Annotated in this window: 213 protein-coding genes, 2 tRNA genes, 1 other RNA gene, 1 pseudogene and 1 riboswitch (2 of these 218 cut by a window edge); of the genes and pseudogenes, 116 read left to right on the top strand and 101 right to left on the bottom strand. The window is 50.6% G+C overall.

The genetic code is table 11. The features are described 5' to 3' along the window. The 8 genes from AGRI_RS09905 to AGRI_RS09870 all read right to left on the bottom strand — a co-directional run. Positions 1 to 910, bottom strand: partial view of a hypothetical protein gene (locus tag AGRI_RS09905; RefSeq protein ID WP_008984805.1) — the 5' portion only. The gene continues 347 nt to the left of window position 1, outside the view; 910 of the gene's 1257 nt are visible here — the first part of the coding sequence; its start codon is at positions 908 to 910; its stop codon lies beyond the left edge, outside the window. Next, a complete protein-coding gene (locus AGRI_RS09900; protein ID WP_008950362.1) occupies positions 910 to 1530 on the bottom strand; it encodes a condensin complex protein MksE in 621 nt (206 codons plus the stop codon). The genes AGRI_RS09905 and AGRI_RS09900 overlap by 1 nt, the downstream gene beginning before the upstream one ends. Beyond that, entirely contained in the window at positions 1530 to 5195 is a 3666-nt protein-coding gene (locus tag AGRI_RS09895) for an ATP-binding protein (RefSeq protein WP_008984804.1), read from the bottom strand. Before AGRI_RS09895 ends, AGRI_RS09900 begins: the two co-directional genes overlap by 1 nt. A 169-nt stretch (positions 5196 to 5364) precedes the next feature. Then, entirely contained in the window at positions 5365 to 6534 is a 1170-nt protein-coding gene (locus tag AGRI_RS09890; protein ID WP_008984803.1) for a DUF418 domain-containing protein, read from the bottom strand. A 78-nt stretch (positions 6535 to 6612) separates the two neighbouring features. Next, positions 6613 to 7227 carry a YigZ family protein gene (locus AGRI_RS09885; protein WP_008984802.1) on the bottom strand — a complete coding sequence of 205 codons (615 nt, stop codon included), beginning with the start codon at positions 7225 to 7227 and terminating at the stop codon, positions 6613 to 6615. 92 nt (positions 7228 to 7319) lie between these two features. Next, a complete protein-coding gene (locus AGRI_RS09880) occupies positions 7320 to 9503 on the bottom strand; it encodes a S41 family peptidase (RefSeq protein WP_008984801.1) in 2184 nt (727 codons plus the stop codon). A gap of 170 nt (positions 9504 to 9673) precedes the next feature. Then, positions 9674 to 11041: a class II fumarate hydratase gene (locus tag AGRI_RS09875; RefSeq protein WP_008984800.1), complete on the bottom strand. Its 1368-nt coding sequence runs from the start codon at positions 11039 to 11041 to the stop codon at positions 9674 to 9676. 13 nt (positions 11042 to 11054) lie between these two features. After that, positions 11055 to 11687 carry a trimeric intracellular cation channel family protein gene (locus AGRI_RS09870; RefSeq protein ID WP_008984799.1) on the bottom strand — a complete coding sequence of 211 codons (633 nt, stop codon included), beginning with the start codon at positions 11685 to 11687 and terminating at the stop codon, positions 11055 to 11057. A 145-nt stretch (positions 11688 to 11832) separates the two neighbouring features. On the opposite strand from AGRI_RS09870, the gene AGRI_RS09865 reads away from it, so the two are divergent. Next, entirely contained in the window at positions 11833 to 12786 is a 954-nt protein-coding gene (locus tag AGRI_RS09865; protein WP_008984798.1) for a hypothetical protein, read from the top strand. A gap of 28 nt (positions 12787 to 12814) precedes the next feature. Here the strand turns inward: AGRI_RS09865 and leuD are convergent, their stop codons facing one another. Genes leuD through leuA form a run of 4 tightly spaced genes read right to left on the bottom strand, consistent with a single transcriptional unit; the run spans position 12815 to position 17485 of the window. Continuing rightward, the gene (gene leuD, locus AGRI_RS09860) at positions 12815 to 13417 is read right to left on the bottom strand and encodes a 3-isopropylmalate dehydratase small subunit (RefSeq protein ID WP_008984797.1); all 603 of its coding nucleotides are present in this window, start codon (positions 13415 to 13417) and stop codon (positions 12815 to 12817) included. Beyond that, positions 13414 to 14826, bottom strand: a complete 1413-nt coding sequence (leuC, locus tag AGRI_RS09855; protein WP_008984796.1) for a 3-isopropylmalate dehydratase large subunit — start codon at positions 14824 to 14826, stop codon at positions 13414 to 13416. Before leuC ends, leuD begins: the two co-directional genes overlap by 4 nt. After that, positions 14826 to 15902 carry a 3-isopropylmalate dehydrogenase gene (gene leuB, locus AGRI_RS09850; protein ID WP_008606576.1) on the bottom strand — a complete coding sequence of 359 codons (1077 nt, stop codon included), beginning with the start codon at positions 15900 to 15902 and terminating at the stop codon, positions 14826 to 14828. The genes leuC and leuB overlap by 1 nt, the downstream gene beginning before the upstream one ends. Further along, on the bottom strand, positions 15899 to 17485 hold the full coding sequence (gene leuA / locus AGRI_RS09845; protein WP_008984795.1) for a 2-isopropylmalate synthase: 1587 nt from the start codon (positions 17483 to 17485) through the stop codon (positions 15899 to 15901). The genes leuB and leuA overlap by 4 nt, the downstream gene beginning before the upstream one ends. 372 nt (positions 17486 to 17857) lie before the next feature. On the opposite strand from leuA, the gene AGRI_RS09840 reads away from it, so the two are divergent. The 16 genes from AGRI_RS09840 (at position 17858) to AGRI_RS09770 (ending at position 33252) form a co-directional block, all read left to right on the top strand. Further along, positions 17858 to 19183 carry a hypothetical protein gene (locus AGRI_RS09840; protein WP_008984794.1) on the top strand — a complete coding sequence of 442 codons (1326 nt, stop codon included), beginning with the start codon at positions 17858 to 17860 and terminating at the stop codon, positions 19181 to 19183. An 83-nt stretch (positions 19184 to 19266) separates the two neighbouring features. Beyond that, positions 19267 to 19797, top strand: a complete 531-nt coding sequence (locus tag AGRI_RS09835; RefSeq protein WP_008984793.1) for a TIGR00645 family protein — start codon at positions 19267 to 19269, stop codon at positions 19795 to 19797. 63 nt (positions 19798 to 19860) lie between these two features. Further along, a tRNA-Leu gene (locus AGRI_RS09830) sits at positions 19861 to 19947 on the top strand. Between the two features lie 90 nt (positions 19948 to 20037). Next, a tRNA-Gly gene (locus AGRI_RS09825) sits at positions 20038 to 20113 on the top strand. A 433-nt stretch (positions 20114 to 20546) separates the two neighbouring features. Beyond that, positions 20547 to 22523 (top strand): type I restriction-modification system subunit M, encoded by a 1977-nt coding sequence (locus tag AGRI_RS09820; RefSeq protein WP_008984792.1) that lies wholly within the window; start codon positions 20547 to 20549, stop codon positions 22521 to 22523. Positions 22524 to 22674: 151 nt separating this feature from the next. Next, a complete protein-coding gene (locus AGRI_RS09815) occupies positions 22675 to 23655 on the top strand; it encodes an Abi family protein (protein ID WP_008984791.1) in 981 nt (326 codons plus the stop codon). Next, on the top strand, positions 23652 to 24986 hold the full coding sequence (locus AGRI_RS09810) for a restriction endonuclease subunit S (RefSeq protein WP_008984790.1): 1335 nt from the start codon (positions 23652 to 23654) through the stop codon (positions 24984 to 24986). The genes AGRI_RS09815 and AGRI_RS09810 overlap by 4 nt, the downstream gene beginning before the upstream one ends. 14 nt (positions 24987 to 25000) lie before the next feature. After that, a complete protein-coding gene (locus AGRI_RS09805) occupies positions 25001 to 28174 on the top strand; it encodes a type I restriction endonuclease subunit R (RefSeq protein WP_008984789.1) in 3174 nt (1057 codons plus the stop codon). A gap of 17 nt (positions 28175 to 28191) precedes the next feature. Beyond that, positions 28192 to 28890, top strand: a complete 699-nt coding sequence (locus tag AGRI_RS09800) for a hypothetical protein (RefSeq protein WP_008984788.1) — start codon at positions 28192 to 28194, stop codon at positions 28888 to 28890. 87 nt (positions 28891 to 28977) lie between these two features. Continuing rightward, a complete protein-coding gene (locus AGRI_RS09795) occupies positions 28978 to 29565 on the top strand; it encodes a hypothetical protein (protein ID WP_008984787.1) in 588 nt (195 codons plus the stop codon). Between the two features lie 21 nt (positions 29566 to 29586). Continuing rightward, positions 29587 to 29724, top strand: a complete 138-nt coding sequence (locus tag AGRI_RS16530; protein WP_156808373.1) for a hypothetical protein — start codon at positions 29587 to 29589, stop codon at positions 29722 to 29724. An 84-nt stretch (positions 29725 to 29808) separates the two neighbouring features. Continuing rightward, positions 29809 to 30948 carry an XRE family transcriptional regulator gene (locus AGRI_RS09790; protein WP_008984786.1) on the top strand — a complete coding sequence of 380 codons (1140 nt, stop codon included), beginning with the start codon at positions 29809 to 29811 and terminating at the stop codon, positions 30946 to 30948. Next, positions 30945 to 31433 carry a DUF4411 family protein gene (locus AGRI_RS09785; protein WP_008984785.1) on the top strand — a complete coding sequence of 163 codons (489 nt, stop codon included), beginning with the start codon at positions 30945 to 30947 and terminating at the stop codon, positions 31431 to 31433. The genes AGRI_RS09790 and AGRI_RS09785 overlap by 4 nt, the downstream gene beginning before the upstream one ends. A 318-nt stretch (positions 31434 to 31751) precedes the next feature. After that, complete coding sequence (locus tag AGRI_RS09780; RefSeq protein WP_008984784.1) at positions 31752 to 32129, top strand: VOC family protein; 378 nt, start codon at positions 31752 to 31754, stop codon at positions 32127 to 32129. Positions 32130 to 32358: 229 nt separating this feature from the next. Continuing rightward, a complete protein-coding gene (locus AGRI_RS09775) occupies positions 32359 to 32874 on the top strand; it encodes a hypothetical protein (protein ID WP_237713055.1) in 516 nt (171 codons plus the stop codon). A 9-nt stretch (positions 32875 to 32883) separates the two neighbouring features. Then, the gene (locus AGRI_RS09770) at positions 32884 to 33252 is read left to right on the top strand and encodes a PH domain-containing protein (RefSeq protein ID WP_008606587.1); all 369 of its coding nucleotides are present in this window, start codon (positions 32884 to 32886) and stop codon (positions 33250 to 33252) included. Between the two features lie 52 nt (positions 33253 to 33304). Here AGRI_RS09770 and AGRI_RS09765 read toward each other — a convergent pair whose 3' ends face one another. The 3 genes from AGRI_RS09765 to AGRI_RS09755 are packed head-to-tail and all read right to left on the bottom strand — an operon-like array spanning position 33305 to position 36283. After that, positions 33305 to 34309: a cytochrome d ubiquinol oxidase subunit II gene (locus tag AGRI_RS09765; protein WP_008984782.1), complete on the bottom strand. Its 1005-nt coding sequence runs from the start codon at positions 34307 to 34309 to the stop codon at positions 33305 to 33307. Beyond that, on the bottom strand, positions 34306 to 35679 hold the full coding sequence (locus tag AGRI_RS09760) for a cytochrome ubiquinol oxidase subunit I (RefSeq protein WP_008984781.1): 1374 nt from the start codon (positions 35677 to 35679) through the stop codon (positions 34306 to 34308). The genes AGRI_RS09765 and AGRI_RS09760 overlap by 4 nt, the downstream gene beginning before the upstream one ends. Before the next feature lie 40 nt (positions 35680 to 35719). After that, positions 35720 to 36283: a GbsR/MarR family transcriptional regulator gene (locus AGRI_RS09755; protein ID WP_008984780.1), complete on the bottom strand. Its 564-nt coding sequence runs from the start codon at positions 36281 to 36283 to the stop codon at positions 35720 to 35722. A gap of 267 nt (positions 36284 to 36550) precedes the next feature. Here AGRI_RS09755 and AGRI_RS09750 point away from each other — a divergent pair, with 267 nt between their 5' ends. Next, positions 36551 to 38170 (top strand): methyl-accepting chemotaxis protein, encoded by a 1620-nt coding sequence (locus AGRI_RS09750; RefSeq protein WP_008984779.1) that lies wholly within the window; start codon positions 36551 to 36553, stop codon positions 38168 to 38170. A gap of 84 nt (positions 38171 to 38254) precedes the next feature. On the opposite strand, the gene AGRI_RS09745 is transcribed toward AGRI_RS09750, so the two are convergent. Beyond that, a complete protein-coding gene (locus AGRI_RS09745) occupies positions 38255 to 40096 on the bottom strand; it encodes a methyl-accepting chemotaxis protein (protein WP_008984778.1) in 1842 nt (613 codons plus the stop codon). Between the two features lie 205 nt (positions 40097 to 40301). On the opposite strand from AGRI_RS09745, the gene AGRI_RS09740 reads away from it, so the two are divergent. The 7 genes from AGRI_RS09740 (at position 40302) to AGRI_RS09710 (ending at position 46514) form a co-directional block, all read left to right on the top strand. Next, positions 40302 to 41528: an adenosine deaminase family protein gene (locus AGRI_RS09740; RefSeq protein WP_008984777.1), complete on the top strand. Its 1227-nt coding sequence runs from the start codon at positions 40302 to 40304 to the stop codon at positions 41526 to 41528. A gap of 313 nt (positions 41529 to 41841) precedes the next feature. After that, positions 41842 to 42030, top strand: a complete 189-nt coding sequence (locus tag AGRI_RS09735; protein ID WP_008984776.1) for a hypothetical protein — start codon at positions 41842 to 41844, stop codon at positions 42028 to 42030. A gap of 157 nt (positions 42031 to 42187) precedes the next feature. Beyond that, entirely contained in the window at positions 42188 to 43609 is a 1422-nt protein-coding gene (locus tag AGRI_RS09730; protein WP_008984775.1) for a sensor histidine kinase, read from the top strand. Continuing rightward, positions 43606 to 44217, top strand: a complete 612-nt coding sequence (locus AGRI_RS09725) for a hypothetical protein (protein WP_008984774.1) — start codon at positions 43606 to 43608, stop codon at positions 44215 to 44217. Before AGRI_RS09730 ends, AGRI_RS09725 begins: the two co-directional genes overlap by 4 nt. Continuing rightward, entirely contained in the window at positions 44204 to 45553 is a 1350-nt protein-coding gene (locus AGRI_RS09720; RefSeq protein ID WP_008984773.1) for a sigma 54-interacting transcriptional regulator, read from the top strand. The genes AGRI_RS09725 and AGRI_RS09720 overlap by 14 nt, the downstream gene beginning before the upstream one ends. Positions 45554 to 45575: 22 nt before the next feature. Further along, entirely contained in the window at positions 45576 to 45932 is a 357-nt protein-coding gene (locus AGRI_RS09715) for a DUF2288 domain-containing protein (protein ID WP_008984772.1), read from the top strand. A 24-nt stretch (positions 45933 to 45956) separates the two neighbouring features. After that, positions 45957 to 46514 (top strand): acyl-CoA thioesterase, encoded by a 558-nt coding sequence (locus AGRI_RS09710; RefSeq protein WP_008984771.1) that lies wholly within the window; start codon positions 45957 to 45959, stop codon positions 46512 to 46514. A 46-nt stretch (positions 46515 to 46560) separates the two neighbouring features. Here AGRI_RS09710 and ggt read toward each other — a convergent pair whose 3' ends face one another. Both ggt and AGRI_RS09700 read right to left on the bottom strand, forming a co-directional pair. Continuing rightward, positions 46561 to 48285: a gamma-glutamyltransferase gene (gene ggt / locus AGRI_RS09705; RefSeq protein WP_008984770.1), complete on the bottom strand. Its 1725-nt coding sequence runs from the start codon at positions 48283 to 48285 to the stop codon at positions 46561 to 46563. A gap of 88 nt (positions 48286 to 48373) precedes the next feature. Further along, complete coding sequence (locus AGRI_RS09700) at positions 48374 to 48775, bottom strand: acyl-CoA thioesterase (protein WP_008984769.1); 402 nt, start codon at positions 48773 to 48775, stop codon at positions 48374 to 48376. 15 nt (positions 48776 to 48790) lie between these two features. Here AGRI_RS09700 and AGRI_RS09695 point away from each other — a divergent pair, with 15 nt between their 5' ends. The 6 genes from AGRI_RS09695 (at position 48791) to AGRI_RS09670 (ending at position 56312) form a co-directional block, all read left to right on the top strand. Further along, complete coding sequence (locus AGRI_RS09695) at positions 48791 to 49495, top strand: 2OG-Fe(II) oxygenase (RefSeq protein WP_008984768.1); 705 nt, start codon at positions 48791 to 48793, stop codon at positions 49493 to 49495. Between the two features lie 110 nt (positions 49496 to 49605). Beyond that, complete coding sequence (locus AGRI_RS09690; protein WP_008984767.1) at positions 49606 to 51681, top strand: TonB-dependent receptor family protein; 2076 nt, start codon at positions 49606 to 49608, stop codon at positions 51679 to 51681. 336 nt (positions 51682 to 52017) lie between these two features. Then, positions 52018 to 54348: a TonB-dependent receptor domain-containing protein gene (locus tag AGRI_RS09685; protein ID WP_008984766.1), complete on the top strand. Its 2331-nt coding sequence runs from the start codon at positions 52018 to 52020 to the stop codon at positions 54346 to 54348. A gap of 9 nt (positions 54349 to 54357) precedes the next feature. Then, a complete protein-coding gene (locus tag AGRI_RS09680; RefSeq protein ID WP_008984765.1) occupies positions 54358 to 54969 on the top strand; it encodes a PepSY-associated TM helix domain-containing protein in 612 nt (203 codons plus the stop codon). Between the two features lie 26 nt (positions 54970 to 54995). Continuing rightward, entirely contained in the window at positions 54996 to 55487 is a 492-nt protein-coding gene (locus AGRI_RS09675) for a DUF2271 domain-containing protein (protein ID WP_008984764.1), read from the top strand. A 27-nt stretch (positions 55488 to 55514) separates the two neighbouring features. Next, complete coding sequence (locus AGRI_RS09670) at positions 55515 to 56312, top strand: DUF4198 domain-containing protein (protein ID WP_008984763.1); 798 nt, start codon at positions 55515 to 55517, stop codon at positions 56310 to 56312. Between the two features lie 82 nt (positions 56313 to 56394). On the opposite strand, the gene AGRI_RS09665 is transcribed toward AGRI_RS09670, so the two are convergent. Then, on the bottom strand, positions 56395 to 56865 hold the full coding sequence (locus AGRI_RS09665) for a GNAT family N-acetyltransferase (protein WP_008984762.1): 471 nt from the start codon (positions 56863 to 56865) through the stop codon (positions 56395 to 56397). Between the two features lie 128 nt (positions 56866 to 56993). Here AGRI_RS09665 and AGRI_RS09660 point away from each other — a divergent pair, with 128 nt between their 5' ends. Continuing rightward, on the top strand, positions 56994 to 58982 hold the full coding sequence (locus AGRI_RS09660) for a PhoX family protein (protein ID WP_008984761.1): 1989 nt from the start codon (positions 56994 to 56996) through the stop codon (positions 58980 to 58982). On the opposite strand, the gene AGRI_RS09655 is transcribed toward AGRI_RS09660, so the two are convergent. The 3 genes from AGRI_RS09655 to AGRI_RS09645 form a co-directional block, all read right to left on the bottom strand. Then, complete coding sequence (locus AGRI_RS09655; protein WP_083847140.1) at positions 58979 to 59863, bottom strand: DMT family transporter; 885 nt, start codon at positions 59861 to 59863, stop codon at positions 58979 to 58981. The two genes, AGRI_RS09660 and AGRI_RS09655, sit on opposite strands and share 4 nt — an antisense overlap. A gap of 82 nt (positions 59864 to 59945) precedes the next feature. Then, complete coding sequence (cysM, locus tag AGRI_RS09650; RefSeq protein WP_008984759.1) at positions 59946 to 60830, bottom strand: cysteine synthase CysM; 885 nt, start codon at positions 60828 to 60830, stop codon at positions 59946 to 59948. Positions 60831 to 60844: 14 nt separating this feature from the next. Then, the gene (locus AGRI_RS09645) at positions 60845 to 61594 is read right to left on the bottom strand and encodes a TrmH family RNA methyltransferase (protein ID WP_008984758.1); all 750 of its coding nucleotides are present in this window, start codon (positions 61592 to 61594) and stop codon (positions 60845 to 60847) included. Between the two features lie 199 nt (positions 61595 to 61793). Here AGRI_RS09645 and AGRI_RS09640 point away from each other — a divergent pair, with 199 nt between their 5' ends. After that, positions 61794 to 62162 (top strand): HPF/RaiA family ribosome-associated protein, encoded by a 369-nt coding sequence (locus AGRI_RS09640; protein WP_008984757.1) that lies wholly within the window; start codon positions 61794 to 61796, stop codon positions 62160 to 62162. A 46-nt stretch (positions 62163 to 62208) separates the two neighbouring features. Here AGRI_RS09640 and AGRI_RS09635 read toward each other — a convergent pair whose 3' ends face one another. Further along, positions 62209 to 63861 (bottom strand): amidohydrolase, encoded by a 1653-nt coding sequence (locus AGRI_RS09635; RefSeq protein ID WP_008984756.1) that lies wholly within the window; start codon positions 63859 to 63861, stop codon positions 62209 to 62211. A 126-nt stretch (positions 63862 to 63987) separates the two neighbouring features. Then, complete coding sequence (locus tag AGRI_RS09630; protein WP_008984755.1) at positions 63988 to 65958, bottom strand: pectate lyase family protein; 1971 nt, start codon at positions 65956 to 65958, stop codon at positions 63988 to 63990. A 391-nt stretch (positions 65959 to 66349) separates the two neighbouring features. Here AGRI_RS09630 and AGRI_RS09625 point away from each other — a divergent pair, with 391 nt between their 5' ends. After that, positions 66350 to 67708, top strand: coding sequence for a peptidoglycan DD-metalloendopeptidase family protein (locus AGRI_RS09625; protein ID WP_008984754.1), 1359 nt, complete (start codon positions 66350 to 66352; stop codon positions 67706 to 67708). 117 nt (positions 67709 to 67825) lie between these two features. Here the strand turns inward: AGRI_RS09625 and AGRI_RS09620 are convergent, their stop codons facing one another. Further along, entirely contained in the window at positions 67826 to 69358 is a 1533-nt protein-coding gene (locus tag AGRI_RS09620; RefSeq protein WP_008984753.1) for a S10 family peptidase, read from the bottom strand. Between the two features lie 237 nt (positions 69359 to 69595). Here AGRI_RS09620 and bfr (AGRI_RS09615) point away from each other — a divergent pair, with 237 nt between their 5' ends. Both bfr (AGRI_RS09615) and bfr (AGRI_RS09610) read left to right on the top strand, forming a co-directional pair. Continuing rightward, positions 69596 to 70069 (top strand): bacterioferritin, encoded by a 474-nt coding sequence (gene bfr, locus AGRI_RS09615; protein ID WP_008984752.1) that lies wholly within the window; start codon positions 69596 to 69598, stop codon positions 70067 to 70069. Continuing rightward, positions 70069 to 70536, top strand: a complete 468-nt coding sequence (gene bfr / locus AGRI_RS09610; protein WP_008984751.1) for a bacterioferritin — start codon at positions 70069 to 70071, stop codon at positions 70534 to 70536. The genes bfr (AGRI_RS09615) and bfr (AGRI_RS09610) overlap by 1 nt, the downstream gene beginning before the upstream one ends. Here the strand turns inward: bfr (AGRI_RS09610) and AGRI_RS09605 are convergent. Further along, on the bottom strand, positions 70533 to 71135 hold the full coding sequence (locus AGRI_RS09605) for a hypothetical protein (protein WP_008984750.1): 603 nt from the start codon (positions 71133 to 71135) through the stop codon (positions 70533 to 70535). The two genes, bfr (AGRI_RS09610) and AGRI_RS09605, sit on opposite strands and share 4 nt — an antisense overlap. A 374-nt stretch (positions 71136 to 71509) precedes the next feature. Between AGRI_RS09605 and AGRI_RS09600 the strand changes: the two genes are divergently transcribed. Continuing rightward, positions 71510 to 73981 carry a TonB-dependent receptor gene (locus AGRI_RS09600; RefSeq protein WP_008984749.1) on the top strand — a complete coding sequence of 824 codons (2472 nt, stop codon included), beginning with the start codon at positions 71510 to 71512 and terminating at the stop codon, positions 73979 to 73981. A gap of 94 nt (positions 73982 to 74075) precedes the next feature. On the opposite strand, the gene AGRI_RS09595 is transcribed toward AGRI_RS09600, so the two are convergent. Both AGRI_RS09595 and zigA read right to left on the bottom strand, forming a co-directional pair. Further along, a complete protein-coding gene (locus tag AGRI_RS09595) occupies positions 74076 to 74714 on the bottom strand; it encodes a DUF1826 domain-containing protein (protein WP_008984748.1) in 639 nt (212 codons plus the stop codon). After that, entirely contained in the window at positions 74714 to 75916 is a 1203-nt protein-coding gene (gene zigA / locus AGRI_RS09590; RefSeq protein WP_008984747.1) for a zinc metallochaperone GTPase ZigA, read from the bottom strand. Before zigA ends, AGRI_RS09595 begins: the two co-directional genes overlap by 1 nt. Positions 75917 to 76147: 231 nt before the next feature. On the opposite strand from zigA, the gene AGRI_RS09585 reads away from it, so the two are divergent. Together AGRI_RS09585 and AGRI_RS09580 are read left to right on the top strand one after the other, a co-directional pair. After that, on the top strand, positions 76148 to 78187 hold the full coding sequence (locus AGRI_RS09585) for a TonB-dependent receptor (RefSeq protein WP_008984746.1): 2040 nt from the start codon (positions 76148 to 76150) through the stop codon (positions 78185 to 78187). A 191-nt stretch (positions 78188 to 78378) separates the two neighbouring features. Then, positions 78379 to 81252 carry an insulinase family protein gene (locus AGRI_RS09580; protein WP_008984745.1) on the top strand — a complete coding sequence of 958 codons (2874 nt, stop codon included), beginning with the start codon at positions 78379 to 78381 and terminating at the stop codon, positions 81250 to 81252. A gap of 53 nt (positions 81253 to 81305) precedes the next feature. Here the strand turns inward: AGRI_RS09580 and AGRI_RS09575 are convergent, their stop codons facing one another. Continuing rightward, positions 81306 to 82652: a sensor domain-containing diguanylate cyclase gene (locus AGRI_RS09575; RefSeq protein ID WP_008984744.1), complete on the bottom strand. Its 1347-nt coding sequence runs from the start codon at positions 82650 to 82652 to the stop codon at positions 81306 to 81308. A gap of 120 nt (positions 82653 to 82772) precedes the next feature. After that, positions 82773 to 84128 (bottom strand): glutathione-disulfide reductase, encoded by a 1356-nt coding sequence (gene gorA / locus AGRI_RS09570; protein ID WP_008984743.1) that lies wholly within the window; start codon positions 84126 to 84128, stop codon positions 82773 to 82775. A gap of 212 nt (positions 84129 to 84340) precedes the next feature. On the opposite strand from gorA, the gene prlC reads away from it, so the two are divergent. The 7 genes from prlC to AGRI_RS09535 all read left to right on the top strand — a co-directional run bounded on the left by prlC (position 84341) and on the right by AGRI_RS09535 (position 90574). Next, positions 84341 to 86392: an oligopeptidase A gene (gene prlC / locus AGRI_RS09565; RefSeq protein ID WP_008984742.1), complete on the top strand. Its 2052-nt coding sequence runs from the start codon at positions 84341 to 84343 to the stop codon at positions 86390 to 86392. 31 nt (positions 86393 to 86423) lie between these two features. Next, a complete protein-coding gene (locus tag AGRI_RS09560; RefSeq protein WP_008984741.1) occupies positions 86424 to 86915 on the top strand; it encodes a hypothetical protein in 492 nt (163 codons plus the stop codon). A gap of 53 nt (positions 86916 to 86968) precedes the next feature. Continuing rightward, entirely contained in the window at positions 86969 to 87670 is a 702-nt protein-coding gene (locus AGRI_RS09555; protein ID WP_008984740.1) for a DNA-3-methyladenine glycosylase I, read from the top strand. Beyond that, entirely contained in the window at positions 87667 to 88410 is a 744-nt protein-coding gene (locus tag AGRI_RS09550) for a class I SAM-dependent methyltransferase (protein WP_008984739.1), read from the top strand. Before AGRI_RS09555 ends, AGRI_RS09550 begins: the two co-directional genes overlap by 4 nt. Before the next feature lie 45 nt (positions 88411 to 88455). Beyond that, positions 88456 to 88929 (top strand): peroxiredoxin, encoded by a 474-nt coding sequence (locus AGRI_RS09545; RefSeq protein WP_008984738.1) that lies wholly within the window; start codon positions 88456 to 88458, stop codon positions 88927 to 88929. 100 nt (positions 88930 to 89029) lie between these two features. Then, complete coding sequence (locus AGRI_RS09540) at positions 89030 to 89770, top strand: hypothetical protein (protein ID WP_008984737.1); 741 nt, start codon at positions 89030 to 89032, stop codon at positions 89768 to 89770. A gap of 12 nt (positions 89771 to 89782) precedes the next feature. Beyond that, complete coding sequence (locus tag AGRI_RS09535; RefSeq protein ID WP_008984736.1) at positions 89783 to 90574, top strand: glycosyltransferase family 25 protein; 792 nt, start codon at positions 89783 to 89785, stop codon at positions 90572 to 90574. A gap of 62 nt (positions 90575 to 90636) precedes the next feature. On the opposite strand, the gene AGRI_RS09530 is transcribed toward AGRI_RS09535, so the two are convergent. Further along, the gene (locus tag AGRI_RS09530) at positions 90637 to 91653 is read right to left on the bottom strand and encodes a glycosyltransferase (RefSeq protein ID WP_162098370.1); all 1017 of its coding nucleotides are present in this window, start codon (positions 91651 to 91653) and stop codon (positions 90637 to 90639) included. Between the two features lie 110 nt (positions 91654 to 91763). On the opposite strand from AGRI_RS09530, the gene waaA reads away from it, so the two are divergent. Genes waaA through AGRI_RS09515 form a run of 3 tightly spaced genes read left to right on the top strand, consistent with a single transcriptional unit; the run spans position 91764 to position 95319 of the window. Then, positions 91764 to 93815, top strand: coding sequence for a lipid IV(A) 3-deoxy-D-manno-octulosonic acid transferase (gene waaA / locus AGRI_RS09525; RefSeq protein ID WP_008984734.1), 2052 nt, complete (start codon positions 91764 to 91766; stop codon positions 93813 to 93815). A 1-nt stretch (position 93816) separates the two neighbouring features. After that, entirely contained in the window at positions 93817 to 94998 is a 1182-nt protein-coding gene (locus AGRI_RS09520; protein ID WP_008984733.1) for a BaiN/RdsA family NAD(P)/FAD-dependent oxidoreductase, read from the top strand. A gap of 12 nt (positions 94999 to 95010) precedes the next feature. After that, the gene (locus AGRI_RS09515) at positions 95011 to 95319 is read left to right on the top strand and encodes a hypothetical protein (protein ID WP_008984732.1); all 309 of its coding nucleotides are present in this window, start codon (positions 95011 to 95013) and stop codon (positions 95317 to 95319) included. A 64-nt stretch (positions 95320 to 95383) separates the two neighbouring features. Here AGRI_RS09515 and AGRI_RS09510 read toward each other — a convergent pair whose 3' ends face one another. Continuing rightward, positions 95384 to 96046 carry a thiol:disulfide interchange protein DsbA/DsbL gene (locus tag AGRI_RS09510; protein WP_008984731.1) on the bottom strand — a complete coding sequence of 221 codons (663 nt, stop codon included), beginning with the start codon at positions 96044 to 96046 and terminating at the stop codon, positions 95384 to 95386. 163 nt (positions 96047 to 96209) lie between these two features. Between AGRI_RS09510 and AGRI_RS09505 the strand changes: the two genes are divergently transcribed. Both AGRI_RS09505 and AGRI_RS09500 read left to right on the top strand, forming a co-directional pair. Continuing rightward, complete coding sequence (locus tag AGRI_RS09505; protein WP_008984730.1) at positions 96210 to 97199, top strand: DUF4862 family protein; 990 nt, start codon at positions 96210 to 96212, stop codon at positions 97197 to 97199. Continuing rightward, complete coding sequence (locus AGRI_RS09500) at positions 97196 to 98215, top strand: zinc-binding alcohol dehydrogenase family protein (protein WP_008984729.1); 1020 nt, start codon at positions 97196 to 97198, stop codon at positions 98213 to 98215. The genes AGRI_RS09505 and AGRI_RS09500 overlap by 4 nt, the downstream gene beginning before the upstream one ends. 47 nt (positions 98216 to 98262) lie before the next feature. Here the strand turns inward: AGRI_RS09500 and AGRI_RS09495 are convergent, their stop codons facing one another. Both AGRI_RS09495 and AGRI_RS09490 read right to left on the bottom strand, forming a co-directional pair. Beyond that, positions 98263 to 98868, bottom strand: a complete 606-nt coding sequence (locus AGRI_RS09495) for a YkgJ family cysteine cluster protein (RefSeq protein WP_008984728.1) — start codon at positions 98866 to 98868, stop codon at positions 98263 to 98265. Positions 98869 to 98983: 115 nt separating this feature from the next. Next, positions 98984 to 100249, bottom strand: coding sequence for a 7TM diverse intracellular signaling domain-containing protein (locus AGRI_RS09490; protein ID WP_008984727.1), 1266 nt, complete (start codon positions 100247 to 100249; stop codon positions 98984 to 98986). Here AGRI_RS09490 and AGRI_RS09485 point away from each other — a divergent pair. Continuing rightward, positions 100248 to 100568: a c-type cytochrome gene (locus AGRI_RS09485; RefSeq protein WP_008984726.1), complete on the top strand. Its 321-nt coding sequence runs from the start codon at positions 100248 to 100250 to the stop codon at positions 100566 to 100568. The genes AGRI_RS09490 and AGRI_RS09485 overlap by 2 nt on opposite strands. Here the strand turns inward: AGRI_RS09485 and recQ are convergent. Next, the gene (gene recQ / locus AGRI_RS09480; protein WP_008984725.1) at positions 100526 to 102346 is read right to left on the bottom strand and encodes a DNA helicase RecQ; all 1821 of its coding nucleotides are present in this window, start codon (positions 102344 to 102346) and stop codon (positions 100526 to 100528) included. The two genes, AGRI_RS09485 and recQ, sit on opposite strands and share 43 nt — an antisense overlap. A gap of 262 nt (positions 102347 to 102608) precedes the next feature. Between recQ and AGRI_RS09475 the strand changes: the two genes are divergently transcribed. Then, positions 102609 to 103286, top strand: coding sequence for a DUF599 domain-containing protein (locus AGRI_RS09475; protein WP_008984724.1), 678 nt, complete (start codon positions 102609 to 102611; stop codon positions 103284 to 103286). A 45-nt stretch (positions 103287 to 103331) separates the two neighbouring features. On the opposite strand, the gene dolP is transcribed toward AGRI_RS09475, so the two are convergent. The 4 genes from dolP to AGRI_RS09455 are packed head-to-tail and all read right to left on the bottom strand — an operon-like array spanning position 103332 to position 106675. Beyond that, complete coding sequence (dolP, locus tag AGRI_RS09470) at positions 103332 to 103895, bottom strand: division/outer membrane stress-associated lipid-binding lipoprotein (protein ID WP_008984723.1); 564 nt, start codon at positions 103893 to 103895, stop codon at positions 103332 to 103334. Further along, entirely contained in the window at positions 103895 to 104482 is a 588-nt protein-coding gene (locus tag AGRI_RS09465) for a D-sedoheptulose-7-phosphate isomerase (protein WP_008984722.1), read from the bottom strand. Before AGRI_RS09465 ends, dolP begins: the two co-directional genes overlap by 1 nt. Positions 104483 to 104493: 11 nt before the next feature. Then, positions 104494 to 104838, bottom strand: a complete 345-nt coding sequence (locus AGRI_RS09460; RefSeq protein WP_008984721.1) for a YraN family protein — start codon at positions 104836 to 104838, stop codon at positions 104494 to 104496. 7 nt (positions 104839 to 104845) lie between these two features. Then, positions 104846 to 106675 carry a penicillin-binding protein activator gene (locus tag AGRI_RS09455; RefSeq protein ID WP_237713054.1) on the bottom strand — a complete coding sequence of 610 codons (1830 nt, stop codon included), beginning with the start codon at positions 106673 to 106675 and terminating at the stop codon, positions 104846 to 104848. A 105-nt stretch (positions 106676 to 106780) separates the two neighbouring features. Here AGRI_RS09455 and rsmI point away from each other — a divergent pair, with 105 nt between their 5' ends. Continuing rightward, entirely contained in the window at positions 106781 to 107629 is an 849-nt protein-coding gene (rsmI, locus tag AGRI_RS09450) for a 16S rRNA (cytidine(1402)-2'-O)-methyltransferase (protein WP_008984719.1), read from the top strand. A 39-nt stretch (positions 107630 to 107668) separates the two neighbouring features. Further along, positions 107669 to 108043, top strand: an RNA gene (gene rnpB / locus AGRI_RS16185) — RNase P RNA component class A. Positions 108044 to 108091: 48 nt separating this feature from the next. Here rnpB and AGRI_RS09445 read toward each other — a convergent pair. Next, positions 108092 to 110935 carry a TonB-dependent receptor gene (locus AGRI_RS09445; RefSeq protein WP_008984718.1) on the bottom strand — a complete coding sequence of 948 codons (2844 nt, stop codon included), beginning with the start codon at positions 110933 to 110935 and terminating at the stop codon, positions 108092 to 108094. A gap of 185 nt (positions 110936 to 111120) precedes the next feature. Here AGRI_RS09445 and AGRI_RS09440 point away from each other — a divergent pair, with 185 nt between their 5' ends. Together AGRI_RS09440 and AGRI_RS09435 are read left to right on the top strand one after the other, a co-directional pair. Next, the gene (locus tag AGRI_RS09440; RefSeq protein ID WP_008984717.1) at positions 111121 to 112527 is read left to right on the top strand and encodes a C40 family peptidase; all 1407 of its coding nucleotides are present in this window, start codon (positions 111121 to 111123) and stop codon (positions 112525 to 112527) included. 11 nt (positions 112528 to 112538) lie between these two features. Beyond that, positions 112539 to 113633: a dipeptide epimerase gene (locus AGRI_RS09435; RefSeq protein ID WP_008984716.1), complete on the top strand. Its 1095-nt coding sequence runs from the start codon at positions 112539 to 112541 to the stop codon at positions 113631 to 113633. A gap of 6 nt (positions 113634 to 113639) precedes the next feature. Here AGRI_RS09435 and AGRI_RS09430 read toward each other — a convergent pair whose 3' ends face one another. Further along, the gene (locus tag AGRI_RS09430) at positions 113640 to 114485 is read right to left on the bottom strand and encodes a MurR/RpiR family transcriptional regulator (protein WP_008984715.1); all 846 of its coding nucleotides are present in this window, start codon (positions 114483 to 114485) and stop codon (positions 113640 to 113642) included. Between the two features lie 347 nt (positions 114486 to 114832). On the opposite strand from AGRI_RS09430, the gene mraZ reads away from it, so the two are divergent. The 16 genes from mraZ (at position 114833) to lpxC (ending at position 132422) form a co-directional block, all read left to right on the top strand. After that, positions 114833 to 115297, top strand: a complete 465-nt coding sequence (gene mraZ, locus AGRI_RS09425; protein WP_008984714.1) for a division/cell wall cluster transcriptional repressor MraZ — start codon at positions 114833 to 114835, stop codon at positions 115295 to 115297. After that, positions 115298 to 116239 carry a 16S rRNA (cytosine(1402)-N(4))-methyltransferase RsmH gene (gene rsmH / locus AGRI_RS09420; protein ID WP_008984713.1) on the top strand — a complete coding sequence of 314 codons (942 nt, stop codon included), beginning with the start codon at positions 115298 to 115300 and terminating at the stop codon, positions 116237 to 116239. Further along, positions 116236 to 116544 carry a cell division protein FtsL gene (gene ftsL / locus AGRI_RS09415; protein WP_008984712.1) on the top strand — a complete coding sequence of 103 codons (309 nt, stop codon included), beginning with the start codon at positions 116236 to 116238 and terminating at the stop codon, positions 116542 to 116544. The genes rsmH and ftsL overlap by 4 nt, the downstream gene beginning before the upstream one ends. After that, entirely contained in the window at positions 116541 to 118292 is a 1752-nt protein-coding gene (locus tag AGRI_RS09410; protein ID WP_008984711.1) for a peptidoglycan glycosyltransferase FtsI, read from the top strand. Before ftsL ends, AGRI_RS09410 begins: the two co-directional genes overlap by 4 nt. Further along, the gene (locus AGRI_RS09405) at positions 118282 to 119736 is read left to right on the top strand and encodes a UDP-N-acetylmuramoyl-L-alanyl-D-glutamate--2,6-diaminopimelate ligase (RefSeq protein ID WP_008984710.1); all 1455 of its coding nucleotides are present in this window, start codon (positions 118282 to 118284) and stop codon (positions 119734 to 119736) included. Before AGRI_RS09410 ends, AGRI_RS09405 begins: the two co-directional genes overlap by 11 nt. Continuing rightward, positions 119733 to 121112: a UDP-N-acetylmuramoyl-tripeptide--D-alanyl-D-alanine ligase gene (locus AGRI_RS09400; RefSeq protein WP_008984709.1), complete on the top strand. Its 1380-nt coding sequence runs from the start codon at positions 119733 to 119735 to the stop codon at positions 121110 to 121112. Before AGRI_RS09405 ends, AGRI_RS09400 begins: the two co-directional genes overlap by 4 nt. Beyond that, a complete protein-coding gene (mraY, locus tag AGRI_RS09395; RefSeq protein WP_008984708.1) occupies positions 121106 to 122188 on the top strand; it encodes a phospho-N-acetylmuramoyl-pentapeptide-transferase in 1083 nt (360 codons plus the stop codon). The genes AGRI_RS09400 and mraY overlap by 7 nt, the downstream gene beginning before the upstream one ends. 4 nt (positions 122189 to 122192) lie before the next feature. Then, positions 122193 to 123524, top strand: a complete 1332-nt coding sequence (gene murD, locus AGRI_RS09390; protein WP_008984707.1) for a UDP-N-acetylmuramoyl-L-alanine--D-glutamate ligase — start codon at positions 122193 to 122195, stop codon at positions 123522 to 123524. After that, positions 123521 to 124720, top strand: a complete 1200-nt coding sequence (gene ftsW, locus AGRI_RS09385) for a putative lipid II flippase FtsW (RefSeq protein ID WP_008984706.1) — start codon at positions 123521 to 123523, stop codon at positions 124718 to 124720. Before murD ends, ftsW begins: the two co-directional genes overlap by 4 nt. After that, entirely contained in the window at positions 124713 to 125798 is a 1086-nt protein-coding gene (murG, locus tag AGRI_RS09380; RefSeq protein ID WP_008984705.1) for an undecaprenyldiphospho-muramoylpentapeptide beta-N-acetylglucosaminyltransferase, read from the top strand. Before ftsW ends, murG begins: the two co-directional genes overlap by 8 nt. Next, positions 125795 to 127249, top strand: coding sequence for a UDP-N-acetylmuramate--L-alanine ligase (murC, locus tag AGRI_RS09375; protein ID WP_008984704.1), 1455 nt, complete (start codon positions 125795 to 125797; stop codon positions 127247 to 127249). Before murG ends, murC begins: the two co-directional genes overlap by 4 nt. Beyond that, complete coding sequence (locus tag AGRI_RS09370; protein ID WP_008984703.1) at positions 127246 to 128157, top strand: D-alanine--D-alanine ligase; 912 nt, start codon at positions 127246 to 127248, stop codon at positions 128155 to 128157. The genes murC and AGRI_RS09370 overlap by 4 nt, the downstream gene beginning before the upstream one ends. Positions 128158 to 128163: 6 nt before the next feature. Further along, positions 128164 to 128916, top strand: coding sequence for a cell division protein FtsQ/DivIB (locus AGRI_RS09365; protein ID WP_008984702.1), 753 nt, complete (start codon positions 128164 to 128166; stop codon positions 128914 to 128916). Continuing rightward, complete coding sequence (gene ftsA, locus AGRI_RS09360; protein ID WP_008984701.1) at positions 128913 to 130148, top strand: cell division protein FtsA; 1236 nt, start codon at positions 128913 to 128915, stop codon at positions 130146 to 130148. Before AGRI_RS09365 ends, ftsA begins: the two co-directional genes overlap by 4 nt. 28 nt (positions 130149 to 130176) lie before the next feature. Then, positions 130177 to 131346, top strand: a complete 1170-nt coding sequence (gene ftsZ / locus AGRI_RS09355) for a cell division protein FtsZ (RefSeq protein WP_008950268.1) — start codon at positions 130177 to 130179, stop codon at positions 131344 to 131346. 164 nt (positions 131347 to 131510) lie between these two features. Then, entirely contained in the window at positions 131511 to 132422 is a 912-nt protein-coding gene (lpxC, locus tag AGRI_RS09350) for a UDP-3-O-acyl-N-acetylglucosamine deacetylase (protein ID WP_008950267.1), read from the top strand. A gap of 49 nt (positions 132423 to 132471) precedes the next feature. Here the strand turns inward: lpxC and AGRI_RS09345 are convergent, their stop codons facing one another. Continuing rightward, complete coding sequence (locus tag AGRI_RS09345; protein ID WP_008984700.1) at positions 132472 to 132933, bottom strand: DUF721 domain-containing protein; 462 nt, start codon at positions 132931 to 132933, stop codon at positions 132472 to 132474. A 240-nt stretch (positions 132934 to 133173) separates the two neighbouring features. Here AGRI_RS09345 and secA point away from each other — a divergent pair, with 240 nt between their 5' ends. Both secA and mutT read left to right on the top strand, forming a co-directional pair. Next, positions 133174 to 135894: a preprotein translocase subunit SecA gene (secA, locus tag AGRI_RS09340; RefSeq protein WP_008984699.1), complete on the top strand. Its 2721-nt coding sequence runs from the start codon at positions 133174 to 133176 to the stop codon at positions 135892 to 135894. After that, on the top strand, positions 135878 to 136294 hold the full coding sequence (gene mutT, locus AGRI_RS09335) for an 8-oxo-dGTP diphosphatase MutT (RefSeq protein ID WP_008984698.1): 417 nt from the start codon (positions 135878 to 135880) through the stop codon (positions 136292 to 136294). Before secA ends, mutT begins: the two co-directional genes overlap by 17 nt. 48 nt (positions 136295 to 136342) lie before the next feature. Here mutT and yacG read toward each other — a convergent pair whose 3' ends face one another. From yacG to AGRI_RS09295, 8 genes are all read right to left on the bottom strand, one after another. Further along, positions 136343 to 136576 carry a DNA gyrase inhibitor YacG gene (gene yacG / locus AGRI_RS09330; protein ID WP_008984697.1) on the bottom strand — a complete coding sequence of 78 codons (234 nt, stop codon included), beginning with the start codon at positions 136574 to 136576 and terminating at the stop codon, positions 136343 to 136345. Positions 136577 to 136631: 55 nt separating this feature from the next. After that, positions 136632 to 137381, bottom strand: a complete 750-nt coding sequence (gene zapD / locus AGRI_RS09325) for a cell division protein ZapD (RefSeq protein ID WP_008984696.1) — start codon at positions 137379 to 137381, stop codon at positions 136632 to 136634. Further along, positions 137381 to 138013, bottom strand: coding sequence for a dephospho-CoA kinase (gene coaE, locus AGRI_RS09320; RefSeq protein WP_008984695.1), 633 nt, complete (start codon positions 138011 to 138013; stop codon positions 137381 to 137383). Before coaE ends, zapD begins: the two co-directional genes overlap by 1 nt. After that, entirely contained in the window at positions 138010 to 138888 is an 879-nt protein-coding gene (locus tag AGRI_RS09315) for a prepilin peptidase (protein WP_008984694.1), read from the bottom strand. Before AGRI_RS09315 ends, coaE begins: the two co-directional genes overlap by 4 nt. Then, positions 138888 to 140117 (bottom strand): type II secretion system F family protein, encoded by a 1230-nt coding sequence (locus tag AGRI_RS09310; protein ID WP_008984693.1) that lies wholly within the window; start codon positions 140115 to 140117, stop codon positions 138888 to 138890. The genes AGRI_RS09315 and AGRI_RS09310 overlap by 1 nt, the downstream gene beginning before the upstream one ends. An 83-nt stretch (positions 140118 to 140200) precedes the next feature. Further along, a complete protein-coding gene (gene pilB / locus AGRI_RS09305; RefSeq protein WP_008984692.1) occupies positions 140201 to 141904 on the bottom strand; it encodes a type IV-A pilus assembly ATPase PilB in 1704 nt (567 codons plus the stop codon). Between the two features lie 226 nt (positions 141905 to 142130). Beyond that, positions 142131 to 142937: a substrate-binding periplasmic protein gene (locus AGRI_RS09300; RefSeq protein ID WP_008984691.1), complete on the bottom strand. Its 807-nt coding sequence runs from the start codon at positions 142935 to 142937 to the stop codon at positions 142131 to 142133. Between the two features lie 129 nt (positions 142938 to 143066). Beyond that, positions 143067 to 143777 carry a PilZ domain-containing protein gene (locus AGRI_RS09295; protein WP_008984690.1) on the bottom strand — a complete coding sequence of 237 codons (711 nt, stop codon included), beginning with the start codon at positions 143775 to 143777 and terminating at the stop codon, positions 143067 to 143069. Positions 143778 to 144032: 255 nt separating this feature from the next. Between AGRI_RS09295 and AGRI_RS09290 the strand changes: the two genes are divergently transcribed. Further along, positions 144033 to 144509 carry a hypothetical protein gene (locus tag AGRI_RS09290; RefSeq protein WP_008984689.1) on the top strand — a complete coding sequence of 159 codons (477 nt, stop codon included), beginning with the start codon at positions 144033 to 144035 and terminating at the stop codon, positions 144507 to 144509. Positions 144510 to 145485: 976 nt separating this feature from the next. Here AGRI_RS09290 and AGRI_RS16720 read toward each other — a convergent pair. The 6 genes from AGRI_RS16720 to AGRI_RS09260 form a co-directional block, all read right to left on the bottom strand. Beyond that, positions 145486 to 145935 (bottom strand): pilin, encoded by a 450-nt coding sequence (locus AGRI_RS16720; protein WP_272942276.1) that lies wholly within the window; start codon positions 145933 to 145935, stop codon positions 145486 to 145488. A 147-nt stretch (positions 145936 to 146082) separates the two neighbouring features. Beyond that, positions 146083 to 146949, bottom strand: a complete 867-nt coding sequence (locus AGRI_RS09280) for an aminotransferase class IV (RefSeq protein ID WP_008984687.1) — start codon at positions 146947 to 146949, stop codon at positions 146083 to 146085. 31 nt (positions 146950 to 146980) lie between these two features. Next, positions 146981 to 147889: a glutamate cyclase domain-containing protein gene (locus AGRI_RS09275; protein WP_008984686.1), complete on the bottom strand. Its 909-nt coding sequence runs from the start codon at positions 147887 to 147889 to the stop codon at positions 146981 to 146983. Continuing rightward, on the bottom strand, positions 147886 to 148938 hold the full coding sequence (locus AGRI_RS09270; RefSeq protein ID WP_008984685.1) for a 5-oxoprolinase subunit C family protein: 1053 nt from the start codon (positions 148936 to 148938) through the stop codon (positions 147886 to 147888). Before AGRI_RS09270 ends, AGRI_RS09275 begins: the two co-directional genes overlap by 4 nt. Further along, on the bottom strand, positions 148935 to 149648 hold the full coding sequence (gene pxpB, locus AGRI_RS09265; protein WP_008984684.1) for a 5-oxoprolinase subunit PxpB: 714 nt from the start codon (positions 149646 to 149648) through the stop codon (positions 148935 to 148937). The genes AGRI_RS09270 and pxpB overlap by 4 nt, the downstream gene beginning before the upstream one ends. Then, the gene (locus AGRI_RS09260; RefSeq protein WP_008984683.1) at positions 149639 to 150385 is read right to left on the bottom strand and encodes a 5-oxoprolinase subunit PxpA; all 747 of its coding nucleotides are present in this window, start codon (positions 150383 to 150385) and stop codon (positions 149639 to 149641) included. Before AGRI_RS09260 ends, pxpB begins: the two co-directional genes overlap by 10 nt. Positions 150386 to 150639: 254 nt before the next feature. On the opposite strand from AGRI_RS09260, the gene AGRI_RS09255 reads away from it, so the two are divergent. Continuing rightward, entirely contained in the window at positions 150640 to 151653 is a 1014-nt protein-coding gene (locus tag AGRI_RS09255) for a GGDEF domain-containing protein (RefSeq protein WP_008984682.1), read from the top strand. A 119-nt stretch (positions 151654 to 151772) separates the two neighbouring features. Here AGRI_RS09255 and AGRI_RS09250 read toward each other — a convergent pair whose 3' ends face one another. From AGRI_RS09250 to AGRI_RS09195, 12 genes are all read right to left on the bottom strand, one after another. After that, positions 151773 to 152063 carry a type II toxin-antitoxin system RelE family toxin gene (locus tag AGRI_RS09250; protein ID WP_008984681.1) on the bottom strand — a complete coding sequence of 97 codons (291 nt, stop codon included), beginning with the start codon at positions 152061 to 152063 and terminating at the stop codon, positions 151773 to 151775. Further along, positions 152053 to 152301: a type II toxin-antitoxin system Phd/YefM family antitoxin gene (locus tag AGRI_RS09245; protein WP_008984680.1), complete on the bottom strand. Its 249-nt coding sequence runs from the start codon at positions 152299 to 152301 to the stop codon at positions 152053 to 152055. Before AGRI_RS09245 ends, AGRI_RS09250 begins: the two co-directional genes overlap by 11 nt. A gap of 88 nt (positions 152302 to 152389) precedes the next feature. After that, the gene (locus tag AGRI_RS09240; RefSeq protein ID WP_008984679.1) at positions 152390 to 153184 is read right to left on the bottom strand and encodes a putative hydro-lyase; all 795 of its coding nucleotides are present in this window, start codon (positions 153182 to 153184) and stop codon (positions 152390 to 152392) included. A 125-nt stretch (positions 153185 to 153309) separates the two neighbouring features. Beyond that, positions 153310 to 155394: an ATP-dependent DNA helicase RecG gene (gene recG, locus AGRI_RS09235; protein WP_008984678.1), complete on the bottom strand. Its 2085-nt coding sequence runs from the start codon at positions 155392 to 155394 to the stop codon at positions 153310 to 153312. 23 nt (positions 155395 to 155417) lie between these two features. Beyond that, entirely contained in the window at positions 155418 to 155810 is a 393-nt protein-coding gene (locus tag AGRI_RS09230; protein WP_008984677.1) for a RidA family protein, read from the bottom strand. Positions 155811 to 155816: 6 nt separating this feature from the next. After that, a complete protein-coding gene (gene spoT / locus AGRI_RS09225; RefSeq protein WP_008984676.1) occupies positions 155817 to 157934 on the bottom strand; it encodes a bifunctional GTP diphosphokinase/guanosine-3',5'-bis pyrophosphate 3'-pyrophosphohydrolase in 2118 nt (705 codons plus the stop codon). Positions 157935 to 158108: 174 nt separating this feature from the next. Then, positions 158109 to 158384, bottom strand: coding sequence for a DNA-directed RNA polymerase subunit omega (rpoZ, locus tag AGRI_RS09220; protein WP_008984675.1), 276 nt, complete (start codon positions 158382 to 158384; stop codon positions 158109 to 158111). Between the two features lie 58 nt (positions 158385 to 158442). Continuing rightward, positions 158443 to 159075 (bottom strand): guanylate kinase, encoded by a 633-nt coding sequence (gene gmk, locus AGRI_RS09215; protein WP_040291760.1) that lies wholly within the window; start codon positions 159073 to 159075, stop codon positions 158443 to 158445. Between the two features lie 95 nt (positions 159076 to 159170). Beyond that, positions 159171 to 160157 carry a TerC family protein gene (locus AGRI_RS09210; RefSeq protein ID WP_008950220.1) on the bottom strand — a complete coding sequence of 329 codons (987 nt, stop codon included), beginning with the start codon at positions 160155 to 160157 and terminating at the stop codon, positions 159171 to 159173. Positions 160158 to 160372: 215 nt separating this feature from the next. Continuing rightward, the gene (locus AGRI_RS09205; RefSeq protein ID WP_008950219.1) at positions 160373 to 160858 is read right to left on the bottom strand and encodes a PaaI family thioesterase; all 486 of its coding nucleotides are present in this window, start codon (positions 160856 to 160858) and stop codon (positions 160373 to 160375) included. A gap of 158 nt (positions 160859 to 161016) precedes the next feature. After that, positions 161017 to 162354 (bottom strand): HipA domain-containing protein, encoded by a 1338-nt coding sequence (locus tag AGRI_RS09200; protein WP_008984673.1) that lies wholly within the window; start codon positions 162352 to 162354, stop codon positions 161017 to 161019. Continuing rightward, positions 162354 to 162644 (bottom strand): helix-turn-helix domain-containing protein, encoded by a 291-nt coding sequence (locus AGRI_RS09195; protein ID WP_008984672.1) that lies wholly within the window; start codon positions 162642 to 162644, stop codon positions 162354 to 162356. The genes AGRI_RS09200 and AGRI_RS09195 overlap by 1 nt, the downstream gene beginning before the upstream one ends. Before the next feature lie 382 nt (positions 162645 to 163026). On the opposite strand from AGRI_RS09195, the gene AGRI_RS09190 reads away from it, so the two are divergent. After that, complete coding sequence (locus AGRI_RS09190) at positions 163027 to 163350, top strand: helix-turn-helix domain-containing protein (protein WP_008950217.1); 324 nt, start codon at positions 163027 to 163029, stop codon at positions 163348 to 163350. Between the two features lie 146 nt (positions 163351 to 163496). Here the strand turns inward: AGRI_RS09190 and fic are convergent, their stop codons facing one another. The 3 genes from fic to AGRI_RS09175 all read right to left on the bottom strand — a co-directional run bounded on the left by fic (position 163497) and on the right by AGRI_RS09175 (position 165978). Further along, positions 163497 to 164600, bottom strand: a complete 1104-nt coding sequence (gene fic / locus AGRI_RS09185) for a protein adenylyltransferase Fic (RefSeq protein WP_008950216.1) — start codon at positions 164598 to 164600, stop codon at positions 163497 to 163499. A gap of 112 nt (positions 164601 to 164712) precedes the next feature. Next, positions 164713 to 165618, bottom strand: a complete 906-nt coding sequence (locus tag AGRI_RS09180; protein WP_008984671.1) for a BrxR family helix-turn-helix transcriptional regulator — start codon at positions 165616 to 165618, stop codon at positions 164713 to 164715. A 54-nt stretch (positions 165619 to 165672) separates the two neighbouring features. After that, the gene (locus AGRI_RS09175) at positions 165673 to 165978 is read right to left on the bottom strand and encodes a hypothetical protein (RefSeq protein ID WP_008984670.1); all 306 of its coding nucleotides are present in this window, start codon (positions 165976 to 165978) and stop codon (positions 165673 to 165675) included. A 316-nt stretch (positions 165979 to 166294) separates the two neighbouring features. Between AGRI_RS09175 and AGRI_RS09170 the strand changes: the two genes are divergently transcribed. After that, positions 166295 to 166606, top strand: coding sequence for a hypothetical protein (locus AGRI_RS09170; RefSeq protein WP_008984669.1), 312 nt, complete (start codon positions 166295 to 166297; stop codon positions 166604 to 166606). A gap of 40 nt (positions 166607 to 166646) precedes the next feature. Here AGRI_RS09170 and AGRI_RS09165 read toward each other — a convergent pair whose 3' ends face one another. Beyond that, on the bottom strand, positions 166647 to 167408 hold the full coding sequence (locus tag AGRI_RS09165) for an IS5-like element ISSpu10 family transposase (protein ID WP_008983132.1): 762 nt from the start codon (positions 167406 to 167408) through the stop codon (positions 166647 to 166649). A gap of 315 nt (positions 167409 to 167723) precedes the next feature. On the opposite strand from AGRI_RS09165, the gene AGRI_RS09160 reads away from it, so the two are divergent. Together AGRI_RS09160 and AGRI_RS16785 are read left to right on the top strand one after the other, a co-directional pair. Then, complete coding sequence (locus AGRI_RS09160) at positions 167724 to 168470, top strand: restriction endonuclease (RefSeq protein WP_008984668.1); 747 nt, start codon at positions 167724 to 167726, stop codon at positions 168468 to 168470. Then, a pseudogene (locus AGRI_RS16785) lies at positions 168471 to 168830 on the top strand (winged helix-turn-helix domain-containing protein); the annotation flags it as partial. Positions 168831 to 168882: 52 nt separating this feature from the next. Here AGRI_RS16785 and AGRI_RS09150 read toward each other — a convergent pair. The 8 genes from AGRI_RS09150 to AGRI_RS09115 form a co-directional block, all read right to left on the bottom strand. Continuing rightward, positions 168883 to 169704, bottom strand: coding sequence for a hypothetical protein (locus tag AGRI_RS09150; RefSeq protein WP_008984667.1), 822 nt, complete (start codon positions 169702 to 169704; stop codon positions 168883 to 168885). A 14-nt stretch (positions 169705 to 169718) separates the two neighbouring features. Beyond that, entirely contained in the window at positions 169719 to 170282 is a 564-nt protein-coding gene (locus AGRI_RS16180; RefSeq protein ID WP_008984666.1) for a helix-turn-helix domain-containing protein, read from the bottom strand. Beyond that, on the bottom strand, positions 170273 to 171010 hold the full coding sequence (locus AGRI_RS09140; protein ID WP_237713057.1) for a TIGR04255 family protein: 738 nt from the start codon (positions 171008 to 171010) through the stop codon (positions 170273 to 170275). The genes AGRI_RS16180 and AGRI_RS09140 overlap by 10 nt, the downstream gene beginning before the upstream one ends. A gap of 302 nt (positions 171011 to 171312) precedes the next feature. After that, on the bottom strand, positions 171313 to 174027 hold the full coding sequence (locus AGRI_RS09135; RefSeq protein ID WP_008984664.1) for a DEAD/DEAH box helicase: 2715 nt from the start codon (positions 174025 to 174027) through the stop codon (positions 171313 to 171315). 12 nt (positions 174028 to 174039) lie between these two features. Then, complete coding sequence (locus tag AGRI_RS09130) at positions 174040 to 175794, bottom strand: site-specific DNA-methyltransferase (protein ID WP_008984663.1); 1755 nt, start codon at positions 175792 to 175794, stop codon at positions 174040 to 174042. A gap of 13 nt (positions 175795 to 175807) precedes the next feature. Beyond that, the gene (locus AGRI_RS09125; RefSeq protein WP_008984662.1) at positions 175808 to 177508 is read right to left on the bottom strand and encodes an AIPR family protein; all 1701 of its coding nucleotides are present in this window, start codon (positions 177506 to 177508) and stop codon (positions 175808 to 175810) included. Beyond that, a complete protein-coding gene (locus tag AGRI_RS09120) occupies positions 177508 to 180351 on the bottom strand; it encodes an SNF2-related protein (RefSeq protein WP_008984661.1) in 2844 nt (947 codons plus the stop codon). The genes AGRI_RS09125 and AGRI_RS09120 overlap by 1 nt, the downstream gene beginning before the upstream one ends. Before the next feature lie 140 nt (positions 180352 to 180491). Next, complete coding sequence (locus tag AGRI_RS09115) at positions 180492 to 181352, bottom strand: YicC/YloC family endoribonuclease (RefSeq protein ID WP_008984660.1); 861 nt, start codon at positions 181350 to 181352, stop codon at positions 180492 to 180494. Between the two features lie 211 nt (positions 181353 to 181563). Between AGRI_RS09115 and rph the strand changes: the two genes are divergently transcribed. The 3 genes from rph to AGRI_RS09100 all read left to right on the top strand — a co-directional run bounded on the left by rph (position 181564) and on the right by AGRI_RS09100 (position 183407). Further along, entirely contained in the window at positions 181564 to 182283 is a 720-nt protein-coding gene (gene rph, locus AGRI_RS09110) for a ribonuclease PH (protein ID WP_008984659.1), read from the top strand. A 2-nt stretch (positions 182284 to 182285) separates the two neighbouring features. Further along, positions 182286 to 182930: an orotate phosphoribosyltransferase gene (gene pyrE, locus AGRI_RS09105; RefSeq protein WP_008984658.1), complete on the top strand. Its 645-nt coding sequence runs from the start codon at positions 182286 to 182288 to the stop codon at positions 182928 to 182930. Between the two features lie 105 nt (positions 182931 to 183035). Further along, a complete protein-coding gene (locus tag AGRI_RS09100; protein WP_008984657.1) occupies positions 183036 to 183407 on the top strand; it encodes a diacylglycerol kinase in 372 nt (123 codons plus the stop codon). Positions 183408 to 183476: 69 nt separating this feature from the next. On the opposite strand, the gene slmA is transcribed toward AGRI_RS09100, so the two are convergent. Genes slmA through coaBC form a run of 3 tightly spaced genes read right to left on the bottom strand, consistent with a single transcriptional unit; the run spans position 183477 to position 185825 of the window. After that, on the bottom strand, positions 183477 to 184070 hold the full coding sequence (gene slmA, locus AGRI_RS09095) for a nucleoid occlusion factor SlmA (protein WP_008606820.1): 594 nt from the start codon (positions 184068 to 184070) through the stop codon (positions 183477 to 183479). Positions 184071 to 184121: 51 nt separating this feature from the next. Next, positions 184122 to 184580 carry a dUTP diphosphatase gene (gene dut / locus AGRI_RS09090; protein ID WP_008984656.1) on the bottom strand — a complete coding sequence of 153 codons (459 nt, stop codon included), beginning with the start codon at positions 184578 to 184580 and terminating at the stop codon, positions 184122 to 184124. A gap of 36 nt (positions 184581 to 184616) precedes the next feature. Beyond that, positions 184617 to 185825 carry a bifunctional phosphopantothenoylcysteine decarboxylase/phosphopantothenate--cysteine ligase CoaBC gene (coaBC, locus tag AGRI_RS09085; protein ID WP_193353433.1) on the bottom strand — a complete coding sequence of 403 codons (1209 nt, stop codon included), beginning with the start codon at positions 185823 to 185825 and terminating at the stop codon, positions 184617 to 184619. Between the two features lie 108 nt (positions 185826 to 185933). Between coaBC and radC the strand changes: the two genes are divergently transcribed. The 5 genes from radC to mutM all read left to right on the top strand — a co-directional run bounded on the left by radC (position 185934) and on the right by mutM (position 188651). After that, on the top strand, positions 185934 to 186608 hold the full coding sequence (gene radC / locus AGRI_RS09080) for a RadC family protein (protein ID WP_008984654.1): 675 nt from the start codon (positions 185934 to 185936) through the stop codon (positions 186606 to 186608). 206 nt (positions 186609 to 186814) lie between these two features. Then, on the top strand, positions 186815 to 187051 hold the full coding sequence (gene rpmB / locus AGRI_RS09075) for a 50S ribosomal protein L28 (protein WP_008950179.1): 237 nt from the start codon (positions 186815 to 186817) through the stop codon (positions 187049 to 187051). A gap of 11 nt (positions 187052 to 187062) precedes the next feature. Then, complete coding sequence (gene rpmG / locus AGRI_RS09070) at positions 187063 to 187218, top strand: 50S ribosomal protein L33 (protein WP_008219722.1); 156 nt, start codon at positions 187063 to 187065, stop codon at positions 187216 to 187218. A 114-nt stretch (positions 187219 to 187332) separates the two neighbouring features. Further along, positions 187333 to 187788: a hypothetical protein gene (locus AGRI_RS09065; protein ID WP_008984653.1), complete on the top strand. Its 456-nt coding sequence runs from the start codon at positions 187333 to 187335 to the stop codon at positions 187786 to 187788. Positions 187789 to 187826: 38 nt separating this feature from the next. Then, the gene (gene mutM, locus AGRI_RS09060; protein WP_008984652.1) at positions 187827 to 188651 is read left to right on the top strand and encodes a bifunctional DNA-formamidopyrimidine glycosylase/DNA-(apurinic or apyrimidinic site) lyase; all 825 of its coding nucleotides are present in this window, start codon (positions 187827 to 187829) and stop codon (positions 188649 to 188651) included. 43 nt (positions 188652 to 188694) lie between these two features. On the opposite strand, the gene AGRI_RS09055 is transcribed toward mutM, so the two are convergent. The 3 genes from AGRI_RS09055 to AGRI_RS09045 all read right to left on the bottom strand — a co-directional run bounded on the left by AGRI_RS09055 (position 188695) and on the right by AGRI_RS09045 (position 192086). After that, on the bottom strand, positions 188695 to 190332 hold the full coding sequence (locus tag AGRI_RS09055; RefSeq protein ID WP_008984651.1) for a BamA/TamA family outer membrane protein: 1638 nt from the start codon (positions 190330 to 190332) through the stop codon (positions 188695 to 188697). 77 nt (positions 190333 to 190409) lie between these two features. Continuing rightward, on the bottom strand, positions 190410 to 191276 hold the full coding sequence (locus AGRI_RS09050) for a mechanosensitive ion channel family protein (protein WP_008984650.1): 867 nt from the start codon (positions 191274 to 191276) through the stop codon (positions 190410 to 190412). A 9-nt stretch (positions 191277 to 191285) separates the two neighbouring features. Then, on the bottom strand, positions 191286 to 192086 hold the full coding sequence (locus AGRI_RS09045) for a DUF432 domain-containing protein (protein ID WP_008984649.1): 801 nt from the start codon (positions 192084 to 192086) through the stop codon (positions 191286 to 191288). 288 nt (positions 192087 to 192374) lie between these two features. Here AGRI_RS09045 and mgtE point away from each other — a divergent pair, with 288 nt between their 5' ends. The 8 genes from mgtE (at position 192375) to AGRI_RS09005 (ending at position 201874) form a co-directional block, all read left to right on the top strand. Then, positions 192375 to 193718: a magnesium transporter gene (gene mgtE / locus AGRI_RS09040; protein ID WP_008984648.1), complete on the top strand. Its 1344-nt coding sequence runs from the start codon at positions 192375 to 192377 to the stop codon at positions 193716 to 193718. A 142-nt stretch (positions 193719 to 193860) separates the two neighbouring features. Next, positions 193861 to 194277, top strand: coding sequence for a hypothetical protein (locus AGRI_RS09035; protein WP_008984647.1), 417 nt, complete (start codon positions 193861 to 193863; stop codon positions 194275 to 194277). Next, the gene (locus AGRI_RS09030) at positions 194267 to 195439 is read left to right on the top strand and encodes a hypothetical protein (RefSeq protein ID WP_008984646.1); all 1173 of its coding nucleotides are present in this window, start codon (positions 194267 to 194269) and stop codon (positions 195437 to 195439) included. The genes AGRI_RS09035 and AGRI_RS09030 overlap by 11 nt, the downstream gene beginning before the upstream one ends. Next, positions 195439 to 197805, top strand: coding sequence for a putative bifunctional diguanylate cyclase/phosphodiesterase (locus AGRI_RS09025; RefSeq protein ID WP_008984645.1), 2367 nt, complete (start codon positions 195439 to 195441; stop codon positions 197803 to 197805). The genes AGRI_RS09030 and AGRI_RS09025 overlap by 1 nt, the downstream gene beginning before the upstream one ends. 55 nt (positions 197806 to 197860) lie before the next feature. Next, positions 197861 to 197977, top strand: a riboswitch (TPP riboswitch). A gap of 84 nt (positions 197978 to 198061) precedes the next feature. Further along, positions 198062 to 200137 (top strand): TonB-dependent receptor, encoded by a 2076-nt coding sequence (locus tag AGRI_RS09020; RefSeq protein ID WP_008984644.1) that lies wholly within the window; start codon positions 198062 to 198064, stop codon positions 200135 to 200137. A gap of 11 nt (positions 200138 to 200148) precedes the next feature. After that, positions 200149 to 200397 (top strand): YkoF family thiamine/hydroxymethylpyrimidine-binding protein, encoded by a 249-nt coding sequence (locus tag AGRI_RS09015; RefSeq protein ID WP_008984643.1) that lies wholly within the window; start codon positions 200149 to 200151, stop codon positions 200395 to 200397. Next, positions 200394 to 201023 (top strand): nicotinamide riboside transporter PnuC, encoded by a 630-nt coding sequence (gene pnuC, locus AGRI_RS09010; protein WP_008984642.1) that lies wholly within the window; start codon positions 200394 to 200396, stop codon positions 201021 to 201023. The genes AGRI_RS09015 and pnuC overlap by 4 nt, the downstream gene beginning before the upstream one ends. Next, entirely contained in the window at positions 200972 to 201874 is a 903-nt protein-coding gene (locus AGRI_RS09005) for a phosphotransferase (protein WP_008984641.1), read from the top strand. The genes pnuC and AGRI_RS09005 overlap by 52 nt, the downstream gene beginning before the upstream one ends. Here the strand turns inward: AGRI_RS09005 and AGRI_RS09000 are convergent. Next, positions 201860 to 202042: a MerR family transcriptional regulator gene (locus AGRI_RS09000; protein ID WP_008984640.1), complete on the bottom strand. Its 183-nt coding sequence runs from the start codon at positions 202040 to 202042 to the stop codon at positions 201860 to 201862. The two genes, AGRI_RS09005 and AGRI_RS09000, sit on opposite strands and share 15 nt — an antisense overlap. 179 nt (positions 202043 to 202221) lie before the next feature. Between AGRI_RS09000 and AGRI_RS08995 the strand changes: the two genes are divergently transcribed. From AGRI_RS08995 to AGRI_RS08965, 7 genes are all read left to right on the top strand, one after another. Continuing rightward, the gene (locus AGRI_RS08995) at positions 202222 to 204354 is read left to right on the top strand and encodes a S9 family peptidase (RefSeq protein WP_008984639.1); all 2133 of its coding nucleotides are present in this window, start codon (positions 202222 to 202224) and stop codon (positions 204352 to 204354) included. A gap of 350 nt (positions 204355 to 204704) precedes the next feature. Next, positions 204705 to 207503 (top strand): monovalent cation/H+ antiporter subunit A, encoded by a 2799-nt coding sequence (locus AGRI_RS08990; RefSeq protein WP_008984638.1) that lies wholly within the window; start codon positions 204705 to 204707, stop codon positions 207501 to 207503. Beyond that, positions 207503 to 207859, top strand: a complete 357-nt coding sequence (locus AGRI_RS08985) for a Na+/H+ antiporter subunit C (protein WP_008984637.1) — start codon at positions 207503 to 207505, stop codon at positions 207857 to 207859. The genes AGRI_RS08990 and AGRI_RS08985 overlap by 1 nt, the downstream gene beginning before the upstream one ends. Then, positions 207856 to 209379 (top strand): monovalent cation/H+ antiporter subunit D, encoded by a 1524-nt coding sequence (locus AGRI_RS08980; RefSeq protein ID WP_008984636.1) that lies wholly within the window; start codon positions 207856 to 207858, stop codon positions 209377 to 209379. Before AGRI_RS08985 ends, AGRI_RS08980 begins: the two co-directional genes overlap by 4 nt. Next, positions 209376 to 209912, top strand: a complete 537-nt coding sequence (locus tag AGRI_RS08975) for a Na+/H+ antiporter subunit E (RefSeq protein ID WP_008984635.1) — start codon at positions 209376 to 209378, stop codon at positions 209910 to 209912. Before AGRI_RS08980 ends, AGRI_RS08975 begins: the two co-directional genes overlap by 4 nt. Beyond that, the gene (locus AGRI_RS08970; RefSeq protein ID WP_008984634.1) at positions 209906 to 210175 is read left to right on the top strand and encodes a K+/H+ antiporter subunit F; all 270 of its coding nucleotides are present in this window, start codon (positions 209906 to 209908) and stop codon (positions 210173 to 210175) included. The genes AGRI_RS08975 and AGRI_RS08970 overlap by 7 nt, the downstream gene beginning before the upstream one ends. Positions 210176 to 210184: 9 nt before the next feature. Further along, a complete protein-coding gene (locus AGRI_RS08965; protein ID WP_008984633.1) occupies positions 210185 to 210568 on the top strand; it encodes a Na+/H+ antiporter subunit G in 384 nt (127 codons plus the stop codon). 26 nt (positions 210569 to 210594) lie between these two features. On the opposite strand, the gene AGRI_RS08960 is transcribed toward AGRI_RS08965, so the two are convergent. From AGRI_RS08960 to AGRI_RS08910, 11 genes are read right to left on the bottom strand one after another with little or no spacing between them, the layout of a single operon-like run. Next, positions 210595 to 210870, bottom strand: coding sequence for an HPr family phosphocarrier protein (locus AGRI_RS08960; RefSeq protein ID WP_008984632.1), 276 nt, complete (start codon positions 210868 to 210870; stop codon positions 210595 to 210597). Then, on the bottom strand, positions 210860 to 211717 hold the full coding sequence (rapZ, locus tag AGRI_RS08955) for an RNase adapter RapZ (protein ID WP_008984631.1): 858 nt from the start codon (positions 211715 to 211717) through the stop codon (positions 210860 to 210862). Before rapZ ends, AGRI_RS08960 begins: the two co-directional genes overlap by 11 nt. Then, on the bottom strand, positions 211714 to 212187 hold the full coding sequence (ptsN, locus tag AGRI_RS08950) for a PTS IIA-like nitrogen regulatory protein PtsN (RefSeq protein ID WP_008984630.1): 474 nt from the start codon (positions 212185 to 212187) through the stop codon (positions 211714 to 211716). Before ptsN ends, rapZ begins: the two co-directional genes overlap by 4 nt. Position 212188: 1 nt before the next feature. After that, the gene (gene hpf / locus AGRI_RS08945) at positions 212189 to 212476 is read right to left on the bottom strand and encodes a ribosome hibernation promoting factor (RefSeq protein WP_008984629.1); all 288 of its coding nucleotides are present in this window, start codon (positions 212474 to 212476) and stop codon (positions 212189 to 212191) included. Positions 212477 to 212501: 25 nt separating this feature from the next. Then, positions 212502 to 214004, bottom strand: a complete 1503-nt coding sequence (locus AGRI_RS08940) for an RNA polymerase factor sigma-54 (protein ID WP_008984628.1) — start codon at positions 214002 to 214004, stop codon at positions 212502 to 212504. 48 nt (positions 214005 to 214052) lie between these two features. Beyond that, a complete protein-coding gene (gene lptB, locus AGRI_RS08935) occupies positions 214053 to 214775 on the bottom strand; it encodes an LPS export ABC transporter ATP-binding protein (RefSeq protein WP_008984627.1) in 723 nt (240 codons plus the stop codon). Beyond that, entirely contained in the window at positions 214772 to 215263 is a 492-nt protein-coding gene (gene lptA / locus AGRI_RS08930; protein ID WP_008984626.1) for a lipopolysaccharide transport periplasmic protein LptA, read from the bottom strand. The genes lptB and lptA overlap by 4 nt, the downstream gene beginning before the upstream one ends. After that, the gene (lptC, locus tag AGRI_RS08925; protein WP_008984625.1) at positions 215253 to 215807 is read right to left on the bottom strand and encodes an LPS export ABC transporter periplasmic protein LptC; all 555 of its coding nucleotides are present in this window, start codon (positions 215805 to 215807) and stop codon (positions 215253 to 215255) included. The genes lptA and lptC overlap by 11 nt, the downstream gene beginning before the upstream one ends. Beyond that, on the bottom strand, positions 215804 to 216358 hold the full coding sequence (kdsC, locus tag AGRI_RS08920) for a 3-deoxy-manno-octulosonate-8-phosphatase KdsC (RefSeq protein WP_008984624.1): 555 nt from the start codon (positions 216356 to 216358) through the stop codon (positions 215804 to 215806). Before kdsC ends, lptC begins: the two co-directional genes overlap by 4 nt. 1 nt (position 216359) lies before the next feature. Beyond that, the gene (locus AGRI_RS08915) at positions 216360 to 217331 is read right to left on the bottom strand and encodes a KpsF/GutQ family sugar-phosphate isomerase (protein ID WP_008984623.1); all 972 of its coding nucleotides are present in this window, start codon (positions 217329 to 217331) and stop codon (positions 216360 to 216362) included. Positions 217332 to 217341: 10 nt separating this feature from the next. After that, complete coding sequence (locus tag AGRI_RS08910; protein ID WP_082628957.1) at positions 217342 to 218319, bottom strand: calcium/sodium antiporter; 978 nt, start codon at positions 218317 to 218319, stop codon at positions 217342 to 217344. 276 nt (positions 218320 to 218595) lie between these two features. On the opposite strand from AGRI_RS08910, the gene mlaF reads away from it, so the two are divergent. Genes mlaF through murA form a run of 7 tightly spaced genes read left to right on the top strand, consistent with a single transcriptional unit; the run spans position 218596 to position 223140 of the window. Continuing rightward, a complete protein-coding gene (mlaF, locus tag AGRI_RS08905) occupies positions 218596 to 219399 on the top strand; it encodes a phospholipid ABC transporter ATP-binding protein MlaF (protein WP_008984621.1) in 804 nt (267 codons plus the stop codon). Then, the gene (mlaE, locus tag AGRI_RS08900; protein ID WP_008984620.1) at positions 219396 to 220178 is read left to right on the top strand and encodes a lipid asymmetry maintenance ABC transporter permease subunit MlaE; all 783 of its coding nucleotides are present in this window, start codon (positions 219396 to 219398) and stop codon (positions 220176 to 220178) included. The genes mlaF and mlaE overlap by 4 nt, the downstream gene beginning before the upstream one ends. Positions 220179 to 220181: 3 nt before the next feature. Continuing rightward, complete coding sequence (gene mlaD / locus AGRI_RS08895) at positions 220182 to 220646, top strand: outer membrane lipid asymmetry maintenance protein MlaD (protein WP_008984619.1); 465 nt, start codon at positions 220182 to 220184, stop codon at positions 220644 to 220646. Next, positions 220646 to 221311, top strand: a complete 666-nt coding sequence (locus AGRI_RS08890; RefSeq protein ID WP_008984618.1) for an MlaC/ttg2D family ABC transporter substrate-binding protein — start codon at positions 220646 to 220648, stop codon at positions 221309 to 221311. Before mlaD ends, AGRI_RS08890 begins: the two co-directional genes overlap by 1 nt. Positions 221312 to 221314: 3 nt before the next feature. Then, positions 221315 to 221608, top strand: a complete 294-nt coding sequence (locus tag AGRI_RS08885) for an STAS domain-containing protein (RefSeq protein ID WP_008984617.1) — start codon at positions 221315 to 221317, stop codon at positions 221606 to 221608. A 9-nt stretch (positions 221609 to 221617) separates the two neighbouring features. Continuing rightward, a complete protein-coding gene (locus AGRI_RS08880) occupies positions 221618 to 221875 on the top strand; it encodes a BolA family protein (RefSeq protein WP_008984616.1) in 258 nt (85 codons plus the stop codon). A gap of 8 nt (positions 221876 to 221883) precedes the next feature. Then, positions 221884 to 223140, top strand: coding sequence for a UDP-N-acetylglucosamine 1-carboxyvinyltransferase (gene murA / locus AGRI_RS08875; protein ID WP_008984615.1), 1257 nt, complete (start codon positions 221884 to 221886; stop codon positions 223138 to 223140). A gap of 68 nt (positions 223141 to 223208) precedes the next feature. Here the strand turns inward: murA and AGRI_RS08870 are convergent, their stop codons facing one another. The 3 genes from AGRI_RS08870 to AGRI_RS08860 all read right to left on the bottom strand — a co-directional run bounded on the left by AGRI_RS08870 (position 223209) and on the right by AGRI_RS08860 (position 226279). After that, positions 223209 to 224294 carry a trypsin-like peptidase domain-containing protein gene (locus tag AGRI_RS08870; protein ID WP_008984614.1) on the bottom strand — a complete coding sequence of 362 codons (1086 nt, stop codon included), beginning with the start codon at positions 224292 to 224294 and terminating at the stop codon, positions 223209 to 223211. A gap of 90 nt (positions 224295 to 224384) precedes the next feature. Beyond that, entirely contained in the window at positions 224385 to 225746 is a 1362-nt protein-coding gene (locus AGRI_RS08865; RefSeq protein ID WP_008984613.1) for a Do family serine endopeptidase, read from the bottom strand. 92 nt (positions 225747 to 225838) lie between these two features. Next, complete coding sequence (locus AGRI_RS08860; protein WP_008984612.1) at positions 225839 to 226279, bottom strand: Z-ring associated ZapG family protein; 441 nt, start codon at positions 226277 to 226279, stop codon at positions 225839 to 225841. A 123-nt stretch (positions 226280 to 226402) separates the two neighbouring features. Here AGRI_RS08860 and zapE point away from each other — a divergent pair, with 123 nt between their 5' ends. The 5 genes from zapE to AGRI_RS08835 all read left to right on the top strand — a co-directional run. After that, positions 226403 to 227494 (top strand): cell division protein ZapE, encoded by a 1092-nt coding sequence (gene zapE, locus AGRI_RS08855; protein ID WP_008984611.1) that lies wholly within the window; start codon positions 226403 to 226405, stop codon positions 227492 to 227494. Between the two features lie 187 nt (positions 227495 to 227681). Next, entirely contained in the window at positions 227682 to 228110 is a 429-nt protein-coding gene (rplM, locus tag AGRI_RS08850; protein ID WP_008984610.1) for a 50S ribosomal protein L13, read from the top strand. A 12-nt stretch (positions 228111 to 228122) separates the two neighbouring features. Continuing rightward, positions 228123 to 228515 carry a 30S ribosomal protein S9 gene (rpsI, locus tag AGRI_RS08845; protein WP_008984609.1) on the top strand — a complete coding sequence of 131 codons (393 nt, stop codon included), beginning with the start codon at positions 228123 to 228125 and terminating at the stop codon, positions 228513 to 228515. A gap of 247 nt (positions 228516 to 228762) precedes the next feature. Further along, the gene (petA, locus tag AGRI_RS08840; RefSeq protein WP_008984608.1) at positions 228763 to 229353 is read left to right on the top strand and encodes a ubiquinol-cytochrome c reductase iron-sulfur subunit; all 591 of its coding nucleotides are present in this window, start codon (positions 228763 to 228765) and stop codon (positions 229351 to 229353) included. Further along, a protein-coding gene (locus AGRI_RS08835; protein ID WP_008984607.1) for a cytochrome b crosses the window boundary here: on the top strand, positions 229353 to 229934 show its 5' end (the start). Its footprint extends 693 nt past the window's final position; 582 of the gene's 1275 nt are visible here — the first part of the coding sequence; it begins with the start codon at positions 229353 to 229355; its stop codon lies beyond the right edge, outside the window. Before petA ends, AGRI_RS08835 begins: the two co-directional genes overlap by 1 nt.

Below are 229934 nucleotides of genomic sequence, written 5' to 3'. Positions count from 1 at the left end.
CCTGCCGTGGCAGGGCGCGTACCAGTTCGGCCAGTATTTGCCGTTCACTGGCTTTATCCAGCGCGATAGCGGCCTGTGGCCGGATGGCGCAGGCCTGGTTAAACAGGTCCGGTAGCTCGCTGCGGTTGGGATAATCGGCCGGCTGATACTTTGGATGCTGGCGTAAAAACGCCACCATATTGCTAATCAGTAAGGATCGCGATTGTTGTTGGCGGAACTTGGCCAGCAGCTCGACCAGGCGTTTTTGCACTTCCAGCAAGCTACTATGATGCGAGCTCAACTGGCTTTGCAGCTGGCTGACCAGCAGCTTGCGCAGATGGTTATTACCTTCCGACAGTTCAATCAGTTCGGTAAAGTCGAGCAGATCCAGGCCATCGAGCAAGCGGCGCAGTTGTTTTTGTGCGCGCTCGTTTTCGCGAATTTTATCGTCCAGACTGCTGACAAAACCAAAGTCGCTGTTGAGCCGGTGCCACAGGCTGTCGATCGCCTCTTCAAACTGGCCGCTTAAGTCATGCACATGCTCAGTTAACCGCTGCAGCTGTAACTCGGCCACTGCATAGTCGCCTTTGTACTGCGCATCGCGGTAAGCCTGCACCCGGTTGCGGATTTGCTCCAGTTTTTCGGCCACGTCGGCGTTGATCTGGCGGCGGTTTTCATCGGCCACCATACTGGCGATCAGCTCGCTGACTAAAGGCCGCAGTGCCAGCGGTTGCTGTTCGTCTGGCCGCCACAAAATACGGGCGGCAATCAGCTTTTTCAGTGCCCCTTCGCTAAAGGCCGTTTCATCGACATAACCATCCAGATAACCCTGCATCAGTTGCTTGTGGTACTTGCCGAGTAAAGCCAGCCGCTCAGCACCGGTATTAAACAGGTTGGAGGCGATGCCCGGTGTCAGATCCAGCGGCGCCATCAGAGTAATGCCTCCTGCTGCGGGGTGTCTTCTACCGGCAGATGTTCTTCATCGCGGATAAAGCGAATCACATCAATCAGATAATCAATTTTACCGGTAACGATATAGTACTGGCGGTCGGCATGCGGCTGCAGCAGATAGCCATGTTCTTTTAAACGACGGAAAATCAGCTTCACCTGACTATCCAGTTGCTCGCTCTGGCTATTAAAAAAGCGGTCGCTGGCCAGTGTATTCAGGCGTTGGCGCAGGCTCTGGTTATCTTCGGTACGTAGCACAAACTCCTGCAGCTTGATGGTATCGCCAGCGGTCAGGGCGCTATCCCGGCCCAGGGTTTCCTGTACCAGTTGCAACCATTCCAGCAGCGGCAGCAGTGACTGCACCGTTTGCGCAAATTGCTGACTCAGCTGCTCGCGTGCCTCTTTGCTCAGCTCGTAGTAGCCAAGAAAATACACGCTCTGGTCATCATTACTGACCAGCCGGCGGTTAAGCGGCCGCAGGTAATGATTGATGTCCTGCTGGGTTTGCTCCAAACTTAAATGCCGGTAGGCATCTTCATCGGTAATGCGGCAGATAAAATCGCCTGCCAGCAGGCGTTCCAGTAAGGGTCCGTGTTGCAGCATCAGTTGGCCTCCTGCTGTTTACTGGCTAAGCGCTCGGCTAAGCGGCTGATTTTGGGTTGAATACGTTTCAGGCGGCGCAGGCTGCTATTCTGCTGGTCCGGCTCAATTAAATAGCGGTGCTGGAATAACATTAACACATCGGATTCCGGGTTCGGGAAGGCGCCGACTATCACGATCTGATTGCTGCTACAGGCCTTAAACAGTTTCTCGACGTTGTGATAGGCCAGGGTACCGATTTCATCAATCGGCCAGTGGATGGTGACCTTAGCTGCACCGCGTAATAAGCGGGTAAAGGCCAGCAGGTACTTACACAGAATCAGATAAGCCATACCATGGCTGGAGGATTCCAGTAGCTGACGGTCGTTTTTAATCACCAGCTCGGAGCCGCCTTCGCTTAAATGCAGCTCAAGGCGTAACAGCGATTCTATACTGTACTGCTCATCGGCGCGCAGCAGCTCTACCACATCGGCCAGCGCATTCAGATACTGCTCCGACGGTAAGGCTTTACCGGAGGCGCCCCAGTCATCATACAGCTTGGCAAAGTGCTTCAGCGGCTGCCAGAAACCCAGCTCGTCGATGGTCGATAAAATCCGTACTTCAGATTTGCTGATCCCTTCCAGTACCAGATCGTCGGCCACGGCTTCGCTTAAGCGGCGGCTTTGCAGTGCAATGCGGCGGTTAATATCACTAAAGACGGTAAAGAATTTTTTCAGATCGCCGCCGATATTCTCGCCCATTTCCAGCAGCTGTTGCTGGGCATCTTTGAGAATTTGCAGCAGGTTTTGCAAAATCGGCAGCTGGTCGCGTTCTTTCGCATAGTCGGGCAGCTTACGTTTTTCATGCTCCAGCCGGTCGAGGAACTCCGGGCCGGCGTCTTTACTAAGCATGCCCTCAAACTGCGCCAATGCTTGTTTCAGCAGGCTTTCCAGTTTGTTACGTTGCTCCAGTGCTTCATTAGCCCGGGCCAAACGTTCAATGATATCTGCACTCGGGTTCGCCGCGGCCGGGCTAATACTGGCCAGCTGCAGTTCCTGCAACTTGTAGAGCACGGGCTTTAACTGCGCCAGTAAGTGCTCGGCTTGCTGCATCTGCTCCTGCACGCTGCGCTTTTGTTCTTCCAGCTGTTTGCTGCTCGCGCTGTATTCGGTTTTTAACTGCTCCAGCGCCTGCTTGCTGCTACGCAGCTGTTGCTTTAAGCCGGTTTCCTGTTCCAGTAGCTGTGGCCGCAGTTTCTGCCAGTCCAGCGCCATAAAGCTTTGCCAGGCGGTTAGTTCATCCTGACGGATCTCAACGGCTTTGATCTCGCTGCGTAGCTGATCCTGTTTCTGTTTTAGCTCGGTCAGGCGACGCGGGTCGATGCCTTTCGCCGACAGTTCTTCATTAAAGGCTTGCTGCAGCTCTTTAATTTGTTGTTGGTTATCATCGCGCTTGCGTTCAAGTTGCCGTTCCAGCTCGTCGATCTGCTCGTCAAACACCTGTAGCTCAGCCTGCCAGTCGGCTTTCAGCTCCATGCGCTGGCTGTGATGATCGTCTTTTAGCGCCTGCAGATCCTGCTGCTGTTGCTGCTTAGTTTTTTCCAGCAGCTGCTGCTGGGCAGACAGCTCGGCTTTAACTTTTGCCTGACGCTGGGTCACCAGCTCACGCTGCTGTGCCTGCAGGCGGTTACGGGCATCTCGGGCGTACTCGATATTCTGCTCGTACTGGGTAAACTGCCACTCTGCCTGCTCGACCTGGGCCCGCAATAGCTCAGCTTGCTCAAAGCGCTCTTTTAACAGCTTTTCGGCCTGCTGTTTCTGGCTTTGCAGTTGTTGCACCTGCTGCTCGGCAGCCTGAATACGGTGGCGGATCGCGGTCTCATCCTGGGCATAATCCGGGGTATCAATGGCAGTCAGCTCCAGCGTCAGGCCATAGAGGTTGTCGCTAAGCTCGTTCAGATGCGGCTGTAAATCCTGCCGGTCCAGCAGGCGCTCGTCCAGCACCTTACCGAGTTTTTGCTCCCAGCCATTGTAGTGCAGGCGCAGGAAATGCCGCAGACTGCCTTGCTCCGGGCTTAGCTGGCGGTGTAGTTGCTGTAGCTGTTGCTCAGCACTGTGCAGCGCTTTGCGGCCTTGCTCCAGTTGTTGATCGGCCTGTTCGCGTGCTTCGCGGGCTTTCTGATACTGTTGCTGTAATTGCTGCAGTTGCCGGGCCTGCTGCTGTGCCTGTTGCTGCGCTTGCTCCAGCCGCAGCTCGGCAACGCGCTGCGCTTCCAGCTCCTCTTCGGTTAAAGCCGGGCTGCTAAGCTGGCTTTGTAATACGGCGATCTGGCTGCTTAGCTGGGTTAGCTGGTCGGCATATTGCTGCTGGGCCTCTTGCAGGCGGCCCTGGAAGCCTTGCTCCAGTGTCGCCAGCTTGTGTTCCTGCTGCTCGCGGGTCTGATCTTTTTGTTGTTGTAAGGTGCGCGCCTTGGCGCGGTGTTGCTCACTTAGGCGGTTAAAGGCTTCGGCAAGTTTGGCTTTGCGTTGCTCCAGCTGGCGCTCTAAATCGCCATGCTGTTCCACCATCAGTTGATACTGCTCGGCCAGCTCCTGCAGGGTTTCACGCCACAGAGGCAAGGCATCGGTATCCCGCTGCAGTTTTGGCATATCCTTGCTGTCGTAGTCGTCATAGCGCTGCTGCAATTGGTCCAGCCGGGCGCTGGTTTCATGTAAACCGGCTTCAGCCTGGGCCAGCTTGCTGCTCAGCTCCAGCTGCTGGGCGCTATAAACGTCCTTGGCGGTTTGCAGCTGCCCCCGCAGCAGATGCAGTTGCTGTTCAGCATCGGCTTTACGTTGTTTTTGCTGCTGCTCATCGTCCTGCAACAGCGGTAGCAGCGCCGCTAACAAGGCTTCGCTGCCATCGAGTTGTTGCGCCAGTTGCTTCAGCCGCTCAAAATCCTGCTGCAGCCGGTCCAATCGCATTGACTGCCGCATCTGTTGGATCCATTCCCGCGCCTTGGTGTTTTTAACCTTGGTGGTGGGCAGGGTGACGCCGTCTTCTTCAAAGATCGCCGCCAGCATCGCTTTCAGCGTATCCATTTTGCCTTCTTTGGCATGCACGGCGCTGACCAGCTTTTCGATATGCCGCAGTTTATGGCCACTGGCAACCAGGCTGTAACTGCTGGCCAGGCGGCGCAGTTTCAGGCTATCGGCATTGTTGCCGCGCAGCGCGGCGGCATCGTTCTGAATAATGCTGCGATACTCGCTGGTGGCACTGATTTTTGGTGACACCTGTACATCCGGGCGGGCGCGCATTGCCGCTGCCCAGTCACTGTAGCTCATACCTTTGGCGCCTTCGCTGCTGTGCTGCAGATAAAAGTCGCTCTGATAGGGCGCGCCGACAAAGCGGTAATCGACACCGCCGTCGCTTTTCCGGGTTAGCACTACCTGGCAAATTTCGCCGCCTTCGCGCCGGTATTCATAGATCAGATAGCTGTTGGTATAAGGCAGGTAAAATTCATCGAATTTTTTGCGGGTTTTTGGCACCACCCGGTTCGGCTGTTCACCGTAAAATACCGGTACCAGCCGCTGCAAGGTGGTTTTACCCGAGGCGTTGGTACCGCAAATATTAGTATGCTGATCCAGTTGTAATTCCACCACACCCGGCAGGTGAGTATGGATCAGCACAATACGAAGTAATTGAGACATAGCGCATCCTATCGGCGGCGCAGAATCGCAGCGCCGCTATCTTCTGATTTTGGCGGTTATTATCCATGGAATAGCGGGAATTGCCAGTTCAAATACAGCCGCCAGTGCCAGGGGGAATACCTGCCACCCAGCGGCAAAAACAACCGGCAAAGGTTAACACGCCCTAATATTAATTAGAGTCTGCTGGCTTCGCCGTGACTGAGCTTGTGTTATCAGGTTGCTCAGGTCTTTGGCTTAGCCGGCGCCAGCACCATTCCAATGGACCTTGCTGATAATAACGCAGATAAAGTTGGCTAAAGCCCAGTTGTAACAGCAGCATCAGCAGAGCGATAGTCGTTAGCTGCAGTCTATCCAGGGTGGCAAACCATTCCGGCCGCAGCACGCGGAACAACAGTACCATCAATACGGTTTGGCTGATGTAGAGTGTCAGTGCCAGCTTGCCGCAAGGTGCCAGCCAGCGTTGTGGCCACTGCGAAGCGCGTTGCTGGATCAACCAACTGGCGAAGGCTAAAGCCATCATCACCTCGGCCAGATAGGCCCAGGGCAAAATAGAATTTAAGCTGAACAGATAATCTGTAGCCTGATCAAGCCAAACAATACTCAGGCTAAGCAACAGGCTACCAAAAAAGAGTTTAAAGGTCATACCCATACTGTAGCCGGTGTTAAACCACTGGCTTTTATAGAGCGCCATGCCCAGTAGCATCAAAGCTGCAGTATGCCAGAGTGCTGAAAATGCAAACAGCAGCGCGACCAACAGGCTATGTGTCAGATTGGCAACAACTTGCGGCCAGTAGGGCCCAGTCCAGAGTGCGATTTGTTGTGCGAAGGTTTCGGTATCAGCTAAGTCTGGTGCGATTCCGCTGCTATCAAGCAGGATCATGATGGACAGCACCAACGGCAGGATTAAGCCGATCAAAAAAAAGCGTATCGCTTTACGCCACAGTTGAGCGCTATCAAGCGTGAAATAATTGCGCTTTAAGATCATTAAGCCCGTTAAGGCATACCAGAGCAGAATATCACCAAACCAAAGGAACCAGCCATGCAGTGCACCGAGCAGTGCCAGCCAATAGAGGCGGCGACGTAAGTAATCAGTACCATATTTTTCTGCGATCAGTAACAAACTGACGCCAAACAGCACGCTAAAGAGAGTGATAAAGCGGCCTTTAATAAATAGCGTTTGCAGGTTGTAAAGCCAGATATCGAGGCTACCGGCTGTTATCCCCGGTAAACGCAGACTGTGGCTATAGTCTGGCGGCAAGGCGAACGCATAGATATTGATTAGGATCAGCGCCAGTACGGCCAGGCCGCGGATCTGATCCAATTGTTGCAGTCGTTGCATAAGGTTACCTCCCTGGCAAATAAATCTTCCGTGTTAAAACAACATAAATTTTACAAGATGCCAGCTCTCTGAGCATGCTCAGGCTGTCGGTTCAGTTAGCGAGACGGCGCCGGCGCAGAGCTCTTGCAGCTGCAACTTAAAACTTGCCAGGTCGGCGGCAGCCAGACTGACGGATAATGCAACACCCTGTTGATACTGGACATCCAGTAAGGTGGCATCAAACTGCGCCAATAACTGACGGATCCGGGCTTCTAAAGCAAAGTCTGCAGCGATCCGCAGCAGACTTTGCGGACTTACTAAGGTTAACCGAGCCTGTTGTGCTGCCTGCGATACCGCTGCGGAATAAGCGCGGACCAGGCCGCCGGCGCCGAGCTTAATACCACCAAAATAGCGTACCACCACCGCCAGACAATTTCCCAGTTCGCGCTCGGTTAGTACATGCAGCATCGGTTTGCCTGCTGTACCACTGGGTTCGCCATCATCACTAAAGGCCTGAGTCTGTGGCTGGCGGGTATTGCCAATAATGTAGGCCCAACAGACATGGGCCGCGTCTTTGTAGTGTTCGCGGTAGTGCTGCAGCCAGTGCAGCGCCTGTTCACGATCGCTTACCGGTTGCAGGAAGGTAATAAACTCGCTGTTTTTCTCCAGCAACCGGTGTTCAACGGCGGCAGCCAGAATACTGTATTGGCTCATTGCAGGCCTGCGTTATCTGAAACCAGGTCGCTATTATAGGTCGAAAAAAACCGGCAGTCAGGCTGCCGGTCATGTTAAAGCGTGTTGGCGGATTAATCGGCCTGCAGATACTGCAGCGCCTGTTCCAAGATTTCATCACGCCCGGCTTTGATACCGGCTACCGTCGGCGTGACGAAAACATCGGGCACTATGCCAACCCGTTGTGTAGGTGTTTTATCCGGATAAAATACCCCAATACCAGACAATGAAGTCCAATAACCACCAGGCAAGGTGATACGCGAGACATTGCCATCCGCGCCGGCTGTAGTGCTACCAAACACTTTCGCTTTGGGCGCGCCACGAAATGCCATAGTGGTATATTCGGCCATACTTTGTGTTTGTTCGTTGATAAGGATAGCGATCTTACCTTTGTAATAGTTTGGGTTTACTTGACCTACGATAGTTGGTTCGCTCCAATTAAATTGCCCGGGGTTGTCTGGTTGCATTCTGGTAAAGCTAACAAAGCGATAAGGTAGTGGATAGAGATACTGACCCAAACTAAATACTACAAACTCAGAGGGGTAATTACGAATATCAATAATCAGTCCTTTGGTATTAGCTAAACTCCGCATCATTTCGTCAAGATTCACTCTCGCTATCCTGTCCAAGCGGATATAACCGATTTCTGGCGTAATGCGATGATAAGCGCTGTTACCATGCTCATAATAATAATTCTGTCGCTCAATGGTGTTTAACGGTAACGCGGGTAGCTGCAGAGTTAGTGGCTGATTGTCACGCATGATCCGAACTTCTGATTTTGAGTCATTGGTGCGAAGTAATAACCTCGCCAGATCCCGCATTCTTGTCGGCTCATTGGATGCAGCCAGTAGTGGTCGTAAATACTCCATGCGTTCAGTAATAGTCTTGTTATCAATATGTGTGATCACATCGCCAACACGAATAGGTAAATTCTCCTGATACACTTTAAATACAACAGCGTGTTGTTCTATAAAGCGTATATCTGCAGGCACGTTATTGAGGCCAATAAACTGCCGTAATAAGGTGAGATCTCTAGTATTGAACTGACTATGAGTATCATGGATGGCATAGATTACTTTGGCTAATGCTAATTGATAGTCCAGCTCTGATTTCGCCGATACAATTGCCGGAATCGCATCCAGTAATACTTGTTCCCATGGCTGTTCTGTTAGGTCGCGGTAAGGTGAGTAATAGTGAATGATATTCCACAGTCTGAACAGGGAGAGTAAACGAAAGCCTGAATCCTGATAGCTAATATCAGTGTACGGCTTTTCGTTGAATACGGGATTGGCAACTCTGGGGGCAGGTTTTACCCAATAATGCGGTATAGGAAGCTCTGTGGCATAGATGCGAGCCAACTGTTGGTTTAATTCTGCTGATAAATTCCAGCCTAACCAGAACTCTGCCGGATGCACTAGTGCAGCCTCGCTACTCTCCTTACATTTATCGCAGGGGGTTAACTCACCGAGCTGATTAATCCAGGTAATAAGTTTTTTGTCTCTTTCCGTGTCAGATACGGTAAGTAGTTGCGGAATTAACCGGAATAACTCCGCATCCATACTAATATTGCCCTTCGCAGACTCAGGGTGATAATACTTTACAAAGCCCCATACCTTAGCTAATACCGCCAGATGTTGCTGTTGTGCAGTAGATAGTTGGCTAATTCTGATGCCAGAATCTTGCTCGAATTCGTGTGGTTCTGAAGCGATAAAAGTGGGTTTTGGCGCCTCTTCCAGCGGTTTATCATCCAGTGTCAGCTTTAAATCTGCGAAGTAGGCCGTACCGGTGCCGGCTAGCAGTGTACCAAATGTCAGCATATCGACATCTGGCGGTACCTCCATAGAGAGTTCAATTTGTTGCCACGCCTTAGTGCCCTTCAACATGTTTTCAGCCATATTGTCGAAAGCTGCCAAGTTACTGCCACTGTCCAGCCTGACCCAAAGTGCGGCACCGCCATCGGCACTGACCTGTTCTGTTTTGAGCCAGCCAGTTAACTTGAGCGTTTTTCCGATAAAGTCAAAAGGGATAACCTGTGCAGCATAAGCAAAACTATCTGATGAAGTCTCAGTTCGACTTAAACGCAGGCTTTGACCTGACGATGTTGGGTGCTCCCTAGTGATAACCTCTGGTTCATTGCCTTGGATATTCCAACCGATCGGCATTTGCTCGGCAACTTGTGAGAAATCGAGATTAACGGGGGTAGTTTGTGCAGCCAGGTTCACTGACCAGAATAACAAAAAACTGATAAATCCTTTCATTAGGTATCCTTATGAACAAAGTGGCTGAGCGCATCTGAGTGATCTTGCTGTACCACCATAAAATAACTATTGAGCTATTGCAATATTGTTTTATGTGTGAATTTATTGTGTATTTCGTGCGCTGTAATTGATAGTTAGTCCGTCATCGCGGCATCGATAACTGGGGCAGTTTAGTTAGTGGTTAGCTTTTGCGGATCCAACAAGTTGGCCAACTCCTCCCGATCGATCCCGGTTTGCTCGGTGGCAACATCCAGAATAGGCCGCTGTTGTTGATAGGCTTGCTTGGCAATACGCGCTGCCTGTTCATAGCCGATGCGGCTGTTAAGTGCAGTAACCAGGATCGGGTTTTGCGCCAGACTGGCCGCAATATGTGGCTCGTTGACGGTAAAGCCGGCGATGGCCTGTTTAGCCAGTGCGTCACAACTGCCGCTGAGTAAAGCTATGGCCTGCAGTAAGTTATCGGCCACCAGCGGCAACATCACGTTAAGTTCAAAGTTGCCGGATTGCGCAGCGATGCTAATCGCCGTATCACAGCCAAATACCTGAGCACAGGCCATAGCAACGGCTTCCGGAATAACCGGGTTCACTTTGCCGGGCATAATTGACGAGCCTGGCTGCAACGCCGGCAGGCTGATTTCCGCTAAACCCGCTAAGGGGCCGGAATTCATCCAGCGTAGGTCGTTGGCGATCTTTAGTAAGGCGGCGGCCAGTGTTTTCAGGCAACCCGATAACGCCAGGGCGCCGTCCTGCGAGCTGAGGTTAAAGAAAAAATCCGGGCTGACGCTCAGCCTCAGACCGGTTTGCTTACTGAGCTGTTGGGCGAACCTCGCCGCAAACCCGGGGTGAGCGTTAATGCCGGTTCCTACCGCGGTGCCGCCCTGCGCCAGTTGGCTTAATAGCGGTATCTGCTGCTGTAGTTGTTGTGTGGCATGTTGCAACTGACTGTGCCAGCCACCCAGTACCTGCGCGAAGGTCACGGGCATCGCATCCATTAAATGGGTGCGACCGGTTTTAACAATATGGCCAACAGTGGCAGATTTTTCACTGATCGCCTGCTGCAAGCCCTGAATCGCCGGTAGTAACTGCTGTTGTAACGCCAGCAAGCTGCTGAGCTGGATCGCGGTTGGTATCGTATCGTTACTGCTTTGCCCCAGATTTACCTGATCATTAGGGTGAATTTTGGCGCCGCTGAGCTCACTGGCCAAGGTCGCCAGCACCTCATTGACATTCATATTGCTGCTGGTACCCGAGCCGGTCTGCAGCACCGGCACCGGAAATTGACTTAAATCGGTGTTGTTGAGGAGTTGCTCAGCCGCCTGACTAATTGCTTTAGCCTGCGCTGCAGTCAGTAAACCCAGTTCGGCATTGGTAAGGGCCGCGGCTTTTTTAATCTGTAGTAAGGCTTTGATAAAACCCACGGGCATTGGCTTGCGGCTAATCTGAAAGTTTTGCACCGCGCGCTGGGTTTGCGCCTGATACAACGCCTCTGCCGGTACCTGCAGTTCTCCCATTGAGTCGCGTTCTAACCGAAATGCCATTTTCTACCTCCGCTCAGGGTTCATTTAACTCCTGGTGGTGTTTGCCAAAAACCGGAATAGTAATATGCCATTTAATGGCGGCTAAGCGCAGTAATAACAAGCCCAGCATACCCGCCAACATCGCATACAGCTGTGGTACTGCCAATGCCAGTAACGAGGTGTAGATAATGCCGCCGAAAATACAGGTAAAGGCATAAAGTTCGCCGCGAAACACCATCGGCACCTCCCGGCACAGCACATCGCGGATCATGCCGCCACAGACGCCACTCATGGTGCCGAGCATAATAGCCACCATGCTGGAGGTACCATGATCCAGCGCCTTCTGGGTACCCATAATCACAAAGAACGCCAAACCAAAGGCATCGGCAATTTGTAAGGTGTTATTGGGAATGGTCAGCCGGTTACGTACCAGCAGGATAGTGCCGATAGCGGCAACAAAGATGGCATAAAAATAGGTATTGTTATTAATCCAGATCACCGGCACATCCAGGATCAGGTCGCGCAGGGTACCGCCGCCAATCGCCGTAACACTGGCCAGTACAATCACGCCAAAGCCATCCATATGATTGCGCCAGGCCGCTAAGGTACCGGAAATCGCAAACACGGCGATGCCCAATAAATCAAACCATAAAAAATATTCCGGCATTTTGCGATTCCCTGGCGAACTTAGCACAATTGACACAGTCTGCTTTAAGCAGCACCTTGTTGCTTAAAATAACACTGTCAAAACTTTATTGCGATGCCAGGCCTGTGCTAGGCTGCGCAATTTTCCGGAATAGTTTTCGAAGCCTATGAAAAAAACGCTGTTATTCTCGGTTGGAGCCCTGCTACTGGCGGCAGGCAGCTATTTTTATGTGAATTATCAGGCCGAAAAACTGATTGCCAGCCAAATTGATGTGTTAAATACCTCCTACGCTGAAATGGCGAAACAGGGGCTGATGCCGGCGGTAGAGCTGAAATACAGTGGCATTCGCGCCAATTTCTGGCGGGACCATTACCGCTTATTTGGCTTGCAGCTGAAAGTGGCTGGTGTCGGCGCGGTGGCCGAAGTGGGGCGCCTAAGTTTACGTGGTTTTAAACCGGGGCAGCTCTCCGAGCAAGGCCAACTGCGGGTGCAGGAATTACGGCTGACCGATCTGGTGCAACTGATGTTACCGCCAGAGGCGGCGCAATTACTGGCCGAGTCGCCGTTATGGCTCGACTACCGCTATCAGTATCTGCCAGCACAAGACCAATTGCTGTTGCAGCAACAACTGCAAATTGAGCAAAGCCTGCAACTGGATATTCAGTTACAGCTGGGTGGCGTGCAGGCGTTATGGCAGCTCGGAAATGAACTGGCAGCCATGGATGTACCGGCACAGCAAGAGTTTAGCCAGAGTGAGGCCTACAAAAGCCGTTTGCAGCAGGCCTTTGCCAGTTTAACCCTGCAAAGTGGTGAATTTACGCTGGAAAATAATGGTTACCTGCAAAAGCTACAGCCGGTACTGGCCAGTCAGCCGGCTACCGCACAGCTGGCTGCGATTAAACCGCAGTTGGAGCTGTATGTGCAAAGTACTGAGTTGGTCACTGAGCGCATTCGCGAGAATTTGCTGCTATTTATCAGTAACCCGCAGCGGGTAAAACTGAGCTTTAATTTGCAGCGGCCGCTGACCTGGCAGCAGCTGCAAAGCGGTGAGCTGGCAGAGGAGTTGACCACCCCCGAACAGTGGGTGGCCTTTACCGGTTTACTGGTCGAAGCCAACTAATGCTGGCTTCGCTGCGACACGGCTAACGCTAACCCAGCCAGGGCAAGTTAGCCCGTCGCTGCGCTTCAAAGGCGGCGATCTGTGGATTTAACTGCTCGCTGGAGCCGATAAAATCCAGCCCGGAGAGTAAACGCTGTTTAATATCCGGGTCGATATTAAAGCCCATCGCCGCATTATTGCCGAACAGGATCTCCTGGCTTGCCAGATCGATCTGCCACTGCTGCGGCCCCTGGGCACAGCGGTTAAACAACAGCTCGATATTGGTTTTGCTTAAAGTAATTAATAACATGCCGTTATTTACGCTGTTATTGAAGAAAATATCGGCAAAACTTTCGGCAATAATCACATTAAAGCCATACTGCTGCAGCGCCCAGGGCGCATGCTCGCGGCTGGAACCACAGCCAAAGTTGGCGCGGGTTAATAAAATTGACGCGCCCTGATATTGCGGATAATTCAGCACAAACTCCGGGTTAGCGGCGCCATCAGCCAGATAACGCCAGTCATAAAACAGCGCTTCAGCAAAGCCATCGCGGCTCACCGAGGTTAAAAACTGCTTGGGAATAATCTGGTCGGTATCAACGTTATTTTTATCCAGCGGACACACCAGGCCTTGTTTAAAAATCTGGCTCATTGGGCGGCTCCTTCTAAACGGGCGACATTAACAAACTTACCGGCGATAGCGGCTGCGGCAGCCATGGCCGGGCTAACTAAGTGCGTACGGGCACCACGGCCCTGACGGCCTTCAAAGTTACGGTTACTGGTGGAAGCGCAGCGCTGACCGGCGGCGACTTGATCGTCATTCATACCCAGACACATTGAGCAGCCCGGTTCCCGCCATTCAAAGCCCGCTTGTTTAAAGATCTCGGCCAGACCTTCCTGCTCTGCCTGACGCTTGACCACGCCAGAGCCAGGTACGACCAAGGCCCGCACGCCGGGCGCGACCTTGCGATCCCGCACGACGCTGGCGGCGGCACGTAAGTCTTCAATCCGGCTATTGGTGCAGCTGCCGATAAAGACCACATCAACGGCACAGTCGGTCAGTTTCTGGCCGGCGCTTAAGCCCATATACTGCAGGGCGCGTTCGGCGGCCTGACGCTTGGTGTCGTCGCTAAAGCTTGCCGGTGCCGGGATCGGCTCATCAACGGCAATCACCTGCTCAGGGTTAGTGCCCCAGGTAATTTGCGGGCTGATGCTGCTGGCATCCAGGCTGATAGTTTTATCAAATACGGCATCAGCATCGGAATGCAGGCTCTGCCAATAGCTAACGGCTGCGTCCCAATGCTCAGCCTGTGGTGCATGGGCTTTGCCTTTTAAATAGGCAAAGGTAGTGTCATCCGGCGCAATTAAACCGGCTTTGGCGCCCATTTCAATACTCATATTGCACAGTGTCATGCGGCCTTCCATACTCATACCGCGAATGGCGCTACCGCAAAACTCGGCGACATAGCCATTACCGCCAGCCGTACCTAATTTGCCAATGACCGCCAGGATCACATCTTTGGGCGTAACATGCTCTGGCAGGTCACCACTAATTTCTACCTTTAAGGTTTTCGCCTGCTGCTGTGGCAGGGTTTGGGTGGCCAGCACGTGCTCAACTTCCGAGGTGCCGATACCAAAGGCCAGAGCGCCGAAAGCACCATGCGTCGAGGTATGCGAATCACCACAGACAATAATCATCCCCGGCTGGGTTAAGCCTTGCTCCGGGCCAATCACGTGCACTATGCCCTGATCAGGGTGGGTCAGATCCAGCAGGGGAATACGGTGCTCATCACAGTTGGCGGCCAGGGCTTCTAATTGCTTGCGCGAGGTTTCACCGGCTGCATCCAGGCTGCGGCGCTGCGTAGAAACGTTATGGTCCATGGTAGCAAAGGTCAGATCCGGGCGGCGCACCGCGCGGCCAGCCAGTTTTAAGCCGGAGAACGCCTGCGGTGACGTCACTTCATGAATTAAATGCCGGTCGACAAATAATAAGTCGGTGCTGGCGTTTAATTTGCCAACCACATGGCTGTGGTAAATTTTCTGATACAGGGTCTGGCCCATCAGTGTGTCTCCTGCTGTAAGGTGGCGACAATGGCCGCGCCAACGGCGGCGGTGCCATAAGTAGATTTCGGGTCGATATCACGGGTGACGATATGCTGCTCTAAACACTGCTGCACCGCGCGCTCAATTGCCTGCGCTGCGGCTTCTTCGCCAAAGCTGTAACGCAGCATCAGAGCGGCACTTAATATTTGCGCGATAGGGTTGGCGATACCCTGGCCGGCGATATCCGGCGCACTGCCACCGGCGGGTTCGTACAAGCCAAAGCCGCTGCCATTTAAACTGGCTGATGGTAACAAGCCTAAAGAGCCAGCAATGGCGGCAATTTCATCGGATAAAATATCGCCGAACAGGTTATCGCACAGCATCACGTCGAACTGCTGTGGACTGCGGATCAGCTGCATCGCTGCATTGTCGATATACATATGCTCGAGCGTGACATCCGGGTAGTTTTTGGCCACCTGTTCTACCGTTTCGCGCCATAAAATACTGGTTTGCAGCACATTGGCTTTATCAATAGAGGTGACTTTTTTGCCGCGCTTTTGTGCCGCCTGAAAGGCTACTTCGGCAATGCGGGTCACTTCTGCCACGCTGTAGCGCTGGGTATCAAAGGCAGTGTCGCCGCTGCGACCCTTTTCGCCAAAATAAATACCGCCGGTGAGTTCGCGGATACACAGCACATCCATGCCTTTGCTGCTGACCCTAGGATGCAGTGGCGATAAATCGGCAAAGGCCGGATAGATTTGCCCCGGACGCATATTGCAGAATAAGTCGAAGGTTTTACGCAGTGGCAGCAAAGAGCCACGCTCAGGTTGCATATCGGGTGCCAGGCCAGTCCACTTTGGACCGCCGACTGAGCCAAATAAAATGGCATCGCTGGCTTTACACAGCGCCAGCGTGTCCGGCGGCAGTGGTACGCCGGTGGCATCCAGGGCGGCGCCGCCAACCAGCGCTTCGGTTAACGTTAATTGGAACTGAAATTTATCCGCCACCACCTGCAGTACCTTAATCGCCTCGGCCATGACCTCCGGGCCGATACCATCGCCGGGTAATACCGCGATCTTGTAATGCTTACTCATATCTCACCTGCTGCTTGTTTAATTTGGGATTCGTTCGCTTTGGCCTGTTTATGGGCATCGATGGTTTGGGCACGTTGGATCATATTCAGCACATGCACATAGGCCAGCACTGAGGCGCGGACGATATCGGTGGCCAAACCGGCACCGTGGAAGCGTCGCCCTTCATGTTCGGCAATAATATCGACCTGACCCAGGGCGTCTTCGCCGCTGCCTTTCGCCGACAGGTTAAAATCGACCATCCGGATCTGTAATTTGCTAATGCGCTGTACCGCCTGAAACGCGGCTTCGACCGGGCCATTGCCGGTGGCGGCTTCGGTAAAGATCTTGCCGCCGCAACTTAAGCCTACTGTGGCGCTGGCGACATGGCCGGTATGGGTCGAGGAGCTTAAAAACTCCAGCTTGTAGAACTCGTCCTGCTCCTGCAGGTTCTGGAAGAACACCAGGGCTTCTAAATCGTAATCAAACACCCGGCCTTTCTGATCGGCCAGTGCGACAAAGCTGCTGTACACCGCTTCCAGATCGTAGTCGTCTTTGGTGTAACCCAGCTCAGCTAAGCGGTGCTGAATAACATGACGGCCCGAGCGTGATGTCAGGTTTAATTCGTTCTGGCGGATGCCGACCTGTTCAGGCGAGATAATTTCATAGGTGCTTTGCGCTTTTAACACGCCATCCTGGTGAATGCCTGAGCTGTGGGCAAAGGCATTTTCGCCAACGATGGCTTTGTTGGGCTGGATTGGCATATTGCAGATCTGGCTGACCAGATGGCTGCTGCGGTAAATCTCGGTGGTTTTAATGTCGGTATACAGCGGCGCTAAAATATCCTTGCGGGTATTGATAATCATCGCCACTTCTTCCAGCGAGCAGTTACCGGCCCGCTCACCAATACCATTGACGGTGCATTCAATCTGCCGCGCGCCGGCCTGAATGGCGCTGATACTGTTCGCCACCGCCAGCCCCAGGTCATTATGACAATGCACACTTAAGCGCGCTTTATCAATATTCGGCACCTTGTTACGCAGCGTGCTGATAATAGCCGCATATTCGTTGGGGATGGTGTAACCCACGGTATCCGGAATATTAATGGTGGTGGCGCCGGCAGCAATGGCGCGCTCGACTATCCAGCATAAATCATCAATCGGGGTGCGGCCGGCATCTTCGCAGGAGAACTCAATATCATCGGTATAGCGGCTGGCCAGTTTAATGGCGGCGACCGCCTGATCTGAGGCTTCGGCCAGGGTTTTGCGCAGCTTGTACTGCAAATGCAACGGGGAGGTGGCAATAAAGGTATGAATACGGCGGCGTTCAGCATCTTTTAGCGCGGCGCCACAGGCTTCAATATCGGCTGCCACTGCCCGCGCCAGGCCGCAAATGATCGGGCCTTTTACTTCGCGCGCGATACGCTGTACCGAATCAAAATCACCGGGGCTTGACACCGGGAAGCCCACTTCCATCACATCGACATTTAAGCGGGCAATGGCATGCGCCAGCTGGATTTTTTGCTTCTGGCTTAAACTGGCACGCAGTGCCTGCTCGCCATCGCGCAGGGTGGTATCGAAGATCCAGATTTTGTTATCAGCACTCATTACGCAATCCTATGTTATCAAATCGTGGCGTACTGCTTGCCGGGATAAAAACAAAAAACCCCGGCCTTGGGCACGGGGTTTTAGGTTTATCGGTAAGGGTTTTTCACCAATAAGCACGGCCCCGCGCAGCGCAGAGGAGCACGAGGAGGAGGCTATTGAAACGCACTAATACCGGAGAAATCATTTACTGCCTTTTAAGTCGAAGTTGCAGAACGCCATTAGTAATACCATGGTTATTTTTTATCTGCAACAGTATAGATGGCTAAATGGATAAATTTTTGCAGAAACTTTAGTCGCACAAGGCAACGCATATTGCGTAACCTTTGACTCACCGCTAGATTAGCCGACATTCTTCCCATTGCAGGATTGCGAATGAAAACCCTATTTAAACCTTTAACTGCGCTGTTGTGCAGTACCTTATTGCTGACGGCCTGTGATAAACCCGCCGCACCTTTAAACAGCGAGCCGGCCGCGGCGGTCAGTGTTGCCGTGTTGGATGAAGCCGCCGAGCACTATGTGAAACTGGTGCTGGCGCTCGGCCAATACGATAGCAACTATGTGGATGCCTATTATGGCCCGGCCGAATGGGCCGAGGCAGTAAAACAGCAGCCGCAACCCCTGCCAGAGCTACTTGCTGAAGCTCAGCTGCTGCGCGATGCGTTACAGGCGCATAGCGAGACGGATGCGATGTTAAAGTTGCGGCTGCATTATTTACAGCGACAGCTAACGGCGCTGATTAGCCATGCCGATACACTACAAAACGGCACTGCGGCCAGCTTTGAACAACAAGCTAGCGAACTCTACGATACCCAGCCACCGCAACAGGACCTAAGCAGCTTTGTCCCTGTGCTGGCTGAGCTGGAGCAACTGGTCCCCGGCGAGGGCAGCCTGACCGAGCGGGTCGTGGCCTATCGCAAAAATTTTGTTATTCCGGCGGATAAATTACAGCTGGTGTTTGAACGGGCGATTGCGGAGTGTCGCGACCGCACGCTGCAGCGCATCAGCCTGCCGGCGCAGGAGAATTTTACGCTGGAGTTTGTAACCGACAAACCCTGGAGCGGTTATAACTGGTATCAGGGCAAGGCTTATAGCCTGATCCAGATTAATACCGAGCGGCCGATTGATATCTCCCGCGCTGTCGATCTGGGCTGTCACGAGGGCTACCCCGGCCATCACACCTATAATGCGCTACTGGAAACCGAGCTAAAACAACAGCGTAACTGGGTGGAGTTTAGTGTTTATGCGCTATTTAGCCCGCAGTCGTTAATCGCGGAAGGCACCGCCAACTATGGTATTGATATCGTCTTTCCCGGTGAGCAAAAACTGGCGTTTGAACGCGATGTACTTTACCCGTTAGCAGGGCTGGATCAATCGCAGGCCGCAAGCTACGACCGCTTTTTAAAACTGATGGCACGCCTTAGCTATGCCGGTAATGAAACCGCCCGTTTATTGCTAAATGGCGAGATTGATGAAGAGCAATTTGTTGCGCTGCAACAGCAATATTTGTTGCAAAGCGAGGCCGAAGCGCGGCAGCGGCTACGTTTTGTCAGAAGTTACGGCGCCTATGTGATTAACTATAACTGGGGCAAAGATTTGGTGAAACAGTATGTCGAGCAGGCCAGCAGCGAAGATGAGCGTTGGCAGCGTTTTATTAGCTTATTGTCGACGCCAAAACTGCCGTCTTCGTTAGCTTGGTAACAGTGTAAATACGCGGTCGCGCCGGACTTGAAGCCAGGCGGCGCAACCCCATTATTAAGCAAGAAGTTTTAACAGGAATCGTTATGGAACGTTATTTTGAACGTTTAATGTATGCCACGCGCTGGATTATGGCGCCCATTTACCTTGGGTTAAGTCTGTGCCTGCTGGCGCTGGGTATTAAATTTTTCCAGGAAGTGTTTCACTTTATTCCGCTGATTTTTAGTATGAAAGAAGTGGAATTAATCCTGATTACGTTAAGTCTAATCGATATCGCCCTGGTTGGCGGCCTGATTGTGATGGTGATGTTTTCCGGCTATGAGAACTTTGTCTCGCGCTTAGATCTGACCGGCCACGATGATAAGTTGGGCTGGCTGGGTAAGCTCGACTCTAATTCGCTGAAAAATAAGGTCGCCGCCTCTATTGTTGCCATCTCGTCGATTCACCTGTTGAAGGTATTTATGAATACTGAGCAAATCGAGAATGACAAGATTATGTGGTACCTGTTAATCCATATTACCTTTGTCATCTCTGCTTTTGCGATGGGTTACCTGGATAAAATCTTACGCGATAAACCAGACCCGAAAATTGTTGTGCCTGATCACACACAGAAATAACTTGCATATCGGCGCAGCCTTAATTAAGATGCGCGCCGTTCTGTCGGTGCCCACGCACAGTATGCCCGGGTGGTGAAATCGGTAGACACAAGGGATTTAAAATCCCTCGGGGGAAACCCCGTGCCGGTTCAAGTCCGGCCCCGGGCACCATTTAGTTGATTTTAAACAAGTTTTTTAATCGCTGAAACGCAGAATAACGAACTACAAAAAGTCATGTGTAGTTTGTGTGTAACAAAACATGCGAGTTTAGCTCAGCTGGTAGAGCGCGACCTTGCCAAGGTCGAGGTCACGAGTTCGAACCTCGTAACTCGCTCCAAATTCCGAAAAAGCCGCTTTTAACAGCGGCTTTTTGCGTTCTTACGTCTAAGCCGCACCGCGTCCCGTCTCCGGTATGCTGGCGTACCGGAGACGCGATCTGCGATTTCAAAATATACACCTGTCTGAATGACTACGACTTTACATCTGTTGAGCTATTGTGAATGTATTGAGAGGTGAAATGAAACGGTGCTTTTCATTTTATAGCGTGGAAAACGGTACGATTTCTGGACTTGAGCTAAAACGGTTCAGCAGGCACTGGTGTGCCTGTGATTTCATTAGATTTTTCTGGTCGTTATTCCTTGCAACCCCGCTACCTCTGCGGTTTAATGCAGTTAGTATTCAAAATAACAACACGCAGCAACGGACTTGCCTTTTCACCTGCCATTAACCCCTAATGGCCTGCAAAACCGCTGCTGCCTCAGAGGTTTTACATGGTCGTTGAAAATCACTCCCAAACTGCATCTTTTATCTGGTCTGTCGCTGACTTATTACGTGGTAACTTTAAACAGTCTCAGTATGGCCGGGTGGTGTTGCCATTTACGCTGTTGCGTCGAATGGAGTGTGTGCTTGAAGCAACCAAGGCCGAAGTGTTATCCGCTGCTGCGGTGCATAGCAATAAACCGGATGAGGTGCGTGAGCAGTTATTACGCCGTGCGGCCGGGCAAGAGTTTTTCAACAGCTCTGCGCTAAGTTTAACTACCTTATCTGATACCCAAACTGCTGAAGATTTGATTAGCTATGTGCAATCATTTAGCCGTGAAGCGCGAGAGATTTTCGAGCACTTTAACTTTGAAGAATTTGTGCATCAGCTACAGCAAGCCGATTTGTTGTATCAGGTCACCCAGCGTTTTGCGTCATTTGATCTATCGCCTAAGTCCATCAGCAATTTTGGTATGGGCCTTATCTTTGAAGAGCTGATCCGTAAGTTTGCTGAAAGTTCTAATGAAACCGCCGGTGAGCACTTTACCCCCCGTGATTGCGTGCATTTAGCCAGCTCATTACTGCTAACCGGGCAGGATCATATTCTGCAGCCCAATAGCATTGTTACCATTTACGACCCGACAGCGGGGACGGGCGGGTTTCTATCTGAAGCCGAAGAGTATATTCAAAGCATCAGCAAGGGCGTAGACGTTAACCTGCTGGGCCAGGAGCTGAACCCCGAGTCTTACGCTATCTGTAAGGCCGATATGCTGATTAAAGGTCAGGCAGTGGGTAATATTAAGCTTGGTAACACACTATCGAACGACCAGTTACGGGGTGAACGCTTTACCTACATGCTAAGTAATCCGCCCTTTGGTGTTGACTGGAAAGGCGTACAAAAGGTTATCGACAAAGAGCATAAAGAGCAGGGTTTTGATGGCCGCTTTGGCCCTGGCTTACCCCGCGTATCCGATGGCTCGTTACTGTTCTTATTGCATTTGGTTAGCAAGATGCGTGATACCAAAGACGGTGGTTCACGTATTGGTATCGTACTTAACGGTAGCCCATTATTTACCGGCTCTGCCGGTTCGGGTGAGTCAGAAATTCGCCGTCACCTGCTGCAAAATGACTTAGTAGAAGCCATTGTTGCGCTACCCACTGATATGTTTTTTAACACCGGCATTGCCACCTATATCTGGATTTTATCTAACAGCAAACCGGCCAACCGCAAAGGTAAAGTGCAGCTAATTGATGGCAGCAACCACTTTGCCAAAATGCGTAAATCGCTGGGTAGCAAGCGTAAATACCTGACCGAAGAGCATATCAACGAGCTGGTGCGCGTTTACGGTGGCATGGAGCAGTCGGCTATCAGTAAGCTATTCCCGAATGAAGCCTTTGGCTATCGGCGTATTACTGTAGAGCGGCCATTGCGGCTAAATTTCTGCGCAAGTAGCGAGCGCATTAGCAAGTTGCAACAAGAAACCGCGCTGCAAAAGCTATCAGGTGCCGAGTTTAATGAGCTGCTGCTGGCTTGCAGTAAGCTGGGTGATACCCTTTACAAAAACCGCGAAAGTTTCGTAAAACTGCTGGATAAGCAGCTTAAAACCATAAGCTTTAAAATTGCTGCGCCGGTTAAAAAGGCTGTGCTTAATGCGCTGTCAGAGCGCGACGATAGCGCTGATATTTGCTGTGATGCCAAAGGTAACCCCGAGCCAGATACCAACCTGCGTGATTATGAAAACGTGCCGCTGACTGAGACAATAGATACCTACTTTGCCCGTGAGGTATTGCCGCATGTACCAGATGCCTGGATAGACACCAGTAAAACCGACCCGCTAGATGGTGAAGTGGGTTTCGTCGGTTTTGAAATACCCTTTAACCGGCATTTTTATGTGTTTACCCCGCCACGGCCACTCTGTGATATTGATGCTGATTTAAAAGCCTGTACTGATCGAATTAAAGCGATGATCGAGGGGTTGTCGGCATGAGTTTTCACTCAAATTATTTTACTTTTTACACTAAAGCGGCCTATACTGTTCGCAACAACACCCCTCAAGCATATTTCTCGGCCATGCCGGGCGCTGCTCAAACCGAGGGGTTACTCTTTTCTGGCAACATGCTTTTTTGTGGTGTGTTGCCATGACAGCTACCACCTACACTAAACCACCGCGTTCAATACCCGATCAAATCGCGCTGCTGCAGCAACGTAACCTGCATATTGCAGATGTGAGCGTGGCTGAACATTACCTTGCATATATTGGTTACTACCGCTTAAGCGCTTATTGGTTACCGTTCGAGTTACCAGGCCAAACCGCCTCTCGTAATCATCAGTTTCAACCGGGTACTAATTTCGATGCCATTGTCGCGTTGTATGCCTTTGATCGTGAATTGCGTTTACTGGTGATGGAAGCCATAGAACTTATTGAGGTCGCCTTACGCTCACAATGGGTAAATACGTTAGCCTTAGCCAGCGGTAACGCCCACTGCTATCTTGATGCCAGCCTGTTTAAAGACCCTTGGCAACACCTAAGTGATGTTGCCAAAGTGGCGCGTGATTTAGCCGATAGCAAAGAAACCTTTGTTACCCATTACCGTAACCAATACAACCAGCCTTTTATGCCGCCGGTGTGGGCCATGGCAGAGACGCTATCGCTTGGAGCGCTATCCCGCTGGTACAAAGCGACTAAAGATAACAAAGTAAAGATGGCAGTCGCCAGAGCGTTCAGTATGCCAACCGTCGAGATCATGGAAGGGGTACTACACGAGCTTACCTATATCCGTAATTTATGCGCCCACCACAGCCGCCTGTGGAACCGAAAAATGACCTTGCAGTTACCCAATATCAAAAAACTCAAAGCCTATATGCAGCAAGAACCTTCGCTAGATGGCAACGGTCAGCCGAAGCTTAAGGCCGATGGTACAGTGGCCATGCAGCTTAAACGTGAAATTTATAACTACTTACTGGTTATGATAGTGATGATGCAGAAAACCAGCCCCGACAGTAGCTGGCAACAGCGTTTAGCCTCGCATATTAATAAGGTTACAGCCGCACAACAGCTGGCGATGGGGTTTCCTACAAATTGGCAGACTTTGGCAATTTGGCAAGGAGGGCGAGTATGAGCTTCAGTAGTTATCCAACCTATAAAGATTCAAATATCGAATGGCTTAGCAGTATTCCTGTTGATTGGCAGTTCAGCAAACTGAAGTTCGTTACGACTTGTAACGACGAAGTGCTACCAGAAAACTTCGATCCGGAAGAAGAAATAAATTACATAGAAATTTCTGACGTCAGCTTAAATCTTGGTGTCACTAATTTGAGCACGTTGGCTTTCGGAGTTGCACCATCTCGGGCTCGTCGTGTTGTTAGACACGGTGACATTTTAATATCTACAGTAAGAACCTATTTAAAAGCGATTGCACAAGTAACTTACCCCGAACCAAAAACCATAGCGTCTACTGGTTTTGCAGTAATTCGACCTAAAGAAAGTTATTCGACATCAGGATTTCTAAAACACCTCGCTCATGCTGAAGGCTTTATTGGTGAAGTTATATCTCGCTCAACAGGGGTTAGTTACCCGGCTATCAATGCGTCTGAGTTAATATCGATAGATTTACCTTTACCACCGATAAATGAACAAACCCAAATCGTCCGCTTCCTCGACCACGAAGTCGGCAAAATCGACGCCCTTATCGCCGAGCAAGAAAAGCTGATTGCGCTGTTAAAAGAAAAGCGCCAGGCGGTTATTAGCCACGCGGTAACCAAAGGCTTAAACCCAGATGTACCGATGAAAGAGTCCGGTGTGGAATGGTTGGGGCAAGTGCCGGAGCATTGGCTGGTCAAAAAGTTTGGCTTCTTGGCTAACGTTGTCAGAGGTGGTTCGCCTCGACCTGCGGGTGATCCAGAATTGTTCAATGGTGATTTTTCGCCATGGGTGACCGTTGCAGAGATCACCAAAGATGACTCCATATACCTTAATGAAACTGAGTCATTTTTAACGCAAAAGGGATCGGAACAGTGCAGAGTATTTAAGTCAGGTACTCTAGTTTTATCTAATAGTGGTGCTACCTTAGGAGTTCCTAAAATCCTTGCTATCGATGCAAATGCAAATGATGGTGTTGTGGGTTTTGAAGACTTAAAAATTTCAAGTGTGTTCTGTTATTTATTGCTTGATAGTATGACAGTGGATTTGCGTGAGCGTGTTAAGCAAGGCTCTGGCCAGCCTAACTTAAATACTGATATTGTCAAAAATATCTTTATTGCAGTACCTCCTACTGAAGAGATTGAAAATATAGTCAATTTTTCATTGAAAGTGAGGGAACAGTTTTCAAAACTGATCAATGAAGCAGCTACCTTTTCAAATCTTTTGTCAGAGCGCCGTTCAGCTCTAATCTCCGCTGCTGTTACCGGCAAAATCGACGTTCGGGGCTGGCAGCCTCCGGCAGCACAATAAAACAAGGACGCTTTATGGCTGATACCAAAGAACGCATCTTTCAAACCGATATTTTAAACAGCCTGGAAGCGCAGGGTTGGTTAGTCGGTAAAGCGGCCAACTACGACCGGCTCAACGCACTTTATACCGAGGATTTGCTGCACTTTGTGCGTGAAGCTTACCCCGAGCGTTGGGAAAAGTTTGCTAAAAGCAACTCGGCGAATCCGGAGAAAATCTTAATACAGGCACTAACCCGAGCGTTGGAACGCGATGGTGCTTTGCATGTGCTGCGCCACGGTTTTAAGGTGATTGGCGGCCATATCAATATCTGCGCCTTTAAGCCTGACCATGGTATGAACCCCGATACCGAACGCCGTTATGGTTTAAACCAGTTGCGGGTAGTGGAAGAAGTATCGTACTCACCGCATGCCCGTGAGGGTGCCAATTCAGCAGAGAGTTATAACCCGCGTATTGACTTGGTGTTATTCGTAAACGGTATCCCTACTGCTACGCTGGAGCTTAAAAGCGAGTTTAAGCAAACCATTGAACATGCTAAAGCGCAGTATAAAAAAGATAGGCCGTTAAAAGACCCGCTAACCCGTAAACCTGAGCCACTGCTGGCGTTTAAACGGGGTGCCTTGGTGCATTTTGCGGTAACGCAAGATGAAGTAGCGATGACCACTAAGCTGGCCGGTAATGACACCTTTTTCCTGCCGTTTAATATGGGCAGTGATGAAGGCGGTGCCGGTAACCCCGCACCGAAAACCGGTGATTACGCCACCAGCTATTTATGGACGCAGTTATTTGCCAAAGACAATTGGCTGAATATCCTTGCCCGCTTTATGCACTTGCAGGTGGATGAAAGGCCGCAGTTTGATGGCAGTATCAGTCGCAAAGAAACGCTGATATTCCCGCGCTTTCATCAATGGGATGTGGTTAACCAGCTTATTCATACCACCCGTAGCGAAGGGCCGGGTAAACGGTATCTTATTCAGCACAGCGCCGGTTCCGGTAAATCTAACTCTATTGCCTGGACAGCCCATCAGCTGGCATCGCTGTATCAGCAGGATGAGAAAGGGCAGCATAAAAAGCTGTTTAGCTCGGTTATTGTTGTGACTGACCGAACCGTGCTGGATAGCCAGCTGCAAAATACTATCCGCCAGTTTGAACATGCTGATGGCATGATTAAAGCCATTACCCGTGATATTGGTAACCTGAGTAAATCTGAACAATTAGCCGAAGCGCTGCAAAGCAATACCCGGATAATTATCGTTACCATCCAAACCTTTCCAGCCTTGTATGATGCGTTAGACCGTTACCCTAAGCTAGCTGAAGGGCATTACGCCATTATTGCCGATGAAGCGCATTCATCCCAAACCGGCTCGTCAGCGGCCAAGTTAAAGGCGATTTTAGGCAGTGATAAACCCGATGGTGAAGAATTAAGTGCTGAAGAGTTACTAAGCGCTGCCGTGCAGGCCCGAACACCGACCGACCGTATCAGTTACTATGCCTTTACTGCCACACCTAAAGGGAAAACGCTGGAGCTGTTTGGTCGCCCCGAACATCCTGATGAGCCATTAAGTGATAGCAATAAGCCATTTGCCTTTCATCTGTATTCCATGCGCCAGGCCATTGAAGAAGGCTTTATTCTTGATGTGCTCAATAACTACACCACCTATGCCACTGCTTGGAAGATTGCTCACCCTGACGGTGAAGATACCGAAGTGGAAAGCAAGCAGGCACGCATTAAGCTGGCGAAGTGGGTACGGTTACACCCTTACAATATCAGCCAACGTGTAGAGATTATTGTTGAGCATTTTCGTACCAACGTACGCCACCTGCTAAACGGCCAGGCCAAAGCTATGGTAGTGACGGCAGGGCGTGAAGATGCTGTGCGTTATCAGCTGGCGATGCAGCAGTACATTAAAGATAAAGGGTATGTCGATGTGCATGCCTTAGTGGCGTTCTCAGGCAGTATTTTACCCAACGAGGTGATACCCGAAGAGGTTACAGAAACCAGTCAGTTGCTTAACCCCGGTTTAAAAGGGCGTGACCATGCCAAGGCATTAGATTCCGATGATTTCAATGTGCTGATTGTGGCGAACAAGTATCAAACCGGTTTTGACCAGCCCAAGCTTTGCGCTATGTACGTGGATAAAAAGCTCGCTGGCGTGGAATGCGTGCAAACATTGTCACGGTTAAACCGTACCTTCCCCGGTAAAAATCAGACCTTTATTCTGGATTTTGTAAACGCAGCCGAGGATGTGAAAAACAGCTTTGCGCCTTATTACACCCGCTCTGAAATTGAAACGGTTACCGACCCATACCTGATTTTTGATATTCAGAAAAAGCTGGACGATGAGCATATTTACCAATGGTCAGAAGTACGCGGTTTTGCGCAAACTTTCTATGACCCTAAAGCCAGTGCCAGCAAACTGTCGTTCTTTGCAAAACCCGCTAAAGAGCGTTTTACGCTGCGTTATCGACAAGCCAAAGAAGCCTATCAACTCGCCCGTGACGCCAAAGCCAAGGCGCAAGCAGACGGTAATACCTACGGTATAAAAGCAGCGGAAGAGGGGATAAAGCAGGCGGGTGAAACGGTAGACCAGTTAGACTTGTTTAAGAAAAACCTAACGTCGTTTATCCGGCTGTACGAGTTTATGTCGCAGATTGTGCCTTATGAAGATAACGATCTGGAAGCCCTGTGTGTTTACGGTAAAAACCTGTTACCGCTGTTACGTGCTGACCGCTTGGAAGACCCGGATGATTTCGATTTAACCGGCACCGAGCTTACCCATTACCGCATTACCAAAAAGCAGGAACTGGCCATTCGCTTAGGGGAAGAAGATGGCCCTTACTTGAAAGGCATTACCGAAGTCGGCAGTGGTAAAGCGCACGACCCTGAGAAGAAAAAGCTATCTGAAATTATCGACGCCCTCAACGACTTATTTGGCGCTGAAGTAAGTGATGATGACAAGCTGCATTTCGCCCGTGGCGTGGCAGAGCGTATTACCAAGGACGAGCCTACCATGGCACAGATCAGCAAGCACACGCCTGATGAAGTGATGTATGGCCGCTTCCCGCAGCTGGTTACCGATACCATCCTGGATATGATGACGGACAACGAAAAGCTCGCTACAGAAGTGCTTGCATCACAGCAGAAGGGTAAAGACTTTGCGCGGCTGATATTGCGGTTGTTGGCTAATTAATATTAAAAAGGAATTTTATGAGTAAAGACGTATTTTTAGCGGAAATTGAAGCTAAGTATTTGGCAGATGAAGATTCACGGCCACAAATTTATTGGGAAGAAACAAAGAGTTTAAATGCTTTATTTACATTGTTTGAGGAGAATGATTTTTTACCCTCGGAACTCTATCTTGGTTTACGACCGCACAAGGTAAGAACTTGGAAAAGCTTACTAAAAATAGTGGAGCAATGCCTTGAAGTTAGAGTTTGCCACCTAAATAACGAAGCAGGGGACTTCAATCATGATGCTTTCTTCGGAATAATTAATGAGTTCGTTGATACTGGGCGAGATGAGATAAGTTACTCAGATTTAATTTTATGTTATTTGAGTGAATTAAATTCGATTAAAGTGGATAAATGTATTGCTCCTGTTCGTGATTTATTAATTACGCTTGAGAAGATAATTGGAAACGAATGCTACAACATTAATAAAACAGAACCTTGGCAGCGATGGGGTCTCATTAACACAACTCTGCCGAGATATCGATATCCATTAACTTTCGGCCCTGAAGCTAATGTTAAAGTTAAAGCAGTTACACCTGAAATTAATAACCTTGATCTAATTTCTGGAAGATATACTTTTGGTGCCAATCAATTAGATATTTTCCGAGGTATATACAATGCGTTAATTTACTTGCAAGATAATGGGTATTTTAAGGATAATTTAAAAATTAAATAGCTTTTCTAAGTTGGCGAGTTGTTCATTTTTAGGTCGAAGCTTTATTAAGTTTTTTTATGGAAAAGTTGTAAATTATGGAGTCTGTAAATGTTTAAGTTGTTACCTGTTCTGCTTGCAATTCCCCTTTTATCTGCCTGTACTATGAGGCCTTTACACTACAATATGTCAGGCAGTGTTGTTGATTCGCCCATCAGTTTAAACAAAAACTTACCAAATATTGTTGTTACTGATTTTGAGTATAAACCTCATAGGAACATAACTCAGTATGCAACTTCCGTTATTGGTTGCCCATTTTGCGATCCTGATGGTGGTAGACAACAGCTGGTTTTTGCTCAACCAATCAATCAAATCATTCAGGCTGAAACAGAATCAGCTTTAACTGAAATCATGCTTAGGGATAAAGACTCTACATGCAAGCTTTCAGCACAAATTCAGTTTGTGGGTATGGTACAGAGTTTCAGTGCCATGACTCACCGAGTTGATGCGACTTATACTTTGAAGAGTGGTGACGCAACCTATTTTATTAAGCGGGTTGTGGGGGAATATACTCCGGGAACATTTGAGCTACAAAGAGATGTGAAAATGTGGGCCCGCCCAGTAAGAGATAGTATGAGACAGCTTGTAGCAGATCGAGCTTTCAACCAAGTTATAGATGAACGTTGTAGAAGCATTTAATTTAGAAAAAGGACTTTAGAATTGAAAATATTTAACTTTATTTTTGCCGTTTTACTCATTAGCTTCGCATCAGGTTCAGGTGCGGCAACGCTTCCATATACACTCGGTGAAGTGACTATTGACCTGATTGGTTTAAGTCAATTTAGTGAATTTAAATGATGGCTTGTTGAGCATAGCACTCTTAGGTGCAGCAGTTTATAATTTCATAGTGATTCTGGTATTTGGTTCAAAAAGGTAGCATCAGTGAGTAACGCAAAAATCAACAAAACTATGCTGACATGGGCGCGCGAGCGTTCCGGCTATGCTTTGCCTGAATTTGCGCGTAAATTGAATGTGACTGAAGAAAAAGTCAGTGAGTGGGAAGCTGGCGAGCGGGATATTACCTTCGTGCAAGCGATGGCGTTTGCTAATAAAGCTCATGTGCCTTTTGGTTTTCTATTTTTAAGTCAGCCTCCTGTTGAAAATTTACCGATCCCTGATTTACGCACTGTGGATTCCGCAGAGTTAAAGCGTCCAAGTACTGAGCTGATGGATTTACTCAAGAATATGCTGGAATGTCAGGACTGGTACCGCGACTATGCCCGTAATCAGCTGCTAGAGCCTATCAGTATTGTCGGGAGCTTCCGAATTGAAGATGGGGTGGCAGCTGTTGTGGCAGATATGCGCAATAAACTTAACATTCCACCTCACCCAAAGCGGGGTTCTTGGGACGACTACTACCGCGATTTAGTACAGCGAATCGAGGCGCTTGGTATTTTGGTGATGAGGCAATCTAGTCTTGGACATCACAGCAGACCTTTTAGTGTCGATGAATTCCGTGGTTTTGCGATGTGTGATGAGTTTGCGCCAATTATCTTCGTCAATCATGCTGATGCCCCCGGTGCCCGATTGTTTACCCTTATCCATGAACTATGCCATATCTGGATAGGGCAAACCGGCCTTTCTGATGGCGATGCTAACAGTCATCGCGCGGAAGAGCGGTTTTGTAACGCGGTGGCAGCTGAGTTACTCGTTCCTACTGATGAATTTCGGGCGCGTTGGCGCATCGATGTTGATAACTGGCAACAAAACCTACCTGAGTTAGAAGCGCATTTTCATGTTAGCCCCTGGGCCTTGGCGCGGAAAGCATTAACGCTGGCATTGATTAGCGAGGGTGAATACGGAGCCTTTATTAAGGCGCAAAGAGAAGCATTTAAAGAGCGCGAAGCTAGCGATAGTAGCCCAGGCTATTTTAAAACCAAAAAGGCGCAAATTAGTCAGCTGTTTTCTAAGGCCGTTGTCAGTGAAGCGTTGAATGGTAAGTTGTTGTTGCGTGACGCTGCTTGGCTGCTTGGAATGAAACCGGCCAGCGTAACTAAATTCGCGCAGGAGCTTGGGTTTTGATTTATCTGTTGGATGCAAACACCTATATAGAAGCTAAAAACAGCTACTACAGCATGGATTTTTGCCCCGCCTATTGGTCTTGGTTAGATCACCAATTTGCGACCGGTATAGCGGGTAGTATTGATATGATTGGTCGTGAGCTGAAAGAGGGTAATGACGAGTTAGCGGAATGGGTTAAAGCCCGCAAAGGCCAGTTTATTGCTAATGATGATGATGCAACGCAAACGGCTTTTGTGCAAATCATCGAGTATGTAATGGCCCAGAATTTTAACCTTGCCAATCGAGATAACTTTCTAGCTAAAGCGGACCCTTGGTTAATTGCTAAAGCGATGTCGAGCGGCGCTATAGTTGTAACGCATGAAAGTTTGGTTAGTGATGCGACGAAGAAAGTTAAGGTACCCAATATCTGTAAGCAGTTCGGTGTTCAATGTATTAATACGTTTGAATTCCTGCGGCAGACAAAAGCCAAGTTTGGCTTGATTTGAATGTGTAACAACTTAATTGCGATAGATACTCGGTAAATCCAAATTCCGAAAAAGCCGCTTTTAACAGCGGCTTTTTTGCTTTCTTACGCCAAAGCTGACGCTAAGCCACACCGCTTCCCGTCTCCGGTATGCTGGCGTACCGGAGACGCGATCTGCGATATCAAAAGGTAACTGACTCCTGCCGCAGTAATACTTCATTTCCCGCAATCTTCCCAAGATGCAAGCACCAACAAAAATATTGCGCAAACCCAGGTTATTCTTTAGCGTAACACGTTAAGCATTAGCGGCGTGGCAAACTGGCGTAACAGGACGATGGGCATGACAATAAAGCTTTCTACGATCGCACAAATTGCGCTGACGGTAAGCGATGTGGATACGGCACTTGGCTTTTACCGCGATCTGCTGGGGCTGGAGTTGCTGTTCCGTGCTGGGCCCAATTTGGCATTTCTTAATGCGGATGGTGTCCGTATTATGCTCAGTACCCCACAGGGCGCTGGTAAGGTTGGCGCGAACTCTGTGTTGTATTTTAAAGTTTCGGATATCGAAACTACTCATACAATGCTTGTTGCTGCTGGCGCGCATAATGAGCGAGTGCCACAGCTGGCGGCAAAGATGCCGGATCATGAGTTATGGTTAAGTTTTTTGCGTGATCCTGACGCTAATCTGCTGGCTTTGCTGGAAGAAAAACGAGCATGATAGTGGGGTCTGGCCGGCGATAACTTTAATGTCCAGATTCCCTGGTGGGAAATACTTATTAAGTTACTGCTACTCGGTGGCAGCATTAATGCCTGCTAGTGGCTTATACGCTATTTAAGCTTAATTTAATATTGAACAAAACGGCGGCACATTAACCAGGTGTGCCGTTGCACTGGCGGAGGCAATGCCAGCCATAATGGAGAGGGACATCATGTATAAAGTTATACTTTTGACTGTAATTTTATTGCTCACGGGCTGCTCCAGTATTCCGCTTAGTACCATGCTGGAAATGCGCTCTTATAGTAAAGAGGATTTTCTGGCCACCCAGCCTGAGCAGCTGCGGGCACAAGTATTGTTGGTACAGCCGGTGCGGGCTGATTTAGAGAAAGTTGAGCTGCAGCTGGCATTAGAAACCAGCAAAGGCTTGCGACTTTATCAGTTTCCATTGCAGTTGCTGGTCGAGGAGCAGCTGCCGCAAGTCAGTGGCTTGTTCTCTACTACGCCAGCTAAAAATAGCTATACCTTTAAATTGTCCGAGCTGGCGATTACTAATTTTGTTGAGATGCAGCAACTCTTGGCCGAGCAAAAGTCTGCTAAGCTGAATTTCACTATCAGCTCTGGTTTGTTAGATATTCCAAAAGGTGCCAGCTCAGTGACGCTGACGGCCCGTTTAAAGCTGTCAGAGCAAAACGATTATCTGACGTTATTTGAGGACGCCAAACTGGCACTGGATCATAGTGATTGAGGATGAAAGATGATTGATTTTAACAATAAGGGTTTTTTTAAGTTAAAACAAAACCGTGACTATGCAGACCAGGTGGCGGCCCTGTTGCTGGATGGTGAGACCATAATTGACGCCTATAAATCCATGCGTGATGGCGTGGTGTTTACAACGAAAAGGCTGATTGTGGTTAACGTGCAGGGCATTACCGGTAGCAAAAAAGATTTCACCTCTATCCCTTATAAAAACATTGTCGCCTATTCGGTCGAAACTTCTGGCACCTTCGACTTGGACTCCGAGCTGGAAATTTATTTGTCAGCAGTAGGCAAGGTAAAATTTGAATTTACCGGTAAAACCGCGATAGTGGAGATAGCCAAATATATCGCGCAGCATTCGTTGTAGTAAAAGGGCCCACAAAAAATGGGCGCTACGCAAGGTAACGCCCGAGAAAAGCTTAGTAGTATTTCAAACCATCTGCCTTACCGCGAAACGCATAATAGGCGACCGCGGTATAGGCGGCGATAATCGGAATGACCACCACAGCGCCGAAGAAAATAATGGTCAGCGACTCCTTGGAGCTGGCCGCTTCATAGAGCGTCATTTGGTTTGGCACCACAAAGGGGTAGAAGCTGAGTGCCAACCCGACAAAGCTACAGATAAAAATAATCTTACAGATAAAGAACGGCAGCCAGGCGCCGCGATCGTCCGGTAGCGGCAACCGCTGTAATGCCAGATAACCCAGCGCAAACATCGCAAAGCACAATAGCGGAATGGCGGCGAACAAATAGGCCAGGGGTGGCTCGGTCCAAACCTGATACACATTGGCATTTACCAGCGGATTAATCGCACTTACCGCCAGAATACCCGCCAGTGTCCAGACCCCAGCCAGTTTACACTGCCGGATGGCATGGCGCTGCAAATCGCCACTGGTTTTGCCTATCAGCCAGGCATTGCCAATCATCGCATAGGCGGCGGTAACACAGAGGCCGCTAAAGCTGGCGAACACGACACTGCCAACGCTGTACTCCAGTCCCATCACATAGATACCCAGCATAAAGCCCTGGCTAAAGGTTGCCAGCAAGGAGCCAAATTTAAAGGTCCAGTCCCAGCGGATTTTCCGCTCCGGTTTGACTTTGGCGCGAAAATCAAAGGCAACACCGCGTAAGATCAAGCCAATCAGCAGCAAGGCTGCGGGCAAATACAGCGCATGCAAAATCGCGCTATGCGCAGCCGGAAAAGCCACCAGCAGCAAGCCGACGGCCAGCACCAGCCAGGTTTCATTGGCATCCCAGAACGGACCAATAGAGGCAATGGCGGTGTCACGCCAGGCTTCTTGCTGCATCGGCAGTGTTATGCCGACACCTAAATCATAACCATCCAGGATGGCATACAGCAGTACCGCCAGTGCCGTCAGGCCGGCGAATACCAGGGCCAGGTTTTCTGCAGTTAGTAGGCTCATGCTTCGGCTCCTTCGTTGGCGAGTTTGGCTTTCTGTTCTGGTAGGCCAGGCAGCGACAGGTCATATTCCTCAACCTCAATCGCCCGTTTTGCCAGCCAGAATAAGGTCTTAACATAGGCCAGCAGTAACACTACATAAAGCGCCAGATACATGATAAGCGTTAAGGCAACCTGCTCACTGGCTACAGTGGTCACGGCGTCACTGGTTTTTAGCACACCATATACCAGGTATGGCTGGCGGCCGATTTCGGTCACATACCAACCGGCCAGGGTGGCAAGCCAACCGGAGAACGACATGCCGATTAATACCTTATATTGCAGCGGTGATAATTCGCCTTTTCGGTACAACCGCAGGCTACACCACCAGGCAACGGCCAGCATTAATACACCGATACCCACCATCACCCGGAAACTGTAGAACACCGGCGCCACCGGCGGGTGCGCGCCCGGAAATTCGTTAAGGCCTTTTAGCTCACCGTTTAAATCATGGGTCAGTATTAAACTGGCCAGTTTTGGAATTTCCAGCGCAAAGCGGTTAGTCTGGGTTTCAGCATCGGGGATCGCAAACAGCACCAGTGGTGCGCCTTGCTCGGTATGCCAAATGCCTTCCATCGCAGCGATTTTCTGTGGCTGATGTTCCAGCGTATTTAAACCATGCAGGTCACCAACAAAGGCCTGGGTTGGTGCCAGCACAGCGGCGGTAAACAGCGCGGTTTTTAGTGTCAGGCGCGGTGCTTTTTTGTTGTCACCGCGATATAGCCGGTAGGCAGAAATACCGGCTACCAAAAAGCAGACCGTCAGTGCCGATGCCAGCAGCATATGCGTAAAGCGATACGGGAAGGAAGGGTTAAAAATAATCGCCAACCAGTCAGTGGCATGGGCTACGCCATCGCGCATTTCAAAGCCTGCCGGAGTTTGCATCCAGGAATTGAGCACCAGGATCCAAAATGCCGACAAGGTTGTGCCGAGGGCCACCAGTAAGGTGGCCAGTGTATGCAGCCAGCGCGGTACCTTGTTAAAACCAAACAGCATAATGCCGAGCATGGTTGCTTCGAGGAAAAAGGCGGTCAGGATTTCATAGGCCAGTAAAGGACCGGCAATATTGCCGACAGTTTCCATAAAACCCGGCCAGTTGGTGCCAAATTGGAACGACATGGTAATGCCACTGACCACGCCCAGTGCAAAGGTCAGTGCAAAAACTTTGACCCAAAAGCGGTAGGCGCGCATCCATACCGGATGCTGTGACAGGTCAAAGCGGATTTTAAAGTACACCAGCAACCAGCCCAGGGCGATGGTAATGGTTGGAAACAGGATATGAAAACTGATATTGGCCGCAAACTGAATGCGTGACAGCAACAGGGTGTCTAACATGGCAACCTCACTACAACAGAACAAAAGGTGGCAAAAACAGCTAGGCTTGTTTTGCCGGATCTTTTTTACCTAAAAACTTATCGGTAAATTCCAGTACCTTGCCAACGCCAGAGCCTAACTTCATTAGGGTATTTAGCTTCTCTGGTGATAAAGACTGCAGGCTTTGCGTCCATTCGGTAATGTTTTCCAGCAGATCGTGAATTTCGGCGATACGCTTTTGCGCATAGGCTTCTTCCTGATTCGCCGCTTCATCCATCATAATGTCGCGCAGTAAGCTGAGGGTGGGGTCCATTTCCCGTTTGCGCCGTTCTTCAAATACCCGGTTGGCCATATCCCAGATACTGCCGCGGCTATGGTAAAACTCGCGCCGCTCGCCGGGTTTATGGCTAACCTGTACCAACTGCCAGCTACCCAGCTCTTTTAAACCCATACTGACATTGCCCCGCGAGATCCCGAGTAGTTCAGCAATTTCGTTGGCGCAAACCGGTTGTTCGCTAATCACCAACAGCGCGTAAATTTGGCCAACGGTGCGGTTAAAACCCCAGCGGCTGCCCATTTCGCCAAAGTGGTAAACGAAAGATTCGATCATCGGGGTCATTTGCATGTTAAGTTCCTTACTGAACTTTCAGAAATTTCTGAAACAATAATACGCCTAAAAGTTGATCAGGATCAAATTAATTTGCTGTTATGCTAGACCCAGATAAGCGCAGCTCCGATTACCAGCTGCGGAAAAAGTGGTAAAAATGTCAGGGTTTTCCGAGTTGCAGGCTTTTATGCGCCGTTAGAGCTGCTAAAGTAATACTACTTGCCTGTTTATTTGGTCAGCTGTGCCGTTTTACGGTCTTATCTTTATTAACACAGGGTTTTGCCTATGTTCAGATCCATATCGATTCAAAAACGTTTATTGGCCGCTTTTGGCTTACTGGCTTTTATGCTGGCGGGTCTGGGGTTATATAACCTGAATACCATGTCACAAATCCGTGAGCGGGCGAATTTGGTAGAGACTAATATTATGCCGGCATTGATGAGCCTGGCTGACCTGAACCTGAACGTAACCCGGCTGCGGGTGATGACCCTGCGTTTAATGTTAACCACTGACATTACGCAGGAAGGCGAAACCCTGGCTCGGGTTGATGAGCTGCGTGCTGAGGTAGACCGAAATGAGGCGGAGTTTGCCTCTCATTTATACATCGATGAAGAAAAGGTGGTTTTCGTTGAGTTCGCCAAGCGTAAAACCCAGTATCTTGCCTTACAGAGACAGGCGATTGATTATCTGAAACAAGATGAAACCGGTATGGCGCTGGATTTACTGCAGCAAATGAATGCGTTAACCAATGATATGACTAATGATTTACTGAAGCTGACGGATTTGAACCAGGAAGCCGCACAACAGGCCCGGGCAGAGAGTGTCAGCGCTTATGAAACGGCCCGGATCTTAATCGTGGTATTGATTGCGCTTGCGGTCGCCGTAGCTGTTATTGTCGCGCTGGTGATTTCCCGTAGTATTAACCAGCCGCTGGAGCTGGCAGTGGCCTCGGCGCAGCAGATTGCAGGTGGCGATCTGACTCAGCAAATTAATAGCGCTGGTAGTGATGAACTGACGACCCTAAGCCAGGCCTTACAGCAAATGCAGCAAAAACTACGTGATGCCATAGGCCATATCGCCAGCTCAGCCAGTCAGCTGGCCTCTGCTGCGGAAGAACTCAATGCCGTTACCGATGATTCAGCACGGGCCATTCAGCAACAAAATGATGAAGTACAACAAGCCGCGACGGCTATCACTGAGATGAGCTCAGCGGTCGATGAAGTGGCGGCAACGGCGATGCAAACCTCAGATGCGTCTGCACAATCGGCCAATCTGGCCAAAGATGGCAGCCAGAAGGTTACCCAGACCCGGGCGGTCATCAGTAAGATGAATACCGAGGTGCAGCAAAGCGTCACTGTGATTAATGTGCTGGCAGAAAAAGTCTCGTCAATTAACCAGGTGCTGGAAGTGATTCGCAGTGTGGCCGAGCAAACCAACCTGCTGGCGTTGAATGCGGCGATCGAAGCAGCCCGCGCCGGTGATGCCGGCCGCGGTTTTGCCGTCGTCGCCGACGAAGTACGTAGTTTGGCGCACCGCACCCAAACCTCCACCGGTGAAATTGAACAAATGATCCAACAAGTGCAAGGTTCGGTACGTGAAGCGGTAAATGCCATGGGGCTAATTAGCCAAAACGCTGGTGATGCCCAAAATGTGGCCGAAGAAGCTGCCGCAGCTCTGGGGCAGATCGCGACCAATATTACCAGTATCAGCGATCAGAACCATGTCATTGCCAGTGCCGCTGAAGAGCAATCGAAAGTGGCGCGGGAAATTGACCGGAATATAATCACCATTAGCGACCTGGCCAATCAAACCTCTGCCGGTTCGCAGCAAACCTCGGCCAGTGCCACTGAGTTATCGCGGTTAGCTATTCAGTTAAACGAACTGGTTAATCGGTTTAAAGTGTAAGCGGTTGGCAAGCCAACAGGGCGCCTTTGGCGCCCTGTTGTTTTTTCAAAGGGTGGCATCTTTAGCCACACCCTAACAGACGATTTAAGCGCGAAATTTTATGACTTCAGCTCGTAAACCTCTGGCTTGACTGGCAACTTGTTCGCTCAGCCCCGAATTGTGCTCGGCACTACGTAGCGTATCCTCCGACATATCCCGAATCTTCACCACATTGCGATTGACTTCGGCCGCGACCGAGCTTTGCTCTTCAATGGCGGTGGCAATCTGGGTGGTCATATCCATAATACGGCTGATATCACCGGTAATTTGTTGTAATAACTGACTGGCTGAACCGGCTTGCTCGGCACTTTGCATACCATCATCGCGACAGGCCAGCATCACTTTGGCGATATCTTTGGTTTTGTGCTGCAGGTTTTTAATAATACCTTCAATTTCTGTTGTTGATTGCTGAGTTCGTTGGGCCAGAGTACGAACTTCGTCGGCGACCACGGCGAACCCCCGTCCTTGATCGCCGGCGCGGGCCGCTTCGATCGCGGCATTCAGCGCCAGCAGATTGGTTTGCTCGGCGATAGCGCGGATCACGTCCAACACCGAACCGATACTGACACTATCCCGCTCCAGCTCTGCTGTAGCACTGCTGGCTTGCTGTAAGCGGCTGGCCAGCGCCTGAATATGTTGCACGGTTTCACTGACCTGTTGTTGACCAATCAGGGCATTCTGGTTACTGGTTTCAGCGGTATTAGCGGTATTTTCTGTATTGGCAGCAATTTCCTGAATTGTCGCCCCCATTTCAGTAATGGCGGTAGCCACCATATCCGTTTCAGATTGTTGTCCGCGCATGACCTGATTGGTGGTTTTGGCGGCAGCGGCTAATTGCACTGTTACCTGATCCAAGGTGCTGACCGATTGATTTACTGACTGAATTAAACCTTGCACATCAGATAACACGGCATTCATATCGGCACCCAAGCCAGTGATTTCATCGCGACCTTGCAGGCTTAAACGATGGGTAAAGTCTTTATCACTGCGGATCCGGGCCAGATCAGCTGACGCTTGTTTAATTGGACGATGAATACTACGGGCTATCAGGCTGACCAGAGCGATCACTAACAACAGTATGACGGCGAAAATACCAACACTGATGCGATTAATTTGCTGGCTGGCCGCGGCCAGAGCCAGATCTAACTCTTCTGACAGTTGCTTGAGCAAGGTTTCGGTAGCCTGAATTTCCCGCCGCATCTTACCCTCGTTCCCCTGGCTTTCGCTGTATCCGCGCTCTGCCATCGCCTGATCTAAGGCGCTCAGACTTTGCTGGTACTGATTAAGCGCCTGAGAATCGGATAAGCCTGAGGCTTGCAGAGTAGCAAAGTGAGCTTGCTGTGCACTCAGATACTGGTTGTCATTACGCAGTAAAAAGTCTTTTTCCAGCCGCCGTAATTGCAGATAGCTGACCATTAACTCCGGGTTAGCTGCCAGTTGTTGCTCCAGTTGTTGCGCGGCCTGGCGCATTTGGCCGAGCAAACCGTCCTCCACCGTCAGACCGATCCGCTGCTGTGCCTGCACCAATGCTGCAAATTCGCTGACGTACAACCCGACCTGGCTGGCAAATTGTTTGCTTTTGCTGTCGTCCAATCTCAGTGCCAGCTGCAGTTGTTGCAGCTGTGTCAGCCGTTGTTGCAAACTGAGTTGCGTACTTTGATGTCGTTCCAGGTAACGCAGCTCCTGGCGTAGCAAAAAGTCCTTTTCATGCCGGCGCAGCTGCAGCATATCACTGTTAAGTTCTGCCACCAGACGGCCAGCATCGGCCAGGTTCTTTAACACTCTGGCCTGATACTGCATCAGCAATAACATCAGTGCCAGGGCAATGATGGCAACGGTGGCAATAATCACCAGCCGGCTTTTTATCGAAATATTGGTTAACTGCATCTTAAACCCTTAATGGCAGGAACTTTTCCTCTTAAAAGCATAAGCGCAAAGTTCCTGACTTGCGAGGGCGTGTTGACATTTGTTGCAACAAACGTCAACACGCCCTAGGACCGGCAGCGAATTTTCTGCTGGCGATCAGAGCAGGCGGCAGCAACAGAGCTGGCGGTCTGTGATATTCTTGCTGGTAGTTAACAGAGGAATGATTATGGCCCGCTACTCCGCCGACTTTATTAAGATGATGCCCAAGTCCGATTTACATTTACATCTGGACGGCAGTTTACGGTTAGACAGTCTGATCGAGATGGCAAAACGCAGTCAGGTGACCTTACCTGCCACCTCAGTTACCGGCCTGAAAGAGCTGGTGTTTAAAGACCGCTATCAGAATTTAGGCGAGTATTTGCATTGTTTTCAGTATACCTGTGCCGTGCTGCGCGATCCGGAAAACCTGCAACAGGCAGCGTACGAGTTGGCGCTGGATAATCAGGCTGAAGGGGTCAACTATATCGAAGTGCGGTTTGCGCCGCAATTGCTGATTGATCTGACACGCGGTATTGATTTCGACCGGATAATGCATGCGGTCAATAACGGTTTAAAGCAAGCGATGCAAGAGTATAACGCCACTGAAGCGGTGCTAAGCGGTCAGAAACCACCGTTTTATTATGGCATTATTAACTGTGCAATGCGGATGTTTGGTAATAAAGGTTTTTCACCTTATTACACCAACCTGTTTCAATTAATGCGCGACTTTGCGCCGATGGATGTGATCAAGCTGGCGGCGATGGAGCTGGTGCGGGCCAGTGTGCGGTTACGGGATGACGAGGGCATCCCGATTGTTGGTCTGGATTTGGCGGGGCAGGAGGCAGGTTATCCGGCGGGTAAATTTAAAGAAGTCTATGAGTACGCTCACCAACACTTTTTACTGAAAACCCTGCATGCCGGCGAAGCCTACGGTGCGGAAAGTGTATTTGAAGCCATTACCGAATGTTATGCCGATCGTATTGGCCATGGCTATTCGATGTTTATCCCGGAGATGATTAAAGATCCGGCGATTACTGATAAAACTAAATATATTAATAATCTGGCTTCTTATATCGCCGATAAGCGTATCGCAGTAGAGGTTTGCCTGACCAGTAATCTGCAAACCAATCCGGCAATTACCGATATCCGCCAGCATAAGTTTAAAGATATGTTGGAACACCGGATTGCTACGGTGATCTGCACCGACAATCGTCTGGTGTCTAATACAACTGTCAGCAAAGAGTATCAGCTGGCGCTGGATAACTTCGATGTGCCGCTAAAACGGCTGAAAGATATGGTGGCGTACGGCTTCAAGAAAAGCTTTTTCCCCGGCAGCTATGTCGAAAAACGTCAATACGCTAAACAATGTCTGGAATATTTTGACCGTGTAGCTCAGCGTTATGGTTTTATCTGATTTAAATCAGACGCTTACGCTTGGTGTCGCATTTTGCATACATGCTAAGCTGTTGTTTTTTAAAGACTCTCCTATTTGCCGCTTTTTGGTGTCGCTAATTAGCAACAGTTAGCGGCACCCTGGTTGCCTTTCTTTCGTAAAAAATATAATAAATTATTGATTTAAAATAACTAAATTAAGTTGGCACGACTGCTGCATTAATATCTGTGACGCTGCAGGGGAATAGCGTAAAAGCAATAAGTATTACTTTTACGCGATTCTCCTGAGACAGCACCGAACGCTCCCATATGGAGCCCATAGCCGGAGAAGTATCATGGATATGTTTTTAAGTTTTATCACGCTGTTCTTGGTTGCCAATATGGCCATTGTTTTTACGCTGTTACGTCGTGTTGACCTGAATAATGCCAGTGTTCAGGCCTGGGAGCAGGAGCAATCTGCCCGCTCAGCTAAGGCTACACAACCAGTTTATGCGCAGAGCATGAACACTGAGTTAGCGCAGTAATCGAATCCCATAGATCAGCGATCTAGCTGAATCTGCCTTGGCCAGTCTTAGTACTGGCCTTTTTTTTGTAGCGCAGCGGCAGTTTCTGCCGCTTTCGGCAATACAAGGCCCTGAATTTTCAGTAAACTAAACTCAGACTTTTCTGAGGGTGGAGCCTATGCGCTTTTCCGTGCAAACCGCATCATTACGGCAACTGGTATTGCTAAGCTTTTTTTTGGCGTTGATTCCGGTAGGCGTCTTGTTATGGCAAAGTAATAAGTCATTAAGTGGCGTCAGTAACTATGCTATCGCATCGGCTGAGCAGGCGGTGTCCAGCGTACGCCAGGCCGAAAGTATGCAAAGCCTGGTGGTAGACATTGAACGTGCCGTGCGCCAGTTTGCGGTGGTCCGTACCGACGCCTTACAGCGGCTAGCCTTAAATCATATCGACAATCAACTGCAATTACTGGAGCAACTCTGCCGTGATCTTCCGGATCTGGCATTGTGTGGCGCGCAGCGCAGCGCGTTACAGGGGCTGCGGGCGCGCTTTAACGAACCACTAACCGAAGTCCCGGAAGCATTACTACAACAGGTTCGTACCCAGCAACAACAAATTACCAAAGAAATCTGGGATCTGCTGGAGCAACAACTGGATCGACAACAACAGCAGGTTACCTCCACCCAGCAACAGCTGGCCTGGGAAACCTTCGCGCTGGTGATGCTCACTTTACTGTTGGTACTTTGGGCGTCCGGCCGGATTGCCGCGCCGGTACAAAAGCTGGACCGGATGATTCGGGCCATTGCTCAACCCAAGCATCAGTTTCCGGACGAAAAGCTGCGTGGCCCGCGCGAGCTGACCGAATTAGGTGAGCAATTACGCTGGTTAAGTTCCCGCTTGCAGCAACTGGAGGCATTGCGTTTAATTTTACTGCGTCACGCCTCACACGAATTAAAAACCCCGCTTTCCAGTATCCGTGAAGGCTGTGCGCTGCTCAGTGAGCAGCTGGTTGGGCCTTTAACACCGCAGCAACAGGAAGTAGTAACCTTACTCAATGCCAGCGCCGACCGCCTGAGCGTACTGACCGAGCAATTACTGGACTATAACCGTTTACTGCAGCAAGCACAGCCGAACTGGAGTCAGGTGGTGCCGCAGCAGCTGATGCAGGAGTGTTTTAATGACCACGCCTTGTCACTGCAGCAGCGCCAGCAGCAGGTAAAGCTGGATTGCCAGCTTAGTTCGCTCTGTACCGACGAAATGTTATTCCGGCGTATTTTGGATAATCTGATTAATAACGCTCAGGCCTATGGCGCTGAGGGCAGCCCAGTTTGGGTTAAACTTTACCGGCAGGATGAAAGCATAGTGCTGGAAGTTGCCAACAACGGATCACCGATCCCGGTGGCATTACGGGAAAAATTATTTGAACCTTTTCAGCGTGGTACTACCCCACGTTTTGATGCAGTACAAGGCTCAGGGTTAGGTTTGTCGATTGTGGCTGACTGCGCCCGTTTACTTGGCGGTCACGCAGACATCGTCGACGTCGTCTATGCCGATGTCTGTATCCGTGTGCGCTTGCCGCTATCAGGAGAAAAACCGGTATGAAGCAATCTTTAGTTCTCGTGTCGCTGGCGCTGTTAACCGCCTGCCAGCTAACCGCGCCCCCGCTGCCGCCACCATCAGAGCCGCCGGTTGAAATTGTGCCGGAGCAACCACCGGCATTAGAGCTGACGGAGCCGGAGCCGGAGGATATTCTGGCATTTAATGACGAGCCGGCAACGCTAAAAGCCTGGCTCGATTATAAGCAGCGTATTTTGCTTGAACCGGAAGCCGAGCGCTTGCGGTTAGCCAGTCTGGAAACACAGGATGAGGTGAGTCAGTTTCAGTTAGCTTTACTGAATTTGCATCCGGATATGCCTTATGTCAGCCGGTTTCGGGTGCAAACCCAGTTAACTGAAGTGCTATTAAGTTTGCCGCCACGGCTGGCCGCTTTGTTTAGCTGGGAGCTGACCTTCAATCAAAAATTGTTAGAGGCAGAGTCCGCAGTAACGGCTGTCACCCGGCTCAATGCCCAGCAACAAGACCAGCTGGAACGGCTACAAAAAACCAACCGTGAACTGCAAAAGAAAATTGATGCCCTGACCCAAATTGAAGCTGAACTCAATCAGCAACCGGTAGAAAACAATAACGGAGGCAATAATGGCCCGGGATAACCCACGTTTATTGTTAGTCGATGATGATCCGAGCTTACTGCGGCTGTTGACGCTGCGGCTGGAAGGAGAAGGTTATCAGGTGATTAATGCCGACAGCGCTGAAACGGCATTAGCCTTGTTGGCGAAACAAAGCGTGGATGTGGTGCTGAGCGACCTGCGGATGCCGGGGTTAGACGGTATGAGTCTGTTTGATGAAATCGCTAAGCGTTATAAAGGCTTACCGGTGATCCTGATGACTGCTCATGGTTCAATCCCGGAAGCTGTGGCGGCGACCCAGCGTGGTGTGTTTGGCTTTTTAACTAAGCCGCTTAACCCGGCTGAATTACGTGAAGTATTACAGCGGGCGCTGAATCAATCTTTACCGGAGCAGGAACAATGGCGCGAGGCCATTATTACCCGTAGCCCGCTGATGCAAAATGTGCTGGAGCAAGCGTACCGGGTAGCGCAGCGCGATGTGAGTGTGCTGATTACCGGTGCCAGTGGTACCGGTAAAGAACTGTTAGCTAAAGCGATTCATAATGCCAGTCCGCGGGCGACCAAGCCCTTTGTGGCGATTAACTGTGGTGCCTTGCCGGAGCATTTGCTGGAATCCGAACTTTTTGGCCATAGTAAAGGCGCCTTTACCGGCGCGGTGACTGAACACGCCGGTTTATTTCGCGAGGCTGACGGTGGCACGCTGTTTTTAGACGAAATTGGCGATATGCCGGTGGCCTTGCAGGTGAAATTATTGCGGGCCTTACAGGAACGGCAGATCCGGCCGGTGGGTAGTGCTAAGACGATGCCGATTAATGTGCGGGTATTGTCTGCCACGCACCGTGATTTGCAGCAGGCGATGGCCGATGGTAGTTTCCGCGAGGATTTATACTATCGCTTAAACGTCGTCAATTTGCAGTTGCCGACGCTGGAACAGCGGGCCGAGGATATTCCGCTGTTAGCCCGTCATGTGCTGCAGCAAAGTGCCGAGCGGCATCACGTTAAGGTAACCCGCTTTTCCGATGACGCGCTACAGCTGTTAGCGACTGCAAAGTGGCCGGGTAATGTGCGGCAGCTGGTCAACGTGGTCGAGCAGTGTGTGGCCTTAACGCAAAGCCCGGTGATTTCGGCGTTATTGGTCGAGCAGGCACTATCGCAAAATAGCAGCTATTGGCCAACGTTAACCGAAGCCCGTGACCAGTTTGAGCGCCAGTATCTGATCCGGGTGTTGCAGATGACGGAAGGCAATGTGACCCGGGCCGCCGAACTGGCTGGTCGCAATCGTACCGACTTTTATAAGTTGCTGAAGAAACATGAACTCAGTGCCCAGCAAGTCGCCGAACAGGGTGATGAACTGGAATAGGACACCGTGCAGGATAAAAAATATGAATAAACCCACCCCGCCAGACGCCTGGCTGGCTGAAGAAGCTGAGAACCCGGAGCTGGTCCGGGCGAAAATTATCAGTGAAACCGCCCGGATTAACTGGCTGGAATTGCAAAAATTTTATGCCGCCGGCAGTGTAATTAGTGTTGCCGCTGAGCTGGATCTGATTAGTGTTGCCTTTGCTTTTAGCCGTGATGATAAACAGCAGGTTGCCCAGTGGCTGCAAAGCGGCCAGGTTGAGCGCACCAGTGAGCAGCAAGCGCAGCAATGGTATCAGCAACAGGCAGAGTTATGGGCGGTAGTGATTTCGCCCTGGGTGTTGGTACAGGATAAGCCGTTACCGCAACAGTTAAACTAAGCGCCCACTGCGCCGGAGCAAGTTATGAGTCTGGATTATAAAACCGTTGCCTGTTCTCACATTACGCTGTCTCAGCTGATGTTGCCATCGCATTCCAACTTTAGCGGCAAAATCCACGGTGGCTATCTGTTATCACTGATGGACCAGATTGCCTTTGCCTGTGGCTCCAAATTTAGTGGTAAGTATTGTGTGACGGCATCGGTAGATCGGGTGGATTTTCTAAGCCCGATTGAAGTTGGCGAATTAGTTACTCTAAATGCATCGGTAAATTTTGTCGGTACCAGTTCGATGGTGGTCGGGATCCGGGTTGAAGCGCAAAATATTCAGACGGGTCAAATCAAGCATTGTAATTCGTCGTACTTTACGATGATTGCCAAAGATGCCGAAACCGGTAAACCCGTAGCCGTACCACGCTTGATTTTGCGCAGCAAAGAAGAAGTAATGCGCTACTTAAAAGCGGCGGAGCGTATAGAGTTGCGCAAGCAAAAACCAGCTTCAGCTGAGCCGTTCGCCGGTTGTCTGGAGCAGGCAGTGTGTGAAATCCGCCAGCATTTTGATGCCAAAGTCGAGCTGGTGATTTAGCGCGCATAAAAAAGGGCGACCCCCTGGTCGCCCTGTGATGATAAGCTTAATAGCCTGCAGCCTGGCCGTCTTTACGCGATTCCGAGGCACCAATCCAAACACCATTAATAGGGTCTTTCATAATCGCCTGATAGCCACCATAACCCCCCAGGCCATAACGTACGTCGTGACCACGTTTTTGCAGTTCGCGCACGGTTTCAAACGGAATACCACGCTCCACTTCAATATAGCCACCGTTTTTCAGATAGGCATCCTGGCCGTCCGTAGGTTCAGTACTGCCAAGATGCTGCCAACGGGCGGCATCACCGGCTTCCTGCAGATTCATGCCAAAGTCGACCATGTTGACCAGAATTTGCACATGACCTTGTGGCTGCATGGCACCGCCCATCACGCCGTAGCTGATCAGCGGTTTGTTGTCTTTGGTAACAAAGGCCGGAATGATAGTATTAAAGGCACGTTTGCCCGGCTCGTAAACGTTGGCATGGTTTTTATCCATTGAAAACAACTGGCCCCGATCCTGGAACACAAAGCCTAAGCCCGGCACTACTACGCCAGAGCCCATACCACGGTAATTACTCTGGATCAGCGATACCATATTGCCGTCTTTATCGGCCGTTGTCATATAGATGGTATCGCCCTCATACAGGTGCGGATTTCCGGCATCAACCCGCTGTGCAGCGCGTTGACCAATCAGTTTGGCGCGTTCGCGGCCGTATTCCTCAGAAATCAGCTTACTGATTGGTGTTTTGTAAAAGTCCATATCGGCATAAAACTTGGCGCGATCTTCAAACGCCAGTTTTTTTGCTTCTACCATCAGATGGATGCTTTCCGGGGTATTGTAGCCCAGCGCGGCTAAATCAAAGTTTTTCAGAATTTGCAGCATTTGCAGTGCGGCAATGCCCTGGCCGTTCGGTGGTAACTCCCACAGCGTATAGCCTTTGTAATCCACACCTACCGGTTCAACCCAGTCTGAGCGATGATTGGCAAAATCTGCAAAGCGCAGATAGCCACCATTTTCCGTCATAAACTTATCAATTTTGCGGGTGATTTCGCCGCGGTAGAAAGCATCGCGCCCCTCTTTCGCTACCGTACGTAGGGTGTAAGCTAAGCCCGGGTTTTTAAAGATCTGACCCTTGGCCGGCGCCTTGCCATTGATGGTAAAGGTGCCTTTAAAATCGCCCGGCTGCGGGCTTAAAATTGGCACACTGCGGTCCCAATAATAGGCAATTAACTCAGTGACCGGGAAGCCTTTTTCAGCATAGTCAATGGTTGGCTGTAACAGCTGCGGCATTGGCAGCTTGCCAAACTTTTTGTGCATTTCAAACCAGCCGTCGATAGTGCCCGGCACACTGATTGGTAGCATGCCGTGTGGTGGTAAATCAGTACGGCCCAGTTTCTCCAGTTCCGCCTTTAAGGTGTCGTAACTTAATCCCAGCGGTGAACGACCTGAGGCATTCAGACCATAGAGCTTGCCGCTTTTGGCATCCCAGATCATGGCATACAGATCACCACCAATGCCGTTACCGGTTGGTTCCATTAAGCCCAGCGCAGCATTGGCGGCGATAGCGGCATCGATGGCGTTGCCGCCTTGTTTCATCACATCCAGCGCAATCTGTGTTGCCAGCGGGTGACTGGTGGCCGCCATGGCTTCACTGGCGATGACCTCGGAACGGCTGGCAAAATCTTTTCCGGTAATTCGGTCGAAAGCCTGCACTAACGGTGACGAGATCACCGTTAGTCCCAGCAGCAGCGTTATCAATTTTTTCTGCATATAAAAGTGTCCCCTGTTATTTTGGCTAAGCTTTTTTGAGTAACTTAAGCAGTTATTAATACGCATGCCAGCCGCTTTCGCTCAGTCGTTAGTTTTCGGCGGTAGGCTGATGTGCGCTAAGTTGCGCCCGTTCCGCTTCTGTTAATAGACTGGCCTGTTGCTGTTGATAATCGAATTTGACCATTGCCGCAGTACCAGACACGGTTTTTTGGCCGTGTTGCCAGGCTTCCTGATAAACCTTAAAGGAGCGGTTACCGATTTCACTGATCCAGGTACGGATTTCGACCGGCTCGCCGTAGTGGGTTTGGGCATGGTAATTCAGTTGAATACCAGCAATAATCAGAGCCCATTTTTTGACATCCAAGTCCGGAGTAAAAATCCGGAACACCGGTTGGCGGGCGCTTTCAAACCAGACCGCAAACACCGTATTGTTAATATGCCCTAAGGCATCAGTATCAGAAAAACGGGGCTGGATAACCTCGGTAAACATCAGTAGGACCCTTACATGACCAATTTTATTGAAGTTTATGATAATGCGTTAAGCCCGGCACTTTGCCAACAGCTGATTAGCGCTTTTGAGCAAAGCCCATACACTCAGGCTGGCCGTACCGGGGCTGGCGTGGATACCAGCAAAAAAATCAGTACCGATCTTTATTTAAACGAACACCCGGAATATGCCACTTTGTTGCAGCAAATTCTTCAGGTGACCACGCACTATGCTCATCAGTATTTTAAGAAGTACCACTTTGCACTGATTGCGCCAGTGGGCATTACCACCCGCGATCCAGTCACTGGTCAACCCTTGCCGGTTACCCATGATAATTTTGGTCAGTTTAGCGAGCAGCAAACTTTTGATTTTATGCGTACTTTATACCGGCTAGGGCCGATTCAGGCACAAAAATATGCCGCCGGTAAGGGTAACTATAACTACTGGCATTGCGAGGTGTATCCGCAATTACCGGACAACGAGCCGCTGCACCGTAGCTTACTGTTTATGTTTTATCTGAATGATGTGACTGAGGGCGGGCAGACCGATTTTTACTATCAGCAGCAGAGCATCCAGCCCAAAGCCGGCCGTATGGTGATAGCCCCGGCGTATTTTACCCATACTCACCGTGGTGCTGTGCCGGTATCCAATGATAAGTACATCTTGACCAGCTGGATTTTACTCCAGCGCGCTGAAACCCTGTATGGCGCACCGGTAAAATAATAGTGACAGTAACACAACCATAAAGCCAAATGATAATTATTGCTGTTTGAGTTTGAAGTTGCTAAGATGCGCGGCAATTTCATACATCATGATTATCCAGGTGAGGTTTTATGTTGTCGACTAAACGTCAGCCCGTGGCATTGGCCGTGGCATTATCCTTAGGAGCGGTCAATCTGGCTGCGGTAGCAGAAGAAGCCGCTACTGAAAGCAGCGCCGGCAAGGTGATGCCATCAATTGAAGTAATCCGGGTCAAGGGCCAGCAGCAGGTACATCGTTTTGAGGAGACTGGCTCAGTGATCCTGATTGACCGCACTCAAATTGAGCAAGTACAGCCGTTATCGACCGAAGATGTGCTGCGCCGCGTACCGGGCATCAATATCAAAGGCGAAGAAGAAACCTCAATCGTCGCTAACTTCGGCATCCGCGGCTTGTCTGCCGGAGAGTCAAAATCGTTATTACTGGAAGATGGCGTGCCGGTTGCGCCGGGCTTATTTATCGGTAACGACCGTTATTTTAATACCCGGATTCAGCGCGTAGAGTCGGTGGAAGTGTTAAAAGGCTCTGCCTCTTTACGCTATGGCCCGTCCACCATCGGTGGTGTAGTGAACTACATTACCAAAACGCCAGATGACGGTGTGCAGCTGTCCGCCCGTGCCGGTTCCTTTAATATGCGTGAGATGACGGTCGAAGCCGGTGCTAAAAATCAGTCAGAAGATGCTTTTGCCGGGGTCGTAGCCACCAAAGCCAGTAGTGATGGCTTTATGGACAAAGGCTACGATATGTCTGATGTGATGGTTAAAGCCGGTTTAGCGATCAGCGACAAGCAGAAAGTCGGGGTGAAATTTTCCTATCATGAAAACGAAGCCAATATCTCTTACCGTGGTTTGTTACTGGCCGATTACCTGAATGGTGAGCGTTATAACCCGGCACCGGATGACTGGTATCTGACCGACCGCACGGCTCTGGATCTGAATCATGAGGTTATCCTGGGGAATAACGCCAAGCTAAATACCTTAGTGTACTGGAGTGAAACTACCCGTGATTACTGGCGGTATGACGTCAATACTGCAGCGTCAAATGCCGCAGGGCGTTGGGTATATACCGACACTTTGACCGGTAATAACCGTGGCTTTGAGCGTCTGGGTATTGAGAGCCGGTTAAGCTTCGATCAGCAGCTATTTGGTTATGCCGCGGCCAGTGAAGTGGGCTTGCGCTTAATGGAAGAAGAATCTAACGATACTCGGATCCGTGCTACCCGTGCCGCTGATCGCTCTGGTAATAATGATCGCCATATTGTTGATTCTGCCACCAGCGTCGCCGGTTATGCCCAAAGCCGGATCCAACTGACCGATGAGTTAGCGGTAACGCCGGGTTTGCGGATTGAATCCTATGAGCAAAAGCGGGTGATCCTGACCGACAATAATAATTCAGCGAAGACGACCAATACCGAGCTATTGCCGGGTGTCGGCCTGACCTATGAGTTAACTGCTCAGGCACAGCTTTATGGTGGCGTATATCGTGCCTTCTCTCCGGCTTCAAATGGCGTGGCGTTAGATGGCTTAACTGATCAGCAGTTGGATGGTGAACGCTCAGTAAACTACGAGTTGGGGTTGCGGGGTACAGCAGGCGCCGCTAACTATGAAGTCTCGGCGTTCTACATGAACTTTGCTAACCAGGTAGTTACCGGTAACAGCGATCCGAATCTGTCGCAATCTAACGCCGGTAAAACCGAACATACCGGTATGGAATTCTTGTTAGGTTATGAGCTGGGTGGCGGTTTCCGGATTGACACTAACGCGACCTGGGTGCCGACCTCGGAGTTTAAGTCTGGTGTGAATGCCGGTAACCGGATTCCGTATGCGCCGAAAATACTGGCGAATCTGGCACTAAGTTACACCGGCGAAGCGCTGAGTGTGGCCCTGACAGCGCATCATCGTGGTGAGCAGTATGCCGACCCGACCAATATTGTTGATATTCCTGCCAATGCCGCCGGCGGTATCTGGGGTGGTTTACTACCAGCCTATACCGTGTACGACTTAATGGCGCAGTACAATGTATTCGAAGGCTTTACGGTGTATGGCTCGGTCAAAAACCTGGCCGATAAGCAATATATCTCTGGCTTACGGCAGGGTATCTATGTCGGTCCTGAACGTTCTTTCGAAGCGGGCTTCCGTTATCGCTTCTGATAACCTCCAGTAGAATAAGAGCCTGTGAACTGTCACAGGCTTTTTTTTCAAGCTCCGGATAGTGAGTCTGGGGCACGTTAATCGGCATTAATAGCGACTTTACCTAGCAACCTCCAAGCTGCTGAGCAGCGATGACAATGCGACTAGGGTCCCGATCTTTCCTTGTTACAGACCAATTTCCCTAAATCAGAAATTTATTTGATAATGATTATCATTTGCTATTGATGGTTTAAATGATAATGGTTATTATTTGCTTCGTGTCTGGCCGGCCACAGAAAAGTTCAATTCAGTATTTGGTTTATTACTGCGCCTTCAGGCTCAAACAAGGAATGCATCATGTTATCTCGTTTCTCCACACTCAGTGCCGCCATTGCTGTGGCCTGCGGATCTTTACCTACGCTGGCTGAAGTCTCTTCTCAAGCGGATTATGACTTAGAGGTTATTGTCGTTACCGCTTCAGGCTATGAGCAAAAGCTGGTCGATGCGCCAGCAAGTATTAGTGTAGTGAGCCGCGAAGATCTGCAAAACCGGCCTTATACCAGTCTGGCGGATGCACTTCGCGATATTGAAGGTATTGACGTCGGCGCCGGTCAGGATAAACACGGCAATATCAGTATTACGATGCGCGGTTTACCGGCGGAATACACGCTAATTCTGATTGATGGCCGCCGCCAGAGCGATATTGGCAATATTGGCCCGAACAATTTCCGCAACAGCCAGTTTATGTATATGCCACCACTGGAAGCAATTGAACGGATTGAGGTGGTACGCGGCCCGATGTCGACCCTCTATGGCGCAGATGCCATCGGTGGGGTAGTAAATATCGTTACCCGTCGTGATTTAGAGCAAACTCATGGCAGTGTCACGCTAAGCAGCAATCTGCAGCAAGACAGCCAGTATGGTAACGATCATAAAGCCGACTTTTACCTGACCGGCCCGACGGGACTGGCAGCACTGACTTATGCCCTGCGCGGCAGTATTTATGATCGCGGCGAAAGTGACCCTACCTACAGTGAGAGCCGGCCTTTGCCGGATGGCAGTAACTGGGTTGATGAAGGCAGTTTTGGTGATAAGAAAATTGTGGCTGCCAAAATCTGGAATCTCGGCACCAGCCTGAACTATGCGCTGACCGAAAAACAGCGCCTGACCTTTGAATATGATGTTGCGAGACAACGTTATGATAATACCGAGGGCCAAACCGGCACCCTGGATAGTGTCGAAAGTTTATGGCGTGCCAGCAATGGCGGCATTGTGCAGCCGCGAGTCGGTTACACCCCTTACCAACGCGTTCAACGGGAACAAGTTGTGCTGGCACATCAGGGCCGCTTCGATGCCGGTACCCTCAGCAGCAGCCTGACCTGGAGCAGCAGTGAAAATTTAGGTCGTTCTTTGCCGTTAACAGTGGACGAGCGGTTGGCGCTGCAACAAATTTGGGATACTGCGCGGCTGGCGCAAAATACTAACCGGCCGCAGTTAACGCCAGCATTACGCGAACAGTTACAGGCCGATTTTTTACCGCGGCCGCTACGCGAACTGGCGATCGAGAATCTGATTGTTGACAGCAAATGGGATTCCTCGATTGGCAATCACTACTATGTTACCGGTTTCCAGTATCTGGACTCGGAGATGGAAGATGGGGTGTTTGGCATGTATGGCGATGGCTTTCGCGATGGCACTACACAGCGGCACCGACAATTGGCGGTATTTGCTGAAGATAGCTGGGAGTTGCACCCGAAGCTGACGCTGACGTTCGGTGGTCGGTACGATGACCATAATATCTTTAATGGTCAGTTTAGCCCGCGGGTATATTTTAATTTCCGGACAGAAAGTGCCTGGACGTTAAAAGGTGGCGTGAGTACCGGTTACAAAACGCCGGAACCAAATCAACTATTTCCTGGCATTACCGGCTTTGGTGGTCAGGGCGTCAGCCCAATGGTAGGAACCCCGGATCTGCAACCAGAGACCAGTGTTAACTATGAGCTGGCCAGCTATTATCAAGGCGAGCAGTTCAGCGGTAATATCACGCTATTCCTGAGTGATTTTAAAGACAAAATTATTACTCAGGATAACCTGCCAAACTGTGAACTGGTGACGTCCGGTATCCCTTGCGTTGATATTGGCCCGGGTTGGGCGGCGCTGGGTTATAACCAATTCTCGCAAGCGGCCAATGTCGATAAATCGGTCACTCGTGGCGTAGAACTGGCCGGTAAATATCAGTTTACCGATAGCCTGAGCCTGAACGCTAATTACACCTACACCGATAGTGAAGTAAAAACTGGCGTCAGTGCCGGTTTACCACTGGTCAATACCCCAAAAAATATGCTGAACGCCACCCTAAACTGGCAATTAGCTGAGCCACTGAGTGTGCAGCTGATTGCTGAGGTGCGCAGCAAGCGTTTTCGCGGTGTAGCAGAAATCAGTGGCCCAAGCGGGCCGGAAACAGTGGAACAGTATTACCAATCCTATGAGCTGTTGCATCTTGGGCTGCGTTACCGCTACTCAGAACAACTTAGTTTAAGCGCGCGCATTAACAATCTGTTAGATGACGACTTATCCAGCCGCAGCTGTGTATTGGCGGTAACGGAAGATACTTATAACTGTACCGCAGACTATAACACCACGCAGCAGGCCCGCAGCCTGTGGTTATCTGCCAGTTACCGTTTCTAGGATGCGGGTATGAAAAAGCGGGCAGCGGCCTTAGGCCGCTTAATGCGGACACTGCACACCTACAGTGCGATGTGGGTATTGTTGTTACTGCTGTTTTTCTCTGTTACCGGCATCACCCTGAATCATCCGGACTGGCAAAGCAAATGGGGAGCGCAACAGCAGTTGCAGCAGTTGCCCCTGCCTGAACCTTTGCAGCACTGGCCGCTGGCCACGCAGCAGCAGGAGTATGCAACAACGCTGGTTGACTGGCTGAAAAGTACTCAAGGCGTGGCTGGCATTAGCTGGCAAGCCCGGTTTGATAGTGATGAACAAACCCTGGAGCTGAGCTTTAAACGACCCGCGGGCTTTGCCGTCGCTCTGGTGGATTTTGCTGCTGCAGAAATCGAGCTGGAGCAACAGTTTAACGGCTATCTGGCGTTGGCAAATGACCTGCACAAAGGCCGGGATAGCGGTGCCCTGTGGCAAGCTCTGATTGATATAACCGCCATTGCCTGCCTGTTGTTTGCGCTGACTGGTTTTTATCTGTTGCTGAAAATGCCATCGAAAAAACAGCTGGGTAACGCTCTGGCTGTGCTTGGCGGCGTGATGGCTGTGTTGGCGTATCTGCTGGCCTTTCACTAACGCCGATCATTAACAAGGAGAACACTGTGAGAAAACCGCTATTTACGCTGGCTCTGCTGCTCGGCCTGGGAAGCCAGTCGCTGTCGGCGGCACAGGCCGACATTGTGCTGACGATCCCTGAGGTTACTTCGGCACAGTACTACCGGCCTTATGTCGCTGTCTGGGTGGAAGACGCGCAGCAGCAACCGGTAAAACTGATTGCCCTGTGGCGCAAGGAGCCTGACTGGCTAAAAGATATCCGCCGCTTCTGGCGCAAAATTGGCCGTAGTGATACCGCTCTGGTTGATGCGATGACCGGTGCCACCCGCACCCCCGGTCAGTACCGTTTAAGCTGGGATGGCACCAATGATCAGGGGCAGGCACTGGCCCCTGGCGCTTATACGCTCTATGTCGAAGCCTCGCGGGAGCAGGGCGGGCGTAGCCTGCAGAAAATTGATTTTCAGTTAAAGGGTCAACCACAACAACACAATGCGGCGGCGGCTGAAGAGCTGGGACCGCTGACGCTGACGCTTAAATAAGTGACTAAACAGAAGAAGGAGATAGCGATGAAGAAATTACTTACTGCTGCCATGTTGGCACTTTTTAGCCAGGCCAGTCTGGCCCATACTCTATGGGTGATGCCCAGTCATTTTGTGTTATCCGGCGAAGATACCTGGATTTCGGTGGATCTGTCTGCCGCCAATATGACTTTTGTCGCCGATAAGGGCGTGTCGCCGGACAATCTGAGCCTGGTGTTTCCTGATGGCAGCCGGCATAAGTTTAGCCAGAGTTACCAGGGCAAACGCAAATCCCAGGCCGATCATCAGCTGGTGCAGGAAGGCACTTACCTGATTGAAAATGGCGGCCCGGTGCGCTACTTCACTATGTTTGAGGTGAACGGCGAGCGTAAACGTATTGTAGCGGATAAGCTGGCGGCAGCTAAAGCGTTACCGGCAGGCGCGTCTAAGGTGGCGACCAGCCGGAGCCAGAGTAAGGCACTGGCGGTGGTGACGGTAAAGGCACCGAACCGCACGGCGCTGGACCCGAAAGGGGATGGCTTTGAGCTGAACTTTATTACCCACCCGGCGGATTATGTGGCAGAGGATAAGATTGAATGGCAACTGCTAATGGACGGCAAACCTGCGGCCGGGGTAAAGGTAGAGCTTTCCCGGCAGGATGAGTTATACCGTAATGCGGCCGGGCGGCAGACGCTGGAAGCCGATGCGGCAGGTAAACTGGCCTTTACCCCGGCGCAGGCTGGTCGTTACCTGATCGAGGCCAGTTATCAGTCAGCAGAAAAAACTGAATTGGCAGATCAGATCCGGGCGACACTGACCCTGACTTTTGAAGTCGGCTTACCTTAACTGGGAGCTTACCTTTACAGGAGACTTATCTTTAAAGGCGATTGAGTAGACGGCTGCCTGAGCAGGCTGCCGTCGTCGCACTTTATGCTGTTGCAGTCTGCTGAAAGTACTTAATCATCTGTAAATGCGGAATATCGTCTTCCAGGTAGGGTTCACTCGCTGCTTTAAAGCCTAATTCTTCGTAAAAACGTTGCAGATAACACTGCGCGGAAATATGAATATCAGTGGCTGGCCATAATTGGCTGGTCTCAGCCAGCGTCCGTTCCACCAGAACCTTACCCAGGCCAAGGCGGCGGGCAGTTTGCGACACACAAACCCGTCCGATCCCCGGAAAACCGGCAAAGCTGACGCCGGGAGCCAGCACCCGTGCATAGGCGATCACTTTATCGCCTTTTTTCAGTAGTACATGGCGGGTTTGCGGATCCAGGTCTTTATCATCCAGCTCCGGATAAGGGCAGTTTTGCTCGACCACAAATACATCGACCCGTAACTGTAATAATGAATACAGGGTATGGGTATCTAATTCAGCAAAAGTCAGCACTTGCCATTGCATAATCTGCTCCGTTGTTTTGACAGCCACTATAGCAGAGGCTGCAGATAGCGGCTAGATTGTTGGTGGTTGTCATATAACTGCCATGCAAAACCGATACTGTCAGGCTATTTAGTTTATGGAGTTATCTGATGTCTGCCCAACAGCCGCGCCAGCCACAAATTGATAATAGCGGTGATGAGCCTGTCGCCAATTTTTCTGCTAATCCGTGTTTTGCCGCAATATTACAGCAACGTCTGCAGCGCCGTACCTTCTTAAAAGGCTCGCTGGCGCTGGCGATTTCCGGGGTATTGGGTAGCCAGCTGTCGGGTTGTCGCTTAACCAGTGATCTGACGCCAGCCGCCGCCGGTGCCATTCGCCCCGGTTTTCTGGCTGTGGCCGGTAACCGGCTGGATCAGGTCACTGTACCTGCGGGCTACCGGGTGCAACCTTTTTTAGCCTGGGGCACACCGATTTGTGGCGACTACCCGGCTTTTAAAGCCGACGCCAGCAATACTGCGGCAGAACAGGCACAGCAGATGGGGATGCACCATGACGGCATGCATTTTTTCCCGATTGACCTGCCGCAGGGTGGCAATAGCTCCAGCGAAGGTTTATTGGTAATGAACCATGAATATGTTGAACCGGACCTGTTGCATCCGGCTGGCCCGGTGTTTCCCAGGACCGCTGAACAGGTGGCCAAAGAGCAGGCCGCACATGGCGTGTCAGTTGTGCATATTATCCGTCAGGCGGATGGGCAATGGATGCAAGTCGCAGGCAGCCGTTATAACCGGCGTATTACAGTACAAACTCCGGCACAACTGGCTGGGCCGGTGCGTGGACATGCGAAAGTTCGCAGTCGTTATAGCCCGGACGGTACCGCCTGTCGCGGTACCCTGAATAACTGCTCGCACGGTGTGACTCCCTGGGGCACTTACCTGACATGTGAAGAAAATTGGGCCGGTTATTTTGTAAATCATGATGCAGAGCTGCCGCGAGAGCAGGCTCGCTATAGTGTGCCGCGTCAACAAAGCGGCTACCATTGGGAAACCGCGCAGCCGGCTTCTGAGCAAAGCTTGCGCTTTAATGCCAGTCAAACCGCTGCTTCCGCCACACAGGATTACCGGCATGAACCGAATACTTTTGGCTGGATTGTCGAAATCGATCCTTTTAATCCGCAGTCAGTACCGGTAAAGCGCACGGCGCTTGGTCGTTTCGCGCACGAAGGGCTAATCTTCGCCAAAGCGGTGCCGGGTCAGCCATTGGTGGCGTATTCCGGTGATGATTCGCGTTTTGAATATATTTATAAATTTGTCTCGGCAGCGCCCTATGATCCGGCAACTGCCAGTGGCGCCTTGCTGGATAACGGCACCCTATACGCGGCCCGTTTTAACGAGGATGGCAGTGGCGAATGGTTAGCACTGGATTTAACGGATCCGGTTTTCCGCGCCAAAGTTGCTGCTGCCGCTGTTCGCTTCGATTCACAGGCCGATGTATTGCTGAATACCCGCTTAGCTGCCGATATTGCCGGGGCCACTAAGATGGACCGTCCGGAGTGGGGCGCCGTGCATCCACAAAGCGGCGAAGTGTATTTTACCCTGACCAACAACAGCCGGCGGCAAGCAGCAGAAACGGATGCCGCCAATCCGCGGCCGGAAAACGTGTTTGGACATATTATCCGCTGGCGTGAACAGCCACAGGCACAAAAATTTGAGTGGGATATTTTTTTACTCGCCGGTCCAACCGGAACCGCGACACCCGGCACGGCGTTACAGCTGACGGCAGATAATGCTCTGGCGTGCCCGGACGGGCTCTGGTTTGACCCTCAGGGTTTACTCTGGATCCAAACTGATATGAGTGGCAGTCTGCAAAGTGAGGGGCCTTTTGGTAACAACCAGATGCTGGCTGCCGATACAGCAGGACGGGAACTTAAGCGCTTTTTGGTGGGACCGGTTGAGTGTGAGGTTACCGGCGTTGTCACTACACCAGATGGTAAAACCATGTTTGTGAATATTCAGCACCCTGGTGATCGTTCGACACCAACCGCCTTTACCAGTCACTGGCCCGATGGTGGCAATAGCCGGCCGCGTTCGGCGACCGTGGTCATTACCAAAGAAGATGGTGGTGTGATCGGCAGTTAGAGCAGTAAAGCGGTGCCGGCTACGGTAAGGAGTGCGCCTAACCAGGCGCCCCAGGCGGGCCGGCGCCGGTATACCAGCCAGAGCATCGGTAAAATTAATACCGGACTGACCGATGAAAACAGCGCCACCAGGCCGGCATCGCCAGTTTTCAACGCCTGCAAAATCAGCGTCATACCCAGTACCATCGACAAGCTGGCATTAACGGCCACCAGCCAGAATACGCGCCAGGTCAGCGGTAAATAACTGCGTGCCACTTTCAGGCCCAGTAACAGTACCAGTAAGTGCAATACAAAACCGGTGCTCATCCTGACTGCTGAACCGGCAATGGCATCCAAACCCTCGCTCATCAGTGGTTTTAGCATCAGGGTAGACACGGCCTGACAGAGTGCCGACAACAGCGCCAGTGCCACCCCGCTTTTCATTGCCGCGGGTGACGCCTCCCACTGATGTTGCTCTTCGCGTCTTTTACCAAAGGCAATAGCGATCATCACGCCGCCAACTAACAGCCCACTGCCAACCAGCGTCATACCCCACAGCGTTTCACCGAGAAACAGATAAGCCAATAGCACCGAAAACAAGGCATGGGTAGCGAACAGCACACCAGCGCGGCGTGGCCCTAAGCGGTTCATCGCGGCAAAGAGCGCAGTATCACCGATAAAGATGCCAATTGCACCTGACAGGATGAGTAACAATACCTGGGGCAGTTGCAGACTTTGCCAACTGCCGGTGGCGAAGCTCAGCAGCCACAGCAGCGACATGGCAATCAGCATTCGGTAGCGGGTAAAGGCAAAGGCACCCAGATGCGTTGCCGCCTGCGCCGACAATAAACTGCCAAAGGCCCAGCAGGCAGCTGCCAATAGCGCCATATATTCGTATGACAAAGGGGCCACTCACTTAGCCGAAGAGGCCCTTATTATACCGCCAGCCGGAAGTTTAGCGTGCGGGCTTTAAGAACATTTTATGCTAATAAATACCGGATGATAAGTAACGGTCACCGCGATCACAGATAATCGCTACAATCACCGCATTATCCAGCTGCTCTGCCAATTTGATCGCCGCATAAACAGCGCCACCGGAACTGACACCGGCACAGATGCCTTCTTCCCGGGCCAGCCGGCGCATCATCTCTTCGGCATCTTTCTGGTAGATATCGATCACCTGATCGACGCGTTCGGGTTCAAAAAAGCCCGGCAGATATTCTTTGGGCCAGCGACGGATGCCGGGAATACTGGCGCCATCAGCCGGTTGCAAGCCAATAATCTGAATCGCCGGATTTTGCTGCTTTAAATAGCGGGAGGTGCCCATAATGGTACCGGTGGTGCCCATGCTGGAAACAAAATGCGTAATGCTGCCATTCGTTTGTTGCCATAACTCCGGGCCGGTACTGACATAATGTGCCGCCGGATTATCGGTATTATTAAACTGGTCCAGTACGATGCCCTTGCCCTCGGCCTGCATTTTTAACGCCAGATCACGCGCGCCTTCCATGCCCTGCTCTTTAGTCACCAGAATCAGTTCGGCACCATAAGCACGCATCGAGGCTTTGCGCTCTTCGGTGGCATTCGCCGGCATAATCAGCGTCATCGGGTAACCTTTAATGGCGGCTGCCATCGCCAGCGCAATACCGGTATTGCCGCTGGTGGCTTCAATAATCCGATCACCGGGTTTGATAGTGCCACGCAGTTCGGCCTGCACAATCATATTCAACGCTGGCCGATCTTTGACGGAACCGGCCGGATTATTGCCTTCCAGCTTGCATAGTACCGTGCTGTTGGTATGGTTCGCCAGGCGTTGTAAACGCACCAGCGGCGTATTGCCCACATAGGCTTCAATAGTCGGGAAATTCATACGCAGTTCCTGTTTCAGGCGCCGCCGAGGCGACGCAAATTATCGCAAATAATAGCGCAGGCAATACCAACATTCAGTGATTCAGCCTGGCCAAAGGCCGGAATGGTGATCTTCCGGCTGACATGTCGGCCTACTGCATCGCTGATACCATTTGCCTCATTACCCAGTACGATATAGCCACCACTTTGCGGCAACCCGAGCTGATGCACCGATTCACCGCCAAGATAAGCACCATAAACCGGCCGATTGGCAGCTTGTAACAAGGGTAACAGCGGCTGATAATGCAACTGTACCCGTAAAAATGAGCCTTTGGCCGCGGCAATCACTTTCGGATTAAAGGCATCAGCTGTGTCCTCAGAGCAGAGGATGTGCCGGATACCGTACCAGTCCGCAATCCGGATAATGGTACCCAGGTTACCCGGATCGTTAATACTATCCAGTACCAGTACCCAGTCGGTTGGCGCCGGTGGGGTAAAGTGCCACTGCGGAATCTTGACTACCGCCAGTGCCGCATCGTTGCTGCTAAAGCTGCCAACCTTTTCCAATTCAGCGGCACTGCAGTTTTGCAGCAAGGCGGCACGCTGACACAGCGCGGTATGCTGGTTCAAAAAGCTGTCGGTGGCAAATAAAGCGACCACCGGCCAGTCGGATTGCAGCAGTTCCAGCACTGCTTTTTCGCCTTCAACAAAGAATAACTGTTCGGCTTTGCGATGCTTCTTCAGATGCAGCGACTTAATTAGCTTGGCCCATTTATTACTGATCATCTCTACTCATCAGGTGTTGCGGCTAAGGTATAGCGGTATTTTAACCAGACTTTGCCGTGCTGTCTGACTTTATCGGCTTATTTCCGCGTTTTGCCCTTGAACTTAGCGCGCATTGATACCAGTTAATCATTAAGACGTCGAAACCTATAGCCAAAATTGGCGTCTTAATCTGCAGTCCTTATTGCAACAGGAGTAACCTATGCAAGTACAAATCAACAGTGACCGCAATATCCAGGCTGACGAGCGCCTGGCTGAGTTCGTCCGCGATACCCTTAATCATAAGCTACAGCGTTTTGCCGATCATCTGACCCGTATTGAAGTGCATTTAAGTGACGAAAACGGCAAAACCAAGCAGGACGGCCATGATAAACGCTGCTTACTGGAAGCCCGGCCACAAGGGTTGGAGCCAGTGGCCGTGACAGAGCTGGCGCCAACTGTAGGGCAGGCAATCAGCGGTGCGGCTGACAAGTTACAGCGTAAGCTCGGCACGGTGATAGGTAAATTACGCGATAAGCAAAGTCACGGCCAACGACCAGATTTTGTAACAGAAGAAGATGAAGTAAATTAATCGTAGTTCAGGCCCGCCGACTGGTGGGCCTTTAGTTTTACGCTTGCTAACGGCTAAAGCGCAGTTTGCCGTGGATCCAGGTTTGTTCGGTAGTGGTTTGCCACAGCTGCTCCGGTGGAATAGCGAAGATATCGCGGTCAACCAGAATAAAGTCGGCCCAGCTACCGGGCGCCAATGTACCCATGCTTTGCTCCTGGAAAGCGCCATAAGCGGCATCGATAGTAAAGGAACGCAGCGCTTCAATCAGTGTCAGACGTTGTTCTGGCAACCAGCCACCAACCGGCTGATTTTGCTGATCTTGCCGGGTGACTGAGGCGTGTAAACCATGAAACGGATTTGCCAGCTCTACCGGAAAATCTGACCCCCCGACAATAATACTGCCCTGATCAACAAAGGTGCGCCAGGCATAGGCACCACGTAAGCGGGATACGCCAAGCCGGTCGCCGGCCATATTCATATCTGACGTAGCGTGTACCGCCTGCATGGCCGGTAACACCTGCAGGGTTTTAAAGCGTGGAATATCTTGCGGTGAGACAATTTGTGCATGCTCGATCCGGTGCCGGCCGGCGGCGCGCTGCTCTGGCGTTGCCAGCAGTTCAAAACGATCAAGCACCAGCCGGTTGGCACGGTCGCCAATGGCATGCACATTGGCCTGATAGCCGGCATTAATAGTCAGGCGCATAATTTCTGTCAGGGCATCGGGCTGGGTAACCAGCAAGCCACGTTGCCCTGCCTGATCGCTGTAATCCGCTAACAACGCCGCACCACGACTGCCCAAAGCGCCATCGCCATAGATTTTGACCGAACGGATATCCAGCCAGTCGCTCGGATCATCGACGATACCTTTACTGAACCACTGTTCCAGCGCCGGATCTTTAGCTGACAGCATCGGATAAACGCGCACGCCAAGCGCTTGTTCTTGCTGTAACTGCTGATACAGGCTGACTAACTCGGTGCTAACGCCAGCATCATGCACGGCGGTAATACCCAGTGCCTGTAGATGGCTAAACGCCGATTGTAGCGCCGCTCGTTTGTCGGCTGTACTGGGCGCCGGGATTTTTTGCTGCACCAGATACATCGCATTATCAATTAACACCCCGGTTGGTTCGCCGCGTTCATCGCGAATAATTTCACCACCAGGTGGATCGATGGTGTCTTTAGTAATGCCTGCCAATGCCAGGGCTTTACTATTGACCCAGGCCGCGTGCGCGTCAATTCGTACCAGATACACAGGCTTATCTGGCAGCACTTCATCTAAGGTTTTCTTCGCCGGGAAAGCTTTGCTATCCCATAATACCTGGTTCCAACCCCGGCCAATGACCCATTGTTGCTCCGGGTTAGCGCGGGCAAAGGCGGCGACCTGTGCCGCTGAGGTCGCTTCGCTGGTAAGCCCGCGCAGATCCGCTTGTTTCAGATATTCACCCAAACCCAGTAAATGACCATGGCCGTCAATTAAGCCAGGTAACAGGGTTTGACCTTTACCATCCAAAACTTTTGCCTGTGGATAAGTCGCAGCAACACTGCTGTCACCACGGGCCAGTACCTGACCGGTTTCATCATCAAACACCAGGGTTTGGAAATTTACCAGCTGCCGCTGCTGATCAAAGCCATAACCCTGAACATTTTTCAGTACCACCGGCGCCGCGCCGGCGGCAAAACTGGTTAAACTGGCAAGCAATAACAAAGGTTTAAGTTGCATACGGGATCCTGTTGTTGATTTTTTTCTGACTATAGCAACAAAGGCCGATCGATACACTTTAGATGCGACAAAAGATGCGATGAAAAAAGCCCGGTTCATTCCGGGCTTCGGCATACATAGCAGAGCTTAGTTGTCGTAGCCGCTAATATCACCAATACCATTTGGCAGCAGACCTTTTAACATTGCCGGTGTGTAGGCGCCGGCATCGGTCCACAGCACCCAGTCGATATCACCTTTATAGCTGCTATTGCCTGCATCACCTAGTTGCAGGTAGTTGTCACTGGCATTGCTGGCCGGACGCATGGTTACACCTTCCAACACACCCAGCGGCGTGTTATTGCCTTCAATATAAACTGCAATATTACCGGTAGTGGGGGAGCTCAGGGCGATGGTAAAGTGATATACCCGATACTGTGTCATATCGATAGCGTCTGGCTCGTTGCCCTTGCCAAAAGTGATGGATGAACCATTGTTGGCATTTTCCAGTTGGATACCGGCATTACTGCCATCACCGCGGAATACCACTTTCAGACGGCTGCCGGCACTACCTTCAGTATCGCCAAAGGCAATTTCGGTCTCAATAATTCGCTGATTGTCAGTATTACCTTGTAAGCCCATTAATAAAGTGAAGTACTTAGGATAAACGCCATCGGCGGCAATAACGCTGTCCAACTTGGCCCGGCTACGATCTGAGCCACTGGCCGTGCTGTCGAAGGTTACCGTACCATCGCCGTTGGCGCTAAACAGATTAGGTTCAGCAGCGCCGCCGCTTTGTTGTGGTGCGAACTGACCTAAGCTGCCATCTGCCAAGGTTACGGCGTTGCTGGCAAAGGGCTCCAGATCAGCGGCATAGATGTTCCAGTCGACATTGGCCGGCGGCTCCACCGGATCAATCGGTACTGGTGGTGGTGTTGGATCTTCTGGTACTGCTACTTCAGGTTCCGGAGCGGGACAGAGGCCAGGGCTGGGTGGCGTTTCGATTTTTCCTACCCCGGCATAACGCAGCACAGTTTCTTTGACTTGCTGCACTGGGATCAGACTCTGCTGGTAGTCATACGGCACCAACAACTCGCCGGTAGATTGATTATCGTTGGCTATCACTGATCCGGCTGCTCCCGGTTCCCAGGTAATATTTTCAAAGATATTATCGATCAGCTGCCAATAGCCAATTTGCTGGCTAAACATCGACATCACCGGATTTTTCATATTGGCGAAATGGTTTTGTTCAATGCGGATCACCGCGCCCATCCGCGAGTTGATGCCACTTTCCAGGGCTCCATCATAAAAGTTATTGTAGATATGGCCTTTGCCAAAACGAAACAGTGGCAAGCGTGAATTAACGTTATACCAGTGGTTATGGTGATAAGTGAGAGTGCGTTCATAGTTATCACTATCGGAGGAGCCGACCAGCGAGGTCTTCCAGCTATTATGAAATTTATTAAAGGAAATAGTGATATAGCGGGCATCGCCTTTGGCATCGACCAGTCCATCATAGTAGTCCTTAACCTGATCCAGTGTCAGGCTGGCGTCATCAACGGTCAGGCTGTTGTAGATTTCGTTATGGTCGATCCAGATATTGCTGGCAGGTCCTTCGATACTGATGCCATCACCGGGAGCACCTAAGTTGGCACGAACGTGGTGAATGCGCAGGTTGCGAATGATAATGTTCTGCGCCCGCACGATATTAAAGCCAATACCGGCCATTTCGCCCTGACTTCCCAAACCGATAATTGAGACATCACGGATATCTTTAATATCAATCCGGCTATCTTTCGCATTTTGTAAGGTGATGGTGCCGTTTACCCAAATGGTAAGAGGGCGCTGCGGATCTTTGTTTTTTAATGCCGCAATCATTTGCTCACCGGTACACACCACGACTTCGACCCGATTTTCGCCGCTGCCGCCGGTTGTGCCGCCGTTTTCTGAGGCATAACCATAGACGGTATCCAAATCGGTGAGCACTACCGCGCTGGTATCGACTGTTGGTGGCGGCGTCACTATGACTTCCCGCTCCACTTCAACCACGACGGTTTCGCTGTCACAACCCAGAAGCAGGCTGCTACTAATTAAGACTGCCAGGAGGCTTTTTCTATACATTTTTCTACCCTGTTGATTTTAATTATGTTGTGCTTTAAATGGCGCTCAGATGTGCACCTGATCTTGCGTTGTCTACCGGTGGCAAAGATTGGCTAAAAAAATTTCAGCGTTGGGCTGGTACCGGTAGTACTGGTTGCTTTATGGGCAAAAGCAGAAAAAAACACAAATTTTTTGTGTAAATTTTCACCGCTTTCTGGTAAAAGTTTCGCATCTGGCACAAAGTGCCTTGTTAAGCCAGCCGCAGAATATCAAGCTGGTGGATGCAAAGCGTTATTGCATCGCATAGAATGAACTTATTAATGTTAAGGGTATCTTATTGCAGCCAAGGCCGGCCAAGCGGTGCTGTTGCCCTTATCAACTTATAACACTATAAATAACCAAGATTTAATTAATGCCAATTCGCCATATCCGACAATTACGGGACCGCGTGCCCACCATGCATCAGCGGCTGATGTTGCTGTGTTTACTCAGCATCAGCGTGTTGATGGTCTGGCCACAGCAAAAACAACAGCAAAATCTGGGCGTAGTACCACTGGTGCTTGGCTTGGGGTTGCAGCATGGCCCGGCGCAATTACAGCAATTCCCGGTAACTGAAATAACCGAATGGTTGTACAGCAAAACCCAAACCACCCCACCTGAAGATCCTTATGTAAAAGTGTATAACATCGAATCGGGCGATAGTCTGAGCCGGATTTTTGCGCGCTATGGTTTAAATTATCAAACCGTACAACAGGTGATGGCGGCCGATGAGTCCTTGCTGGCATTGGACGTACTGCGTCCGGGTAATCGCCTGACATTACAACTGGATGACGATGGGCAGTTACAGAGCATGGAACTCTATGTCCATGCGGGTAAGAAGGTATTGTATAAGCGCGAAGCGCCAGATGAATTTAGTTATCAGGAACTACTGGACGAAGGTATCTGGCAGAATACCATTCTGGTGGGTGAGGTTTTCGGCAGTTTCTATGCTTCAGCACAGCGAGCCGGGCTGAATGATGCTGATATTTACAATATTAATCAGCTATTTAAAGATCGGATTAATTTCGCCCGCGATATTCAGGCTGGTGCACAATTTCAGGTGCTGCGCAGCGAAAACTATGTGGGAGAAGAAAGTACCGGCCAAAGCCGCATCGAGGGGATCCGGATATTAAACCGGCGGCAGACGCTCAGTGCTTTTATGCATGATGACGGCCAGTATTATGATGCTAACGGCGATAGCCTGGAACGCGCGTTTTCCCGTTATCCATTGAATAATCAGGTACGGGTTAGTTCGCACTTCAATCCGCGGCGCCTGCACCCAATTACCAAGCGGGTATCACCGCATAACGGCACTGACTTCCCATTGCCGGTTGGCACCCCGGTTATTGCACCGGCTGACGGGGTGGTAACGCGGATTGAAAACCACCCCTTTGCTGGTAAGTATATTGAAATCCAACACTTTGGTAATTACAAAACCCGTTACCTGCATTTAAGCCGCTTTATGGTGCAGCGCGGTCAGCGTGTAACCCGTGGTCAGCGTATTGCCTTATCCGGTAATACCGGGCGCTCTACCGGTCCGCACCTGCATTACGAACTGCACGTGAACAACCGCCCGGTAAACCCGATGTCAGCGCATATTCCATTGGCGCGGCCGGTACCGGCAGAGTCCAAGGCAGCGTTCGCGGCACGGGTTAAGCAACTCACGGCACAGATGGAACAGCAAACCCTGCTAGCTAAACAGCAAAGCGGCGAACAGGAAGTGGCAGATTAGGCCTGCAATCTGTAGCCGGCTGTAAAATATGAGGCCAGCCTTTGCTCTCACAAGCAGGATAATAAAAAAGCCCCCGCAGTTGCGGGGGCTGTTGTTTCAGGTCAGTCTGGATAGCGCTTAATACTTCGCCGGCTGACCTGCTGCGGGCAGTGACTGCAGAATAAACTCCCGCAAATCATCGTTCGATTTCTTTAAATCCTCATAGCGTAAATACATCATATGACCGCTGCGGTAGCCTTTAAAACTCAGGCGGTCTTTCATTTTACCGCTCGGATCCAGCTGCCACATATTGTACTTAGCGTCGAAGTAGTTGGTGGCACCATCGTAATAGCCGGCCTGGGTTAATACCCGCAGATAGGGGTTTTGTGCCATCGCCAGTCGTAAATTCTCACCGGTATTGTCGTTACTGCGGTCCCACGGGTGCACATTGCCGAACATATTGTACTTAATATCGGTTTTATAATTCAGCTCAGTGCGCAGATAGTGGTTAATTGCCGGCGTAAAAGAATGTAACCAGGAGGTGAGCTCTGCCCAATAATCCGGGCTGGCGCCAACGTCATTTTTGTCGATACCCAAATAACGTGAATCCAACCGTCCCACGGTATGACCTTGATCGCGAAGCAGTTCTTTCCAGAAATAGGCTGTACTGATATCTAAGTTGGAGCGCAGTACATTTTGCACGCTGATACCGGAATAACGACTAACCTGCTCGGCAATCCGCTGCTTTTCCTGCTCGGGTAGTGCATTACCACGCGCCAGTGCCGGTAAGTATTCGTTCAGGGTGAAATTTTCCACTTCCGGCAGGATGTCGTATAAATCCTTTTGCTGCAAATCTGCCGGTAGAACTTTGTGGTACCAAGCTGTTGCGGCGAAGTATGGCAGGCGGTTAGCCGCCTTTACCGGGCCCTGACGTTCAATACCGATATCAGTCGGCGAGACCAGAATCACACCATTCAGATACATCCACTGGTTATTTTGCAGCGCCAACGCCAGACCGGCTACCCGGGTGGTGCCATAGCTTTCGCCAATCAAAAACTTGGGTGATGGCCAGCGCTCGTAGCGGGTAACAAAGCTGTTGATCCAGCCGGCGAGATAGTTAACGTCAGCATTGACGCCAAAAAACATTTTTTGCTGCTGATCACGTGACGGCATCTTGCCATCTGGCCCGGGCAGGACCCGTGAATAGCCAGTGTTGACCGGGTTTACAAAGACAATATCAGCCACATCCAGTACTGAGTAGGGGTTGGTTTTTACACCATAGGGTTGCACTGGATAGCCTTCACTATCAATGTTCAGTGATTTTGGTCCGGTGTAGGCAATATGCATCCAGACGGACGCTGAGCCAGGGCCACCGTTAAAGGAAATCAGCAGCGGCCGGTTGCTGTTATCTTTGATATCGCTACGCTGGTAGTAGGTATAAAACAAAGTCGCAGTTGGATGACCGTTCTCGTCCCATACTGGTTGGGTACCAGTGTGTGCCCGGTAAGTAATGCGTTGGCCATTAATTTGCGTGCGGTGTTCGGTAACGACCACACTGTCAGCTTCAATACTGATGGCTTCAACTTTCGGGTTGGCAACCGCAGTCTGAGGAAAACTGAGCGCCAAACCAAGCCCGAGTAACAGGGTAATGGCATAGGAAGGTGTTCGCATAGTGACGTCCATATTTTTAGTTATAAATTGATAATTACCATAACCTTAAATTGCCTGACTGCGAAGTGACTTGCGATTGGTTGCAGATTTTCAGGATGGGTGTGGTTTGTATTGCAGGTGGCAGTAGAAATGCTAAGCATTCTTAATTGCAAATTAATGATATTAAACATATTTTTGCGTGCTCGTCATTTTTGGTCTAAGCTTTAAAGCTGAATTAAAATCTAGCCGGAGTCTGCTATGCACGGTCATCCTCAGGTTTTGAGTAAGCTTAACGAAGTGCTTACTGCCGAATTAACCTCGATTAATCAGTATTTTCTGCACGCCCGTATTTATAAAAACTGGGGCTTAAAAGCGCTGAATGATGTTTGTTACAAAAAATCCATTAAGGATATGAAGCAGGCGGATGAGCTGATTGAGCGAATCCTGATGCTGGAAGGCTTACCGAATTTACAGGCGCTGGGCAAACTGCGGATTGGTGAAGATACGCCGGAAATGCTGCAATGTGATCAGGATTTTCAGCTGGAACAATTGCCGTTGCTCAAAGAGGCTATCGCTTTATGTGAAAGTTTGCAGGACTATGTTAGCCGGGATCTGCTAACGGAAATCCTGGAATATGAAGAAGAACATCTGGATTGGTTGGAAACTCAGCAACATCAAATTGCGACGATGGGATTAGCCAATTATCTGCAAGCGCAATTAGGGGGTGAATAATGCAGGGTAGTCCAAAGGTTATCAATGCACTAAATGTGTTGCTGGCCAATGAGCTGGCGGCGATGGATCAATATTTTATTCACTCCAGAATGTATCACGACTGGGGCCTGCATAAGCTGTTTGAGCGCATTGACCACGAGTTCGACGATGAAAAAGGTCATGCATCGGCGCTGATTGAGCGCATTATTTTCCTCGGCGGCACACCGGATATGACCAAGCGCGACCCGATCCAGGTCGGTCAGGATGTGCCGCAAATGCTGCAAAATGACCTGAATGTCGAGTATGCGGTGCAAAAGCTGTTAAAGCAGACCATGGCGCTGTGTGAGCAGGAGCAGGATTACGTGACGCGTAATATTCTGCAGGGTCTGCTGGACGATACCGAAAATGATCACGCCCATTGGTTGGAACAACAATTGCGGCTGATTAAACTGCTGGGGCTGCAGAATTATCTGCAATCACAACTTTAATCACGATTCGTGCGCAAGCGTACGTAAACCAGCTGATAACGAATCGCCTGCTGTTGCAACCAGTGATAGCAGGCGCGCGACATGCAATCTGTGGTGACACAGTGCAAATGAAGACTGTCGTCTGTTTGCCAAGACTCCAACACGTTAAAATGTCCTGCCATGAGCATCGGCTGCCTGGCCAGCCAGTCATTGAGCGTTTTTGCCGGTATTTGACAGGCTTGAGTTAAATCAACACAGGAAAGAGCCTGACAGAGCGGCACCCGTTGCCGAGCAAACTGCACTATCTGACAGCCACTAAGTCCGAGTCGGGTTAACCAGAGTGCCACCTGGCTGTAGCTATTCTGCGGTTGTAATTCTAAGTGGACTGTCAGTGCCAGGTCGGCTGACGGCCCTTCCAGTTCCAGCATAAACTCGTACCCCGCGCTATGTTCAGCCAGGCAGCGATAGCCGAGAATACGTAAATGTTGCCAGCCGGCAGTGGGCGGAAATAACACCTGTTGTTGACAGGGGGCGGGCGAGTTGTTGTTGCGTAAAGATGGCCAGCATTCGGCCAGGATACCAAGTGCTTTCTTCAGAGATCCGGCTTCCAGCAATGGCATATTTCATCTTCCTCCACAAAAAAACGGGCAAGCAAGCTTGCCCGAACAATGCAGGACGAGCCACAAAGACCAGAGAGATGCCTTCCATGACCGGCTCTTAATCCGTTGCAGTCAGTATAGCGCGGCTTTTTTCAAATGCAAATAGTTATCATTAATATTTTGTCCGGAGTTGAGTTCGCTATTTTTAGTAGTAGCGGCCGGCAACGATCAAAATCGAGGTCGTGCAAATATCCCCTGTAGCAGTCGGTATGGTGTTTATCGAGGTTTTAAATCTGTTAAACGCACATCATTAATTTTCTGCATTGTTATATCATCACAAAAGTTGTATATTGTTACGATATAACATTTTGAGGTAATCCTGGAGTTAAGGACCAATGATCAAGCAGAGTGCGATAGCCCTAACCATAGCAGCGGCCTTACATAGCGCCGCAGCGCAAGCTAATACCATTAGTGGTGTAGTGAAGGATCCGAAAGGACAGCCCGTTGCGAATGCGGAAGTCGATGTGATTGGTGCCGCCGCTAAAACGCGAACTGACGAATCGGGTCGTTTTGTACTACGCAACGTACCGGTACGGGAGGTGGAATTGCACCTGGCAGCCCGTCGCTTTGGTCACAACAACGTAAAATTATCTGTGCCGGCCGCCGGGCTAACCGATGTGGAACTACAGCTGACGCCAAGCAGTTTTGAAATTATTGATGTCACAGCCAGCCCATTACATGCCTCAGTAACAGAATCAGCCTTGCCGGTCAGCGTGTTGGCGGGTGACCGTTTAAAGATGCAGCAAACCACCTCGTTGGGCGATACCTTACGTAAAGAAGTTGGCGTGCATTCGAATTTTCATGGTGGTGTTACCAGCAGTCCGATTATCCGTGGCTTAGATGGTCCGCGCGTGTTGATCATGCAAAACGGCCTGGATGCCGGCGACGCCTCACGCATCGGCCCGGACCACAGTGTGGCGACAGAAACCAGTACTGCTACGCAAATTGAAGTATTGCGTGGCCCCGCGACCTTGTTTTACGGCAGTGGCGCCATCGGCGGCGTAGTTAACGTGGTCGATGATCGGATCCCGACAGACAGCACGCCACGTGTTGAGTGGTTAACTGAGCTACAAAGCGTCGATTCAGCGAAACTGGTTGCCGGCTCGCTGGTTAATGGTAATCAGGACTATGCGGTTTATCTGGATGGTTTCTGGCGCGACAGCATTAATTACAAAGCACCGCATGATTGGCTGCACCGCGAGCAAGAAGATGAGCACGATCATGAGCACGATGACGAGCATGCAGATGAGCATGATGAGCACGGTCGTCGCATCGCGAACACCTTTAGCACCAGCAAAGGTTTTACCGTTGGCGGTAGTCGTTTGTTAGATAATGGCTTTGTCGGTTTGTCATACGGTCGTTTAGAGCGGGAATATGGTATTCCGGGTCATAGCCATGGTGGCGAAGAAGATCATGCTGAGCATGATGAAGAGCTGGTCTATGCCGATAAAAAGCAGGATCGGCTGCAGCTGCAAAGCGAGCTGTTTTTTGACAATCCCTGGTTACGTCAGCTGAATAGTCGTTTGGCCTATACCGATTATCAACATGCCGAAATTGAAGACGGTTTTGTTAGCACGGTATTCCGCAACAAGAGTCACGAAGCCCGCTTTGAGTTATTCCACCAGCCGGTATATGACTGGAAAGGTGGTTTGAGCCTGCATTATAAGTTTAGCGATTTTGAAGCAATCGGCAGTGAGGCCTTTACGCCACCATCCGAATCTACCATGCTGGCACTAGGCTGGATGGCAGAGCGTCATTTTGGCCCGGTATTATTGCAGCTGGGCGCCCGCGCTGAACGGGTCAAGATCAGTGCTAATCAGGTGCTATTACCTGAGCTGGAAATTCATGGCCATGGTGATGAACATCATGATCATGAGCATGGCGATGAACATGGTGATGAAGAGATGCTTCGGGTTTTTGGCGTCGAGAATCAATACACACCTGTCAGCCTCTCGGCGGGCCTGGTCTGGGATTTCGCAGCAGGTTATAACATCGGTTTATCATTATCCCAGGCGGAACGCGCCCCCAGTGCGGCGGAATTGTTCTCTTTTGGTCCTCACCTTGGTACCAGAAGCTACGAAGTCGGCTCCCTGTTCCGCTTAAATGAAGATCGCGACGGTTTTGAGTTAAATCGTAGCGGCTTTGAATTAGAAAAATCCCGCAACCTTGACCTCACGTTCCGTAAGTTCGACGGTGATTTTGGTCTGGTGTTGAATGCGTTTTACAATCGGGTAGATAACTACTTCTACCAGCGTAATACCGGATTATTTGCTGAATATAGCCATGAAGATCATGGCCATGAAGAAGAGTTGGACCACAGCGAGCATGAAGATGCTGCGGAAGGTCACGGCGACGAGCTGCCTATTTATCTGTATGTTAACGAAGACGTTGATTTACATGGTTTTGAAGCCCAGTTTATCTGGCAAATCAGCGCCCCTTATAAGTTAACTGTGCAAGGTGACTATATCCGTGCCCGCCTGCGCGCTGGTGGCGAGTTACCACGCACACCACCGCTGCGTTTAATGACCGAACTGGCTTATCAGGGTAACCATTTTGATGCTGATCTGAGTATCAGTCGCTATTTTAAGCAGGAAAACACGGCGGAATTGGAGCAAGCCTCGGCTGGTTACACCCTGGTTGATGCCAGTATCAGCTACCGCTTTAATGTCGGTTCGCAGGATTTAGTTGCTTACCTGAAAGCGCAAAACCTGACGGATGAATTGGCGTTAGTGCACACCTCTTTCTTGCGTGATATTACACCGCTGCCAGGTCGTAATTTTGCCTTGGGGATCCGAGGGAGTTTTTAAATTTACAACAGCAGTTAAGGCCGTAGTAATACGGCCTTATTCTTATCTGATACCGAACAATTTCAAGCTAATCCACACTTCTTATAGCGATTATTCAGTCTTGCCAAACCGGATCCAGTGTCAGTAGCAGGCGTGGTTCAGCCAGTGCCGGCGAGCGATGGCTAATGGCATAGGTGGCCATATTTTCCCAGCCACTGCCTTTAAGCAGTGCAACATCAGCTTGCTGTAGCTGCTGCACCCGGGCGTTGTTGTCAGTAAGGGCGCCGGCATGCCATTCCGTAGCCGGGCCATGGTAGGTGGTAACCAGGCGACAGCACAGATGATCGGTATGAAAGCGCGGACACATTGCCTGGTTTAATACTTTTAGGCGCAGACCGAGCTGTTGGCACTCCATTAAACAGGCAAACATCTGCGCTATCAGCGCCAGATCGGCGATAAAGTCGTCCTTACCTGGCGCATCCGGTAATGCCGGTTGCAGGTAATCCGGCAGCTGTTCCGGGCTGATAAAGTGTTGCAGCGGCAACCGCAGCAACGACAGCAGTTGCTGGCTATAGCTTGCAACTGCCGGAGCCAGAGAGCGTTGCCATACCGCCAGATTGACATCCGCACTAAAAATCTCTGTCAGTACCTCAACTGAAGAGGACAGCTGTTGCCGCGCCGGCAGTAAAACGGGTTCAGGGGTAAATTGCAAAGGCATGCCACTTGTCATGTTGTTGGCCACCAGCTGGCTCATCAGGCGGGTTCCTGTCCGGTAAAAGGATTTACATACTGCTGCCACTCTGACGCACCTTTGACTAATTCGTGATCAGTCAGCAGCGCATCCTGCAATTGCTGTCGCAAAGCGGTCTGGTCGAGTTGCTGGCCAATAAACACCAGCTCCTGCCGGCAATCGCCAAAGGGATCATGAAATTGTGCCAAAATCGCTGCCTGCGATTCGGCATCATCCGGCCACTCGTCGCGCGGCACGGCTTGCCAGAACAACCCGGCCATGCCATAGCGGGCAATGCCACCGGCCTGATGCCATTGCCAGGCGTAATCGGGGGTACTGGCTAACCAAAAATAACCTTTAGAGCGTAGTAATTTGCCGGTTGGCCAATCCTGATGTAAAAAGTCATAGAACCGCTGTGGATGAAACGGCCGCCGCGCGACAAAACTAAAGCTACTGATGCCATATTCTTCAGTTTCTGGCGTATGTTCACCACGTAGTTCCTGCAACCAGCCCGGCGCCTGCGCTGCCTGCTCAAAGTCAAACAAGCCGGTATTGATTATCTCCGACAGTGCCACCTTGCCGTGTTCGGCTAGCAATTGTTTGGCTCTGGGGTTGAGAGACTTTAAAATAGCTTGTAATTGTGCCAGCTGCGCCGTATCGACTAAATCGGTTTTACTGATCACCAGTACGTCACAGAATTCGACCTGTTCAATTAGCAAGTCAGCGATACTGCGCTCATCCTCTTCACCCAGACTTTCCCCGGCACTGGCCAGATCATTTGCTTCTTGGTAATCCTTTAAAAAGTTAACCGCATCGACAACGGTAACCATGGTATCCAGCCGGGCAATGTCTGACAGCCGGCTGCCGTCTTCATGTTCAAAGGTAAAGGTTTCGGCAATCGGCAGTGGTTCGGAGATCCCGGTCGACTCAATCACCAGATAGTCAAAACGCCCCTCTTGCGCCAGTTTGCCAATTTCCAGCAATAAATCTTCGCGCAGGGTGCAACAAATACAGCCATTGCTCATCTCGACCAGCTTTTCTTCGGCACGGTTCAGGCTGACTTCTTTATTAACCTGGGCGGCGTCAATATTGATTTCACTCATATCATTAACGATCACCGCAATGCGCAGGCCATCGCGGTTATGCAGAATATGGTTCAGTAAGGTGGTTTTACCGGCGCCGAGAAAGCCGGAGAGTACGGTAACGGGTAAAGGTTGATAGTTCATTGCTGCTGGCTCTGGTATAAATCGATATGTTATATTGTATCAATTATAGGGGGTGTAGTCGGCAATGCCAAGACGAATCGCCGCGGTTTACGGCTTTTCACCGAACCGTGATGACACAACCGTCGTGCTTTAGGTTGTCAAATTGTCGGGGTACTGATATCAATGCCGTCCAAAAAAGTGGGCAACATGCCTTTTGTATCTGTTTTTAACGAAATCCGGTGAACAAGTTCTATGTTTAGACCAGCCAAATTAGCAATAGCAGTAATAACAGTATTAAGCCAGGCCACCTATGTTCAGGCAGAAACCTTGCCCGCAGACGTGAATTTAGAACGCATCGAAGTTCGCGCTTCAGGTTTAAAGCGCGAAGTGGTCGAAATGGCCGGTCCGGTTTCGGTATTAAGCGGTGAAGAGCTACTGCGCCGCAGCGATGTCAGTATCGGTGAAACGCTGAAATATGAGGTTGGCGTGCATGCCAACTATTATGGTCCTGTGGCATCCCGGCCGGTGATTCGGGGTTTAGATGGCGCCCGGGTACAGGTCGTGCATAACGGCATGGGCACCGGCGATGTGTCGCGGGAGGGACCGGATCATACTATTACCGCCGATGCAGTAACGGCACAGCAAATTGAAGTGTTACGCGGGCCGGCAACGCTGCTGTACGGCAGTGGTGCCATTGGTGGCGTGATCAATGTGGTCGATAACCGCATTCCGCAGCGGGTACCGGTGCAGCGCGAAACTGTACTGCAAACTCGTTACGGCACGGCGGCTGGGGATCGCAGTTTAAGTTTTGCCCATGATAGTGGCCAGGGCAACCTAGCCTGGCATGCCGACGGTAGCTACCGCAACGGTAATGACTATCGGGTGCCGCGCTATCAGAATGACGAAGGCGATAGCAGTCGTCGCTTGCAGAATTCCTGGTCTGAGCACCAGGTGTTGAATCTGGGTAGCAGTTATGTGGTAGAGCAGGGCTTTGTCGGCGTCAGTATTGGCAAAATCAAAACGGAGTATGGTTTGCCGGAGGGCCCGTCCAGCGAGCCCGCTGCAGGTGAATATATCAAATTAAACCAACAGCGCCTGGCGCTGGCTTCTGAGTACCGGCCGCAGCAATCCAACTGGCAGAATCTGAACTTTGATCTGGCTTATACTGACTATGACCATGCCGAATTTGAAGAGGATGAGGCGGGCACTGAGTTCCTGAGTAAAGCCTGGGAGCTGCGTAGCTCGGCAACCTATGAGTTACCAGCCAGTTGGCGCGGCATCTTCGGCTATCATGCCATTTTGCGGGATTACCAGGCGCTTGGTGATGAAACCTTTACCCCGAATACTGACACCGACAGCCATGCCCTTTTTATGTTGCATGAAAAGCGCTTTGGCCCGGTGAAGCTGGAGTTTGGCAGCCGGTTTGAGCGTTTAACCCATCAGGCGTATGAGCTAACCGATGACAACGGCAGCCGTGATTTGCAACAGCAGTTTAATTTGTTTAGCTGGTCTGTCGGTGCGGTATATCAACTACAAAGTGAGCAACAACTGACACTTGCCTTCAGTCAAGCGGAGCGGGCACCGGCTGCCAATGAGCTGTATGCCAACGGCATTCATATTGGTACCCGATCTTATGAAATTGGTGTGGCCTATCAGGTCGCAGCAGAAAGCTCAGGGGCCAGTATTCTGCATGATGCTGCACTGGCGACTGCCGAGCGTGCCAACAATCTGGATTTAGGTTGGCGCGGTCAGTTTGCTAATGTCCGGACCAATATCAACCTGTTCTATAACCAAATCGATAATTATGCGTTTTTAGCTAATCTGGGCTTTCAGATCGGCGGCTTTGCTGCCTATCAGTATCAACAGCAGGATGCGCGCTTGCATGGCGCAGAAGCCAGTATCAGCTGGCAGTTGACACCTGAACATCAGTTAACGGTACTGGGTGATACTGTAGTAGCACGACTGCGCAGTGGTGGCTATCTGCCGCGGGTGCCCTCATTCCGGCTTGGCGCTGAATATGAATACCGGGCAGATAACTGGGCCGGTCAGCTCGGGGTTACGCACTATGGTAAACAAAGCCGGCTGGCCGAAAATGAGACTGCGACCGCTGGCTATACCATACTGGAGGCAGGCCTGAATTATTACTTCGACTGGCAGCAACAGGAAGTGATGGCCTTTGCCAAGGTGCAAAACCTGACCAATCGGTTGGGCTTTGTGCATAGTTCCTTTATCAAGGACGATGCGCCCTTGCCTGGACGTCAGCTAGTGCTTGGACTCCGGCTGGATTTCTAATCATACTTCCTCCCCGCACTCCGGTACCGGCCAGACCTCCGACCGGTACCGGAGTGCGGTCTGACCAGCTGTTGCTGGCTGCGACATATTTTCTTACAAATCCTACTTTGTTGAGACTGGCGTGTTATTAGCGTTTTCGTTAGTATCATGCTACGTATTTTTTACATTTTATCGGTAAAAGGATCCGCAAAATGAAAAAACTCTTTATTGTCAGTGCAGTAGCTTTGGCCGTCATCACCGGCTGTGCCCAGCAGCAAACGGTATCTCAAGGTACAGTAGTAGAACAGCAACAGGCGGCAGCGATTATTGTTAGTCCAAACGACCAACGCCAGTACAAAACTTTTACCCTGCCAAATAAGTTAGAAGTGGTATTGGTCTCTGATCCCAGCACAGAGAAATCGGCAGTATCACTGAGTGTCGGTGCCGGGATGTTTCAGGATCCGATGACGCAGCAAGGCTTAGCACATTATCTGGAACATATGCTGTTTATGGGGACTGAGCGCTACCCGGATCCGGCTGAGTATGCCGGCTTTATGAGTCAGCACAATGGGGCCTATAACGCCTACACCTGGTTGGATATTACCAACTATATGTTTGAAATTAATAATAATGTTTATGATGAAGCCCTGGATCGTTTCTCTGACTTCTTCAAAACGCCAAAGTTCTACCCCGAATATTCTGATAAAGAACGTAATGCGGTTAATGCGGAACAGTCGATGCGCCGGGAGCAGGATTTCCTGGCGCAATTTGAGCTGATGCGCCGGATGTTCGGCGATCACCCGTCGAACCGTTTTCTGGCCGGTAGTCTGGAGAGCTTAAGTGATAAGCCAGGCAGCAAATTACATGATGAGATGCTGGCTTACTATAACAACTACTATTCTGCCAACAATATGAAGCTGGCAATGGTTAGCAACTTATCGCTGGCTGAGATGGAGTTGCTGGCCAATAAACACTTTGGTGGCATTGTTAACAAAGATATCCCGCTACCCGAAGTGACGGCTGAGCTGGATAACAGCCTGTTTGGCGGTAAACGGATTCACTATGTACCGAATCAGGATGTGAAACAGTTACGCCTTGATTTTACTATTCGTAACAACCTAGAACAGTACGCCGTTAAGCCAAACGAATTTATTGCCTATTTATTGCGTTCTGAAATGCCGGGTACGGCTGCAGCTCAGCTAAAAGCTGCGGGTCTGGTATCCAGTTTTAATGTCTCAGTAAATCCGGATTTTTATGGTAACTACGGCAGTCTGGCGATTGATATGAACCTGACTGACGCCGGTATGCAGCAGCGAGAAGCCATTACCGCGGTAGTGATGCAGTATCTGGATTTGATCAAGCAACAGGGTGTAGATAGCAAATACTATAACGAGATCAAAACCAGCCTGGCGAACCAGTTCCAGTTCCTTGAAAAAACAGATGGCTTTGGCTATGCCTCTGGTTTAACCGCTGCGATGCTGAAGTTGCCGGTGAAGCACGCTGTGGCTGCACCCTACATTTATGAGCGATTTGATGCCGAAGCGGTGAATAATGTTTTGACACAGCTGACACCGGCGAATCTGCGGGTTTGGTATATCAGTAAGCAGGAGCCGCATGACAGCGAGCTGATCCGCCATGTTGGTAAATATAAGATCGTCGATATCAGTGCCGAAGAACAAGCCGCCTGGCAACAGCCGCTGGTGGCACTGAACCTGCCAATGGTAAACCGTCTGTTGCCCGAGAGCTTCGCGATTAAAGCCCGCAGCGCCCAGCAGAAGCCGGAATTAGTGGTTGAGCAGCCCGGTATCTCGGCTTGGTTATATCCGAGCCAGGTGTTTGCTGACCAGCCGAAAGGCCGGCTGGATATCGTATTAAACAGCCCCGCTGCGCAGCAGGATATCAAAGCCCGGGTGGCGTTTGCGTTATGGCGTGATCTGTACAATCTGGAGCAAAGTGCACTGCGCACTGAGGCCAGTGCTGCCGGTATCGAGGTATGGTTAAATGACGGTAATGGTCTGACCCTGAATCTGGATGGCTTTACCGACAAACAGCCGCAATTACTGGAACAGCTGCTGGCCGGTTTAACACCGACGATCACGGCTGATGGCTACGCTCAGGCAGTAGACCGCTTTGTGCGCGGCGTCGCCAATCAGAGCCGGCAGGTACCCTTCAGGCAAGCCTTCTGGGCCTTTAACGGCCTGTATCGTGGCGGTAGCTACAACCCTGAGCAGCTGATTGCCGCAGCACAGGCGATGACTGCGGCTGATTTACAGCAGTTTATCACTGCAACCTTAAAACAAAATCAGGTGCGGGTGTTTGCCTTCGGTAACTACGACAAGCAGGATGTGCAGACGCTGGTCAGTAAGTTGCAAGCCGCTTTACCTGCAGATCGTACCGTCACGCCTTATACACAAAGCCCGTTCTGGTTACCGCGCAGTGGCGATGCCATTACGCTGACCCGTGATATCGACGTGACTGACGTGGCCCTAGTGGATATGCATGTCCATCCGGCTAAAGGCATGGCGGCGCGCGCCGCAGCCAGCGTCTTGGCCTCGCATTTCTCGAATCAGGCCTTTGATAAACTGCGTACCGAGGAACAACTGGCTTACGCGGTTGGCGGTACAGCGATTGACCTGAATGACTACACTGGTTTTGGCTTATATATCCAAACACCGGTGAAAGGCCCAGCCGATATGCAGCAGCGGTTTGATGAATTTAAACAGCAATACTGGAACACGCTGCAACAAGTTACCCCGGAACAATTTGCGGCGTTAAAACAGAGCTTATTAGTAAGCCTGAATGAACCACCAAAAAATCTGTTTGAGGAAATGCAGCCGTTAGTCAGTGACTGGTATCGTGAGCGCTTTGACTTTGATAGCAAGCAAAAACTGATTGCGGCCGTCGAGCAAGTGACATTGGCGGATGTGCAGAGCTTCTATCAGCAAACATTGCTGAACCCCGAGGCCGCGCGGATCTCCGTGCAAATGCGAGGTACCAGTTTCCGGGAGCAGCCGTTCGCAACACTACCGAATCAGCAAGTCGTGACCGATATCGCAGAGTTCCAGCGCAAGATGGCTAAGCAATAGTCACGGTTAACGCAGCACAAGATCCCTCCGGCTGACACAGCGGGGGGATTTTTTTATGGCCGCTCGGCCACTTCAGTTTGGTAAAACACTACCGCGGCTTGCCCCGGGCGTTTCTTTGCCTGATACATCGCAATATCGGCTAGATGTAACAGTTGTTGCTGATCCAGACTATCTTGTGGGAATAAGGCAATGCCGACACTGCAAGAAATAGTAAGCTGATGTTCGGCAACCTGATAGGGTTGACTAAGTTGTTGTTGGATCCGGCTGGCTAACGGCAGAATTTGTGGCACTAAAGGTTGGCTTGCAGTAAAACCGGTTAAAGCGACGACAAATTCGTCACCACTAAGTCGGCCAGTTAAATCTGCCGCCCGGGTACTGTGGTGCAGACGCTGGGCGACCTGTTGCAGCACCTCATCACCAATGGCATGCCCATAGCAATCATTAACCGGTTTAAACCGATCTAAATCAATAAACAATAACGCCAGAGTATCGCCACGTAATTGACACAGCGCCAGCTGTTGCTCCAGCATTTTGTGGAACAAGGTGCGGTTGGCCAGCCCGGTTAAAGGATCATAATAGGCCTGGCGCGCCAACTCGAGGTTTTGCAGTTTTTGCTCGGTAATATCGCGTGCAATGCCGACATATTTGACCAAGCTGCCATCTGTATCGAGGAGTGGCGCAGCCGTTGAGGTGTGCCAGCGCATTTGACCATTTTTATGAAAGATCCGGTATTCGATAGTACCGTGATGGGTTGCCGTCAGCAGCAGACTTTGCATAAAGGCAAAACAGCGTTCCAGATCGTCCTGATGCACAAAATGATCAAAGGTTTTACCCATCACTTCCGTTGGATGATGACCCAGAATATCCTGCCAACAGGGCGAGACATAATCCAGCACACCGTTTGGCAATAGCGTAAATATGATATCGCTGGCGCTCTCGACCAAGGCTCGGAATTCGGCTTCGCTGCGTCTTAACTTCAGTTCGGCTGCTTTGCGCTGACTAATGTCGTTAGCAAAACCGCTAAATAAGATACTGCCGTCGGCAAGTTGTTTCGGAAAGTCGAAGGCTTCTAACCAGATAATCTGCTCGTCAGGACGAATAATCCGCAACTCCGCGTGCCAGGGTTTGAGCTGGGCTGCACATTCGGCTGACGTTTGATAGACCCGCTCGGCATCAGCCGGGTGGATACGGTCAAGCAGCAGACTGGCATCCTGCATAATGGCCTGCGCCGGGATCCCGAATAGGGCTTCGGTATTTTCAGAGGCGTAAACATAATGGAACTTTTGATCGGGGCTTTGTTTTAACTGATATAAAAAGCAGGGTAAATGCCGCGCCAGTTCGGCCAGCGGGCCAAACAGATGTTCGATAGAGTTGCTTACCGGTTCTGACTTCTTGTCCATGCCCAGCCTAAGCAGAAAGTAATCACCTTACTGTAACCAGAGTTATCCGGGCATGCCAGTAATTCTGCGAAAAAAGTTTGAAAGGCAGGCGCCAGCCCTGTTAATGCCGGCGCCGGCGCACTAGCGCATGGTCACGAACTCTTCTGCCGACGTTGGATGCAGCGCGACGGTGGCATCAAAGTCAGCCTTGGTAGCGCCCATTTTAATGGCAACGGCAAAGCCCTGCAGCACCTCGTCCATGCCCTCGCCAATGCCATGCAGGCCAATGACTTTTTCTTCCGGCCCTAAGCACACCAGTTTAAAGGTACTGAGGGCGCGGTGCGGGGTAATGGCGTTATACATCGCCGCAAAGCTGGAGCGATACACTTTAATTTGCTCTTTGCCATACTGCGCTATGGCTTGCTGTTCGGTCAGACCAATAGTGCCAATCGGCGGGTGGCTAAAGACGATAGTGGGGATTAGCGAATAGTCCATTTTCGCATCCGGCATAGCCGGGTTAAATAGGCGCTCGGCCAGCATACGGCCAGCTTTTACTGCCACCGGCGTCAGTTGTGCTTCGCCGGTAATATCACCCACGGCATAAATGCCCGGCACATTGGTATTTTGATAGGCATCGGTGCGGATATAGCCTTCGCTATCTGGCACCACACCGGCGGCGGCCAGGTTAAGCTGATCGGTTGCCGGTTCACGGCCAATGGCCCAGATCAGACAATCGACATTAAACAGGATACTGCCATTTTTCAGATAAACCGTTAGCCGGCCTTCGCCGGCGGCTTCCACTTTCGCTACCTCGGCTTCGGTATGCAATTGCATTTCATCCTGCTGCATCCGGCTGAGCAGGGCGTCGGTAATATCGCGATCAAAGCTGCGCAGTGGCCTATCGCCCCGCACTAATAAATGCGTTTCAGTGCCAAGGGCATGCAACACACCGGCAATTTCTACCGCGATATAGCCGGCACCGACGACGACTGCTTTGGTAGGTTGTTGCGTCAGGGCAAAAAAGCCGTCGGAGTCGATCCCCAGCTCAGCCCCCGGAATATCAGGTTTGGTCGGGCGGCCGCCAACGGCAATAGTGATATGATCGGCGGTAATGCGCTCACCGTTTACTTCTACCGTTTTGTGGTCGACAAAACGGGCAAAGCCCTGGATCAGCTCCACGCCATTACTGGCAAAACCACGCTGATAGGCGCCATGAATACGCTCAATATAGGCTTCACGATTTTTGACCAGTGTGTCCCAGGCAAAGCCCTGCTGTTCCAGGTTAAAACCATAGCTGGGGCTATATTTTACCGCTTCAGCAATATGGGCGCCGTACCACATTACCTTTTTCGGTACGCAGCCGACGTTAACACAGGTACCACCTACGGCTTTGGCTTCAATAACGGCTGCTTTAGCACCACGTTGGGCGGCGCGATTGGCTGAGGCAATACCGCCGCTACCGGCACCAATGGCAAGATAATCATAATGACGATTCATAACAGGGCCTGTCAGTTAATAGGGTAAAAACTGAACCAGATTTAAGGTTAAACCCTAACTCAGGTTGATAGATAGAGCAGATATAGGGCTAACCAGCGCGCAATACAAGCGTAAAGCCGCAGGATTTAGCAAACACACGGCTAGTGGCGCTTGACAATATGCCAGCCGGCCCCAACATATTCATAATAGCGAATTTTACAGGAACCCTACCGATGACTGCCCTGAGCGATAATCCGTTACTTAGCTTTACTGACTTACCACCCTTTTCGAAAATTCAGCCCGAGCAGATAAAACCTGCGGTGGAGCAGGCGATCAGTGACGCCAGAGCCGTGGTTGAGCAGGTGGTCGCCAGTAGCGAGATCAGTTGGCAGACGATAGTGGAGCAGTTGGAGCAGGGCTCGGATCGGCTAAATAAGCTCTGGTCACCGGTATCGCATTTAAATTCTGTGGCCAACAGCCCGGAGCTGCGAGCGGCTTACGAGAGCTGCTTGCCGCTGTTATCTGATTTTAGTACCTGGCTGGGGCAGCATGAGGGCCTGTATCAAAAGTATCAGGCGCTGGCGCAAAGCGCCGACTTTAGCAGCCTGACTGCGGCGCAGCAAAAAGTGGTCACCAATGCGCTGCGTGACTTTAAGTTATCCGGTATCGGTTTGCCAGAGCAGAAAAAGCAGCGCTATGGCGAGATCCAAAGTCGGCTGTCGGAATTAAGCTCTACCTTTTCCAACAATACGCTGGATGCAACTCAGGCCTGGTTTAAGCACGTCACAGATGAGGCTGAACTCGCCGGCTTGCCGGAAGATGCGCGTATTGCCGCGGCCGAAGAGGCGCAAAGCCGTGAGCTAAGCGGTTGGGTATTTACGCTGGAGTTCCCCAGCTATATTGCGGTAATGACCTATGCCGATAATGCGGCCCTGCGCGAAACAATGTACAGCGCCTATTGTACCCGCGCTTCAGATCAGGGCCCGACGGCCGGACAGTTTGATAACAGCGCCATTATTGAAGAAACCCTGGCCTTAAAACATGAGCTGGCGCAGCTGCTGGACTTTAGCAATGCCGCCGAAGAGTCGCTGGCAACCAAGATGGCAGATAACCCGGCGCAGGTGCTGGACTTTTTAACTGATTTAGCGCGTCAGGCCAAACCACAGGCGCAGCGTGATTTGGCAGAGCTTAGCGCCTTTGCGCAAACTGAGTATGGTGTCAGCAGCTTAAACGCCTGGGATATCAGCTACTATGCCGAAAAGTTAAAGCAAGCCCGTTACGCGGTATCCGATGAGCAGTTACGGCCTTATTTCCCGGTAACCAAGGTCGTGCCGGGCTTATTTACCGTGTTAGAAAAACTGTTTGGTATTCGGATTGCGGCGCGTGACGGGGTCGATGTCTGGCACCCGGATGTACAGTTTTATGATATTTTCGCCGCCGATGGCAGCTTGCGCGGTAGCTTTTATCTGGATTTGTATGCCCGCAGCAAAAAACGCGGTGGTGCCTGGATGGATGATTGCCGTGGCCGGCGCTGGCTGGCCGATGGCCAGCTGCAAACCCCGGTCGCCTATCTGACCTGTAACTTTAATAAACCGGTCGGTGGCAAGCCAGCCCTCTTTACCCACGATGAAGTGATTACACTGTTCCATGAGTTTGGTCATGGCTTGCATCATATGCTAACCCAAGTCGATGCCGCTGCGGTGGCCGGTATTAATGGTGTGGCCTGGGATGCGGTGGAGTTACCAAGCCAGTTTTTAGAAAACTGGTGCTGGGCGCCCGAGGCGTTGCAGCTGATCTCCGGCCATTATGAAAGCGGCGAGCCACTGCCCGCCGACTTGCTGCAAAAAATGCTGGCGGCGAAGAATTTTCAGTCGGCGCTGTTTTTAGTGCGGCAGTTGGAATTTGCCCTGTTTGATATGCGGCTGCATGCCGAGTACGATCCGGCACTGGGCGGTCGGGTCCAGCAATTGCTGGATGAGGTGCGCAGCCAGGTATCAGTGATAGTGCCGCCACGCTTTAACCGTTTTCAGCACAGTTTTGGCCATATCTTTGCCGGTGGCTATGCCGCAGGCTATTATAGTTACCTGTGGGCCGAAGTATTATCGGCCGATGCCTTTAGCCGTTTTGAAGAAGAAGGCGTATTTAACCCGCAAACCGGCCAGGATTTCCTGCACTGGATTTTAGAGCGCGGTGGCAGTGCCGAGCCAATGGAGCTATTTAAAGGTTTCCGTGGTCGTGAGCCATCAAATGAGGCCTTGCTGCGACATATGGGCATTGCCAGTTAAACTGGATACTGTATTAGTTTAAGGACAATCTATGAGCAAGCTAATCCCGCTGTTGCTGGCGACGGCAGCCTTAACACTCAGCGCCTGCCAACAGGCGGCCGGCACCGGTGAAGCCCGGATTGCCCCGGCGCCGCTGGTAGAAGCCATTGATCCGCAGCGTGATCCGATTAAAGCGACTCAAGCGAGGAAGCAACTGATGGAAAGACCAGAACAAGTGGCTGACGTTGCCGCGCTGCGCCGCGAAGTCTTGGCGCTGATCGCCGATAAAAGCGCCGACAATGTACAGCAGTGTCTGGTGCTACCGCTGGGGCATAAGCCGTGCGGTGGGCCAGCGGAGTATGTTGCAGTATCAATTAAAGGTAAAGATGAAGCGACCGTGCTGAATAAAATCAATGCCTATAATCAGGCAGCAGAGGCTGAGAATCTGCGGCTGGGCCGGATGTCCGACTGTGCGGTGGTGCCTAAGCCGCAGGTGCAACTGGTTAACGGTCAATGTACGCTGGTTAATGAAGCGACCTATTAATCCTTCCAACGCTAAGGGCCGTGACTGACACGGCCACGATCGAGGTAAGACGCTTGTGTCAGGCAGAACCCTTTAAACTGATTTTACAGCGCGCCGAGGCCCGTAAAGGCGGCCCGGCGGCGCTGCGAGCTTTGCTAGGCGAACCACGCACTACCGCTGAACTCTCGGCCTTGCCGGATAATCTGCTGTTAGCCGAGCTGACTAAGAAAATTTTTCAGTCTGGCTTTGTCTGGCGAGTGGTGCGGCAAAAATGGCCGGGTTTTTGCGAAGTGTTTTTCGACTTTGATATCGAAAAAATGCTGCTGCTCAGTGATGAAATGCTGGAACAAAAAGCGCAGGATCCCCGGATTATCCGCAATTTAAGCAAAGTATTTACCATCCGTGATAATGCGCTGATGATTTATCATCTGCAGCGTGAGCATGGCAGCTTTGCAAATTTTATCGCTAACTGGCCAACAAGCGATATTATCGGGCTTTGGGCTTATCTGAAAAAGCATGGTGCCCGGCTGGGTGGCAATACCGGTCCTTATGCGCTGCGCGCCATCGGTAAAGATACCTTTTTACTGACCCAGGATGTTGAAGCCTATCTGAAAGCCTATGGTGTGTTTGATGGCAGCAGTAGCAGTAAAAAAAGCTTGCAACAGATCCAGCAGCAGTTTAATCAGTGGCAGCAGGAATCCGGACTAAGTTTGCAGCAAATTAGTCAAACCATAGCGCTGAGTATTGGCGAAAACTATGCTGGGATGCAGCAATGAGTGTATTGCTCACCTCGTTACCGGCGGACTATGCCGATGAGTTGCAGGAACATTTCCCATTAACGGTTATTACTGAGCCGGCTGGTTGGTACCTCTGCTGGGCAGATCAGGCGCTGGTATTGCGTCATGCCGACTTACCAAAGCAGGGCGATATTCTGGTGGATTTTGCCAGTGGCGCCGCCAGTTACCGGCGACAGTTTGGCGGTGGCAAAGACGAAGCCATTGCCAAAGCCTGTGGTGTGAACAAAAAGCGCAACCTGAGTATTATTGATGCCACCGCCGGTTTAGGGCGTGATGCCTTAGTGCTGGCCAATCTTGGTGCTACAGTGACGCTGGTAGAACGCAATCCGCTGGTGGCGGCACTGCTGTATGATGGTTTGCGCCGGGCCGCGGCCAATCCGGTCACAGCAGAGCTCGCGGCGCGGATGCAACTGCATTTTGCCCCGGCATTGCAAGCGCTGACGGAACTGCCGCCAGCCGATGTGGTCTATCTGGATCCGATGTTCCCACCACGCGAAAAATCGGCGCTGGTGAAAAAAGAAATGCGCGCCTTTCATGACGTGGTGGGCAGTGATACCGATGCCGATGCACTGCTGGCGCCGGCGTTACAGCTGGCGCGCTACCGGGTGGTGGTAAAACGCCCCGGTTATGCTGAAGTGCTGGCGCAACAAAGCCCGCAGCTAGTGGTAAAGGGCAAGAATAACCGCTTTGATGTGTATATAAATCAGGCTATTGCCTGATATTAATTTAATAGCTTTGCGCTATGGCGCACTAAGGAATAAGCAATGATTAAAGTAGGCGATACCTTACCGGAAGTTAGCTTCGCACAACTTACCGCCGATGGCATGAAAAACCCCACTACCAGCGAAGTTTTCGCCGGCAAAAAAGTGGTGTTATTTGCCGTACCGGGTGCTTTCACACCGACCTGTTCTGCCGCGCATTTGCCGGGTTATATTGCGCTGGCCGATCAGATCAAAGCCAAAGGCGTGGATACTATCGTTTGTACCGCCGTCAACGATGCCTTTGTGATGAAAGCCTGGGCGGATAGCCAGAACGCGGAAGAAATTACCTTTTTAGCCGACGGTGGTGGCAGCTTTCATAAAGCCATTGGCTTAACGATGGAAACCGCCGACTTTGGTGGTTTACGGTCGCAGCGTTACGCGATGATTGTTGACAACGGCGTTGTCACTTTGCTGAATGTCGAGCCACCAAAGACCTTTGAAGTCAGTAAGGCCGAGACGATTTTAGCGGCGTTGTAATAACGCGCTACCTCTTATCAGGGCAGGGCCTGTGCCTTGCCCTTTTTCTTTATACCAGAACTGGTATCATAGTCTTATCTATTCCAAGGGTGAATGCCTGATGCAAACTGTAAATATTCTCTGTATTAAGTGGGGCAAGAAGTACGGTCCTGACTATGTAAACAAGCTGCATAATATGGTGCGGCGAAACCTGACGCTGCCACACCGCTTTGTCTGCTTAACGGATGATCGCGACGGTATTAACCCGGAAATTGAAGTAAAAGATATTCCAAAAGTCGGCTTTAAAGACTTTGATGAACGCCAGCCCTGGAGCTTTGGTCATGGTTGGTTAAAGGTCACCAGCTTTGCCGATCCGCTGTATGACCTGACTGGCCCAACGCTGTTTATCGATTTGGACGTCGTGATCGTTGATAATATTGACTGCTTCTTTGAGCCTAAAGGCGAGTTCTTTGTGATTAAAGAATGGGATAAGTCAGATGATACTGGTAATACCTCGGTCTACCGTTATGACATTGGTGCCCACAGCGACTTAATTGAGCTGCTGAAAAACCATAAAGAGCGCGAGCTGGCCAAGGTGCGTAACGAGCAGGAGTTTGTGACTCAGAATCTGGCGAGGCAGGGCAAGTTACAATACTGGCCGGAGGGCTGGTGTGTCAGCTTTAAGCGTCACTGTTTACCAAAAGGCATTATGAACTGGTTCAAGCCAGCCACCATTCCTAAAGGCGCTAAGATCGTGGCCTTCCATGGTAAACCGAATCCACCAGATGCGATTGCCGGCGTCAGTGGCAAGTGGTATCGCCGCGTGCTGCCGGTGCAATGGGTTAAGGATATGTGGCAATAAGGCCGCGACCCGATGCGCTATAAAATCTTTATTATCAATCTGGCGCGCTCTCCAGAGCGCTACCAGCAGGCTCTGGCACAATTGGCAGCCTGGCCTGATTTACCAGTAGAAAGAATTGATGCTGCCGATGGCCGCGCGCTGAGTGAGGCTGAGATCAATCAGTATTATTCCGCCGCTCTGAATCAGCGCCTGCATCATAAAATCCTCAAGCCTGGTGAAAAGGGCGCCTTTATCAGCCATATCCGCTGCTGGCAGCAAATTGTTGAGCAGCAACTCGATTTTGCGCTGATTCTGGAAGATGATTTTCTGGTTGATGGCGATCTGCCGGCGCTGCTTAAAGCCATTACTGAGCTGACGCAGCCCTGGCATTTGCTAAAACTGGCGATGCCGAATAAGCAGCAGAAAATTATCGCCGGCAATCCGCAGCCAGCTTTTTCGTTAATCCATTTTAAGAAGAACCCGATTTCTGCGGTGGCACAAGCCGTTAGCCTGGACGGTGCCAAACTCTTGCTGGCACGGGAGCTGCCTTTTGGCCGGCCAGTGGATGTCTCAATGCAATATAGCTGGCAGCTGGGCTTTCAGGCGATGGGGATGTGGCCGTTGATTTTTAAACCCGATCTGGGCTTTGAAAGCACTATTTCAGGTAAGCAAAATGAGCAGGTTAATCGCCGGGTGTTTTACTGGCGGCGGCTGGAGTTTAGCCTGGCAAACCTTTGGCATAACCTGCGTCACTATGGCTTAGTGGCCTTGCTGCAGGCCCGAAAGTGGCCTAACCCAACCGGACGCACCCGGCTCTCCAATTAGGGCGTGTAACACGCCCTGACACCTTGTTTTTCCGGTATTTTTACGCAGTGCTTGCAGGATACTTAAAGGCGTTGCGCTGCCAGTTGCTGCTGATAAAACGCCAATACCTCGGCGGCTTTGGCGCTCGGTTCAAAGCGTTGCATCGGGTATTGCCGGCGTGCTAAATCCTGGCTTTGCTGCTGTAAGCGTTTTGCCAAATGTGCGGCATTATCAATGCCCACCAGCTCATTGTTAAACAGTGGTCGCAGGTATTTCGCCCCCTCAGTGGCGGTGGCAACAATCGGTAAACCGGCATGCATCGCTTCCAGAAACACCAGGCCAAAGGGCTCGGTACGGGCGGCACTGACAAAGCAATCGAAGCAAGCCAGCCAGTCCTGTGGCGTGGTGCTAAAGCCTGGCATAATAACCTGTGCCGGCGCTTTCTCGCGCAGCGCCTGCCAGTTTTTCCCCTCACCGACAATCACCAGATAGCTGTTAGGGATCGCCGCCTGTTTAAAGGCGTCCAGTAACACGTCCTGGCCTTTACTCTGTTCAACCCGGCCCAAAGTGCCGATCACGATGGCATCCGCTGGGATCTGATATTCGGCGCGCAGGCGTTGCCGGGCATCAGCATTGGCAGGGCGCGCAGCTGACCAGTTATCCAGCTGCACACTGTGCTGGCGCAGCGGCTCCGGGATCGCCGCCAACTGCCAGGGGGCGATGGCAATAAGTGCATCTAACTTGGCATGCTGCTGTTTTTTATAGTGAATATGCAGGGTTGCTACCCGCAGGCACAAACCCTTTACGCCTTGTAATACCCGGCACGCAGCGCTTAAATGTGCATGGGCAACATCGGGTTTTAACTGGCGCAGCAGGCGACGGGTGCGATAGATCGCCAGCAGTTTAAAGCCACCAACCAGCAGCACTTTAACCTTGGGCGATACCCGGTGGGCAATGGCATTGGGCCGCTGTTCCGCGCCGCGCTGATGCAAAATCAAGGTGACATCATGTTGTTGCTCGGCTTGCAGATTGGCCAGCTCAACGGCATAGCGTTCGCTGCCGGCAAAGCTGTGGGTCAGGATAATATGGACAATTTTCATAGGCTTTTTGCAGTTTCCGCCGCTGCGCAGACTTTGGCTGCCCATGTTATACTAATTGCCATTTTCGCTAAAGCCCGGCTTGCTGGCCGGTTCGATAAAAGGATAGGCTGTTGCTCAGGCATCTGTATTCTGCATTGCTGTATTTAACGCTGCCGTTGCTGCTGCTGTATTTTGTTTGGCGCTCACGCAAGGATCCGGCGTACCGGCAGCGTCTGCTTGAGCGTTTTAGCTTGGGTTTAAAAAAACGTGGGCTGCAAGCAGGTGGCATAGTGGTGCATGCGGTCTCAGTGGGCGAAACTATTGCCGCTACACCTTTGATTAAGCAGCTACAGCAGCAATATCCGACCCTGCCGCTGACCGTCACCGGCACTACCCCAACCGGTTCGGCGACCATCAGTAGCCGCTTTGGCAACACTGTAAAGCATTGCTATTTACCACTGGATTACCCTGGCAGTGTCCGGCGCTTTTTAGACGCGCTTCAGCCAAAGCTGCTGGTGATTGTGGAAACAGAGCTGTGGCCTAATTTACTCGCCGCCTGCCGGAAACGACACATTCCGGTGGTGGTCGTTAATGCCCGTTTATCGGCCCGCTCAGCTAAGGGGTATCGTCGTTTTAGTGCCTTAACCCGGCCGTTACTGAATAATATCAGCCTGTTATTAACCCAGGATCGCGCCAGTGCCCGCCGCTTTCGGGCGCTGGGTTTTGGCAATACCCTGCAAGTAACGGGTAATCTAAAGTTTGAACTGGCGATCCCAGCGCAAACCGCGCAGCTGGTAACGGAATTTGCGCCGCTATTAACAACGCGGCTGGTATGGGTCGCTGCCAGTACCCATGCCGGTGAGGATGAGCAGTTACTGGCGCTTTATCCACGCTTAAAACAGCGCTTCCCTGCGTTATTACTGTTATTGGTACCACGCCATCCGGAGCGTTTTGACAAGGTCGCACAGCTGGCGCAAGCCCAGGGGTGTCACGTCTGGCGCCGCAGTAGCGGGCAGTTACCCGGGGCAGATACCGAGATTGCGGTCGGCGATTCGATGGGCGAGCTGCTGGCCTGGTATCAGCTGGCCGATCTGGTGTTTATCGGTGGTAGTTTAATCGAGCGCGGCGGCCATAATCCGCTGGAAGCCATTTGCTTTGGCAAGGCCGTGCAAAGCGGGCCGCATATTTTTAATTTTAATGAGGCGTACCGGCAGCTGCAGCAACAGCAGGCCGTGGTGCTGGTGGCCGATAGTGAGCAGCTGTTTGCCAGCTGTTGTCAGCTGCTTAGCGATATCACCTTACGCCAACAGTTCGGGCAACGTGCCCAACAGTTTTTTTCCCGGCAGCAGGGTGCCACGGCGCGTACCCTGGATGCTATCAACCTTATTGTTGCAGGAACCCTTATGCCAAGCCAGCCTTTAGCGCACACCTCAGCCTATCAGACTAAGCAAGCCGGTAACGCCAGCTATTGGTACGACCCGGCGTTTTTTACTGAGATCGCCGCTGAGCAGTTTCAAAGTGCCTGGTGGCAACAGCAGCAAGCGGTGATTGGCAGCTCCAGCGGCCGCAATACCGCCTATTTTGTCCAACATGGCGGGCATAAACTGGTGCTGCGGCATTATTACCGTGGTGGTCTGGTCGGTAAGCTGCTGCATGATCAATTCTGGCTGCAGCCGGTGGCACAAAGCCGGGCGATGCAGGAATACCAGTTATTAAGCTGGATGCGTGCGCAGGGCCTGGCGGTGCCAAGACCGGTAGCCGCAAGGTATCAGCGTAGTGGTTTAATTTATCGCGCTGACTTACTGATTGAGCTGATCCCGGACAGTAAAGATCTGGCGGCGATTTTGCAGCAAAGGGCCATGACTGCTGAGGAATGGCAGGCCGTGGGCCAGGCGATCGCACAGATGCACCGGCTGGGGGTTTATCATTCGGATCTGAATTGTCGCAATATTATGCTGGATAGCGCTGGTAAGGTCTGGCTGATTGATTTTGATAAATGCGAGCGCCGTGAGCCGGGACCGTGGACAGAGCAGAATTTAGCGCGTCTGCTGCGCTCCTTCAATAAAGAGCGCGGTAAACTCGCCGTGTTCCACTGGCAGGATACGGACTGGGCAGCGCTGTTAGCCGGTTATCAGCTAGCCGGCTATCAGCAGTCGCTTAGCGCCGTAGCGGAGCGCAACTAAAATGCAGCAGTGGGATGTGATTGTGGTCGGCGCGGGTGCGGCCGGCTTATTTTGCGCCATTGAAGCGGCGAAGCGTGGCCGTAAAACCCTGGTACTGGATAATGGCAAACGTATCGGCCGCAAAATTCTGATGTCGGGCGGCGGCCGTTGTAATTTCACCAATATCTATGCCAGCCCGGCAAATTATTTATCGCAAAACCGCCATTTCTGTAAATCGGCACTCAGTCGCTACACGCAGTGGGATTTTATTGCGCTGGTGCAGCAATATGGCATTGCCTACCACGAGAAAACGCTGGGCCAGCTGTTTTGTGATGACAGCGCCAAAGATATCGTTGAGATGCTGCAACAGGAGTGTGATAAAGCCGGGGTGCAGATTGCACTACAGCAGGAGATCACGGCGGTTAGCTATCAGGATGGTCAGTATCAGGTTGTTACGCCACAGCTCAGCCGGCAGTGCCAAAGCCTGGTGATTGCCAGCGGCGGCCTAAGCCTGCCCAATCTCGGTGCTACCGCCTTTGGTTACCAACTGGCTGAGCAATTTGGCTTAAAGGTGCTGCCACTGCGCGCCGGCTTGGTCCCGCTAACCTGGCAACCGGCCGATAAAGCCGTGTTTGAAGAAATCAGCGGCGTATCGCTGCCGGTGACCGCCGAGGCCAATGAGGTGCTGTTTCCGGAAGATATGCTGTTTACCCATCGCGGCTTAAGCGGCCCGGCAATTTTGCAAATCTCCAACTATTGGCAACCTGGCGATGCGCTGACGATTAACCTGCTGGCAGGCCAAGACTTAACCGCGCTGCTCACCGAGTTGCAGCAACAGCATCCGGCGCAGGAGCTAAAAACCGCATTGGCACGGGTGCTACCCAAGCGGTTGGTGGAGAAATTATTAGAGCTAAAGCTGTTTCAAAATCAGCCGCTGAAAGCGCTAAATCCAAAAAGTATTGAGCGGCTGGTCGACAGCCTGCAGCACTATATTTTTAAACCGAACGGCACTGAGGGCTACCGCACAGCTGAAGTGACCCTAGGTGGTGTCGATACCGATGAGCTATCGTCCAAAACCATGGAGACCAAAAAACAGCCGGGTCTGTATTTTATCGGCGAGGTAGTCGATGTTACCGGTTGGCTCGGTGGCTACAATTTCCAATGGGCCTGGAGCTCCGGCTGGGTCGCCGGGCAGTATTGTTGAATAAGAAGCAAGATGAAAAAACTTTCTAAAGTACAACTTAAACAACAGGCCGCCGTGATGGCGGCGGTGACCAGTCTGGAGCAGCAGGCGCTGGCGGAATTAGCCGGTGTCGTGCAGGCCTGGTTTAGTATGGAATATGAAGCCTTTCCGGGTTCGTTGCTGGTGCGGCTGCAATTTGCCGAGCAGGCACAGTTAGAAGCCGCGCAGCCACAGTTATTGCTGTGGCAAAAGCGGCTGAGTGCGTTAATGCTGAAAAAGGGTTATGTGCTAAAAGATTTGCGTAAACATCTGGTGTTTACACTAAGCGGGCCGGAGGATTAATCCGGCCTGTTTTGCTCTGGCGCGACAGCCTAAGCTGCAGAGGTTTCAGCTCAGGTGCGCTGCGTTAGTCTTTTTGCAGCAGATAATCCAGTAACTGAAAATAATCTTCGTTTGACTGAATATCATCCGGTAACTCAGTACCGACCAGATACTTACCCTTTACCACAATCGCCGGCACACCCTGAATACGGTTATCCAGCATTTCGCGGTTAGCTTGCTCCATCATGGCTCTGGACTGCTCTGAGTTAGCCAGTTCGCTGAATTGGCCGGCATCCAGCTGATGCTTTGCCAAAAAGCTATTGATAGCCGCCAGATCGGGCAGCGCATTTTTCTCGGTGCGCTGTTGACGATACAGCGCAAACAAGTCATCAAAATGCGCACTTTGACCGGCCAGTTGCAGGGCGTAGAACACGCTGGCATCAAAAGCCCAGCGCTCGCCTAAAGCAGGATGGCGGCGTAGCAGCGAGACTTGCGGCCGCTCAGCCAGATAGGCTTTTAACAGTGGTTCAAAATTCTGACAATGCGGGCAGCCAAGCCAGAAATATTCGGTTAAGCCTTGCTGCGCAGCCGGATCTGTTAACGGGGCGCTCATGACTTGATAGTGTTTACCTGCAGTAAAGACACGACTTGGCACAGTACTGACAGCCGCTTCAGGCTCTGGGGTATTTTGCTGTGGCGAGCAGGCGCTGAGTAACAGGCTAAGGCATAACAGAGCAACAAACTTCATAATAATCCTTAAAATCTAAGCAGCAGGGTGGATGAGCTGTCGCAGTGTAGTAACTTTAGCCGGCCGTGACAATGCTGTGGCAGATGGCGCGCGACGCAGTACACAGCACACTCGGTAAAATCAGGTTATGATAGGCTGATTATCAGCGACAAATGGATAGAGCATGCAATATTTTCTCGGCGCTTATGCCGCCTCTCCGAATACCACTGGCTGGGACCCGGATCTCGAAGCTGCGTATTACCGTAGTTTGGCCACACTGGATAGTGTAAAAGGTTTGGAGCATCCATTTCTGGGGCAACTGCATCAATACGATGACAATTGGTTCTTACAACAGTTAGCGCCACATTGGGACTATGTTTTTACTACCATTCCCGGGGTAATGAATGCATTAGCGCAGCAGCCTGGTTTTGGCTTGGCCTCAACCGACGAAGCAGGCCGCCAGGCAGCGCTGCAATTTATGCGCGCAGCGCAGCAAGCTGTGCATAAACTTAATCAACACCTTGGCCGTCGGGCAGTCACCGCCATTATGCTGCACAGCGCCCCGGCCCGTAACAAAGTGGCTGGTAACGCCGAGTGTTTCGCCGCATCGCTACAAGAGCTACTTAGCTGGGATTGGCAAGGTGCTCGCCTACTGGTTGAGCATTGTGATGCGTACTTACCACCGCAAGTACCGTCGAAAGGCTTTCTTAGCCTGCAGGATGAACTGGTGGTACTTAGCCAATTAAAACAGCAAGGCGCGGCGAACCTGGGTGTGGTAATTAACTGGGGACGTTCGGTCTTTGAAGGCCGGGATCCCACCACTGCTGTGCAACATCTGCAAGCCGCAAAAACAGCTGGTTTATTGGCCGGATTAATGTTTTCCGGCGTATCCGATACAGAGAGTGAGTATGGCGCCTGGCGTGATAGTCATCAGCCGATCCGCAACGCCTTGCAGCCAGAGCTGGGCTCGCCAGTGTCCTGGTTAACGGAGCAGCAAGTAGCCGCTGCCCTGGCGGCAGCCGCGCCACTGCAGGCATTGACCGTATTGGGGTTGAAAATAGGCGTACGACCACATACTGCTAATCTGGCCGAGCGCTTGGCATTATTACAGGCGCAGCTAAACATTTTGCAGCAACAACATACCGCGATAACTGAACAAGGGGAGCAAGCATGAAAGCTGTAGGGTATCAACAATCGCTAGCTATTACTGAACCAGCTGCTTTGTTAGACATAGAACTGCCGCAACCGGTTGCTACCGGACGCGATCTGCTGGTAAAGGTCGCAGCGATTTCTGTGAATCCGGTCGATACTAAGGTTAGGAAACGGGCAGCGCCACCAGCGGGTGAATATAAGGTGCTGGGCTGGGACGCGGCAGGTGAAGTGGTCGCGGTCGGGCCGGAGGTTAGCAATTTTCAGGTCGGCGATCGGGTTTACTATGCCGGTGCTTTGCAGCGGCAGGGCTCGAATGCCGAGTATCAGTTAGTCGATGAGCGGATTGTCGGTAAAATGCCGGCCAACCTGAATTTTGAGCAGGCCGCCGCCCTGCCGTTAACAGCGTTGACGGCCTGGGAGTTATTGTTTGATCGTCTGGAATTAGCCACGCCCAGCTTAAAGCACCCTAAGCCGGTATTACTGGTTACCGGCGCGGCCGGCGGTGTGGGTTCGATTCTGGTGCAACTGGCTCGACAGCTGACCACGGTGACTCTGGTTGCTACCGCTTCGCGGCCGGAAACCCAGCAATGGGTGAAAGAATTGGGCGCGCATTATGTGGTAGATCACAGCCAGCCATTGATCCCGCAATTACAGCAACTGGGTATTGCTGCGGTGAGTCATGTTGCCAGCCTGACGCAAACCGATCTGCATTATGCGGAACTGGTGCAGCTGTTAGCGCCACAAGGCAAATTGGCACTGATCGACGATCCGGCAAATGGCATCGATATTATGCCGCTGAAACAAAAGAGTATTTCAGTGCATTGGGAGTTTATGTTTACCCGCTCGCTGTTTAGTACGGCCGATATGGTGGTGCAGCAACAAATTCTCAACGATTTAAGCCGGCTGATTGAGCAAGGCCAAATTAAAACGACGCTGAAGCAGAGCTATGGCACCATTAATGCCAGCAATTTAAAACAAGCTCATGCGTTACTCGAATCGGGTAAGGCGGTAGGTAAAATCGTATTAAGCGGGTTCTAGCGGCATCGCTGGCTGCGGTTCATATCGCAGCCAGCATAATGTCAGTCTCAGGCAATTTGCTGATCGTTATCAAAGCTACTGTAGTAAGCTTTAAACAGTACCTTTTCCAGCGCCATTCGCATCGCCAGATTGATTGGGTAATGTTTATTACCTAATTCATAATCCAACTGACTGACCTGCTCTTTAGCATGCATCATTAGCGGCGGTGGTTGTTCAGTCAGCATAATAAGGTGCTGCTGATAACGTTCTGCCTTATCGTTTTTGATCACTTTACACACTGAAAGCGACTTTTGTTGTTGCTTGTCGCGGTAGCCGGCAGCGCCAAATACCCGACAAATGCTCGGCCGCTGCTGATAGACGGTGCAATGCCCTTGCTTGCCATCGAAAGACAGCCGTTGATAAAAAAAGCAGCCAGAAACCTCTGGTAACTCTTCGAGTTGTGTCAGTGTCTGCTCTGCCTTACCCTGATCAAACAGGTGTAATGCCAGCGGCAACATTTCCAGCACGGTCGCTTCAATGGTGGTTTGAGTACAACACTCACCACAACCACTGCGGCAGGTTAGGCCGCTAGCTTGCTGATAACTGGAAAAGGTGTCCGCCATTTCGCCATACACAGCCTCAACACGACGCGATAATTCACGCAGTCGTTGCATACAGACTCCGAACGAAATAACTGTAAATGAATAGTCAAATAGAAACGGCGGAATTGCCGCTGCGCCATTTTAAATGGCGCTTTATTACCTGCGCAAGAGGGGGGCGAAAATATAGTCAGTTCGGGCGGGGTTGCGGTAATGCTAAGGCGGTAATGGCGACTAACAGCAGTAAGCCAGGATTAAGCCAGTCGGCAAAGCCGGCTAAATGCCTGGCTTGTACCAGTAGCAAACAGAGCGTTGCCAGGGTGCTTAGCAGCGCATAACGCGGTGCGCCGGCCAGGTTAGTGGTCAGGCTAACCAGTAAAGCTTGAATAATGCATAAACTTAAGGTCAGGCTAACACAGCTAAACAGTAATTTGAGTTTCAATTCGCCATCGGCATACAGCGGGCTAAACAGCAGTAACAATGCGCTGGCGGTGGCCAGCGCATTAAGCAACCTGGCCCAGCTGCCAGACTGGCGCAGTAAAGTCAGACGACAGTAATGGGTCAAGGCCAATAAACACAGCCCGACACTGATATAAAGCAACACCGGGTTTAACTCCGGATAGGTTGGCCATAACAAGCTGAACCCTAAGCCGTTTAGCACACTCAGTACCAGGGCAAAACACAGGTAGAATAATGCCAGGCTGATATAGGCCGGGTTACGATGCGCTCTGGCAATGGCGAGGGTAAATATAACCAGCAGCAGTAAGGCGCCAGTGAGCAGCGCCTCACCTACTAATTGCTGCTGCTCTTCGGCCATCAGGATGGGCAAGGTCCCCAGTTTTACCTGGGTACCGAGCAGAGCGGCGTCCTGGATCTGTAGCAAATAGCTGTGCTGTTCGTTAGCTTTGAACTGGATCGGCTGGCTGTAGCCGCGTAACGGCAACGCCCTTTCACTGTAGGGCAGCAGGCTGCCACTTTTGCCCAGCAGTTTGACACTGGGAATTTCAGGCTGCAGTTGATAAAAGCTAATGCGGTCAGCCGGCAAAAACGGGTAATACAGCATGGCTTGCCAGCTTTCCGGATAAGGATTGCTGACCTTAATCAATAGCCATAGTACTTGTTGCTCATTGAGACGTAAGGTGGCTTGCCGTCCGCTCAGTGGCCGGAAGCTATGAAACTGTGCCGGATCGCGTACCAATTGTTCGGCGGTCGTGCTTGCCGGTGTGATCTGATATTGCAGATTACCAAGCAGTAATGCCTGTTGTAATAATTGTTCAGCTTGCGGTGCCGGTTGCTCCTGAGCCAAACAGGGAAGGCATAACAGTGCCAGATACAGCCAAACTGCTCGCAGCGACAACAAATTAAGATTCTCCAGTTTAGACGTGCAGATGGCTTGATGCGACACCCGCTTTAGCGGATAAATAGAAGCATGATAATAGAACAGAGGGATCGTCATGTACAAGTTTGTTGTTGCAGCCTTGCTGCTTGCGTTATCAGGATTGGTTTCGGCTACTGATGCGGAGCGTGGCCGGCAGAAAGCCGCCGTCTGTGTTGCCTGCCATGGCGCGGATGGTATAGCGGTTATCGCCGAATACCCAAATCTGGCCGGTCAAAAAGTGAAATACCTGCAGTTAGCGATTAAAGCCTATCGCGACGGTGAGCGCCGTCATGCGGTGATGTCACCGATGGCGGCAGGATTATCTGAACAAGATATTGCTGATATCGCGGCCTTTTATGCCAGTTTACCCCCAGCAGGGACATCTTCATCTAAATAACGGCAAATTTCTGTCATAAAATCATCGCCATAGCGGCTGAGTTTCGTCTGTCCGACACCGCTGACACTGAGCATGGTTGGTTGATCTGTTGGCAGTTTCTGGCACATATCAATCAGGGTGGCATCACTGAATACCACAAAGGGTGGCACATCATCCCGCTCGGCGATGGCTTTGCGTAGCGCCCGTAACCGGGCAAATAACACCCGATCATAGTGTTGCACAGCCAGTTTGCTGCTGGCCATTTTGGGTGCGCTTTGTAAGCGCGGTACCGCAAGTTGTAGCCGTTGTTCACCGCGCAAGATAGGCCGTGCCACCGGCAGCAAGCGTAATACCGAGTGATGACTGATATCCTGTTGCAATAAGCCATGGTGAATCAATTGCCGGAAGATACTTAACCAGTAATCGTGACTCAGCTCCTTGCCCAGACCCCAGGTGGAAAGTTTATCGTGGCCTAAATCCAGTACCTTTTGGCTCTGGCTGCCGCGCAATACTTCAATCACATGATGCAAACCAAAGTTTTGATTAACCCGGTACACACAAGACAGTGCCTTTTGCGCCAGTTCAGTGCCATCAAAACGTTGTGGCGGATTCAGGCAAATATCGCAGTTACCACACGGCTGTTGCCGGGCTTCACCAAAATAGTTCAGTAACACTAAACGCCGGCAAGTCTGAGCTTCAGCGAAAGCGGCCATCGATAAAAAGCGCTGCCAGGTCACTTCAGCCCGAAGGTTGTTCTCTTCGGTTTGCAACCAACGTTTCATCCGGCCAATGTCGGCCGGATCGAACAACAGCAAAGCTTCTGCCGCGACGCCGTCGCGACCGGCGCGGCCGGTTTCCTGATAATACGCCTCGATGGTACGTGGCAATTCAAAATGCACCACAAAGCGGATATTAGGTTTATCAACCCCCATACCAAAAGCAACAGTGGCAACAATCAGCGCCAGATCGTCACGTTTAAAGGCATCCTGTACCTGCTGCCGGTGCGTGGCATCATGCCCAGCATGATAAGCGGCGGCTTTAAAGCCTTTTTCCTGTAGCTGGGCCGTCAGCTCATCGACTTTACGCCGCGAGCTACAGTAAATAATGCCGCTGTGGTTTTCTTGTTGCTTCAGGTACGCCAGCAACTGCTCCAGCGGCCGGAATTTTTCCTGTACCGTATAGCGGATATTCGGGCGGTCAAAGCTGCCGCGATGGATAAAGGGTTGCTGTAACGCCAGCTGCTGCACGATATCCTGCTGGGTCGCCGGATCGGCCGTAGCGGTTAACGCCATTACCGGTACGCCGGGGAAATGTTGCCGCAGCTGCGCCAGTGCCATATAGTCTGGCCGGAAATCATGGCCCCACTGAGAGACACAATGGGCTTCATCAATGGCGAACAGGCTAACGCCGACTTCCTGCAAGCGCTCAATAAACTGCGGCTGTAACAAGCGCTCTGGCGCGACATACAGTAACTTTAACTCGTCATAACGCAGCTGATTCAGTACCTCCAGCACCGCTTCGCGGCTCAGGCTGCTGTTAACATAGGCCGCTGCGATACCATTGGCCTGCAAGGTGTCGACCTGATCTTTCATCAGTGACATCAATGGGGAAACCACGACAGTGACTTTGGGTAATTGCAGCGCGGGTAACTGATAACAGAGTGACTTGCCGCCGCCAGTCGGTAACAGCACAAAACAGTCCCGTCCGGCCAGAGCAGCAGCAATGATCTCAGCCTGACCATCTCGCCAACTGCTGTAACCGAAGATCTGTTTTAACGCTGTAAGCAGTTGCTCGGGCACCCGGACTCCACCTGTTTGCAAAACCGCTATTGTATGCAGAAAAGCCGACGGTTTACAGTCCCGCTTACTTTGCCGGAGACGATTAAGCCATAACACTGCAAGCAATTGGCTTAGCAGTGAGGGAATTATGACTCCGGAGTAAGGACATAAAGATTAAGGCGTACCGATCGTGCTTGGCACGAGACTCGTCTTAACTGTATGTTATGTCTAACCTTTGCGTTTAGGTGTACACTAGAGTTCAATAGCAGCAGTGGGGGCGCATATGTTAAGTTGGGTCGATATTCTGGCCTTGGGCTGGTTTAGTCTGGTATGGAGTGGTTATACGCTGTATGCCAAGCGCAAGGCTAAGGTAGTGAGTTGTTTATCCTTTGAAATGCGCCGTAAACGCAATCACTGGATGCAACAGATGCTGCGCCGCGATAATAAAATGGCCGACGTCGGCTTGATTTCCACACTGGAACGCAATGTGTCGTTTTTCGCCTCCAGCTGTTTGCTGATTCTGGCCGGTTTGTTGACGGTATTAACCTCCAGTGAGCGGCTAAGTCATGTACTCAGCGGCTTGATCCCGTGGAGTGTGCAGTCGGAAACGCAAATTCAGGTAAAAATTCTGCTGTTAGCCTTTATTTATGTGTTTGGTTTTTTTCAGTTTACCTGGTCGTTACGCCAGTATGGCTTTGGCGGTGTGTTAATCGGCGCTGCGCCGGACGGTAAAGCCCTGACTGACGAAGAACAACTGTTGTACGCTAACCGCACGGCTAAAGTCATTGATCAGGCCGGTCACTCGTTCAACTATGGCTTAAGAGCTATATACTTTTCGCTGGCCGCTTTGACCTGGTTTATTGATGCCTGGATCTTTATGGTGGTGACGGTGCTGGTAGTGCTGATCCTGAAACAGCGGGAATTTCACTCTAAAATTTTGAAAGCCTTACAGGAATGCTGATAACCGGTAATCAGCCGGTTATCAGTACAAAGCCAACGCCCGGACTTAAGGCTGTTCAAACGCCTTAATTACGCGCACTACGCCTTCCACATTACGGGCGATATCAACGGCTTTATCTGCCTCGGGGCCGCCGACCAGGCCCATTAAAAACACTTCCTGGTTTTCGGTGATCACTCTAATGTTTAAGCCGCTGACTTGTTCATCAGCAAGCAGCTGGCTTTTTACCTTGGTACTGATCCAGCTGTCGCGGGTGCGGGTGGTCAGCGAGGTATTATTACCGAGCCGAATCTGGTTATGTACTTGTTTGACGCTTGGAATATCCTGTACCAGCCGCTGTGCTTGATCTTTGACCTGCTCGCTGGCGGTTTGCCCGGTTAGCAGCACCACACCGTTATAGCTGGTGACGTTAATATTGCTGCCCTTGGCGGTTAAGCCGTCCTGGCTCAGCGCGCGTCTGGCCTTGATTACGATACCATTGTCGTCAATTTGCGAGCCAAGGGTGCGACGGTCATTGGCGGCAGTCACCGCTGTCGCACCACCGGCAACCACTGCTGCCGCACAGCCTTGCAGCAACATCAGGGCGGCGAGAACGGGAATCAGTTTACTCATTAAAACTCTCCTTGCTGCGGAAACAGCGTCATATCAATTAACTCACATAAACAATGTAGTAAAAAGGTATAGCACTCTACTACCCGGGCTGGCCGGTGTGCTGGCACCTTGAGTTCGACATCCTGCTGATTTAACAAGCCGGATAATTCGCTACTGTTGTCAACCGTAAGCGCTATCACTTTCATATCGTTAGTCAGTGCCGCTTCCGTAGCGCGCAGTAAACTCTGTTCTGCACCATTTAGTGAAATCACTAACAGAATATCTGCAGGTTGTCCCAGCGCCCGAACCTGGCGGGCCAGATAATCATAATTGGGCTGATTAGCGGGTTGCAGGCTGGAGGCATCGGCCTGCAGCGCAAAAGCGGGTAAACAGGGCCGCTCGGTTTCAAACTGGTCCAGCAGCAATTGGGCAAAATGTCCAGCCAGACTGGCAGTAGCACCCTCACCACAGCAGATGACTTTACCACCGTTAATCAGCGCCTCAACAATCAACAGGGCGCTGCTTTCGATCGGACCGGCCAACGCTTCGCTGGTGGCGATCATGGTTTGAATATTTTCGCTAAACAGATGTCTGATATGTTCCTGCATCCTGAGTCCTGTTAACTGAAGGCGTTGGTTAGCCAGTTGTACTGGTAGGGGCCACGGCCCTCAATTGCCAGTACATCAATACGACATGGTTGGTCGCCAAGCCGGTGCAGCTGGCGGTAAAGTTGCACCGCCCTAATCACTTTAAGCTGTTTACTACGGGTAACCGCGGCCAGAGCGCCGCCATAAGCGTTACTGGCCCGATATTTTACCTCAACAAATACCCAATACTGACCCTGACGCATAATTAAATCAATTTCGCCGGCTTTACACTGAAAGTTACGGCTGACCAACTGCAGCCCCTGGGCCGCGAGATAGTCTGCGGCCAGTTGTTCATAAAGCTCGCCCTGGGTATTCATCGCAGTATTAAGGTTCCTGCACCGAAACCAGCCGGTTAGTCTGATAACTGGCCCAACTGAGCTGGCGTTGAATATCGCCTTGGGCACTGACGGTTAAGCGGCCGGTAAAGCCCGGATAGCTTAGTGACGGCAGCTGGCGTTGTTGTTTTAAACTGCCGATAAGTTGAAACGCATCGTAGCCCATCGCAAATAGTCGTTGTAACGTCTCGTCTTGATCCTGGAACAGCTGCAAGTATTGCTCACGCACCGCCTGAATATGTTGCTCGCCCAATAACCAGGGCGTTTCCGTAAAGGTCAGGCCATTTAAATCGCGCAGATCATTGGCATCGCCACCCACGCTAAAACTGCGTGAGCTGGCATAAACCGGTAAGCGTGGGCCGTGTTGGCTGACAGAGACATCGATAAAAGGCTTAAACATCCGGGTTTGAATTGGATCTGCAATCAGATAAATTGCGTCAATATCTTTGCGGCTGTGCGGTTCCGTCTCCACCTTACCGGGGATCAGACCTGAAATCAGGCGGATGCGCTCCCGGCTGTTATCGGTTTCCAATAACCGGGTAACCAGAGCTTCTAGTTCGTCCCGCGCGTCAAACTGATAGCTCTCCGGTGCCTCAAAGCCCAGTTGCTGCCACTGCCGGCTAAATTGCTGCGTCATGCGTTGGCTAATTGTGTTGCGGGCACTGATGACCACTGGCCTTTGATAATTTTTGCGGGCAAAGAGCTGTGCCATTTGTGTCGCTTCATCTTCCATATTTAACGCGAAGTAAAAGCGATCTGGCTGTGCAGCCCGGTTGGTATCGCGGCTATTTAAAAACAAGGTCGGGTAGGACCAATCAGTTAACTGGCTGATCGCTTCCACTTGTTCCCGTAACAAGGGCCCGATAACAAAGTCGGCCTGCTGGCTGGCCAGCTGTTGTTGCAACAGTGGTACTGGCTGCTGACTGTCGAGAAAAATCAGTTGCCGGCCTGAGGTTTGATCGGCGGCAGCGGCAGCCAATAAACCATATTGTATCGCTCTGGCGTGTTGCCGGAACTGCCCGCTCAATGGCAGTAATACCGCGATCTTGCGCGGTTGGTATGGCTGTAACGCCAGCTGTTGTTGCAAGCTGGCGGGTAAGTCCGCTAATGCCGCTAAGGTTGGGTAACGTTGCCGCCAGTCGGCGAGGGCTTGTTCCAGTTGCGCCGGTTGGCCCAGATTCGCCCGCACCAGCTCTAACAAGTTAAGCCAACCCAGTGTCCGTTGTCCGGCACCGACTTTCAGGTTAGCCAGCTCAGTATTATCCAGTACGCTGAGTTGCTGCCAAAGATGGTCGGGTAATTCCGGATAACTGGCAACCACCTGACGCTGGTTGGCAAGCAGTTCATCCAGCTGCAACATTGCCCGTGCGGCAGCATAGCCGCGTTGTTGTCGTTGCTGCAGTGCAGCGCTGGCCCATAAAAACGCGGGGCGATCAGCAAGGGGAATTTGCGTCAGCGGGGTTTGTTGCAGCAGTTGCTCTGCCAGCGCCAGCTCATTATTTTGCAAATAAGCTTGTAACAGCACCAGATGGTTAGCTGCGCGGATTTGCGCCGAATCACTCAATTGCAGAGTGTCAGCAATAGCCAGAGCCAGACTGTTGTCTTGTTCAATCAGCGCCTGTTGTGCAGCTGCTAACAACTGTTGTTCGCGTGCCGAGCCCTGCAGCTGGCGTGCGCGCTGAAATAACAGCTGGGCGCTGACAGTTTCCGGCTCAGCGCTTGCCGGCGGTGGCGTAATTTCACTGGCTGTTACCGGTGTGACCTGGGTTGGCGCAGGGGTTTGCGAGCAACTGCTGAGCAGGCCGGCTAAGGCTAACAAAAAAAGAGGCTTAAATTTGCTGGTTTTCACAATGCACAGTACCATAGGCTGTTAATGGTGTTATCTTACTGACACTACCGGTTAAGCTCAAATAAATAGCGACTTATGACTAAACAAAGCGGCGCCCTCTTTGTGGTGGCCACCCCTATTGGCAATCTGGACGATATTAGCCAGCGTGCCATCCGTACCTTACAGCAAGTTAGCTGTATCGCAGCTGAAGATACCCGACACAGTGGTAAGTTATTACAACACCTTGGGATCAGTAATCGTCTGTTCGCGTTACACGACCATAATGAAAAGCAGCGCGCGGCCAGTATTATTGAAAAATGTCTGGCTGGCGAAGATGTCGCATTAATTTCTGACGCCGGTACGCCCTTGATCAGTGACCCTGGTTACAGCCTGGTCAGGCTGTGTCGGGAAGCCGGCGTGCCGGTCATTCCGATCCCAGGCCCCTGTGCGCTGATTACTGCGTTGTGTGCCGCCGGCCTACCCACCGACAAATTCCAGTTTATTGGCTTTCTGGCGCCAAAGTCGAATCAACGGCAAACGCAATTGGCTGCAGTACCGGCAGCAGCGGGAACTATTATTTGTTATGACACCGCACGGCGGATTCTGGATACGCTGCAAGATGTTGTGGCGGTGTTTGGGCCAGAACGGCAGCTGGTGCTAGCAAAAGAACTCACCAAAACCTTTGAACATTTTGCCTGTGGTACTGCCGCAGACATTACAACCTGGTTAACAGAAGACCCGCAGCGTTGTCAGGGTGAAATGGTGTTGATGATTGCCCCGGCACCAACCAAAGCCGACGAGGCGGTCAGTGAGGAAGTACAGCGTACGCTAAAAATTCTGTTGGCCGAATTACCACTGAAGCAAGCGGCAGCGCTGGCGGCACAAATTCATAATGAAAAGAAAAACGCGCTCTATCAGCTGGCGCTAAGTTGGCAAACAGATTAGCGTTAGCCCTTAACGCGATTCTCGCGTATAATCCGCCACGGAGTCGGCCAGGGCAATCGCTGCTTGCGCAAGCAAGGGGAGGAAAGTCCGGGCTCCACAGGGCAGGGTGCCAGGTAACGCCTGGGAGGCGCGAGCCTACGACCAGTGCAACAGAGAGCAAACCGCCGATGGCCCAGCTGTTTACAGTTGGGATCAGGTAAGGGTGAAAGGGTGCGGTAAGAGCGCACCGCGCGACTGGTAACAGTTCGTGGCACGGTAAACTCCACCCGGAGCAAGATCAAATAGGCCCCCTATGGCGCGGCCCGCGTTGGGGGCGGGTAGATTGCTGGAGGCTTAGGGTGACCTAAGTCCTAGAGGAATGATTGCCACTCTGGCAACAGAGCACAGAACCCGGCTTACCGGCTGACTCCACATCTAAAAAAAAGCCCGCGCAAATTGCGCGGGCTTTTTGCTTTCGAGGTGTTACAGGAACTTGTATTCCAGTAACAGGGTGTAAGCGCGACCACGAGGATCGGCAATCCGTGGTTCCCAGGCGGCACCGGCTGCAAAGTCGTTCTGGTGCGCGGTAAACGGCGGATCCTGGTCAAACAGGTTTTTGATGCCGAAGGTAAACTTCAGATTATCAAAACCGCTGTAGCTCAGGCTGTAGTTATAGGTGGTATAACTGGTGACATCCGGATTCCAGCCACTTGGAATATAACTGCCATTACGCACACTGACCGGTAGCTCATCTTTGTAACCGTCACGGAACACCTGAGTCAGGTTATGGCTCCAGTCACCTTTGACATAGCTCAGGTTCAGCGTATGTTTCCATTTAATCGGCAGGTTATAGTAACGTACGTATTCGCCTACCAGGTTGTCGCTGTACGGCAGTATTTCCAGGCCTTTGGTTTTGAACGAATCAATATAGCTACCGTTCAGATTCAAGCGCCAGTTACCACCAGCAAATTCACCTGTCAGGTTGGCATCGACCTCAATACCACGGGTCAGGGTACCGCCAGAGTTGATAAAGCGGCGGTCAATCGCAATCACCTGGCCACTGCTGTCGCGGATCCAGTTAGCCTGGAACACGTCATAGTTCTCAATCAACACATCGCGTGGCGCAGAGCGAATGGTATCGGTACGTTCAATTTCCCACCAGTCGATACTAAAGTTAAAGTTATCGAATGGTGCAACGACTACCCCGAAGCTCTTCTGCTCAGACTCTTCCGGCTTCAGATCTTCTTTACCACCAAAGATTTCAACCGGCCGGATTGAGGCACAGCCAGGCACAGTTTCACTGGCGACACCGCTTGGACAGGTTGCCGGATCGGCTAAATCCAAACCAGTGTACTGCGATTCGGTATTGCCGTTGAACAGTTGGTTAAAGGAAGGGACTTTAAAACCAGTGCTAAACGCACCCCGGAACATTAACTCTTCCATTGGCCGGTAATTAAAGCTGACTTTCGGGTTAGTAGTACTACCAAAGCCATCGTATTTATCGTAACGACCGGCCAGGCTGACATCCAGGGTATCGTGCAGTGGTACATAGAGCTCAACGAACACCGCCTTGATATCGCGACTCACTTTATCCAGCACGTTAGCGTTATCGAAAGGCGCGTTAAAGATCGGCCGCATTTCCGCGCGTTCATCGCCGTTAAATTTAAACTCTTCACGGCGCAGATCAGCACCAATTGCCGCCTGAATTTCACCACCCGGTAATTCAAAACCCAAGCCGCCGGTTAAGGTAGCATCGATTTGCGTCATGATGGATTCGCCGCCGTACAACTTAACGCCGCTGGCAGAAGCCGCGTTTAACGCCGCCATGCCGGCTTCAGACTGGCGTTGCCCTGGTAACAGGAAAGGGTCAATCAAACCGCTGCCCAGCACTTGCTGTAAGGCATCCTGGTAGTGATAACCGCTACCTAATACGGAGTCTGACTCACTGGAAGCGCGGGAAAGGCCAACGCTGTAGTCCCAATCGAAGGCGGTGATAATGCCTTCAAAAGCGGCCATCATCCGATAAGAGGTGGTTTCAGTATCAATTTCACGCGGACCACAAGCCATACAACGCCAGCGGTAGGCAATACGCTCACCGTAGTTGAGCTGATCGGCGCCAAAATAATTGGCCAGCGCATTATAGACGCGGTCATAAGAGGCGCCGGTACTCGGATACCAGGTATCAGGACCAAACACGGTGCCCGGAGAAATTTGGTTAGGCTCAAAAGCTTTACTAACTTCAACTTTAGAGGCAACCAGTTCGACATAGGCGCTATGGTTATCGCTAAGCTTAAAGGACGCGCGGCTGATAAAATCCAGGCTATCCTGTGGCTGCTGGATGCGCGCTGCGGCCGGATAGTCCCAGGCACAGGCATAGCGCGAAGATAATGAACTCCATAGGCGCTCATCATAGGGGCCCATATTATCGCCACCGGCTGCACAGCCGGCACCGCCCGGTAAATCCAGAATATTTATTGCGATAAGATTTAAACCATCCCGAGGATCCAACAGGCCAGTACCAATTAAGTTAGGCTGACTGGCGGGGCGGTTAAAGACGGTGGCAAAAGGTGTACCGCGGGTATCCGGTGATAAACCGCGCTCGGGTTGGAAAGTATTGGAGAACGCCCGATCGTTGCCGTCCAATGTCTCGTTCTTTTTATACGTCAGAGTACCAAAGATGTTCCAGCCATCCTGGTTAATATCACCGGCACCCAGTAACAGGTTAGCACGATAGATATTACCCCCACCGGCTTCGGTGGTATCAGTGAAGGCCGAAGCCTCAGCACCGGTATAATCTTTTTTGGTAATAAAGTTGATAACACCACCGATGGCGTCAGTACCATACATAGCTGAGGCGCCATCCCGCAGTACTTCAACCCGTTCCAGGGCAGCGAAGGGAATCGAGTTTAAGTCAACTGCTCGCCCCTTCAGACCATGGGTTGCTACGCGGCGGCCGTTTAATAATACCAGCGTCGCATCAGCCCCCTGGCCGCGCAGGTTAGCGCCTGATACGCCGTTATTACCACGTTGCTCTTCTGATACGATACCGCCATTACTGGCCAGGTTATCCGAGGAGTTACCGGCAATATTCAGTTGCATTAATAATTGTTCAGCTGAGGTAATACCCTGTGCATCAATCTCTGCTTTGCTAAACACGGTTAATGGGAGTGAACCTTCAATATTGGTTCTTTTGATATTGGAACCGGTAACCCGGATGCGTTCTACTTTTGCATCTTCGGCGTCCGGTACTGCGGTGTCCTGCGCCATTACGACTGTTGAGCCCAAGCCGGCAAGGGCAATGGACTGAATGAGCCTGTTCAACTTCATTGCAATCTCTCCTGGATATTACACCCTTTATAATTATTACATCGTTACGCTGCTAGCCGTGCGGCGCTGTGCAGGGATGTAGAATTTCTGCACAAAATTAACATAGCAATCTTTTGTTGGTTTTGAAAATAATTTATGCTAAAAATCATTAAATTTTGGAATATTTCATTCCGACGGAGTCTGTTTTGAAGCAAAAGCAGCGCTTAAACTCTCTGCTCAGTCGCGCTTTACAGTTGATGACACTGTGCTGCATCCTGTTGCTGAGCAAAGCCTATAGTCAAACGTTCAGCTCAGATATTCCATTGCTGCAGCCGCAGCATCTGACAGCCGAATACTGGCTGGCCAAAGTTGCCGATGCTGATCAAGTGTTGTTAAGTGTAGAACAAATCAACGAGTTCAACCGGCAGACTTTCTTGCAGCAACCAGAAATGCTGGCCATCTCCGAGATCCCAATGAGTCGCAGCGCGAGCGAACTCAGCGCTGTGCTGCAAAAAGTCAGTGCACCTCCCGGTTCCGCCCGCTTTTTTGCCGATGGCCGGCAACTGGGTGCCGCTGATTGGGTGCCACTGCTGCAACAACTTAATCCAGAGGCGATACAAGCGGATAATCCGACCCGCTTTGGTCTGGTGACGCAAAGAGCCTTAATGCGCGCCGTGCCATCGGAGCTCAGGGTATTTAATGAGGCAATGGCGCTGGATCTGAATCGCTTTCAGGAAACGGCGGTCTTTGTCGGTGAGCCGGTGGCGGTACTGCATCAAAGTCTGGATGGCAATTGGTTGTTGGTACAAAACTATCATTATACTGGTTGGGTGCCGACAACAGCGATAGCGCTGGGCCGCCGCGAACAAGTACTAGCGTACGCCGACGCCAAACCCTTTCTGGTGGTGACCGGTGCGCGGGCGAAAACCAATTTTGTACCCGGGCAGGCGGCGATTTCCGAGTTACAACTGGATATGGGCGTACGGTTGCCACTGTTGGATGCCGCCGTGCTGGGACACAATATTCATGGCCAGAATCCGCATGCCAGCCATATCGTGCAATTACCGGTACGCGATGCTAATGGGCAATTAGTGCTAGTGCCAGCATTAATTGGCCGCAATCAGGATGTATCAATCGGCTATTTGCCTTACACCACGCGCAATGTGGTACAGCAGGCCTTTAAGTATCTGGGGCAGCGCTATGGCTGGGGCTACGATTACAATAGTGTGGATTGTACCGGCTTTTTAGTGGATATCTTTCGTACTTTTGGGCTGTTAATGCCGCGTAACTCCGGTGAACAGGGCTATGGTGGCTTTGGCCAGAATCAACGCTTTGATGAGAGTCTGCCGGTCGCCGACAAGCTGGCCAAAGTCCACAATGCCAAAGTCGGGGATTTTATTTACCGGCCTGGTCATGTGATGTTGTATCTGGGGCAAAGTCAGGGCGAACCCTTTGTGATCCATGCCGTCTACGATTTAGCGTATTACCAGGCTGACGGCCAGTTTTACCGCGGTACTCTGAACGGTGTCGCCGTGACACCACTAACACCGCTCTATTTGAGCGAGGAGCAAAGCTATCTGCAGCGGCTCTATAATATTAAATCCTTGCGTTAACTGAGGTTAGCATGAAAATTACCGATATCCGGCTGGGCATGCTGCGGGTGCCGCTGAAAACCCCGTTTAAAACCGCATTGCGCACGGTCAATCAAATTGAAGACGTGGTGGTGATTATCGAAACTGATACCGGCCATCGCGGTTATGGCGAAGCGCCCGCTACGGCGGTGATTACCGGCGATATTCATGGTTCTATTATCGAGGCTATCCGCACGGTGATAAAACCCAAGCTGCTGGGGCAGGATATTGCTGATCTGAATCATATCTTACGGCTGATTCAGGGCTGTATTATGAAAAACTACAGTGCCAAAGCCGCCGTTGAAATCGCTGTCTATGATTTGTTCGCCCAGTACTATCAGGCACCGCTCTACAAGATGCTGGGCGGTGGCGTACCGCGGCTGACCACCGATATTACCATTAGTGTCGACTATATCGATAAAATGGTCGCCGACTCTTTGGATGCAGTAGCCAATGGTTTCGAAACCCTGAAAGTGAAGGTAGGCAAAGATATCGGTGTCGATATAGAAAGAGTCAAAGCCATTTACAATGCCGTGGCCGGTAAAGCCTTAATCCGGCTCGATGCTAATCAGGGCTGGACGGCCAAAGAAGCCGTCTACGCGTTACATAAACTGGAAGATGCCGGCGTCAGACTGGAACTGGTGGAACAACCGGTAAAATATTACGATCTGGAAGGCTTAAAATATATTACTGAGCGTGTACATACGCCGGTGATGGCGGATGAAAGCAGCTTTGGCCCGCGCGAAGTGATCGAGCTGATTAAGATGCGCGCCGCAGATATCATCAATATCAAGTTGATGAAAACCGGCGGCATCTCTAACGCCATTAAGATTGCCGATATTTGCTCGTTCTATGATATGCAGTGCATGATTGGTTGTATGCTGGAAAGCAGCATCAGTGTCGCAGCTGCAGTACATGTGGCAGTGGCTAAGGCAGATGTGATTACCAAGATCGATCTGGACGGTCCGTCCTTGTGTGCAGTTAATCCGGTCAGTTGCAGTGTTAGCTTTAATGGCCCGGATATCACTATCGGTGATGCACCGGGTTTAGGCGTGACCGCTATTGAAGGGCTGGAGATGCTGGCTTAGCCAGTATTAATTTTTTTCCAGCAAGCCCAGCAATTTATTATGCTCGGTTAATTGTTGCCGATAAGCGGTACATTGACAGAGTAATAAAAACAACAGATGACACAGGTGTTGTTGTGATTGCTGGGTGATTAGCCTCGCCAGACGCTCATCGGTTTCGGTATCCAGCGTAAACAGCGTGATATCGGCCACCGCACTCTGGGCGCTGGTTTGAAAACGGGTCAGTGAGATAATTTTCAGCTGCCGCTTTCTGGCATACAGCTCTAATTTCAGTAAGTCAGCATTCTCACCACTATCAGAAATTAACATCACAACACTGCCGGCGGGTAAAGTACGCGCTAACTGCAGGCTTAATGCCGGATCACTGTGAAATAACGCTAACTTACCTAACTCCAGTAGCCGGTTTTGCATATCGGCGGCAACGACTGCGGAATGGGCACTGCCAGCCAGTAAAATCTGCCCTGCTTGATGCAATAGCTGGGCGGCTTGTTGCAGTTTGGCATCCGGATTAATGCTTAACAAACCACGCAAACTTTGCCACAGACTTTGTTGTAATTGTTCGGCCAGTTGGCCCAGGTTGCTGAGCTCACTCGGACTTTCCGCCGGCTCGCGTTGCAAGGTTGACGCCGTAACGACAGCCTCAGTAATCGCCAGTTTTAAATCAGGGTAGCCTTTGTAGCCCAGTTTCTGGCAAAATTTCACCACACTGGACTGACTAATACCCACGGCATCCGCCAGCTGCTGCGAAGAGTAATCGCGGAGCAGGTGCGAGTTATCCAGAATAAAGTCAGCCAGTTTGCGTTCGCTGGCTGAGAGTTGGTCGAGCATGCCTTTGATTTTCAGCAGACTGAGCATAGCTAAGATCCCTGTAAGAGTCTGGTCGGCTGTTGAGACTTTATATTGAATAAATTATTCCCTAATAGCAAGTTTGCTTATTCCTACTGTGTTTTTCGCTAATTTAACCGCTAAATCATCCACTTCGCTGCAGGCCTGATCGAGACAGGATCTTATTCGATCTTTGCTACCGTTTTTACCTTGACAGTCGCTGAAGTAGCACCCTAAACTGTCTCATTGTGGGGATAAGTGGGTAATTGTGGATCATTTTGGAAAAGATGTTGCTGTCGGTGGGGAGCTCACGACAGGGAAATCGACGCCGCTGATCTGCTGGTACAGAGATAACACTTAAAAACAGGCACTGAACGATGTTTCGTGGATCATTCACTCTGACATTAGATGACAAAGGACGGTTAGCGCTACCCGCGCGTTACCGCGACCGCCTGTTGTCTGAAAATCAGGGGCAATTGATCTGCACCATTGATTTGCACGACCCGTGTTTATTGCTGTTTCCGCTGGCTGAGTGGGAAGAAATCGAAGAAAAACTACAATCACTCTCCAGCCTGAACCCGCAGGAGCGCCGCTTACAGCGGATTCTGCTGGGTAATGCCACTGAATGCGATATGGACAAGAGCGGCCGTATTTTGCTGCCGGCTTTCTTACGGCAGCACGCAGGCCTGAATAAAAATATCCGTTTGGTGGGTCAATTAAATAAGTTTGAGATTTGGGACGAGGCCGCCTGGCAAGACCGTCTGACCGCTGATATTGAGCTGGAACAGGCGCAGGCTGGATCGGTTGAGTTATCCGAACGCTTACAGGATTTTGTACTGTAAATGACCAAGACTTCGCATATCTCGGTACTGCTGGCGGAAACCCTGGCAGGACTGGCAATCAAGGCTGATGGCATCTATCTGGATGGTACTTTCGGCCGTGGTGGTCATAGCCGGGAGATATTGCAACAACTTGGGCCTAACGGCCGTTTATACGCGATTGATCGCGATCCCGCCGCCATTGCTGCTGCAGCCCCACTGCAAGCCGATGCGCGTTTTCACATCACCCATAGCCCCTTTGCCGCCCTGGCACAGATTGCCGAACAACAACAGATTGTTGGCAAAATAGACGGTATTTTACTCGATTTAGGCGTCTCCTCCCCACAACTGGATGAAGCCGAACGGGGTTTTAGTTTTATGCGTGACGGCCCGCTGGATATGCGGATGGACCCAACCAGTGGTGTGTCGGCCGCAGACTGGCTGGCCAGTGCTGACGTAGAGGACATCAGCTTTGTGCTGCGTGAATACGGTGAAGAAAAATTTGCCTGGCGCATAGCCAATAGCATTGTCAGCAGCCGTGCCGAGCAGCCTCTGACCCGCACTGCCCAGCTGGCGGAGTTAATCAGCCGTTCAGTGCCCAAAAGCGCGAAAGAGAAAAAGCATCCGGCGACCCGGAGTTTTCAGGCGATTCGCATTTATATCAACAGTGAGCTGGAGCAAGTCAATCAGGCGCTGCAAGGCGCGTTAGCGGTATTAAAACCGGGCGGCCGGCTTTGTGTGATCAGCTTTCACTCGTTAGAAGATCGGCTGGTAAAACAGTTTATGCGCCGCCATTCTAAGCCAGCAGCGCTGCCACGTGGCTTACCGCTGACGAATGCGCAATTACAGCAGGCAGTACCGTTAAAGCTGATTGGCAAAGCCATTATGCCGTCGGACGCCGAGCTGGCTGAAAATCCCAGAGCGCGCAGCGCAGTGCTGCGGATAGCAGAGAGGACAGCGCTATGAGCCAGATCCGCCTCTCCAGTCAGATTATCCAACAATGGCGCCAGCGTAAGCTGGTGTTGCTGTTATTGGTCTGTTGTGTGTTATCGGCGCTGGCAGTGGTACAGATGGCGCATCTGAACCGACAACTGACTATTCAACAGGATTTAAATTATCAACAGCGGGATCAGCTGGATACCGAGTGGCGCAACCTGTTATTAGAGCAGCGCGCTCTCGCTGAACATAGCCGGGTGGAAGAAATTGCCCGCCGGCAGCTGAATATGCAACGTCCCAGCGGCGACCGTGATATCAGGGTGCAACAGCCATGAAAAAACCGGCCATGAAAGCACAAGCGAAAACCAGAAAGCACCCTGCGGTGTTGGGCTGGCGCTTTGCCTTTGTGCTGCTGAGTATCAGCACGGTCTTCGTGGCATTGGTGGCCAGAGCCGCCTGGCTGCAGGTGGTTGAGCCGGATATGCTGGTGACCCAGGGTGATTTACGCACACTGCGGGTGGAATCCGACAAAGTGTTGCGCGGCATGATTCTCGATCGCCACGGGGAAGCCATGGCAGTCAGTGTCCCGGTAGAGGCCATCTGGGCCGATCCGAAAGAAGTGATCGAGCGCAATGCGGCTGCCGATGAACGGCGCTGGCATGCACTGGCCGATATACTGCAAATGACACCACAACAATTACTGCAACGCATTGGCGATAATCCGAGCCGCCGTTTTGTGTATCTGCAACGTCAGGTCAACCCGGCTGTGGTGGATTATGTACGCAAATTAAAAGTACCTGGTATCCATTTCCGGCAGGAGTCGCGGCGTTATTACCCAGCAGGTGAAGTTGCTGCTCAACTGATTGGTTTTACCAATGTCGACGATGTCGGCGTCGAAGGCATTGAAAAACGCTTTAACGAAGTCTTGACCGGAACCGCTGGTCGCAAGGTGTTCCGCAAAGACGCCAAGGGCCGCGAAATTGAAGTACTGGAGCGCGAGGCCTCGCAAGAGCCAGCCAATGTGGTATTGAGTATTGATCAGCGGATTCAGGCGGTGGCCTATCGTGAGTTGAAAAAGGCGGTGCTGTCACACGGTGCCGCCTCAGGCTCCGCAGTGGTGGTCGATGTGCATACCGGTGAAATTCTGGCGATGGTCAATAGCCCGTCGTTTAACCCGAATAATCGCCGCAATACGCCGGTGCACCGCTTCCGCAACCGCGCCATTACCGACACCTTTGAGCCGGGCTCGACCATGAAGCCACTGGCGGTATTGAGTGCGCTGGAATTTGGTACCGCGGAGCTTGATACGATGGTTGATGTCAGTCCCGGCGTGATGCGTATCGGCGGCAGCTGGGTCCGTGATCCGAATAACTACGGCAGTCTGAGCCTGGGTGGCATTATTCAGAAATCCAGCAATATGGGCGTCGCCCGTTTGGTGTTGCAAATTCCCCATCAGCATGTCGTTGGTCTTTATCATAACCTGGGACTGGGGCAGGATACCGGCACCGGTTTAACCGGTGAGAGCAGCGGCATCTTTAGCTTCCGCCAGCGCTGGTCTGACTTTGAACGCGCTACCTTCTCTTACGGCTATGGCTTATCAGTTACTGCTGTGCAGTTAGCCCGCGCATACGCCGCTATCGGCAACGGTGGCATCAGCCGGCCTTTGACTATTCTGAAAACTGCCGAACCCGAAACCGGCGAGCAGGTACTAAAACCGGAATATGCCGGCGCCATGCTGGAAATGATGGAAGCCAGTATTGCCCCGGGCGGCACTGCCACCCGCGCCCAGATCCCCGGTTATCGGGTCGGCGGTAAGACTGGTACTGCCCGTAAAGCAGTGGCCGGCGGTTATGGTGATGACTATATCGCCTCCTTTGCCGGCGTTGGCCCCATTAGTAATCCGCGTCTGGTTACTGTGGTGGTCATCAACGAACCAGCCGGTGATTTCTATCATGGTGGTGAAATTGCAGCGCCTGTATTTGCGCAAATTATGGGCGCGTCGATGCAACTATTAAACTTGCCGCCGGATGCACAGACCCGGCCGAAAATCACTGCAGTACCAAGGGGGCAAAATGCCGGTTAACAGTCAACACTGGTTAACAGCCTATCACCCTGAAGTACCTGCCGTGGCGTTACAGCAGCTGCGCATTGACAGCCGCCAGGTACAGGCCGGTGATGTGTTTATTGCCCTAGCAGGCAGTAAAACCGACGGCCAACAGTTTATTACTGCGGCGCTGGCACAGGGCGCCGCCTTAGTTCTCACCGCCAGCGGCAGCTTTGCTGATCCGCGTGTTCTGGTGATGCCGCGCCTGGTTGAATTACTGCCGGAATTGGCTGCTGCTTTCTATGGTCATCCACAGCAACAATTAACGCTGGTGGGCGTAACCGGCACCAACGGTAAATCCTCTGTTAGCAGTTTTATTGCCCAGCTGGCGGGCCAGCTCGGCATCCCCAGTGCGGTGATTGGTACCTTGGGTTATGGGCCCTGGGATCAGTTAACACCGCTGGCCAATACCACGCCGCACTTTGTCGATCTGCAACGCATTTTCGCTGGCTTTGTCTCTGCTGGCATTAAGCTGGTGGCGATGGAAGTGTCATCGCATGCGTTGGTGCAACAACGAGTAGCTGGTCTGACATTTAAAGTGGCAGTATTTACCAATCTGAGTCGCGACCATCTGGACTATCACGGTTCGATGGACGCTTATGCGGCGGCCAAAGCGTTATTGTTTCAGGCGACACAAAGTGAGCTGGCAGTGCTAAACCTGTCTGATGCAACCGGCCGCAGCTATGCTGCAACCACTACCTTACCGGTATTTGCCTATGGTAAGACCGCAGACTGCCCCGAAGCTGACGCCTTAAGTTATCGCTGCGCCGCACCCAATCCACAAGGCGTATTCTGCGAGTTACAGCAGGGTGGCGCCGAGTACAACCTACAGTTACCGTTACTCGGTGAATTTAACGTGCAAAATGCGCTGGCGGCCATCCGTTGTTTACAGGCGTTGGGTCAGCCGTTAACGGCATTGCTCACGGCTGCTGCCCAACTGCAACCTGTTGCCGGACGGATGGAACAATATCCGTTGGTAACCGGTGCGACGGTCGTGGTGGACTACGCCCATACCCCGGATGCGCTGCAACAAACCTTATTAGCGTTGCGGGCGCATTGTTTAAATCATCTGTGGTGCGTATTTGGTTGTGGTGGAGACCGCGATAAGGGCAAGCGGCCGCTGATGGGGCAGATTGCCGAACAGCTAGCGGACCATCTGATCCTCACTTCTGATAATCCGCGCAGCGAAGACCCGCTGCAGATCCTGCAGGATATTGCCGCCGGGCTCAGTGAAAACTGCAGCTATACGTTAGAACCTGACCGCCAGTTGGCGATCAAACTGGCCCTGCTGCAGGCACAACCGGATGACATCGTGCTGATTGCCGGCAAAGGCCATGAAACTGAACAAATTATTGGGTCGGTAGCACACCACTATGACGAGCGCGCTTATGTCCGCCAACTACAACAGGAGATGGCATCATGATTCGTATGCGGTTATCTGAGTTGGCAGCCATATTACAAGCCCCGTTAGTCGGTGCAGATCCGGTGATCGACAGTATTAGCACCGATAGCCGTACTCTGGAAGGCGCGGCGGTATTTCTGGCGCTAAAAGGGGCTAATTTTGACGGCAACCAGTTTTTAGCCGAGGTGGCTGCTAAAGGTGCAGTCGCCCTGATTTGTAACCAGGTACCGCCACTGGATATCCCATACATTCTGGTGCCGGATGGTCGTCGGGCACTGGGGCAGCTTGGCGCTGCGTTAAAGCACCGCTTAGCCCCGAAAACTGTCGCCATCACCGGCAGTGCCGGCAAAACCACGGTTAAAGAAATGCTGGCGGCTATCCTGCAGCAACAAGGTCCGGTGCTGGCTACTGCAGGTAATTTTAACAACGATATCGGTGTGCCACTGACACTGTTACGGCTTACTGAACAGCACCGCTTTGCCGTGCTGGAACTGGGCGCCAACCATCCGGGTGAAATTGCTTATACCACAGCCCTGGTTAAACCCGATGTGGCACTGATCACCAATGCCGCGGCCTCACATCTGGAGGGTTTTGGTGATATTTACGGTGTGGCCCGGGCGAAAGCCGAAATTTACCATGGCTTAACCGCCAGTGGTGTCGCCATTGTGTCACTGGACAGTGATTACAGCGACTACTGGCTGGCGCAGGTCGTTGCCCATCCATACCGCACTTTTAGTATCGAAAATCCGGCAGCCGATTTTTATGCCACTGCCATTCGGTTAGATGAAGTAGGTTGTGCCCACTTTGTTTTACATCACGCCGGTGCGCAGCAACAGATTCAGCTGCGGATCCCGGGTCGGCATAACGTGGCCAATGCGCTGGCGGCCGCAGCAGCGGCGCTGGAGCTGGGCTTAAGTTTACCGCAGGTGCAGCAGGGTTTACTGCAGATGCAAGCGGTAAAAGGCCGTACAAACATCGTGCAGGTTAAACCTGGTTTCCGGCTGATTGATGATACCTACAATGCCAATGTTGAATCGGTAAAAGCTGCCATAGATTTATTGGCCAGCTACTCCGGCTTTCGTGGCTTGTTACTTGGCGATATGGGCGAGCTGGGTGCCAATGCGCGTTTATACCACGAACAGATTGGTGATTACGCGAAAAAGGCCGGTATTAATCTGTTATTCACTGTTGGCGTGTTATCACAGAGCGCCAGCGATAGCTTCGGGCCGGCAGGGGCGCATTTTAGTCAGCGCCAGAACCTGCTCGAGCAATTAATGCCACTGTTGGCTGGCAAATCGGATGTCACGCTGCTGGTGAAGGGTTCACGCAGTGCGCGGATGGAATTAGTAGTACAAGACTTGCTAGAGCGTAGTCAGCAGGAGACCAGCCCATGTTAGTGTGGTTAGCAGAATATTTAACCCAATATATCAGTGCCTTTAACGTCTTTAGTTATTTGACGTTCCGCGCCATTCTCGGCGTGCTCACCTCCTTACTGCTAAGCCTGTATTTTGGTCCTAAGCTGATTGCTGCTTTGCAGCGGATGCAGATTGGCCAGGTAGTCCGTAATGATGGTCCGGAAAGCCATTTCTCGAAAAAAGGCACGCCAACCATGGGTGGCTTGCTGATCCTCGGCTCCATTCTGGTATCGACCCTGTTATGGGCCAACCTCGAGAACAAATACGTCTGGGTGGTGCTGTTTGTACTGGTTAGTTTTGGTGCTATCGGTTTTGTCGATGATTACCGCAAAGTGATCCGCAAAGATCCCAAAGGTTTGATTGCGCGCTGGAAGTACTTCTGGCAGTCATTGTTTGCCATCCTTACCGCTTTTTTCCTGTATGCCACCGCTGAGCGGCCAGCTGAAACGGCCTTATTGGTTCCGTTCTTGAAGGATGTGATGCCGCAGCTGGGCCTGCTGTTTATCGCGCTGAGCTATTTTGTGATTGTCGGCACCAGCAATGCAGTGAACCTGACAGATGGTCTGGACGGCCTGGCGATAGTGCCCACTATTATGGTGGCCGGTGCCTTTGCCATTATTGCTTACGCCAGTGGTAACGTGAATTTTGCCAGTTATCTGAATATTCCGTTCTTACCCTATGCCGGTGAGCTGGTGGTGTTCTGCGCAGCCTTAATTGGTGCCGGTTTAGGCTTTCTGTGGTTTAACACTTACCCGGCGCTGGTGTTTATGGGCGATGTCGGCTCGCTGGCACTGGGCGCGGTGCTGGGGGTTATTGCCATTTTAGTCCGCCAGGAAATTGTGCTGTTTATTATGGGCGGCATCTTTGTGATGGAAACGCTGTCGGTGATTTTACAGGTTGGCTCATACAAGCTGCGCAAACAACGGATTTTCCGGATGGCACCGATCCATCACCATTACGAATTAAAAGGCTGGCCAGAGCCACGGGTTATCGTGCGCTTCTGGATCCTTTCCATCATCTTTGTGCTGGTGGGTTTAGCCACCCTGAAACTGAGATAAGGTTATGCAGGATTTATTGACCGCAAAACGCATCGCCGTCGTTGGGCTGGGCCAGTCAGGTCTGGCTACGGTGCGTTTTTTGCTGTCAAAAGGCATTAAACCGGTCTTGATGGACACCCGCAAGCAACCGGCAGGTCTGGAGCAGATCGCCGCCGAAAAAGTCGATGGTATTTATCTTGGTGAACTGGATGCCAACCGCCTGGCGCAGATGGAACTGATTATTGTCAGCCCCGGCTTGTCGGTAAAACATCCGGCACTGCGTTTTGCCAAATTACAGGGCGCGAAGGTGATCGGCGATGTTGAGCTGTTTGCCTGCTACAACACTAAGCCGGTGGTGGCTATTACCGGCTCTAATGGTAAGTCGACCGTAACTAAGCTCACCGAAGCGATGTTGCAGCACAGCGGCATTCAAGCGCTGGCGGCCGGTAATATCGGTTTACCGGTTTTGGATGCGCTGGCTAAAACTGAGACTGAGATTTATGTGCTGGAGTTGTCCAGCTTTCAACTGGAAACCACGGATAGCCTGCGGTTAGTTGCCGCGGCCAATCTGAATGTCAGTGCTGACCATTTAGATCGCTATCAGGATCTGGCCGACTATGCGGCGGCAAAACAACGCATTTATCAACATAGTGCGCTGGCGGTATATAACGCCGATGATGCGCTAACTATACCCGCAGTGGCGACACAGGTCTTAGCCCTGAGTTTAACGGATAACAGCAGCGGTTACGGTATCGTGCAACATCAGGGACAGGACTACCTGCTGGTGGCCGGTGAGCCTTTATTGCCCGTCACCGAAATGAGCTTATTTGGTAAACACAATCAGTTTAATGCGCTGGCCGCCGCGGCGTTAGCACTGGCAGCAGGTGCCAGTCGCCAGGCTATTGCCAGCACGTTACGCAGTTTCCGTGGTCTGGCCCATCGCTGTGAGCTGGTCGCAGAGCGCCATGGTGTGCGCTGGGTTAACGATTCTAAGGGCACCAATATTGGCGCCACGCTGGCTGCGCTGGCAGGTTTACGCAGCAGCGTGGCTGGTAAGTTGATCCTGATTGCCGGCGGTGACGCCAAGGGCGCCGATCTGACTGAACTGCAACCGGCATTGCAGCGCGATGTACAGCAATTGATTACCTTAGGCCAGGATGGGCCAGCCATTGCCGCCTTACTGCCGGACAGTATTCAGGTTAAAACGATACAACAGGCGGTTAAAACCGCGGCTTCGCTGGCTCAGCCCGGTGATATGGTATTGCTGTCGCCGGCTTGTGCCAGCCTGGATATGTTTAAAAGCTATGCCGACCGCGGTGAACAGTTTGCTGCAGCTGTTCGGGAGTTAAAGCCATGAAAGCCATGTTATTAGGTGGTCGCTTTAATCCCTTGCCCCGCTTGGATAGCTGGTGGCAAAGCAAGGATCAGGGCACCTTTGACAATATTTTCCTGACGGCGCTGTTATTGGTGCTGGCCTTTAGCCTGGTGATGGTCACCAGCGCCTCTATTCCGGTGGCCGAGCGTTTATATGGCAACCCGCTGCATTTTACCCTGCGCCATCTGATCTATATGGGCATGGGATTGGTGGCAGCCTATACCGTGACCCGGCTGCCAGTCAGCTTCTGGCATAACTACAATATGCAATTATTGTTTGCGGCGCTGGCGCTGCTGGTGGCGGTATTAATCTTTGGTAAGAACGTGAATGGTTCGACGCGCTGGCTGGCGCTGGGGCCGATCAACGTGCAGGGTGCTGAGCCGGCTAAGCTGTTCTTCTTTACCTATCTGGCCAGTTATCTGGTGCGGCGCCATGAAGAGGTGCGGGAAAACCTGATGGGCTTCCTGAAGCCGCTGATTATGCTATTTGTGGTCGCGGTGTTGCTGTTGATGCAGCCAGACCTTGGCACCGTGATAGTGATGTTTGCCACTGCGGTGGTATTGCTGTTTTTGGCCGGCGCCAAATTATGGCAGTTTATCGCGCTGATCCTAACCGGTCTGGCGGCCATTGCGGTGTTGATTTTCTACAGTGAGTATCGCTGGCGCCGGGTTACGGCTTTTCTTGATCCCTGGGCTGATCCTTTTGGTAGCGGTTATCAGCTGACACAGTCATTGATGGCCTTTGGCCGTGGTGGCTGGTCCGGGCAGGGGCTGGGCAATAGTATTCAGAAGCTGGAGTATCTGCCGGAAGCCCATACCGATTTTATTATTTCAGTGATAGGCGAAGAGACCGGCTTTTTTGGTGTCGCGGTTTTATTGGGCTTGCTGTTTATCATAGTGTTCCGCGCCTTGATGATGGGGAACAGAGCACTGCAAAAAGGCATGAGCTTTCACGGCTTTCTGGCCTATGCCCTGGCAATCTGGATTGGTTTTCAAACCGCCGTTAACGCCGGTATGGCCAGCGGGATGATGCCAACCAAGGGTATGACGTTACCCTTTGTCAGCTATGGTGGCAGTAGCCTGATTATTATGCTGATGGCAGCCGCCTTGTTACTGCGGATTGACTTTGAAGTGCGTTTACAGGGTAAGCAAGCCGTCAGTGGAGGCAAGCATGAGTAAGCCGCTGGCATTGATTATGGCCGGCGGTACCGGCGGACATATTTTCCCGGCGCAGGCAGTAGCGCAGGCATTACAGCAAGCCGGCTGGGATATCGCCTGGCTGGGCACGGCAGAACGGATGGAAGCGAAACTGGTGCCGGAGTTTGGCTATCCGTTTTATAGCATTCAGGTAGCAGGCTTGCGTGGCAAAGGTCTGGCTTCGTTATTCAAAGCGCCGTTAATGCTGCTGCGCTCTGTGTGGCAAGCCCGGAGATTGATCAAGCAGTTACAGCCGCAGCTGGTGGTTGGTTTTGGTGGCTATGCCAGTGGCCCGGGAGGCGTTGCCGCCTGGTTAACTGGGGTGCCGCTGTTGATCCATGAGCAAAACGCGGTGCCGGGTAGCACCAATAAATTGCTGGCGCGTTTTGCGCAAAAAATTATGGTGGCGTTCCCGCAGGCTTTTGCCAGCTCGGTCAAGCAACAGTTAGTCGGCAATCCGGTTCGACGTGACCTGATTGGCTGTCGGGAAAACCGCGCTGCAGCGCCGGAATTGCGCATCCTGATTGTGGGCGGCAGCTTAGGGGCGAAAGCGCTAAACGAACAATTGCCAGCGCAGTTAATCGCCCTGGCACAACAAGGGCCACTGGCGGTTAAACATCAGACTGGCGAAGCCATGTTGCAGCAGGTCACCGCTGCCTATCAGCCGCTGACTGAGCAAGGCGTGACGGTTGAAGTCAGTGCTTTTATTAAAGATATGGCGGCGGCCTATCGTTGGGCTGATCTGGTGATTTGCCGCGCGGGTGCCCTAACCGTTAGCGAAGTTGCCGCAGCCGGTATCGCCGCAATCTTTGTGCCGCTGCCAACAGCGATTGATGATCACCAAACTGCCAATGCCCGCAGTTTGACCGAGCAAGGTGGTGGCTGGCTGGTACCTCAGGCGCAGCTTGCAACACCGGGTGTGGTGCCAATTATCGCGGAATTAATGCAAAACCGAGCGCTGTTAACCGAGCGCGCTAACAAAGCCAGAGCATTGGCACTGGATAATGCCACCACGCAAGTGGTGGCGTTGTGTCAGCAAGTAACAGGACAAGCAGTATGATTACGACACTTCAGCAGAAAAAACAGGCTATGCGCCGGGTCGAGCGCATTCATTTTGTCGGTATCGGCGGTGCCGGTATGGGCGGTATTGCCGAAGTTTTGCTGAATGAGGGCTACAAAGTTAGCGGTTCCGATATCGCCAGCGGTGCGGTAACGGAGCGGCTGGCCGGGCTTGGGGCGGAGATTTTTATCGGCCACAGCGCGGCAAATATTCAAGGTGCCAGTGTTGTGGTGGTATCCAGTGCCATTAAAGCCGACAATCCAGAGGTGAGCAGTGCGCGGGAATTGCGCATTCCGGTGGTGCGTCGTGCCGAAATGCTGGGTGAGCTGATGCGCTTTCGCCATGGTATTGCCATTGCCGGTACCCATGGCAAAACCACGACCACCAGCCTGATGGCCTCGGTATTTGCCGAAGCCGGCGCCGATCCCACTTTTGTCATTGGTGGTCTATTAAATTCAGCCGGCTCCAATGCCCGCTTAGGTGCCGGCCGCTATCTGATTGCCGAAGCCGATGAAAGTGACGCCTCGTTTTTACATCTGCAGCCAATGGCGACAGTGATCACGAATATCGAAGCCGATCATATGGACACCTATCAGGGCGACTTTGAAAAACTCAAAGCCACCTATCTGGAGTTTTTACATAACTTACCTTTCTACGGTTTAGCGGTGGTTTGCCTCGACGATCCGGTGCTGCGGCAGCTCATTCCCTGTATTGGCCGTACCGTGCTGACCTATGGCTTTAGCGAGGATGCCGACTATCAAATTAGCGATTTTAGTCAAAGCGGCACCGTCAGCCAGTTTGTCATTACCGACCCGGCAGGCAATCAACGCGAGATCAGCCTGAATTTACCGGGCCGGCATAATGCCTTAAATGCCACTGCTGTGTTTGCCTTAGCTCAAGATGAGGGGATTGCCGAGCAGGCAATATTGGCGGCGCTCAGTAAATTTGAAGGCATTGGCCGGCGCTTCCAGCAATATGGCGAATTTGACACTGGCCGTGGCAAGGTGCTGTTACTGGATGATTATGGCCATCACCCAACTGAAGTGGCCGCTACTGTTGCAGCGGTGCGTAGCGCCTGGCCAGAGCGGCGCTTAGTGATGTGTTATCAGCCACACCGTTATACCCGTACCCGCGATCTGTATGATGACTTTGCCCGGGTATTGTCCGAAGTTGATACGCTGTTACTGCTCGAGGTTTATGCCGCTGGTGAAGCGCCGATTCCGGGCGCTGACAGTCGCAGTCTGGCGCGCTCGATCCGCGCCCGTGGCCAGTTAGAACCCATTTATGTCGCTCAGCCGGCCGATCTGGCTGCCAGCCTGGCGGAAGTATTACAGGATGGTGATGTGGTACTGACTCAGGGCGCCGGCAATATCGGCGCCTTGGTGAAACAGTTAGCCGCCATGCAGCTGAATATAGAACAATTAAAAGCAACCAAGGGAGCTGCGCTATGAACCCTAACGCAAGAGTTGCCGTGATGTTTGGTGGCCGCTCAGCTGAGCGAGAGGTGTCTTTACGTTCCGGTAAGGCAGTGTTAGCAGCATTATTAGATGCAGGCATTAATGCCTTTGCTTTTGATCCGAAAGAGCAGCCGTTATCCAGCTTGCAGGCGGATCAAGTGTTTATTGTATTGCATGGTCGCGGTGGTGAAGATGGCACCATGCAAGGGGCTTTGCAGCAGCTGGGTTTACCCTACACCGGCAGTGGCGTGCTGGGTTCAGCGCTGGCGATGGACAAGATCCGCTGCAAATGGTTGTTTCAGGCGCAAGGCTTACCAACAGCGCCATTTTTAGTCGTGCGGCCAGGTGACACCGACTATGCCACCATGCTACAGCAACTGGGTGGCAAAGTGATGGTAAAGCCAGCGAACGAAGGCTCCAGCATTGGTATGAGTGCCGCCAGTACCGCTGATGAACTGGCCACGGCAATAGCTACCGCCCATCAATATGATCAGGAAGTGCTGGTTGAGCGCTGGATTAACGGCCGCGAATTTACCATCGCGATTTTAAACGGGCAGGTATTGCCGATCGTGGAAATGCGCACCCCGCGGGCGTTTTATGATTACGAGGCTAAATATCAGGCCAATAGCACTGAGTATCTGTGCCCGGCGCCGCTCACGGCAGAGCTTACCGCAGCGATGCAACAAAGTGCGCTGGCAGCGTTTAACGCTGTGGGTGCCAGTGGCTGGGGCCGTGTCGACCTGATGCTGGATCAAAACGGACAGCATTATTTACTAGAGGTGAATACGGTGCCAGGCATGACCGAAAAGTCGCTGGTGCCGATGGCGGCCAAAGCCGCCGGTTACAGCTTCCAGCAGTTGGTATTGGCGATTTTACAGCAAGCGCAAAGTGCAAGGGGCTAAGTCGAAATGGCAGAGCAGGTTAGTGCAGCACCAACTAAAAGCCGGGCGGAATTTATCGCCGGTGTGGTGTTTTTTGCCTGCTCACTGATTTTTTTAATGTACCTGATCGCGACGCTGAAAAACTGGGTGCAGGATCAGCAAAGTGCGCCGATTTCGCAGGTCAAGCTCTATGGTAAGTTTCAGCAGCTGGATGCTGCCGAATTACAACAACGCTTACAACAAGAGTATGTAGGTAACTTTTTTCGGGTGAATGTGGATCAGGTGCAGCAGTTCCTGCAACTCCAGCCCTGGGTGTATCAGAGCGCCGTGCGCAAACTTTGGCCTGATACGCTGGTGGTGGTAGTGACAGAGCAGCAACCGGTAGCGGTATGGAATGGTGACCAGCTATTAAACGATAAAGGCCAGGTATTTACTGCGCCAATTCAACAGCTGGCTACAACCTTACCCTGGTTGCATGGCCCGCAAGGGGCCGAGCAGGATGCCCTGAACATGTTCAGTAAGATGCAGCAGTTATTAACACTGCATCAATTTCAGGTGCGCAAGGTGTGGTTAACTGAACGCTTTGCCTGGCGGTTGGAATTGGCCGATGGCCTTAGCTTGCAGCTTGGGCGGGAAGACACCTTAAAACGGCTACAGCGCTTTATTGAGCTGTATCCACAGATGCAACAACATCAGGCCGGGATGGCCGAAGTTGATTTACGTTATGACACGGGTATTGCCGTGCGCTATGCAGTAACAGACACTAAGAGAAAAACATGACAAAGTCAGCAGAACGGGATTTGATAGTCGGTCTGGATATCGGCACCTCGCAGATTAAAGCGGTGGTGGGCGAGATCACCGCAGATAACCAGCTTAGCATTGTAGGCGTAGGGACGCATGCGTCGCGCGGCATGGACAAAGGTGGCGTTAACGATCTGAACCTGGTGGTGCAGGCAGTGCAGCGGGCAGTGAATGAGGCCGAACTGATGGCCGATTGTCAGGTGTCGTCGGTGTATCTGGGCATTACCGGTAAACATATTCGCTGCCAGAATGAAAGCGGCATGGTACCGATTAACGATACCGAAGTGACCGCCGAGGATGTCGCCAGTGTGATTCACGCCGCTAAGTCGGTGCCGATTTCGGCTGAGCGCCGGATGCTGCATGTACTGCCGCAGGAGTTTTCAGTCGATATGCAGGAAGGGATTAAAAGTCCGGTCGGTATGTCTGGCGTACGCATGGAAGCCCGTGCCCATATCATTACCTGCGCCAATGATATGGCAAAAAATATCGAAAAATGTGTCGAGCGTTGTGGTCTGCATGTCGACCAGTTAATCTTCAGTGCGCTGGCCTCCAGCTATGCGGTATTAACCGATGATGAAAAAGAGCTGGGTGTCTGTGTCGTCGATATTGGTGGTGGTACTATTGATATTGCCATTTTTACCAATGGTGCTTTGCGCCACACCGCCGTGATCCCGGTTGCCGGTAATCAGGTGACCAGTGATATCGCCAAAATCTTCCGCACTCCAATCAGCCATGCCGAAGACATTAAGGTGCAGTACGCCTGTGCCTTGCGCAGTATGGTGGGTAAAGAAGAAAGCATCGAAGTACCCAGTGTTGGTGGCCGGCCGGCGCGTTCGATGTCGCGGCATACGCTAGCGGAAGTGGTAGAGCCACGTTATCAGGAATTATTTGAACTGGTGCAGGAGGAAATCCGCTCCAGTGGTTTAGAAGAGCAAATTGCGGCTGGTCTGGTGTTAACCGGTGGCACTGCCAAGATGGAAGGCGCGGTCGAATTTGCTGAAGATATTTTTCAGATGCCGGTGCGGCTCGGGTATCCGATGCATGTCACAGGTTTACGGGATTATGTCAGTGATCCGGCTTATGCCAGTGTCATTGGCTTATTACTATACGGCAAAGACGTACGCAGCCAACAAAAAGCTGCCGGTCAGAGCCGCGATACAGTCAGCGGGCTGTTTAAAAAAATCAGCAGCTGGTTTAACGGTCAGTTTTGAGTAAGCGTAATAAAACGGAGAGAGAGCTATGTTTGAGTTAATGGAAAACCACAGCGAAGAAGCTGTCATTAAAGTTGTCGGGGTTGGCGGTGGTGGCGGTAACGCTGTCGAGTATATGGTCGCCAGCAATATCGAAGGTGTAGAGTTTATTGCGGCAAATACCGATGCGCAGGCGCTGCGTAATTCGTCAGCCAATGTGACCTTACAACTGGGTGCTGCCGTAACCAAAGGTTTAGGTGCCGGCGCCAATCCGGAGATTGGTCGCCGCTCAGCGGAAGAAGATCGCGAAACCATCAAGAAAACGCTGCAAGGCGCTGACATGGTGTTTATTGCTGCGGGTATGGGTGGCGGTACCGGTACCGGTGCTGCGCCAATCGTAGCAGAAGTGGCGAAAGAGCTGGGCATTCTGACTGTTGCCGTGGTGACTAAACCGTTCCCGTTCGAAGGTAAAAAGCGCACCGCCTTTGCCGATGAAGGTATTGCAGAGCTGAGCAAGCATGTTGACTCGCTGATCACTATCCCGAACGACAAACTGTTAAAGGTGCTGGGTAAAGGCACCAGCCTGCTGGATGCGTTTAAAGCGGCCAATAATGTGTTGTTAGGTGCGGTGCAGGGTATCGCCGAATTAATTACCCGCCCGGGTCTGATCAACGTGGACTTTGCTGACGTACGTACTGTGATGTCAGAAATGGGTACTGCGATGATGGGTACCGGTCGTGCTACCGGCCCGGACCGTGCTGAAGAAGCAGCCGAGCAGGCTATCTCCAGCCCGCTGCTGGAAGATATCGATTTATCCGGCGCGCGTGGCATTCTGGTGAATATCACTGCTGGTCTGGATATCAGTATCGAAGAGTTTGAAACTGTTGGTAACGCAGTAAAAGCCTTCGCTTCTGAGAACGCGACCGTTGTCGTCGGTGCTGTTATTGATCCGGAAATGCGTGACGAGCTGCGGGTGACCGTCGTTGCCACTGGTATTGGTGCGGATCGCAAACCAGATATCAGCCTGGTACCAACGCATCACCGTGCCGAGCCGGTCAGCCACAGCTATGTACAGCATGGTAATACCATGCGTCAGAGCGCACCGCAGCCAGTAGTACAGCGTGAAGAAGTATTACAAACCAAGGTGCAACCTGAGCCAAAAGGCGGCGGTATTGATATTTTTGATATCCCGGCCTTTTTACGCAAACAGGCTGACTAATACCGAAAATTATGCGGTAGCAGTATGCGGTAACAGGTAGTGGCGATTTAAGCTTAGCAGTTAATGGAGTTCATTTGCTGTTCAGCCAATATTTGGCATAGTTGCGGTCATGTGCTATGCTTCGCGCCCATTTTGTTTGCTTAGTAAATGAGCAGGATAAAATTATGATTAAACAACGTACCATCAGCCAAACAGTCAGTTCTGTCGGCGTCGGGTTACACAAAGGGGAAAAGGTTACGCTTACTCTCCGGCCTGCACCCGATAACACCGGAATTATTTTCCGGCGTGTAGACCTGGACCCGGTAATTGACTTTAAGATCACGCCATCACTGGTCGGTGATACGGTGATGTGTACCTGTTTAATTAATGAGCAAGGCGTGCGCCTCTCTACTACCGAACACCTGATGGCCGCTATCGCCGGTCTGGGCATCGACAATCTGGTGATTGATGTCGATGCGCCGGAAATCCCGATTATGGATGGTAGCGCCAATCCTTTCGTCTATCTGTTGCTGGAAGCGGGTATCAGCGAACAGCGGCTGGCGAAAAAGTTTATCCGTATTAAGCAGACTGTGCGGGTAGAAGATGGCGATAAGTGGGCCGAGTTTAAGCCTTACAATGGTTTTAAACTGGACTTTGCCATCAGCTTTAACCACCCGGTCATTTCTGAAACCACCCAGCATCTGGTGATGGATTTCTCTGCTGCGGCCTTTATCAAAGAAATTAGCCGTGCCCGCACCTTTGGTTTCCTGCATGAAGTGGAATACCTGCGCGCTAACAACCTGGCGTTAGGTGGCAGCATGGATAACGCGGTCGTGCTGGACGAATACCGGGTATTAAACCAGGACGGCCTGCGTTACGACGATGAGTTTATCAAGCACAAAATTCTGGATGCCATTGGCGACCTGTATATGGCTGGTTACAGCATTCTGGGTGAATTCCGCTCTTACAAGACCGGTCACGCCCTGAATAACCAGCTGTTAAGCGCCGTGTTAGCTAACCAGGAAAACTGGGAATTTGTGACCTTTGAAGACAAAGCCGAGATGCCGATTTCGTTTTTGGCGCCGCAGTTGGCATAAAGTTGAATGTTGAATGTTGAATTGGGCCGCTCTGCGGCCCGATTCGTTTTCAGGGTTTCAGTAAACGCTGCAAAGCTTGTTGTACCGGGCCATCACTGCTGGCGGCTAACGCGGCCAGTTGCTGACGATTCTGTTCGCTTAGACCACCTTTTTTCACCTGATAGGCTGCTGCTGCCTTTTCCTGCACACTGAACGGTTTATTCTGACCATTGGGCGAAACTTCGATGTCGAGACCCGCTAAATCAGGCAAGATTTTCTGCCGGAAATTGGCTAAAATGGCGTCGCGTTGCATTTTAAGGCGGGTGGCCCAGGCCGCTGAGCTGCATAAAATGACAGCCCGGCCATCTTTGATATTGGCAACCTGACAAAAGCCCAGTTGTGGCGTTTGCAACAGCTCGGCCAGCACCTGATTAAACTGGCTGAGCACGCTAAACTGCTGTTGAATACCCGATAGCTGACCGTGGCTTAACAGCCGGCTCAGATCTTCAGGTTTATGGTTATAGCGTTTCATCAGGCAAGGTACCACAGACAGATATCGGCAAAATTGTAGCAGTTTTTTGCATACAGCCATAGCTTAAGCCTTGAAAGGCACTGTCTTTAGCGCCATATCCTGCTAACATCTGCCAACAACTGGCCTGGTGCGCAGGTAACAGCAAAAATTAATACTGGCGTCGCCAGGGCTGCAATCACCTTAGTTGCCTCAGCAAGCGGCGTAGGGCATGCAGTTTAAACTTAATATGGTATTGGGATAATGTTTGGAAATCTTTTCGCCAAAATAATTGGCAGCCGCAACGACCGTTTTCTGAAGAAACTGAAAAAATCCGTGGCGCAAATTAACGCGCTGGAAGCCGAATACGAAAAGCTGAGTGACGAACAATTAAAAAGTAAAACCAGCGAATTCAAACAACGGGTGCAAAACGGTACCAGTCTGGATGATATTCTGCCGGAAGCCTTTGCCACAGTGCGTGAAGCCAGTAAAAGGGTGTTCGGCATGCGGCACTTTGATGTGCAGCTGCTCGGCGGTATGGTGCTGCATCAGGGTAAGATTTCTGAAATGCGCACCGGTGAAGGTAAAACCCTGACCGCTACGCTGCCGGCCTATCTGAACGCGCTTAGCGGCAAGTCTGTACATGTGATTACCGTTAACGACTACCTGGCAAAACGCGATGCGCAAACTAACGAGCCGCTGTTTAGTTTCCTCGGTTTAACGGTTGGCGTTAACGTACCGGGCATGCCACATCCGGAAAAGCAAAAAGCTTATGCTGCCGATATTACCTATGGTACTAACAACGAGTTTGGCTTTGACTATCTGCGCGACAATATGGCGTTCTCACCGCAGGACCGGGTACAACGTGACCTGGCCTACGCCATTATCGACGAAGTCGACTCGATTTTAATCGACGAAGCCCGTACCCCACTGATTATCTCTGGCCCGGCCGAAGACAGCTCTGAGCTGTACAAGCAAATTAATAAGCTGGTACCGCTGTTGGAAAAACAGGAAAAAGAAGACGAAGAAGGCAAGCACGGTGATGGTCACTTTACCGTGGACGAAAAAGCGCGGCAGGTTTATCTGACCGAGCAAGGCCAGATCAAAGTTGAAGAGATGCTGCGCGAGCAGGGCATGATTGGCGAGCATGACACCTTATTCTCCGCTGCGAATATCACCTTACTGCACCATGTTTATGCGGCCTTACGGGCGCACCAGCTGTTTAAGCGCGACGTCGATTATGTGATTAAAGACGGCGAAATCGTGATTGTTGATGAGCACACCGGCCGGACTATGGAAGGCCGTCGCTGGTCAGAAGGCTTACACCAGGCGGTGGAAGCCAAAGAGGGTGTACGGATCCAGAACGAGAACCAGACGCTGGCTTCGATTACGTTCCAGAACTACTTCCGTTTATACGACAAACTGGCCGGTATGACCGGTACCGCCGATACCGAAGCCTTTGAATTCCAGCAAATTTATGGCCTGGAAACCATAGTTGTACCAACCAATAAGCCGATGGTGCGTAACGATATGGCTGATTTGGTGTACCTGACGGCAGAAGATAAATACAATGCCATCATCGAGGACATCAAACAAGCACGCGATGCCAAGCGCCCGGTGTTAGTCGGTACCGCTTCGATTGAAAGCTCAGAGTACTTATCCAGCCTGCTACACAAAGCGAAAATTACCCACCAGGTATTAAACGCCAAGTTCCACGCTAACGAAGCGCAGATTATTGCCGATGCCGGCCGTGCCGGTACTGTTACTATTGCCACTAATATGGCCGGTCGGGGTACCGACATCGTGCTGGGCGGTAGCTTACAGGCTGAATTAAAAGCCTTGGGCGCGGATGCCACAGACGAGCAAATCGCTGCCGCTAAAGCAGACTGGCAGCAGCGCCACGATGCGGTGATCGCGGCAGGTGGCTTGCATATTATCGGTACCGAGCGCCATGAATCCCGCCGTATTGATAACCAGCTCCGCGGTCGTGCCGGTCGTCAGGGTGACCCTGGCTCGTCACGTTTTTATCTGTCGTTAGAAGATGCGCTAATGCGGATTTTCGCATCGGATCGGATGGCCGGCATGATGCGTAAGCTCGGTATGGCACCGGGCGAAGCTATTGAGCACCCTTGGGTTAGCCGTGCTATTGAAAACGCCCAGCGTAAGGTAGAAGCCCGAAACTTTGATATCCGTAAGCAATTACTGGAATTCGATGATGTTGCCAACGATCAGCGTAAAGTGGTGTATGAGCAACGTAACGACCTGTTAGACACCGCCGATATCAGTGAAACCATTCACGCCATCCGTGAAGATGTGGTCGAACGGGTGATTAACGAATATATTCCGCCACAATCGCTGGACGAAATGTGGGATATTCCGGGTCTGGAGCAACGCTTGCAAGCCGACTTTGGGGTTGAGCTGCCGATTGGTCAGTGGTTGAAAGACGATAAGAAACTGTTTGAAGAAAAACTGCGTGAGCGCATTCAGCAAGATGTCGGCGCCGCCTATGCGCTGAAAGAGCAAATGGTGGGGCCACAGGTGTTACGCCAGTTTGAAAAAGCCATTATGTTGCAAAGCCTCGATAGCCACTGGAAAGAGCATCTGGCGGCGATGGACCACCTGCGGCAGGGCATTAACCTGCGTGGCTATGCGCAGAAGAACCCGAAACAGGAATATAAGCGCGAAGCTTTTGAGCTGTTTACCACTATGCTGGAAAACCTGAAGCTGGATGTGATCGGCATTTTAAGCCGGGTACAGGTACGGGCGTCTGAAGATGTGGAAGCGGTAGAAGAACAACGCCGTAAAGCCGATCAGGTACCACATCAGTATCAGCACGCCGAAGCGGAGCACGTCGGTGGTGAGTTACCGGAAGGGGGACGCGGCGCAACGCCGGTGTATCGTGACGGTGCCAAAGTAGGCCGTAACGATCCTTGCCCTTGTGGTTCTGGCAAAAAGTATAAGCAGTGCCATGGCCAGCTTAGTTAAGCCGTTACTGCATGTCGCTGTTGGCGTGATTTTGCACCAACAGCAGGTGCTGCTGGCTAAGCGGGCTGCAGGTAAGCATCAGGCGAACCGCTGGGAGTTTCCCGGCGGTAAGTTGGAGCAGGGCGAGACGGTAGTGGCGGCGTTAAAGCGCGAACTCGCCGAAGAAATCGGCATTACCGTGTTAGAGGCCGAACCTTTTATGCAGCTGCAACATGAATATCCGGAGCGTTGTGTGTTGCTGGATATTTATCTGGTTACTGATTTTAGCGGCGAACCGCATGGCGCTGAGGGGCAGCCTTTATATTGGGCAGAGCTGAGTGAGCTGGACCGGTTATCGCTGCCCGATGCTAACCAACCTATCGTTGAAAAACTGCAGGCGGCTTTTCTGGTTAGTGCTTAGCCGCTGCCAATAACCGCCAACCAGCCCTGGATACTCTCTAATCCCTGGTCACTCTTTAAAGAATTGGTTGTCTTTCGCCAGAAATTCCTGTTCTAACTCAGCCAGAAACTCTTCGGACAGTGCGGCGTCAATCGGCTGTTTATCAGCAATACGGTGGTTTTCAGCCGCCCAATCACCCAAGTCAATCAGCTTACAGCGCTCAGAACAAAATGGCCGGAACGGCGATTCAGCAGCCCAGACAACGGTCTTTTCACAAGTTGGGCATTTTACAGTGGTGGTCATAGTTCTTCCTGCAACAGCTAAAATCAGGGTGGCAGTTTAGCAGAGTAGAAAGTAGTTAGCAGCACGCCAGTTGGAAAGCGATATCGTTACTGCAGGCACTGCGGCCATCCTGTTCTGACAGTTGCATAAAACGAATGGCATAACGGTAGCGGTTGCCACTGACGGTAGGGAAAGAGCAGCAAGCCTGCGAGTATTTAATCCGCAGTAATTCATACTGTTCGGCATTTTGCTGATAAAAACCGTTTTCTGCCTGCATTTCAGTAAATTCACCGCGTTGGCGAATAAAATTCAGCACAAAAGCCAACGTTTGTTCAGTAAGTGCCAATTGTGCCAGCCAGTCGCTGATTTGTTGCTGCTGCTCAGTGGCCGGTAACTTTAGCCAATACTGCAGTTGCGGCACATCAAAGAAGCAGCAGCCGCCGGGCAACGCAAACCGCTGGCGTAAGGGGGCTAAAAATTTGTCATCTTTTAACGGCACCGCCAGTTTACCACAGCGTAGTAGGTCGGTTTGATAATGTAGTGCTTGTTGCAGTAACGGTTGTAATTTCTGATCAGAGACAGCCGGATGCCGCGACCATTGCACCAATTGGCTCTCGCAGCGTTCTAAATCTTTTAGCAGGTCTGGTTTAATATCAGTACGATCCAGCACATCCAGCAGGCTGAATAAGGTACTAAAAAAGCTCAGCTGTAGTGCCTCATCCTGAGTCGCGCGCAAGCCGGAAAGTTGGGTAAACAGGTGCTCGATCCGCAGATAGGTGCGGATTTTGGTGTTAAGCGGGTGTTCGTATACTATTTCAGCAGTCATCACTGCTCTTTGTGTCTTATTTTTCGGCTAAGTTCAAGATATTTTTTATGTAAATGCGTAATTTGTTCAGTGAGTTGCGCCAAACTGCCATTATTGTCAATGATATCATCAGCCCGGGCCCGTTTTTGTTGCCGGCCCAGTTGCGCTGCCATAATGGCTTTTACCTGCTCAGCATTATTCTGATCGCGTGCTATGGTGCGTTTTAACTGGGTTTGCTCGCTAACATCGACCAGCAATACCCGGTCGCAGAATGTATCCAGACCGTTCTCCAATAGCAAGGGGGCAACCAGCAGCGCATAGGGTGTAGGCAGAGCGGTTAACTGGGCAAACAGCTGCTCACGGATCGCCGGATGCAGTAACTGTTCCAGCCAGAGTTTGGCGGTCTGGTCACTAAAGATGCGCTGGCGCAGCGCAGCGCGGTTTAAGCTGCCATCGGCCTGCAATAACTCCGCACCAAAGTGCTCGCTAATAGCCGCTAACGCGGGTGTGCCGGGTGCGACTATTTCGCGTGCCACGATATCGGCATCAACATAACCAGCACCCAAAACACGAAACTGCTCGGCTACTGTGCTTTTACCGCTGCCAATGCCACCGGTTAAGCCAATCAATAATTTGCCGGTTAGCGCACTCATAGGCCAAGGTAAGACAAATAAGCGCCGGTAAGTTGTTCGCCCCACAAGATAGCAATCCAGCCTGCGGCGGCGATATAGGGGCCAAAGGGGATCGGTGTGGCTTTATCTTTACCCTGAATACTCAGCAGTGTTGCCCCGATGATTGCACCCACCAGCGACGATAACAGAATAATCAAGGGGAGTTGTTGCCAGCCCAGTAAGGCACCAAAAATGGCCAACAGCTTAAAATCACCGTAACCCATGCCCTCTTTGCCGGTTAGCAGCTTAAAGCCCCAATATACCGCCCACAGGCTTAAATAACCGCAAGCCGCACCTAAGATCGCCGTCGCCGGATCGACCAGGGCATGCTCGCTTAAACTAAATACTAACGCCAGCCATAGCAGTGGCAAGGTAATCTGGTCTGGCAGCAGCATCTTATCAATATCGATAAAACTAAGGGCAATCAAACCAAAGGTAATCAGTAACAAGACCGCGGTTGTGGTAGTGACGCCAAACTGCCAGGCAACAGTGGTGGCTAATACCGCTGTCAGTACCTCCACCGCCGGATAGCGGACACTAATCCTGGTATGACAATGCCGGCAGCGGCCCTTTAGCCATAACCAGCTTAAAAGCGGGATATTATCAAGGGCTGTAATAGGTGTATGGCAACTGGGGCAGGCGGAGCGTGGCACGGCCAGGTTAAAACGCTCAGTTACTGCACTGGCGGGCGCTTGCTGAAAATAGGCCTGAAACTCGGCCTGCCACTCGCGTTCCATCATAATAGGCAAACGGTAAATCACCACATTTAGAAAGCTACCAATGACCAGGCTAAATACAAACACCAACAGCAGATATAACCAGCTATGTTGTTGTAATAACAGGATAAACTCTGACATTAAACAATATTACCCATCTGGAAAATTGGCAGATACATAGCGATAATCAGGCCACCAATCACTACCCCCAATACTGCCATAATCATCGGCTCTAACAGCGCGGTTAAGCCATCGACGGCATCGTCGACTTCCTGCTCATAGATATTGGCGACTTTGGCCAGCATACTATCCAGCGAGCCGGACTCTTCGCCAATCGATACCATTTGAATGACCATTTCCGGAAAACGGTCGGTTTGTTTCATCGCAAAATGCATTTGATTACCTGACGAAACCTCGTCACGCACATCAAGAATCGCCTTTTTGTAAATTTCATTACCAGAAGCGCCGGCCGCCGATTCCAGCGCTTCAATTAGCGGCACCCCGGCGGCAAAGGTGGTCGACAAGGTGCGGGCGTAACGCGCTACCGCGGCCTTATTTAAAATCATGCCAAATACCGGGGCTTTAAGTAGCATCGCATCACAGGCGGTGCGAAACTTGAGGTTATTGTTATAGCCTTTGCCTGTGAGATAGCCAGCAACAATAATAGCGCCCAACACCACCCACCAATATTTTTGCATTAACTCGGAAATACCGAGTACAAAAAGGGTAAAACCCGGCAGTTCAGCACCAAAGCTGCCAAAAATTTCCGCAAATTGCGGCACCACAAAGATTAGCAATATGGAGGTTACAATACCGGCGACAACGACAACGGCAGCAGGGTAAAACATGGCTTTTTTAATTTTCGATTTTAAGGCTTCGGCTTTTTCTTTATATATCGCAATCCGATCAAAGATTTTATCCAGGGCACCCGACTGTTCGCCGGATTTGACCAGGTCACAATAGAGATCATCAAAATACTTGGGATGTTCACGCAGCGTATCGGATAGCGGTAAACCCGCCTGAATTTTTACCGAGATTTTTTGCATCAGCGTACGCAGGCTTTTATTATCGGAGCCGTTGGCAATCAAATCGATAGATTGCACCAGCGGTACACCGGCGCCAAGCATAGTTGCGATTTGCCGGGTGACCACAGCAATATCCATTGCACTAATGCGCTTTTCATCGCCAAATAGAGATTTCGGTTTCTTTTTTACCGCTGATGGCGTAACGCCTTGCTGGCGTAGCAGCGCCTTGGCTTCGGCGATACTGGTGGCTTTAATTTCACCGCTTTTTTTATCACCTTTACGATTTACACCTTTATAGTTAAAGGTTTGCAGCTCTTTTATTTTAAATTTTATATTTTGAGCCATCAGCAAGGATCCTTATCAGCTCTGTGTGCTACTTTGCAACAGTATAGCTCTTGTTTTCAAAAAGTCTTATGTAAGCCAATAGCTTAACCTTTGGTTACCCGGTTGACTTCCGCCAGGCTGGTAATACCGGCGGCGGCTTTAATCAGGCCCGATTGTCGCAAATTATTAATTCCTTCGCGTTGGGCCTGAGTCGCAATATCTAAGGAGTTACCATTATCCATAATAATATCGGCCATCTTGGGGCTAATCGGCATCACTTCATAAATACCGACCCGGCCTTTATAGCCATTGGTGCAATAATCACAACCCACCGGTTTAAAGATAGTGATTTTATCCAGCTGGTCTTCACGAAAGCCCTGGCGCAATAATTCGGCAGCCGGAATCTGTTCGGCTTGTTTGCATTTTGGGCATAAACGTCGCGCCAGACGCTGGGCAATAATTAACGATACTGAACTGGCGACGTTATAGGCTGGTACGCCCATATTCAGTAGGCGGGTTAAGGTTTCCGGCGCCGAGTTGGTGTGTAAGGTTGATAGTACTAAGTGGCCGGTTTGCGCCGCTTTTATCGCTATTTCAGCGGTTTCCAGATCGCGGATTTCACCGACCATAACCACGTCCGGATCCTGGCGTAAAAAGGCTTTTAATGCTGAGGCAAAAGTTAAACCGGCGCGCGGATTAACCTGTACCTGATTAATACCGGGTAAGTTAATTTCCACCGGATCTTCAGCGGTAGAAATATTGGTTTCTTCGGTATTTAAAATGTTTAAGCCGGTATACAGCGAGACCGTTTTCCCGCTACCAGTCGGGCCGGTAACCAGAATCATACCTTGCGGCTGTGCTAAAGCATACAGATAACGTTGTTTTTGCTCCGGCTCATAACCTAATACATCGATCCCCAGCATGGCACTGTCGGAGTCGAGGATCCGCATCACAATTTTTTCGCCCCACAGGGTGGGCAGGGTACTAACCCGGAAATCGATCGATTTTTTCGCTGACAGTTTAAGTTTAATCCGGCCATCTTGCGGAATGCGTTTTTCGGCAATATCAAGCCGCGACATCACCTTTAAACGCGCCGATAAGCGGGTTGATAGCGCGACTGGCGGGCTGGCAATTTCGTTTAGAATGCCGTCAATCCGAAAGCGGATGCGATAGCTTTTTTCGTATGGCTCAAAGTGCAAATCGGAGGCGCCTTTGCGGATGGCATCCAGTAATATTTTATTAATAAAGGCAATAATCGGCTGATCATCTTTATCTGGCGTAACCGAAACAATATCAGCCTGTTCATCTTCTTCCACCACGCCCATGGCAGAGAGGTCCCAATCGGCCTCACTACCGCCCAGACTGTCGTAGGCATTTTCAAACAGTTTATCGAGCAACTTGTGTAATTTGTCGTAGTGCACAACCACGACTTCAGCGTTCATGCCGGCGTTAAATTCAAAGTCTTCAATAGCAGCAATATTGGTCGGATCCACTACCGCCAAATACATAGTGCGGCCGCGTTTACTTAGCGGCAGCATATCGCTTTTACGGGTCAGCTTTTCGTTGCGTAAATCTTCCGGAATGGAGGCGGGGTTAAAGAATTCCAGATCCAGTGTCAGATGGTTGCTGATACTGGCTGCCACTTCATGCAGGGTATTGGCATTAATCAGCTTTTCGTTGATCAGTAATTCGGGTAGGGTACGATATTGACGGGATTTTTCCAGAATGACGCGCTGAGCTTTATCACCGTCGATAAAACTTTGCTGAATCAAACGTTTGAGAAGCGTGGAGTTGGTATTCACCGCCATAATGGCTGCAGGCCCCGGAAATTATCCATAATCTATAGTACTCAGATTATGCCAGTATCCCTTATATATTCAAGGTTTAACACCAGAATGCTGCGAAAAGCGACCAAGGTCTAATTTAACAGCGGCAGAACCGTGCAAACTAACTGACCCGCAACCCATAAATCCTTGGCTTAGCTTGGCCAGTCCTTGCTGCCACGCTACCCCGCCTGCGTTGCTAAGCTAAATATCAGGATTGATATTTAGCAATCATTTTCGCTAACCGGCCATCCTGCTGTAACTTATCCAGCACCGCATTAATTTGCTGCAGTTGCTGTTCGCCGACACTGCCTTTACTTAACATCAGATAAACCTCCGACTCGGGCAGGCGTAAGCTGCTGGCACTAATATAACGATCCAGACCTTTGCGGCGCAAAATGGCGGTGGCAACCATACTGTCTTCCAGCAGCGCACTGATTTCTTCATCTAACAACCGTGCCATATTTAGCTCGCTAAGCTGGGCACTAACAAAAGACTCCGGCATCTGCCCCAGTAACTCGTCAACCTCAGTGCCATAAAAATAGCCACTAACTAAACCGATCTTATGCCCGGCCGACAGCATTGCCGCTAAATTGGGGAAATTAAGCTGAGCATCCTGACGTTGATACAACACAAACTGTTCTTGCCGGTAGGGCCGGGAAAACCAGGCATAACGCTCACGTTCGCTGCTAATCGAGGCGCCGGGCAAGATATCCAGCTCGCCGCTTTGCAGTTTGCGCAGCAACGCAGCCCAGGTGTCTTGCTCCAGACTTAGCTCACAATTTAATTCGGCGGCCAGGGTTTGCAAAATTTCAATATCCAAGCCCTGAGGCTGCTGACCCTGCCCCAGGTAGTGGTATGGTTCCCAGGCATCAAAGCCAGCGCGTAACACACAAGCTGGGGGATTTTCGGTCGCAACGGGCGTTACGTCAGCGGCCGGGCCAGAGTTAGCAGCCGGTTTACAGGCGAGAAGGGGTAAAGATAACAACATAACCAACAGTAGAGGAAAGCTGCGCATGGCAAAGCTCCTTACAGGTTTTAGCGTCTCGTTAAGTGTAGCTGGCAGCCTTTAAACCGCCAGTTAAGTTTCACCGCTTATGGCTAATATTCATCGCGACGCAACAGACGCTAAAACAAAGATAGCAGCTTAACGCTCAACTTCTTGCTGCGGTAGTTCAGCATTAACCAAACGGGCTAATGCCGGTTCTGGAGTTGCAAATTGAATACCCGCTGTTAAGCCATATTCGTCAATACGGGCATTACGGATAGTGCCATGCAGCATGACATTAAACTCGGCAACATCATGTGCAATATGGACTAAAACCGTCGCCAGCCGGATTAAATCAGGCTTGTACGGGGTTTTAAATAAAAAGCGACAGCCATTCGCAGAAATATCCACCAGGTGACCATCTACCTGTACCGGTTTGTCCAGTTTCTCCATCGACAAGCGCAAGCGGGCCGGCAGGTAAATACTATTGCGTTTTTCGTTACGAAGCGCCCGTCGCTGCACCAGTGGTGGAAAATTAACCATAATAATTTTATCGGGGAAGCGGACGATATGCAGTAATTCACTACGAAAGGCAAAGCATTCACCCAACGCATCTTCTACCAGAAAGCGGCAGATTAATGGCAGGCCAACGAGTAGCTGACTATCCGGGATCGCATCATCGTCCAGTCGCAGTAACACATATTTACCTGGCCTAAAGCCCAGCAACTCGCAACTACAGCGAATTTTGCGCTGACTTAACAGCTCCAAATCAAAACGCTGGCCGATCTTGATATAGTTTAGCCAGTCATTATTGTCGCCACTAGGCGCCGGGCTCTCTTCATACAGCAACCCAGAAGGTGGAACAGGCATAACTCATCCTTGGTTATAAAAATAAAATCTAAAGTACTATGAAACATCTGCTGGTAAAGGTCAACGGAATAATTTGCGAGTAATATGATAGCCTTAGCTACCATTAAGCGGTTAAACAAGCCGTTAAACTTAGCCTGAGCTGGCCGCGAATACCAATACTCAGCCGAGTTTGGTGTTGGGGATCTGACCCAGCCGCTTTCTAAATGCCTGACCTTAGCCGATACTTAAGCACGACTATTTAACTCAGTCTGTGCTATGAAAAGCCTGCTTAGTTTGACCGCCGCGCTAATATTACTGCCGCTATTAACCGCCTGCGGGGTAGCACCGGCAAAAAACCAGCTGCCGTTACGGCTGGGTTTTTATGTCGCTGCGGATACGCCCTGTGCTAACGCCTCTAATGCGACGCTATTGCTATTGCGAGCCAATGGCATAGGTGGCGCCAGAGATTTTTGCCAGTTTCTCAGTATCCGGCAGCTTAACGCCCGGGACTTTTTAGTTACCGAATCCTGTGCCGACTTTCAAGCTTCCGAAGCTGAACAGCGGTTGGTGCGCTACCATATTATTGATGCAGTAAGTTTTAAACTGAGCCGGGTTAGTGCCGAACAGCCAGTATTAAGCCAACCAATCGATACAGACGTTTTCTATCAAGGTTATTATTGTCCGCAGTCGAGTTTGCCCGAACCCTGGCGCGATAATGATTTATCTGATTTGGGTATTAATATTAAGCCATAATAACCTGGGGAGCCCACAGGAGCTGGCCCTGGTTAGAGCTGACCCCAAAGGCTCAGCTATACTCTGCTGATAATGTTTGAACGAAAAATAACGATGCAGGATATCCGCTGGCAGCAACGTTTTCAAAACTTTCAGCGCGCCTTTGCTTTATTGCGCGAGGCGATATTCAGAATCCGGGTTGCTCGAGCATATCAGTCGCATTGGTCAGGTAATCTACCTTTAGCCTTTGCCACTGGCTGCCTGCTGTAATGGCACAGCTAGTGTTAATGAAATGACCCTAAGCCCCAACTCACAAAAACGCTAGGCTGGTTCGTGAGTTGGAGAGCGCAGTATCGCGGTTTGGTCGTTGGGGCAAGAGGCAAGACCTGACCCTATGTCCCAGCGGTATTATGCCCCCTTACCACGCTTGCTTATACTATGCCTGATAGCTATTAACACACCGCATTAGCGGTAGGGTTAGCCAATTTAACGCGCCAGAAAAAACAAACCCGCACGAGGCGGGCTTGTTGTTCGGTATCTGACCCCGAAGGTTGAAAACAAACCCGCACGAGGCGGGCTTGTGGTTCGGTATCTGACCCCGAAGGTTCGAAGGTTCTTAAAAAACAAACCCGCACGAGGCGGGCTTGTGGTTCGGTATCTGACCCCGAAGGTTTGGAAGGTTTGGGTATCTGACCCCGAAGGTTTTCCCGAAGGTTTTCGCAAAAACAAACCCGCACGAGGCGGGCTTGTTGATTCGGTATCTGACCCCGAAGGTTTGCCGAAGGTTAGTATCTGACCCCGAAGGTTGGAAGGTTCTTCTTCGGTATCTGACCCCGAAGGTTTTCGGTATCTGACCCCGAAGGTTCCTGTTTCGAGATCTGCCATCGAAGGTTTTAGAGTAGAGCATTGCTTTTTAATAAGAGAACAAACCAGCGCTAGGCTGGTTTGTTTACTACTTGAACTTACACGTTCAGGTTGAATTATATGCTTAGGGAGATTACAACCCTGCGCCTTTACGGCACTGTGCTTCCGTAGCAGCTCCACCAGCTGCTGCTACAATACTGTAACTCAAGCCTCCGTCAGCGGTGATTGCTGCAGTAATAACGCAACCTGTAGTAGTGTAAGCTAATGAAGCTGAGGTATTTTGCAATATAGTAGCAGGTGTTGAAGCAATTTTACCATCAGCACCAATTTCGGTATTTAATGAGTCACACGCAATACCAGTTTGAATGCAGGCTTGCGCTTTTGACACATATCCGGCAACACCTTTCATAGCTTGACCACCGTAGGCAGTCGCAACATATTCTCTGTAGGCTGGGATAGCCACTGCAGCCAAAATACCGATAATCGCAACTACAATCATTAATTCAATAAGGGTAAAACCCTGTTGTGTACGTTTCATTTTATCATCTCCTGAGTTTGAATAGCCGCGAAGGCTAATATCCATTCTGGATGCTTTTTGTTAAAGCGCAAGCAAATTTTCAAGGCTTTTAACGTTATTTACTAATTTATTGCTGTAGCGCAGGTTTTTCCTGCGTTAGTTACGATTATTGTCAGCAATAAGTATAGCCATAAAGTACTATTTGCTTGGTGATTAAGACTGATACTTATACTGGCTAAATAGCTGCTGCGCAGCCAGCCAGATATCGCCTACCTGCCCATTGCCCACTGGCCGGCCATTCACGCTGAGTACCGGCGCAATTTCTTTACTGGAGCTGGTCAGCCAGATTTCATCGGCAGAGAGTACTTGGTCGTAACTAATCTCGCGCTCCACCACGTTTAAATCCGAATGCTGGCGCAGAATTTCCAGTAATAATAAGCGGGTAACGCCCGGCAGCAGCTTATTACTTAGCGGCGGGGTAGCAATTTCGCCGTTTTTTACCACAAATACATTTACTGCCGCGCCTTCAGTCAGGTTGGCGTCGCGATCAAACAGCAGTATTTCCTGCGCGCCCTGCTCAACCCCTTGCTGATAGTGCAGCACATTGCCCAGTAACGAGGTGGATTTAATATGGCAGCGCTGCCAGCGCAGGTCGTTACCGGTAATAACCGAGTAAGTATGCACTTTGGCTTTATCCGGCACTGGCTCGGCGGCAATGGCAAAGGCATAAGCAAAAATAGTCGGGCTAATACCGCTGGGAAAGGCATGATTGCGTTTGGTATCGGCACCGCGGCTAACCTGAATATAGACGGCCAGGTTATCACCCAGTGCCGGGCGGTTTAGCTCAAGCAGTTGATCACATAGCTCGCGCCAGTGTGCTTCAGTCATGCCGTGCTGAATGCTCAGCGCTGCCAAGCCTTCGTGCAGGCGGCGGATATGCGGGCCAAAGCCAACAAAGCGGCCCTGATAAGAGGGGATAACTTCGTAGATACCATCACCAAATAGAAAGCCACGGTCCATCGGTGAGATGCGGGCTTCGTTGGCCGGCAGAAACTGGCCGTTTAAAAATACTGTACTCATAAGGCTCTCGTGTCGGATGTTGGATCTGCTGTTAGTCAGGCGCCACGTTGTCTGGCTCACTAATATAAGGTTGCACCAGCGCCTGTAATTGCTGAATTAACTGTTCGCCGGCCTGATAGGGCAGGCCATCTTCGGTTAAGGTGCTTTGCCGTGTTACACCATCGATACAGCCATTAGCGGTTAAAAACTGTAGCAAAGGCAGTAAATTGGCGTTGGCCAGTAAATCGCGGCCCTGCAGCACACTTAGCATGGCAATAATACCCCAGGCCGCCCAGTTTGACACATCAGCTACCACTAATTCGTCGCATTCGGTAATGCTGGGGGTAATATTTAAGCCGGCCAGTGCCGCTTGCACATTGCCCATGCCAATTTCGTTACCGCCATCGCCAATAGCCAGCGTGGGGCAGGGCGCCTGATTCAGCAGCTCATCAAAGCTGGCGCAGCGCGCCGAGATATCTTCACCGCGCATATTCACATAAATACCGGCTGCACTCAGCCCCGGCCGCTCAATCGATAACACCAGTGCCGGCTTGAGTTGCTGCAGTAGTTGCCGGGCCTGCGCTACCCGCCCCTGCAGTTGATTTACCGGTAGCTCGGCACATTGATAATGCTGCGCTAATAACGAGAACAGCGGTTTGCCGCATACCAGATAAGGGTTTAAATTAAGTGCCTGGGCTGCCTGGTACAGCGCAATGGCACCCACCGGGCCGTCGGTTTCAAAGGTATCCAGCACCGGAAAGCCGGTGCCGATTAACAGGGTACTGCCGGCCGGCAGGTTAAACAGCCGCGCCGCGCGCAATATATAGCCGGGGCGTAGCTGTTGCTGTACCTGCTGCATACCTCGCAGGTTACGGGCGGTAAGCAGCAGCTCAATTTGCCGGCTGAGGGCGAAAAAATCTGCCACTTTACTTGCGGGTGCGGTAGGTTGGGATGGCGTCATAACGGTTCCTGCGTAGCGGCATGCTGCGGGTGGGCTGCTTTGGCTGCAGGCGAAAACCCGGCCCGATAGAGGGCCAGAGCATTATGCACCTGATAACTATCCAGCGGGCTAAATTGCACCAGGCTGCCGGGTGGCGTTTGTGCCAGTCGCCAGCAGTCCAGACTCAGCACAGTGCCTATTTTCGGATAGCCACCGAGGGTTTGGCGATCATTGAGCAGCACTATCGGTTGGCCATCGGGTGGAATTTGTACTGCACCCAGACTAATACCCTCAGACAATAAAGCGCGACTACTACAACTAATAGCACTGCCACTGAGTTTATAGCCCATCCGATCACAATTGGTGCTTACCTGATATGGGTTAAGGTAAAAACGGGCGCGCTCAACGGCGCTAAATAAATGGTGCTGATAGCCTTCCAGTAAGCGCAGGCTTAGCACTGTGCTGGCGCCGGATTGCTTTTGCTCTGCCTTGGTAAGCGCTGCTGCGCTGGCAAGTGGCGGCAGGCTAAATTGTTGTACTTGTGGATCCGGTGTGGTTAGCGCAGGCAGTATGGCTTGCCCGGCCAGCGGGATCTGATCGCCAGCTGCCAGTTTGCTGCCGTCCTGATGCAGGCCGCCTACGCCTTCCCGCATTACGGTGGCGCTGCTACCAAATTGCAATGCTACCGCAAAACCGCCGCTAACGGCCAGATAAGCGCGCAAGCCCTGCGTCATATAACCCAGCTCCAGTTCATCGCCGGCTTTTAACCTAATGGCTTGCCAGCAGGCGACGGCTTTACCATTTAGCAGCAGTGGCAGCACGGCACCGGTAACGGCGACGGTACAGTCGGCAGTCGCCTGCACGATTAAACCGCCAATGCTGTGTTCAATAACAGTGCTGTGTAGTGGGTTACCGACTAAGGCATTAGCCCAGGCAAAACTATGGACATCCAAGGGGCCGCCCTGGGTCAGGCCCAGGGCCGTCATGCCAAAGCGGCCGGCATCCTGTAACAGGCTTAAGGTGCCGGGACTAATGATTTTCAGGCAGGCGCTGTGGTTTGGCTGAGTCATAAGGCGCCTCCGAGTAGCTGAAACTCCCGCTCACTAACCGGTATAAAGCGGACCTGATCGCCGACCGCGACCGGCATCGCCGGTTGTTGCTGCGGATTAAACATCCGGATCGGACACAAGCCGAGTAAATGCCAGCCACCCGGTGAGGCCGCCGGATAGACCGCGGTTTGCCGATCGGCTATGGCGACGGCACCGGCCGGCACTTTGGCTCTTGGGCTGCTAAGGCGCGGCATAGCCAGTTCGGCCGGCAGTTCACCCAAGTAGGCAAAACCCGGCGCAAAACCAATGGCATACACCTGGTAGCTTTGGCTGCTGTGCAGTTGTATTACTTCATCGGGGGTGAGGTTTTTCGCTTTGGCAACGCTAAGCAAATCCGCGCCGCTTTGCGCACTGTACCAAACCGGCAGTTCGACAATTTTGCTGCTTTGCTGCGCCAGTTGGCCAGCACTAGCGGCTTTCGCCTGTAACACCTGGTTTAGCAAGGGTAGCAAGCTAAGGTGGCTGTGGGTTAGCGGATTAAATTGCACTAATACCGAGGCATAAGACGGCAGCAGTTCAGTGAGGTGCTGCCCCAACAGGGGCGTTAGCAGCGAACAGTAATACTGTACGGCAGCGGCCGTAGCCGGGCTGATTTGTTGCGGCTCCAGATACAGGATAAAAGCGTTTTCGCCGGCCAGCTCCAGCCTTAGTTGTGGTTGTGTTATGGCCATTGGCGCAGTAACTCCCGGATTTCCGTCAGCTGGGTGATGGCTGCGATATTGTCGCCATGCACGCAGAGGGTGTCGGCAGTCAGTGGCAGCGCCTTACCGCTGTCGGTGGTAACAGTGCCCTGCTCCAGCAGTTGTCGTACCTGCGTCAGCACCTCGGCACCGTGCAGCACCGCGCCGGGTTGGCTGCGTGGTGTCAGTTTGCCGGCGTCGGTATAGCGGCGGTCAGCAAAGGCTTCCAGTAATAAGCTTACCCCGGCAGCCGCCGCTTGTTGCTGATAATCGGCGGAATTGGCGGTGGCTAAAATCATCAGCTTCAGGGGTTTATGGTAACTGGCAACCGCTTGCAGTACCGCTTGCCAAACCTCAGCTTTGGCCATCATATCGTTATACAGGGCGCCGTGCGGTTTAATGTAGCTTAGCGCTAGGCCCTGGTTTTGCGCCATGCCATCCAGCGCGGCGACCTGATAGTGAATAAGATTAATGATTTCGCTGGCGGAGCATTGCATACTGCGCCGGCCAAAACCCTGTAAGTCTGGGTAAGACGGATGGGCGCCGATGGTAACATGATGTTGTTTGGCCAGCTTAAGGGTGCGCGCCATCACATCAGGATCGCCGCCGTGAAAACCGCAAGCAATATTAGCCAGGTCGATATGGGGCATGGCCTGCTCATCTAACCCCATAGTCCAGCTACCGAAGCTTTCACCGAGATCACAGTTGAGTAATAAGCGGGCGGGCATGGGGTTCTCCTTACTGGCGTTTGAGTGCTAAACCCAAAGCAGGCTTCAGGGCAGCAACACAGATTGCTGCTAGTTTGCGCGACTGGCCCCGCCTTGTCCAGAGGTTGGTAGCGCTGTTCTAATAAAAAATTCTTTATGCATTTCATAGCGGAATAAAGTATTCCATGAACTTTGCCTTTGTTGAAAATATCTGAACAGTAAGTAACAAGTTGTGCTTTAATAGGTAGACGCTACGGCAGGAGCTTAGAGGCAGTATGAGCAATGCGCGGTTTGATAGCAGAATAAAAGATTTAAAGCAGGCGTTAATGCCGCTGATGCAACTGGTATGCAAAATCACCGGGCTGGAAACCGCTTTCGTAACCTATATCGATCCTGTTTTGGCGCGCCAACAAGTGGCCGTAGTGGTGGGAACTGGTGAAATTGGCATTGTCGAGGGCAGTGAAATCGACTGGCAAGACTCGATGTGCCGGCTGCTGTTTAATGACGAACACTGGCAAGACAACGAGATTAAACAGCATTATCCGCTAAGCGCTGGTGCGGCCCTGGGCATGAATACCTTTTTTGCCGTGCCGGTGCAGCATCAGGAGAAAATCATTGGTACTGTGTGTGGTGCCAGTACTCGTGAGCAATACCTTAGTGCAGAGCAGCATGAACAACTGCAGCTGATTGCCGAAGCCGTATCCTGGACCTTGGCACAATGGCAGCGTTTATTTAAATTGCAGCAGCGGCTCCAGTTTACCCGCCAGCGTTTACAACTTGCCTATCAGGACCGTGATTCGTTAAAAGCCCTGGCCGAACGTGACCCCTTAACCGGCTTATTAAACCGGCGTGGTTTTGCGGATTTCTGGCAGCGCTGCACCGAAGTCGACACCGATCAAAAGCAGATAGCGGTGATTACGCTGGACTTTGATAACTTTAAACAACTGAATGATAACTTTGGGCATCAGGCGGGCGATGAAGCTTTGCAGGCGTTGGGGGCAATTTTACAGCAACATACCCGCGATTATGACTTTGCCGCGCGTTTAGGGGGTGATGAATTTTTACTGGTGTTGCCCGGCTGTCAGCGTCTGGAAGCGCAAGACGTTGCCAGTCGCATTCAGCAAAGTTATCAGGCCAGCCCTTTTGGTGATAAACACGGTATCAGTATTGGTATCGCTGTGACCGGGCAGGGCGCGAACGATGATTTGCTGTTACTGGCCGACAAGGCGCTGTATCAGGCTAAAAACAGCGGTCGCGGTCACATCGTCTGCAGAACGCTGCGCGCCTGATTTATCCACACGTCTCTGACTTATCCACACGTCTCCGGTACCGGTCTGACCAGTCAAGCCGGTACAGTTTATCCATATGTTCTCAAGGTGTGGGTCAGCTGCGGTTTCGGTGTGATTAATCAGTCATGCAATCGCTTTATTGCACTAAGGTAAACATCAGTTCGCTCTCGTTTTCCTACCGCTAAAACCGTTACGACAATGACATCATCTTTTACCTGGTAAACGAGGCGGTACCCTGACTGGCGCAATTTGATTTTATACATATTTTCAGCGCCAGAGAGTTTGGAGGCGGGAACGTGTGGGTTTTCTAAGCGCTCAACCAGTTTCTTTTTAAACTGTTGCTGTAATGTCGAGCCAAGTTTTTGCCATTCTTTCCAGGCGCTCTTTTTAAAATCAAGTTTATAGGTCATCGATGTTAACCGAGATGCTTTCTTCTGATTCCCGTTCTCTTGCAATTGCAAGCAGTTCGAGATCCTCGAGACGATCCATTATGTCTTCGTATGCTTTAGCGGGTACACAGTAAAATGCAGGCTCGTTTCGATTAAGAACCGCGACAGGTGCACCATATGCACTTGTCGCAACTTTCATCGGGTTGGCTTTTAATTCAGTAATGCTTGCTGCTACATCAGCTAAAATTCTAGAGGTCATTTATTAGGTCCTTAATGCAGTCTCTATTTAGGTCATTCTAGCGTTTAAGCATGCCTATCACAAGTTGCCAGGCTCGAGTTTAGCCGGTTTACAACACCGCCAGTTTACTGTTGGTTAAGTCGGTAACCAGCATATGCCCGGGCGCATGGCTAATACAAAAATCTAGCTTGGCATTGGCAATCGCCACCTGCGGTGTGACACCACAGGCCCAGAATACCGGCACTTCACCGGGTTTAATCGTTACCGCATCGCCATAATCAGGCTGATTGATATCTCGAATACCGATAGCCGCCGGATCGCCAAAATGCACCGGCGCGCCATGTACTTGCGGGAAGCGCGAGCAAATCTGAATGGCGCGGATCGCATCGGCTGGTTTCATTGGTCGCATACTGACCACCATATTGCCGCTAAACACCCTGGCACTCTGACAGGCCAGGTTAGTGCGATACATCGGTACATTGACCTGTTCGGTTATATTGCGAATTTCCAGGCCATCAGCCAGTAATGCTTCTTCAAATGAAAAAGAACAGCCGATTAAAAAGGTCACCAGATCATCGCGCCAGACGGTAGTCAGATCAGTCACTTCATCCACCAGTTCGCCATGGCGAAAAATGCGGTAACGCGGTAAGTCGGTGCGAATATCTAAATCTTGTGCCAGTGCCGGCAGCGCAACAGCACCGGGACGAGCCGCCATACCCAGCAGCGGGCAGGGCTTGGGGTTAAAGTGACAAAACTGCAGGAAGTCGGCGGCATAGGCGGCAGGGATAATCGCCATATTGGCCTGCACAAAACCCGGCGCCAGGCCCGAGGTATTGCTGGCAAATTCACCGCTGCGACACAGCTGGCGGATTTGATAGGGCGACAGAGCAGTAAGATCTTGCATAGCATACCTCTTGGTTCGTCATGATCTGCCACATTTTTATCCACAACACTCCGGTTCAGTGTTAGCTTTGTACCGGAGTGCTGTGGATAAACTGGTCAGACCGGTACCGGAGACGTGTGGATAAGTTAGGCGTGGCCGTAAATTTCTTTGTTGGCGAGCCAGCGTTTAATCAGTTGCAGGCTGGCGGGCCGGTGTTGTTGCCACATTATCGCTGCGAGTTGCCGAGCTTGTGGCAGTAACTCGCTATCGCGGGTTAGGTCAGCAATTTTAAACTGCATTAAACCGGTTTGCCGGGTGCCCAATAGCTCACCGGGACCGCGAATTTCCAAATCGCGCTGTGCAATAACAAAGCCGTCGTTACTTTCGCGCAGCACTGACAAGCGTGCCAGTGCTGTGCGCGACAGCGGTGCATGGTATAACAGCACACAATGCGACACGGCGCTACCCCGGCCAACCCGGCCGCGCAGCTGATGCAGCTGCGCCAGGCCCAGCCGCTCCGGGTTTTCGATAATCATCAGACTGGCGTTGGGCACATCGACACCCACCTCAATCACGGTAGTGGCGACCAATAAATCCAGCTCACCACTGCTAAAGCTTTGCATAATTTGCTGTTTTTCAGCGCTTTTTAAGCGGCCATGCACCAGACCAATTTTTAGCTCTGGCAGCGCTTGTTGTAGCAAGGTCGCGGTATCCTCAGCGGCCTGGCATTGCAGCGCTTCCGATTCTTCAATTAAGGTGCAAACCCAGTATGCTTGCCGTTGTTGTTCGGTTACCACCTGCTTTACCCGCGCAATCACCTCGTCGCGGCGGCTATCCGGAATGGCGACGGTAGTCACCGGTGTGCGGCCCGGCGGTAATTCATCAATCACCGAGGTATCCAGATCGGCATAGGCAGTCATTGCCAGGGTGCGAGGGATCGGCGTTGCCGTCATCACCAGCTGATGCGGATAATGGCCGGCAATGCCGCCTTTTTCACGCAGTGCCAGCCGCTGATGCACGCCAAAGCGGTGCTGTTCATCGATAATCACCAGCGCCAGTTGTTTAAATTCAACCTGTTGCTGAAACAGCGCATGGGTCCCCACCACCATTTGAGCGTTGCCATCGCCGATCGCGGCCAGACTCTGTTCGCGCGCCTTACCTTTGCTTTTACCGCCCAGCCAGGCTAACTGAATACCGAGCGGTGCAAACCAGCGCTGAAAATTTAACGCATGCTGTTCGGCCAGAAGCTCGGTGGGGGCCATTAACGCCACCTGATAGCCATTGCCGATAGCAGTTAACGCCGCCAGCGCCGCGACCAGCGTTTTACCGGAGCCGACATCGCCCTGCACTAAGCGCAGCATTGGCAGCGGTTTGGCCAGATCAGCCTGAATTTCTGCCACCACCCGCTGTTGGGCGCCGGTGGGCTGAAACGGCAGTTGTCTTAAAAAGTCGTTGAGTAATTTTGCCGGCGCAGGCAATGCCACCGCCTGCTGTTGCTGGCCCTGACTACGTAGCTGATACATACTCAGCTGCTGCGCAATCAGCTCTTCTAAAATCAGCCGTTGCTGCGCCGGGTGCTTGCCTGCTTCTAACAGCGTAAGCTGCGCATCCGGCGGTGGGCGGTGAATATAATGCAGTGCCTCGGCCAGCGACCAGGGCTGGCGCATCAGCTCCGCCGGTAAATATTCGGTTGGCGCATATTGCTTCAGGTAAGTCAGGGCGGCATCGGTCAGGTTGCGCCAGGTGGCTTGTTTTAAGCCTTCGGTGGTCGGGTAAATTGGCGTCAGGGTTTCGGCGACTTGCAGCTCCAAGGCCTCATCCTGTAATACTTTGTATTCCGGATGCAGCATCTCGAGGCCGCGCGGGCCGCGCTTGACCTCGCCAAAGCAACGTAAGCGGCTACCTTTTACCACGGCATTTTTTTGTGCCGCCGAAAAATGAAAAAACCGCAGCGTAATGCTGCCGCTGCCATCCTTGACGGTAACCAGCCAACTGCGTCTTTTACCAAAATGCACCTCGCTACTTTGTACCTCGCCTTGTACTGTGGCGTGCAACAGCGGCATTAAGTCGGCAATAGGGTAAAGGCGGGTGCGATCTTCGTAACGCAGCGGCAGGTGAAATAAGATGTCCTGAATACTAAAAATCGCCAGTTTCGCCAGGCGTTCAGCAACTTTTCTGCCGACGCCTTTAATGGCTGAAATGGCGATATTATCAAGACGGGTCTGGCTCAAAACCTGGCCTAAGTAGGTAGAGGTTAGTAGGTTGACGGCACTTCCATCACGCCGTCGATTTCAATTTGCGCACCGCGGGGTAGGGCACTGACTTGTACCGCAGCTCGTGCCGGATATGGCTCCTGGTAGTACTGGCTCATAATCTGATTCACCGTGGCGAACTGGCTCAGGTCAGTTAAAAAGATATTTACCTTTACCATATTATTCAGAGTGCCGCCGGCCGCTTCACACACCGCGCTTAAGTTTTTAAACACCTGATGGGTTTGCTCGGCAAAATCTTCTGACACCATTTGCATCGTAGCTGGCACTAATGGGATCTGGCCGGACAAATACACGGTAGTGCCAATTTTTACCGCCTGGCTGTAGGTGCCGATGGCCGCTGGCGCGGCATCAGTACGGATAATCACTTTTGACATGAACGCTTATTTCCTTCTGTAAACTTTTTGCACATCGGGCATGACGCGGATTTTGCGCATCACATTGGCCAGATGTACCCGATCTTTCACCGAGAGGGTGATTTTTATCACATATTCGCCGGTATCGCGATCTTCAGTCGATAAATCCTGAATATTAGAGTCCTGAGTGGCGATCATCGTGGTCAGTTTTGCCAGCACGCCTTGTTTATTCAGAATAAACACCCGGATATCACACAGGAACTGCTTCTCCGTCGTATTATCCCAACGTACCGGGAAGAACCTTGCCGGTTCACGTTCCCAGCCTTTGATATTACGACACTCAGCGCGGTGCACGTTAAGACCTTTGCCCGGTGTGGCGTTGGCGACGATAGGATCGCCGGGTATCGGCCGGCAACACTTGGCAAAGGTGACCAACATACCTTCGGAGCCGACGATAAAGGTATTGCCTTTGGGGATAGCCGGCGCCTTACTTTGCGGCTCATCGCTATCAAACTCACCCAATAAGCGGCGGGCAATTGCTATCGGTAATTGGTTACCGAGGCCGATTTCGCTATATAGTGCATCCAGCGTCGGTTGTTGTAAGTTGGTCAGGACCTGCTCAATCCGCTCCTGGCTAATCTCTTCCAGTTTCACTGTACCCAAAGCGGACGTCAGTAAGCGTTTACCCAGGCTAACAGCTTCGTTTTGCTGTTGTTTTTTCAGGTAGTTCCGGATACCCAGAATAGCGCGGCTGGTGACCACATAGTTTAACCAGTTGGCATTAGGCTTACCGCCGGGGCTGGTAATAATCTCCACCGTTTGCCCGGTTTCCAGTGGTTTGCTTAGCGAGTAGGGCCGGCGGTCAACCTTGGCGCCAACGCACTTATTACCGATATCAGTATGCACCGCATAAGCAAAATCGACCGCTGTAGCACCAATGGGCAGCTCGACGATGCGGCCTTTTGGCGTGAAGACATAGAGCTCGTCCGGATACAGCTCGGATTTAACGTTTTCGACAAACTCCTGGCTGTTACCGGCGCTTTGCTGTAATTCCAGCAGGCTTTGCATCCAGCGCTGGGCGCGGATTTGGGCGGTAGACTCACGCACTTCGCCGTTAACCTTGTACATCCAGTGCGCGGCGATACCTTTGTCGGCCATTTCATCCATTTCGCGGGTGCGCATCTGAATTTCTACCGGAATACCGTGCGGACCAATCAGTGACGTATGTAGCGACTGATAGCCGTTTTGCTTTGGAATAGCGATATAGTCTTTAAAGCGGCTTTCAATGGGTTTAAACAGGTTGTGCATTACCCCCAGGGTGCGGTAGCAGTTATCGATACTGTCGACCACGACCCGAAACGCATAGATATCCATTACATCATTGAACATCAGCTCTTTGTTTTTCATTTTGCGGTAGATGCTGTACAGATGTTTTTCGCGGCCACTGACCTCAGCCGGAATACCCGTTTGTTGAATGCGGTTGCGGATATCCTGCTGCACTTTTTCCAGCAGTTCACGGCGGTTACCGCGCGCCTGTTTAACCGCTGAGCTAAGAGCACGGTAACGCATTGGGTATAGCGCCTGAAAACCCCAGTCTTCCAGCTCATTTTTGATATTATGAATACCCAGGCGGTTGGCGATCGGCGCGTATAGTTCTAAGGTTTCTTTGGCAATACGGCGGCGTTTTTCTGGTTTTAACGCCCCTAGGGTGCGCATATTGTGGGTGCGATCGGCCAGTTTAATCAGAATAACCCGGATATCCTGGGTCATCGCCATAAACATTTTTTGCAGGTTGGTAGTTTCAAACTCTTTGATATCTTTAAATTTTACTTTATCGAGTTTGCTAACACCCTGCACCAGTTCTGCCACGGTCGCGCCAAACAAGCGGGTAAGATCTTCTTTGGTAACCGGGGTGTCTTCAATCACATCATGTAGCAGGGCGGCCATCAGTGTTTCGTGGTCGAGTTTCATCTCGGCCAGAATACTGGTGACCGCTACCGGGTGGGTAATATAGGGCTCACCGCTAGAACGAAACTGCGGTGCATGTGCATCTCTGGCAACCACATAGGCCTGTTGTACCAGATTAACCTGCTCCGGGGGCAGATACGCACTTATCTGATTTTTCAGACCTTCAAACAGATACACGGGATCTCCAAACGAACACAGCACAAAACAAAGGTTGCGGGTGTCAATCCTGATTACGGCTTTTTACTGCATAGATTAACACAGCGACTATGCTGCTTAAGCTTAGAATATACGTGTAAATTTGGCGAATGCCAACGGCAGAAAGGCCGTTGGCAGCAGTTTGGCAGGCTTTTTTTACTGATCTGAGCCGATAATGGCAGCAACGGCAGCCATTTCAGAGGCTTCTTGCTGTAACTGATCGCGGCGCTCCTGTAGGTCCAGGATGCTCTGAGTAATAAAGCCTTTTTCAATTTCGCGCAGTGCAACCACAGTCGGTTTGTCGTTTTCACGGTCAACCATGGGTTCTTTGCCTTCCACTGACAGCTGACGAGCACGGCGTGCTGCAACCAGAATTAAGTCAAAACGGTTACCAATTTTATCTACAGCATCTTCAACGGTTACGCGAGCCATTCAGCACTCCGGAATAATTCAGTGTTAATACAGGTATTACAAGACCGCATAGTGTACGCTATTTTGCTGCTTTCGCCAACAGTTGTTCCAGCAAAGCCTGCTGCCGGTGAGCCTGGCTACTAAAGCGGTTACGCTGCGCCAGTACGATGCGCTCCAGCTCATTGTAAGCTTGCTCTAACTGGTCATTAATAATCAGATAGTCATATTCGAAGGCATGCGACATTTCGCTTTGGGCCTGCGCCATGCGTTTAGCGATGACTTCGGCGCTATCGGTAGCGCGATGGGTCAGCCGCTGCTGCAGCGCGTCGAGACTGGGCGGCAGAATAAAGATACCAATAGTACCGGCCACCTTGGCGCGGATTTGTTGTGCGCCCTGCCAGTCAATATCAAGAAACACATCGATACCCTGACTGAGTAATTCGCGAATAGCCTGTGTTGAGGTGCCATAGTAGTTACCGAATACCTCGGCACTTTCTAAAAATTCGCCGTTGGCGATACGCTGCTGAAAATCGGGAATAGTGGTGAAGTGATAATGCACGCCATCCTGCTCGCCTGCTCGTGGCGCACGGGTGGTATGCGACACACTTAAGCGCATATCGCTGTAACGCTTTAGCAGCGCCTGGATCAGCGTCGATTTGCCGGCGCCACTGGGCGCCGAAATAATAAACAGGTTGCCGCTTAATTGCTGCATGCTGTGATCGATCACGGGGAATACCTTGCTTAGCTATACTGGCGCTAAGTTTACTGCCTGCACCAGGCAGGCGCAAACTTAAACACCAGCGTGGCTTAACTTGCGCTGTGCTTACTGGCTTCGAGCTTAGCTTTACGTAACGACAGCCAGATCGAGCCGCCAATAAAACAGGCTACAACGGGTAACGAGATGTAGACCGGAATATGGAATATATCCAGCAACAGCATCTTACAACCGACAAAAATCAGCACCAGCGCCAGGCCATAGTTGAGCAAACTAAAGCGATCGGCAAAGTCGGCCAGCAGGAAGTACATTGCCCGTAAGCCCAGAATGGCGAAGATATTGGAGGTTAACACAATAAAGGGGTCAGTACTGATGGCGAAGATCGCTGGTATCGAGTCGACCGCAAAGATCAGATCGGTAATTTCGACCAAAATCAGCACCAGTAGCAGTGGCGTACCGTAACGCACCAGCTTACCGGTTTTTTTATGTGGTTTTATTACGGTAAATTTTTCGCCGTCCAGCTCATCAGTTAAGCGCAAGTGTTTGCGCAGCCACAGCAGAGCGGCATTTTTTGACAGATCCGGCGAGGCTTCAGCGAATAACCACATTTTGATACCGCTAAACACCAGAAAGGCACCGAAAACGTAAAGTATCCAGTCAAAACGTTGGATCAGCCAGACACCGGCAAAAATCATGATGGTGCGCATCACAATGGCACCCAGCACGCCGTAGATGAGCACCCGCTTTTGTAATTCGGCCGGTACGGCAAAGTAGCTAAAAATCATTAACCAGACGAACACATTGTCTACCGCCAATGACTTTTCAATCAGATAGCCGGTCACAAACTCCAGTGTTTTCGCGTTAGCCAGTGCCCGACCTTGTTCTGCATCCAGATAAAACCACAGGCCGGTGGCAAAGGCCATAGACACCGTCACCCAGATCACCGACCAGGTAGCGGCTTCACGTAAACTGACTTTATGTGCCTTGCCGCCGCCGACCAGAAACAGGTCAATCGCCAGCATAATCAGCACGATACCAAAAAAAACCAACCAAAGTGTGGGGCTTGCAATAGAGACCATATGACTACCATTAATCTTGATTATGATTGCAGCAGGTATTGTAGACGCAAAGACCTGTTGCCGTTAGGCAAAGGTCTTGCTTATTCAGATAGGGTCTGAACCTGGCAGCCGGGCAAAATGCCGTGATGACGACTAACCAGCGAGAAGCTACTCCCCTTTGAGTACAGTTAGTGTAGGGGAGAACCGGGCGGCCAACAAGGGCCGGTTGAAAAGATTTATTTACTGCGGGCTTTGGCTTTAATTGACAAGGTAAGGGTAAAACTCGCCATCACGTCGTCACCATTTTTTTCCGGGCAGGTTACGATTACCGACACCGGGCGATTGATCCGCTCGCCGGTCGCGATAGACTCATCCAGCATCTGATCAATCACATCGCCATCATGACTTATAAAATGCACCGTGCTCTCCGGCCGTTTCAGGAATTTACCTTCCACATCTTTAAAAGCAAAGTTGGCATTAACACCCCGCGCCTTGGCTTTGGTAAATACCAAAAAAGCACCGGCCAGATCGGCACCAATAGCAAGGGCACCAAAATAGATACTGCCCAGATGGTTTTTGGTGCGCCATTTATGCGGCATCGTCACTTCAACGGTTTTGTCATCCATGCGGATAATTTTCGGCGAGCAAAAGCCAATCAGCGGAATATAGCGCCAGGCAAACAGCTTTAAAAACCAATTCGCTTTACGTAACGATACCGCCATAACCACTCCTGTTTTCCGAAAATGCTGCTAGTAAAGCGCTAGCTTAGCACTGGTCAGACCAAGAGGCCAGTGTTGGTTTTAGAGTTGTCTGCGCTACTGTTTTTCAGAAATAGCCCGCTATAGCTCAAGCTAACCTGATCATTTGCCAAAGTATGTCGCTATAACCGGATCAACGGGATTTCGGCTGCCTGAGCTTTCAAGTGGGTTGTTCTCGCAACTATGTTGTCACGCAATACCAGAAAGTACTGAATGTCATCAGCGGTAATGCTGGGCAGTTGTTTCAGCTGATTAATATGTAAGTCAGAGGAAAGCTGGTTGAGCACTTTATCAGCTAAGCTAACTAACAGTCTCGACAATAGCTTTTTATCGATGTTACACGTTTCTGCAAAGTCTGCCAGCTGATAGGCGTGTATGGTGTCAGGTTCAAATTCATCGCCCATCGCCATTGCCAGTACATGCTTGAATTGTGGGAACATCGAGACGTTAACTAAATCATAAGCTGGGGTAAAGCGGGCGGTGCTGTCATCGAAATACAGCGACACGTTTTTGCCGTGACTGTCGTAATTGCCGATCATCAAATTGAACAATTGCCAGTGGAGCAGCCATTGTATGCTCTCGACCGGCGAAGACATTTTTCGACAAAACCCAAACAATTTTTCTAAACTTGCGCCATCACGAATATGCTTCACGTCCCGGCCATCGCCAAGGTTACGCTCATATTTATGGTCTCTGGATAAGTTGAGCGCCTGGCAGCCGTCTATCACGTGGCGTCGCAACACTGTGCTGTCGTCGCTCACATATTTGCGATCAAAGCGCTTAACGATCAGTGCCGGATGAGACCCGAAGCGCCTGAATGCCACTTCAGCTGTCGGTAAACCAATAGCAGTTGAAAGCGTCATGCAGAAGAATTCGTTTAATACGAGGTTTGGGCAGTTTTTCTTTTCAAATTTCAGGATATGGGTAGAGCACAGGGAGCCGTCGCCAAAACCAAGGTTTCCGGCATTATCGATAAAGACATTTAATTTGTCCTGCACACCTGCCACGCTAAGCCGGGGCTTGTCGTCCCATGTTAGTAAACCAATCTCTTCTTTAATGTGGAGTCTTTCAATTAACTCTGCTTCTTCAATTAGCCTGAAGATGGGTTGCGTTCTATCTATATGCTCTGCTTGCACAGGCCTAAATACGATGGCACCTGCTAAATCATTACCAATAGCACGTACTTGCGAATAGACATTTTTCTCCGAAACACCTAAGTTTTCAGTCAGCAGCTTTCGCGCTTCACCTTCCGGTAGGGCGTTATCAAGATAGTTGTAGGCAACTTCCGGAGCATGCTGATTGTTAAGTGGTAAATGCGGTGAAATGGCAAATCCCTGTTGTTGCCACTGCGGTGTATAGCTAAGTTTTAATAAATTGGTTGTGTTATCCAACGCCAAGGTGCCGATAACATCATCGCCATAAGTTACCTGCAGTTGGTACGCATTGATTTTCTCCATCATCAAATCCACTTCCTTTCAGCTGAGGAGGAGTTCGCTGCTGTCGTCAACTCTTTCGATGTTAGCTTAATTCCCAAGCCGTTTAACACAGAGAAAACTGCGGCTAGAGTGCAATTGGCGTTGCCGTTTTCGATACGCGATAAGGTATTAATGCCAATGCCGCACAGCGCCGCACAGTCTGCCAATTTAATGCCAAGCTCTGTGCGTTTCGCTTTAATCAGTCGCCCTAATATTTCGGCATTTTCGATAAATACTGAGTTAGGCATGTTTGACGCCGTGACTTTCTTTGCCATAACGGGAGTCGCTTCTTAATATATTAATCACCACATCCGGTGATTATAGTTGGGCTTTGGGAAATTTCAATTATTATCACCGATAACGGTGAATATATTGAGACAGAAACAGGTTTTCTTGATAAATAACCGATATTGGTGATTAATGGCAGGGCTGAGTTAGATATATAAAAAGTATTGTTTCGGTTATTTGCCTCTACATTCCGCAGTCAATTACCAACAATGGGGTGCCGGGTTTACTTGCTGTGCGCCGTGTTATCTACATTTGTGTATCAAGGTCGATTTATGATATGTAATAACTAATCATTCTTGTGTTCTCTTGGTTAGGTTGATATGTTTATGCATATAATTATTTCTCAGTGATACATTAAGGCGTATCGAAATGAGCTATGTAACAGAGCAGATACTACAAAGCCTTCGAGAAGCGCGAATAAGTAAGGGTTTTAGCCAAAGAGAGTTGAGCGCGCGGTCGGGTGTACCGCAAAGCCATATTTCGAAGATCGAGTCTGGTGGCGTTGATTTAAGAATGTCCAGTTTGATAGCGATTGCCCGCGTGCTCGATCTAGAGTTATTTGTTGCCCCTAAAAAGTCCGTGCCGGCCATTAAGTCAATCATTCGCAGCAGCATAGGTACACATAATAACGGTGTTAGCGATGAAAGTGAGCCAATATCACCCGCATATCAGTTAGAGGACGATGATGACTAACAATGTCTCAACGCTCAACGTATTGCTCTACGGTGAACCCATTGCAACGATTACCAATTTGGTAAGGATTTATTGTTGGCGATGAATCGACGTGGTTTTACAAAAAAAACTGCTGTGTGAGCGCACTGGGGGAATATTTTGCACGCTCAAAAAGCTTGTATGCTATTGCTGTCTTTTGTCATTAACGTCATCAATCGCGGGTGTACAAATAATTTTTCCTTTCCGGAATCGATTTCTTGCAGCACACCAATATCTGCTAACTGTTTTAAATACGTTGAAGCAGTTTGGCGTTTTGCAATATTACGTTCAACCAGATTACTGATGCGGCAATAGGGTTGCTCAAAAATAAGCTGAACAAGCTCATAGCTATATATTTTAGGCAGCTGTGCTTTTACGTAAAGGGTTGTACTTTCCATAAGCGCCCTAATCGCTGTGATTTTATCACAGGTCCATATGGCTGTTTGCTCGACACCTTTTAGCATAAATAACAACCAACCTTCCCAATTCTGATCTTTGGTAACTTGGTTTAGCAAGCGATAATAGTCTTGTTTGTTATGAACGATGAAACGACTTAAATACAAAATAGGTAGCGTTAACAGACCACATTCAATAAGGTATAAAACGTTTAAAATACGGCCTGTTCGACCATTTCCGTCATAAAAGGGGTGTATGGCTTCAAATTGATAATGGCTAATTGCCATCTTGATCAATGGATCGAGATCATCGTCATTATGCAGAAATCGCTCCCAGTTTGTTAACAAGTCGCGAATAATGTTTTCTCCAGCAGGCGGAGTATAGATAATTTCTCCGGTCGTTTGGTTGCCTATAACAGTCCCCGGTACTTTACGAATATCCATTTCAGCGTGTTTTAATGTACTGCATACCTCAATCGCTGTTGCTGTGCAAAGCGGCTTTTTTTCAAGCTGAATATAGCCTTGGTATAGCGCTGTTCTGTAACGTAACGCTTCCTTTGTTGCATGATCTGCGCCTTTGTCTTCTAGCGCATATTGAAAAAGCTTGTCGGTAGTGGTGACAATATTTTCAATTTCTGAACTATCTTTTGCTTCAAGCAAAGGCAGTAGATTAATCAGCATGCTTTGGTTGGGAATGAGCTCACCGGCCTTTTTTAATTCTGCTAAAGCGGCGCGAGCAGAAATACAGGCTTTCAGCACAGCCCTAGTTTCTATGGAATCTAAGTTTGGTGGCAATGTAGGTAATTGGTTGTAAGGCAGTTCTGCTTGCCAAGTCATGTTTAAATTTCCAGTCTAAATCGACATAAATGCACTAATAGATCAGTTTATGTCGAATGGATCGACATAGCAATTTCATGTGTCGATTTTTTGCTATTATTTCGACATACTTTCAAAACGCATGCCGTTTAACTTCATCTAAATTCGCCACCATAATCTGCTGCGCCTCCGGGCGTGCTTCAATTTTTGCTAAATCCAGGTTTAACGCCTGCACGGCATAAGGCACCAGTGCTGAGCGTACCGAGAACACCCGCTTGCCGTGTTGCATATTGTAATCTTCGGCAATAATGGCTTTTTGATAGTCGGTTAAGCGTGAATCGGGCACCAGTACGATATCAATGGTAGTATTCCAACGTTCATCCTGTTCTTTGGTCATCTCAGCATCGCCTTCGATACCATTTATGCCGCGAAAGCGGCTTAACACAAAATCCCGAAACTCGCGGTTCTTCTCACAGTAAGCACGCACATGCCAGCGCAGTGGCGTGCATACCAGCGTATGCGGAGCAATAATGCGGCTTTCTTCATCCGGGCTGGTGAGTGACACATAACCCATATCAATCTTTTTACCGTCGCGTGCGGCCTGTACTAGTGCCCGCAGAATATCCGGGTTTACCTGGCGTAGTGGCGGCGTGAGCATTTCGGTATGGGCAAAGCCTAAATCGAGCTGGCTAAAGGTATGGGCAAAATCTTTGGTGCTGGCCAGCGCATGCAGGTATTCATCGGCCAGGCCACTGGTCACTTTGGGGGTAAAACTGGCAGCCGGTTTATAGCCTTTAAGCTTGCCGTCATACACCAGGTTACCCGGCGCAATATCGCGCAAATAGGCGTTAATATCTTTCGATGCCTGCTGGCGTGCGATACCAAAACTATTACATAAATGATTCGTGGTTAAACGGCCTTCCCATAGCGCGACAATTTCAATAAGCCGGTAACGCATTAATAGCTCCCAGCGCAGCGGCCAGCCGCTGGCGTCTAGGCTACTAGGGCTATCTGTCGAAAGCGGTTGAGGGTTTTGCATCTAAACTCCTGTAAAATGTGTCTGATTAGCATACACACCTGCAATCAATACGTTTTAGGCGTTATCCGTTGCTGCATTAAAGGTAGCAACCGGCCAGGGTAAATTAAACTGCTTTAAAATGGCTTGCTCTGCCGCTAACCACTGGCTGAAGTTATCAATTTTTAAGCCATACGGAATAGCCAGCACATAATACTCATAGGCCAGATAAACCAAATCGGCATAGCGCCAAATACGCCCAGCATACACCACTTTATCGTGCTTAGCTTTGGCTAAGTGCTCAATAGCATTGAGAGTTTTACACAGCTCTTGTAAGCGGGTTAGCCGGGGTAAATCCTCAGCGCGAATAGGTTGGTTGTTCATAGTTAGCTCGCGTTATGTTGGGTGTTGCACCAACTCTAAGCCAGTGCGTGAACGTCTTAAAGGGGTTGGCGCAAAGGCCAAAAAACATCTGCCTGAAAATCATACACTGAATACCTGCACAGTATGGCGTGAAAAAAGAAACAGCCTAAGATGGTGACTCACGGATGACATGTCACTAACCATGACAGTGTATGGACCAGCTAGCAGGACGCTATTGGCAAGGATGCTTTTTTAAGGAAGCTATTAGCAAGGATGCTATTTGCTTGGAAGCGCAGGGACAAATCGGCAAGGATGCCAATTATCAAAGGAGGCTAATATGAGCGTGCTACAGCAAAATTTATTCTTAATAACCTTAGAAGCGCAATTTCGCGATCTATTCCAGGCCAGTAAAGCGGGCAAAGATAACAGCGAGCAACGCTTGCGCGCACAAGGCTTTATTCATGCTGGAGAGCTATTGCAGCTATGCAGCCGCCAACAAGTGCAACAACTAATGGAAAAGGTGCACCTGGAAGTGTTTGGTATCAGCATTGCCGAGCGCAAGCCCTCAGCCCGGGCGCGCCGCCAGCAGGCGTTGCGGCTGGGCGATTATGCTTACTTTGAAGAGCCGGCGTTTCATCGGCTGCTTTAACGCTTGTTACTAGGGCCTGTTGATCTTTGCTGTTCATAATTCAGCCAACCCACATTGGCAGCCATATAAGGCAGCAAGCCAAGGCCAGTGTACTTGCATAATTCCGGGCTAATTTATCATACCTTGTTGCTACTGAGCGGTAATGTTTTAGCCTGGCAAACACGTTCTCAACCAGATGGCGATGTTTGTACAGACACCAGTCAATATCGCCATTCCCAATCTTCGAATTACGCTTGCGCGGTATGTTAGGGACGCCCTTTTTCTCTCGGATCTGCTCTCGTATCTTCTCGCTATCATAGCCCCGGTCAGCGATAACGTGTTCGGCATCAGGCAGCTGTTTTAGTAATTCTATGGCAGCTTTACTGTCATGAACCTCACCGCCTGTCACAATAAAATCTATTGGCAAGCCGCAACTATCCACTGCCATATGGATTTTCGTCGTGTTACCACCACGACTTTTCCCAACCGCTTCTTTATCTTCTGAGCGAGCACCTGTCGCATGCTGATGCGCTTTGATGATGCTGCCGTCTATAAATTCCCACTCTAAATCAGCCAATTGCCTTAACTCTGCGAATAGCTGCATTAGAATGCCTTTCTTAGACCACAGGTTAAAACGCCGGTAGATGGCGCTCCAATCTCCAAAAGCTTCTGGCACATCGCGCCAAGGGCAACCGACCCGCATCCGATACAAAATGCCTTCGAAAGTATTTCTGTGTTCCGGCTTGTCATATACGCGGCCCGTTTTAAGCATCAATCTGATTAGCTTTGACCAGTACTCGTCTGTTAACATTGTTCTTGGCATGATGGGTTGTCATGGTTAGTTTTTGGCGAAAGTAATTATACCAGCCCATCATGCTGTCTAATAATCCATCACGAAAGATCAACAAGCCCTAGACGTTGCAAAGGAAATCACGCTGCTTTAAAGTCGGTACAAACGATGTTTGCAGTTAAGGATAACGAAATTGAAAGATAAGGAAAAACTCATTGTTTTGGCTATGCCTTTGACGTTTGATGTCAGGTCTTTTGGTAATCGCTGATGGGCAGACGTCGTAAATCCACCCTAGTTGAAGATCTTTTTGGCATCGCTAGTTTCCTGCCCTGGTGGCTTAGTATATCCATGGCAATCGGATTCTATTTTTATCTCGATAGTCTGGCGGTAATGCCGGTAATTGATCCGAAAAATCCTATGGCGCATGTCACCGGGGCACTTACCTATTACTTTGCTTACTGGGGCAGATATTTACTTCCAGCAATTTTCATCTCTGGCGCTGTGGCATCCCTGCTGGCAAAGGCGAAAAGAGAAAAACTGCTGAATAATGTCCGGCTCGATTCAGCAACACAGCGAGATCCGTTTGCAGCTATTAGCTGGAGGGAGTTTGAAATGCTGGTCGGCCAGTTTTTCCGTGAAAAAGGCTATAAAGTTTCGGAAACTGCGCAAGGTGCAGATGGCGGTATCGATTTACATCTAACGGGAAGCGACGACAAAACCTATCTGGTGCAATGCAAACACTGGAAAGCCAGTAAGGTACCGGTAAACGTGGTGCGCGAGCTTTATGGTGTAATGGTGGCAGAGCACGCTGCTGGCGCTTTTGTGGTTACCTCCGGCCAGTTCACAGATGAAGCGCAAACCTTTGCCAATGGCAAAAATATCCAGTTGGTTGATGGCAAGCTGTTAGTCAGCTCAATTCAAGGCCGTGAAGTATTGCAAGCAAAGCCGGTAATCAGCTCAGTCGCTTCGGCAATTCAGTGCCCGGTATGTAATAGTGACATGGTATTACGTACGGCTAAAAGAGGCCCTAACGCTGGCAATCAGTTCTATGGTTGTGTGCGATACCCTGTCTGTCGCGGTACAAAAGAGGCATAACTCATGGAGCAAAGCCAAAATGGCGATACTGACATTGCTGCCTGGCTGGTTTGGTTTTTCGATACCCTAGCCGCTAGCCGCTAGCCTAAAGCCGGCGCTGGCTGATATCGCCCAAACGCTGTTAAAAAGCAGTTCTGGCAACGGGTAGACCAAACGCCACTAAGCAAAGATCAAGTAAAAGTACTAAACCGGCTGCCGGATGGTGACTTCAGTGAAGGCATCAGCAATAGCCAATACGGCAAAGTGGCTAAAGTCAGCCCGGCAACCGTCAGTCGGCATTTGGCTCAATTGGTAGAAATGGGGTGCTTGGTGAAAACCGCGGCTGCTGGGAGAAGTACCATGTATGTTATCTGGCAGTAACATTCGTCACTATAAAGAGCCTCTGCTTAATTACACTGGCAATTTATGCTGCTTATCCCGTTACTTCAACCGGTAATGGTGCAGCAGTGCGGTATGAAAGGTCATCATAGTAAAACCGTTTAAATCTGCGGATCAACGCCAGCGATATTTCATCTTCTCTAACTAAACGTTGTGTAACATCCATATTCGCGGCGCGCAGTATGTCTGCATGTTTTGTCAGTGCAGCCTCTGCTGTCGCTAAATCGCCTTCATAATCTGCTGGAACCGTGCCCAACAAATTCACCTGATACCGCTCGATATCTTTCAGTTCTGCAAACGGTAGAATTTCAACGTACATACCCGATAACAAGTTATTAGCCTTTTTCGCCTTGTCGCGAAGCGTGCCCCTTGGGTCTGCTGCATCAATCCGATTATTAAACGCTGTGGGCAGTGCAGGGCGGGAGTAACGCGCGGCCAGCCAATCAGCAAAGTTACGCACGTCGTATTCTTGCATTTGTCTATCTGTGGTAGGACTTAGGCCTTGCAGAAGTGTTTTAGGCACGAACAGCTTTTCAAAGGCTTTTATTTCAATATGTTTTTCAGCCGACATATCCGCGCCGGGCAGACGCTGAATAAACTTTGTATGAAGAAGGCGGGCGTTTTTGTTGTGCAGGTAGTTACCGTTCGGTTTATCGATTAACCTTGCGGCATACACCTCTACATGCGGGTCTAGCTCCAGGTTGTTGTTGGCAATATCACAAGACTGCGAGGCGACAATCAACACAAAAGGCTCATTGATTGTCACATCCATATTTGTACAAACCAGGGTTGCGTCAGCGTCGCTAAAGAGTGAGCCTTGCTGCCATCCATTTTGCTCCAGCTCGCTGCCAATCATGCCGGTTGTCTCCTTTACGCAAAGGGATCAGCCAGCGACCGTGCAGGCCAGTGTTGCAGGCTTAGTCGGGTGCCGGCAAACAACAAGGTATTTTGGTTTGCACCATTTCGCAGCAGTTCAAGCAGGGTTTTCCCCTCTAATACCGGCGTGTTCAGTAATTCAGTTGGTTTGGGTAAGCCACTCTTAGCCCACTCATTGGCCGTAAGCTGTAACTCATGGATGCGACTAAGTGTTGCCGTGCGAGGGGCCGCGCTGCCATCTATCCAGTTGTAGATACTTTTACGCGTGCTGCCTACAATGTCAGCCAATTGCTCTTTGGTTAAACCGAAGGTGGCGCTTATGGTTTCAATCGCTACAGCAAGCGAGTTGCCTTTGCTGATGACAAAAGACACCTTTGCACCACTGGGTGACTGGCTGTAACTAACGGTAGCAGTGCCACCAGAGCCTTTTAATACACCGGGTATAGCGTAGCCAAGCTCATCCTTAACCAAATTAATTGACGTCGGCATGCGCCGGTAGTTGGTACTTAGTTGCTGCCAGTCTGGGCAATCAGCGTTCCATTCTGCAGTTACGACCATTTTGCTTCCCTCGCATAGTCTGTAGTTACCTGCCAAAACGCGGCCCTTGACGCTTCATGCAGGGCATCTAATCTTGTCAGTGCTTGTTCAAGCTCAAATGTCACTGACTCCTCGCCAGCTTCCCAGATATGATCAAAATCTAACAGCAGCCGTTCGGTGGCGGCCTGATCACGAGCAATCTGCACCGGCACATTGTCAATGTCAGGTGGGCAAGTCAGCGGCATTACACCAAACCAAGAGCGAATACACAGAATTCCACAATGTGTTTGAATATAGTTTTCTGTTTTTAAATGGCGGGTGCTGCCAAGGCTTTGCGTTGCTGCCGTTGGAATAAATTTTTCATCAACCAACTGGGAGAACTGCTCGTTGTTTTCTGTGGTAACTAAATCACAGTAGCGCAGGCCGATACGTAACAGCAAAGACGGCTCTACTATTTCAATAACGGTTTGCAGCGCATGTTTGCAGGCCTCAGCAAAGCCATCAAAACGCGGATAGTCATTGGTAAAGTACACCAGTTTATCCTGGCTAATATCTATCGCATGTTTTTTATCGCCGGAGATAAATGACCAGCGATGGCTGGACGAAATCTCAAACTGATCGGCCTGCACGTGGATAGATTGCTCAGTGCTTTTGCGAAACGTAGGGTACTGCCTGCGCAGCGCCTCCTGCAATTTTGGAATGTATTGCTCAATTTGCAGGATCTGCGAAAAACGAAACTCGACAAGCACCAGTTTAAGCGGCTGGTTTTCAAGCTTTCTGTATTCAGTCACACCCGTTATCCTTTTGGTTTAGCTAACAGCGGCATAAAATTATACACGAAATTATACACTGCAACTATCAATCTATGTGACAACTGGGTTTTAAGCAAGTTTCAATTTTGCAAAAGATGGTTACTGTCTTTTAAAGTTAGAAAATACAGAGGAGCTCAAGGTCATTCTGAACCCAGCCATTTCGGCTGGGCTTTAAGGGGAGTGGTATGGCGTTTACCTAACAACCAAAGCTACAAGATTGGTCTTTTAAACCTGCCCTTCTATACTGCCGAGACAAACCCCTGCAAGTCTCTGTTCTCCAAAACCTCATCATGTGGAATAAGCCAATATAGCCAAGGCTTGCCTCCATGTTTACCTAGGTATTCTGAAGCATTGTTACACCATTTTTTGGCAGTTTCTGCTTTGGCAAGTACAACTGTATCTGATAGATCGCCACGAGCCTTGATTTCCACCATAATAACTTTGTCGTTTAGTTCTGCCACAAAGTCCGGTTGGTACTCACGGTGGTTGACGCCATCTTTATAAAAAATTTGAAACTGGCCACTAACCGGTTTAAACCATTTCATAGCCTCGCGCTCTAGGATTAAAGCAAAGGTTCGTTCAGTATCAGAATCAAATTTCTGTACATCATACAGGCAGCGTTTGAAGCCACCAAAAAGCATCTTTTTGATCTTGCTTTTATCCTGGATGGTTGTACGTACGTTATGGAGTTCTTTATCTGCCGTAGTGTAGGCAGCTTCCTTGAGTGGAATAAAGCCTGCAGTTACTGTAACTTCGTAAGAACTGGCTTTTTCCCAATAGTGTTCTGCCATTTGTGCATGAATGGTGTCAGCGATCCGCTTGCCGAAGCCATAGAAGATGTTGTGGAGCTCATCTTCAGAATACTCACGGGCATCCCGAAAGTAATTGACTGCTTGAGCCGCCAAATCATAAATAAGCTCAGCATGCTCATCATAGGAAATATCATCATAGTCAACCAAATGTTCAACGATATAGTCTTCCAGTCTTGGATACTTATGATTCATCGGACTTGAAAGGCTCACTTGCTCATCAGTCTGTAAGCTTCTGATAATAAGATCTCTATTTGAAGGTTGAAGGTTGAGATTACCCATATCCAGCAGGAATGGGGTGTATCCGTACGTGACATCTCCTGATGGCACGACCATTATTCTCGGAATATCAATGGTTTGATCTATAACGAGCTGGGTGGTTTTAGTAATCAGCTCGTGCAGATCAATCTTTTCCTCGTCCTCCAAAAGTGACTGCTGCTTGTTGCTCAGATGCTCAGACACGGCTTTATATGCCTGCTGCTGAATTTCTTCATTAAGCAGAGCTTTACTTGTAGGAGCTACGCTGGGTTTATTCTGATAGCTTTGCAGTACCCGCAAGGCAGTCATTGCCGCTTCCTTTTCAGCGACACCACTGAATATTGGTTTTTCACGTTCCTTGTCGCTTCCAATTTGATATTTATAGCCTGTGGCGCTTTGCAGCGACTGTCCGGATACCAATGCTTCAAGTTTAGATATGACTGCCACACTGTCTTTAGGTTGCTCATCATAATCTTTTTCCAGAATAACCTGGCGCATGCGCAACGGATTACTCGGGTTATTGGCCTCGTTAACAATTTCCTGAAAACGGTCATGGGCTACAATGTTAAGTCTGTCTACCGCGTCAACACCGGTACGCTTTCCGTAAGGCAAGCGGAGACCACGCCCAATGGATTGTTCGATTAAGGTACGTGCATTTGCAGCACGAAGTGGAACAATGGTATAGAGGTTAGTGACATCCCAACCTTCCTTGAGCATATTGACATGGATAACAATTTCAGTAGGCTCATCAACGCTTTCAACAGACAGCAGCCGTAAAATCATTTGCTCTTCATCAGCACCACTCCTGGAACTATCAACTTGAATAGCTTTACCCCTATAGCGGCCACTGAAGAACTCATCTGACTCAATTAATTCCAGTAATTGTGCTGCATGCGTAGTATCGCGGGCAATCACAAGCATAAAAGGCTTAACTAGTTTCACGCTGTGTTGCCTAGCATAGGTAAATAGTTCTAACTTGGTTGCCTCGTGAAGTCTTACTCCATCTTCTAGTTTAACTTGCTCCAGTTGCTCCAGGCTGTATTGCTTAGGGTCAAAGTTGCGTTGAGTAACTACCGCCGGCTCCTTAACAAAGCCATCGTCCATCGCGCAAGCCAATGGGTAGTCAACAATCACGTTTTCAAACTGAACTGGTCCTTTATTTGACTCGGTAAATGGCGTGGCTGTTAATTCCAATCCCAAGCGAGGCTGTAGTTCATTGATAGCCCGCATACCTGCACTGGCGCGATAACGATGTGATTCATCCATCAACAGTACCAGATCATCAAGCTCTGAAAGATAACTGAAATAGCTGTCCCCTAGGTACTCAGATAAACGTTTAATCTTTGGCGCTTTGCCGCCTCTAACCTCTGAAACTATTTTGGCAATATTGAAAATATTAATGGTAACTGGGCTTAAAAGACCTAAGTTTCTGCCACGTTCTTCATAATTGTCGCCCGTGATTATCTCGGGAGGGTATGCTGAAAACTCAGCAATCCCCGTAAACACATACTTAGGGGTGTTAGGGGTAAAGTCGCTAATCAACTTGTTATAAATAGTTAAGTTAGGAGCCAAAACAAAGAAATTATTGATGCCATATGCAATATGGAGATAAGAGATAAAGGCGCCCATTAAACGGGTTTTCCCCACACCGGTTGCTAGGGCAAAACACAACGAAGGAAAATCCCTTTCAAAATCGGACAATTTGGGAAATTCAGCACTTAAGGTTCTTAACAGTGCGGGAACATCTTGTGTTGGAGACAGTATATCAGGCGCAGCTTCAATTGCCTTGGCTAATGCTTTGAGCGCTTGCTCTTGAGGTTTGCGCAAACTTAACCGGCCAGTAATAGCATTCAGGATTCGCGACTTATTGATATGATTTGCTGTCATGTTCTACTTCCCTTAGCCTTGAATACTGTCGTCAAATAAACCATCTTGTCTCGGTATTGCAAGAGAATCATCTCCTGTTTCTTCTTCCGTAGGCCGGTTGTTTATGTTCAGACTATAGTCATCGTGGCCCCACTCACAGCGAGACAACACCATTTTTGGAATCTTCTTAAGCGTTAAGTTTGAAAAGCGATCACCTGTGTCTTGAAAAGCACTACAACACACCAGCAAACTTCGCTCTGTGCCAACTTCTTCGCTAAGCGCATGCTGTTGTGCAGTAGACAGTGTTTGTGTGGTTACATAGATACGATCCTGCTCAGTTGAATAACCATGGTTCCACCATTCAATATCGGAAGGTTCATAGGTAAAGCCCTCAAGTTTGCAGATTGCTTCTGCCAGCATCGCAGCATCATACTCCTTACTGATTACCCAGCGACCCCAGCGGTCCTGTTCTAGTAAGGACGGTGCGAGTTTGTAATAACTAAAACCGCCACCGCCTTGCCAGTTAACCGACTTGGATATACCACTTTGATCATCTCCATCTATAACCTTTTTAAGGCGAGGAATAATATGGGTGTGACAGTGTTCACCCAACTCAACCATTATCCATCTTCGTCCCATCTTGTGAGCGACAGCGCCAGTAGTGCCAGAGCCAGCAAAGGAATCAAGTACTATATCTCCTTTATCGGTACTCATTTCTATACATCGTTTAATCAGTTTTTCGGGCTTTTTACCATTCTTAAAAACGACATCCCCTTCACTTGCGATTCCATTCCACGGGATGTCAGACCATAAATTAGTCAAAGGTTTTGCTGGTACCAACTCGCCTTCAATACTTTTAATTTTATTGGAATAAAAATAGATTTGGCGACCATTTAGGATATAAACATCATCATATTCTTCACGAGGAAATTTATAAACCACACCAGGGTTAAGCTTGGACTCATCTCTCATTTCAACAATTGCCCTACCGGCAGCATTGCTAATCGCAGTTGCTTGGTACACAGAATCAGAATTCTGATTTGCAAAGTCAGCAACGAGTTGTTCAAAATCAAGCTTCCCAATCGATTTTTTTGCAGATTTCACATCATTAAACCCGTGGTGGGTTGCGACAACTTCATTTAATGAGCATGAATTCCATTTCGAGTAATGTTCATTAATGTTTGTTATATACTTCCCGTAAGACTGGTCATAATCTGATTTAATATATTGCTGCTCATATACATATTTAGATCGATCCTTACAGTACATTAATATATATTCTGTTTGTGAATACGGTGACGGATTGACAGTCTTGTGTCCTGAAGGGTCGGAAGTTTTAACCACGATCATGTTCAAGAAGTTTTTTCTCTCGAAAACTTCATCCATTAGAATTCGAAGATAAGCCATTTCTTTATCATCAATTTGAACAAAAATGACTCCCTTTTCGTGAAGCAGCTTCTTGAGTAAATGAATTCTTTGTTGCATTAGTGAAAGCCAAGTAGAGTGCTCTAATCCATCATCATAATGATCAAATGCAGCTCCTGTATTATAAGGTGGATCAATATAGATGCATTTCACTTGCCCTGTATATTTGGCTTCTAAAGCTTTGAGAGCAAGAAGATTATCACCATATATAAGCTTATTATCGAAAATGTCGTCCTCTGAAACTTTGTGGCTAGCATGATAAGACTTACTGTTGTCTTCCACCAAAATTCGAGGTTCAAGCTTCGGCTTTTTGTCTTTACCTATCCACGTCAGCTCAAGTTTTGTTTTGGACTGTTTGCTCATACTTGATAAATTCCTATGCATTAGCCAGTGTGGCCATAACAGCACTTTTCAGTGTTTTGAGGTCAGCAGCATTTTTGAATACAGAGGCTGCTGTTTTCCCCCAGTTGACCTTTTTATACTCGGCAATAATAACTTGAGTGATCGCTTGTGCCGTAGTTCGAACGAGATTGCTATGCAGCAGGGAGAGATTCAAATCATTATGGTCAATATGCGACTTTATTTTTAGATAAACAATATGAGAAAGCAGCATAAGAGAATTAGCTATAATATCTTTATCGGTACCTGTAGATTGCCTTGCATCCGATTTAAGTGATTCGCGGATTAATTGATAAATTTGAACAATCCGCCAAAGCTGCCGGGCCTGTAGGCTGTCTTTAAATAAATTTTGATAGGTTGAGCTATGTAGTTCCTCACCAGCTAACCGCGAAAACAGTTTCTTAGGGTCTGTTTTGGCTTGTGCAATGAACTTACATTCACTATCTGTAACCCAGCAAGCCAATGCCTTAGCTGCGATTTCAACATCAAAATCTGCTTGGTCCAGCTCACCTGACTTGTAACGATAGACAATACCTGACTGCTGAAGTGTTTGCGCCCATTGAATTTGGTTTTCATCCAAAGCTGCGAAGTCAATATCAGATACGGTATTTTGGTTGTTGCGGAAGCGGGTAACTTTGCCGCCAAACTCTTCCAAATCTGTATCGAGTGCAATAAAGGTAGCCAGAACCCTGACATTCTTCGCATCAGTTTCCTCATTTAAGTCTACTGCCAGACTGCTAACCGTTTGTGCTCCATTGATAACTGAAAGATTTTCTACCCGGAATTTACCTTTAGAGCGTGTTTCATCGCGGGGACCAACAGGGCGGATTGCATCGCAAATAAACGTTACACCATTATTAAAGTAGAAAAAGTGTTCAGGATTGTTCCTGATTGTTTCTGATATATCCTGGTTTACGACTGTACTTCCCTGAAAATGGCGAATATTGGCATCAAACAGCTTTTCACCATGCTGAACCTTCAAAGACTTTAATTGGGAGCCTGTAATACTGCCAAAATAACACAAGTAGGGTTCGCCAATATGGCCATAGTTTTCCAAAACAATTTCAGCCGTAATTGGGATTGGTAAATGTTCATCCAGCTGTATACGGTGAAACGACGTCAAACCAAAATTGATAAACTTCAGAAAGCTGGGATCAGCAGGCTGATTTAGTGCCATCTCTAAATCTGACATTACTCTTCTTTTATCATCTCCAAGAGCACCGCCTGTGTAGGTAAGTACAGCTTTGACCTTTGCCACGCCAGAATCAAATGCCGAGTTTAAAGCCGGTATTTTCGCTCGAAGATGTTCATTAAAACGCTCATATTTCTGTTTAGCTAAATCTTTGACACCATCAACGAACTTGTTTACCTCAGCAAGCTCTACTTCTCCAGCACCCGAATCCTTATATTTTGACTGAACAAGCCAGACAGTCTGAGTCGCGTCTACGTAAACTGAATCTATGCCATGATCTTGCCCACCATCGATGGACGCTTTTATGGCTTCGTCATCGGATGCACCCGCTTCTTGTGTTAGAAAGTAGGCTGCTAGCGCCTTAGTGTAAAAATTCCGCTCTCTATCAATTTGTTTGTGACCAGTACCAGTAATCTTTCCACCAAACCGTGTATCCAATAATTTGCACAGTTGAATCAGCTCGTGCGGCTTAATTCCTTCAGCCATTAAATAACCTCCCAGGTAATGCTGAACAGTACCTGTTCTTCTACAGTCTGGTTCATTTTTTCTTCTAATTCAGTAATTAAAGATTCTCTACGCTCATCGACTTCGTCCTGTCGTTCAAATAGCTCCCGGCGCTTTTTATTACGCAACTTTTCGAGTTCTTTTTGCTTTTTCTGCCAGTGCAACTTTTCGTGAAGGTCAGGTGCAAGCTTCGCAGTTCTGCGAACCTCGCGGATCTCCCTGTCAGTTTCTTTTATATCTTGCTCTAGTACCACTTTAAGGTCGTCGGCCCAAGCATCCAGCTTTTCAACCTCAGCTACAAAATACTTGAGATTGCGCTGGCTGATATCACCGAGCAATTCCTGTTTAGCTCGAGACAGTTCCTTGTCAATCACTGGACTCACTGTGAATGCGGTTTGGAAATCACTTTGTATAGGATATGAAAGTAGCTTTTCTAAAACCTCTGAATGAACTACTTCTCCTTGGGTATTGATACCAATTACAGCAAGGTGATCTTCGGCTCGCTCCATGGATTCAACTGTCACCCTGCATACTTGCAATTGGCCGGTTTGCCCTTTTAATTCTTCAACAACAGATACTTTGGTATCTCTGACACTGGTATCAAACACAAGATGTGCCTGAGCTAGTTTTTTTGCTTTGGCAGTATCAATAGCCCACTGGGCCAGCGGGTGTTTTAGACGATATAGGTGACAGTCTCCATCACGCCTAGGTAGTGCGTACTCCCCAGTTGGGATATCCGCAGGTGCTCCAGCAGGCAATGACTTAATAACAAAGCCACCTTGAATAGGCAGAAAATGGTTCGAAAGCTCAGTTTGAGTTAACGCCAGCAACATTTGTTCGTACTTGTCGAGCGAGGCTTCTGTATCAATTTTCAGGCGCTGTAGTACATCTTCATCAAAGTTTTCAAACAGTTGCTCCCGTGTGTTAACCATCTGAGCGTTAATTTCGTGTGCCAGATCTTGCTGAAGTTTGTCGAATGCACTTTTAATTTCACCCGGATCGCGGCAAGTATCGTAAATTTGTTTAATTCGACGCTCGAAATCTACTCCATTTTCAATGGCACCCAATACCTCGTCAGAAGCGCCGAAGACTCCATCAAATATCTTGAATTTAAGTTTCAGTAACTCATGAACCCGTTGGTCAGCCGGATTGGTTGAGTCAATGAAATTAAGCACAACCACATCGTGCTTCTGACCATATCGATGGCACCGTCCAATACGTTGTTCAATTCTCTGAGGATTCCACGGCAAGTCATAGTTGATGACTAACGAGCAGAATTGTAGGTTTACACCTTCTGCTGCCGCCTCAGTGGCAATCATGATTTTACCTTGTTCTCTAAAGTATTCTACTAATGCAGCACGGGTATCCGCAGTTTTGGAACCGGTGATTTTGTCACTACCTTGATGTTTTAACAGCCACTGCTTGTAGATTTCTTTTGCCCGACTATCGCTGTTGGTACCATTAAAAAGCACAATACCATCTTTGTATTCGCTGTTTTCTAATAGATTGAGTAAATAATCCTGGGTTCTTCTAGATTCAGTAAAGATAATTGCTTTTTCTTGCGCGCCAAGCTCGTTGAGCTTTTCAAAAGCAATTTTCAATGCTTTTAGCAGAGCTTCTCCTTTAGAGTTTTCCCGAATATTTTCTGCGAGTGCTTTAAATGACTTTAGCTCATTGATTTCATCAATAATGGATTGGCGATTGGCATTTTCCGATTGAACCTTATTATCTTCGTCATCGGACCATTCTTCTGCAGTTTCATCCAGTGATTCATAGTCAGCATTTAGATCACCGAAAACACTAGCTTCAGTGTCATCATTTTCTAGATCTTCTTCCAACCGAGTGATAATTGAGTTTAATGCTCCGGCTATTGCAAAGGATGATGACGCCAAAAGTTTCCACATTACCATGGAGATTAATTGCCGCTGACCGCTCGGGAGTGCATTGAGGTTGGGACGTTGCAGATAAGCCGATACAAGCCTGTAAAGCTTCTGCTCATCGCTTGACGGAGTAAACTCTTCCACCATTGCAATCCGCTTGGTGTAAGAAACGTATGCTTCGACATCTTTTCTTAATGTACGCTTACATACGGATTTAATACGCTGCCGTAGCTCATTAAAAGAAAAGTCGTCGTTCAGTCGGCCATATTTGATACGGAAACTGTCCAGGTCACCAAATATCTTCTCATCAATGATACTGACCATGCCAAACAACTCCAGCAGCGAATTTTGAAGCGGCGTAGCTGTTAGCATGACTTTAAACGCACGCCCCAAAGCATCACGAAGTGTGGCGGCTATTTTGTTGCCTTTTTTGTAGACGTTTCTTAGCCTGTGAGCTTCATCTATTACTGCAAGATCCCAAGGGATCATCTGAACGTCATTTGCTTTAGTTTTTGCAAATTGATAGGAGCAGATTACTATTTTTTCACCCGCATCAAAGGGGTTTTTCATGCCTTCTTTTTTGGCTTTTTTATAGCTGTCGCTCTCTAAAATTAGGCCTTCTACACCAAACTTTTCTTGAAGCTCCTGGTGCCACTGTTTACGCAGATTGGCTGGGACAATAATAAGAATACGACGTTTGCGCTCGGCCCATTTTTGGGCAATAACGAGACCTGCCTCGATTGTTTTACCTAGGCCCACTTCATCTGCCAGAATCACACCGTTTGACAACGGATTTTTAAATGCGAAAAGGGCTGCATCCACTTGATGAGGATTCAGATCTATTTGCGCATCCATAATTGCGCTGGTCAGCTTATCTTCGTCTTCACTATCAAGGCGTCGAGTGAGCTGCCATGCGAAGTACTGGGCTTGATGTTGGCTATACATTTAATCGGAGTCTCTAACTCTATCTTTATGTTTTAGGAGCAATCCCATATAAAACTGGGTATTTAATACCAAGTTTACCCGGAACTGTATAGAAAAGTTCTCAGGCACTTAAGATGGTATATATGTTCTGTTGAGTTTGTTTACTCAATATTTTGGATCTGCTCCCGCATCTGTTCAATTAACACCTTAAGCTCCACCGCTGCATTGGTAATCTCAGTGCTGATGGCTTTAGAGGATAGCGTATTCGCTTCGCGGTTAAATTCCTGCATCATAAAGTCTAATCTTCTGCCGCAGGCGCCGCCTTTTTTTAGGGTGTGGCGGGTTTCTTTAATATGGGCATCAAGGCGGTCCAGCTCTTCGGCGACGTCAGATTTCGAGGCTAAAAACGCCATTTCTTGCTCCAGGCGGCCCTGGTCTAGGTCGGCTTTAATTTCATTTAAACGGCTGGTAATACGGTCGCGTTGCCATTGCATGGCTTGCGGTAAGTGGCTGCGCACAAAGGCCACTTGCTCGCCAATAGCGGTTAAACGCTGCTGGATCATCTCTTCAATGGCGGCGCCTTCGCGGCCGCGGCCGGCTAAAAAGTCTTGTAAAGCGGCATCGAAACCGGCCAGCAGCTCAGCTTGCAGGGTGTCGAGATCTTCACTAGGCGTTTCCATTACGCCAGGCCAACGTAGAATGTCGGCAATATTTAGCGTTGCTTGCGGCGCTTTTTGCAGTAATTGCTGCGCTTTTTGCAGCAGTTGCTCGGCAAACACATCATTTAATTGCAGTTCGCCGGCAGCCTGATTGGCCTGATAGCGTAAATTCACCTCAATTTTGCCGCGTTGCAGGCTGTTACGCAGTTTGTCGCGCAGCAGGCTTTCCAAGCCACGGAACTGTTCGGGTAAGCGAAAGTAGGACTCTAAATAACGCTGGTTAACCGAGCGGATCTCCCACTGGGCGGTGCCCCAGCTGGCTTTGGTTTCGTGGCGGGCGAAGGCGGTCATACTGTGGATCATAAGGTGGTTCCAAAACGGCAAATAAATGGGAGTATACCTGAGTTTGGCGAATTTGGGGGCATGCTGCCAAACTTGTAAATAATGGCGCTTAAGCGCGGCCTTAGGCATGGCCATGCGCCGGGTTTAAAGCCGAAGTCAGCTGTTACAAAGATAGCCGTCAGCGGCTATAGCCCCTATAATGGTGGCTAATTTATCAGTCAGGAGTAGCCCAATGCGTCCAAGTGGCCGTACCGCCAGTCAAATCCGCCCGCTCGCTTTTACCCGCCAGTTCACTGCCCATGCCGAAGGCTCAGTGTTAGTTGAGTTTGGCAATACTAAGGTGATCTGTACTGCCAGTGTTACCGAAGGCGTACCACGTTTTTTAAAAGGTAAGGGCCAGGGTTGGATTACCGCGGAATACGGTATGCTGCCGCGCGCGACGCATAGCCGCAATGATCGGGAAGCGGCCCGTGGTAAGCAGGGCGGCCGCACTATGGAAATCCAGCGCCTGATTGGCCGCGCTCTGCGCACCGCCGTCGATTTAAGCCTGCTCGGCGAAAATACCATTACCATCGACTGTGATGTGATTCAGGCTGATGGCGGTACCCGTACCGCCTCGATTACCGGTGCCTGTGTGGCACTGGTCGATGCGCTGAACTTTATGCTGGCCAAAGGCCTGATTAAAAAGAACCCGTTGCGTTATATGGTGGCGGCGGTGTCGGTGGGGATCTATCAGGGGGCAGCCGTTGCCGATCTGGATTATGCCGAAGATTCGGCTGCCGAAACCGATATGAATCTGGTGATGACTGAGCAGGGCGAAGTAATTGAAATTCAGGGCACTGCCGAAGAGGCGCCCTTTAGTTTTGCGCAGATGCAGCAAATGCTGGAGCTGGGTGCGGCGGCCATTACTGAGATTGTGGCCGAGCAAAAACGGGTATTGGCGAAGGAGTAACGATGAAAGCCTTTCAACGGGAATTTATTGAATTTGCGTTATCACGCAATGTACTGAAATTTGGTAGCTTTACGCTGAAATCTGGCAGGATTAGCCCGTATTTTTTTAATGCCGGCTTATTTAATACCGGTGGCGATCTGGCAAAACTGGGCCGCTTTTATGCGGCTGCGCTGCAGGACTCGGGTATCGAATTTGATGTGCTGTTTGGCCCGGCTTATAAAGGCATTCCTATTGCTACTACCACCGCTGTGGCGTTGGCCGAGCACTATCAGCGCGACCTGCCATACTGCTTTAACCGCAAAGAAGCCAAAACCCATGGTGAAGGCGGCAATTTAGTCGGCGCACCACTTAAAGGCCGTATTATGCTGGTGGATGATGTGATCACTGCCGGTACGGCGATCCGCGAATCAATGCAGCTGATCCAGGCGCAGGGCGCAGAGCTGACCGGCGTGCTGATTGCACTGGACCGGCAGGAGCGCGGTCAGGGTGAGTTGTCGGCAATTCAGGAAGTCGAGCGCGACTTTAATACTAAAGTGATTTCGATTATCAGCCTGCCGGACTTGATTAGCTATCTGGCAGACAAGCCTGAGCTGGCCGAGCATCTGGCAGCGGTAAAGGCTTACCGTGCCCAGTACGGCATTGCCTGATTAAATCTCTTATCTACGGCCAGCTTTTGCTGGCCGTATTGTTTGCGCCCAGCATAGGCGCATTCTTGCAGGTATTAGCGTTAGCAACAGGGAATAGGATTAAGCATGCAAAAACCAAATGGGACTGGCATCGGACGTATTATTAAAGCGGCCCGTTGTTCAATGCAGGGTTTTAGTGCCAGCTGGCGCTATGAGTCTGCCTTTCGTCAGGAAGCGACGCTCACGCTGCTTTCCATTCCTGCTGCTATCTGGCTGGCAGACTCGGTGGCGCAGTTTGCCCTGCTGCTGGCGGTATGGTGCCTGGTTCTGGTAGTGGAGTTACTGAATTCGGCCATTGAGTCATTAACCGATAGGGTAGGTTTAGAGCGGCATGAGCTATCTGGTCGTGCTAAGGATATGGGCTCTGCTGCAGTTTTTGTCAGTTTAGTGATAGTGGCGCTGGTTTGGGGCGCTGCCCTGTGGCAGAAACTGGCCTGATGCCGCTATAGCGACGTCAGCACTGTGGCGAGCGCCTTAGTTAGTGCAGCTGCACTAACCAAGGTAGCATTACGCAAACAGGCTTTGTTCGAGTAACGCCCACTGCGCCGCCCAATACTGGGTTGGCAGGCGTTTAAAGCCGGAACGGACAAACTGGCTGATCTTGCCTTCTATGGTGGCCAGCAGCAGGTTTGCCAGTTCCGCCTCATCGATAGTAAAGCTTTTACCTTCCCGTAATTTGCGCTCGCGTAAACACTGTTTAAACTGGGTTTCCAGCCTTTCAAACAGTGCAGCGACGCGCTCCAGCAGGCGCTCTTGCTCGCCCTGCAGCGCGTCACCGGTCAGAATACGGCAAAAGCCCGGGTTACGCTCGGCAAATACCAGTACCAGCTGCAGCATCAGGCTGATGCGGGTTTGGGTATCTTTGTGCTCTTCGGTAATGGCATTGATCCGCGATAGCAGCGTATCTTCAATAAATTCTATCAGCCCTTCGTACATCCGCGCTTTGCTGGGGAAATGCCGGTACAGCGCCGCTTCCGACACGCCAACCTGCTCTGCCAGCGCGGCGGTGGTAATACGCTGGCCATTGCTGTGGCTTTGCAGCATTGCCGCTAACGCCTGCAGGATATCTTCTTTACGGTTTGATTTTTTTATTGTTGCCATGCGACTGCTCAGATCCTTAGCTAATTCAGAAGTAGGGGCGTTGTCGCGCCCTTACTGCTTGCCGGAGTGACCAAAGCCACCTTCACCACGCTCTGAGCTGTCAAAGCCCTCGACCAGATTAAATTCGGCCTGTACCACCGGCATAAACACCAGCTGGGCGATGCGGTCGCCCGGTTCAATACTAAAGCTGTCGCTGCCGCGGTTCCACATCGACACCATCAAGGGCCCCTGATAGTCCGAATCAATCAGCCCCACCAGATTGCCCAGTACGATGCCATGTTTATGCCCCAGGCCCGAGCGCGGCAGGATGGTTGCGCACAGGTTGGCATCGCCAATATGAATGGCAATACCGGTTGGGATCAGCACGGTTTGGCCCGGTTCCAGTACCAGAGTTTGCTCCAGACAAGCACGTAAATCCAGGCCCGCTGAGCCGGGGGTGGCATAGGCCGGTAAAGGAAAGTCGCGGCCGATCCGCGGGTCGAGAATTTTCAGATCTATAGCTTTTTTCATCGGTTTTACTGCTTCGCTGCGTTATAAGTTAAGAATTTAGTTTTTATAATGTTCGCTGATCAGGGTGATCAGCTGTGTGGCTAACTGTTGCTTCGGTGCCTTCGGTAAATCCAGCTCGCCGCCGCGCCAGATCACGCTAAGGGCATTGTCATCGCTGTTAAAGCCACGATCGCTGGCCGACACATCATTGGCACAAATCATATCCAGCCGCTTATTCAGCAGCTTTTGCCGCGCATATTCCAGTACGTTACGGGTTTCGGCGGCAAAGCCGACGGTAAAGGGCCGCTGCTGCGGCAGGGCGGCGACGGCGGCAATAATGTCCGGGTTTTTTACCAGCGTCAGCTGCATCTCCGCTTCGGCGCCTTTTTTCAGTTTATCGGCCGCGATTTCCGCTACCCGGTAGTCGGCGACAGCGGCACAGCCAATAAAAATATCCGATTGCACCGCGGCAGATAGCGCCGCCTGATGCATTTGCTCGGCGCTTTGCACATCAATCCGTGTTACGCCGGCGGGGGTAGCAAGTTGCACCGGGCCGCTGATCAGCGTGACCTCGGCGCCCATAGCCGCGGCGGCCTGAGCCAGCGCAAAGCCCATCTTGCCAGAGCTGTGATTACTGATATAGCGCACCGGATCAATGGCTTCGCGGGTCGGGCCGGCGGTAATGGTAATGCGTAAACCTTGCAGATTTTTTACAGGGCTAAATAATTGCTCGGTCAGCGCGACCAGCTCCAGCGGTTCTAACATGCGGCCAGCGCCGGTATCGCCACAGGCTTGTGCGCCCACGCCCGGGCCGAAGATGTGAAAATTATGTTCCTTTAATGTTGCGAGATTCTTTTGGGTAGCTATATTTTTATACATCTGCTGATTCATCGCCGGCGCTACCGCAACAGGGGCACTACTGGCAAGTACACAGGTGGTAAGCAGATCATTGGCTAAGCCGTGCGCCAGCCGGGCGATCACATCGGCACTCGCCGGTGCTATCAGGATTAAATCGGCCCATTTTGCCAGTTCAATATGGCCCATCGCTGCTTCTGCGGCCGGATCGAGCAGGCTGTGGCTAACCGGATTACCGGAGACGGCTTGCAGCGTCAGAGGGGTAATAAATTCCTGCGCCGCGCTGGTCAGAATAACCCGGACGTCGGCGCCGCGTTCGGTTAAGCGCCGCACCAGATCGGCACTTTTATAGGCAGCAATACCGCCGCTAATGCCAAGTAAAATGCGTTTATCAGCAAGGGTTTGCAACATGATTTCTGGTCCTGCTTCAGCCTCGGTCGGCATAAGATAGCACGGAAACTCCAATTCAGCACCCGTTCAGCTGCTAAGCGCTGACAACATCAACAACAGGAGGTCAGGATGGCAATTACAGACTGGCCGCTCAGTGAGCGACCACGGGAGAAACTGTTAACATTGGGGCCGGCCACCTTATCGGATGCCGAGCTACTGGCGATTTTCTTACGCACCGGTATTGCCGGTACCGACGCGGTGAGTCTGGCCAGGCAGTTATTGCAGCAGTTTGGTGATTTACGCGCCCTGCTCGGCGCCAGTCGCAGCGAGTTTTGTAATGCCCGCGGTTTAGGTGAAGCCAAGTATGTGCAGTTGCAGGCGGTACTGGAGTTAAGCCGGCGTTTTTTGCAGCAGCAGCTAAAACGCGACACGGTCTGCTCAGAGCCTTCGGTAGTGCGAAAATATTTAGCCCATCAGCTTAGCGGTGAACTACGCGAAGTCTTTCTGGTACTTTACCTTGATAATCAACATCGTATGATTGGTTCCGAGCCATTATTTTACGGCACTATTGATGCCTCCCCGGTGTACCCGCGTATTGTAGTTCAGCACGCTTTGAAGCATAATGCCGCCGCCGTTATTCTGGCGCATAATCACCCCTCTGGGGTGGCTGAGCCAAGCCGCGCCGACCGGGCAATAACGGAGCGCCTGACCCAGGCTTTAGCACTGGTTGATATCCGGGTGCTGGACCATTTTGTGGTAGGTGATGCGGAAGTGGTGTCTTTTGCAGAGCGTGGCTGGTTGTAGCAGGTAATGCACCTGAGTACAGCCCGGCGTGAGTCTCGATGCAAGGCGTTTTCGCAGCGCTGCCCGCTGGCCGGGAAAATGAATTTGTCTTGAGTTTAACCGTACTTTCGTGTATAAAGTGCGCCCTCATCCATTTTCGGGGCAACCTTCAAGGCCAGAAGGGTGAAAGATAGCTCGAGCTGACGTAATTTTGGAGAAATATTGACATGTCTAGAGTATGCCAAGTAACTGGCAAAGGTCCGATGGTAGGTAACCGTCGTTCGCACGCCAACAACGCGACTAAGCGCCGTTTCCTGCCTAACCTGCAAACGCACCGTTTCTGGGTTGAAAGCGAAAACCGTTTCGTCACTTTACGTACCTCTACCAAGGGTATGCGTATCATTGACAAGAAAGGTATCGACGCTGTGTTAGCAGAAGTTCGTGCCAACGGTCACAAGGTATAAGGAATTAACAAATGCGCGATAAAATCCGTTTAGTTTCTTCTGCTGGCACTGGCTTCTTCTACACGACAACGAAGAACAAGCGCACTATGCCAGAAAAGATGGAAATCAAAAAGTTCGATCCTAAAGTGCGTAAGCACGTGATTTTCAAAGAAGCGAAAATCAAGTAATCGAACCCCAGAAACCCGGCGCTGCCGGGTTTTTGCTTTTTAGCCCTGCTGCCGTTACTATCTGCGTTATTCATACTCACTTGCGAACCACTGTGTTCTGCCGCTGCTAACCTTATGCTGAAACTGTCTCGCCGTAACTGGAATAATGTGCTGATTTTTGTGGTGCTGTTACTGATGTTTAGTCTGTATGACTGGCGGGGTACGGGCCAGGCACCAGCCACCACCAGCTTATTACCGGAACAATCGCAGCTGCTGAGTATTGCGGTAGCAGACGTGCGTTTAGTGCAGGCGGCCGGGCAATGGCAGTTGCAACCACGCAGCAACAGCAGTGTCAGTGCCCAGCAAATGCTAAATGCCTGGCTCTATACACCCCTGCAGCCAGCCGTTGGCGCAGCTAAGCCCACTCAGGCGCCGGTTGCCCAGGCCAGTGTGCAGCTGGCCGGCGAGTTTGCACCTACCATCTGGTTGCTCTATCCCGCACAGCAGGATTATTTACTACAACAGGTAGGGCAGCCCCAGCTTTATTTGCTGCCTGCCGCGCAGGCACGGCTGCTGTTTTTAATTGATTAACCCCTTACGTGAACACGCCCTAGATACCGGAGTATAAGATGCCAGAGTTACCTGAAGTTGAGGTCTCGCGCCTGGGGATCAGCCCGCATTTGCAAGGGCAACAGCTAACCAAGGTTGTCGCCCGGCAGCGTCAGTTGCGTTGGTGGGTACCGGATGAGGTGCTGCAGCAACAGCAGCAGCCGATTTTAGCGGTAAGACGGCGCGCCAAGTATTTACTGCTGGATTTACCCGGCGGTAGTATTATTCTGCATTTGGGGATGTCGGGGCATTTAAAGGTGGTGCCGGCGGATCTGGTGCCGGGTAAACATGATCATCTGGATTTGCTATTAGCAAACGGTACCGCACTGCGCTTAAACGATACCCGGCGCTTTGGTGCTGTGCTGTGGCAGGCACAAGGCGAGCAACATCCGTTGCTGGCCCAGTTAGGGCCTGAGCCATTAACAGCCGACTTTACCGCTGAAACCCTGATCCAGGCTTGTCAGCGTCGCGGCACCGCGATCAAACTGGTATTAATGGATAACCATGTGGTGGTTGGTGTCGGGAATATTTATGCCAATGAGGCCTTGTTTAAAGCCGGCATTAATCCGCAGCAACCGGCGCGCGACGTCAGTGCGGATAAGCTGGCACTGCTGTGTACCATCGTCAAAGAAACCCTGGCGGCGGCAATAGTGCAGGGCGGCACCACGCTGCGTGATTTTAGTCAGGTAGACGGTAAACCGGGCTATTTTAAACAGGAGTTACTGGTATATGGCCGCGGTGGCCAGCCCTGCGTTAACTGCGGCACTGCGCTGTCAGAAGTGCGGTTGGGCCAGCGCAGTACGGTATTTTGCCCGCTCTGTCAGCCGTTGCTGCAAAAGAACTAGAGCGTGTTGACGTTTGCTGCTTAGTTTTTAGTCTGACGTAGTGTTAAAAACGGCGCTTGGCAGTCACACGCCACTGCCAGCTGCCGAGATCCGGGTTATCACTGATTGGCCGCGTCAGATCCAGATGAATCATGGTGCCGCGGCTGGAGTGGCTGGACAGTAAACGGATGCCGACGCCCAGGCCAAACAGAATTTCATCATCGATACCGACTTTACCGTTTAATGCGGCCAAATCCTCTGCGGAGCGGCCGCCCCAGCTGCGGCCGACATCACCAAAGGCGGCAAAGCCGACATCAAAAATCTGCCATAAATTCCAGTCGGTATAGTGGCGATACTCAGCGGTCGCCACCATGCGGTTGTCGCCGCGCTGATAATACAGCGGGAAGGCACGCAAGCCGCTATCACCACCCAGATACAGCGCTTCGTCGGCAAACAAATTGCGGCCGCGTTCAGCTGAAATACTACCGACCAGACTATTACGGGCGTTGAGCTGATGATTAAGCTGTAAGCCCAGATGCCACAACTCCTGCTTGCGCTGCTGCCAGTCCAGCTGCTGATAAGCCAGTTCTGAAAAAAGCCAGGTGCGGTTGTTCAGCTGCCAGGCTTTGCTTACTTCCGCTTCCAGCCTTAAGCCATCTTCATCGGCGCCCAACCAGGGTTGCAAAAAGCCCAACCGCAGCCGCAGTTGCCAGCCGGCATTAATATCCTCTACCCGGTTAAACTGATTGATATTAAACAGCTTGTAGAAGTCGTCCTGCAGTAACTGGTATTCCAGGTAAAGGTAAGACAGGTTGCGTTGTTCAGGCAAGCTTAAAACCGTACTGTCCAGTTCATTAAAATCAACATCCTCCAGCTGCATACCAATATTTAGCCGTTGGATGGTGTGACCGCGCAGTGCCAGTTTAAAACCGGCAGAAGCATCAAACTGATGCCGGGTGCGGTTATATTCGTTAACGGTTTCCGATAATAAGTAGTCGGTGACCTGCTCTTTGTTTTTCAGCAGGTCAGCATTAAAGGCCCAGTTCGAATCCAGCCGGTAGAACGGCCGCTGTACTGCGAAGCGATAGTTTTCACCATCTGAGTTATCGGCATAGCTAAGCAGGGTATTCCAGTGGCTACCGAAGATATTCGGGCTGGCAAAGCTGAGCAAATAGCCGCTGCGCTCACTGTCTTTGCTGTAATCGAGCTGGATCTGATTACCTGAACCCAGCAGGTTGTCCTCGGCGACGCCCAGCGAGTACTTGGTGTCTCCCCCCTCGCTGGAAAAATCGATTTTCGGCAGTAATGACCAGTTATCCCAGGTCGTGACGCGCACCGTGACACTATTACTGGCGGCGCAATATTGGACAACCTCAACCCGGGCATCGCGCAGATAGCGGCGGCTGCGTAGTAAACGCTCCGTTTCCGCCAGCTCGGCCAGATTCAGCGGCGCGTCTTGCAGAAAAAGTAAATCATCGCGGATAGTTTGTTCGGTGGTAATAATATGGGTGCGGTTGGCAAAGCGGTGTAACCAGAATACGCCCGGTTCATTCAGATCAAAGACGTTTTCCTGCTGGAATTCAATGTAACTGACAAGAGGGCGTTTAGCCTTTAGCTCAGCAGGATCGACATCGTTCCGGCAGTCGGCCCACAAGGGTAAACTGGTGCAATAGCAACACAACAGGCTAATGGCTCGCCACATCTACTCCTCCTGCCCGCAGCTTAGCCTTTGATAACTATGGCTAACACACCGCTGATTTACCAGTTTTGACCGCATTGTCAGCCCTTAGTTGCAGCGTCAGTATTGCCAGTTGCCGTATCGCTGACAATCCGCACCGGGAAAGGTGGGGTCTCACTGCCGGCATACAGGGTGCGGTGCGGAAACGGGATCTCAATATTAGCAGCATCAAAAGCGAGCTTTATCTCTTCCTGCAGACTGTTGCGTAGTTCGCGGAAGTTTTCGGTGGTACTCCACACCGAAAATTGGATATTGAGTGATGATTCACCAAAGCCGGTAAATAAAAATGATGGCGCCGGTTCGTCCAGACACAACGGGTTTTGGTCGGCGACATCAAACAGTACTTTGCGCACTCGGGCAATGTCTTCTTTATAGGCGACACCCAGTAATAAATCAAAACGGCGGATCGGAAACCGGGTTAAATTGGTCATTTCGGTTTTGATCAGGCTTTCATTCGGGATCCGCACAAACAGATTATCGAAGGTGCGCAGTTTCACCGACAGAAGATCAATCGACAGCACCTCACCAGTGGTATTACCGACTTTAATCACATCGCCAATTTGGAAAGGTTGTTCGCCAATCAGAAATAAACCACTGATGAGGTTTGAAGCCGAGGTTTGTGAGGCAAAGCCGATGGCTACTGATAACACCCCGGCTGCGCCAAGCAACACGCCAAGAGAGAAGCCCAGTTGATGCAAGGCCGAAGCCACAAACAGCGCCAGCACCAGCCAGTACACCACCCGCCGGAACAACAACGCATGATGGCGGGAAAAGCTTTTACTAATCAGTTTTTCGGCGGTTTTCGATGCCGTGCGCGCCAGGATAAATCCCAGGCTCAGTAGTAACAGCGCCTGTAGGCTATTGATAACCAGCTCCGATTGCAGAAATTGCCATAAAGTCTCAAGCATAAAAATCCCTTACTGGTTGAAAATGCCGGTAAAAGCCCGGACCAGTCCATGTTTATCCGGTGTGTGCACCGGCGCCGCCAGCTGATGTCTGCTGGTGAGATCCCGTGGTAATTGTTTATTCAATTGAAAACGGGTCAGGCTATTCAGATTTTCGTGTTGCAGGGTAATAGGATCGGTCCACAGGCTACCGTCGTCAGCGCCGTATAGTGCCAGATAGGGCAGCGGAATACTCAGCTTATCAATCGTCAGCATGCGGGTGGAATGGTTTTCGATGGTGATAGGCGTTACCGCGCGGTGCGGCCGGGCCGGGATTTCGGCCAAACTATGCCGGGCATGGGTTTTATCGGCATAACAGAGCTCGCCATGTTGGGTATTGGCACCAAACCAGGTATCGGATAGTCGTTGGATTGGCAGGCTGAACAAGGTAAGTTCCGGATCCTGCAGCACCAATTCTACCCGCAGCGGGGAGCTGATATAAAACACGCTTTGCTCGCCGGGAGGAATACTCACGCTTTGCCGGGTTTTAATCACCACTGGTCTGTCTAACAGCTTGGGTTTTAAACAAAAACCGGCCGGGCTATGCCGGAAAATAAAGCGCTGACTAGCCAGTAACTCCGGTAAGCAGGACGCTTGGGTCAACTGCAGGCGATAGGCGCTGTCCGGATCGCTACTATACTCTGAACTGACCAGCCATTCCTGTTGGCGGCGTTTCAGATAGAGTGTTAACGGGCCTATTGCTGCCTGATAGCATTCGTCTAATGCCAGTTTCTGCGGCTGCCACCACTGGCTCAGGCTGTTCGCATCTGTCATGCCATTTCCTCTTCTGTCAATTTGGCTATGCTAGCAGAAAGCCCTTGTTGTACCACAAAACTTTTACCGCTCAGGTTGAGTTCAGCTTGGTTAAACTATAAAATAACCAGCAATTTAGCCAGCTTCGAGCTGGCAACCTAACCCTTATCCTTGTGGAGTTTGCATCCTTTATGGACTTACCCAGTAGCAGGCCTGGCCTGCATATTCCCAAGATCCGAATTAATCTGCGCTTAATAAGCTGACGCTGTAATGTCTCTTATCAGGCGCCTAAGCTGATAAGAGGCCGTTATGGAATTACCCGTTCTTATCGATACCCTGCGCACCGCTCTGGAGCGCGATACGGTACATCTGGTCCGTGACCAACTGGAAGATGTGCATCCGGCTGACTATGCCGCTGCCTTAACTGAGTTTTCAATTCAGGATCTATGGATTTTACTGACGGCACTGCCGCGGGCCGAACAGGCTGAGGTGTTTGGCTACTTACCCGCCGAAGAGCAAGTGCGGCTGGCGATTCGGGTCAGCCGGCGCAAATTGTCGCCGATTATCCGGCAAATGTCGTCTGATGAACGTGCCGACTTGTTTAACCGCTTAACCGAAGAACAACGGGATACCTTGCTGCCAGCGCTGGCGCAGGCAGAACGCGAAGATTTGTTACGACTTACAGCCCATGAGGAAGGGACAGCCGGCGCTATTATGACGTCGGACTACGCCATTCTGCAGCCCGAGTTAACGGTGCGCGAAGCGATAGAAGTCTTGCGCCGCGAAGCACCGGACAAAGAAACCATTTATTCTGCTTATGTGGTGGATAAAGCGCGTAAGCTAATTGGTGTTGTCAGTTTACGCGACCTGATCCTGGCGCCGGTCAGCATGCAGGTTGATGATCTGATGAATCATGATCCCATTGCTGCCAGTGTCGAAATGCCACAGGAAGAGGTCGCGGCGTTGATTGCTAAGTATGATTTACTGGCCTTGCCAATTGTTAATGAGCAGCAGCAAATGGTTGGTATTGTCACCTATGATGATGCGATGGACGTTGCGCAAGAGGAAGCGACAGAAGACTTCCATAAAACGGCCACTATCGGCAAGCTGGAGAGCAGCGTTAAACATGCCGGTATCGGTTTGTTATATCGCAAACGGGTGTTTTGGTTAGTGGTATTGGTATTTGGTAATATTTTTTCCGGTGCCGGTATCGCGTACTTTGAAGATACCATCTCCAGCTATCTGGCATTATTGTTTTTCCTGCCGTTGCTGATCGCCAGTAGCGGTAACGCTGGCGCACAATCCGGCACCCTCATGGTTCGGGCGCTGGCCACCGGTGATATCAAGCTGCGAGACTGGGGCTATTTATTGGGTAAAGAATGTTTAGTCGCAGGCTTGCTGGGTTTGACGATGTCTGCGGCTGTGGTTGGCCTGGGCTTCTGGCGTGGTGGGGCGGATATCGCTGTTGTTGTGGCCTCTACCATGATGCTGGTGGTATTGGTGGGCAGCTTAATCGGCATGTCGCTGCCGTTTTTACTCAGTCGCTTTAAGCTGGATCCGGCTACCGCCAGTGGCCCTTTGATTACCTCTATTGCGGACGTTGCCGGGGTGGTGTTGTACTTTTCGATTGCTACCTGGTACTTAGGTTTATAAAAAAATATTTTTATTCGCTGGTACCAACCCAAAGGTACTATTGCGCAACTGTCGTCTATTCAATATCTTAAGCAAAGTATTGCCGGTCTTTGACCGGCTTTTTTGACCCGGTCTTTCCCGGCGCTGCGTAAATGGAAATGCAATGAGATTGTTGTGTTCACTTTGTTGCCTGTTATTTCTGAGCCTGCCTGGTTTGGCGGTGGAGGTAGTAGTGCACTCGTCAGTCAGTGAAACACAGTTAACTACAGCACAGCTTCGAGCCATTTTTAGTATGCGGCAAACCCGCTGGGCGGATGGTCAGGCAATACAGGTATTAGTGCTGCCATCCGAGACGACGCAACATAACCTTTTTACCCGGAACTATTTGAAAATGTTCCCCTATCAGCTGGATGCGATATGGCATCGCCAGCGGTTTTCTGGCATTGGTGGTACGCCGGTACAATATGCCACCGTACAGGAACTGCAGGCAGCATTGGAGCGCACCCCAGGCGCTATTGGCTACTTACCGCAGGGCTTGCGCTCTGCCGAGTTAAAAGTGGTGACGCTTTATGAAAAGTAACAACTTTGGCGCAGCCTTGACCTTAGCCGCTACGTTCAGCTTACCGGTAATGGCGGCCGAGCAACCGGAATGGCATGGCTTTATTGCGCAGGGGCTGGCGCAAGCGAGTGACAGCAATGCGATTAATAACAGCGGTAAGTTATCTGCGGCACTGACGGAGATTGGTATCAATAGCCGCTGGCAGCTGACGGAGCGAGTCCGTCTGGCTGGGCAGGTAGTGTATCTGAACGGTGGTAACCGTTACCCGGAAGGCGCCCGCTTAGACTATCTGTTCGTTGACCTGAGTGTGATTGATACTTTTGATCACCAGCTGAATCTGTATGCCGGGCGCTATAAAAATCAGCATTGGTTGTTTTCCAGTACCCGCGATGTGCCTTTTACCCGGCCCAGCATTATTCTGCCGCAGTCAGTGTACTATGATACTTTTCGCGATATTGCTGTTGGCAGTGACGGTATTGCCATTAAAGGCTTCTTGCAACATGACCTTGGCGAGCTGGAATATAACTGGAGCTATGGCGCAACCAGTATCAATACCGAACAAAGCCAACTGTTACTTAGTCCACAAGTTAGTGGCAAGGCCCGGCAGAAGTATGTGCATCAAGCCAGTGTGTTCTGGCAGCCAGCCGGCAGCCAGGCGACTTATGGCATCTCACTGTTAGATTCTGAGTTTAACTATCGCCCGGGTACTGTTGAACCCTTTAGTTATGGTGAAGTGAGTATCCAACGCGTGATGCTAAATTGGCGTTACCAGCTGGAGAACTGGGAATTGGCCGCCGAGCTGATGCAAGAGCGTTTAGCCATTGACGGCTTTTATTTGCCAGGATTTAGCCGGTCGCAGTCTGGCTTGGGTGGCTATTTGCTGGCGAAATACCGGTTTAATCAGGGGCTGTCATTTATTAGTAGTCTGGATTATTTAACCCGTGACAAAGATGACAAACGGGGCAGTCAGCTTGCTGACCAGGGTATTCCGGCCCATTTTGGTTATCAGCAAAGCCTGATGCTGGGGCTCAGTTATGATGTTGCCGCTAACTGGCGGCTACAGGCGGAGCATCATTGGGTGGATGGTACTGGCCGGCTTTCACCCAGCCTGGTACCGGATTTGGTGGTTAACCAACAGCGTTACTGGCAAGTCTGGGCGCTGCAATTGATGTACTGGTTCTGATGCGTTTTTTTAGCTTCCCATCAAAGATACTGCTGCTGACACTGGTGCTGATGGCTATCTTGCTGCTGCTGGTGACCTCAATGTCGCTACAGCGCTTGAACGACAGCTTTGCCACGCAACAACAACTCAAGCAGCAGCAGGTAGAGCAGCATTTCCAACAATATCAACAGTTATTATCAGCTCAGCAGCAAGCCTGGTTTGAAAGTTTTGCGGAGCTAACACAATTACAGCAGCAACAGGGTTTTACTGCCTTTGTGCAACAGTTACAGCAGCAATACGATAGCTTTAGTCTGTATCTGAAAATCGAAGATTTATGGTTTTTCAGCTCGACATCTCAGGTTGCTTTTGCCAGTTCAGCTTTTCCGGCAGAGTTACAAGAACTCGTGCTGCAAACTCAGCAACAGCAACGGGCACTGGCGCGGATTTTTTGCGTTGAGCATTGTAGTAACGTGGTGAGTATTCCGCTCGCTGACGCTGACGGCAATATTGCGGTATTACTTGCCAGCCAGACTCTGGCCGATGTGGTACTGGCGCTTGGCCAGGCCATGCAAAGCGAAATCGCTATTATCCGGCAGCAACCCGCTGGGATTAGCTTGTTATCCGCTACAGCCCAATTACCTGCTATTAAATTAGAGCAGCTGATGTCTGACCGTATCGTTCAGGCCGCACCGCAGGGTGATTATTTTATTTATCAGTTCCCGCTGGCAGAGCAAGGTGAGCAATCGTACCGGTTGATCCTGCTGGAAAATATCCGCCAATACCAACAAGCAAACCGCCAGTTCCAATGGCAATTAGCGGCCCTGGCGTCGCTGTGTTTTCTATTATTCGCCTTACTCACCTTCTGGCTGACCCGCCGGCTGAGTCGTCGTTTATTGCAGGTATCCAAAGCGCTACCGTTACTGGCAGAAAATAAGTTCCGGTTGTTCCGCGATGCGTTGCCGGTCAGTAGCCCGCTGCTGACTGACGAAGTCGATAAACTCAGTGCCGTGAGTCAAACCCTGAGCCGGACACTGGAAAAATTGCAGGATGAGATCCAGACCCAAACCCGCGAATTGGAAAATATGGCGATGTTCGATCTACTGACCGGGTTGGCTAATCGCAATATGCTGCAGTACCACTTGAAGAAGCAGATCGCTGCGCTGTCAGACGAGGGCAGTTGGTTGGGTTTATTGTTCCTGGATTTAGACCAGTTTAAGCGGGTAAATGATATCCGTGGCCATGAACAGGGCGATCAGCTGCTAATTGAAGCAGCCCGTCGCTTACGTGCTGCGTTACAGAAAACCGATTTAATCTGCCGCTTTGGTGGTGACGAGTTTGTGATAGTGACTGAGGTGTCTGCGCCGGCAGAGCTGGAAGCGCTGGCCTTGCGGCTGATCGAGGTGTTCCGGCAACCGATGCGGTTGGAACAGGAGGAATATCAGTTAAATGTCAGTATCGGTATCAGTTGCACCCGTAACCCGGCGTTAAAAACCGATGATTTAGTCAGGCAAGCGGATCTGGCGATGTATCAGGCCAAGGCGCGTGGCGGCAGTGCCTTGCATTTCTACAGTCAGCAAATGTTTGATGCGTTCCAGAACAGATTAGCGCTGGAAGCCGATCTAAAGCAGGCCTTGTTACAAGGGCAATTCGACTTACATTTACAGCCGCAAATTCGCTTCAGCGACCGTCGTTTAACCGGACTGGAAGCCTTATTACGCTGGCAAAGCCCGAGCCGGGGCATGGTGCCGCCCGACGAATTTATTTCGGTGTTGGAATATGCCCAATTAATGATCCCGGTCGGTTATTGGGTGATAGAGCAGAGTTGTCAGATCCTGGCTAACTTGCAGCAACAGGGCCTTGCTGATTTGCGCCTGGCGATTAACTTGTCAACCGCCCAGTTAAATGATCCTGAATTGCCCGCTTTTCTGGATAAGATGTTAAAACTGTACCCTCAGGCTGCAGGTAGCCTGGAGTTCGAACTGACCGAAAGTCTGCTGGCCAGTAATATTCCCGATACCATTGCCAGTATGCAGCAGCTGAAAGCCCGTGGTTTCCGGCTGGCGATTGACGACTTTGGCACCGGCTATTCGTCACTCAGTTATTTACGGCAAATGCCGGTCGATATTATCAAGATCGATAAGAGCTTTGTGTTTGGCATGCTGGATAATCAAGCTGATTTCGACATTATCACCTCGACCATCGCCATGGTCCGCAAACTTGGCCTGGAAGTGGTGGCAGAAGGGGTAGAAACCCAGGCTCAGGCAAAAACCTTGCAGCAACATGCCTGCGATATTGGGCAGGGGTATTTGTTTTCCCGGCCTATTCCGTCTAACGAGCTGGTGTCACGTATACAAGCCGGTTTGGATGAAAGTGGTCGCTGGCGTTAAGCCGGTGTTAAAAACTTAGCTATTGTATTTTTTTGGCAGAACGTCTAGACTGCCGCTCGCAACCAAGGGGTGCCCTGTTACGATTCGTAGCGGAGTGCTGAGATACCGTTTTGGTAAACCCTTAGAACCTGATCCGGATCATACCGGCGGAGGGATGGTGCTAACTCCCCAGCAAGACCTGTGTCACGCTTAATTAAAGCCGAACCACAAGTAACTTGCCCGTGTGATCCTCAAAGCTGTTATGGGAGTCGATCACATGTCTTTACGTTTTTCTGCGTTAACTGTCGCGCTATTAGCTTGCTACCCTGTTGCTGCTGAGCAGGATATCGAACGAATCACTGTGCAGGGTGATTTTCGTAAAAATAACTTACAACAAGTTGCCGGCAGTGTTGCGGTGCTCTCAGAGCAGGATTTAAACCGCCAGTCTGCCCAGCATCTTGATGATGCGTTATTACAATTTGCCAATGTTAATTTTGCAGCGGGTGCCTCTCGTGGCCGTTTTCTGCAGGTGCGCGGCATTGGCGAGCGCAGTGAATTTATTGATGTGATTAACCCGTCCGTAGGCATCCTGATCGATGGTATTGATTATGCCGGCCTGGGTATCAGCAGTATTGCGCACGCCGAGCAACTGGAAGTATTCCGCGGTCCGGAGGCGACCCGCTTTGGTACTAATGCCCTGGCTGGCATGGTGAACCTGACCAGCAAAACCCCGCGCTTTAATCCTGAAGGTAAACTCAGTGCTACCATTGCCAACTACGACAGCTGGCAATTATCGGGTTTTTACAGCGCGCCTATCAGCGAACAGCTGGCCTACAGCCTGACGCTGGATCAAAACCGCTCTGATGGTTTTATCGATAATGCCCACCTTAATCGCGATGATACTAACAATATTGACGAATTTACCGGCCGGTTTAAGCTGGATTATCAAGCTAGTGCCGACCTGAAACTGGGTTTCGTTGCGCATTTAATTGACCAGCAGAATGGCTACGATGCCTTCTCGCTGGATCGCAACCGTACTACCTTATCTGATGAACCGGGGCAGGATCAGTTACGCAGTAAAGCGGCAGCAATTAATATCGATTATCAGGGACTGTCGCGGGCTAGTCTGCAAGGGCAGATTAGCTATTTAAATGCAGATTCTGACTATGGTTTTGATGAAGACTGGAGCTATCGCGGCATTCATCCGTGGGAATATTCCTATCAGGACCGCTATTTACGCGAGCGCGAACAGTGGACACTGGACTACCGCCTGGTATCTAAACCGGCCGGACAGCTATTCAGTAATACTGATTGGGTATTAGGGGTTTACGCCAGCCGTCGCGATCTAAGTTTAAGCCGGCAGCGCCGCGCTGAAACAGAGTGGCGCTATTTTGATAGCACGATCAATCGCGAAAATCTGGCGCTTTACGGTGAAACCCAGACTGCCCTTAGCGACAAGTTAAGTTTAGTTGTTGGTGGCCGGGTTGAGCAATACAGCGATGACTATCAGGATAGCGGCAATATTAGTTTGACTCCGGATCAAACCCTGTGGGGCGCTAAAGTCAGCCTGAATTACCAACTGAATTCACAAGCGATGCTGTATGGTCTGTTGTCGCGTGGCTATAAGATTGGTGGTATTAACGGCGAAGCACTGTCAAAAGCCGGCGAGGCGCAGTTTGCTGCTCTGGCTGATAAAGCAGCCTTTAAAGCGGAAACCCTGTTAAATGCTGAATTTGGCGTCAAAGCCAGTTCTGCCGATGGCAGCCTGACCAGTCGGGTGGCGGCGTTTTATATGTGGCGTGATGATATGCAGGTAAAAGGCTGGATTAACCCGGATCTGGGGCCAGAGTTTGCCGGCTTTATTGATAATGCCGCCAGTGGCCGTAACTACGGTGTTGAGGCGGAAACACGCTGGCAGCCGGCAGAGCGTTGGCAGTTATTTGCCAATGTCGGTTATCTGCAATCAAAACTGGGGCAATACCAAACCGATAGCGGTTTGGATATGACCGGACGGGATCAGGCGCATGCACCGCGGATTAACTATAGTCTGGGATTCGACTGGTACCTCAGTGACCAACTCGCACTGCAGGCTGGTTTACAGGGTAAAAGCCGCTTCTATTATTCGGATGGCCATAACGCCCGCTCTGACAGCAGTGAATTATTGAACCTGCGGCTAAGTTATCAATTAGCTCAGTGGGAGCTGGCGGTCTGGATGCGTAATGCGCTGGATCAGGATGTTGGTGTGCGTGGCTTTTACTTTGGTAATGATCCGCGTGATGAGTACGCGCCGCACGTCTATGAGCAATTTGCGGAGCCACGTCGCTTTGGTGCAACGGTTAGTTACAGCTTTTAAAGGGGAGCGCTATGCAACTATCAGTAGAAATTAGCAAGTATCCATTAGCTGAGGATTATAAAGGCCCGATTCAGGCCTTTATTGACCAACTGGCGGCGGAGCAGGGCTTGTTGGTGCTCACTAACACCATGAGCACTCAGATCTTTGGCGACTACGATACCGTGATGCGGGCGCTGCAACGTTGTATGCGCTGGTCGATGGAGCGTTATGGCAAGTTGGTGTTTGTTTGCAAGTTTATCCCGGGTGATTTGCGGCCATGAATGAACTGCTGAGCAAGCTGCTCGCTGACTGGCAACTGCTGCACAGTATAGAGTTAGTGGCGACCTTACTGGCGGTGGCCTATGTCGTACTGGCGCTGAAGCACAGTATCTGGTGCTGGCCGGCGGCGCTGCTCAGCACCTTACTGTTCACACATGTGATGTGGGGCTCAGCCCTGCTGTCAGATGCCTTACTGCATATTTATTATGCCGGCATGGCGGTGTATGGCTGGTGGCGCTGGCGACAATTGCAGCAGCAATCTGGTCAGGCGCAGCCGGTGTATGAATGGGTCTGGCAGCGGCATTTGCTGTTGATTAGCCTCACGGCTATGGCGGGGCTGGTATTGGGATATCTGATGGCAAATTATACCCATGCCGATTTTGCCTACCTGGATGCCCAGACCACAGCGTTTAGTTTGGTTGCCACCTGGTTGGTCGCCAAGAAACTGCTGTCGAACTGGTTATATTGGGTAGTGATTGATGCGGTATCCATTTTTGTTTATGCACAAAAACATCTGTATTTTCTGACCGCCTTGTTTATGCTGTATACCGTTATTGCGGTGGTGGGATATTTTGTATGGCGCAGTCAATATCAGATGCAAACGACCTTGCCGGGCAAGGCGCTGTAGCGCGTCTTTGTCAGCAACTCGAGTTTTTTAGCGCGCATCCGCCGCTCGAAATCCGCCCACTCGCAGCCGGGCAGAGTAATCTGAATTATTACTTAAAAACGGCGCGCGGTGATTATGTTCTGCGTCGTTATGGCAGCGAAGCGCCGGGAGTTTGCCGGCAACAGGAGTTTCGTTGTCAGCAGGCGGCAGCAGCAGCCGGCATCGCACCAGTGCCACTGTTACTGAATAATCATCAACAATTATTAATCAGTGAATATATTAGCGGTGGGCAGCCATTAGCGCTGACGGCTGCTACCCTGCCACAACTGGCGAAAATACTGGCCAGATTGCATAGTCTGCGGGTGCAAACGCCGGTATTACAAAGCCAGAGTTATTTGCGGCAGTTATTAGCCCAAACCGAACAACAGACCTTGCAGCCGGCAGCGACACTGTTTGCTGGTTTGCTGCAGGCCGCCGCGCAGTTTGAGCAATATCAACAGGATTTGGTGCTCTGCCATCTGGATTTACATCAGGATAATTTACTGCTGGCCGGCGGGCGAGTTTGGTTGCTGGATTTTGAATATGCTCAGCTGGCGGATTGTAGTTTTGATTTAGCGGCGTTAAGTCTGCATTATCAGTTTAGTAAGCGACAACAGGCTGAGTTTTTAGTGCACTACCAACAGTATCGCTGTTATGCCGATCCGCAAACCGCCCGGGCGCATGCCACCAGTATTACGGCACGGTTGGCGCTGGCAAAGATTATCTATAGTGGTTTTTGCTGGTTATGGTATCTGGCCATGCCGGGTTATCAGCAGGCCAGTGTTGAGTGGCAATTGCGTTTAGAGCAACAGCTGGCGCTACAGGCCGCCTAAACGTTCGGCCAGTACCTTGTAACGCTTCACGTCTTCTTCTGCAAACAGCGGTTTTCCGGCGGCGTCATTTTGCACCGGAACCAACAAGTGTTCGCGGGTGAGTCGTTCTACCCGAATCACCGGGATGTCCAGCAAAGCAGCAACTTGTTCTATGGTAAGTAAGCTCATAAAGTGTCCTGTCATCTGTTGTAGTTGTTATTTGTATTAAGCATAAAGCGCTTTTTCTGAAAATGCCCGTTTTTTATGCATAACACGCCCTAACTGTTACAAGCTTTTACATTTTTTTCGTGGCGTCAGGGCAAAAAAAGCCTAAGCTGAAAACTATTGTTAACCGAAGAGAGTTCAAAATGTCATATCCGCGTCATTTTTTCTTTGCTGCCGCACTGTTGGTTTTGCCATCAACGTTGCTGGCGAACACCACGCTAACAGAAGCGCCGCGTGCGGCTAAAGTCGATTATCAGGTCGTGTCGCCGCATGGTACCCGTAATGATCCTTACTATTGGTTACGCGATGATCAGCGCAAAGATCCAAAGGTACTGGCCTATCTGGAGCAGGAAAATGCCTGGTATCAGCAACATAGCAGCAGCTATCAGCAACTTACAGAGCAGCTGACCACTGAGATTATCGGCCGGATTAAGCAAGATGACAGTTCTGTGCCCTACACCAAGGGCGACTACCAATACTACAGTCGCTATGAGACTGGTAAAGAATATCCGATCTATGCACGCAAGCCGGTGGCTGGTGGCGACGAGCAAATCTTACTGGATGTCAATCAGCTGGCGGCGGGTAAAGATTTCTACCAAGTCGGTAATTTATCCGTTAGCCCGGATCAGCAGTTACTGGCTTATATGGAAGATTTAAATGGTCGCCGCCAGTACACGCTAAAAGTACGGGATTTGAAAACAGGTAAAGACTTACCTGATCAATTAACAGGTTTATCTGCCGCTATTGCCTGGTCGGCAGATAGCAAGCAGCTGTTTCTGGTACGCAATGATCCGGTTACCTTATTAAGTAATACGGTACTGCGGCACCAGTTAGGGGCCGATCCGGCTCAGGCGCAAAGTGTCTATCAGGAAACCGACAACAGTTTTTATATGTGGGTTTCCAATAGCCAGGATCAACGCTATGTCATGATCAATCTAAGTAGCACGGTATCGGATGAAATTCGGATCCTGGATGCCAGCAAACCGGCTGGCGATTTTAAGGTGCTGGCGCCACGGATGCGTGATTTTAAATATGGCGCCGAACATTTAAATGGCCGCTGGATTATTCGCACCGACTGGCAGGCACCAAACTATCGCCTGATGACGGTCGCCGCCGATAAGCTGGGCGACCGTGCGAACTGGCAACCGCTGTTGGCACATGATGACAACATCTTTATTCAGAGTTTTGCGCTGTTTAATGATTATCTGGCGATCAGTGAGCGCAGTGACGGCTTACGTCGTATCCGCGTGATGCCATGGCAAGCCCCGGAAAAAGCCTTCTATGTTAAGTCTGATGAAGCAGCTTATGTGACCGGTTTCGAGATGAATGCCGAGCAAAATACCCAGCTGTTGCGCTACACCTATACCTCTTTGACCACCCCGGCCAGTGTTTATCAGCTGAATATGGCCACAGGTGAGCGGACGCTGTTAAAACAACAGGAAGTGCTGGGTGACTTCGATAAAGCGAATTATGTTACCGAGCGGGTGTGGGCTCCGGCAGCCGATGGTGTCAAGATCCCGGTTTCGCTGCTGTATCGCAAAGGCTTTAAACGCGATGGTTCAGCACCACTTTATCAGTATGCCTACGGCTCTTACGGTGCATCCATGGACCCGAGTTTCCGCTCCAGCGTGTTATCGCTGGTTGATCGCGGCTTTGTATATGCCATAGCGCATATTCGTGGTGGTCAGGAAATGGGCCGGCACTGGTATGAAGATGGTAAGTTACTGAAGAAAATTAATACCTTTACCGATTATATCGCGGTGACCGATTACCTGGTAGCGGAAAAGTATGCTGCTAAAGACAAAGTTATCGGCATGGGTGGCAGCGCCGGCGGTCTGTTAATGGGCGCGGTTGCCAATATGGCACCGGAGAAATATCGCGGCTTAGTGGCCCATGTCCCCTTTGTGGATGTGGTAACGACGATGCTGGATGAAAGCATTCCGTTAACTACCAACGAGTTTGACGAGTGGGGCAACCCGAAACAGAAAGAATACTACGACTATATGTTGTCGTATTCACCCTATGATCAGGTTAGTGCGCAAGCCTATCCGGCGCTACTGGTTACTACCGGCTTGCATGACTCTCAGGTGCAGTACTTTGAACCGGCGAAGTGGGTAGCGCGCTTACGTGAGCTTAAAACCGACACTAACCCACTGCTGTTCCGCACCAATATGGAAGCCGGGCATGGCGGTAAATCCGGACGTTTTGCCCGTTTGGCAGAAACAGCTGAAGAGTATGCCTTTATCCTGAACTTACTGGCGCAGCCTGCGCAATAATCTGCTTTGCTATTAAAGGCCGCAATTGCTATTGCGGCCTTTTTTTCCTGTAACCTTATGCCGCGTTCAAGCTGATCGATTTGTACTTTTCTGACATATTACTGGTCGGACGGCGACGACGGCTGAGCTGATTTTCTGGTCAGACTAGCCGACTTTAATAGACATTTCCGAGCGTTACAGGTATAAATATTCGCAGTTTCCCTGACAATTTGTGTTTTTTTGCCTGCCTCTGTTGCGTGAGCACGCCTTCTTAATAGCTTCATAAATAATTGTTTTAGCGTAGGTAATGCAGTGAAGCTGTTATAACGTGTAGCGAGGCAGGGTAGAATTTAGAAGGAAGCGAGATCATTATGACACTGCTGTGGATCCTGTTGTTACCCATGCTGGGAACCCTTGTGCCCGTGCTGACGGCAAAATGGTCGCGCAGTGCCTGTGCACTGTTGACCGCCTTACCGGTAGTGGTGGCCTTTCTGCTACTAATCTCTCAAACTCAAGCGGTATTTGCTGCTGAAAACTTGCGCTATAGCCTGGCCTGGGTCCCGCTGTTGGGGTTGGATATCGCGCTCAGACTGGATGGCCTGGCGTATTTATTCGCGTTGTTGATTCTCGGCATTGGTTTGCTGATTATTCTGTACGCCCGCTATTATTTGTCGGCCCGGGATTCGATGGGGCGCTTCTATACCTTTTTAATGTTGTTTATGACCGCGATGCTGGGCATAGTGCTGTCAAATAACGTCTTACAACTCTGGCTGTTCTGGGAGCTAACCAGTATCAGTTCATTCCTGCTGATCAGTTTCTGGTGGCACAAATCTGAAGCCCGGCGCGGCGCACGGATGGCCTTAACGATTACCGGCGCCGGAGGCCTGTGCTTACTGGCGGCGTTGTTGATTATCGGCCGTATTGTTGGCAGCTATGATCTGGATGTCATTCTGGCCAGCGGTGATGTACTGTTAGCGCATAGCTGGTATCCGGTATTTTTGGTGCTGTTTTTACTGGGGTGTTTCACCAAATCGGCGCAGTTTCCGTTTCATTTCTGGTTACCCAACGCCATGGCGGCGCCGACACCGGTAAGTGCTTACTTGCACTCGGCAACCATGGTAAAGGCGGGTATCTTTTTATTAGCACGGTTTTATCCGGCACTAGCCGGGTCAGATTTGTGGATTATTCTGGTGAGTCTGACCGGCCTGGCCACCTTACTGGTGGGTGCTTACCTGGCACTGTTTAAACATGATTTAAAAGCGCTGCTGGCGTACTCGACCATTAGTCACCTCGGGCTTATTACCCTGCTGTTTGGCATGGGTACTGAACTGGCGGCAGTGGTTGGGATCTTCCACATTATCAACCATGCCACTTTTAAAGCCTCGCTGTTTATGGCGGCAGGTATTATTGACCATGAAACCGGTTCGCGTGATATGCGGCGGATAAATGGCTTATGGAAGTATATGCCGGTAACTGGGGTATTGGTGATGATAGCCTCGGCCTCGATGGCCGGTATACCACTGCTTAACGGTTTCCTGTCAAAAGAGATGTTCCTGGCTGAAACGCTGAACCAACATTTACTGGGCGCGATTTCCTGGTTAATTCCGGTACTGGCGACTATTGCCGCGATTTTCTCGGTCGCCTATTCGCTGCGGTTGATCCACGACGTGTTCTTTAATGGTGAACCGAAAGGCTTACCGAAAACCCCACATGAGCCGCCGCACCTGATGCGCTTACCGGTAGAAATTCTGGTTGCGCTCTGTGTGCTGATCGGGATCTTGCCAGTATTGATGGTTGGTTCCTTGTTATCAAGTGCCGCTGCTGCCGTGTTGGGGACTACCGAAGTACCCTACTACAGCCTGGCGCTATGGCATGGCTTTAATCTGCCACTGCTGATGAGCGTGATCGCCATTGCGATGGGCTTGCTGATTTACTCGAAGCGGAAAAAGCTGTTCGATTTTCAAAGCAGTTTACCGGGTGTTGATCCGCTCAACAGCTTTGAACAACTGATGAAAAGGCTAAGCCGCTCTTGTGAACGCTTTTATAACTGGTTAGATAATGGCTCTTTACAGCGTTATATGGTGTTGTTGCTCTCAGCCGTGGTGGTGCTGGCCGGCTTGCCGTTGCTGGAAGTGCCGGTGTTATCGGGTGGTCGTGAGGAATTACCGATAGATGCCGTCAATGCCACCGGTGCGGCGCTGTTGCTGATCAGTGCCCTGGCAACGGTGATCTGGCATCGCAAGCGGGTGGTGGCGCTGTTAATGATTTCGGTGGTAGGTTTAATGGTGTCCATTGCTTTTACCCGTTTCTCCGCACCGGATCTGGCACTAACACAATTATCCGTTGAGGTTGTCACAGTGATCCTGCTGATGCTGGCACTGTTCTTCCTGCCGCATAAAACGCCAAGTCAGTCAGAGCCTTCACGCGTGATCCGCGATATCAGCCTTGCCAGCCTGGTTGGTATTGTGATTGGTAGCTGGGCTTATGCCGTAATGACCCGGCCCTTCAATTCCATTTCTGATTTCTTCCTGGCTAATGCCAAAACCGGTGGTGGTGGCACTAATGTGGTGAATGTGATTCTGGTCGACTTCCGGGGCTTTGATACCTTTGGCGAAATTGCGGTATTGGGTATCGCCTCGCTGGGTATCTTCAAATTACTGACCCGTATCCCATTATTTAAACCCAGCAGTGATGGTGATGGCCGGCCCTGGACACGCGAACGGCATCCGATGCTGTTAGCTACTGTTGCACAAAGCTTACTGCCACTGGCCTTGATGGTTTCGGTATATATTTTCTTCCGTGGACATAACTTACCGGGTGGTGGCTTTATCGCCGGCTTGATCACTGCAGTGGCGTTGATTCTGCAATATATTGCCCACGGTGTGGACTGGATGAAGGCCAGAGTCAATATCGAGTACCAGCGGGTCGTTGCCATTGGTTTACTGGTCGCCCTGGTCACCGGCCTCGCCAGCTTCCTGTTTGGCCGGCCGTTCCTGACGTCCTGGTTTGATTACTTTGATGTGCCGCTGCTTGGCGAAGTTGAACTGGCCAGTGCGATGGCGTTTGACCTGGGCGTGTATTTAACCGTCGTTGGCTCGACACTGTTGATTCTGTCGAGTCTGGGTAAGATGACAACGGCACACCGGCCGGTGCATAAGGAGACAATCTGATGGAAACCCTATTAGCCTGTTGTATTGGTTTTCTGACAGCTTGCGGCGTCTTTTTAATGTTACGCGGCCGCACCTTTCCGGTGGTGGTCGGTCTGACGATGCTGTCTTATGCCGTCAATCTGTTTTTATTTGCATCCGGGCGCTTGAACTTGCGTGGCGCGGCGGTGCTGGGGATGTCTGAGGAATACGCCGATCCCCTGCCGCAAGCGTTGGTGTTAACAGCGATAGTGATTGGTTTTGCGATGACGGCCTACCTGGTTATTTTAGCCATTCGCGCCCGTGCCGATTTGGGTAATGACCATGTTGATGGCAAATTGCCCGAGGCCGAGCAGCGTCGCAAGGAGGCCGGCCTATGAGTCATTTGATTATTGCACCAGTATTGCTGCCAATCTTAACGGCTATTCTGATTATGTTGCCACCGGTGCATTCAGTACCGAACCGGCGACGGCTGGTCAGTATAGTGTCGATGGCACTGCAATTTGTGCTGGCATTAGTGTTGCTCTGGCAAACCCAGCAACAGGGGCTGACCTTTTATGCGCTGGGCGACTGGCAGCCACCGTTTGGCATTATTCTGGTGGCTGATACGCTAAGCGTAGTACTGGTATGTCTCACCTCTTTTCTGGCGTTAGCCGCTATCTGTTACGGCTCTGCCGGCGAGGATGTGCGCGGCTCGTTCTTTCACCCGTTGTTTCAGTTTCAGGTGATGGGGATTAACGGTGCGTTTTTAACCGGCGATCTGTTTAACCTCTTTGTATTCTTTGAAGTTCTACTGATCGCTTCGTACGGCTTATTAATTCACGCCGGCGGCAAAAACAAAACTAAAGCGGCGGTACATTATGTCATTTTAAACCTGACCGGTTCAGCGGTATTTTTGTTCTCGTTAGCCATTTTATACGGCAGCCTCGGCACCTTGAATATTGCGGATATGGCGTTACGGGTTGCCAGCTTACCCGCTGAGGATCTGCTACTGGTGCAGGCCGGTGGCTCCTTACTGCTGATAGTGTTTGCGTTAAAGGCGGCAATTTTGCCATTGCAATTCTGGTTGCCGGCGACTTACTCAGCGGCATCACCACCTGTCGCCGCACTGTTTGCAGTCATGACCAAGATTGGGGTTTATGCGCTACTGCGGGTTTACACCACAATTTTCGGAGAAACCGCAGGCCCGTTAAGTGGTTTGGGTATGAATTGGTTATGGGCGTTCGGTCTGGCGACGATTCTACTGGGTGCTATCGGTGTGCTGGGTAGTCAGGATTTCCGCAAACTGGTGGCGAATTTAGTTATCGTTTCGGTGGGTACTCTGGTTTGTCTGGTCGCGATGCAAAATACCGCCGCCACTGCTGCAGTGTTGTACTACACAGTGCACTCGACGCTGGTCACTGGTGCCTTATTTCTGTTAGCCGATCTGATTGCGACGCAACGTGGTAAGGCGGGCGATCGTCTGGTATCTGGTCGTCGGGTGGCGCAGCCAGTATTGCTGGGTACCTTATTCTTTGTTGCTGCTCTGTCCGTGGCCGGTTTGCCGCCATTATCCGGCTTTATTGGCAAACTGATGATCCTGCAGTCGGTTGTCAGCACTGAGCAGCAATTACTGTTGTGGTCGGTGGTATTGCTCAGTAGCCTGATGGTACTGATTGGTCTGGCGCGGGCGGGTAGCACGCTGTTCTGGCGGGTTAGCGGTTCTGAGGCGGGGGGCGATAAAGCGGCGCCGCTACAAATTTTCGCGGTGAGCTTGTTGCTGGTAGCCAGCCCAGCGCTTGTTGTATTTGCCGGGCCGTTGACGGAATTAAGTGTCGCAGCCGCGGTCAGCCTAGAGGATGTGCAGCAGGCGATTTCGATTATTCTGCCGCAAGCTGAATTGTCCGGAGGTGCGAAATGAGATTACAACCCCGTTACAGTTGGTTACCGACACCCTACCGTAGTGTGCTGCTGTTCTGTGTCTGGCTACTGTTGAACCAGAGCTTAGCGCCGTTTCATCTGCTGGCGGCGCTGATCCTGGCGGTAGTGATCCCCTGGCTTAGTGCCAAATTCCGCGATCCTCAGCCACTGATAGAGCGTCCGGGGCTGGCTTTACGTTATATTCTGCGGGTATTTCTGGATATTATTACCGCCAATGCGCAGGTCGCGGTATTGATTCTGGGGCCAACCAAAAAGCTAAAGCCAGCTTTTGTGCGGGTGCCCCTGGATCTGCAGCATGAGTTACCCATTACCATTCTGGCCAGTACAGTGTCGATGACACCGGGTACGGTTAGCGCTGATATTTATCCTACCAAAGAAATGTTAGCCGAAGGCGACGAAGTTAAACAACGCTGGCTGCTGATTCACGTATTGAATCTGGACGATGAAGCCGCCCTGATCGCCGAAATTAAGTCGCGCTACGAAGCGCCGCTGAAGGAGATCTTTCAATGTTAGAAAACGTTATTTTTCTGGTGTTCGGTATGATCAGCACCGCCTTATTGCTTAATCTATGGCGGTTGATCAAGGGCCCGAGTTTGCCGGACCGGATCCTGGCTCTGGATACCATGTATATCAATAGTATCGCCCTGATTATTCTGTATGGCTTATTAATGGGTTCGCCACTGTATTTTGAAGCGGCGCTGTTAATTGCGATGCTCGGTTTCGTTAGTACGGTTGCTGTCTGCAAGTTCTTACTGCGCGGCGACATCATCGAATAAGGAGAGGGTATGCAAAACTGGATGGAATGGGCCGTAGCCTTCTTTTTATTATTAGGCGGCGCCTTTGTATTGATTGGCTCTATCGGCTTAACCCGGATGCCAGACTTTTTTACCCGTTTGCACGGTCCGACCAAAGCGACCACGCTGGGTATGGGCGGTATCTTGCTGGGTTCGATGTTTTATTTTAGTACCTCGCCGGGCACTATTAGTGTGCATGAGCTGCTGATCACGATTTTTCTGCTGATTACCGCGCCGATTAGCGCTCATATGTTGATAAAAACGGCACTGCATCACAAAATCAAGGCAATCCCGAAAACGACAGGTGAGCAGGAATTAAAGCGTGGCCAGCAACAAAACAGCAGCCGCTCGCATTTGAAGTCAAATTTGCCCTAAGGTAGATGACGCAGTAGTGGCAGCGGCTACTCGCCAAAGCCGCTGTTAATCAGCTCTGTTACCGCCGTTAAGGCTGCCGCTGCGTCTTCCCCCTCGGTGGTGACCGTCAGGGTTTTGCCCTTACTGCTTGCCAGCATCAGCAACGCCAGCACACTGCCGGCGTCTGCCGTTTTACCGTCATCCTGCACCAGTTCGACTTTCGCCTGATAGCGCTGACAGAGCTGCACCAGCTTAGTCGCAGCCCGCGCATGCAGGCCGAGTTGATTGATAATAGTAACCTGTGTGCTGAGTTTAGCGGCCATGGTGACGTGTTAACTCCCGATGGCGAATTTGCACGTCCTCGCGCTGGCTGCGGTAACTTTCTGCCAGAGATTCTGCGATATAAACCGAACGATGCTGGCCACCGGTGCAGCCAATGGCAATGGTCAGATAACTGCGATTGTTGCGCTCGAGATGTGGTAACCAGCTACTGATAAAGCTATTAATTTGCCAGATGTATTTACCAACTATTGGTTCTGAAGCCAGATAATCTTTTACCGGTTGATCCAGGCCGGTAAGCGGCTTTAGCGCCGGTTCCCAATGCGGATTGGGTAAGAAACGGGCATCAAAGACATAGTCGGCTTCTTTCGGAATACCGTATTTAAAACCAAAGGATTCAAACAACATCACCAGCCGACCGGTTTTCTGGCCGAGGATCCGTTCGCGTAACAATTCAGCCAACTGATGAATATTGAGTTCGGTGGTATCAATATACAGATCGGCGCGGCTGGAGATGGGATCCAGCAATTGCTGTTCCCGCGAAATCGCTTCGTCCAGCGACATGGCTTGATGGGAAAGTGGGTGTAGACGCCGGGTTTCACTAAAACGCTTAATCAGCGTGGTGTGGTCAGCATCCAGGTATAGAATAGTCAGTTCGAGTTTACGCGGTAAATAGGACAGAATTTCTGCCAGTTCTTCCGGCTCGGTCGGTAAATTGCGCACATCGATGCTAACTGCAACCCGCTCATACTGATCCATTACCGCATTGGCCAGGGTGGGCAGCAAATTCACCGGGATATTATCTACGCAGTAGTAGCCCAGATCTTCCATCACCCGTAATGCGACGGATTTACCTGAGCCTGAGCGGCCGCTGACTACCAGTAATTTCATTTGTCACCTGCCAGCTGACTGGATTCCACCAATAACTGGTACAGTTGCTGATCTGAGCCGGCGTGCCGGATTTTCTTGGTTAGCTCTTTCTGGCTAAGCAGTTTGGCAATGCCCGATAGCGTGGTTAAATGTGCCTGACACTGATCTTTCGGGATCAGGATAGCGCAGAAAATATCAACACCCTGGTTATCAATGGCATCGAAGGGGATAGGATCCTGACTGACAACAAACACCAGAATGGGCGAAGTCACACACTCCAGTTTACCATGCGGGATCGCAATACCGCCGCCAATACCGGTTGAGCCCAGCTTTTCGCGGGTCATCAGCGCTTCCAGAATGCTATATTCAGACATTTCGGGTATTTGCTGGTGGGCCAGTTCGGCGATATATTCGAGGATTCGTTTTTTACTGTTAAAAAGAACTGCACTTTTCGTGCAGTTCTCCGCTAACATAGCGCTTAAATTAATCATCTTAGTGTCGTGACAACTTTTCTTTATGTTTGATCACTTGCCTGTCCAGCTTATCAATTAACTGGTCAATGGCGGCGTACATATTTTCGTCTTCAGAGACGGCAAAAACTTCACCACCATTCAGATGGATTTTGGCTTCAGCAATTTGTTTTAGCTTTTCGACATTCAGGACTACGTGCACATTATTGATGTTTTCAAAATGGCGCTCCAGTTTAGCAAATTTACTGTCTACATATTCTCTCAGAGAGTCGGTAATTTCTACGTGACGGCCAGTTAGGTTGATTTGCATAGACTCTTCCTTCTTGTTAAGACACTTACAGCAGGGTCTTTCGTTGATTGGATGGCGGGATAAACAGGGATTCGCGGTACTTGGCGATGGTACGCCGCGCAACGTTAATACCCTGATCAGACAAAATTTCTGCCATCCTGCTATCACTTAATGGCTTAGCGGGATTTTCCGCAGCCACCAGTTTTTTGATAAAAGCGCGAATTGCTGTGGAGGAGCATTCACCACCACTCTCTGTACTAACATGACTGGAGAAAAAGAACTTAAGTTCAAAAATTCCGCGCGGTGTATGCATATACTTTTGGGTTGTCACCCTGGAAATCGTTGATTCATGCATACTGACCATCTCGGCCACATCATTCAGTACCATTGGCTTCATGGCTTCTTCGCCGTGTTCAAAAAAAGCCTGTTGCTGCTGCACTATACAGCTGGCCACTTTTAACAGGGTTTCGTTGCGGCTTTCTAAACTTTTTAGAAACCATTTCGCTTCCTGCAGATGTGAGCGGATAAACTGGCTATCCGCACTGTTACGTGCCGTTCTGGATAAGGCCGCATATTGCTGATTAATCCTAACCTTAGGCATAGCGTCCGGGTTCAATTCTACCTGCCAGCGACCTTTGACTTTACTCACTACAACATCAGGAATAATGTACTGCTGCTCTTGCCTGATCACATCCGCACCCGGTCTTGGGTTTAAGCTGTGGATCAAACGCATCACTTCCTTCAGTTCTTCTTCTTTGAGTTTAGTCACCCGCATCAGAGAACGAAAGTCCCGGTTAGCTAAAAAGTCGGTATATTCGCTGATTATTTGTTTTGCATCATTTAAGTAGGGCGTCGCAGGATCAAACTGCCGCAACTGCACTAACAAACACTCTTGCACTGAGCGTGCGGCGACACCAACTGGGTCGAATAGCTGGATCCGCTTTAATACGGCCTCGACTTCATCGGCTTCCACATCGGGCAACTGCAAAGACTCGAGAATGTCTTCGCAGCTGATAGTGAGCAAACCCGTTTCATCCACCGCTTCAATAATAATTTCGGCGATAGCGCGGTCAGTTGCAGAAAAGGGGGTCAGTTCCATTTGCCAGCGTAAGTAGTCTTGTAAGGTCTCGGTGGTTTCTCCCTGATAAACCATATCGTCGTCGGGTAGGGCTCCACTGGTTACCGGCGCAGCGCTGACTAAATCATCCCAATTGTTATCAAGCGGCAGATCGTCCTGAATGTTCTGTTCGGTCATTGCCTCGCTGCTGTCGCGCTCTGAATGGTCGGTATAATCAGTGAAGTCGTCGTTATCATCGCTGGCACTGTCTGTCGCCGGCGTATCGCGGTTCAGGTTTGCCAGACTCAGATCCGTATCTGAATGTTCAGTGCTATAGTCGTCATCGCCTTCCAGCAAAGGGTTAGCGTCCAGAGCTTCCTGAACTTCCTGCTGTAGTTCGATAGTTGATAGCTGTAGTAAACGGATCGCCTGCTGCAGCTGGGGTGTCATAGTCAGCTGTTGGCCTAGGCGCAGTTGTAAAGACGGCTTCATGTAAGTCTGATTCTCTCCTGAATATATGACTGTTGTCCGACGCCCTTACTATAGCCTGAATTGCTCACCAAGGTATACATCGCGGACCTGTTGATTCGCCAGCACGTCTTGCGGCGAGCCAGCCGCAATTAACTCGCCATGACTGACAATGTAGGCAATTTCGCAGACATCAAGGGTTTCCCTGACGTTATGATCGGTGATCAAGACACCGATCCCGCGCTGACACAGATGCTGGATAATCTTTTTGATATCTAACACGGAAATCGGGTCAACACCGGCAAAGGGCTCATCCAGCAGAATAAAAGCCGGGTTGGCGGCCAGGGCGCGGGCAATCTCAACCCGCCGCCGCTCACCACCCGATAAGGCCATACCTAAGCTGTGCTTGATATGGCCGATATGAAACTCTTCCAGCAGTTCGTCGGCAATGTCTTCACGTTGTTGGCTGCTCAAGTCTTTGCGGGTTTGCAGTATCGCTAACAGGTTGTCATAGACCGTTAGCTTGCGAAAAATCGAGCTCTCCTGCGGTAAATAACCGATACCGGCTCTGGCGCGCTGATGAATAGGGGCGAAGGTAATGTCCTGATCATTGAGGGTGATTTGCCCTTTATCGGACGGGACTAGGCCGACAATCATATAAAAGGTGGTGGTTTTACCTGCGCCATTCGGACCGAGTAAGCCAACGATCTGGCCGGCATTCACTTCCAGACTGACATCTTTTACTACCTGGCGGCCTTTATAACTTTTCGCCAGATGCGCTACCACTAACTTCATGGATTTTCCTTGGTTTCCGGCGTAAAAATGGTCGTGACGCGGCGGTTTTGCTCGCTGCCGGCCGTTAGTTCCTGGCGCTCCAGGTTGTAACGGATAATATCGCCCCGCACCAAGGAACCGCTTTGGGTTAACTCGGCGTCGGTCGTTAAGGTGAGGGTACGACTGGCAATGTCATAACGAATTTCATTTGCCTGAGCAGTGACGGGACGTTCGCCGTCCAGCAATTGCGAATAGGTTACTGGTGTGCCGCTGAAAATAAAGATTTCCTGGCCTTTACCGGCACTGGCATTAATTTCCAGACGATCTGCCTTAATGAGCAAACTGCCTTGCCTGACTTCGACATTATCAACATAAACCGCCGTATTATCGCGAATAGAAGCCTGGGTATTGTCGGCGTTAATCGAAATCGGCAACTGATGATCGGGTTTAGCCGCCAGGGTGCTGGCGCTAAACAGTATCAATAGCGCGGCGAACAGGTTAGTTTTCATTTAAATATACCGTTTCAAGATGCTTTTGTAGCTGGATGTGCTGTGCTGACAGATCAGCTAACATACCGACGCCGTTCATATAAAAACCAGGGCCAACAATACGCACTGGTTCATGGGTTTGTAAGGTTTTTTCCGGCAACAATAGTTGCAGCGAGGCGGTTTCTACCCGTTCGATAAAGCCGTCTGGTAACAGATTACGTAACAATACCTGTTGCTCCAGTATAATTTTATCCTGTGGAAACCAGATGCCATCTTTGCTGCTGATTTCCCAAGCAGCACGATGTTCGGCATTAAACAGGGTGTAACGCGGCTGTTCAAACTGGGTGAAGCCTAACTGCTCGAAATGTTCGAGCCGGCGCGCCTGTAAGTGATCGGCAATATAGCCCTCCTTGTCATAAATACGCAAGGTCAGGTTTTCAGCAATATAATCGGGAATAAATTCACGATCGGGTTGCCGGTCGAGATTGTCCTGGTGCGGAGCAAACCAAAGGTAGGCTGCCAACAGCACGAGTAAACTCACTGCCAACACTAAAAATTTTCTCATGTACTGCTACCGTCAAATTGCAGAAAACGTTGTTGGGCAATTAGCAACAAATCACAGAGTTCGCGCACTGCACCAAAGCCACCGGGTAAGCTGGTTTTCATATCAGCATGACGTTGCAAATAAGGATGAGCATCCCTTACCGCGACAGCCAAGCCGCAATGTTGCATCACTTCCCAATCCGCCAGATCATCACCTATATAGGCAACGGCCGCCGGGCTTAGTTGCAGCAGCTGTAATAATTCCTGAAAAGCTGCCGTTTTATTCTCCTGCCCCTGATAGATATAGGGTACGGTGAGTGCCCGCATGCGCTGTTCAACAATGGCCGAGCGGCGGCCGGTAATTACCGCCACCTCAACGCCTGCCTGACGTAAGGCTTTGATACCATAGCCATCCCGGGTATGAAAGGCTTTCAGTTCCTCACCGGCATTACCAAGGTAAATCCGGCCATCGGAAAATACGCCATCGACATCACAAATTAACAAGCGGATTTGACTGGCTTTGCTAAAAAGCTCAGCGCTAAGTGGCTGGTATAATTGCTGATACAAATCCATGTCAGAGAACTCCCGCTTTTAGCAGGTCATGCATATTCATCGCGCCGATGGGTTTACGGGTGGCGTCAACAATCACCAAGCCATTGATTTTTTTCTGTTGCATAATATTCAGCGCTTCGGCTGCCAGCATATCGGCTTTGGCGGTAATGCAGTTGACTGTCATCACTTGCTCAATTAGCGTGGTATGAATATCCAGCCGTTGATCCAAAATGCGGCGTAAATCGCCATCGGTAAAGATGCCAGCCAGACTGCCATCGTTATTAACAATGGTCGTCATCCCCAAGCCTTTTTTAGAGATTTCCAGCAGCGCGTCCTTGATAGTGGCCTGGCGGGTGACAATAGGCACCAAGTCTCCCTGATGCATCAAATCCTCTAATCTCAGCAGTAGCTTACGCCCCAAACTACCGCCAGGGTGTGACAGTGCAAAATCATCAGCAGAGAACCCGCGGGCATCCAGCACTGCCACCGCTATCGCATCGCCCATCGCCAGTGTCGCTGTTGTACTGGCGGTGGGCGCTAATCCCAGTGGGCAGGCTTCCTGAGTCACGGCTACGCAAATATGCACATCAGCCAGCTTCGCCAGCGTCGACTCAGGTTTGCCGGTCATGGCAATCAGTGGAATACCCAAACGCTTGATCACCGGCACTATGGTCAGTACTTCGCTGGTCTCGCCGGAATTAGAAATGGCAATCACGATGTCGTTGGCGGATAACATGCCCAGATCGCCGTGGCTGGCTTCACCGGGGTGCACAAAGAAGGCGGGTGTACCGGTTGAGGCCAGGGTCGCTGCAATTTTGTTGGCAATATGCCCGGATTTGCCAATTCCGCTGACGATCACCTTGCCTTTGGCTTGCAGGATCAACTGGCAGGCGTGTTCGAAATCCGCATTCAGATACTGTTCCAGCTGCCTTACCGCTTCAGCTTCGATTCTTAAGACCTGTAAAGCTTGAGCACGAAACGTTTCAAAAACCATAGTGTTGTTCTTATGCCAATTGGGTAAATAATAAATATTGATAACCGATAAAGCCGCATAGTAACACGCCGCCTTCCAGGCGATTAATGCGTTGTTGACTGCCCAGGCGCACCGACATAATTAACATCGCCAGCGTCGCGGCAATCATCACGTAGCTATCGCGGGTGCCGGCATTTAAATCTAAACTGCCCGGGCCAATGACCGCGCCCAGACCCAGCACTGCCAGTATATTAAATACATTAGACCCGATGATATTGCCAAGGGCTAAGTCATCTTCACCTTTCAAAATGCCAATCACGCTGGCAGCTAACTCGGGCAGGCTGGTTCCAATCGCAATGATGGTCAGGCCGATCACCAGATCGCTCATTCCGGCATAGCGGGCAATAGTTACCGCACCATGCACCAAGAGTTGTGAGCTGGCAAGCAGCAATACCAGCCCGGCAACAATCCAGAATGCGGCCTTGATATTTGAGGTGGCTTCAGGGACTTCTTCTTCCAATTCGGCGATCAGCGGGTCGTCAGGGGTCGCATGTTTGCCAAAATAAACCAGTAACGCGATAAAACCAACAAAGGCAGCTAGCAGTATCATACCTTCAGCCCGCGTTAAGTTATGGTCTGATATCAAATAATAGCCAAGTAGCGTAAAAACAATCAGCAGCGGGAATTCCCGCTTTAGGGTAAGAGACGCCACGGCGATCGGTTTTAGTAAAGCGGCGACGCCGATCACCAACAAAATGTTGGTGATGTTAGAACCCAATGCATTACCTACGGAGGTATCCAGGCGGCCTTGCGCGGCAGCCGTAGCGGAGACCAGCATTTCAGGCGCGGAGGAGCCCATGGCAACAATAGTCAGGCCGATAATCATCGGCGAAATACCACTGTTACGTGCCACTGATGAGGCGCCAAACACAAAACGATCAGCGCTCCAAATCAGCAGCACCAGGCCAACGACGACAAAGATGATGGCTAACAACAAAGGTGATATCATAGTGTCCGGTTTAAGGCTGTGTAACGAGAAAGGTATTTTCCCGCTTCTTGCCGTGAAATGCAAAAAAACCTCCGCTGTTATGGGCATAGCGGCTGGTTTTCGAATTTACGCATACTTTGTTACGAATTTTTGTAACCACTCTAACTGCAATCCCGTTTACAATAATACAACGTTGCGACAGCGGCTTTGATTGAAAACATACATGAATGTATGTAATTATGACGACCTGGGTAGCTGACAGACTGCCGGTGAGTAACCGGTGATTGGGGGAAAAAGTTGTCTGACATATTAATTGACATTCAGCACCTGAGTTTTTCGCGTGGTGAGCGGCAGATATACCGCGATATGAATATGCAGGTGCAGCGCGGTAAGCTCACTGCCATTATGGGGCCCAGCGGTATTGGTAAAACGACCCTGTTGAAGTTGATTGGTGGTCAGCTAAAGCCTGACAGCGGCAACATCTTGTTCGAGGGGCAAAATATACCGGCGCTGTCGCGGGCTGAACTGTATCAGGCGCGGAAAAAGATGAGCATGCTGTTTCAAAGCGGCGCGCTATTTACGGAAATGACCGTTTTTGACAACGTCGCTTTCCCGTTGCGTGAGCACACCAAGCTGTCTGAATCGCTGATCCGGCGCATCGTGCTGATGAAGCTTGAGGCGGTCGGCTTACGTGGTGCGAGGGATCTGATGCCAGCCGAGTTGTCAGGTGGTATGGCCAGACGTGCTGCCCTGGCCAGAGCGATTGCGCTGGATCCGGAGCTGATTATGTACGACGAACCTTTCGCCGGTCAGGATCCCATTTCGATGGGGGTGATTGTCCGGCTGATCCGGGAGTTGAATAACGCCCTGGGCTTAACCTCGGTAGTGGTATCGCATGATGTTACCGAAGTGATGAGTATCGCAGATTACGTCTATGTGGTTGCCGATAAAACGGTCATTGGCCAGGGCACGCCGGAACAGTTAAGACAGGATCCATCGCCACTGGTACAGCAGTTCCTGCGCGGCGAAGCCGATGGGGCGGTGCCGTTCCATTATAAAGCGGCGGCTTATGAGGATGAATTAATGGAGCTGACAAGGTGATCGCTGACAGATTACAACAGATCGGTCAGCAGGCAATAAATTCGGTACGTGGTTTTGGCCGCGCCGGATTGATGCTGGCGGGTGCGCTGATCGGTAAACCCAACCTGCGGAAAAATTTTCCGCTACTGGTGAAACAGCTTTATGTCGTGGGTGTGTTATCCCTGCTGATTATTCTGGTTTCGGGATTATTTATCGGTATGGTTTTAGCACTCCAAGGCTATAACGTGCTGGTAAAATTCGGTGCCGAAGGCATGTTGGGGCCCTTGGTGTCATTAAGCTTGCTGCGTGAGCTGGGCCCGGTGGTAACAGCGCTGCTGTTTGCTGGCCGTGCCGGTAGCGCCTTGACGGCAGAGATCGGCCTGATGAAAGCAACCGAGCAGCTGTCCAGTATGGAAATGATGGCGGTAGATCCATTGCGGCGGATTATTGCACCGCGCTTTTGGGCTGGCGTGATTTGTATGCCATTACTGGCGCTGATTTTTAATGCTGTCGGTATTCTGGGGGGCCACCTGGTTGGGGTGGAATGGCTGGGTGTTGATGCCGGAAGTTATTGGTCGGCGATGCAGGCAAATGTCGATTTGTATCAAGATGTGATGAACGGCGTGATTAAAAGCGTCGTCTTTGCCTTGGTGGTGATTTGGATTGCCCTGCATAAAGGCTACGACGCTATTCCTACTTCGGAAGGCATCAGCCGGGCGACGACAGAAACGGTTGTCACGGCCTCACTGGCTGTATTGGGTTTTGACTTTATATTAACCGCTGTAATGTTTGGTGGATAAAAAATGACCACGCGTAAATTAGAAATCTTAGTAGGTGGCTTTATCGTTTTGGCGTTTGCTGCCTTTTTATTACTGGCACTTCGGGTGGCGGATACCGGTTTCGGTGGCGCGTCACAAAGTTATAAGTTGTATGCCAAGTTTGACAATATCGGTGGTTTGAAAGTGCGTTCACCGGTAAAAGTCGGCGGCGTTATTGTTGGCCGGGTCAGTGCTATCGAGCTGGATCGCGTGACTTATACCCCAGTGGTAACGTTGGATATTAACACCGAATACAATAACTTTCCGGAGACCAGTTCGGTTGCCATCCTGACTTCAGGTTTGTTAGGGGAACAATATGTCGGCCTGCTGCCAGGCTTCGTCGATGATACGGTACAGATGTTACGGGAAGGCGACATGATTGAAGACACCCGCTCTGCAATAGTATTGGAAGAGCTGATTGGCCAGTTTTTATTTAATCGGGGGAATTGATGAAACATCTGATTCGTAAATGCGGTGCGGCCTTATTGTTGGCTGCAACCATGGTATTACCTGCGCAAGCTACGGAAACCTATACCGATCCCTACAAGTTGATTGAGACAGTAGCGGATAAAACCTTTAGCCGGATCAAAGCAGACCAGCCACTGATCCAGCAAGATTTAGAGCATCTGCGGGTGATCGTGGTCGAAGAGCTATTGCCTTACGTCGATAGCCGTTATGCGGCTGGCACTGTAGTGGGCCGGGCGGTTGATATCCGCCAGAATCCGGAAGCTTTTAATGCCTTCGTCAAAGCTTTTGAGCAGTATATGATCGGCTCTTATGCCGGTGCTTTAACCTACTACAAAGAGCAGAAGGTGATTATTGAGCCGTCGCAGCCGGTGGGTAATCAGCAAATTTTCACCATCAGAACCCGCGTTGTTGATCCGGGCAAACCTGACATCGTGATTGATTTTAAATTACGCCGGCCACGCAATGCGGAAACCTGGCTGGTGATTGATATGATCGCCGAAGGTATTTCTTTGCTGGACAGTAAACGGGCTGAGCTGAGTAATCTGATCCGGCAACAGGGGTTGGAGCGGGTAACGGCGTTGCTGCAGGAAAAAGCCAAAGAGCCAGTTAAGATCCCTGAACAGGATCCCGCCCGGGCATCGGAGTAAGTTGTGTCATTAAGCATAACTCAGCAACAACAGCGGTTGGAATTTAAAGGCGAGCTTAATCGGGACACGTTAATGATGTATTCACCTTTTACATTGTTAAATAAGCTCTCTGGCAAGGTAACCTTTGATTTCTCCGCCCTAACCAATGTAGACTCAGCCGGGTTAGCCTGGCTGATCGAACAAGTAGCGCGAGCCAGAACAATGAATTTGCAAATTGAAATCCAGCATGTTCCGGCTCAGCTCTTGTCCCTTGCCAATGTGAGTGCCGTAACTGCGATTTTGCCCATAATCGATTAAGGTGTAGTTATGGATCTACAACAGATAGAGCAGCTGCTAACAGAGCAGCTGCAGCTGTCCGAAGTTTATGTAAAAGCTGATGGTTCCCACTACGCAGTAACAGCGGTAGGCAGCTGTTTTGCTGATGTTAGTCGGGTTAAACAGCAACAAATGGTGTACGCGCCGCTGATGCAGGCGATTGCCGACGGCAGTATCCATGCGCTCAGCATTAAAACCTTTACGCCAGAACAATGGCGCAGAGAAAAATTGTTAAACCCACCGCTCTGAGACTTTTTATGCAACAGTTCCTAGTTACAGCCAACGGCCCACTGCAAGGTGAGGTGGTTATTTCGGGTGCCAAAAATGCTGCGCTGCCAATTTTATTTGCTGCCTTGCTCGCTGAACAACCAACAACGATTAGTAATGTTCCGCGTTTAAAAGATATTGAAACTACGCTGAAGTTATTACAGCTGTTCGGTGCCACCGTATCGCACGAAGCCGATGTGGTAAAGGTGGACGCCAGTCAGATCACTAATCAGTTTGCACCTTACGAGCTGGTGAAAACCATGCGCGCCTCCATTCTGGCGCTTGGACCGCTGTTAACCCGCTTTGGACAAGCAGAAGTGTCCTTACCGGGTGGTTGCGCCATTGGTGCCCGGCCGGTAAATTTACATATCGATGGCCTGCGCAAAATGGGCGCAGAAATTTCGGTAGAAAACGGCTATATCAAAGCCCGCGCCAGTCGTCTGAAAGGCGCCCATATCGTGATGGATATGGTCAGCGTAACGGGTACCGAGAATCTGATGATGGCCGCGGTGTTGGCTGACGGTAAAACCATTATCGAAAACGCCGCACGTGAGCCGGAAGTCGTTGATCTGGCGGTCTATCTGAACAGCCATGGTGCTAAAATCAGTGGCGCTGGTACCGACACCTTAGTGATTGAAGGCGTACCGGCATTACATGGTGGTACGCACAAAGTGCTGCCAGACCGGATTGAAACCGGTACTTTCCTGGTTGCTGCTGCAGTGACTAAAGGCGATATTATCTGCCGTAACGCCGCGCCAGCCGATTTAGAAGTCGTGCTGGAAAAACTGCGCGAAGCCGGTGCCGAGGTTACAACGGGTGAAGATTGGATCCGCCTGAATATGACAGGCCGTCAATTGCTGTCGGTTGATGTAAAAACCGTACCCCATCCCGGCTTTCCGACCGATATGCAGGCACAGTTCACCGTACTGAATGTGGTAGCAGAAGGTGTTGGTGTGGTGACTGAAACTATCTTTGAAAACCGCTTTATGCATGTGCCTGAGTTACAACGGATGGGCGCCCGCATTCGGTTAGAGGGTAATACGGCAGTGTGTCAGCACAGCCCGTCGTTAAATGCGGCGCAGGTGATGGCGACCGACTTAAGGGCGTCGGCCAGTCTGGTCATTGCGGGTTTAGTGGCGCAAGGCACCACAGTTGTTGACCGTATTTATCATATCGACCGCGGTTATGAGCAGATTGAGCATAAATTGCAGGGCTTGGGTGCGCATATCCAGCGTATCAACGCCTAGTTTAAACTCACCACACAATAAACCCAGCCACAGTGCTGGGTTTATTTTTGCTCACTGCAATGACAAGCTTAACGCCGGCGTTGTTCGCGCACTATAGTGGGGATGGTCAGCCGTTGGCCGCTGCGATCGATAGTAATGGGCAGTTCAGTATCGGGTGCGGTTTCAGCGATAAAATTCATTGCTTGTTGCATATCGCTAAATTGCTGGCCAGCGATCTCCAGAATAATATCGCCACTCTGTAAGCCGGCGATAGCGGCAGGCCCGCCGGCGACAACCTCGGTCAGCAATAAACCATACAGGGCTTGTCCGGTAGAAAAGAGGCGATCGCCGGCGGCATTAACCACCGCTTCACCGGACACGCCCAGATAGCTGCGCGTGACCCGACCGTATTTAATCAGCTTTTGCATAATATTTCGGGCAAGCTGATAAGGTACAGCAAAGAAAATGCCCTGAATATCCTGATTCTGCACCTGGAACGCGGCCGCATTAATGCCGACCAGTACGCCATTGCTATTAACTAAAGCGCCGCCGGAATTACCTTTATTAATGGCAGCATCCATTCGCATAAAGTCGGGATAACCGCGGGAACTCAGCCCGGTGTTACCGTTAGCACTGATAATGCCCTGGGTAATGGTTTGTCCGAGATTTAACGGGTTACCAATCGCCAGCACTAAGTCACCGACCTGAGGTTCAATAGCCGGATCTTGTGGAATCACCGGTAAGTTATCGGCTTGCACATACAATACTGCCAGATCAGAGAGTTCATCCTGGCCAATCAGCACGGCTTCTAACCAACGGCCATCCTGCAGTGCGACTTCGATATGTTCAGCGCCATAGACCACGTGATAATTGGTCAGGATATAGCCCTCGGCAGACATAATGACGCCAGAGCCTAACTCCTGCCGCTCAATAGTGCGCGGGCGTAATGAGCGGGGATCGACGATGCGGCTGCGGGTATAGACGTTCACTACCGCCGGGCCGGCACGACGCACTGCTCTGTTGTAAGACACCGGGGCGGGTGTTTGCTCTTCGGCGCTATTGGGCGCAAAAGGTAAAGTCACGCCGGTAAGGTTAGGAAAAAACCATACCAGAACAAAAGCCAAAGCCAGGCCATAAGCAATACTTTTTAGCGTAAACAACAAGACAGTGCGCACTATGCTGATTCTATAGCAGAACGGATTGCGCAAGCATAGCATTAAACGCGGGCAGACAGTAGCGCTAAGCTACTGTTGCCCGGTAGGATCTTAACGGATCAGGATATAGAGCAATGTATCGCCACGCTGAATATTAAGCGCCGCAACACCACCGTCGCGTTGCTCCAGCAAACGGCGCAGCTCATTCAGGTTACTGACGCGCTGACGGTTAACGCCAACAATCAGATCGCCCTGGCGCAAGCCAAGCATCGCCGCCCCAGAGTTAGCCTCGACCTCAGTCACTTCGATACCGCGGTCTGTGTTGTTTAGCGTTGCACCCCGTAACATCGGATGTAACTCGGTAGCGGCAACCTGACTGCCAGTGGCTTCCTGTAGTTGCACTTTAATATTGCGCTCCTTGCCATCGCGCAGCACACCCAGCGTAGCCTCGCGGCCTGCGCCCAGTGTTGCAATCTTCGCGCGCAGTTCGTTAAAGCTTTGAATACGGTTACCGTTCATGCTGACAATGACATCACCGGATTGCAGACCGGCTTTAGCGGCAGCACTATCTGGTAATACTTCGCCAACAAAGGCGCCACGGCTAACATTAAGGTTCAGTGCTTTGGTCAGTTCAGCGTTAACGTCATTACCGCGTACGCCCAGACTACCGCGGCGCACTTCACCGAACTCGACAATCTGATCCACCAGGTTTTTCATCATATTGCTGGGAATGGCAAAGCCAATACCAATATTACCGCCATTCGGCCCCAGAATAGCGGTATTGATACCGATCAGCTCACCGCGCAAATTCACCAAGGCGCCACCAGAGTTGCCGCTGTTAATGGCCGCATCGGTTTGAATAAAGTCTTCAAAGGCTTCGCCGCTATTCAGGCCGCTGCGACCCAATGAGCTGATAATACCGGAGGTGACAGTTTGCTCCAGCCCAAAAGGGTTACCAATGGCGATAGCATAATCGCCCACTCTAAGCTTGTCTGAGTCGGCTAAAGGCAACTGTACCAAATCTTTAGCTTCGATTTGCAGCAGGGCAATATCACTATCCGGATCGGCGCCAAGTTTTTTCGCGCTAAAAGTACGGCCATCTTTTAACCGTACCTGGATTTCGGTGGCATCCTGCACCACATGGTTATTGGTAACGATATAGCCCTTGGCGGCGTCAATAATGACGCCAGAGCCCAAACCGCGAAACGGACGCTCTTCGCGCAGTTCACCCGGGCCGCGCTGGCCAAAAAACTGCCGGAAGGCTTCCGGCACCCGCTGCCGTACTTCACGACTGCCGGCCACAGAAATATAAACTACAGCCGGCGTAGCGTTTTCCAGCATCGGCGCCAGGGATGGCATTTCCTGCTGATTATTGTTACTAAAAAATGGCAAGCCCGCCTGCACCGGGGCGGCTGGAGCTAACATCATGGCTGCTAACACTGCAGCGCTAAGCAAAGAAAGTTTTTTATTCATCGCGTAATAGTCTCCTTATACAAGCGTGTGACTAAGAGCTAATAAAGAAAAAAAAGTTCTGAATTGGCGCGCCGAAAAATTGTAAGCCTTTGTTAATCCTCTTTACGCGGGCGTTCTTTAATCAGACCGCTGGCTTCGCCGGAATAATCCCGTGGCTGCTGGTCTGGTACTGAGTGCTGGCGACGGCGTTCGTCTAATTGATGCAGAGATTGCTTAAGCTGACGGCTGGTATCTTCCGAAAAGAAATTAATTTCGTCGCGCTGACTGACCGGCTGCTCGACTAACTGCATTTTCGATTGCTGTACATGTTTGGCAATGCGGGCGTAATTGTCCTGCAGCTGAGTCATCAATTGGTTGGTGGTTTCCAGATGTTCGGACACATCCTGCCGGTATTGCGAGAGCTGTTTACGGCTTTCGTCTAGTTCCAGCTGCAGCTTACTTTGGCTAAACTGCTTAATACTAATCAAACGGCTGATTACGGCACCAACCACCAAGCCAACGACAAACCATACCAGAGACATCGAAAAGTCCATGTTAACTCCTTCAAATGAAAAACTGCGCTTAGTCTACCCTAACTTCTTATGCAAGGTGGTAAGGCATGTTAATATTATGAACCTTAATTCGAGGTTAACCAGCAGAGTTTCAAGTAAAAGCTTATGACACCACTGGAAAAATATCAGCAAGACCTCAAACGTGCTGACTTTCACTATGACGCTGCCCAGGAAGATGCTGTTAAACAGCTGCAGCGCTTGTTTGACGATTACATTAAACGCCCGCAGCATAAACCCAGTTTATGGCAACGGTTAAGCGGTAAAGTGGTATCGCCGCAGCCCTTGCTCGGCTTATACTTCTGGGGTGGTGTGGGGCGCGGGAAAACCTATCTGGTCGATACCTTTTATGAATGTCTGCCTGGCAACCGCAAGCTGCGCGTGCATTTCCACCGTTTTATGCACCGGGTACATGAAGAGTTAAAGCAGCTGAAGGGCGTCAGTGATCCGCTGGAAAAAGTGGCGGATAATTTTAAAGCGCAAACCGACATTATTTGTTTTGATGAGTTTTTTGTCTCCGACATTACCGATGCGATGATTCTGGGCACCCTGATGCAAGCGCTATTTGCCCGAGGCATCACCTTAGTTGCCACTTCCAACATTGAACCGGATGGTTTATATCGGAATGGCTTGCAGCGTGCCCGCTTTTTGCCGGCAATTGAACTGATAAAACGCTACACCAAGGTGGTGAATGTCGACAGCGGCATCGATTACCGGCTACGGACGCTGGAGCAAGCGGAGATTTACCACTATCCGCTGGACGAGCAAGCGGATAAGAACCTGGAGCAGTATTTTCTGGCGCTGTCGGTCGAGCCGCGTCAGCATAAGATCAGCATTAAAGTGGCCAACCGTAAGTTACAAACGCAAGCCGAAGCCGATGGTATCGTTTGGTTCAGCTTTTATGAGCTGTGTGAAACTGCCCGCAGCCAATACGACTATATGGAGCTGAGTAAGCTATATCATACAGTGTTGTTATCAGGTGTGCAGGCGATGGGCCAGCATAACGACGATGTTGCACGGCGCTTTATTGCGCTGGTCGACGAGTTTTACGAGCGGCACGTTAAGTTAATCATTTCGGCTGCGGTTCCGCTGGAGCAGCTGTATCAGGGCGGTTTACTCAGTTTTGAGTTCAAACGTTGTATCAGCCGTCTGCAGGAAATGCAGTCACATGACTATCTGGCAAGTGAGCATTTACCCTAAAAAATTTTTCAGCGAAGACTGCTGATTTCTGCAATTGTTTAAGATATAATCCGCGCCCGGCCAACGTTACAGCCTTTATACTGCCGTTAGCCCGGCAGTTTTTGCATTCGAAGGGGTGCGATAACGACACTGTGCATCAGCCCTGCACTTTGTCAGGTGTAACTTTAGTTATTTTGGAATGAGTTTAATGAAAACTTTTACTGCAAAGCCAGAAAGCGTAAAACGCGACTGGTACGTTGTTGATGCAAACGGCAAAACTTTAGGTCGTATCGCAACTGAAATCGCATCACGTTTACGCGGCAAGCACAAGCCGGAATACACGCCGCACGTTGATACCGGTGATTACATCATCGTGATCAATGCTGAAAAAGTGGCTGTTACTGGTAACAAAGCCCAGGCTAAAATGTATTACTCGCATACCGGTTTCCCAGGTGGTATCAAGGAAATCAACTTCGAGAAACTGATCGCCAAAAAACCTGAAATGGTGCTGGAGTCAGCTATCAAAGGTATGTTGCCAAAAGGCCCACTGGGTCGCGCTATGTTCCGTAAGTTAAAAGTTTACGCTGGCGCAGAGCATCAACATGCTGCTCAGCAACCGCAAGTTTTAGATATTTAATCGGAGCATAACATGGCACAGAATCAATACTACGGAACTGGTCGTCGTAAAAGCTCAACGGCCCGTGTCTTCTTAAAAGCTGGTTCAGGTAATATCGTTGTTAACCAACGTGGCCTGAAAGAGTACTTCGGCCGTGAAACTGCCTGCATGGTAGTTAGACAGCCGTTAGAACTGGTTGAGATGGTAGAAAAGTTTGACCTGTACATCACTGTTAAAGGTGGTGGTATTTCTGGTCAGGCTGGCGCTATCCGTCACGGTATTACCCGTGCGCTGATGGAGTTTGACGAGTCACTGCGTCCAGCTCTGCGTAAAGCCGGTTTCGTAACCCGTGATGCTCGTCAGGTTGAACGTAAGAAAGTGGGTCTGCGTAAAGCACGTAAGCGTCCACAGTACTCGAAGCGTTAAGCTGCACAGTATTGCCAAAGGCCCGGTTTTACCGGGCTTTTTTTTGACCTGCAATTTTCGCTTGCATCATTTTTCCGCGGCACTGTAACGAAAATCAGACTAAGATATTAGGCTTTCGGCTGCCTTAATCCTTGTGCAATGCAAGGCTTTTCATTATGATCGTCAATATTTTTGTAATTATAATAATTGCTGAATTTCAGCCGCTTAATTTTTAATCATTTAAGCGTTTCAATGTGGAGATGAGTGGATGAGCAATGCGCCTGTAGATCATGGTCGCCGTCGCTTCCTAACCATCGCAACCTCTGTTGTGGGGGGCGTTGGTGCCATAGGAGCTGCTGTGCCCTTTATTGCGTCCTGGAATCCGAGTGAAAGGGCCAAGCAAGCCGGTGCTGCTGTTAGTGCAGACATCAGCAAACTCGAAGACGGGCAGTTAATCCGTGTTGAGTGGCGTGGTCGCCCGGTGTGGATTGTAAAACGGACTGAGGAAATGCTGGCCCAGCTGGCTGATACCGAAAACCGGTTACGTGATCCAGGCTCTGAAGAGCCGCAACAACCCGGTTATGCCCAAAATCGTCACCGTTCGATTAAACCGGAAATCTTTGTCGCAGTAGGCATTTGTACCCATCTGGGTTGTTCACCGACTTATCTGCCAAGTGATTTCGCCGCTCAGGTTGAAGGTATCCGCTCTGGTTTCTTCTGTCCGTGTCATGGTTCGCGCTTTGATATGGCCGGCCGGGTATTTCAAAACGTACCGGCACCATCCAACCTGGTCATCCCGCCTTATATGTTTATCGATGATAACACCGTGCTGATCGGTGAAGATGAAGGGGCCGTCTGATGTTTAAAAATCTGATGAGCTGGATTGAGTACCGCTTACCCTTTACGGATAAGATGAATCTGCATGTCATGCAGTATCCGGCACCAAAAAACTTTAACTTCTGGTATTTCTTCGGCTCTTTGGCGATGTTAGTGCTGGTAAACCAAATCGTTACCGGTATTTGGCTGACGATGAGCTATGAGCCTTCAGCTGAAGGCGCTTTTGCCTCTATCGAATACATCATGCGTGATGTCGAATACGGCTGGTTGCTGCGCTATATGCACTCTACCGGTGCTTCTGCCTTCTTTGTTGTTGTATATCTGCATATGCTGCGCGGCATGATGTACGGTTCTTACCAGAAACCACGCGAACTGCTGTGGATTTTCGGTATGCTGATTTTCCTGGTGCTGATGGCTGAAGCCTTTATGGGTTATATGTTGCCTTGGGGGCAGATGTCGTTCTGGGGCGCGCAGGTAATTATCTCGATCTTCGGTGTTATCCCCTTTATCGGTGATGATTTAACACTGTGGATCCGTGGTGACTATGTTATCTCTGGTGCTACCTTAAACCGTTTCTTTGCACTGCACGTTATTGCCCTGCCG

Origin of the sequence: Alishewanella agri BL06, assembly GCF_000272005.1 — a bacterium.
GTDB classification, from domain to species: Bacteria; Pseudomonadota; Gammaproteobacteria; order Enterobacterales; family Alteromonadaceae; genus Alishewanella; species Alishewanella agri.
This window is presented reverse-complemented; position numbering and strand designations above follow the sequence as displayed.

Bases quoted from the DNA above. Each gene is read 5' to 3' on its own strand.
- AGRI_RS09900 (WP_008950362.1), bottom strand. From the start codon at position 1,530: ATGCTGCAACACGGACCCTTACTGGAACGCCTGCTGGCAGGCGATTTT.
- AGRI_RS09895 (WP_008984804.1), bottom strand. From the start codon at position 5,195: ATGTCTCAATTACTTCGTATTGTGCTGATCCATACTCACCTGCCGGGT.
- AGRI_RS09890 (WP_008984803.1), bottom strand. From the start codon at position 6,534: ATGCAACGACTGCAACAATTGGATCAGATCCGCGGCCTGGCCGTACTG.
- AGRI_RS09885 (WP_008984802.1), bottom strand. From the start codon at position 7,227: ATGAGCCAATACAGTATTCTGGCTGCCGCCGTTGAACACCGGTTGCTG.
- AGRI_RS09880 (WP_008984801.1), bottom strand. From the start codon at position 9,503: ATGAAAGGATTTATCAGTTTTTTGTTATTCTGGTCAGTGAACCTGGCT.
- AGRI_RS09875 (WP_008984800.1), bottom strand. From the start codon at position 11,041: ATGGCATTTCGGTTAGAACGCGACTCAATGGGAGAACTGCAGGTACCG.
- AGRI_RS09870 (WP_008984799.1), bottom strand. From the start codon at position 11,687: ATGCCGGAATATTTTTTATGGTTTGATTTATTGGGCATCGCCGTGTTT.
- AGRI_RS09865 (WP_008984798.1), top strand. From the start codon at position 11,833: ATGAAAAAAACGCTGTTATTCTCGGTTGGAGCCCTGCTACTGGCGGCA.
- leuD (WP_008984797.1), bottom strand. From the start codon at position 13,417: ATGAGCCAGATTTTTAAACAAGGCCTGGTGTGTCCGCTGGATAAAAAT.
- leuC (WP_008984796.1), bottom strand. From the start codon at position 14,826: ATGGGCCAGACCCTGTATCAGAAAATTTACCACAGCCATGTGGTTGGC.
- leuB (WP_008606576.1), bottom strand. From the start codon at position 15,902: ATGAGTAAGCATTACAAGATCGCGGTATTACCCGGCGATGGTATCGGC.
- leuA (WP_008984795.1), bottom strand. From the start codon at position 17,485: ATGAGTGCTGATAACAAAATCTGGATCTTCGATACCACCCTGCGCGAT.
- AGRI_RS09840 (WP_008984794.1), top strand. From the start codon at position 17,858: ATGAAAACCCTATTTAAACCTTTAACTGCGCTGTTGTGCAGTACCTTA.
- AGRI_RS09835 (WP_008984793.1), top strand. From the start codon at position 19,267: ATGGAACGTTATTTTGAACGTTTAATGTATGCCACGCGCTGGATTATG.
- AGRI_RS09820 (WP_008984792.1), top strand. From the start codon at position 20,547: ATGGTCGTTGAAAATCACTCCCAAACTGCATCTTTTATCTGGTCTGTC.
- AGRI_RS09815 (WP_008984791.1), top strand. From the start codon at position 22,675: ATGACAGCTACCACCTACACTAAACCACCGCGTTCAATACCCGATCAA.
- AGRI_RS09810 (WP_008984790.1), top strand. From the start codon at position 23,652: ATGAGCTTCAGTAGTTATCCAACCTATAAAGATTCAAATATCGAATGG.
- AGRI_RS09805 (WP_008984789.1), top strand. From the start codon at position 25,001: ATGGCTGATACCAAAGAACGCATCTTTCAAACCGATATTTTAAACAGC.
- AGRI_RS09800 (WP_008984788.1), top strand. From the start codon at position 28,192: ATGAGTAAAGACGTATTTTTAGCGGAAATTGAAGCTAAGTATTTGGCA.
- AGRI_RS09795 (WP_008984787.1), top strand. From the start codon at position 28,978: ATGTTTAAGTTGTTACCTGTTCTGCTTGCAATTCCCCTTTTATCTGCC.
- AGRI_RS09780 (WP_008984784.1), top strand. From the start codon at position 31,752: ATGACAATAAAGCTTTCTACGATCGCACAAATTGCGCTGACGGTAAGC.
- AGRI_RS09770 (WP_008606587.1), top strand. From the start codon at position 32,884: ATGATTGATTTTAACAATAAGGGTTTTTTTAAGTTAAAACAAAACCGT.
- AGRI_RS09765 (WP_008984782.1), bottom strand. From the start codon at position 34,309: ATGAGCCTACTAACTGCAGAAAACCTGGCCCTGGTATTCGCCGGCCTG.
- AGRI_RS09760 (WP_008984781.1), bottom strand. From the start codon at position 35,679: ATGTTAGACACCCTGTTGCTGTCACGCATTCAGTTTGCGGCCAATATC.
- AGRI_RS09755 (WP_008984780.1), bottom strand. From the start codon at position 36,283: ATGCAAATGACCCCGATGATCGAATCTTTCGTTTACCACTTTGGCGAA.
- AGRI_RS09750 (WP_008984779.1), top strand. From the start codon at position 36,551: ATGTTCAGATCCATATCGATTCAAAAACGTTTATTGGCCGCTTTTGGC.
- AGRI_RS09745 (WP_008984778.1), bottom strand. From the start codon at position 40,096: ATGCAGTTAACCAATATTTCGATAAAAAGCCGGCTGGTGATTATTGCC.
- AGRI_RS09740 (WP_008984777.1), top strand. From the start codon at position 40,302: ATGGCCCGCTACTCCGCCGACTTTATTAAGATGATGCCCAAGTCCGAT.
- AGRI_RS09735 (WP_008984776.1), top strand. From the start codon at position 41,842: ATGGATATGTTTTTAAGTTTTATCACGCTGTTCTTGGTTGCCAATATG.
- AGRI_RS09730 (WP_008984775.1), top strand. From the start codon at position 42,188: ATGCGCTTTTCCGTGCAAACCGCATCATTACGGCAACTGGTATTGCTA.
- AGRI_RS09725 (WP_008984774.1), top strand. From the start codon at position 43,606: ATGAAGCAATCTTTAGTTCTCGTGTCGCTGGCGCTGTTAACCGCCTGC.
- AGRI_RS09720 (WP_008984773.1), top strand. From the start codon at position 44,204: ATGGCCCGGGATAACCCACGTTTATTGTTAGTCGATGATGATCCGAGC.
- AGRI_RS09715 (WP_008984772.1), top strand. From the start codon at position 45,576: ATGAATAAACCCACCCCGCCAGACGCCTGGCTGGCTGAAGAAGCTGAG.
- AGRI_RS09710 (WP_008984771.1), top strand. From the start codon at position 45,957: ATGAGTCTGGATTATAAAACCGTTGCCTGTTCTCACATTACGCTGTCT.
- ggt (WP_008984770.1), bottom strand. From the start codon at position 48,285: ATGCAGAAAAAATTGATAACGCTGCTGCTGGGACTAACGGTGATCTCG.
- AGRI_RS09700 (WP_008984769.1), bottom strand. From the start codon at position 48,775: ATGTTTACCGAGGTTATCCAGCCCCGTTTTTCTGATACTGATGCCTTA.
- AGRI_RS09695 (WP_008984768.1), top strand. From the start codon at position 48,791: ATGACCAATTTTATTGAAGTTTATGATAATGCGTTAAGCCCGGCACTT.
- AGRI_RS09690 (WP_008984767.1), top strand. From the start codon at position 49,606: ATGTTGTCGACTAAACGTCAGCCCGTGGCATTGGCCGTGGCATTATCC.
- AGRI_RS09685 (WP_008984766.1), top strand. From the start codon at position 52,018: ATGTTATCTCGTTTCTCCACACTCAGTGCCGCCATTGCTGTGGCCTGC.
- AGRI_RS09680 (WP_008984765.1), top strand. From the start codon at position 54,358: ATGAAAAAGCGGGCAGCGGCCTTAGGCCGCTTAATGCGGACACTGCAC.
- AGRI_RS09670 (WP_008984763.1), top strand. From the start codon at position 55,515: ATGAAGAAATTACTTACTGCTGCCATGTTGGCACTTTTTAGCCAGGCC.
- AGRI_RS09665 (WP_008984762.1), bottom strand. From the start codon at position 56,865: ATGCAATGGCAAGTGCTGACTTTTGCTGAATTAGATACCCATACCCTG.
- AGRI_RS09660 (WP_008984761.1), top strand. From the start codon at position 56,994: ATGTCTGCCCAACAGCCGCGCCAGCCACAAATTGATAATAGCGGTGAT.
- cysM (WP_008984759.1), bottom strand. From the start codon at position 60,830: ATGAATTTCCCGACTATTGAAGCCTATGTGGGCAATACGCCGCTGGTG.
- AGRI_RS09645 (WP_008984758.1), bottom strand. From the start codon at position 61,594: ATGATCAGTAATAAATGGGCCAAGCTAATTAAGTCGCTGCATCTGAAG.
- AGRI_RS09640 (WP_008984757.1), top strand. From the start codon at position 61,794: ATGCAAGTACAAATCAACAGTGACCGCAATATCCAGGCTGACGAGCGC.
- AGRI_RS09635 (WP_008984756.1), bottom strand. From the start codon at position 63,861: ATGCAACTTAAACCTTTGTTATTGCTTGCCAGTTTAACCAGTTTTGCC.
- AGRI_RS09630 (WP_008984755.1), bottom strand. From the start codon at position 65,958: ATGTATAGAAAAAGCCTCCTGGCAGTCTTAATTAGTAGCAGCCTGCTT.
- AGRI_RS09625 (WP_008984754.1), top strand. From the start codon at position 66,350: ATGCCAATTCGCCATATCCGACAATTACGGGACCGCGTGCCCACCATG.
- AGRI_RS09620 (WP_008984753.1), bottom strand. From the start codon at position 69,358: ATGCGAACACCTTCCTATGCCATTACCCTGTTACTCGGGCTTGGTTTG.
- bfr (WP_008984752.1), top strand. From the start codon at position 69,596: ATGCACGGTCATCCTCAGGTTTTGAGTAAGCTTAACGAAGTGCTTACT.
- bfr (WP_008984751.1), top strand. From the start codon at position 70,069: ATGCAGGGTAGTCCAAAGGTTATCAATGCACTAAATGTGTTGCTGGCC.
- AGRI_RS09605 (WP_008984750.1), bottom strand. From the start codon at position 71,135: ATGCCATTGCTGGAAGCCGGATCTCTGAAGAAAGCACTTGGTATCCTG.
- AGRI_RS09600 (WP_008984749.1), top strand. From the start codon at position 71,510: ATGATCAAGCAGAGTGCGATAGCCCTAACCATAGCAGCGGCCTTACAT.
- AGRI_RS09595 (WP_008984748.1), bottom strand. From the start codon at position 74,714: ATGAGCCAGCTGGTGGCCAACAACATGACAAGTGGCATGCCTTTGCAA.
- zigA (WP_008984747.1), bottom strand. From the start codon at position 75,916: ATGAACTATCAACCTTTACCCGTTACCGTACTCTCCGGCTTTCTCGGC.
- AGRI_RS09585 (WP_008984746.1), top strand. From the start codon at position 76,148: ATGTTTAGACCAGCCAAATTAGCAATAGCAGTAATAACAGTATTAAGC.
- AGRI_RS09580 (WP_008984745.1), top strand. From the start codon at position 78,379: ATGAAAAAACTCTTTATTGTCAGTGCAGTAGCTTTGGCCGTCATCACC.
- AGRI_RS09575 (WP_008984744.1), bottom strand. From the start codon at position 82,652: ATGGACAAGAAGTCAGAACCGGTAAGCAACTCTATCGAACATCTGTTT.
- gorA (WP_008984743.1), bottom strand. From the start codon at position 84,128: ATGAATCGTCATTATGATTATCTTGCCATTGGTGCCGGTAGCGGCGGT.
- prlC (WP_008984742.1), top strand. From the start codon at position 84,341: ATGACTGCCCTGAGCGATAATCCGTTACTTAGCTTTACTGACTTACCA.
- AGRI_RS09560 (WP_008984741.1), top strand. From the start codon at position 86,424: ATGAGCAAGCTAATCCCGCTGTTGCTGGCGACGGCAGCCTTAACACTC.
- AGRI_RS09550 (WP_008984739.1), top strand. From the start codon at position 87,667: ATGAGTGTATTGCTCACCTCGTTACCGGCGGACTATGCCGATGAGTTG.
- AGRI_RS09545 (WP_008984738.1), top strand. From the start codon at position 88,456: ATGATTAAAGTAGGCGATACCTTACCGGAAGTTAGCTTCGCACAACTT.
- AGRI_RS09540 (WP_008984737.1), top strand. From the start codon at position 89,030: ATGCAAACTGTAAATATTCTCTGTATTAAGTGGGGCAAGAAGTACGGT.
- AGRI_RS09535 (WP_008984736.1), top strand. From the start codon at position 89,783: ATGCGCTATAAAATCTTTATTATCAATCTGGCGCGCTCTCCAGAGCGC.
- AGRI_RS09530 (WP_162098370.1), bottom strand. From the start codon at position 91,653: ATGAAAATTGTCCATATTATCCTGACCCACAGCTTTGCCGGCAGCGAA.
- AGRI_RS09520 (WP_008984733.1), top strand. From the start codon at position 93,817: ATGCAGCAGTGGGATGTGATTGTGGTCGGCGCGGGTGCGGCCGGCTTA.
- AGRI_RS09515 (WP_008984732.1), top strand. From the start codon at position 95,011: ATGAAAAAACTTTCTAAAGTACAACTTAAACAACAGGCCGCCGTGATG.
- AGRI_RS09510 (WP_008984731.1), bottom strand. From the start codon at position 96,046: ATGAAGTTTGTTGCTCTGTTATGCCTTAGCCTGTTACTCAGCGCCTGC.
- AGRI_RS09505 (WP_008984730.1), top strand. From the start codon at position 96,210: ATGCAATATTTTCTCGGCGCTTATGCCGCCTCTCCGAATACCACTGGC.
- AGRI_RS09500 (WP_008984729.1), top strand. From the start codon at position 97,196: ATGAAAGCTGTAGGGTATCAACAATCGCTAGCTATTACTGAACCAGCT.
- AGRI_RS09495 (WP_008984728.1), bottom strand. From the start codon at position 98,868: ATGCAACGACTGCGTGAATTATCGCGTCGTGTTGAGGCTGTGTATGGC.
- AGRI_RS09485 (WP_008984726.1), top strand. From the start codon at position 100,248: ATGTACAAGTTTGTTGTTGCAGCCTTGCTGCTTGCGTTATCAGGATTG.
- AGRI_RS09490 (WP_008984727.1), bottom strand. From the start codon at position 100,249: ATGACGATCCCTCTGTTCTATTATCATGCTTCTATTTATCCGCTAAAG.
- AGRI_RS09475 (WP_008984724.1), top strand. From the start codon at position 102,609: ATGTTAAGTTGGGTCGATATTCTGGCCTTGGGCTGGTTTAGTCTGGTA.
- dolP (WP_008984723.1), bottom strand. From the start codon at position 103,895: ATGAGTAAACTGATTCCCGTTCTCGCCGCCCTGATGTTGCTGCAAGGC.
- AGRI_RS09465 (WP_008984722.1), bottom strand. From the start codon at position 104,482: ATGCAGGAACATATCAGACATCTGTTTAGCGAAAATATTCAAACCATG.
- AGRI_RS09460 (WP_008984721.1), bottom strand. From the start codon at position 104,838: ATGAATACCCAGGGCGAGCTTTATGAACAACTGGCCGCAGACTATCTC.
- rsmI (WP_008984719.1), top strand. From the start codon at position 106,781: ATGACTAAACAAAGCGGCGCCCTCTTTGTGGTGGCCACCCCTATTGGC.
- AGRI_RS09445 (WP_008984718.1), bottom strand. From the start codon at position 110,935: ATGAAGTTGAACAGGCTCATTCAGTCCATTGCCCTTGCCGGCTTGGGC.
- AGRI_RS09435 (WP_008984716.1), top strand. From the start codon at position 112,539: ATGAAAATTACCGATATCCGGCTGGGCATGCTGCGGGTGCCGCTGAAA.
- AGRI_RS09430 (WP_008984715.1), bottom strand. From the start codon at position 114,485: ATGCTCAGTCTGCTGAAAATCAAAGGCATGCTCGACCAACTCTCAGCC.
- mraZ (WP_008984714.1), top strand. From the start codon at position 114,833: ATGTTTCGTGGATCATTCACTCTGACATTAGATGACAAAGGACGGTTA.
- rsmH (WP_008984713.1), top strand. From the start codon at position 115,298: ATGACCAAGACTTCGCATATCTCGGTACTGCTGGCGGAAACCCTGGCA.
- ftsL (WP_008984712.1), top strand. From the start codon at position 116,236: ATGAGCCAGATCCGCCTCTCCAGTCAGATTATCCAACAATGGCGCCAG.
- AGRI_RS09410 (WP_008984711.1), top strand. From the start codon at position 116,541: ATGAAAAAACCGGCCATGAAAGCACAAGCGAAAACCAGAAAGCACCCT.
- AGRI_RS09405 (WP_008984710.1), top strand. From the start codon at position 118,282: ATGCCGGTTAACAGTCAACACTGGTTAACAGCCTATCACCCTGAAGTA.
- AGRI_RS09400 (WP_008984709.1), top strand. From the start codon at position 119,733: ATGATTCGTATGCGGTTATCTGAGTTGGCAGCCATATTACAAGCCCCG.
- mraY (WP_008984708.1), top strand. From the start codon at position 121,106: ATGTTAGTGTGGTTAGCAGAATATTTAACCCAATATATCAGTGCCTTT.
- murD (WP_008984707.1), top strand. From the start codon at position 122,193: ATGCAGGATTTATTGACCGCAAAACGCATCGCCGTCGTTGGGCTGGGC.
- ftsW (WP_008984706.1), top strand. From the start codon at position 123,521: ATGAAAGCCATGTTATTAGGTGGTCGCTTTAATCCCTTGCCCCGCTTG.
- murG (WP_008984705.1), top strand. From the start codon at position 124,713: ATGAGTAAGCCGCTGGCATTGATTATGGCCGGCGGTACCGGCGGACAT.
- murC (WP_008984704.1), top strand. From the start codon at position 125,795: ATGATTACGACACTTCAGCAGAAAAAACAGGCTATGCGCCGGGTCGAG.
- AGRI_RS09370 (WP_008984703.1), top strand. From the start codon at position 127,246: ATGAACCCTAACGCAAGAGTTGCCGTGATGTTTGGTGGCCGCTCAGCT.
- AGRI_RS09365 (WP_008984702.1), top strand. From the start codon at position 128,164: ATGGCAGAGCAGGTTAGTGCAGCACCAACTAAAAGCCGGGCGGAATTT.
- ftsA (WP_008984701.1), top strand. From the start codon at position 128,913: ATGACAAAGTCAGCAGAACGGGATTTGATAGTCGGTCTGGATATCGGC.
- ftsZ (WP_008950268.1), top strand. From the start codon at position 130,177: ATGTTTGAGTTAATGGAAAACCACAGCGAAGAAGCTGTCATTAAAGTT.
- lpxC (WP_008950267.1), top strand. From the start codon at position 131,511: ATGATTAAACAACGTACCATCAGCCAAACAGTCAGTTCTGTCGGCGTC.
- AGRI_RS09345 (WP_008984700.1), bottom strand. From the start codon at position 132,933: ATGAAACGCTATAACCATAAACCTGAAGATCTGAGCCGGCTGTTAAGC.
- secA (WP_008984699.1), top strand. From the start codon at position 133,174: ATGTTTGGAAATCTTTTCGCCAAAATAATTGGCAGCCGCAACGACCGT.
- mutT (WP_008984698.1), top strand. From the start codon at position 135,878: ATGGCCAGCTTAGTTAAGCCGTTACTGCATGTCGCTGTTGGCGTGATT.
- yacG (WP_008984697.1), bottom strand. From the start codon at position 136,576: ATGACCACCACTGTAAAATGCCCAACTTGTGAAAAGACCGTTGTCTGG.
- zapD (WP_008984696.1), bottom strand. From the start codon at position 137,381: ATGACTGCTGAAATAGTATACGAACACCCGCTTAACACCAAAATCCGC.
- coaE (WP_008984695.1), bottom strand. From the start codon at position 138,013: ATGAGTGCGCTAACCGGCAAATTATTGATTGGCTTAACCGGTGGCATT.
- AGRI_RS09315 (WP_008984694.1), bottom strand. From the start codon at position 138,888: ATGTCAGAGTTTATCCTGTTATTACAACAACATAGCTGGTTATATCTG.
- AGRI_RS09310 (WP_008984693.1), bottom strand. From the start codon at position 140,117: ATGGCTCAAAATATAAAATTTAAAATAAAAGAGCTGCAAACCTTTAAC.
- pilB (WP_008984692.1), bottom strand. From the start codon at position 141,904: ATGGCGGTGAATACCAACTCCACGCTTCTCAAACGTTTGATTCAGCAA.
- AGRI_RS09300 (WP_008984691.1), bottom strand. From the start codon at position 142,937: ATGCGCAGCTTTCCTCTACTGTTGGTTATGTTGTTATCTTTACCCCTT.
- AGRI_RS09295 (WP_008984690.1), bottom strand. From the start codon at position 143,777: ATGCCTGTTCCACCTTCTGGGTTGCTGTATGAAGAGAGCCCGGCGCCT.
- AGRI_RS09290 (WP_008984689.1), top strand. From the start codon at position 144,033: ATGAAAAGCCTGCTTAGTTTGACCGCCGCGCTAATATTACTGCCGCTA.
- AGRI_RS16720 (WP_272942276.1), bottom strand. From the start codon at position 145,935: ATGGATATTAGCCTTCGCGGCTATTCAAACTCAGGAGATGATAAAATG.
- AGRI_RS09280 (WP_008984687.1), bottom strand. From the start codon at position 146,949: ATGAGTACAGTATTTTTAAACGGCCAGTTTCTGCCGGCCAACGAAGCC.
- AGRI_RS09275 (WP_008984686.1), bottom strand. From the start codon at position 147,889: ATGACGCCATCCCAACCTACCGCACCCGCAAGTAAAGTGGCAGATTTT.
- AGRI_RS09270 (WP_008984685.1), bottom strand. From the start codon at position 148,938: ATGACTCAGCCAAACCACAGCGCCTGCCTGAAAATCATTAGTCCCGGC.
- pxpB (WP_008984684.1), bottom strand. From the start codon at position 149,648: ATGGCCATAACACAACCACAACTAAGGCTGGAGCTGGCCGGCGAAAAC.
- AGRI_RS09260 (WP_008984683.1), bottom strand. From the start codon at position 150,385: ATGCCCGCCCGCTTATTACTCAACTGTGATCTCGGTGAAAGCTTCGGT.
- AGRI_RS09255 (WP_008984682.1), top strand. From the start codon at position 150,640: ATGAGCAATGCGCGGTTTGATAGCAGAATAAAAGATTTAAAGCAGGCG.
- AGRI_RS09250 (WP_008984681.1), bottom strand. From the start codon at position 152,063: ATGACCTATAAACTTGATTTTAAAAAGAGCGCCTGGAAAGAATGGCAA.
- AGRI_RS09245 (WP_008984680.1), bottom strand. From the start codon at position 152,301: ATGACCTCTAGAATTTTAGCTGATGTAGCAGCAAGCATTACTGAATTA.
- AGRI_RS09240 (WP_008984679.1), bottom strand. From the start codon at position 153,184: ATGCAAGATCTTACTGCTCTGTCGCCCTATCAAATCCGCCAGCTGTGT.
- AGRI_RS09230 (WP_008984677.1), bottom strand. From the start codon at position 155,810: ATGTCAAAAGTGATTATCCGTACTGATGCCGCGCCAGCGGCCATCGGC.
- rpoZ (WP_008984675.1), bottom strand. From the start codon at position 158,384: ATGGCTCGCGTAACCGTTGAAGATGCTGTAGATAAAATTGGTAACCGT.
- gmk (WP_040291760.1), bottom strand. From the start codon at position 159,075: ATGCAGCAATTAAGCGGCAACCTGTTTATTATTTCGGCGCCCAGTGGC.
- AGRI_RS09210 (WP_008950220.1), bottom strand. From the start codon at position 160,157: ATGGTCTCTATTGCAAGCCCCACACTTTGGTTGGTTTTTTTTGGTATC.
- AGRI_RS09205 (WP_008950219.1), bottom strand. From the start codon at position 160,858: ATGGCGGTATCGTTACGTAAAGCGAATTGGTTTTTAAAGCTGTTTGCC.
- AGRI_RS09200 (WP_008984673.1), bottom strand. From the start codon at position 162,354: ATGATGGAGAAAATCAATGCGTACCAACTGCAGGTAACTTATGGCGAT.
- AGRI_RS09195 (WP_008984672.1), bottom strand. From the start codon at position 162,644: ATGGCAAAGAAAGTCACGGCGTCAAACATGCCTAACTCAGTATTTATC.
- AGRI_RS09190 (WP_008950217.1), top strand. From the start codon at position 163,027: ATGAGCTATGTAACAGAGCAGATACTACAAAGCCTTCGAGAAGCGCGA.
- fic (WP_008950216.1), bottom strand. From the start codon at position 164,600: ATGACTTGGCAAGCAGAACTGCCTTACAACCAATTACCTACATTGCCA.
- AGRI_RS09180 (WP_008984671.1), bottom strand. From the start codon at position 165,618: ATGCAAAACCCTCAACCGCTTTCGACAGATAGCCCTAGTAGCCTAGAC.
- AGRI_RS09175 (WP_008984670.1), bottom strand. From the start codon at position 165,978: ATGAACAACCAACCTATTCGCGCTGAGGATTTACCCCGGCTAACCCGC.
- AGRI_RS09170 (WP_008984669.1), top strand. From the start codon at position 166,295: ATGAGCGTGCTACAGCAAAATTTATTCTTAATAACCTTAGAAGCGCAA.
- AGRI_RS09165 (WP_008983132.1), bottom strand. From the start codon at position 167,408: ATGCCAAGAACAATGTTAACAGACGAGTACTGGTCAAAGCTAATCAGA.
- AGRI_RS09160 (WP_008984668.1), top strand. From the start codon at position 167,724: ATGGCAATCGGATTCTATTTTTATCTCGATAGTCTGGCGGTAATGCCG.
- AGRI_RS09150 (WP_008984667.1), bottom strand. From the start codon at position 169,704: ATGATTGGCAGCGAGCTGGAGCAAAATGGATGGCAGCAAGGCTCACTC.
- AGRI_RS16180 (WP_008984666.1), bottom strand. From the start codon at position 170,282: ATGGTCGTAACTGCAGAATGGAACGCTGATTGCCCAGACTGGCAGCAA.
- AGRI_RS09135 (WP_008984664.1), bottom strand. From the start codon at position 174,027: ATGACAGCAAATCATATCAATAAGTCGCGAATCCTGAATGCTATTACT.
- AGRI_RS09130 (WP_008984663.1), bottom strand. From the start codon at position 175,794: ATGAGCAAACAGTCCAAAACAAAACTTGAGCTGACGTGGATAGGTAAA.
- AGRI_RS09125 (WP_008984662.1), bottom strand. From the start codon at position 177,508: ATGGCTGAAGGAATTAAGCCGCACGAGCTGATTCAACTGTGCAAATTA.
- AGRI_RS09120 (WP_008984661.1), bottom strand. From the start codon at position 180,351: ATGTATAGCCAACATCAAGCCCAGTACTTCGCATGGCAGCTCACTCGA.
- AGRI_RS09115 (WP_008984660.1), bottom strand. From the start codon at position 181,352: ATGATCCACAGTATGACCGCCTTCGCCCGCCACGAAACCAAAGCCAGC.
- rph (WP_008984659.1), top strand. From the start codon at position 181,564: ATGCGTCCAAGTGGCCGTACCGCCAGTCAAATCCGCCCGCTCGCTTTT.
- pyrE (WP_008984658.1), top strand. From the start codon at position 182,286: ATGAAAGCCTTTCAACGGGAATTTATTGAATTTGCGTTATCACGCAAT.
- AGRI_RS09100 (WP_008984657.1), top strand. From the start codon at position 183,036: ATGCAAAAACCAAATGGGACTGGCATCGGACGTATTATTAAAGCGGCC.
- slmA (WP_008606820.1), bottom strand. From the start codon at position 184,070: ATGGCAACAATAAAAAAATCAAACCGTAAAGAAGATATCCTGCAGGCG.
- dut (WP_008984656.1), bottom strand. From the start codon at position 184,580: ATGAAAAAAGCTATAGATCTGAAAATTCTCGACCCGCGGATCGGCCGC.
- coaBC (WP_193353433.1), bottom strand. From the start codon at position 185,825: ATGTTGCAAACCCTTGCTGATAAACGCATTTTACTTGGCATTAGCGGC.
- radC (WP_008984654.1), top strand. From the start codon at position 185,934: ATGGCAATTACAGACTGGCCGCTCAGTGAGCGACCACGGGAGAAACTG.
- rpmB (WP_008950179.1), top strand. From the start codon at position 186,815: ATGTCTAGAGTATGCCAAGTAACTGGCAAAGGTCCGATGGTAGGTAAC.
- rpmG (WP_008219722.1), top strand. From the start codon at position 187,063: ATGCGCGATAAAATCCGTTTAGTTTCTTCTGCTGGCACTGGCTTCTTC.
- AGRI_RS09065 (WP_008984653.1), top strand. From the start codon at position 187,333: ATGCTGAAACTGTCTCGCCGTAACTGGAATAATGTGCTGATTTTTGTG.
- mutM (WP_008984652.1), top strand. From the start codon at position 187,827: ATGCCAGAGTTACCTGAAGTTGAGGTCTCGCGCCTGGGGATCAGCCCG.
- AGRI_RS09055 (WP_008984651.1), bottom strand. From the start codon at position 190,332: ATGTGGCGAGCCATTAGCCTGTTGTGTTGCTATTGCACCAGTTTACCC.
- AGRI_RS09050 (WP_008984650.1), bottom strand. From the start codon at position 191,276: ATGCTTGAGACTTTATGGCAATTTCTGCAATCGGAGCTGGTTATCAAT.
- AGRI_RS09045 (WP_008984649.1), bottom strand. From the start codon at position 192,086: ATGACAGATGCGAACAGCCTGAGCCAGTGGTGGCAGCCGCAGAAACTG.
- mgtE (WP_008984648.1), top strand. From the start codon at position 192,375: ATGGAATTACCCGTTCTTATCGATACCCTGCGCACCGCTCTGGAGCGC.
- AGRI_RS09035 (WP_008984647.1), top strand. From the start codon at position 193,861: ATGAGATTGTTGTGTTCACTTTGTTGCCTGTTATTTCTGAGCCTGCCT.
- AGRI_RS09030 (WP_008984646.1), top strand. From the start codon at position 194,267: ATGAAAAGTAACAACTTTGGCGCAGCCTTGACCTTAGCCGCTACGTTC.
- AGRI_RS09025 (WP_008984645.1), top strand. From the start codon at position 195,439: ATGCGTTTTTTTAGCTTCCCATCAAAGATACTGCTGCTGACACTGGTG.
- AGRI_RS09020 (WP_008984644.1), top strand. From the start codon at position 198,062: ATGTCTTTACGTTTTTCTGCGTTAACTGTCGCGCTATTAGCTTGCTAC.
- AGRI_RS09015 (WP_008984643.1), top strand. From the start codon at position 200,149: ATGCAACTATCAGTAGAAATTAGCAAGTATCCATTAGCTGAGGATTAT.
- pnuC (WP_008984642.1), top strand. From the start codon at position 200,394: ATGAATGAACTGCTGAGCAAGCTGCTCGCTGACTGGCAACTGCTGCAC.
- AGRI_RS09005 (WP_008984641.1), top strand. From the start codon at position 200,972: ATGGCGCAGTCAATATCAGATGCAAACGACCTTGCCGGGCAAGGCGCT.
- AGRI_RS09000 (WP_008984640.1), bottom strand. From the start codon at position 202,042: ATGAGCTTACTTACCATAGAACAAGTTGCTGCTTTGCTGGACATCCCG.
- AGRI_RS08995 (WP_008984639.1), top strand. From the start codon at position 202,222: ATGTCATATCCGCGTCATTTTTTCTTTGCTGCCGCACTGTTGGTTTTG.
- AGRI_RS08990 (WP_008984638.1), top strand. From the start codon at position 204,705: ATGACACTGCTGTGGATCCTGTTGTTACCCATGCTGGGAACCCTTGTG.
- AGRI_RS08985 (WP_008984637.1), top strand. From the start codon at position 207,503: ATGGAAACCCTATTAGCCTGTTGTATTGGTTTTCTGACAGCTTGCGGC.
- AGRI_RS08980 (WP_008984636.1), top strand. From the start codon at position 207,856: ATGAGTCATTTGATTATTGCACCAGTATTGCTGCCAATCTTAACGGCT.
- AGRI_RS08975 (WP_008984635.1), top strand. From the start codon at position 209,376: ATGAGATTACAACCCCGTTACAGTTGGTTACCGACACCCTACCGTAGT.
- AGRI_RS08970 (WP_008984634.1), top strand. From the start codon at position 209,906: ATGTTAGAAAACGTTATTTTTCTGGTGTTCGGTATGATCAGCACCGCC.
- AGRI_RS08965 (WP_008984633.1), top strand. From the start codon at position 210,185: ATGCAAAACTGGATGGAATGGGCCGTAGCCTTCTTTTTATTATTAGGC.
- AGRI_RS08960 (WP_008984632.1), bottom strand. From the start codon at position 210,870: ATGGCCGCTAAACTCAGCACACAGGTTACTATTATCAATCAACTCGGC.
- rapZ (WP_008984631.1), bottom strand. From the start codon at position 211,717: ATGAAATTACTGGTAGTCAGCGGCCGCTCAGGCTCAGGTAAATCCGTC.
- ptsN (WP_008984630.1), bottom strand. From the start codon at position 212,187: ATGATTAATTTAAGCGCTATGTTAGCGGAGAACTGCACGAAAAGTGCA.
- hpf (WP_008984629.1), bottom strand. From the start codon at position 212,476: ATGCAAATCAACCTAACTGGCCGTCACGTAGAAATTACCGACTCTCTG.
- AGRI_RS08940 (WP_008984628.1), bottom strand. From the start codon at position 214,004: ATGAAGCCGTCTTTACAACTGCGCCTAGGCCAACAGCTGACTATGACA.
- lptB (WP_008984627.1), bottom strand. From the start codon at position 214,775: ATGAAGTTAGTGGTAGCGCATCTGGCGAAAAGTTATAAAGGCCGCCAG.
- lptA (WP_008984626.1), bottom strand. From the start codon at position 215,263: ATGAAAACTAACCTGTTCGCCGCGCTATTGATACTGTTTAGCGCCAGC.
- lptC (WP_008984625.1), bottom strand. From the start codon at position 215,807: ATGAGAAAATTTTTAGTGTTGGCAGTGAGTTTACTCGTGCTGTTGGCA.
- kdsC (WP_008984624.1), bottom strand. From the start codon at position 216,358: ATGGATTTGTATCAGCAATTATACCAGCCACTTAGCGCTGAGCTTTTT.
- AGRI_RS08915 (WP_008984623.1), bottom strand. From the start codon at position 217,331: ATGGTTTTTGAAACGTTTCGTGCTCAAGCTTTACAGGTCTTAAGAATC.
- AGRI_RS08910 (WP_082628957.1), bottom strand. From the start codon at position 218,319: ATGATATCACCTTTGTTGTTAGCCATCATCTTTGTCGTCGTTGGCCTG.
- mlaD (WP_008984619.1), top strand. From the start codon at position 220,182: ATGACCACGCGTAAATTAGAAATCTTAGTAGGTGGCTTTATCGTTTTG.
- AGRI_RS08890 (WP_008984618.1), top strand. From the start codon at position 220,646: ATGAAACATCTGATTCGTAAATGCGGTGCGGCCTTATTGTTGGCTGCA.
- AGRI_RS08880 (WP_008984616.1), top strand. From the start codon at position 221,618: ATGGATCTACAACAGATAGAGCAGCTGCTAACAGAGCAGCTGCAGCTG.
- murA (WP_008984615.1), top strand. From the start codon at position 221,884: ATGCAACAGTTCCTAGTTACAGCCAACGGCCCACTGCAAGGTGAGGTG.
- AGRI_RS08865 (WP_008984613.1), bottom strand. From the start codon at position 225,746: ATGAATAAAAAACTTTCTTTGCTTAGCGCTGCAGTGTTAGCAGCCATG.
- AGRI_RS08860 (WP_008984612.1), bottom strand. From the start codon at position 226,279: ATGGACTTTTCGATGTCTCTGGTATGGTTTGTCGTTGGCTTGGTGGTT.
- zapE (WP_008984611.1), top strand. From the start codon at position 226,403: ATGACACCACTGGAAAAATATCAGCAAGACCTCAAACGTGCTGACTTT.
- rplM (WP_008984610.1), top strand. From the start codon at position 227,682: ATGAAAACTTTTACTGCAAAGCCAGAAAGCGTAAAACGCGACTGGTAC.
- rpsI (WP_008984609.1), top strand. From the start codon at position 228,123: ATGGCACAGAATCAATACTACGGAACTGGTCGTCGTAAAAGCTCAACG.
- petA (WP_008984608.1), top strand. From the start codon at position 228,763: ATGAGCAATGCGCCTGTAGATCATGGTCGCCGTCGCTTCCTAACCATC.